Raw genomic sequence first — 183,946 nt, 5'->3', positions numbered from 1 at the left:
TCCCCAGCCTCGCGGCTCGCGCTCTTCGAGCGCTCGCCGCGTCCCTCGCGCGGGCCGGTTCGCGCCCTCTCGGGCGCTCACGGGCACGCGCCACCGCGGCGTCCGAGACGCCGGACTCCATCGCCCCGTCCCGGTTCGAGCGTCGCCGGATACCGTCAAGCCGGCCCGGTACCGGCGGGGTTTTTCCTCGCCGACACGCAGGGTCGTGTATGGAGCTGTTCGCCGTCCCGGACCTCCCGGAGATCCGGGAAGGAGACGACCTCGCGGCGATGATCGACGAGCGCGTCGACCTCCGCGAGGACGACGTCGTCGTCGTCGCCAGCACCGTCGTCTCCAAGGCGGAGGGGCGCACGTTCGACCTCGCGGACTTCCCGGCGGGCCCACGCGCGAACGAGATCGCGGACCGGCTCGCGACGATCGCCGGCGAGGAGAAGGACCCCCGGTTCGCCCAGGCCGTCCTCGAGGAGTCGACGGAGCTGATCACCGAGGCCCCGTTCCTCCTGACGGCGACCCGGTTCGGCCACATCGGCGTCAACGCCGGGATCGACCGGTCGAACGTCCCCGACGGCGACCTGCTGTTGCTCCCGAAACGCCCCTCCGAGAGCGCGGCGCGGATCCGCGAGGGACTCGCGGCCGACCGCGTCGTCGTCAGCGACACCTGCGGCCGGCCGTTCCGACACGGCCAGCGCGGGGTCGCGATCGGCTGGGCGGGAACCCCCGCGAGCCGCGACTGGCGCGGCGAACGCGACCGCGACGGCCGCGAGATGGGCGTCACCGTCCAGAACGTGATCGACGAGCTCGCGTCCGCGGCGAACCTCGTCGCCGGCGAGGGCGACGGCGGCACGCCCGTCGTCGTCGTCCGCGACTGGGCGTTCGGCGACCACGCCGGGTCGGACGAGCACTTCCGCGCGGTCGAGGGAGACTTCGTCCGGCAGGCGTTACGCGACTGGCGCTACGAGGACAACGGACGACATGAGGACCACTGACATGCTCGGAATCGAACTCACCCCCGAACACGACCCGCACCGCGTCGTCGACCTCGGCGTCCGCGCCGAGGCCGCCGGCTACGACGCCGTCTACTCGACGTGTCACTACAACAACCGCGACCCTTGGGCGGTCCTCTCACAGCTCGCGACCGCGACCGAGTCGGTCCGGCTCGGCCCCGGCGTCGCCAACCCCTACGAGACCCACCCGGTCACGCTCGCCTCGCGGGCCGCCACCCTCGACGAGCTGTCGGAGGGACGCGCCGTCTTCGGGATCGGCCCGGGCGACCCCTCGACGCTGCGGAACCTCGGGCTCGCGGACGAGCGCGGGCTCCGGCCCGTGCTGGAGGCGTTCAAGACCGCCCGGAAGCTCTGGGCCGGCGAGCGCGTTGACCACGACGGGACCTTCGACGCCAGCGGGGCGGGGCTCAACTACGAGCCCCCGCAGGGGGCGTCGATCCCCGTCCACGTCGGCGGCGAGGGGCCCCACATGTGTCGAATGGCGGCGAAGCACGCCGACGGACTGCTGTTCAACGGCTCGCACCCGAAGGACCTCGCGTGGGCCCGCGAGCAGGTCGACGACGGGATCGACGACCGGCCCGACCGTCGCGGCGACTTCGATCTGGTCGCCTACGCCGCGGTGTCGGTCGCCGAGGACGAGACCGCCGCCCGGGAGGCGGCCCGCCCGCCGGTCGCGTTCATCGCCGGCGGCGCGGCCCCGCCGGTGCTCGACCGACACGGGATCGACGCCGACGCCGCCGCCGCCATCGGCGAGCGCGTCTCCGCCGGTGACTTCTCCGCCGCCTTCGACCTGGTGACGCCCGCGATGATCGACGCGTTCTGTATGGCGGGGACTCCCGAAACCGTCCACGAGCGCGCGGCCGCCGTCGCGGAGCACGCCGACGGGCTCGTCGTCGGATCGCCGCTCGGGCCGGACCTCGAGGCCGGCGTCGACCTCGCGGCCGAGGCCGTCGACGGGCTCTTCTGAACCGACCGCCCCCGTGAAACGCGAGCCATCCGCGTCATCGGACATCGCGATACGTGGTGACGTGACACAAAGTTAACTCGTTTGAACCGTTGTGGGGGCGTATGTGCCGCTTCGTGGCGTATCACGGCCCGCCGATGGAGCTCGACGAACTGCTGTACAGACCGGATCACTCGATCATCGACCAGTCGATGCACGCCGAGGAGCGCGCCGCGAGCCGCTCAACGGCGACGGCTGGGGCGTCGGGTGGTACGACCGCGAGCGCTCCCCGGAGCCGGCGCTCCACAAGCGGGTGCGTCCCGCCTGGAACGACGACAACATGCGACACGTGAGCCCGCTGATCGAGACCTCGCTGTACTTCGCGCACGTCCGGGCGGCCAGCCCCGGCCTCTCGGTCCAACAGCTGAACTGCCACCCCTTCACCGGCGGCAGCGGGCTCCACGAGCGTGACGCCGACCTCGACCCGGTCGAGCGTGGTCGACGACGGCTGCTGTTCATGCACAACGGGACGCTCGGTGCCCACCGCGAGGTAATCCGTCGCGTCCGCGAGTCGCTCGACGACGAGTTCTACTTCGGGATCCACGGCTCGACCGACAGCGAACACGCGTTCGCGGTGATACAGGACGAACTCGGCCGTGACGTGGTGGAGCCGTCCCTCGACGACCTCGCGGACGCGGTTCACGGCGCACTCGAACGGCTGGAGACGCTTCGAGCCGAGATCGACGAGGAGGCGGGGACGCAGGCGACCTTCTGTCTCACCGACGGGGAGTCGATCGTCGCGACCCGCTACGCCACTCCGGGAACCGCAGCGCAGAGCCTCTACGTCGGCGAGGCGGGCTCGTTCGAGTCCGGTGGCGAGTTCTGCTCGACGCCGGATCCCGAGGGAACCGCCGCGACCATCGTCGCGAGCGAAGCGCTGTTCGAGGACGATCGCGTCTGGCGGGAGGTCCCACGGAACCACCGAGTGACGGTCGCGCCGGGCGGGACGGTCTCGATCGATCCTATCGAGTTGGAGGTCGTCGCCTGACCTTCCCGGCCGAACCGACCCGGAATCGGGAGCGCTACTCGCTTCGACCGCGACCGCCGAGCGAGGGGAGCTTCACGCCGATCTCGCCGAGGAGCGCGCCGACCGCCACGTAGCCGAGCACGGCGACGGAGGCGACGATCAACAGCTGTCCGACGACGACGAGGACCGCCGAGAGCGGGTCGCCCGCGCCGAGGATCAGGTCGTTCGCGAAGATGTCCACGAACCGGCCGACGTCGCCGACCAGCCGAGAGACGAAGCCGATGAGCGCGATCATGGCCGGACGTTGAACGGGGGGGTACTTGGGGTTTTAGTTCGCGGTTCGAATCGGAACGGGTCGGCACGACTCGACGGGGATCGGTCCCGGTTCCCCGAACCGAACGCCTTACACCCGGGCGACCCTGACGGCTTCGACATGAACACGGTGCTGTGGGTCCTGACGGGGATCCTCGCGTACACGGCGGCCATGACGTGGCTCCGGAACCAGGGGATCCTCCCGGACTCCGTGCGGATCTCCGGCCCGCTCACGACCCTCCACACCCGTCGCGGGCGGGCGTTCCTCGAACGGCTCGCCGGACCGCGGCGGTTCTGGCGCGCGGTCGCGAACCTCGGGCTCGGCGGCGCGCTCGTCGCGATGGTCGGCTCGTTCGTCCTCATCGTCTCCTCGGGACTCTCCGCGCTCTCGGCCACGCAACCCTCCGCGATCCAGCAGCCGCAGAACTTCCTCATCATCCCCGGCGTCAACGAGTTCCTCCCGCTCTCCGTCGCGCCCGAGATCGTCGGCGGGCTCGCGATCGCGATGGTGGTCCACGAGGGTGCACACGGCCTGCTCTGCCGGGTCGAGGACATCGACATCGACTCGATGGGACTGGTCTTCCTCGCGGTCCTGCCGGTCGGCGCGTTCGTCGAGCCGGACGAGGAGGCGACCCGGGAGGCCTCCCGCGGCGCTCGAGCGCGCATGTTCGCCGCCGGCGTCACCGCGAACGTGGTCCTCACGGCCGTCGTCTTCGCGCTGCTCTTCGGCCCCGTCGTGGGCGCGATGGGCGTCGCGCCCGGATACGCGGTCGGCGAGGTGAATCCGGGGTCGCCCGCGGCCGACGCGGGCCTCGCGCAGGGCGACCGGATCGTCGAGGTCGCCGGCGAGCCGGTCGCGGACGCCGCGGCGTTCGACGCCGCGCTCGCGGACGCCGGCGCGGACGTCCCGATGGTCGTCGACGACGGCGACGAGGAACGCCAGGTCACCGTCGAACGGGAGCTTCAGGCGGTCGGCTCGGCGGGCGGGAATCCCTTCGGCGTCACGGTGAGAGAGGAGCCGTTCGTCGTCACCGCGGTGAACGGCGAGCCGGTGCGGACCGAGGGCGAGTTCCTCGCCGCCGTCGGCGACGACGAGCGGGCGACCGTGGCGCTCGAGGGAGTTGACGGCGCGAACGTCGCCGAACGCGAGGTGCCGGTCGGCGCGTACATCGTCGGCGTTCAGGAGGACGGCCCGATCCACGACGCGGGCGCGGCGGTCGGCGAGCCGCTCACGATCGTGGAGATCGACGGCGACCGGATCCGTGACGACGAGGCGTTGGCGGCCACGCTCCAGGAGCGCGAGCCCGGAACGACCGTCGAGGTGGTCGCGTACACCGCCGCCGACGAGCGCGTCAGCTACGACGTGGAGCTCGATCCGCACCCGAACCGCGAGGGCGGGTTCATCGGCGTGAGCGTCTTCCCGGGCACGAGCGGGCTCGCGCTCGACGACGTCGGCGTCTCCGAGTACCCGGCCGGCGCGTACCTCGAGCTGCTCGGGGGCGACGGCGGCGAGGGTGCGCTCGACGGGGTTCCGATCGGCGGGCTCGCGGACTCCGCGCTCGGGCTCGTCTTCGTGACGCTGATCCTCCCGCTCGGCAGCCTGTTCGGGCTGCCGTTCAACTTCGCCGGGTTCGCCGGCGGTATCACCAACTTCTACGTCCTCGAGGGCGGGCTCGCGTTCCTCGGCGGCGGCGCGTTCCTGCTGGCGAACCTGCTCTTCTGGACCGGCTGGATCAACATCCAGCTCGCGCTGTTCAACTGTCTGCCCGCGTTCCCGCTCGACGGCGGTCGGATCCTCCGGATGGTCGCCGAGGCGGTCGTGAGCCGGCTCCCGATCGGTGACCGACACGCGGCCGTCCGGACGATCACGGTCTCCTCCGGGTTGGTCATGCTCTTCGGGCTGGTGTCGATGGTGTTCGGCAACCAGATCCTCTCGGCGCTCGGGCTGATCTGACCGATCGAGGTCGCCGACAGCAACGTCGGCCGCAGGGGAAACGGGTTTCTCCGCGGGGGAACACGGTGGAGTATGAGCCACTCGCGAACCGTCGAGATCGAGGGCCACATCATCGACAGCGGGACGATGCAGCGCTGTTTCGGCGCGGTGATGGACCTGGACGGCTCCTTCGACGTCGAGCAGTTCGACGTGGGGACCCACGAGGAGGCCGAGTCGTACTGCCGAATGCGCGTCTCCGCGGACGACGAGGAGACGCTCCGGGCGATCCTCCACGAACTGCACCAGAACGGCGCGGTGTTGGAGGACCCCTCCGACGTGGCGCTCGTCGCCGCCCCCGACGACAAGGTCGTCCCCCCGGACTTCTACTCGACGACGAACCACCCGACCGAGGTGCGATACGACGGCGAATGGATCGACGTCGAGCGGATCGAGATGGACTGCGCGCTGATCGTCGATCCGAACGGTCCGGACGGTGAGCCGCGGGCGTACACGAAGGTCCTCAACGCCGTCGAGGAGGGCGACCTCGTCGCGACCGACGAGTCGGGGATCCGCGTGAACCCGCCGGAGCGCCCACGCGGATCCGGCGGCGCGTTCGGGTTCATGCAGGGCGGCGTCTCCTCCGAGCGTCCCTCCGAGTCGACGATCCGCGAGGTCGCCGCGGAGCTGCGCGAGGTGAAGGAGGCGGGCGGCAACGTGATGGTCGTCGCCGGCCCCGCGGTCGTCCACTCGGGCGCGGGCGACGCGCTCGCGGAACTCGTCGAGGCCGGCTACGTCGACTCCCTGTCGGCGGGCAACGGCTTCGCCACCCACGACCTGGAACGATCGCTGTACGGCACCTCGCTCGGGATGGACGTCGAGACGCTCGAACACCCGCGGAAGGGGCACAAACACCACATCTGGACCATCTCGGAGATCATCCGCGCCGGCGGGATCGAGGCCGCCGTCGAGGACGGGATCGTCTCCGAGGGCGTGATGTACCAGTGCGTCGAGAACGACGTCGACACCGTGCTCGCGGGGTCGATCCGCGACGACGGCCCGCTCCCCGACACGATCACGGACGCGGTCGAGGCGCAGGACGCGATCCGCGATCAGGCCCACGACGCCGACATCGTGCTCATGCTCGCGACCCTCCTCCACTCGGTCGCGGTCGGGAACTGTCTCCCCTCGACGACGAAGACGGTCTGTGTCGACATCAACCCCGCCACCGTCACGCAGCTGCTCGACCGCGGCTCCGCGCAGGCGGTCGGCATGGTCACCGACATCGGCACGTTCGTGCCCACCCTCGCGGAGTTCGTGCTCGACGAGGACGCCGAGGCGGTCGCGGAGGCGGGTGAGAACGCGTGAGCGTCGAGCTCCGTCCCTACGACGCCTCGACCGATGCCGAGGCACTTTACGATCTGAAGGTCGCCTTCGAGCGCGGGCTCGGCGAGAACACCGGCGGCGAAGCGAAGGCGACGGCATACGCGGGCAAACTCACCGACGACTACCGCGAGAAGTGGCTCGCGTGGGTCGACCGCTGCGTCGCCGACGAGCCGCGCTGTGTGACCGTCGCGGTGGACGAAACCGCGGATAGTACTTCGATCGTCGGCTACGTCTTCTGTCTGCCCGAGCGGCTGGCGTTCGTCTGGGACGCCGCCGTGATCAACGAGCTCTACCTCGCGCCCGACTACCGTGGCACCGGCGTCGCCGACGACCTCATGAACGCCGCGCTCGACCTCGCTGTCGACCAGGACCTCCCGCTCGACCGGATCGTGCTCGACGTCGACCCGAAGAACGAGCGCGCACGGGGCTTCTACGACCGGCACGGCTTCGAGTCCTGGGGCGAGATGGTCGCTCGACCCGTCGGCGACGCCGAAGAGTGAGAGGCCACGTCGGCGACGACTGAGGGGAGGACCGACCGAGGGGACGGCGGCCGACCGCCGTCCTCCGACCGCCGCCGTCAGAAGGCTATTGGCTCGCAGGCGAGAAGGGAGGACGTGACCGATACCGACACCACGCGCGAGTGGATCCTGGCCGAGCGGCCCCGCGGCGAACCGGACCTCGACTGTTTCGACTTCCGGGAGCGAGACCGCCCGAGTCCCGACGCCGGCGAACTGCTCGTCCGCGTCCGCTACCTCTCCGTCGACCCGTACATGCGCGGGCGGATGCGGGACGCCGAGTCGTACGCGGAGCCGTGGGCGGTCGGCGACGCGCTGCAGGGTGGCGTCGTCGGCGAGGTGGTCGAGAGCGCCGACGACCGGTACGAACCCGGCGACCTCGTGGTTGGAAACGGGACGTGGGCCGACCACGCGGTCCTCGACGCCGACGACGTCGCACCCGTCGACCCGGCCGTGGCCGACCCGCCCGCGTACCTCGGCGTCCTGGGGATGCCCGGTCGGACGGCGTACTTCGGCCTGCTCGAGGTCGGCGAGCCGAAGCCGGGCGACACGGTCGTCGTCTCCGGAGCGGCCGGCGCGGTCGGGTCCGTCGTGGGCCAGATCGCGAAGCTGAACGGCTGTCGCGTCGTCGGCTTCGCGGGCACCGACGAGAAGACCGAGTGGCTCACGGCGGGCCTCGGCTTCGACGCCGCGATCAACTACCGGACCGCGGACGACTACGGCGCGGCGCTCGCCGAGGCCGCCCCGGACGGGGTCGACGTCTACTTCGACAACGTCGGCGGCCCGATCACTGACGCGGTGTTCCGAGACCTGAACCTCGACGCACGGGTCGCCGTCTGCGGGCAGATCGCCCACTACAACGACGAGGAGACGCCCACCGGGCCGCGGAAGCTCCCGCTTCTCATCGCCGCGCGTGCGAGGGTTCAGGGACTGCTGGTGAGCGACTACGCGACCCGGTTCGACGAGGCGGCGGACCGGCTCTCGAAGTGGGTCGCCGACGGCGAGATCGAGCATCGAGAGACCGTCGTCGAGGGGCTGGAGAACGCGCCGGACGCGTTCCTCGGGCTCTTCTCGGGGGACAACGTCGGGAAGCAGGTCGTCCGAGTCGACTGAGACCGCTCACCGAACGCTCGATATCGGACCGTCCCGAGAACTCACCAGAGGTCCTGGATCCGCTGCTCGATCGCGGTAACCACCGTCGAGTAGACTTCGAGCGGGTGGATCGAGGAGAGTTCGAGATCCGTGACCGCAGCGCCCGTCGGTGGCTCGTGAAAGTGTACCCGAGCGTTGTGCGTGTTCGGGTGTCGATCCCAGCGACACTCCCAGTGGCCTTCGTCGGCCCGATCCTCGAGATAGTGTATCGAGAAGTCGTCCGTCGTGAACCATCGGACGTCGATCCGGGCCGCAGTCGCCGGATCGGGATATCGTTCATCGTCGATCCTCGTCCGGAGGAGCCGTGGTTCGTACGGGTCCGGCTCGAACAGCGTCTCCGCGACGAGCGGGTCGGACGCCAACCGTCGTTCCAGGAGGCGCAACGTCTGTCGGTCCGGCGGGCCGGTCGAATCGGCCGTCGGATCCTCCGATGGTGGACCCATTAGGCTGGTATCAGATGGCCGTCGTTCTGTGAGAGCCGGCGGGCGAACTCGTAGAGCCGGATATCGCGGATCACCCCCCGCCACTCGCTGACCGCGTTCATTCGGTCGTGGATCGTCCCGTGGTCGGCAGTCTCGAACACGGAGACTGTGGCCGGATCCGTGGTTCCGAACCGTGCCTCGTATTCGGATCGACGCTCCTCGAGGTCCGCGACACGGTCGACGATCTCCTCGACGGAGAGGTCGGCGGCGATCCGGCTCGCCTCTTGCCATTCGAGATATCCCGCGTTCCGTTCGTACCTCGCGGGACGACCGTCGTGATCCGCACGGACGACGCCCATCTCCGCCAAACGGTCGAGATGCTTCTTCGCCGCGTTCGGCGAGCACCCCGCGAGGTCAGCGATGTCGGTATACGCGGTCGGCGACGAGACGCCGAGAACGACGTCGTATATCCGATCGAACGTGTCAGTTCCCTCCTGCCACCGCGGCCGTTCACCATCGGATTCGGGAGCCGGGTCGAAATCGATCACGACGGTCCGTATGGGACGTTTCGCAATATATCTTCGTTTTATTCATATATCTGTAAGCCCGGCGAGATCGTCGTTCCGGAGACTCGCCGGGAGCGGAGGTGGAAGTCCATGACTCATCGTCACGCCCCGATCGCGATCCCCCACAGCCCCGCGACCACGAACACGACCGCGACGAGGAGGGGAAACGCGGCTCGACGGAGTCTCGAGAGCACGAACCCACGGATCGATCGCTCCGTGATCACGAGGTCGCCGGAGAGCGCGATCCCGGTCGTCCCGTTCTCCCCGCGCCCGTCGCGTTCGATCCGGCCGGCGACGAGATACTCCTCGCCCGGGTCGATCCGGCGCTCGACGTAGCGGCGAGCGCCGAGGAAGGGGATCGCCGCGATCCGTCCGGCGACCGGATCGAGTCCCTCGCGGACGTCGACGAACCGGCGCACCCGGTCGGGGGGCGTCTCTCCCGCGCCGACGCGGACGACCGTCGGGACCGTGTCGAGCGAGAACCGCCGCGACGACGGGCGGACGGCGAGGCCGCCGGCCGCGTCGTCGAGGACGCCCGGGTCATCGGGGACGCTCGGATCATCGGGGACGCTCGGGTGGTTCGGATCGTCCAGCGAGAACGGAGCGGTGGCGATCCCGTCGTCGAGGTGCGCGTGGAACCACGGGACCCCGATCCCGAACGGCTGGCGTTCGGTGACCTCGAACTCGAACCCGAGACACTCGGTTCCGGTGAACGGGCTCCTGAGCGTTTCCGCCGACGCACGCGCGGTCCCGCGGACCGCGACGAACTCGCCGTCTCCGCCGTCGGTCACCGCGTCGGGTCGGCGGACCTCCGTCCGGAGCAGCCGCGGAAGGACGACGAGCGGACGGGCTCCGTACCACGCCATCGCGAGACCGAGTCCGACGAAGAGACCCCCGAACAGGGTCAGATACATCGACGAGTGGAGAACGACCGCGAAGGGCTGGCGGGCGACCGTGACGGGACCGCGGGCGAACTCGAAGGAGTCGTCGTGGAGGGGATCACGTCGCCCGGTTCGGGCGGGTAGGGCATAAAGGTCCACGACGCTGACGGGCTCCGCCCCCCGGAACTATCACCGCCGGTTCCGTTGGCGACCCATGGGACGCGTCAACGAGGCCGAGTTGGAGTGGACCGAGACCGACCGCGGCGAGGCACGGTTCAGGCGGAAGCAGCTGGGCGAGGCCGCCGGCGGCGACGCGATCGGGTGTAGCCTCTACGAGCTGCCGCCGGGGGGCAAGTCGTGGCCGTTCCACTACCACACGGCGAACGAGGAGGCGATATACGTCCTCGAGGGGACCGGTACGATCCGGCTGGCGACGGTGGCGGACGAACCCGGAGCGGACGACACCGGGACGGACGAAGCCCACGAACTCGTGTCGGGCACGTACGTCGCGCTCCCGGCCGACGAATCCGGGGGGCATCGGGTGATCAACGACTCGGAGGGTGCCCTCCGGTACCTCGCGATCTCGACGATGGTGGAACCTGACGTCACGGTGTATCCCGACTCGGGGACGTTCGGCGTGTACGTCGGATCCCCGCCCGGCGGCCGGGAGGAGCGCTCGCTGGAGGGCTACTACGACGCCGAGGACGCCGTCGGCTACTGGGACGGGGAGTAGCGGAGGATAGGGCCGACCCGCGGAGAGCCACGACTCGGGAACGGCCGACAGGAGTTATGTAGGTCGCGGCGGAACCATCAGGTATGCGTTACCTCGTAGCCACCGACGGGTCCACGCTGGGTGACGAAGCGGTCCGATACGCCGCGCGCCAGGCGGCCGCGTTCGACGCCACGCTCGTGGTCGCTCACGTGTTGACGCCGGACTCGGAACTGATCGACGGCACGCTCGTCCTTCCCGGGGAGGAGGCGGCCGTCGAGGAGGGCGAACGCGTCCTCGAGAACGCACGGTCGGTCGCGAACGACGTCGCCGACGAGGCGGCCACCGAGATCGACGTCGAAACGCAGCTGCTCACCGGACGACCCGCGGACGCGATCACCGAGTTCGCGGGCGAGAGCAACGCCGACGCGATCTTCGTCGGACACCGCGGGCTCTCCGAGGAGCGCGAACAGGTCGTCGGCAGCGTCGCGAAGAGCGTCGTCGACAAGGCGGTGGTTCCGGTGACGGTGATTCGGTGACGGTCATCCGGTGACGGTGGTTCGGGGACGGCGACTCGATGACGACCGTTCCGTGACGGTCGTCCGCGGTCGACGTTCGTCAGCGTCTGCCGCGGCGCGATCGTCGTCCACGTCACCTCATCGACGCCACTTCATCGACGTCACCTCATCGGACCGACCGTCGACAGGCTTTAGTCCGTGCCAGTAATAATGTGTAGTATCGACAAGAACGTTGGAGTCACGGACAAGCGCGTCAGGACCGTGATCGGCGCGGTCTTGGGAACGGTCTCGCTCGCGACGCTCGCCGGTGCCGCTCCGCTCCCCGCGATCGCGTCGCCGATCCTCGGCGTCGTCGCGCTCGTCATGCTCGGTACCGCGGCGACCGAGACTTGCGGACTGTACTCACTCCTCGGCGTCGACACCTGCTCGGTCTCGCCGGACGAGACGCGATAGTCGATCGGACGATTCGGCGGGTCCCGGCCGGCACTTACTCCCAGGCGTCGGGGCCGAAGTCCGGGTGGACCTCCCGGGCGTACCGTTCGATCCCGTCGATCCGGCCGATCTCCTCGTCGGTCAGCTCGAGCTCCCGGCTCGACCAGTTGTCGGCGATGTGACTCTCGCTCGTGGCCTTCGGGATCGCCGTCACGCCCTTCTCGCGGAGCCACGCCAGACTGACCCGTGCCGCGCTGGCGTCGTGGTCCGCGGCGATCTCGCCGATCACGTCGTTCTCGAACACCGTCCCGCGCGCGAGCGGCGAGTACCCGACGATCTCGTAGCCGTGTTCCTCGGCGTGAGCGCGCAGCTCCGTCTGCTTACAGAACGGGTGCGTCTCGACCTGGTTCGCGAAGATCGGGGCGTCGAGGACGTCCATGGCCCGCTCGACGTGGTCGGGCTCGAAGTTCGAGACGCCCACGCGCTCTATCAGTCCGCGGTCGCGGAGTTCGTCAAACGCCGGAAGCGTCTCCTCGGGGTCGTACGCGCCCGCCGGCCAGTGGACGTACAGCAGGTCGACCGCGTCGACGCCGAGCTTCTCGAGGCTCTCCTCGGTCGTCTCGATGACGTCCTCGTACGCGAGGTTCGATGTCCACACCTTGGTGGCGAGAAAGACGTCCTCGCGGTCGACGTCGGCGGCGGCGATCCCCCGACCGACCGCCGACTCGTTGCCGTACGCCTGTGCGGTGTCGACGTGACGGTACCCCGTCTCGAGGGCGATTCTGACGCTCTCGGCACACTGTTCCGGGTTCTCGTTCTCCCAGGTACCGAGCCCGAGGACCGGCATCCCGTTCGCTCGAGCCACGCTATCGGCCGACTGCTCCGGAGAAGACATGTCCCGGGATGGGCGCTCGAGCGACTAATGGGTTCGGAAACGGGCTCGAGATCGGCCGCGGCATCGCCGACCGCAACGTCGCTGATCGCGGCGAAGCGACGACGATCGAAGCCCGTCCCGTCCACGACGGCGGTTTTCGCCACCGTCTCGGTTCCTTTTAGGTATCCGGACCGAACGCGGAGACGACGATGGCACTCGCGAGCGCCGGCGCACGGCTTCACTTCGGCTTCTGTAACCTCAGCCTCTCACACGAGCGGCTGTACGGCGCGGTCGGGCTGGCGCTCGCGGAGCCGCGCGTGGAGATCGAGGCGACGCCGGCCGAGTCGGTCGCGGTGAGGGTCCGGGACGAAGCGGCGGAGGCCGTCGGGAGTCGCTCCGCGTCCGCCGTCGCGAGCGCGCTCCACAATGACGTCCGCGAGTACGCCGCGACCGCCGCCGGCCTCCTCGGCGTTCCGGGCGCGACCGTCACGGTTCACGCCTCGCTCCCCCGACACGCGGGGTTGGGGAGCGGGACCCAGCTGGCCGCGACGACGCTGGCAGCGATCGCCCGGGCGTACGGGATGGACCCTGCGGTCCGGGAGCGGGCTCCCGCGCTGGGACGGGGGGGTCGCTCCGGGGTCGGCGTCGCGGCCTTCGAGGCGGGCGGGTTCGTCCTCGACGCCGGCCACCCGACCGCGCGGTTCACCACCGACCGCCCGGACGACGGGGAGTGGCGGGTGCCGCCGGTCGCCGCACGCCACCGAGTCCCCGACGACTGGCGGTTCCTGCTCGTCCGACCGGACGCGGGGCCGGGACGAAACGGGGAGAGCGAGGACGCCTCGATGCGGGCGGCCGTCGAGCGGGCGGAGCCGGGGCTTGCCGACCGTATCGCCGGGATCGTTACACGCCAGGTGCTGCCCGCCATCGCCGCGGGCCGGGCGGAGACGTTCGGATCGGCTGTCGCGTCGGTGGGACGGCTCAACGGCGCGTGGTACGCCGACGAGCAGGGCGGCGTCTACCGCTCGCCCGTCGGCGACGTGGTAGCGGCGCTGTCGGCGTCGCCGGCGATCTTCGGGGCCGGACAGTCCTCCTGGGGTCCCGTCGTCTACGGGGTCACCGACGCGGACCACGCCGGCGCGGCGAGGGAGGCTGGCGACAACGCGCTCGAGACCGCGGGCGTCGCCGGAAACGTCGCCGTCGTCCGGGCCACGAACGAGGGTGCACGGGTCGACGGCTGAACGGGGACCACGACGGGATCGCGGCCGCGCCGACTGGACGACGAGGGACAACACTAAGCGGGCCCGCGACCCGTACCGAGGTATGTCGAGTGTCCCGTTCGGCGTCGCCCGACTGGATTCGATCCTGGACGGCGGCGCGCCCCCCGGAAGCGTGGTCCTGCTCGCCGGCGAGTCGGGGGCCGGCGCGCGGGAGTTCCTCTACACGAGCGCGGCGATGAACGCCCTCGGTCGGACCGACGAGGAGCTGTTCGACCTCTACTACGGCGATCTCCCCGGCGACGGGGAGGTCCCGCCGGCGGTCCACTATCTCTCGTTCACCGCCGGCGAGGAGGCGCTGACGAGGGAGATGGAGTACACGCTGGCGGAGGAGGTCGTCGACGCCGCGGTCGAGGGGATCGAGTTCCGCGACCTCTCGCCCGAGTTCTTCCAGCTCAGTCCGGTCCCGCGGGAGTGGTACGAGGGGGAGACGACGACGATCGCGGACCTCGGCGAACACGGTCGCTACGACGACGTGCTCACCGCCTTCGGCGACTATCTGACCGACCACGCCGCCGGCAACGTCGTCTGTATCGACTCCGTGACCGACCTCGTCTCCGCCGCCTCCGACGACATGGAGTGGAGCGACATCGCGATGGTGATGAAGGGATTGAAGAAGGCCGCCACCCGGTGGCAGGGACTGATCCTGGTGTTGGTCAACGCGGACGCGCTCTCGGACCGGGAGTTCGGCACGCTGATGGACGCCGCCGGCGGCACGCTCCAGTTCACGTGGGAGAGCGGCGGGTCGAAGCGCGCTCGGACCATGTTCGTCCGGGAGTTCCGCGGCGTCCTCTCGCGGCTCGAGGCGGAGAACATCGTCCGGTTCGAGACCGAAGTCCACGACGGCGGCTTCGACATCAGCGACGTTCGAAAGATCCGGTGAGGAGTTCAACGGATCCGGCGAACCGCGCGACAGGTTACTTAAGCCTCGCCGCCGAAGGTGGCGTAGATGCGGAGGACATCTCGATGAGCGATCCCGACGGCGAGGGGACCGTCGAGGGATCGGTCGAGGGCGCCACCGACGGGGGAGACGGGGTGGAGGCCGCGGCTCCCGGGAGCGACGGTCACGGCGCGTCGCCCCCCGAGGAGATCGCCGAGATCCGTGCCGCGCTCGTGGACCTGCGCGAGACGACCGATCGCCTGGAGGGATCGATCGACTCGGTGCGTTCGGAGCTCGAATCGCTCGGCTCGTCGGTCGACGAGGACGTCGAGGACCTCCGCGAGCGGTTCGTCCGGCTCTATCGCGATCTGGAGGGGAAAGCCGAGGCGGACCACGAACATCCCGAGACGGCCGAGCGACTGGAGACCGTCGCGGCCGACCTGGAGACCGCCGCGGAGCGACTCGACGGCGCGGAGACGCGGATCGAGTCGGTCGAGGAGGCGCTCGATCGGCTCGACGCGACGGTGACGGCCGTCGAGACCGACGTCGGCGCGGTCGACGATCGCGTCGCGAACGCGGAGGAACGCCTCTCGACCGCCGAGGACCGTCTCGAGGAGTTGACGGCGGCGGATGAGGACCGTTCGGAGAAGCTCTCGCGGGTCGCGAGCGCGGTCGTCCGGACGCAGCGCGAGCTCCGAGCGGTTCGACGGGACCGCGCCGACCAGGAGCGGCTCGATACGCTCCTCCGGACGGCGAACCGGCACGGGGTTCGGAAGGCCGACTGCGGCGGGTGTGAGAACACGGTCCGGCTCTCGCTGCTCTCGACTCCCGAGTGTCCCTTCTGTGAGGCCCGGTTCGACGATCTCGACCCCGCGGACCGGTTCTACCGGCGCTCGACGCTGACCGTCGACGACAGGCCCGCACTCGAGGGTGACGTGGCCCCGGACGAACCGGCCCGTTCCTCGTCGGGTCCCGGGGACGGGACGCCACCGGAGTCGAGCACGGGTGACGGTGAAGCGAGCGGCGGGGAAGCAAGCGGCGGGGAAGCGAGCGGTGAGGGGATCCGTCGCGACGACGAACCGAACGGCGGGACCGATCGGGGCGGACGATGAGTGACGACCCGACCGATCGATCCGGGGACCCGACCGATCGATCTGACGACGAGGTCGACGTACTGGACGACGACTCGATCGAGGAGACCGACGTACTGGACGACGAGCCGTTCGACGGGATCGACGCCGACCGCGGCGAGGGCCTCTTCACCGGACCGGACGGGACGGGCGAGACGGAGCGGACCGCCGCCGATCCGTTCGCGGAACTCGAGGACGATCCGGAGCCCGTGGGAGCCGGCGACGACCCGTTCGAGCGGATGGAGGTCGACGAGGTCGACGTCGACGGCGTCTGGGACGCGTTGGAGGCGGGTCCCGACGACCTCGATGAGGGCGTAGAGGTCCCGGAGGCGGATCCGCGCGAGGCGACCGACCACGTCGTCGACAAACGGACGTACTGTCACCGGTGTCCGTACTTCGCTGAGCCGCCGGAGACCGCCTGTACTCACGAGGACGCGTCGATACTCGAGGCTATCGGCTTCGAGGAGTTCCGCCTCCGCGACTGTCCGATGGTGACGGACGAGGGTCCTCGATTCGATCGGCACGGCCGGATCGACGAGTGACTCGGAGACGAGCGTGATCAACAGGGAAGATAAACGTGTCCGAGCCGTAGCGTCGGGAGATGCAGTTCTGTGACGACTGCGGTTCGATGATGGTCTCGCGGGACGGCGTGATGGTGTGTCAAAACGACGACTGCGGGGCGACCACCGAGCGCGACGAGGAGCTCGCCGAGCGGTTCGAGTCGACCACCGAACAGACCGGCGAGGAGGTGATCGAGACGGAGGAGGGCGCGAACTTCGAGGGGAAGCCGACCGCCACCGACGTCGTCTGTGAGGCGTGCGGCCACGACGAGGCGTGGTACACGATCAAACAGACCGGCGCGGCCGACGAGCCCCCCACCCGATTCTTTAAATGCAAGGAGTGCGGCCGCCGCTGGCGCGGGTACAACTGAGCGATGCGCCCGGTCCTGACGCGCCGGCGACGCCGACTGCTTCTCACGATCCTCCCGATCGGGTTCCTCCTCGGGCGTCTCATCGGGTTCTGGCGGGTCCGGATCGCGGTCGGGAGACTGCTCGCGCAGTTGCCCGACGAGGGCGTACCCGATCACGTACAGGTGCTGCCGCCGCCCACGGACGAGTACGCCGGTACCCTGCCGATCACCCCGGCGGAGACCCGCGAGCGACTCTCCGAGTGCGGCTTCTCGGAGCTGGTCCGCGCGTACTTCCACGCGTACGACCGCGACGGAGAAACGGTCCACGAGGTCGGCAGCTTCGTCCACCGCCCGGAGGGACTCACCGGCGACTGGCAGGTCCACGTCCGGCTGTTCCCGACCGCCGACGGCTCGACGGAAGTGTGGGCCCACTGGGAGCGGAACCCGTACGTGGCCCCGCTCGCACACCTCCGGATGGAGGGGTACGACCCCGCCCGCGGCGAGCGGATGGCCGCGGAGTTGATCGACGGGCTGCGGTGACCGTGGCCGGCCCGCGACGGGTTCTCGCTCCGGGGCTCGCGGCGTCGACGGTCACTCCGCGCGGAGCCGCGGCGCGAGGAAGTCGGCGACCGCGCCGGCGACGTCGTCGGTACGGCCGACGAAGAAGTGGTCCGACTCGAACTCAACCGTCTCGACGCCCAGTTCTTCCGCCCGCTCGACGACGGGCTCCCAGTCGGCGGTCGAGTCGCGAGTCGCGTACACGACGCGGACGGGCGCCCCGCGCGTCGCGAGGTCGTCGAGGGCGGCGACCGCGTCGACATCGGGGTTCAGCCGCGCGGTGGGCGCGAGCGCGCAGACGCCGGCGAGCTCCGGCCGCGAACCGGCCGTGACGAGCGCGACGGTGCCGCCGAACGAGTAGCCGAACAGTCCGACCCGCTCGTACCGATCGAGCGCCCAGCCGACGGCGTTGTCGGCGTCAGTACACTCACCGTACCCCTCGTCGTACTCGCCGTAGTCGAACCGGAGGCAGTCGATCCCGCGGGCGGTCAGGGCGTCGGAGACCGCGGTCAGCCGCCCGTCGCCGCGGTGGCCGCCGTGGCGTGGGTGTGGCGGACACGCGACCACGACGGCGTCGACGGTCGCGTCGGCCGTGCCGGCCGCGGCGGAGCCGTCGCTGCCGGCGGTATCGAGCGTCGCGCGCACGTCGCGGCCGCCGGGAATCAGGACCGTGTCGCTCACGGCGATCGCGTCCTCACGGGACCTGCGTCACGCGGTCGACGCCGTCGAGGTCGGCGAGATCGGCCGCGAGCGCCGCCTGGTCGACGTCGGCCTCGTAGTAGAACACCACGTCGAAGGTCCCGTCGCGCAGGAGCTGTTGACACTCCCAGACGAACGCCTCGTCCTCGAGAGTGCGTCCCTGGAACTGGTTCGACGAGAAGTCGGTGTCGTCGTTGCCCGCCTCGATGTACGTCTCGCCCTTCCCGGCGTGGTCGGCGATGACCTCGTTGGCGTCGACGGTGAGCTCGTGCATCTCGAGGTCCTCCTGGCCGGCCAGATCCGTGTGAACGATACAGCCGGCGAGTTCGATGTCGCCGGGCTCTAAGAGCGCCTTCGTCCGCTGGTAGAGGTCCGACTCCAGGGTCTCCTTCATGTCCGATCGTTCGATTCCAGCGATAAACGCGTGGCGATTGCGCGGGAGAGCGTCGGAACCGAACCGCCCGGCCTACCGCCCGCCGTCGGTCAGCGCGACGCGGTCGTCGACGTCGGCGTCCGCCTCGGACTCCCGGCCGCTCACGACGGCGTCCGATTCGGTCGCACGCTGCTCGACGGACGCCTCCTCCGTCGCGAAGTGGGTCCAGACGGTGACGCCGGCGACCGCGTAGGCGACGAGGTCGTAGTGGACCGCGCCGCCGAAGCCGGTGAACGCCGCGAGAGTGCTGTACCCGAAGACGGCACAGACGCCGCCGACGAACGCGAGTTCTCGGGTGATCCGACCCTCGGTCGCCGCGGCGACCGCCCGGCGGATCGTCGGTCCGCAGGCGACGAGGAACGCGACGCCCGACAGCGTGGCGAGGTTGACGAAGAAGTGCGTCGCCACCCGCGAGTCGAGGATCGACCGGAGGTACTCGACGGTGACGGGGTCGTAGAACAGCCACTCGAGGCGGGTGGGGTACAACACCGCGACGTACGGCGTCGCGACCATGAGCCCGAACAGCACCGCGACGGCGACGCGGGCGGAGGCGAACTGCGAGGCCCGCCGGCTCGCGAACGCCTCGTCCCCGGGAGCGACCGCGAGGCCGTGCGACTCCAGTTCGCCCCGAAGGTCGTCCCGCGAGACGGACGGGTCGTGATGGACGCCGACGGTCCCGTTTCGCTGGGTCGCCGAGGCGGCGCTGACTCCGTCCCGGTCCGCGAGGATCGCCTCCAGGAGCGACTCGTCGCGTTTCGTCTCGAGTCCCCCCACCTCGAAGGTGTCGTGGACGTGTGAGTTCGGGACTCGCGCGACCCGTGGTCCCCCGTTCGGGTTCGGGTCGTCGATACCCCGCCTTTCGGCCGCAGCCTCGAGCGCCGATCGAGGACCGCGATACGGGTCGTCCGACATGGGAGACGGATCGGGTTCCATCAGCATGAAACTTCCCCCCACGCGGATCGCGGCGTCGCCCACACGAAGCGGGGCGTGCGGTGACGTGAGGAGGAACGATCGTCGAGGCCGGAGTTCAGCGGACCGTCGGCGCGTGCCGCTCGAACGTCTCCGTCGGAACGCCGTCGACGGCGACGGAGTCGACCTCGTGTGTGGGCCACTGGCCGGTCTTCGTGAGCAGCTCGTGGCGGTCGCCGTCGACGAGGTACGTGTCCTCGCTCTTCGCGCCGGCCACGGTCGGGTTCCAGGCGTACCCCATCGGCTCGACCACGGGCTCGTCGCCGTCGGGGCGCGCGATCCACTCCCGCCCCGCGTAGCCCGCCGCCCCGCCCTGGTGGTGGTGCTTCCACTCGTCCTCGAACCCCACCGCGTCGTACGCCTCGCTGATCGCCTCGAAGACGTCGCCGGCGGTCCCCGGACCCTCGCCTTCCCCGAGGTCGCCGGCGGCGGCCGCTCGGGTCGCGGCGAGCGCCGTGGCCTCGACGCGGGCGGCCGCACGGTGGCGTCGCTCGAGCCAGTCCGGCGGGTCGAACGCGACCGTCCGCGTGAGCGAGGCGTACAGTCCCCCGCGTTCGGCGGTGATCGAGACGAGCGCGTACTCGCCGAGGGTCGCGTCGGTGGGGACGAAGTGGCGGTAGGACTTCGCGCGCTCCGCGCCGCCGACGAGGACCACCGGCGTGTTCACGTCCCGCGAGGCGAGCGAGATGTCGATCCCGGCGGCCACCTCGTACTCGGGGTCCTCCGGCTCGAGGTTTCGACAGACCGTCTCGAGGGCGGCCGCCGCCTCACGGCCCAACTCGCGGTAGCGCTCGACGTCCTCGTCGGTGAGCGGCTGTCGGAGTCGGCTCGCCTCGACCGGATCGAACTCCGGCGCGTCGAAGTCGGCGGCGGCGGGCAGCGGGGAGCGGTCGGCGACCGCCTCCGCGAGCGACGTCGCGTACCACGGGAACGACTCGACCGTGAACGCCTCCGGCAGTTGCTCGTCGGCGAGCCGGCGGGCCTCGATGCTGTCCGTGACGGCGCGAAACTCGCCGTCGTAGCCGGCGGCGGCGATCCCCAGTGAAGCGTCCGCGTCGACGACGTTGTCGCCGCCGGTGAGCCACGCGAAGCCGTTGGGCTCGGCGAACCACACGGCCTCGAGCCCGCGGGCGTCGAGGTACTCGTCCAACCGGTCCACACGAGCGGAGAGATCGACCATACGAAACGGCTCGCGCCGACGCAGTAAAACCGGTCGAAAGCCGTCGACGGTACGCCACCACGACGTCGCCGATCCGAACCCGTGATCGTCTCGCGGGCCCCCGAAACGAAAGGTTCAATTACGTCCCCCGGATACGACGAGATGCGTCAGTAAGCCCCGGCGGGTTGGTAGTCTAGTCCGGTTATGACACCTCCTTGACATGGAGGAGGCCGGCAGTTCAAATCTGCCCCAACCCACTTTCTCACGAGGCTCGGACGACGAGCGACGGTGACGCGGAGGTCGTCGAAACCGACCCGGTCACCCGCCGACGACCGTCCCGGCGAGCACCGCGACGCCGGCGACCGTCCCGCCCGACGCGAGCAGGACGTAGTTCGCGATCGGGTTCGCCGCCCGCACGACGTCGAGAGTGTAGTGGTCGCCCCTGACTGGCGCGTACGGCCGGATCCCCATCGGCGTGATAACGTCCGCGAGGAGGTGTGAGACGACCGTTCCTGCCCCGAGCACGAATCCGAGCGCGCCGAACGCGATCGCCCGGAGGACCCCCGCCCCGAATCCGACCGCACCGCCGACGAGCGCGAAGAGGGCCCCGAGAGCGAGCGCGAACCAGACGGTGTGGGTGATCCCGCGGTGTGTCACGAACGGGACGCGGGTGTCGAGGTCGGGGAGCATCGCCGTCGAGACGACGACTGCGCCTGCGACCGCCGCGAGTTCGATCCCGGGGAGCGCGGCGAGCGTGAACCCGACCGGCGAGTACGCGGCGAGCGCGGCCCCGACGTGGCCGTTCCGGTACATGGCGGCGTTCCCTCCCGTCTCCTCACCGGTCCCGCAGGACCGTCTCGCCCGGCGCGACGGTCGCGCCCGAGGAGAGGACGATCCCGACGTTGATCGTACAGTTGATCCCGGTCCTGACGCCGTCGCCGCAGACGATCCCGAACTTCCGACGGCCCGTGCTCACCCGCTCGCCCTTCACCGTGAGCTCGACCGGCTCCCCGTCGTGTCTGAGGTTCGCGACGGTCGTGCCCGCGCCGAGGTTGACGTCCTCGCCGAGCACGCTGTCGCCGAGGTACGTGAGGTGTGGCACCGCCGAGTCGGCCATCACGACGCTGTTCTTGATCTCGACGCCGTGGCCGACTCGCACGTCCGGTCCGAGGTACGTCGCGCCGCGGACGTACGCGTTCGGGCCGACGTGGCTGCCGGCCCCGACGAGCGCCGGCCCCTCGATCACGACGCCGGGCTCGACGGTCGCGCCCGCCTCGACGACGACGTCCCCCCGGAGCTCCGCGTCGTCGCTGACGTCGCCTGCGACCTCGCGATCGAGCTCCGCGAGCTTCCACTCGTTGGCCGCGAGCAACTCCCACGGCCGGCCCACATCGAGCCAGCGATCGAAGGGAACCGACCGCACGTCGGTCGTCTCACAGGCCCGCTGGAGCACGTCCGTGAGCTCCAGTTCGCCGCGCTCGCTCTCGTCGACGTCGAGCCACGCGAGCGCCTCGGCGGGGAAGACGTACCCGCCCGTGTTCACGAGGTTCGAGGGCGGGTCCGCGGGCTTCTCGACGACGCCCTCGACCCGACCGTCGGCGACGCGCAACACCCCGTACGACGAGGGGTTCTCGACCCGATAGGAGCCGACCGCGGCGTCCGCCTCGTACAGCGCCGCCAACGACTCGCGGTCGTAGAGCGCGTCCCCGTTCAACACGACGAAGGGGTCCTCGCTGAGCTCGCTTCGGGCGGTGCGGACGGCGTCCGCGGTCCCGAGTTGTTCGGCCTGCGTGACGGTCACGACGGGTACCGGCCAGTCGCGCTCGTCGAGGGCGGTTCGGACCACGTCCGCCTCGTACCCCACGACGACGACGATGCGGCTCGCGCCGGCGGCGATCGCGTCCTCCAGACACCGGACGACGAGCGGTTTTCCGGCGACCGGTAGCATCGGCTTCGGCGTGTTCGCGGTCAGCGGACGCATCCGCGTTCCCTCGCCGGCCGCGAGTACGACGGTCTGCATATACCCGCACGTCAGCCGACGGCGGGAAAGGTATTGCGGCGTCGTCCGGCGGCCGTCGGCCGACCGGTGGACGGACCGGCGGCTGCCGATCCGCTCACCGACCGGCCGCGTCCGCGAGCGCGCGGTCGACGATCCCGCTCGCGCGGTCGAGCAGACGGTCCGCGGCGTCGGCCTCCCGCGCCTCCGCCGTGATCCGAACCAGGGGCTCCGTCCCGGATGCCCGGAGGAGGAACCAGCCGTCGTCCGCGTCGACGCGCACCCCGTCGAGCGTGGAGACCTCGTCGAACTCGTCCGTCACGCGCTCCTCGATCAGTTCCATCGCCGCCGTCTTGTGTTCCGTCTCGACCGACCGACGCCGGATCGGGTACCGGTCCATCGCGGCGACTCGCTCCGAGAGCGGCGTCGACGCCGCGAGCGTGGCGAGCCGGACCGCCGCCAGCGGCCCGTCGGGACACAGCGTCTCCTCGGGGAATATCCACGCGCCGGAGGGCTCCCCGCCGAAGGCGACCCCCGCGTCCGCGGCGCGCTCGGCCACGTACACGTCACCGACGCGCGTGTAGACGAGTTCGGCACCGACCGCCGCGAGCGCGTCCGCGGCCGCGAGGCTCGTGTCGACCGGCGCGGCGACGCGATCGCCCTCCTCGGCCGCCGCCCGGCCGAAGACGGCGAGGAGCAGATCGCCGGGAACGAACGCTCCCTCGTCGGTGACGGCCATCATGCGGTCGGCGTCGCCGTCGTGGGCGACCCCGAGGTCGGCGTCGATCGCCTCGACCGTGGCGACGAGCGTTTCGCAGTTCCCCGCGGTCGGCTCGCTCGGGCGGGCGGGAAAGCGACCGTCGGGGGTCGCGTTGAGCGTCTCGACGTCCGCGCCCAGCTCGTGGAGCGCGTCGGCGGTCACTCCGCCCATTCCGTTACCCACGTCGACGACGACCGAGAGGTCGGCGAGGGGGTCGTCGGCCGGAAGCCCTCCCGAGTCGTCGAGTTCCGTCGTCCCCGTTTCGGCCGCGCGCTCGCCGGCCGCGACCAGCGCGTCGCGGTGGCGGTCCGTCGCGTCGTTCCGTCGCTCGTATCCGCCCTGCTCCTCCCAGTCGCCGAGGTCGAACGCCTCCTCCCGGATCCGCCGCTCGATGACGTCCTGACGGGCCGGCGGATACGCCTGTCCCGACGGGGTCCACAGCTTGAGCCCGTTGTCCGGGGCCGGGTTGTGCGAGGCGGTCACGACGACCCCGGCGTCGGCGGAGCGGTCACCGATCGCCCGCGCGACCGTCGGGGTCGCCGCGCGTCCCACGTCGACCACGTCCGCGCCGGTCTCGCGGAGCCCCGCGACCAACGCGTCGCGGAGCGTCTCGCCCGACCGCCTGGCGTCACGGCCCACGATCACCCGATCCGCCTCGGTGCCCACCGCGCGACCCACGTCGAGCGCGACGGCGGCCGTGACCTCCTTCCCGACACGTCCGCGGATCCCGCTGGTTCCGAACATACGCGTCACTTCCGGCCGGGAGCCTTGTAACCTCGGGGAACCGGGACCCGTGGCGGTTGACGAAACGAGGGACCGTCCGGGGACGTGGCCGTCAGATCCGGTTCTCGCGGCCGGGGTCCACGTCGATCGCGTCGACGGGACAGACGTCGACGCACAGCATGCAGTCGATACACTGGTCCTCGTCGGTCGGGTTCGCCTTCCGTTCGGATTCCGGGTGATCGGGGGTGTCGACCCAGTCGAAGACGTCGACGGGACAGTCCTCCAGACACGCGCCGTCGGCGAGGCAGATGTCGAAGTCGACGGCGACGTGGGTCCCGCGGATCCCGAGCTTCTCGGGCGGCTCGACCGGTCCCCACACGTCGACGTCGTGCTCCTCGCCGGTCCGCTCGAGGTTCCGCTCGAAGTTCGGGTCGATGCCCATCTCGTAGGGGGTTTCGCGCGTCGGTAGTTAAACTCCGCGACGGCGGACCGCGCGGGAACGCCGTGCCGACGGCGGGCCGTGAGGAACGTCAACACCGTGCCCACTCCCGGCACCGCGGGCGTCAGGGATGTGCGAAGTACGCGACCAGGTCCTCCTCGCCGGTCGGTCCGTCGGGTTCGTCGGTGCCCGCCGGGTCGAACGAGTCGAGTCGGGCGAAGCCGACGCGCTCGAACTGGACGACTGCGTCGGTCCCGGCGTCGGCTATCCCGGGCTCGGCGTAGCCGCGTACGTCGCCCTCGACGGTCCGCAGGAGCGTCTCGAGCGACTCCGCCGCGGGGACCCAGTGGACCACGTCGACGTCGCCGTCGCGGACCACGTCGATGTCGTCGTCGACGTAGACGAGCTCGTCGTCCGCGTGGCGCACGCAGCCGTACCCCTTCAGCCAGACGCGCTCGCCGGTCGGCGGGAGGTCCGAGGTCTCGAGGCGGACCCGTCCCGCGGGGATCGTTCGGTCGCCGCGGTCGGGATGCTCCGGGTGTCGCGCGGGGCGGCCGGCGGCCGGCGCGGGCGCGTCGCCGTCGACGACCGGCAGCTCGACGGCCGGGTCGTCCTCGCGGTCGCGCACGAGGAAGAACCGGTCCGCCCCGTCGTCGACGAGGTCGCGGTTGTTCGCGTACACCGACGACATCGCGAGGTCGACGTCGGAGGTCGACATCCCGAGGTCGGTCATCGACTCGACGAGCGCCTCGCCCCGAATGCCGCGCCGCCGGACCGACTTGATCGTCGGCGCGCGCGGGTCGTCCCACCCCGTCAGCTCCCCCGCCTCGATGAGCTCCTTGATCGTCGACGTCGAGAGGCTCACGTCGTACTCGTCGAGCTGGACGTGACCCCAGTGGAGCACCTCCGGGTACTTCCAGCCGAAGTAGTCGTAGACGAAGCGCTGGCGCTTCGCGGAGTCCTGGAGGTCGATGCCGCGGATGATGTGGGTGACGCCGGTGAGGTGGTCGTCGACGCCCGACTGGAAGTCGAGCATGGGCCAACAGCGGTAGTCGGCGGCCGCCTCGCGGGGGTGTGGCGTGTCGATCATCCGGAACGCGACCCAGTCGCGCAGCGCCGGGTTCTTGTGTCCGATATCGGTCCGTACACGGAGGACCATCTCGCCGGCGTCGTACTCGCCGTCGACCATCGACTCGAACTCCTCTCGGACGGTTTCCTCGTCCTTCTCGCGGTGCGGGCAGGCTTCGCCGTCGTTCTTCAACGCCGAGAACGCCTCGCCGGAACACGAGCAGGTGTAGGCCCCGCCGCGCTCGATCAGCTCGCGGGCGTGCTCGTAGTAGGTCTCGAGCCGGTCCGAGGCTCGAAGGACGCGGTCCGCCTCGAAGCCGAGGTACTCGATGTCCGAGAGAATGGCGTCGTAGGCGTCGAGGTCGGGCCGTTTCGTCTCGGGGTCGGTGTCGTCGAACCGGCAGATGAACTCGCCGTCGTACCGCTCCTTGTACGTCCCGATGACCGCGGGCATGCGAGCGTGGCCGATGTGCCAGGGGCCGTTGGGGTTCGGCGCGGCGCGCATCACGACCTCGCCCGCCTCCGCGTTCGGCAGGTCGGGGAGGACGTGTTCGTCCTCCTCGTCGTCGGCCTCCAGCTCCGCGAGCCGGTCCGGCGCGAGCTCCTCGAGTCGCTCCCGACGCTCGGCCTCGTCCATCCGGCCGACCTCGCTCACGATCGGGGCGAGCACGCCGGGGATCTCGTCGCCGTGGGGGCGGAACTCGGGATTCTCGCCCATCAGCGGGCCCATGATCGCGCCCACGTCGGGGTCGCTGTCGTGTTTGAGCGCATTGAAGAGGGCGGCCGTCTCGCCGGCCGCCTCGACCCGCTCGCGGAGTTCGTCGTCCATACCTCCGGGTTGTCGGGGTCGACTCAAAAACGCCGCGAAACCGTCGGCGTCACGGCGGGAGACGCGGATCGAGTCGGCGAGACGTCGTCGATCTGTCCGCTCAGACGTCGTCGATCCGTCCGCTCCCGTCCCGCCGTCGGGGCCGCGGGTAGGGGCGTCCGAACATCGGAGGCGTACAGGGATAAACCGTCGAGACCGTTCACACCGATAACCGCCGCATACCGCGTGAACGGTCGAGACGTTTATAAGCCAACGGCGTCGTTTGGCGTAGATCAGTTCGCGATCGAGGCGATTCGACCGAGACGGGCCGAGCGAGAGGATTCGGTCGAGCCGGACCGCGCGAGACGACTCGGTCCACGGGGTTGATAGCCGCCCGGGCCGTGGACCGGACATGGAGACGCGATGGTCCGGATCGGGGTCCCTGCGGCCCGGAGGTGCGGGATGGTAGAGCCGATGTCGCGGGAGGAGCGCGACGCGGGAAACCGAAAGGTGAAACTCGGGTTCCTGTTGCTGGTGACCGTCTCGCCGCCGCTCATCACCCTCCTCGGCGACCCGACCGCCGTCCAACTGGCCGTCGCGACCGGCGGCGGGTTCCTCCTCGGACTGCTCCTCGTCTGGTACCTGAGCAGGCTCGCCTCGGAGTTCACCGACGGCTCCCGTCGGCCCCGGTAGTCGAGGCCTACTGAGGCCTACTCGCCGGCGAGGTCGACCGTCTCGCCGGTGACGTCGATCGTTTCACCCGTTACGTCGAACGTCTCGCCGACCCGGTCGCCGGCGATCGATCGCGACGACGACAGCGGCGAGACGCTCACCTCGCCCTCGACCGTCGCGCGCCGGTCCGACCCGGGGTCGTCGGCCACGTCGCCCCGGAGAAACTCCCGCCAGAAGCGGTCGCGCAGCTCCATTCCCATCTCGCCGCGACGCTCGCCGAACCCCGAGGCGTCGCCGTCCGCCGCCCCGCTCCCGGCTTCTCCCCCGTCGCCCGCTGCGTCGGTTCCGGGGTGGAACTCGATCACGTCGAAGCCGCGAGCGGGTTCGGTCACCCGGTAGGTCGGGTCGGCGGCGGCCTCGTCGTCCGCGGCGGGGACGTTGACGTTGAGCACGTCCGCGCCGAAGGGGAGCCGTCCGTCGTCGTCGATGCGAGCGACGAGGTCGGTCGCCACCCGTCCCGCGAGCGCGAAGTCGTCGTGGCTCACCGTCGGCGGGATCGGGAGATTCCCGCGGTCGTACAGCGAGACCGCGATCGCGGGCGTTCCGAGGAACGCCGCCTCCATGGCCGCGCCGACCGTCCCCGACTGGCCGAGGACGTGCGCGCCGATGTTCGGCCCGTGGTTACAGCCGGAGACGACGACGTCCGGCTCCAACTCGAGTGCGACTTCCGCGACGGCGACGCAGTCGGCGGGGGTCCCCTCGACGGCGTATCCGAGGTCGCGCTCGGTGTACTCGACGGTGGTCTCCCACCACGAACGGTTCCCGCCGACGCCCGACTGGTTCGTCGCCGGCGCGACGACGGTCACGTCGTACTCCGCGGAGAGCGCCTCCGAGAGCGCCCGGATCCCGGCCGCGTCGATCCCGTCGTCGTTGGTGAGGAGGACCTCGCGTGTCATGGACGTCCCTGGGAGGCCACGGGTGAAAACGCCGCCGGAAGCGGGCGGGCGAAACGGGACGGAACTCGGGGAGGAAAGGGGAGCGTCGGTGGAGGACTGGTACTCCAAAGGGTCAGGGCCGGTCGCGGGAACCGCGCGGTAGAACGGGGGAGCTCGGTGGTCGAGAACCGCCCCGGAATCGAGGACGGTTCCGGCGGGCCGCTCAGTCGGCGGCGACCGGCTGGCGCGACTCCGCCAGCTCGAGCACCTCGTCGAAGAAGCCGAGCGAGTCGTGCGGACCGGGGTTCGCCTCCGGGTGATACTGACGGGTGATAACGTCGAGTTCCGCGCTGTCGAGCCCCTCGACGGTGTCGTCGTTGACGTTCACCTGCGTCACCTCGAGCGGGCCGGTGTCGTCGACGGTGTAGCCGTGGTTCTGGGTGGTCATCACGACCCGGTCGGTCCGGAGGTCCTTCACCGGCTGGTTGACGCCGCGGTGGCCGAACGACATCTTCGCGGTCGAACCGCCGAGCGCGCTGGTGATCACCTGCTGGCCGAGACAGATCCCGGCCATCGGCAGGTCGCCGGCGAAGGCGTCGACGACCTCGTGGGCCGCGACGAAGTTCTCCGGGTCGCCCGGGCCGTTCGAGACGAACAGCACGTCGGGTTCGACCGCCGCCACGTCCTCGGGAGTCGCGTCGTACGGGAGGACGTGGACGTCCGCGCCGCGCTCGGTGAGCGAGGAGATGATGGATCCCTTCGCGCCGCAGTCGAGCAGCGCGACCGTCGCCTCGTCGCCGCCCTCGTGGACGGTCGGCTCCGCGACGGACACCTGCGCGCCGATGTCGACGTGCGCGCTCATCGGCTCGCAGGCCTCCATCTCGGCCATCGCGTCCTCGGGAGTCGCGTCCTCGCCGGCGGCGATACCGCAGGCCATCGCGCCCTCCTCGCGGACGGTGGTGACGATCTCGCGGGTGTCGAGGTGGTCGATCGCCGGGACGCCCTCGCCTTCGAGCCACTCGGCGACGTCGTCGGTCATCTCGCGGGCGATCGCCGCGCGCGGCTGGACGGAGTCGGACTCGAACCGCTCGGATCGGACGCCGTAGTTCCCGATCAGGGGATACGAGAAGGTCAGCACTTGCTCGGCGTAGGAGGGATCGGTCAGCGATTCCTCGTAGCCGGTGTACGCGGTCGTGAACACGAGTTCACCACGTGTCCGCCCCGGCGCACGGGTGCGCGCTTCGAGCACGCGTCCGTCGGCCAGCGCGATGTAGGCGTCCGACATTACGAGATACGTACGGATGAACCATATTAAATGCGTCGTTCGAAGGTGAGTTGCGAAATTCGTAACAAGCGGGCGGCCCGAACGGTCGTCGTCCGGACGGGCCGGTCCAACGCCGGGAATCACCGTGCGATCCGTCCGTCCACGTCGGGGGCAACGACTGCGTGGATGGCTACGAAGGTTGCTACGAACATCGCACTCTCACCGGTAGTTCTCTATGGAGTTCGAAGGGGTGTTACGATGTTCGTAAGCCGTAAGTCGTCGCCGCTCCTTCGCGCCGTATGGACGACCTCGACCGCCGGATCCTCTCGATCCTGCGACGGGACGCGCGAACCCCCTACACCGAGATCGCGGACCGGGTCGGTACCTCCGAGGGGACGGTCCGAAACCGTGTCGACCGAATGACCGAGGAGGGGGTCATCGAGCGGTTCACGGTGACCACCCGAACCGGCAACGTGAAGGCGATGATCGAGATCTCCGTGGAGATGAACGTCGACACCGCGGCGGTCGGCGAGCGCATGATGGAGTGGGAGGAGGTCGACTTCGTCTGGCAGGTCTCCGGCGAGGACGACATCGTTCTCGTCGTCGACGCGGTGGACACCCGCGCCGTCAACGAACTCATCACGCAGGCGCGCGAGCTCGACGACGTCAAGTCCACGAAGACGCGACTGATCCTGGACGAGCGGCTCGGGTGACCGTGGACGAGCGGCTCGGTGGACGAGCCGTCCGGGTGAAGACGGACGCCGACCCGCCGTCTCTCATTCCTCGGCGTCGAGGTCCGGCGAGCGCTTCTCGGCGAGCTCGCGCTCCAGGCTCCCGCGTTCCCAGTTGCGCACGGCGTTCCCCTCGATCTCGGCGTGAAGCTTCTCCTCGATGAGGTTGACCGCCACGCTGTTCGCTCCCTCCGGGATGATCAGGTCGGCGTGGCCCTTCGTCGGCTCGATGAACCGCTCGTGCATCGGTTTCACCGTCGAGAGGTACTGGTCGATCACTCCCTCCAGGTCGCGGCCCCGATCGAGCACGTCGCGGCGGATCCGCCGGAGGATCCGCACGTCGGCGTCGGTCTCGACGTACAACCGGAGGTCCATCATCCCGTTTATGTCCTCGTCGTGAAGCGCGAGGATTCCCTCGAGCACGATGACGTCGGTCGGCTCGACGGTCACGCGTTCGTCCTTCCGGTTGTGTACCTCGAAGTCGTACTGGGGCATCTCGACGGGTCGGCCCTCCAACAGCGTCTCGAGGTGCGCGCGGAGGAGCTCCCACTCGAAGGCGGAGGGATGGTCGTAGTTGACTTCCCGACGCTCCTCGAAGGAGAGTTCCGAACGGTCCTCGTAGTAGTTGTCGAGCGGGATCCGCGTGACGTCGTCGCCGAGGTTCTGTGTGACGAGCCGGGAGACCGTCGTCTTCCCCGCGCCGGTCCCCCCCGCGATCCCGATCACGAACGAGGGTATGGTCATATCCGCGTTCCGACGCCGGGGCGTTTCAAGGCTCCCTTTCGGCTCCGCGTTTCGTATCGAACGACGGTCCGTATCGCGCGTTTCGCGGATCGTCCACCGAACCGGGTTCTACGCCCGGAGGCGTGATAACGGTACCGGGGGCAGTTTTTAGCCGTTCGCCGCCGATCCGCGAGTATGCGCATAGACACCACGGTTCGCGACGTGATGCACCGGGAGTTCCTCGGGGTCAGCGAGTCGGACCCGCTCGCGGACGCGGCCGCGCTGCTGGTCGAGGAGGAAACCGACTGTCTGGTCGTCCTCCGTGGCGGGGAGGCCGTCGGCCGGCTCGCCGCACGGGACGCGCTCGCGGCCGTCCTCGAGGGCGACGTCGACGACGCGACCGTGGGATCGGTGATGCGGCCGCCGCTCCCCACCGTCGCGCCCGACGACGGGCTTCGGGCCGTCGAGGAGCGGCTGGTCGCCGAGGGAGTCGACCGCGTCGTCGTCGCCGCCGACGGTGAGGCGGTCGGGGTCGTCACCGCGCGCGACTCGCTCGCCGCGGGCGCGACGCGGGAGGAGGACACCGCCGACGAGCCGGCGATCGACGCCGACGCGCGGAACGGAACCCGCCTCGAGACGACCCGGTCGGGGACCGCCGACGCGGCGCGGGGATCCGACCGAGCACGGACCGCGTCCTCGACGGACGCCGCCGGGTCCCCGACGCAGGGCGTCTGTGAGGTGTGTGGCACGCTCGCCCCGGAGCTCGCGGACGCGAACGGACAGGCGATCTGTCCGAACTGTCGGGAGGTCTGAGTCGGCCGGCAGGCTCAACACCGACCGCCACGAACTGGAACGCGTGTCCGAACCCGAGGGTCCACGAGTCACCGCGGCCACCGTCGACGACGTCGACGCCGTCACGAACCTGTGGCTGGAACTCGCCCGCGACCAGCGGCGACACGGATCGACGCTGCTCGCGTCGGCGAACCGCAACGCGGTCAGAGAGTGGGTCGCCCGGAGCGTCGTCACCGGCGAGCTGCTCGTGGCACGGGACGGTGACGTGAGCGACGAAACGGGCGACGTGAGCGACGAAACGGGCGGCGAGGGGGACGGGGCGGAACCGATCGTCGGCTTCGTGGCGTTCTCGATCGAGCGCGAGGGATACGAGCGCGACCGAACGCGCGGCCTCGTGAGCAACCTCTTCGTGTCGCCGGAGCGGCGCGGCGAGGGGATCGGGTCGGCGCTGCTCGCGGCGGCCGAGCGGGAACTCGCCGAGGCTGGCGCGGACGCGGTCACGTTGGAGGCGCTCGCGGACAACGAGCGGGCGCGGTCGTTTTACGCCGACCGCGGATACGGTCTTCACCGGGTCGAACTCCGCAAGGAGATCGACGACGGAGAGTGAGTCGGACCGGGACTCGCTCGCCCCGATAGGTTCGCCGAAAGCGACACGCACTCATACGAGGGTCGAGAACTCACGCCTGCGCCAGGGGAGCATGGGCGGTTCATGCACTCGACTTGTAATCGAGACTTCCGGGGTTCAAATCCCTGCCCTGGCTTCCGCTTCTTCCGCAACCCTGACTACCGCTCGATCCCGCCCTGCTCTTTGATCCGCATGATGTGGCGGACGTTGAGGTAGATCTCCTCGGGCGAGGTCGACTCCGCGGGGTCGTACAGGTCCGACACGCGGTAGAGCACCGCCGAGAGCTGTTTGCTCTCGGAGCTGTCGCCGCGCACGTCGGCGGCGACCTCCCGAAGGAACTCGCGGACCTCCGCGTCGTCGGGGAACTCCGCGGCCGCCGCGTCCGATGCCGAGTCCGGCACCACCGGGTCGACGCCGGCGGCCGCCAGCGGGTCGGCGGCCTCCGACGGATCGGCGGACCCGTCGGTTCCGCCGTCCTCCGACCTGTTTTCCCCGGTCATCGTCCCCCGCTCATCTCGCGGCGACGCACGACGCCGGCGTTGTTCGCGACGTTCTCGACGAGGACCCGGAACGCGTCGGCGGTGTCGCCATCCCCGAGCACGACCGGCGCGCCGTCGTCGCCGCCGGTCCGGACGGCCGGGTCGAGCGGGATCCCGCCGAGGAACGGGAGGTCGTGGTCGGCCGCGAGCGCCTTCCCGCCGCCGGAGCCGAATATCTCGTGGAACCCGCCACAGTCCGGACACCGGAACCCGGCCATGTTCTCGGCGATCCCGAGCACGTTCGTGTCGTGTTTGCCGAACATTCGAAGGCCCTTGGTCGCGTCGTCGAGCGCCACGTCCTGTGGCGTGGTGACGATCACCGCGCCCGTCAGCGGCAGCGTCTGGAGGATCGTGAGCTGGGTGTCGCCGGTTCCAGGGGGGAGGTCCATCACGAGGTAGTCCAGCTCGCCCCACTCGACGTCCTCGACCAGCTGGGTGATGATCTTGTGGACCATCGGTCCGCGCCAGATAACGGGGTCGTCCTCGCCGGTGAGGAAGTCCATGCTCATGAGTTTCACCCCGTACCGCTCCGGCGGGACGATCGTCTCGCCGTCGGTCTGTGGTCGTTCCTCGGCGGCGACCATCCGCGGGACGTTCGGGCCGTACACGTCGGCGTCGAAGAGGCCGACCCGCGCGCCGAGCTCGGAGAGTCCCGCCGCGAGGTTCACCGCCACCGTCGACTTCCCGACGCCGCCCTTCCCGGAGGCGACCGCGATCACGTTCTCGACGCCCGGAAGGACCTGCTCGTCCGCCGAGAGGTCGTTCGGGATCGACGCCGACAGCTCCACGTCGAGGCCGGCGTCCGACAGCGCCGCCCGCACGTCGTCGGCGATCGTCGACTCGTGTGGCGAGAACGGCGCTCCGAGCGCCAGCGAGACGTGAACGGTCCCCGCCCCCTCGTCGAGGTCGATCCCGTTCACCAGGCCGAGCGAGACCACGTCGTCGCCGAGGTCGGGATCGGTGACAGCCCGCAGCCGCTCTCTGACGTCCGCTTCGTTCATGCCCGAAGGGAGGGTAGTCGGTCGAATAAGGGTTCTGTCCGGCTCCGATCGTCCGCCGACGTGCGGACGTCACACGACGGTTCGTCTCCGACGACGGTTCGCGTCCTCGTGCTCGATCGGTGCCGCTCCCGGCACGGCGGAGCTACGTTTCGACGAACTCGACGTCCGTGATCTCGAACCGTGCTCCGCCTTCGGAGCCGTCGGTTACGCGGATCGTCCACCCGTGTGCCTCGGCGACCTGTCTCACGATCGAGAGCCCGAATCCGGTCCCTTCGGTCGAGGTCGAGTATCCGGCCTCGAACACGTCCTCCCGGACGTCTTCGGGTATCCCGGTCCCGTCGTCCTCGACGAAGAACCCGTCATCCAGTTCGCCCACGGTGACGGTCACGCCCGTCCCGCCGTGCTCGACGCTGTCGTCGGCCGCAGGCCGACTGCCAGTGGAACTGTGTTCCACGCTGTCGCTGGGCTCCGCCCGGCTGCCAGTGGAACCGTGTTCCACACTGTTCCGAAACAGGTTCTCGAAGAGCTGACTCACCCGACTTCGATCGGCCCGGATCGTCCGTCCGATCCCGATCACGAGCGTTGCGTCGGCGGTCTCGACGTTCCGCCAGCAGTTCCGCACGGCGGCTTCGAGATCGATCGGCACCGCCTCGTCGACGTGGTCTCCGCTCCGTGCGAGACGCAGGAGGTCGTCGATCAGCTCTTCCATCCGATCCAGTGCGTCCTCCGCGTCCTCGAGATGCTCGCTGTCACACTCGTCACGGGCCAGATCGACTCGTCCTGCTGCGACGTTCAGGGGGTTCCGCAGGTCGTGAGAGACGATGCTGGTGAACTCCTCCAGCCGCTTTTTCTCCTGTTCGAGATCCTTTCGCTCGCTGACGTCGACGTAGAACGCGAGCGTTCCGACGGCGTTCGTGCGAGCGTCGTGCCGGGGAACGGCCCGCAGGAGGGCTTCGACGGTCTCGCCGTCGGCGGTGCTCAGTTCCCTGTCCTCCCGGAGGAACTCCCCGTTCAGGGCTCGCTCGTAGCCCCCCTCACGCAGGAGCTCTCGACGTGACTCGGCCGTATAGAACTCCGCCAGCCCCCGGCCGAGAACGTCGTCCTTGCTGTATCCCAGCGTTTCGGCGAACAACTGGTTGCAGTCCTCGACGACCGGTTTCCCGTCTTCGGTCCGGGTCACGGCCGCCATGACCGGTGCCTGTTCGAAGAAATACCGATACTGCTCTTCGAGTTCGGTGGTCAACTCCTCCAAGCTCTCGGTGCGTCGGTCGAGTTCCCGCTCGCGCTCCTTCTGATCGGTGACGTCGAGGTGGATCCCCACCGCGCGGACCGGCTCGCCCGCGTCGTCTCGCTCGACGACCGTGCCGATGTCACGTATCCACTTCCAGTCGCCCTCGGCGGTTCGCATCCGATGTTCGGTGTCGTAGTACGGCGTCTCTCCGTCGATGTGGGCCTGTAACGCCGCCTCGACGTCGTCGAGGTCGTCCGGGTGGACGCGGGTCTCCCACGCGTCGAGATGCGGTTCGAGCTCCTCCAGCGTGTGGCCGATCATCTCGGCCCACTTCTCGTTGAACTCGACCTCGTCGGTACGCATGTCCCAGTCCCAGACCCCGAGGTTCGCGCCCTCGACCGCGAGTTCGAGACGGGCCGTGGTTCGTTCGAGCCGCTTCTCCCGTTCCTCGCGCTCGGTGACGTCCCGAACGGTACAGACGAGTTCACCCCCTTCGGTCCTCGCGAGGGTGTGATCCTCGACGAACGTACTGCCGTCAGCCCGGAGGCCGGTCGTCTCTCCGTGCCAGGTGCCCGTCTCGGCTACGGTCGGGAGGATCTCGTCGCGGACCGCAGCCACCTCCTCGTCGGGATAGATCAGCTCCCAGCGCTCGTCGATCATCTCCGCGGGTTCGTATCCGTACAGGTCGGCGTACGCCCGGTTCACGTAGATGAACCGTCCATCGTCGAGGATGCTGATCCCCTCCTGGGCGGTTTCGATGGCGTCGAGGTGTCGTCGGCGTTCACGCTTGGCGGTGAAGCCCTCGACGGCGTTGCGGATCCGGTTGGCCAGGACGGCATATTGGCTGGTGGCGGATCCCTTCTGAAGGTAGTCGGTGACGCCCGCCGAGATGGCGTCGCTGGCGACCTCCTCGGACCCCTTTCCGGTGAACAGGATGAAGGGGAGGTCGGGGTTCTCCTCGCGGACGGCCTCGAGGAACTCGATCCCGTTCAGCCCGGGCATGTCGTAGTCGGAGACGATACAGTCGACGTGGTTCGTCGCGACGTGATCGAGACCCTCGCTCGCGCTGGCGGCCGTCTCGACGGTAAGACGCTCGTTCTCGCGCTCGAGAAGCGTCGTAGTCATCTCCGCGAATTCCGGCTCGTCGTCCACGTGGAGAACGCGGATCGTATCCGAGAGTGTACTCATGATGGTGCCGGCTCTATGGGGATCGTTGAGCGGACTACATAAGTATCCGGACGGCTCGAGGCATCGGTGCCGGTCGGGTTCGGCGTCGTCACTCGATCCGCGTTCCCGGCGTCTCCCCGCGAAGGAACGCCTCCAGCCCGTCCGGGCCGAAGACGGACGCCGGCGCGTCGAGCGCGAGCAGCTCCCTGACCTTCGCCGCCATGCCACCCGAGACGTCGGTCGCGTCGCTCGCGCCGAGCGCGTCGGCGACCGCGTCGAAGTCGTCGATGGACGGGATCACCGACCCGTCGTCGTCGAGGACTCCGGGGACCGTCGAACAGACGCCCACACGGTCGGCTCCGAGCCCCGTAGCGAGCTCGACGACGAGTTCGTCGCCGGAGACGACCGTCACTCCCTCGCCCGCGGTCGCGACCCCGTCGCCGTGGAGAACCGGGACGAACCCCTCGTCGAGCAGCGTCGCCGTCGAGGAGAGCGGCAGGTCGAGCCCGCCGTCGACGCCCGCGGCCCGCGCCGCGAGCGAGAGCGGATGGACGGGGACGGCGGGCACGTCGCGGTCGTGGAGCGCAGTGAGGACGGCCCGGTTGAGCCGCTTCATCGCGCCGTGGACGTCCATCACCGCGCCGGCGTCCCGGGTCCCCTCGCTCGTCGAGATCCCGTGTTCGCTGGCGTGGTGATGCCCGAAGCTCCCGCCGCCGTGAACCACGACGAGCCGCTCGATCGCGCCCCGATCGAGCGCGTCGGCGATCGCGTCGCCGGCGGCCGCGAGCGCCGACTCGTCGACCGTCTCGGGGCGGTCCTTCTCGGTGATCACGCTCCCGCCGAGCTTGAGCACGACGGGAGCGTCGAGGGTGGGCTCGCCGCTTCCTCCCTTGCCGGGCGTCACGGCTCCACCGCTCGGACCCCTTCGGTCGCCAGCTCCGCGCGGAACGCCTCCTCACACCCCTGCGTGAACGAGAGCGCGGTCGGCGTCTCCTCGCCGGGGTCGAGCGCGACGATACAGCCGCCGCCGCCCGCGCCGGTGAGCTTCGCGCCGTGTGCGCCCGCGTCGCGGGCCGCCCAGACCATCGCGTCGAGCGAGCGCGCGGAGACGCCGAGCGCGGACAGGAGGCCGTGGTTGAAGTCCATCAGGTCGCCCAGTTCCTCGAGCAGCTCCCGGGACGGGTCGGCCTCGGGGACGGCGTCCGCCAACAGCTCCTCGCCGGCGCGCACGACGTCGCCGATCGACCGGACGGTGTCGGCCGCGAACCGGTGTTGCTCGCGGAGCTCGCGGACCCCGGCGACGAGCTCGCCGGTGTCGCCCGCGCCGCCGTCGAACCCGATCACGAACGGGAGGTTCGGCGCGTCGATCGGCTCGCAGTCGTCGCCCTCGACGCGGACGGCTCCCCCCATCGTCGAGCAGAACGTGTCCGCCCGGGAGGCCTGCCCGTCCTGGACCTCGAACTCGGCACGGTAGGCCCGGTCGGCCAACTCCCGTCGGTCGAGCGGCTCGCCGAGCGCGCGCGTCGCCGCGTCGATCCCCGCGACGACGACGGCGGCCGAGGATCCGAGCCCGGCGCCGAGCGGGATCTCGCTTTCGACGGTGATGTCGAAGCCGGCGTCGGGCGCGTCGGCCGCCGAGCGGGCCTGCCGCACCGCGGCGTCGACGTACCCCATCGCGGCCTCGACGAGCGGCGCGGGCGCGTCGATGTCGGGACGTTCCCCCGTGCCGCCGGCGTACTCGACGGTGAACCCGTCGAGCGAGAGGTCCTCGGCGGTGACCCGGACGTGGTCGTCCTCGCGGGGTTCGGCGGTCACCCGCGCCCGGCGCTCTATCGCCGCCGGTACCGCGGGTTCGCCGTAGACGACGGCGTGTTCGCCGAAGAGGTAGACCTTCCCCGGCGCTTCACAGACGGTCATGTCCTCCCACTCACCCCGAGGGCTTACAGGCGTTGCGCTTGGCGGGTCGCCTCGTCGTCCAACGTCGGGGCCGGTCCGGCCCGTACCTTTTCACGCCCGGCCGCCGTCGTGCCGCCATGACGCCGATCGGATCGCTGATCGCCGGATCGCTCGCCGACTTCGTCGACGGTATGGTCGCCGCGATCCCCCGGATCCTCTCGGGGATCGTCTTCCTCGCGCTGGCGTACGTGACGATCAGGGTCGCCCTCGCGGTCGTCCGGTCGTCGGTTGAACGGGTGTACGTCGGCGACCGCGAACTGGTCGGCGATCTCCTCGTCACGATCCTGGCCGTCTTCCTCTGGTTCGGCGTCGCGCTCACCTTTCTGAAGGTCGTCGGCATGGGCGAGATCGCGGCCAGCCTCGGCACCGCGATCGGCTTCATCGCGCTCGGCATCTCCTACGCGCTCTCGGAGATGATCGAGGACACCGTCGCGGGCGTCTACCTCCTCCGCGACCCCGACTTCAACGTCGGCTACCGCGTCGAGGCGAAGGGCGTGACCGGAACGGTCGCGGCGATCGAACTCCGGAAGACCCGGATCGACACCGACGACGGCGACCGGATCGTGATGGCCAACCGGGAGATCGAGTCGCGATGGACCCACGACGTGCCGGACGCCGCGGCCGGTCCCGCCGGAGCAGATCCCGCCGGAACCGATCCCGTCGAGGAGTGAACGACAGAGCCGTCGCTCGGCGAGGATCGAGTGGCGGTGAAAAAGGCGAGTCGAACTCGAACGTCGGCCGGCTACAGTTCGTCCTCGAAGTCCTCGAGGGCGAAGACGGTGTCCGCGCCGCGGCGGTCGAGCGTCTCGTTGGCGAGTAGCCAGTAGACGACCGACAGCGCGCGTCGACCCTTGTTGTTCGTCGGGATGACGAGGTCGACGTTCGACAGCTGGTTGTTCGAGTCACACATCGCGATCACGGGGATGCCGACCGTGATCGCCTCCTTGACGGCCTGGGCGTCGCCGATCGGGTCCGTCACCACGACCACGTCCGGCTCGATGTAGCCGGCGTAGTCGGGGTTCGTGAGCGTTCCGGGGATGAACCGGCCGGTCCGCGCGCGCGCGCCGACCGCGTCGGCGAACTTCTTGGCCGGGAACCGGCCGTACTGGCGCGAGGACGTGACGAGGATCTGCTCGGGGTCGTAGTTCGCGAGGAAGTCGGCCGCCGTGCGGATCCGACCGTCCGTCTCGCTCACGTCGAGCACGTAGAGCCCGTCGTCGCGGACGCGGTGGATGAACCGCTCCATGTCCGCGGTCTTCTGTTGGGTCCCGATGTGGACGCCGGCGGAGAGGTAGTCCTCGACGGGGATGAGCAGGTCGACGTCGTCGTCGGGCATCACGTCGTCGTCGAACGGCGAGGCGTCCTCCTCCTCCTCGGCCTCGTCGGCGTCGGGATCCGGGTCGGCCGCGGCGTCCGTCTCGACCGCGTCGTCCGCGGTTTCGGTCTCTGTATCGGCGTCGGCGGAGGCCTCCTCGGCACCCGCGTCGGCGGTCGATTCCTCGGTCGTGTCGGCCTCCTCCTCGACGTCCGCGTCGACCGCCTCGGTCTCGGCGTCCTCGTCGAGTTCGACCGCGTCGTTGTCTTCACTCATGCGTCGTATGGGTCCGTCATACCGCGTCGTCCGCGATGCGGACCAGTTCGTTCAGCTTGGCGGTTCGCTCGCCGCCGACCGTGCCCGTCTTGATGTAGGCGGCATCGGTCGCCACGGCGAGGTGTGCGATGGTCGTGTCCTCGGTCTCGCCCGAGCGGTGGGAGATGACGCTCTCCATGCCGTTTCGGGTCGCGAGCTCGACCGCGTCGAACGCGTCCGAGAGCGTCCCGATCTGGTTCGGCTTGATCAGGATGCTGTTGGCCGCGCCCGCGTCGATCCCGTCCCGGAGCCGCTCGACGTTGGTGACGAACAGGTCGTCGCCGCAGATCAGCGTCCGGTCGCCGACCCGGTCCGTCAGCTCCGCGAACGCCTCGTAGTCGTTCTCGTCGAGCGGGTCCTCGACGTACGCGAGGTCGTACTCCTCGACGAGTCCGGCGACGTACTCGATCTGCTCGTCGGTCGAGCGCGTCTCGTCGCCGTAGACGTATGCGTCCGCGTCGTCATCGTACAGCTCCGCGGCCGCCACGTCGAGCCCGAAGCGGATCTCGAAGCCCACGTCCTCCTCGACGCGGTCGACCGCCTCCTCGACGACCTCGAACGCCTCCGCGTCCGATATCGGCGGGGCCCATGCGCCCTCGTCGCCCTTCGCCGCCGGGACGCCGCGCTCGTCGAGCACGTCCGCGACCGCCGCGTGGACCGCGGCGTTCGCGAAGACGGCCTCCGAGACGCTCGGCGCGCCGACCGGGGCGGCGAGGAACTCCTGGATGTGCGTCGCCTCCTTGGCGTGTTCCCCGCCGCCGACGACGTTGCCGAGCGGGACGGGGAAGTTCCCGCCGCGGAACGCGCCGCCGAGGTGCTGGTACAGCGGCGCGCCGAGCACGTCCGCGCCGGCCTTGGCCGCCGCCATCGAGATGGCGACCGCGCTGTTCGCGCCGATGGCCGAGAAGTCGTCGGTGCCGTCCGCCGCCCGCAACGCGGCGTCGACGGATCGCTGGTCCCCGGCGAACAGCCCCTCGAGACGGGGAACCGCGCGCTCCCTCGCCTTCGCGATCGACTCCTCGGCGGGGAGTTCGATCGCCTCGAACTCCCCGGTCGACGCGCCGCTCGGTGCCGCCGCGCGACCGAAGCCGCCGGACTCGGTGAGCACGTCCGCCTCGACCGTCGGATTGCCCCGGGAGTCGAGGATCCGTCGCAACGAGACGTTGGTGATCCGGGTCACGCGTCGGCTTCCCTCCGGACGGTAAAGGGGAGCGCGCCCGCGTCGTACTCCTCCGCGGCGACGAGGATCGGCTCCGTCTGGTCCGTCTCGATCAGCACGGGAGCCCCGTAGGACACCTGCAGGGCGCGCGCCCCGAGGATCCGCGCCTTCTCGTACCGATTGTATCTCTGTGTTGACATTGTTACTGGTACGGCGAGACGACGTCGACGAGATCCCGGTGGCTCACCAGCATCCGCCGACAGCAGTGTCGGTTCACGCCGAGGTCGTCGAGCACCTCGCCGGGGTCCTCGTCTCCCTCACGAGCGCGCTCCTTGAACTCCTCCCAGTGTTCGCCCACGACGTTGCCGCACGTGAAACACCGGACGGGGATCATCATGACTGGATCACCTCAGCGGTAGGACTTCTGGTAGCGGGCACGCGCGCCGGGTCCGCCCCACTTCTTGGGTTCGGACTGGCGCACGTCGTTGACCAGCAGCGTGCGGTCGAAGCTCATGTACGCGTCGCGCAGCTCGGCGTCGCCGAGGTGCTGAACGAGCCCGCGGGCGATGGCGGTCCGCGTCGCGTCCGCCTGACCGCTGAACCCGCCGCCGGTCACGTCGATGTCGATGTCGACGTCGTCGCGGATCTCCTCGTCGGCGATGCGGAACGGCTCCAGCATCTTGAGGCGCGCCTGCTGTGGTTCGACCAGCTCGATCGGCTGGGAGTTGATGCGAACGCGACCCTCGCCGTCGCGCACCGTTGCGCGGGCGACGGCCGTCTTCTTCTTGCCCGAGGTGTTAGTTACCATGTGACGTTAGCTCCCAGGGACTCGGAGACGTCCCCGAGCGTGGTGAACTTGATGTTCGAGAGTCGGTCCAGCGACGTGTCCTCGAGGACGACCGCCTCGGCGTCCTCGTCGCGCTCGTAGGGGTTGCCCACGTAGACGCGGACGTTCGAGAGCGCCTCGCGGCCGTCCTCGCTCTTGTACGGCAACATCCCGCGGATGGCCCGCTTGAAGATGCGGTCCGGCCGCTTGGGGTAGTACGGCCCGCTGTCCGAGCCGAGGTTCGCGCGAGTGTGGTAGGTGTCCATCGTCGCCTCCTCGTTGCCGGTGATCACCGCGTGCTCCGCGTTGACCACGGCGACGGTCTCCCCGTCGAGGACGCGCTGTGCGACCTTCGAGGAGACCCGGCCCAGGATGCAGTCCTGAGCGTCGACGACGACGTCCGCGTCGACCTTCGCGAGGCTCATCGGATCACCCGGACGTTGCCGCCCTCGGGGTTCCGTTCGACGAACCGGTCGAGCGACACCGCCTCGCCCGCCTGGTCGATCTTCGTGCGGGCGGTGCCCGAGAAGTCGACGGCGGCGACGGTGACGTTCTTCTCTAGGACGCCGCTGCCCAGCACCTTGCCGGGAACGACGACCGTCTCGTCTTCGTTTGCGTACCGTTCGATGCGACCCAGATTGACCTCGGCGTGGGTACGCCGTGGCTTCTCCAGTCGGTCGGCGACGTCCTGCCACACGTTGGCACCGGAGTCACGCGAGACCGACTTCAGATCGGCGATGAGGTTCTGTAAGTTCGGATTCGTCTTGCTACTCATAGCTGTCCCTCCCTGTGGGGGGTTCCTGAAAAGCGGAGTGCAGGGAGCAGGATTTGAACCTGCGGACCTCTACAGGACAGCGCCCTGAACGCTGCGCCGTTGGCCTGACTTGGCTATCCCTGCGTGCACTCCTGGGTAATCCGGCTCCCTTCAAACCACTTTCGGTCCCGCCGTTCGGGGGCGTCCCGCCGTGCGGGATCGTCCCGTCGTCCGTGACGGCGGCGCCGTTCGGGGCGACGCCGACGCTCGCGAACGGGGCGAGCGCCGTGTGTGTGGTTCCGGGAGTCGACATTCCTTATACCGCGACCTTCGTTCGAAGTTCGTCCGCGCGCTCCTCGATGGAGTCGATCGCGCGGAGCAGCAGTTCCTCGACCGTGAACGAGCCGTCCGTCTCGATGTGGAAGACGAACGCGCCGGGGACGTCCTCGACGCGCACTTCCTTTCCGGGATACCGCTCCGAGAGGTCGTTGCCGAACTCGTCGGTGGCGACGACCTCTCCCTCGGGCGTCTCGATGACGCCACGGAGGATGCGCGGCTCCTCGTCGTCGAACTCGCCACGGTCGCCCTCGACCGAGACGCGCTGGAGGTGTCTGTAGCCGACGGAGACGCCGCCCTGGTGTTTGGCGTGCTCCTTGCCGGCCTCGAGGACCGCGTCGGCCTCGAACTCCAGCCGCTGTCCCTCCTTCAGTTCGACGATGGGCACGTTCTCGTCGGCGGGCTCGACCATCGGCTCCGCGGACTCGATGTCCCCGGAGTAGGCGGTCGCCGGCCCCTCGACGTCGAGCGCGAGCGTGACGGTGTCGCCGATCTCGAACTCGTCGAGCGGCGTCGTTAGCGGAACGAGCCCTAATCGCAGCCCGATCATCTCGTCGAACATCACGGAGGAGTTCTCGACGAACCGCACCGTGTCGATCGAGAACGTCGGGACGTCGGCGATCATCGCGCGGCGAATGCCGTTGGCGAACGCCGGCGTGAGCCCGCGGATCAGCACCCGCGCGCTGCGATCGTCCCGTTCGACGTACTCCACGTCGAAGTCGGCTTCCGTCATGTCAGACTCGTTTGTTCTTCGGCGCCTTCGTCCCGTCGTGCGGGATGGGCGTGACGTCCTCGATGCGCCCGATCTCGACGCCCGCACGCGACAGCGCACGGATCGTCGCCTGCGCGCCGGGGCCGGTCGACTTGTTGAGGTTGCCGCCGGGACCGCGAACGCGGACGTGGACGCCCTCCAAGCCGGCCTCCTTGACCCGCTCCGCGACGACCTCGGCCATCTGCATGGCGGCGTACGGCGACGCCTCGTCTCGGTTCTGCTTCACCACGGTGCCGCCGGACGACTTGGCGATCGTCTCGGCGCCCGTCTCGTCGGTGACCGTGATGAGGGTGTTGTTGAACGACGCGTACACGTGGGCGATTCCCCACTTTCCGTCCTCGGATCCACTCATGATTGGTTACTCCTGTGACTCCGCGCGCTCGGGGTGGAGATCGTCCGCGAGCGGGCTGTTCTCGTCGAAGGCGATGGCGCCCTCGTCGCTCACGTCGACCTTCACCGAGGGGCGCGTCACGCGCGCGCCGTCGACGGTGACGTGTCCGTGAACGATGAACTGGCGGGCCTGCTGCGTCGAGGAGGCGAACCCCTGTCGGTACGCCACCGTCTGGAGGCGGCGCTCGAGGAGGTCCGTCACGTCGAGCGACAGGACCGTCGAGATGTCGTCGTTGTCGCCGAGCACGCCGATGCGGCGCAGTCGTGCGACGAACTCCGAGCCGGCCTCTCCGGCGACCTCGACGTCACCCTGGGCCTCGCCGAGGAGACGTCGTGCCTCCCGGCGCATGCGGCGCAGTTCCGACTGCGCTCGCCAGAGCTCCTCCTTGTTCTTCAGGCCGTACCGCGAGAGGAGGTCGGACTCCTCGGCGATCCGCTCGCCCTGGTACGGGTGGTTCGGCGTCTCGTAGCCCTTGGTGTTCTTTCCGGTGCTCATTCGTCGTCACCCGCTTCCTCTTCGGCCATCTCCTCGCGGATCTCCTCGACGTTGACGCCGATGGTCCCCTCGGTCCGGCCCGTGGACTTCGTCCGCTGGCCGCGGACCTTCTGGCCGCGCTTGTGACGGACGCCCTTGTACGATTCGATCTGCTTCATCAGGTTGATGTCGTGACGACGTTTCTCGTTGACGTCGGTGCCGACGAGGTGGGTCGTCTCCCCGGTGAAGAAGTCGTTCTGTCGGTTGGTCATCCATGACGGGACGTGGTCCTCGAGGTTCTCGGCGACGTCGACCACCGCCTCGATATCCTCCTCGTCGAGAAGCCCGAACGTGGACGTTCGGTCCACGCCGGCCTTCTCGGCGACCAGCCGCGCCATGCGCGTGCCGATGCCGTTGAGTTCAGATAGGCTTCGCTCGACCGTCTTCGTCCCGTCGAGGTCCGCTCCCCCGATCCGAACGAAGTACTGGAGGTCTTCCTCCTCCTCCGGCGAGTCGTCCTGTGATTCTTCCGTGCTCATGTGTTGATCGCAGTGAGCCCTACCGGCGCGATCCCGGCGGTGCTCGGTCGTTTCGAGCGTTGCGGCGGGGATTCGAACCCCGGAGGCAGTGACGCCACAGAGTTAGCAACCCTGCGCCTTGGGCCAGGCTTGGCTACCGCAACTCGCGTCGTATCGTCGCCCTCTCGGACTCGGGGACCGACACCCCTGCAGTTCGTGCATCCGGATCAACTCCGCTTCGGTACTTAAACATCACGAAAGGACCGGCCGAGTGGTCCCCGTTCCCACGGGGATACCGTCGTCGAGAACCGCCGCCGAGGACTGCCGCCGAGGACCGCCGGCGACGACGCCGTGTGGCGTACTGTTTAGTGCACTCCCGCGATGGATGACTCCATGAAGGCCGTCCAGTTCGACGCCCACGGCGACCGTGACGTGATCGAGTACGACGAGTTTCCCGACCCCGAACCGGCACGCGGGGAGGTGCTCGTCGACGTCAGGGCCGGCGCGTTGAATCACCTCGATATCTGGACCCGCCGTGGGCTTCCAGGGGTCGATCTGGAGATGCCGCATATCCCCGGCAGCGACGCCGCGGGCGTCGTCGAGGCGGTCGGCGAGGGCGTGACGCGGTTCGAGCCCGGCGACCACGTCGCGGTGAGCGCGGGGGTCGCCTGCGGGGAGTGCGAGTTCTGCCGAAGCGGCGAGGAGTCGCTCTGCGTCTCCTTCCACATCATCGGCGAGCACGTCCGCGGCGTCCACGCCGAACGGGCCGCGGTGCCCGCCGAGAATCTCGTTCCCGTTCCGGACGACGTCGACTGGGAGGTGGCCGGGTCCGCCTCGCTCGTCTTCCAGACCGCGTGGCGCATGCTCCACACGCGCGCGGACGTCGAGGCCGGCGAGAGCGTGCTCGTGCTCGGCGCGTCGGGCGGGGTCGGCCACGCCGCGGTCCAGATCGCCGACCACGCGGGCTGTGAGGTGTTCGCGACCGCCTCCACGGAGGAGAAGCTCTCGCACGCCGAGGCGTGCGGCGCGGATCACGTCATCGACTACGAGGCGACCGACTTCGCGAACGAGATCGCCGAACTGACCGGGAAACGCGGGGTCGACGTCGTCGTCGACCACGTCGGCGAGGCGACGTACCCGGATTCGCTGAAGTCGATGGCGAAGGGCGGACGGCTCGTCACCTGCGGGGCGACGACCGGTCCGAACCCGGACGCGGGGCTCAACCGGATCTTCTGGAACCAGCTCTCCGTTCTCGGGTCGACGATGGCGACGCCGGGAGAGGTCGACGACGTCCTCGAACTCGTCTGGGACGGCACCTTCGAGCCGCGGATCCGCGAGACGCTCCCGATGAGCGAGGCCGCGCGCGCACACGAGATGATCGGGAACCGTGAGGGCTTTGGCAAAGTGGTCCTGAAACCGGACAGTGAGTTCTGAGACCGACGCGGCGGACCGTTCCTCGACCGGCGACGAGGGGGGGTACGTCCACAGCCCGGACGACGGCGATGCCGGACCCGCGGAACTCGGCTCGAAAGGAGGAGCCTCCACCGTCGAAACCACGGAGCCGACCGCCGACGGCTTCGGCCGAAAGGGATGGGCGCTGACGGCCGTGTTGTTCACCTGCGTCCTCGTCATCCCCGGTATCATCTACGCGTACCCGTACGCCGCCGGGGCGTTCGGGTTCACGTTCTTCGCGACGTACCTCGTGCTCCCGCTCGTCCCGGCGGTCCTCCTCGGTCTCGTCGCGGTCTGGTCGATGACGGCCGCGACGGAGTGAGACGCGACGAACCCTCCCGGAACGAGGAGTCACACCGGACGCGAACGACAACCGTTTTGAACGGTCCTGCCGGAGGGTGGATATGTTGATCACCGTCTCCGGTCCGCCCGGGAGCGGGAAGAGCACGAACGCCGCGGGGCTCGCCGGGGCGCTCGGGCTCGACCACGTCTCCGGCGGCGACATCTTTCGGGAGATGGCCGCCGACCGCGGCATGACGCCCGTCGAGTTCAACGAACACGCCGAGGACGACGGCGACATCGACCGCGACCTCGACCGTCGGCTCTGCGAGATCGCGACGACCCGCGAGTCGGTCGTGCTCGAGTCGCGGCTGGCCGGCTGGCTCGCCGGCGAGCACGCCGACCTCCGGTTCTGGTTCGACGCCCCCGTCGACGTCCGCGCCGAACGGATCGCGGACCGGGAGGACAAACCCGTCTCGCAGGCGCGCGAGGAGACGCTCCGTCGCGAGGCCTCCGAGCGAAAGCGGTACCTGGAGTACTACGACGTCGACATCGACGACCTCTCCATCTACGACGCCGCCTACAACACCGCCCGCTGGGGTCCCGACCGCTTCCTCGACGCGCTCGTCGCCACGGTCGAGGCCTACGATCCCGACGACGACGAGGGGAAGGTCCCGATCGAGGGCGTCTCCTACGACTTCTGAACGCCACCGAACCGGAACTCGCAACTCCCAGCACACACGGACATCCAGATGACCGACGACACCGACGACACCGACGACGCCGATGACCCGCTCCGCGCCCCGCCCGGGGAGCGGTCGGTCCCGGGGCTGCTCCGGTTCGGCGTCGTCAACGTCGACAAGCCCGCGGGCCCCTCCTCACACCAGCTCTCCGCGTGGGTCCGCGACGCGATCAACGACACGCTCGCGGCGCTCGATCCCGACGGTCCGCGGATCGACGGCGTCGCCCACGCGGGGACGCTCGACCCCAAGGTGACCGGCTGTCTCCCCACGCTCACCGGCACCGCGACCCGGATGGCCCAGGTGTTCCTCGAGGGGTCGAAGGAGTACGTCTCCGTGCTGGAGCTTCACGGTCCCGCACCGTCGGATCTCCGGGAAGTCGTCGCGGAGTTCGAGACCGAGCTATACCAGAAACCTCCCCGGAAGAGCGCGGTCACCCGCCGGCTGCGAACTCGGACGATCCACGAGCTCGACGTGCTCGAACTCGAGGAACGGCGGGCCCTGATCCGGATCGGCTGTGAGTCGGGGACGTACGTCCGAAAGCTGTGTCACGACCTCGGGCTCGCCGCCGGCGTCGGCGCGCACATGGGACACCTCCGTCGGACCGCCACGGACCCGTTCGACGACCGCGACCTCCACACGCTCCAGGACCTCACGGACGCGCTCGCGTGGGCCGAGGAGGGCGACGACGGGTTCCTCCGGGAGGTCGTCCGCCCCGCCGAGGACGCGTTGGTCCACCTCCCGTCGGTGACGATCGCGCCCTCCGCCGCGCGCAACGTCGCCACCGGAGCCCCCGTCTACGCGCCCGGCGTGATCGAGAGCGACCTCGACGCGGCGGACGCGGTCACGGGATCGACGCGGGACGACGACACGGACGCGCCGCTCGTCGCCTGTTTCACCCCCGACGGGACGGCGGTCTGTCTCGGGCGGTTCGTCGGCGATCCGGACGCCGAGTCGGGGACGGTCGTCGCGCTCGAACGCGTTCTTTTATAGGTTCCCCGGGAGCCGTTCGCCCATGGAAGCCGACCGACGCGACCTCGAACTCGGAAGCGCGAGCGCCGCCCCCGGAACCGTCGACCGCGGATGGCTCGAGATCGCCGACCTCCCGACCGGGACGCCGGAACGGCTCCCCGTGATCGTCGCCAACGGGGGCGCCCCGGGCCCGACGCTCTGGCTGACCGGCGGCGTCCACGGCGACGAGGCGACCGGGATCGCGGTCGTGTTGGAGACGATGGACGCGCTCGTCGCGGACTCGGAGACGCTGACCTCGCTCGCGGGGGCGGTCGTCGCGATCCCGGTCGTCTCGCCCGCCGGGCTCCGCCGAAACGCCAGACACACCTACTACGACGACGAGGACCCGAACCGACACTTCCCCGACGCCGACGCGGAGTCGGCGCGCCCACCGAAGCTTCAGGAGCGGATCGACGCGCGGCTCTACGAGGCGGTCGTCGGCGAGGGCGAGGCGGGGTCGGATCCCGCCGACGCCGTCGCCGCGGACGCCCTGATCGACTGTCACACTGCGGGCGTCGACAGCGAGCCGTTCGCGATCCGCGACCGGGTCCTGTACGGTGACCGGCGAAGCGAGTCGGAAGCGGGGTCGCTCGCGGCCGACCTCGAGTCCGTCGTCGATGCCTTCGGCTTCCCGACGCTCACCGAGTACCCCGCCGCGGAGTACGTCGAGGAGGACCTCCAGCGCTCGCTCGCGGGAGCCGTCCTCAACGAGGCCGGGATCCCGGCGTTCACCGCCGAGCTCGGCTCCCACGGCGTCGTCGACGACCGCCTCGTCGCCGGCGGCGTCGCGGGCGCGTTCGCGGTCGCGGTCGAACTCGACCTGCTCGCCTCCGAGGAAGTGCCGGAAGGCGTCGGCGAGCCCGCGGAATACGTCGACGAGCGCCCCGTCGACTATCCGGTTCGGCGCTATCGCGGCCCGACGACGGACGTCTCCGGGCTCGTCCGTCATCGCGTCGACGCGGGCGAGGAGTTCGTCGAGGGCGACGCTCTCGCGACGGTCGTCTCGGCGACGGGCGAGCCGCTTGGAAGCGTCCGGGCCGACCACGACGGGTACGTCGTCTCGCGGTGTGAGGGGTTGGCCGTCTACGAGGGCGACCCGATCGCGAGCCTGGCGGTGCGCGACGACGGCGACCTCGTCGTCCCTCGCGACGACGATTGAAACGAAGTCCTTAATTACGGGACGGTCGTTCCTCCGAGTGCGACCCGGGACCGTGGGGTAGTGGTATCCTCTGCGGATGGGGTCCGTAGGACCTGAGTTCGACTCTCAGCGGTCCCATCACACGTTTTACAGGTTCCCATTAACAAGAGCCTTAGCACCGCCTACCGCCCGTAAACGGCGTTCGGGGGGTGCGCCATGAACCGCCAGATCGGCGATCTCAAAAACGTCGGCTACGCCGATACGGCCGGATCTGATCCTTCGCCGCGCGGCAGGCCGAACTCGACCTCGATCCGGACCGTGTCGTAGGGGACGTACGGTTTCTTCGCGCGGCCCTCCTCCTCGAAGTGGACGACGTCGTACTCGGCCAGCAGGTACAGGTCGTCGTGGACGTCGTGGACGTCACGATCGAGCCGGTCAGCCAGTGCGCGAATGCTCTCCGGTGGGTCATCCATCACCGTCTCGAGCAGCTCCATTCGCCGGTCGGTGAGTAGCTGGCGGAGCCGTGCTCGGTCCTCGAAGTTGACGACGTGTGGCACCTCCTCACCTTCCTCCCACCGTTCGGCTCGCTCGACGGCCGCCGCTTGGGCCTGCTCCGCCGGGAGCGACGTGATGCGGAGGGTCGAAGGATATTCGACGTCGTCCGAGTCGGGCGTGAACTCGTCGTGCGTGGGTTCGGTGTCAGTCGGTTCGTTGCTCATAGATCTCGTTCACCTCGTTCTGGAAGTCGTCGATCAGGTCGGAGAGACCTGTGAACTCCAGTTTCGTGATCTCATCTTCGGGTGGGTGGCGATGATGCCGGCCGACGTCCAGGTGGTACGGCGAGTTGTCGTACCGCAGGAGGGTGTCGCCGTCAGCGTCCATGTACTGGAAGCTATACTTCAACCCCTGCGGGAAGTCCTCGCTCACCGGGACCTGCCACGCGACCATCTCGTACCGACTCCCGTCGAGTTTCTCGTCTTCCTCCCGGTACACGACTGTCGCCGGCATCGGTCTCCTATGTTGGGTAACAGACCCAACGGGAATAAGGTTTATCGTTGGTGTCGAATCCCATCAATAAAAATTAGAAGTAGAAACTAACGGTATCCACCCGTTCAGTTGAACGAGATATCGGTGTCGCTGTTCATTCCGTCAGTTCCATCTACTTGGATCGTTTCGTCTACCAGTATCGAATCGCTGGGAAGGTGGATGACGCGAATGCGGAAATCATGCTGCGCATCAGTATTATTAACCGTGAAGCTTCCTACATTCGTGTCTCCGACTGTGAACGGATCTGTGAACTGGTCTGTGGCGTCCGCCTGGTTTCCATCCTCATCAGTAACGACTACACGGAGTGCCTCGGCATCAATTCGGTCGCCACCACCGTGCTCGATCGTAACGTTTCGCTCATCAGCGTTGGTACTGTTTTCGAGACTTACATCCAACTGTGCCGTCGGCTGATTGTCCCCGAGCGAGTCCCCCAGACCGAGCACGAACGTCCCGATGACGGCCGCGAGGATCACCGTAATCGCGACCATTAGGATAACACCGATAACGGGACTGACTGCGCGGTCGTCCGTGTTGAACAGGTTGTGTGGTTTCATTGTCTGAATCCAGCGGTTCGGAACGGTCAGTTCCCCCGACCCCTGACCGATTGCTGGTTACGTGACCGTACTCGGGGCGTCCATAAGTACTTGCTGCCATGAATATCAACGTTGAAAATTAGTTGTTGGCGAGATATAGTTGGACTAGTGGGGTGTTTTCGCTGGCGTTTCGACCGATCCGTGGGATCGGGATGGCACGTCCAGCCGTGCCGACACACCGCACGGATTTATACGGGCTCCCGTCCGTCACGGACACATCGGATGCCCGAACGAACCCGCCGACTCCCCGGACCGAGATGAGCGACGGACCAGCGCGGCGGTTGCCGACGCTCTCCGGGCTCACGGTTCTGGCGGCCGCCAGCGTGCTGCTCGCGACCGCCTTCATCGTCACGTATCTCCAGTACGTGCTCCTCGCGGTGGTCCTCGCGTACGTGCTCGCGCCCGTCCAACACCGTGCGGAGGAGTACATGCGGCCGGACGTGGCCGCGGCTTCGGTGATCGCGGGATCGATCCTCGTGTTGTTCGTCCCCCTCGCGTACGTCCTCACGGTCGCGATCCGACAGGGGATCGCGCTCCTCGCCGCGATCCGCCGCGGCGAGCTGCGGCAGTTCGTGGTCGACGAGATCGAGATCTTCGGGTACGTCATCGATATCGACGTGCTCTACGTGACCTATCAGGAGCCGATCAACGCCGCCATCCAGCGCCTCGCGAGCTGGGGGCTCGGACTGCTCCGCGGGCTCCCCGACCTGACCGTGGGACTGTCGGTGACGTTCTTCGTTCTCTTCGCGCTGTTGCGTGACGGCGACCGACTGGCCGAGTGGGCGCTCGCCGTCGCGCCGATCTCGGACCGCGTCCAGCGCGACCTGATGGCGGAGCTCGACGACCTGATGTGGGCGTCGGTCGTCGGCAACGTCATCGTCGCGGGGATCCAGGCGCTGCTTCTCGGCGTCGGACTGTTCCTGCTCGGCGTTCCGGGCGTCACGTTCCTCACCGTGGCGGCGTTCGTCCTCACGCTGCTCCCGCTCGTCGGCTCGTTCGGCGTCTGGGTCCCGATATCGGTGTTCCTCCTCGCCCGCGGCCGGTCCACCGCGGCGATCGTCCTCTTCGTCTTCGGCGTTCTCGTCAGTCTCTCGGACGTGTACCTCCGCCCCGCCGTGATCAACCGGGCCGGCGCGATCAACGTGGCGATCATCGTCCTGGGGATATTCGGCGGGATCGTCCTCTTCGGCGGGGTCGGTCTCTTCGTCGGGCCGGTCGCGCTCGGCGGAGCGAAGGTGGTCCTCGACCTGTACGCGCGCGAACGGGAGGCAGCGGCGACGGCGGCCGATCGCCGGGTCGAGTGACGAGACGTAGGGACCGTTCAGTAGACGTACTCGTCCTCGTCTATCGTCACGTAGTCTCGTTTCGTCTTCCGCTTGTTCCACTTGTAGCCGAGAACGAGTTTCAGCGACTCCCATCCGGAGCGGTACGGCTGTGCGAGCAGGCCGTCGCCCGCCCCCGCGGCGAGCATCGCGTCCGCCGCGCCGATGACCCGATTCCAGTCTTCGGGACCGTAGTCGGCGACCATGTCCGCCATCGTCACGTTTCGGACGACCTCGTCGCCGATCGCCTCCTTCCAGCGGCGGTTGTACGGGGCCAGGTCGCCGGCGGCGGCGAGCTCGCCCGCGATCGCGCCGGTGCGGACGGCGACGTGGTCGCCGCCCTCGTGGAACGCCGAGGTGGTCCCCATGGCACCGCCGGCGACCGCGATCCCCGCGCCGGTCGGCGAGTCGATGGGCCGCGTCGAGGAGATCGGATACGTCTCCGTCCCGCCGCGTTTGCCGGCGTCCTCGACGAGCGGGAAGTCCTCCTCGACGTCGTACTCGTCGCCGTACTGCCACTCCAGCAGCCGGCGGACGTACTCCGCGCCGCCCGGGATCGACTCGTCGTCCGCCGAGAGCAGCTCGTAGGCGTCGACGTCGAAGTCGTTGAGGTCCATCCCGATGGGCATCGTGAGCCCGATCCGACAGACGCGGTCCCGGTTCGGGAAGATCCACGGGTACGCGGTCTCGCCGGGCATCACGCCCCACCAGAAGACGATGGCGTCCTTCACCTCCTCGTAGATCGCCTCGGGGATGCGGCGGTACTCCTGGTACGCGATGTGGTTGGCCTCCGGCGGTGCGAGCCGGTCGGACCCGCCCCCCCCCGCCGGGAGGTACTCGTCGAGCACCCGGTTGGTCACCGTTCGCTGGGGTCCGTCCGCGAGCACGACGAAGTCGGCACCGATCTCGTCCCCGTCGGCGAGCCCAAGGGTGTGTCGAGGCGTTCCGTCGGTATCGTCGACGTCGGGGCCCGCGTCCGGGTCGGTGTCGACCTCGCGGACCGAGACGCCGACCCGATACTCCGCGCCGGCGTCCTCGGCGCGCTCGCGGAGCCAGTCGTCGAAACGGGCGCGGTGGAAGGTGTATCCGAACCCGTCGTAAGAGGACTCGATACCCGTGTCGTACAGCGTTGCGGCCTCCGAGGGGCCGCGGAACTCCGCCCGGTTCAGCTCCCGTTGGACGACCCCGTCGGCGAACTCGTCGGGGTGGATCCCCATGATGTCGACCCAGTAGTTCAAGATCCCGGCGGCGTCGGTGGAGTCGGGACCGAGCCCCTCGCGGTCCGCCCGCGGTACCCCCTTCTCCAACACGAGGGCGTCCGCGCCGCCGCTCGCGGCCGCGTGCGCCGCGGCCGAACCGGCAGGCCCCCCGCCAACGATCGCGACGTCTACGCGTTCCATATCCTGTGAGGTCGACCTCACGGCATTAAATTCACGGTCGCCGCCGGGGTTCGGTCGACCGTCCCGGTTCTTCCCGTTTCGAGTCCGCTCCGGAGCCACGCTCGACCGACCGCGGATCGATCGAAAACGATCGTTCATCCAATTCTACCGCCGATCCTCGGCGGCGGAAAGACACTCTTTTAGTTACCAACCGGGTCGGTCCGATAACGATGGCACGCGAGACGTGGGCGACACGAATGGGGTTCATCCTGGCGGCGGTCGGGAGCGCGGTGGGACTCGGGAACATCTGGCGGTTCCCGTTCATCACCAGCCAGGAGGGCGGCGGGGCGTTCCTGCTCCTCTACCTACTTTTCGTCGTGTTGATCGGGTTCCCGGCGATCCTCGTCGAGTTCGTCATCGGCCGGTACACCGAGTTGAACCCGGTCGGTGCGATACGCGAACTCGGCAGCGGGGCGTGGAACTACCTCGGCTGGCTGTTCGTCATCACCGGCTTCGTCACCCTCTCGTACTACAGCGTCGTCGCCGGCTGGTTCCTCCGGTACACCTTGATCGGGGTCACCGACGGGTACGCGCTCGCCGGTCCCGAGGAGGCGAACGCGCTGTACGGCTCGGTCACCACCGGACTCGATTCCCTCCTGTTTCACGCCGTGTTCATGGCACTCGTCATCGGGATCATCGCGGCCGGCGTGCGCCGGGGTATCGAGGTCGGTGTGAAGGTGATGGTGCCAGCGATCGTCGTGCTGCTCGTCGGGCTCGCTGGGTACGCGTTCACGCTGGACGCCGCGGGAGCGGCGTACGCGTACTACCTCACGCCGGACTTCGGCTACCTCGCCGCGAACTGGACGAGCATCCTGCCGGCCGCCGCCGGACAGGCCTTCTTCACGCTCTCGCTCGGGATGGGCGTGATGATCACCTACGCCTCCTACCTCGGCGAGGACCGGAATCTCGCGGCGGACGCGGGCATTATCGCCGCGCTCGACACCCTCATCGCCGTGATCGTTGGCTTCGTCGTCTTCCCGTTCCTCTTTGCGGCCGGGATCGATCCCGGCGGTCCCGGTCCCAGCGCGATCTTCGTGAGCCTCACGTCGGCGTTCGCCGGGATCCCCGGCGGTCGAGTCATCGGGATCGTGTTCTTCGCGATGGTCGGGATCGCGGCGCTCTCCTCGGCGATCAGCATCCTTGAGGTGCTCGTCTCGTATCTGATCGACGAGGTCGACGTCGCGCGCATCCCCGCCGCGACGGCCATCGGCGTCGCCGTCTTCCTGCTCGGCGTCCCGGTGACTATCGACCTGATCTTCCTCGGTTTGTACGACAACCTGGCCGGCGGGGTCCTGCTCGTGCTCGGCTCCCTGCTGCTCGCGCTGTTCGTCGGCTGGGTGATCCCCGACGTCGCCCGCAACGAACTCGAAAAGGGGATCGGCGACCTCGGCTCGCTCGGAACCGCCTGGATCTGGATCGTTCGGATCCCGATCGTCGTCGTCGTTCTCGTCTCGCTGTATCTGGGAATCGTCAACTACGCCGACTTCCTGACCGGCGGTTTCGCCGAGTGGCTGGCGGCGCGGTAGGGCGTTATCTGGACGGTTGGCGACGCGATAGGGCGGGGTCGACGGTCCGACCGTCGATCCGCTCCGCCGTACCGACCCCTTAAAGACGAACGGGACTGAACGTCCCCCAGTGAGCGATCCGATCCCGACCGGCTGTGAGTCGGTCGACGACCTGCTCGGCGGGGGGTTCGAACGCGGGGTCGTCACGCAGGTGTACGGCCCGCCCGCCGCGGGCAAGACCAACCTCGCGCTCGCCGCGGCGATCGAGGTCGCGGCGGCCGGCGACCGATCGCTTTTCATCGACACCGAGGGGCTCTCGATCGACCGGTTCGAGCAGATGGCGAGTGCCCGAATCGACCGTCCGGACGTCGACGAGAGCGTCGAGGAGCTGGCCTCCCGGCTGGTGATAACCGAGGCGTACGACTTCGAGGACCAGCGCGAGGCCGTCCGCGACGCCGAGGAGCTCGCGGCGGAGGTGGAGCTCATCGTGTTGGACTCCGCGACCGGCTTCTATCGGCTCGAGCGCGCCGAGGACACGGAGGGCGGCCAGTCGCTCCGGAAGGTCGCGAAACAGGTGACACACCTCCTCTCTCTGGCGCGACGACACGACGTCGCGGTGGTGATAACGAACCAGGTGTTCACGGACCCCGAGAGCGACCGCGACCGCGCGCTCGGCGGCAACACGCTCAACCACTGGACCGGGGCGATCGTACGCGTCGACCGCTTCCGCGGCGGCAACCGGCGGGCGACGCTGGAGAAACACCGTTCGAGACCCGCCGGCGACTCCGCGACGTTCAGGATCGTGGAGGAGGGGCTGATGGCCGGCGCGAGCGGCGACTAGGTACCGGGGAGCGGACGGTCGAACGGGAGAGCGGACGAACGAGAAGAGAAACGGGGGTCGAGCGGGCCGGAGCCGGATCGACGTCGCGTCGGGAACGCCTAGAGCTCGCCGAGCTTCCGGAGCAGCTGGCCGCGGTACTCCTCGTCGGCGTTGACGCCCTTGAGCTCGAGGACGTTTCGCTCCAGCTTGTCGAGTGCCACGTGGAAGGCGTGTTCGGCGCCGTATCCCTCGCCGGAACCGCCGAGCTGGCCCTGGTCCGTCCGGAGGCGGATCTGACACTGGATGAGCGGCGTCCCACGGAGCTTCTCCTTGTGCTGGTGGAGCCGGACGTGCGCGTGCATCACCTGCATCTGGGCGTACTTGTCCGCGACGCTCTCGATCGATTCGACGATGTGTTCCCGCGAGGTGCGGTCGAGGAGGTCGACGTTCGTGATCTGGACGTCGAGCGAGTCCTCCTCGGTGAACGTGAGCGCGCGCAACACGTCGGTCTTGGTGACCATCCCCGCGACCGCGTCGACGTCCTCGGGAGTGACGACGAGCCCGGAGACGTCGTTGTCGAACATGCGGGAGACCGCCTCCTTTGCGGTCTCGTCGGCGGTCGCCGTCACGACCGGACTCGACATGATGTCGTAGACGGGGAGGTCGAGCATCCGGTCGATGTCGCCGGCGCGGTCGCCGCTCCCCTGCCGCTCCTGGTCGCGGACGACGAACTCCACGATGTCGTTCGTGGTGACGACGCCGGTGAGCATCCCGTCGTCGTCGAGCACCGGGAGCCGGGAGATCCCGTTCTCGCGGAGCCGGTTTATCGCTCGGCCCACGCTGTCCTTCTCGTTGATGCCGATCACGTCGGTCGTGACGATCTGATCGACCGTGATGGCGTCGAGGCTCTCGAGGACGGCCTCGAGGATCTGGTCGACGGTCACGATCCCGTAGAGCTTCTCGCCCTCGTAGACCGGCGCGATCTTCACGTCGCCCTCGACGAGGAGCCGAGCGGTCTCGCGAACGTCCTCCGTCCGCTTCACCGAGGGGGCGGGCTTGACGACGGCGGAGACCTTCGTGTCGTCCTCCATCCGTGACCGCAGCAGCTGTTTCTCCCCGACGACTCCCGCGTACTCGCCGTCCTCCGTGACGACGATTCCCTTCGGGTTCTCACGCTCGAAGATGGATCGGACCTTGGCGAGTCGCTCGTCGGCGTCGACCTCGACGTACTCCGGCACTGCGATATCAGCGATGTTCATGGTCCAATCGGAACGTTGGACGCGCCGGGTATTGAAAGTACAGGGGTACTCGTGGATTCCGAAAGCGCGACCACGGACCTCCCACTGAAACCTTTTTCCCGGTTAACGACCGAGGAAGCGACGTGTACGACGCCGTCGTTCTCGATCACGACGGGGTGATCGTCGGTCGAACGCCGTTCGACACCCTCCGCGAGGCCGCCTGGGAGGCGTTCGAGCGGCTGGGCGTGACCGACCCGGACCTCGCACACGTCGACGACGTCGCGGTCGGCGTCGACCCGGCGACGCTTTCCGACATCTGTGACCGCTACGGGATCGATCCGGTCGAGTTCTGGCGCGTCCGCGATCGGACCGCGTCCGACGCGCAGGTCGCCGCCTCGCGGGCCGGCCGCAAGACTCCCTACGAGGACGTCGACGCGCTGGCGCATCTCGACGCCGCGCTCGGGATCGTCTCCTCGAACCAACAGGCCACCGTTGACGACCTCCTCGCGCACTTCGGACTCGCCGATCGCTTCGACGTCGTCTACGGCCGCGAGCCCTCGATCGCCAGCCTCTCGCGGAAGAAACCCTCGCCGTACTACCTCGAACGGGCGCTCGCGGACCTCGATGCGTCCACCGCGCTGTTCGTCGGCGACAACGAGTCGGACGTCCTCGCGGCCGACAACGCCGGGATCGACTCCGCGTTCATCCGACGCCCACACCGCCGGTCCTTCGAGCTCTCCACGCAACCGACCTACGAGATCGACGACCTCCACGACCTCGTGAGCCTCTGTGGCCGCTCGCCGATCGGCTCGCCGTGACACCCCGGTTTCGCGTCGCCGTGACACTCCGGTTCCACGTCGCCGTGACGCCGGCGTTTATGGATCGTCGACCGCGAGTCGGAGTATGGACCTGAACCTCCCGCGAGTGGGGCTCGGAACGATGGGAATCGACGAGCCCGCCCCGATCGCGACCGCCCTCGACCTCGGCTACCGCCACGTCGACACCGCTCGGATCTACGGCAACGAGGCCGTCGTCGGGGAGGGACTCGCCGAAAGCGACGTCGACCGCGAGGCGGTCACGGTCGCGACGAAGCTCTGGATAGACGCGCTCGCCGCGGATGACGTCGGGCCGACCGCTCGCGAGAGCGCCGAGCTGCTCGGCGTCGACCGGATCGACCTGCTGTACGTTCACCGCCCGCGCGGCGCGTACGACCCGGAGACGACCCTGCCCGCGATGGACCGCCTCGTCGAGGAGGGAGTCGTCGGCGCGGTCGGCGTCTCGAACTTCGAGATCGACGACCTCGAGCGCGCCCGCGAGGTACTCGACGCCCCGATCGCGGCCCACCAGACCGAGCTTCACCCGCTCTTCTACCGTTCCGAGCTGATCGAACACGCGCGCGAGCACGGGTATCCCGTCCTGGCGTACTCGCCGCTCGCGGGCGGGAAAGTGGGCGAGATCGACACAGTGAGTGAGATCGCGGAACGACACGACGCGACGCCCGAGGCGGTCGCGATCGCGTGGGCGACCGCGAAGGACCCGGTCGTGGCGATCCCGAAGGCGTCGAGCGAGCGGCACCTCCGAGCGAACCTCGCGGCCGCCGACCTCGAACTCGCCGCCGACGAGGTCGCCGCGATCGACGCGATCGACCGGGAGGAGGAGCTGTACCCCGAGTGATCGGCGGGCGGATCCGATAACTGCTGGTGAGCCAGATATCAGTGTGTAAAATCCCCGATAACGGTTAAATGGCACCTGAAGTAAGGAAGGAAATGGCAAAAACGGCGAATCCCCCGATTGCAAGCAGGATTATCAAGGCGAGAAGGATGGTGTTCAAAGTCAGTGACGACCCTTCTTGTTCTGTTCTACTTGGTCGTGGATCATCGCTCTCAAACCAAGGAATCTCTGTTCCATCTTCCCTAAGCGCGGCGCGGTTAGATCTCTCAACTTGGAGTCCGATACAGTTGTGTGACTCAGGGAGACGATGAGAGACGCAGAACTTCTGGTCACACCGACTACAGGTGTACGGCATCGAATCGGTCTCTCCACACTCTTTACAATTCATAAGCGATCATAACAGGATACTATGATAACATTATGGCGAGAAACACATCCTTCTCACCCAACTGGCGAGTAGCCTCCTACTTCTAGAAAGAAGTGGGCTTGGACACTCCCGACTTGAGCACGCTCGCTCTGTGGATATCCTTAGTAGATGAAACATGTACCGTGCTGAATACAGGGCGCGAAGGTGCCACTGATTGCGAGAAAACCAACGGAGTGGATCGAATACAGATGTTAGATTACACCCCCCAACAGCAGCCAACCACAGCAGAATCATCCCGTGATTATTTTATGCGGTAGCAGAATTTTAACATATCAGATATGGGTTCTTGTGACTTTGACACTTGCGGGAACTCTGTAGAACATGCATTCTCATGCGACTTTTGCGGGCAGTCGTTCTGTGGAATCCATCGACTACCGGAAAATCACAAGTGTCCGTCTCAAAAAATAGGTGGTAATTCAACCAGTTTTGCTGGGGATGGGCCACAAATTCGGGATCGGCGGGGAACGGGTCGGAAACGGCGAGAAAGGGTTCGGGATAAAGAAACAAGCCGAATGAACCCACCCGAGAATGTCACTCTCCAAAACGAAGAGAATCAGAACAAAGGCAACTCGGAGACAGATGTTTTGACTTGTCCAACCTGTGGCAGTAGTACTGATCGAATCCTTGAATGTGAGAGTTGTAGTCAATCAATCTGTCCAAGTTGTGAAGGAGTTGATGAAGATAAATGTCCTGAAAACGGTGCGGTAGACGATAGTACCTCCTCGGATGCGGTTTCTATTTTCGATAAAATATATAACCTATTCAGATGAGACGGTCTGTCAGTAGTAGGACTAAGATGATGTTTGTTTTCTCGTAAACGGTTCGTGCGGCCGCTTTACAGACCATACTAATGCGGAAACGAATGAGATATTTGTGCCGAATATACTTACTATATTCAACATGGTGGTTCAAACACATCATCTGTTGAAATTTTCAATAGAGCAGTGATCTTACATCCGAGAAGTGGTGGAGAACTGGACGCGGGTTCATGGCCGAGAATCTGGTTCATTTCGTCAGATCGGCGAGTTACCTCGTACGTTTATATCGTTATCCGACCGGAAAGTCGGGGTCAGGCGGCTCCGAAGATCAAGCGGCGGAATAGATCCATTTTCGTGTATACTTCACCACTGGTACTCACTTCGATCGACACGATCCCGGGTAGCTTTTACCGCTCCCGCCGCCCCGTTCGAGTATGACAGAGGTCATCGACGGCGAGGCGGTGGCGGCGGACGTCCGGTCGGGCGTCGCCGACTGCGTGGAGACGCTCGCGGACGCGGGCGTGAAGCCCGGACTGGCGACCGTGCTGATGAGCGACGACCCCGCGAGCGAGACGTACGTCTCGATGAAACAGCGCGACTGCGAGGAGGTCGGCATCGAGGGGATCCACGTCGACGTCGACGCCGACGCCCCCGCCGAGGAGCTGTTCTCGACCATCGACGACCTCAACGCGCGGGAGGACGTCCACGGGATCCTCGTCCAGCTGCCCGTCCCCGACCACGTCGAGGGTCGCGAGGTGCTCCGGCGGATCGACCCCGAGAAGGACGTGGACGGCTTCCACCCCGAGAACGTCGGGCGGCTCGTCGCCGGTGACGCCCGCTACAAGCCCTGTACGCCCCACGGCGTCCAGAAGCTGCTCGCCGCCTACGACGTCGAGACCGAGGGAGCCGACGCGGTCGTCGTCGGCCGCTCCGACATCGTCGGCAAGCCGATGGCGAACCTCCTGATCCAGAAGGCTCCGCAGGGGAACGCCACCGTGACCGTCTGCCACTCCCGGACCGAGGACCTCGAGGGGAAGCTCGCCGACGCCGACCTCGTGATCGCCGCCGCGGGGATCCCGGAGTTCGTCGACGGCTCGAGCCTGAAGCCGGGCGCGACCGTGATCGACGTGGGGATCAACCGCGTCGACGCCGACACGGAGAAGGGCTACGAGCTCGTCGGCGACGTGGACTACGACTCCGCGAAGGAGGTCGCCGGCGCGATCACGCCGGTCCCCGGCGGCGTCGGGCCGATGACCCGCGCGATGCTCCTGTACAACACGGTGAAGGCGGCGGGCCGGCAACACGACGTCGACGTGGAACTGCCGTAGCGTATTCGACCGTTTCGTCGTTTCACTCTCTCCGGTTCCGGATCTCGATCCGCCCCTCGATCCGGGGATCGATACCGCGCTCGCGGGCGAAGTCGGCGAGCACCTCGTACTGGATGTCGGCCTCGCCGATCCGGTGACGCTCCGAAAGCGTCGGGAACTCGTGGTCGGAATGGAGCAGGTACTCGGAGGTGGCGACCGTATACCGCCCGTCCGGGTCGATGGGCTCGCCCGCGACGGTCGCCTCGAGGAGCTCCTCGCTCGCGGCGTCCCAGACGACCCGCGCGTTCGAGACGTGGCCGTGCCACCAGTCGTCCTCGCCGAAGTCGATGTCCGGTGCGGCCATCTCCCGGAGGACGGCGCGCAGCTCCGCGCCGGTGACGTCGGTGAGCACCACCGGCTCCTCGAACGGAATGAGGCTGATGAGGTCCGCCTTCGTCACGTCGCCGTGCCAGGGATCGCCCTGCCGGAGTCCCCCGGCGTTCGAGAGTCCCACGTCGGCGTCGTGCGCCCAGCGGAACGCGTCGGCGACGAAGTTGCCGGCGCGGCACTCCCCGCCGTGGACGACCTCGCCGGTTCGCTCGATCGGCTCCGCGACCCGGTCGACGACCTCGTCGAGGTCGGCCGCCCCCATCCGTTGGGTGAGCGAGTCGCGGAGGTCGGCGTGCGGGGCGACCCCGTCCGGCTCGTGAAGCGTCGCGGTGGCGTGGCCGCCGGAGTTGGCGGGGTCGTCCGGGTCGCCGTTCACGCCGAGGTCGATCTCGGCGACGGCCTCGCCGTTCACGCCGGGGCGGACGAGGAGCGTCCCGTCGACGCGCTCGTTCCGACGGCTGTGGACGTGCCCGCCGAGGACTGCGTCCACGTCGAGCTCGCGGGCGAGGTCGTCGTCGCCGCCGCCGAGGTGCGAGAGGACGACACGGTGGTCGACCGGCGGCCCCTCGAGTTCAAGCTCGGCGAGCGCCTCCCGGACGGCCGCGACCGGCTCGTCGAAGGTGAGCGGCGCGGCCATCGGGTTCAGCGAGTCGGTCGCGGGGTCGGTGACGCCGACGAAGCCGACGGTCGCGCCGTCGACCGCACGGGTCGTCCACGGGACGACGCCCTCCCGCCGTCCGAAGGGGTCGCCGTCCTCGTCGCGGACGTTCGCGGAGACGAACTCGACCGGCGCGTCGTCGACGAGCCCGCGGAGCGCGTCGGGGCCGTAGTCGAACTCGTGGTTGCCGAAGGTGTCGAGCAGCGTGTCGGTCGCCGCGTAGAAGTCGATCGTCTGGCGTCCCTTCGCGACCAGCGAGAGGACGCCCGGCGCGGTGGTGTCGCCGGTGGCGACGACCGCGGCGTCGGGACCGTCAAGCTCGCGGATCCGCCCGGCGAGCCGGGCCGCCCGCTCGGGGACGTCGAAGACGTTCTCGATGTCGGAGTAGTGGAGGAGACGCGCCATGTGAGTGGGTGGGTGTGAGCCGCGGGCGGACAAAAACGCTCGCAACCCGTCGCCGGCTGATCCCCCCAGGTATCGGTGCCTCCGTGAACGAACGAACACACATACTGATTCCCATATAAACATTTATCACGAATAAATCGTGACTCCCGTGCGTAGCTATGACACGAAAACACGGCGATCGGCGAACGTTCCTGAAGGGTGTCGGCGGCGCGGCGACCGCGGTCGGGCTGGCCGGCTGTGCCGGGCTCGGCGGCGGCTCCGAGCGCGATTTCTTCAAGCTCGGCGCGGTGACCTCGCTGTCCGGTGACCTCCGATTCGGCGGCGGCGTCACCCAGCGAGGATACGACCTGTGGGCCGACACGATCAACCGCGAGCAGGGCGGGATCGAGATCGACGGAGAGACCTACGAGGTCGAGATCGAGTATGCCGACGCACAGTCGAACCCGTCGGCCGGGGCGGACGCGGCCTCACAGATGATCAACGACGGGGCGGACGCCGTCCTCGGCCCGTACTCCAGTAACGTCACCCTCGCGGTCTGTCCGATCATGGAGCAGAACTCCATGCCCCACATCACCGGGAGCGCCGAGTCGCCGCAGATCTGGCAGGAGGGGTACGAGTACAGCTTCGGGACGATCCCCACGGTGAGCATCATCGGCAACGAGGCGACCTCCGCGTTGCTGAATCTCGATCCGCAGCCTGACTCGGTGTACGTCACGGCGGTGAACGAACCCTTCTCGGTGGCGACCGGCGAATCGATGCGTGCGGCCGCCGAGGAGGCCGGGATCACCGTCGAGAACTACGAGGAGTTCCCGCGCGACACCGACTACACGAACGTCGTGAGCGCGGCCCAGGACGCGGACCCGGATCTCCACCTTCACGGCGGGCACATCGGGAGTCACGTCAACCTCGTCAACGCCGCCGAACAGCTCGGATACAACCCGGACGGCTTCCTGATGCACTACGGCGTCAACACCGGGTCGTACAAGGACGGCGCGGGCGCACAGGGTCCCTACACCTTCGGCGCGACCGTCTGGATCCCGAGCGTCGACCGCTCCGGCGGCGCCCTCTTCGACTCTCCGCAGGCGTACGCGGACGCCTCCGAGGCCGCGTACGGCTCCGCACCCGACTACACGCAGGCCGGCTCGACGGCCGCCGGGGTCGTCTTCCAGGAGGCGTTCAAGGAGCTCGGATCGGCGCCGCCGTTGACCCAGGACGACAAGGACGAACTGATCGGTATCCTCGAGGAGATCGAGGTGAACACCTTCTACGGGGACGTCGCATTCGAGACGGAAGGCGAGTACTTCCACAACAACATCAACACCCAGACGCTCCTCATCCAGCTCGGGGAGGACGGGTCACCGTCGATCGTCGGACCGGAGGAGGCCGCCACCGACGAGGCGAACTATCCCGTCCCCGCGTGGGACGAGCGGTAACCCACCGAGTAAATGGTCGATCTCGGATTATTCACGCAGATCGTCATCAACGGTCTCCTGCTCGGGGGGATCTACGTCACGATCGGCGTCGGGTTCTCGCTCGCGTTCGGCGTGCTCGAGGTCGTCGACTTCGCCGTCGGCGAGTACGTCATGGTCGGCGCGTTCATGGGCGCGGTGCTCGCACCGCTGTTCGGTGCCGAGGGCGTCTTCGCCATTCCGATAGTCCTCGTCGTGTTCTTCGGCGTCGGGGCACTCATCCAGCCGCTGATCCACCACGTGACGACGGGCGATAGACCCCACCCACTGTTGATGGGACTCGTGTTCACGTTCGGGCTCGCCACGTTCCTTCGGGGATCGGTGCTCACGATCTTCGGCCCGAACAACCAGGACGTCCCGTCCTCGCTTCTGACGGGCGGGGTGACGGTCCCGGGGGTCGGGACGTTCCCGGTCGTCAGAACCGTGACTGCGGTCTTCGGCGTCACCGCGCTGCTCGTGTTCATGTACTACCTGTACCGCACTCGTGGCGGGATGGCGATCCGCGCGATCGCGGAGGACCGGACGAACGCCCGGCTAATGGGGATCAACATCAACCGCTACCAGTCGATCGCGTACGGCGCGTACGCTGCGTTGACCGGCAGCGCCGGCGTCTTCATCGGCATGATCTTCACGGCCAACCCCGGGATGGGGCTCCAGTACACCGCGTTCGCGTTCTTCATGGTCGTGCTCGCCGGGATGGGATACCTTCCCGGCGTCATCCTCGCCGGGATCGTCCTCGGACTCACCCAGTCGTTCACGGCCGTATACATCAGCGGAAACCTGGTGTTGCTCGTGTTGTTCGCGATCATCTACGTCGTCCTGCTGGTGTCGCCGGCGGGGATCCTCGGGAAGGGTGAGTGGGCCACATGAGCGGACCCGTTCCCTCCCTGGATCGGCTTCCGGGGGAACCACGCTACTGGTACGCCGGATTGGCCGTCCTGCTGGTCGCCTGGCCGCTCCTGTTCGGCGCCTTCTGGGCGCGGATCGGGCTGGGCGCGCTGATGTGGATCGGTCTCGCCCAGTCGTGGAACATGATCGGCGGCTACGCGGGCTACCTCGACTTCGGACACGGCGCGTACTTCGGGATCGGTGCCTTCGCGGCGGCGGTCGCGATGGCGCAGTTCGGCTACCCGTTCCTCGTCGGGTTCGGGCTCGCGATCCTCGTCTCGACGGTCGTCGCCTACCTCGTCGCCGTGCCGACGCTCCGGCTCACCGGAGCGTACTTCGCGATCGCGACGTGGGCGTTCGCCGAGTCGATCAAACAGGCCGCGCTCGTGACCGGGATCACCGGCGGGACCTTCGGGTTGAGCCTGCCTCGCTCGCCCGAGACGTTCATCGGCGTCCCGGTCCCGTTCGAGATCGCCGAGACGTTCTTCTACTACGCGATGCTCGTGTTGTGTCTGGCGACGATGGCACTCACGTACTACCTGTTCGAACGCCACGAGTTCGGATATCGAGTGAAGGCGCTCCGCGACGACCAGGACGCCGCCGAGTCGCTCGGGATCGACACGACGCGGGTGAAACGGCAGGTGTACGTGCTCTCGTGTGTCGTCGCGGCCGTCTTCGGATCGGTTCACGCGTGGTACATCGTCTACGTTCATCCGAACGACGTACTCGCACCGATCATCACCGACCGGATGGTTATCATGGCGCTTCTGGGCGGGCTCGGAACGCTCACCGGCCCGATCGCCGGAGGACTGCTCGTGTTCCTGTTGGAGCGGCTCTCGTCGGTGTTCCTCGGATCGACCACGTTCTATCTACCGCTGATCGGTATCCTGATCATGGTCACCGTCCTGTTCGCGCCGAGCGGCATCATCGGGATCCTCCGCGGGGAGGTCGACCGTGACGACGTGCGGAAGAACGTGAAGGAACTCGGGGAGAAGTTCGACCTACTATGACCGACGACATACTCCGAACGACCGACCTGACGAAGCGATTCGGCGCGCTGACCGCCAACGACGAGATCTCGATCTCGGTCGAGCGCGGGGAGATCCGCGGGATCATCGGACCGAACGGCTCCGGGAAGACCACGTTCTTCAACACTGTTACCGGGTTTTATCAGCCCGACGGCGGGAGCGTCCACTTCGACGGCGAGGAGGTCACCGGCTGGGAGCCGTACCGGCTTGCGCGCCGCGGACTCGGACGCACCTTCCAGATCGTCTCGCCGTTCAAGAACATGACCGTGCGACAGAACATGCTCGCGGTCCAGACCGACGACGGCCGCTCGCGCGAGGAGAAACGCGACCGCGCCGAGGAGATCCTGGAGTTCCTCGAGATCGACCACATCGCCGACAACGAGGCGCGCGGCATGTCCGGCGGCCAACAGAAGCTGCTGGAGCTCGGTCGCGTGTTGATGCTCGATCCAGAACTCGTGATGCTCGACGAACCCGCAGCCGGCGTGAATCCCGCGCTCGAATTGCGGATCATGGACCACATCCACGAGCTGAACGACGAGGGAACGACCTTCGTCGTCATCGAACACGACATGCACGTGATGAAGACGCTCGCGGACTCGGTCTCCGTCTTCGACTCCGGGAGTCACATCGCACAGGGCGACTTCGAGGAGGTCTCCCAGGACGACGCCGTCCGGGAGGCGTACCTCGGCGGAACGACCGCGGAGGACGACGAGGTGCCGATATGAGCGACGGAAACGGCTCGAGCTCGAGCGACGTGCCGACGCTCTCGGCTACCGGGGTGGAGGCCGGCTACGACCGCCACCAGGTCCTTCACGGCATCTCCTTCGAGAGCCGTGACGGCGTAACGTGTATCTTCGGCCCGAACGGCTCCGGCAAGTCGACGTTCCTGAAGACGCTGAACGGGATCGTCCCCGTCTGGGACGGAACGATCACCTACGGCGACGTCGACCTCACCGAGACGAAACCCGAGGACATTGTCACCCAAGGTATCGCGACGCTCCCGCAGGGCGGCGGAATCTTCGGGAGCCTCTCGGTCGAGGAGAACCTGAAGGTCGGGGCGTTCACCGTCGACGACGCCGCCGTGATCGACGAACGGAAGTCGGAGGTACTCGAGGTGTTCCCGGCGTTAGAGGACAAACTCGGCCAGAAGGCGAGAGATCTCTCGGGAGGCCAACAGATGATGGTGAGCCTCGGCCGGGCGATGATGACCGGGGCCGACACGTTCCTGCTCGACGAGCCGTCGGCCGGGCTCGCGCCCCGGCTCGTCGACGACGCGTTCGGCCTGATCGAGCGGCTCGTCGACCGCGGCGCACAGGTCGTGTTGATCGAACAGAACGTCCGGGCGGCGCTCCGGCTGGCCGACTACGTGTACATCCTCGCGGAAGGGGAGGTACAGTTCCACGGGCCGCCGGAGGACCTCTCCGAGGAGGACGAGCTGATGGAGCTGTACCTGGGGTTGTAGGCCGGTTCTCTCGGCTCGAACCCGCCACGGTACCTCTCAGGATCGTACGTCGACACCCCCGTCACGCCCTCGCACACGCCCCGAGCGCTTTGAAAGCGCTTTTATGCTGTCCAAGAGTACTCCGGAGTACACCCTCTGTGGGGTCGATGATGTGCCGTTCCGACAGGGATCGACTACGGGACGGACACGCGAGCCCACACGGAGGACATAGGTGAACAACACATGCCAGTTTACGTAGACTACGACACCCCGGCCGACCTCGCCGAGCGATCGCTCGAGGCGTTCGAGGTCGCCCGAGACACCGGTACCGTAAAGAAAGGAACGAACGAGACCACCAAGTCCGTCGAGCGCGGCAACGCGAAGCTCGTCCTCGTCGCCGAGGACGTCTCGCCCGAGGAGATCGTGATGCACCTCCCCGAGCTCGCCGAGGAGAAGGGGATCCCGGTCGTCTTCGTCGACACCCAGGACGAGGTCGGCCACGCCGCGGGCCTCGAGGTCGGCTCCGCCGCCGCCGCGGTCGTCGAGGCCGGCGACGCCGCCGACGACATCGAGGACATCGGCGAGAAGGTCGCGGAGCTCCGATAACCACCCATGAGCGCAGAAGAGGGACCCGGCGATTCGACCACCGCCGAGGTGATCGAGGTCGTCGGCAAGACCGGGATGCACGGCGAGGCCATGCAGGTCAAATGCCGCATCCAGGAGGGATCGAACCAGGGACGGATCATCACGCGAAACGTCCTGGGTCCCGTCCGGCTGGGCGACGTGCTCCAGTTACGCGAGACCCAGCGTGACGCCGACGCCATCGGAGGCCGATAACCCATGGTCGAGACACGCACCTGTGATTACACCGGCGAGGAGATCGAGCCCGGCACGGGCACGATGTTCGTGAAGACGAACGGACAGATCCTCCACTTCGTCGACTCGAAGGCGGAGAAGAACTACTTCCTCGGCCGCGAGGCGCGCGACCTCGAGTGGACCGAGGAAGGGCGCAACGAGGGAGGCGAGTAGATGAGCCACCACGACGAGCGCACCTTCGTGATGGTCAAGCCCGACGGCGTCCAGCGCGGACTCATCGGTGAGATCGTCTCCCGGTTCGAGGAGCGCGGCCTGAAGCTCGTCGGCGGCAAGTTCATGCGGATCGACGAGGACCTCGCCCACGACCACTACGGTGAACACGAGGACAAACCGTTCTTCGACGGGCTCGTCGAGTTCATCACCTCCGGACCCGTCTTCGCGATGGTCTGGGAGGGCGCGGACGCGACCCGCCAGGTCCGCGCGATGGTCGGCGAGACCGACCCCGCCGAGTCCGCCCCGGGCACGATCCGCGGCGACTTCGGGCTGGACCTCGGCCACAACGTGATCCACGCGTCGGACCACGAGGACGAGGGCGCGAACGAACGCGAGATCGACCTGTTCTTCGACGAGGACGAACTCGTCGACTACGACCTCGACGCCGCCGCGTGGGTGTACGAGGACGAGGACCACTGAGGCCGGACCTCCCCGTCCATCGACGCCCTCTCGACGGCCGATCTCGGCCGATCTTCCGTCGAAGCGACCCGACGACGACCGCCGAGCGGCAGCCTCGTTGACACACCTCGTTTCCGATGAAAACGCGCCGTGATATCGCTGCAGTCACTCGATCTTCCGTTTTTCGGCGTATATGAATGGGCCCGCAAGCCCACACGCCGTCCACGCCGGGTACGCTACTACGGTCCGCCGAGCTAGTTCGGCGCGCGGATGACGACGGCTGCGTTCGAACGGAACGCTGCTACGCCGAGAGCGCACGCACGACGCCGTCCCGGTCGACGACGAGGACCTCGTCGGTTCCGTCGTCGTTCGCATCGGCGAACCGGGGGCTCGCGTACACGACCGTCTCCGGGACGCTTCCGCGGACGACGACCTCGCCGTTTCGGGTCAATCCGAGCACCTCGCCCTCGCGGTTCACCGCGGCCGACTCCGGCGTGTCGTCGCCGGCGAACTCTCCGACGGTCGGCGCGTTCACGCGCGTCTGCCCGCCGAACTGCTGTTTCCAGACGACCTCGCCGTCGAGCAGGTTGACCGCCCAGACGCTGCCGACGCCGCCGACGAGGATCTGGCCGCCGTCGACGTCGCCCACGGCGACGGGACGGTCCTGGAGACCGACCTCGTACCGCGAGGCGCCGTCCGCGACCTCCAGCGCCTCGAGGTTCCCGTTGGACCCGCCGAGCGCCAGAACCGGGCCGCGGCGCGTCTCAGCGACGGTCCAGTCGACCGCCGTCACCGTCGGCGTCGTCGTCCACCGCGTCTCGCCCGACTCGTCGAAGAAGTGGACGGTTCCGGCGTCCGTCCTTGCAGTCGAGACCGCGACGCCGCCGGCCACCGACTCGTCGCGTCCGTCGGGATCCGGATCGGGCCCGACGACGAGCGGCCGTCGTTCGACCCGCCCGTCCACCGACGCCTCGAAGACCGGGTCGCCGTCGCCGTCGACCGCGAGCACGGTCCCGTCGGTCGCGACCCCGACGACGACGTTCTCACCGTCCCCGGTCGGATCACCGATAGTCGGAGCGACGCCTCCGGATCCGCCGAGATCGACGACGAACCGCTCCTCGCCGTCGTCGGCGTTCAACACGACGAGTCTCCCCGGTCCGGTCGTCAGCGCGACCACCCGATCGCCGTCGAGCGTGCCGGTCGTGAGCCGACTCACGTCGACCGGATCGGTTCCGTCTCCCTCCCCCTCCTCGTCGTCATCGCCTTCGCCCGGCGTTCCCGATATCCGAGTCGTCCACGCCCGGCCGTCGCCCGGGACCACCGCGCGGACGGCGCGGTCTCCGTCCTCGACGGTCGGCTGGACGACCAGCGTCTCCCCGTCGACGTCGACGGTCGCGGTTCCGCTGCCGTCGTCGCCCGCGGCGGGTTCCGATTCCCAAACGATCGTGGCCTCGGCGTTCGTGTCGTCGAGGCCGACGAACGCGAACGTGGCGACGCCGACGCCGGTGGCGCCGCCGGCGAACAGGATCAGGATCGCGAACAGGACTCGACGGTCCATTACGTCCGGTTCGGCCGGTGGCGACATACGGCTGTCGGATGTGAGTCGGGAGGACGGATCCGAGACCCCTCGAGCCCCGTCGACCCCCGTCAGTCGTCCGCGACCGCGGGCGCGTTCGGTACCGCGTGGCGAACGTCGGGACGCTCGGACGACGAGGTCCACTCGAGGTCCTCCTCGTAGTGGAACGCGCGGTGCTCTCGGGTGGGATCGACGACCGTCAGGGAGAGCCAGTCGTTGTCGAGCAGTCCGGTCAACTCCTCATGGTTGGCCAGGGTCTCGGTGACGCGGTCGACCGGCGCGTGGACGACCGTCGAGAGCCGGAGCGGCTGGTGGTACGGCTCGTCGTCCGCGGCCATCAGCGACTGGAGGGGGAGTCCGGTCATCAGGTCGCCGCCGTTGCCCTGGTAGACGCCGACGTTTCCGACCGCGTTCTGTGTCACCTTCGACCCGCTGCCGTACACGGCGTTGTCCACCGTCGAGAAGTAGTACTGGGCGTTGATCCACTGCGTGACGACCATCGGGCCCGCGAGGATCGCTTCGAGCGCGTCGCCGTCGGGATCGGTCGACCAGTCGTACGAGTGGAGGAACGCGCGTCCGTCGAGATCGAGGTCGTTCGTCAACTCGCGGGGCCCGACGACGAAGCCGGCGTTGCCGGCCAGTCCCCACTCGGGACGGGTCTCGGCCCAGTCGGCGGCGCGACGCTCCGCCTCCCTGACGCTCGCCGCGCCGTCCGCTTCGGTTCCCGCCGATCCGACGCGCTCGGCGGCCGCGTGCTCGCGAGCCGTGCCGAGGTCCGCGCGCAACCGCTCGACGTCCTCGGCGTGGCTCTCGGGGACGTGCCCGTCGTACAGCTCGATCTCGTCGGTCGTGGTGTTGTGCTCTCCGGCGAGGAAGACGGTGTCCTCGGGCACGTCGAACCCGCGGTCGCGGAGGTCGGCCTTGACGGTCTCGTCGTTACAGACGGTCGCGAGCAGACGGGCGTTCGGACCGCCGGGATTGCCGGCACACGCCCCGCAGTCCAGACTCGAGTCGTAGGGGTTGTTGGCCGTCTCGCCCGCGTGCCCGGTGAAGACGACGAGCCGCCCGAACCGCTCCCATCCCATCAGATCGAAGGCGGTCGCGGCGTACTCGACCTTCTCCTCGTGCGTCAGCCCGACCGGCAGGTCGCCGGCGTGATCGCCCCGGTGGTCGACGGTCTGGTCGCAGAACTCGTGGTCGTCGGGCACGGCGTCGCCGACGCCGGAGAGCAGGTCGCGGACGCGACCGGGAACGAGCGTGCGGGCCGCGAGCGCCAGCCCGTACCCGCTGCCGGCGTTCTCGACGAAGCCGAACGCGGTGGCGGGGTTGGTCTTCAGCGTCTCGATCGCCCCGCCCGCGGCCTCGCGGAGGCTCGACCAGCGGTCGTGTCTCGCCAGTGCGCCCTCATCCGCGGGGGTCTCCGTGACGTGGTGTTTCGAGTCGAGGATCGGCGGACGGGCGTCGATCGACACCTCGGAACCGTGGCCGCGGTACTCCATCGGGATCCCGAAGAAGCCGGCGTAGCCGTGGGTCTCGTAGTCGCCGGCCGCCTCGACGTGCCGGCGGATCACCTCCGAGCGCGTGTCGATACAGAAGACCAGCTGCGCGTCCGGGCGGTCGGAGGCGTCGCCGTCGGCGAGGACCTCGGAATCGCCGGCGTCGAGCGCCTCGCTCTCGGCGGCGACGCTGGAGACCACCTCGCGGCGGTAGCTCGCCTCCCACGCGCTCAAGAACGCGTCGGCGATCTCGTCTCCCGAACCGACCGTCCCCCCGTCGCGACCGGTCGACGGCTCGAGATCGACGCCGAAGCCGTCCGAAAGCGCGAGCCGTACCGCGAGGTATCCCTCGAGCGTGATGGGGTGGGCCGACTGCCACGCGCCGTCCGCGGCGGTGCGCTGATTGATGAACCCCGTCCATCCCGAGAGCGCGGCGAACTGCTCCTCGAAAATGGGAACCCACTGGCTCTCCGGATACGGCTCCAGTACGGCCTCGATGGCGTCGATCGGGGATCGGGGCAGGTTCGCGACGACCCCCTCGTCGGGGATCCGTCCGTCGTGGGCAGCCACGGACCGGACGGCACCGTAGAACCCCGCTTCGCGGTTCGGCATCGACCACCGCGCCTGGCCCTCGTCGAGGAACGCCGATAGCCACTTCGTCAGCACGCGATCGACGCGCCGTACGTCCGGATCCGTCCCCTCCGCGTTCCGGAGCTCCGGCCCACCGGCCGCACTCGTGGACTCCGCCTCGGCCTCCATGCGCTCCAGCAGGGTCTCCGGGTCGGCCTCGTAGCCGCGCTCGGCCAGCTCCGAGTCGAGTATCCCGGGATCGATCTGCCCGCGGTCGAGGGCGGCCCGGAACGTCTCCGGACTCGGATAGCCCCGGCCGCCCAGGAGGTCCGAGGCCTGCCCGACCGCCTCCTCGAACGGCAGCCCCTCGAAGCCGGCGAGCGGGTTGGCCGTCACGAACGAGTGGATCGGCCAGAGCGAGCCGACCGTGGTCGCCGCCCCGTCGATACGTTCCTCGATGGTGCGTTCCTCGATGGTGCGCTCCTCGGTGACGTGTTCAGTACTCATCGTATTCCTCCGTGGCGGTCAACACGGTGCTCGGCGCGGGTTGGCTCGCGTTCAACAGTGCGACGTAGAGACGCGGACTGCGCTCGTGGAGGTCGGCCTCCATCGCGACGTAGACGGCGACGAAGACGACGGCGACGAGCGCGTGGACGGCGCCGAGTTCGGTCGGGGCCGAAACGACCGGAAGCCCGGAGAGCACGCCCGATATCGCCTCGTAGACGAGCGCGTAGACGGTGATCGCCGGCAGGAACACGAGCGGAACCGCGCCGTAGCGGGCCGGTCCCGGAAGCGAGGCGCGTTCGACGACGCTGCGGGCCGCGTGGAGCGTCGTGAGAACCACGAACAACGCGAGCAACAGCCCGCTATCGACGCTCGTTCCCTTCCCGGTGAGGGCCGCGAACAGCGCGCCGCCCGCCAGCCCGGTCAGCAGGACGGTGACGAGGCCGGCGACGCCCGCTTCGCTGGACGCCTCGTGAATCGGACTCGCGTGCTCGATCCGCTCGCCCGCGCTGAGGAAGTGGTACGCCTTGTAGAACCCGTGAAGGACGAGGTGGGTGATGGCGGCCCCGAAGAAGCCGAGGCCGGCCTGCATGATCATGAACCCCATCTGTCCGACCGTCGAGCAACCCAGTTCGCCCTTGACGTCGGTCTGGACGGCCTTGAGGAGCTTACCCAGCAGGGCGCTGGTCGCGCCGACGGCCACGATCCCGAGCATGAGGGTCGCGTCGACGGTCACGACCGGCGCGAAACGAGTCAAGAGGATGCCGCCCGCGTTGACGAATCCGGCGTGCATCAGCGCCGAGGCCGGCGTCGGGGTGGTCATCGAGGAGAGCAGCCAGCCGTGGAACGGGACGAGCGCGGACTGGATCATCGCCGCGATGACGAGCGCGACCGCGGCGACGAGCCAGACGGGTCCGTCGAGGCCGCTGACGGCCGCGACCGCGGCGATCCCGGAGATCGTCGCTTCGCCGGTCGCCCACCACAGCGTCGTCAGCGCGACGGCGAGGAGCGCGCTGCTGGCGAGGAAGTACGTGCGGGCGACGCTCGCGGCGGCCCGCGCCTGCTTCCAGCCGTCGACGGTGCCGATCAGCTCCGCCATCACCAGTCCCATCGCCAGCCACAGGACGGCGAACAGGGCGAGGTGGTCGGCGGCGGCGAGCCCCATCACGATGACCGTGAAGCCGAACACGGACAGGAAGAAGGCGGTCTCGTGGCGGCTCCCGGCCATGTACCGGCGCGAGTAGCTGTGAACGATACCGCTGAAGAAGGCCACGACGACCCACAGCAGAACGGTCAGACCGTCGACGCCGATCACGCCCGTGACCTCCAACGAGGTTCCGAGTCGGATTCGAGCGACGAGGACGACGACGCTCGCGACGAAGATCGACCACACGAGCCACGTCAGTACAACCGGCACGTACGACGATCCCGTCGTCGCGTCCGGGAGCGATCCGACCGTCGGCTTCGAGGTGCGTCCTGCCATCGTTCGATCCATCGTACGACCGACCCGACGATCGGGACGGACTCGGTCATCCCGGCGATCGGGATGGGGTCGAGATCCCTTTCCGGTCGTGTCTACTCGCTATTGAGAACAGAACGTTTGATAAATCTATCCATATTCACAAATCGTTCGAATATTCTCAATTATAGAACGTTATGGTTACTCTCCCTCCGCCGCGTGGTTCGCCGGGTCGAACTCGCCGAACGGCGTCGTCTCGTGGGTTCGGACGAGGACTTCGTCGGCGACCGTGAGACCCATGTCCAGAAGCTCCTGTGCCACGGACGTGATGTCGCCGTCGGTCTCGCCGACTGCGGTCACGAGGAGGTTCTGTTCGCCGGTGACCAGTTCCTGGACCGAGACGACCCCGTCGAGGTCCAGGATATCGGGAATGAGATCCCCACGTTCGGGGATCGAGGCGGTACAGTAGAGCAGCATGCGGAGGGGATATCCCGACTTCTGGTAGTCGACGTTGGCGCTGTATCCCTTGATCACGCGGTCGGATTCGAGACGCTGGATCCGCTTGCGGACCGTGCTGTCCGAGGTACCGGTCCGCTCCGCGATGTCGCCGGAGGACACGTTTCGGGCGTCCTCCTGGAGCGCGTACAGGATCGCTTTGTCTACGTCGTCGACCTCCCTGTTGGTCATACCGGTGTGTCCACGGGAGAGGTACTTTACTGTTCGACGTTTCCCGGCCGTACCGCCGAGTCCCTCACACACGTCCATCCGACGATCGGATCGCGAGATCCATCGGACCGGCGATCCCGAATCGCGGTGATCACTATCAGATCACGAGGCCGATCGCCCGGTAGAGCAGTCCGACGACGAAGACGGAGACCAACGCGATCGTCGCGACGACGACGATCGGCGAGAGGTGTTCGGGTTCCTGCTCGAAGGTGAGTGCGTCCATGAAGGAGCGGTCGCTCGGACGCGGTTTGAAGGCTTCGCTCGCTCGTCCGTGAACGGGACGCGGCGACCGAGAGTAAGGTTCATGTGCGTCTCGATCGACACTTTTCTCGAATGAGTCTGGCCGCAGCTGACTCCGCGGCGCTCGTCGTCGTCTGCGGACTGCCGGGGGTCGGCAAGACGACCGTCGCCGAGCGGGTGGCCGAACACGTCGACGCGCGGATCCTCCGCACGGACGTGATCCGCAAGGACCTGTTTCCCGAGCCGACCTACGCCGAAGAGGAGACGGAGGCGGTGTACGCGGAGCTTCTCGAGCGCGCCCGCGAGCGCGTGGTCGAGGGTGAATCGGTCGTTCTCGACGCAACGTTCGCGGACGAGCGGTTCCGGGCCGCCGCGAGGGAGACGGCCGACCACGTGGCCGACCGATTCGCGCTGGTGAAAGTCGAGTGCGACGAGTCGGTGGTGAAGGAGCGAATTCGTCGTCGTGACGGGATAAGCGACGCCGACTTCGACGTCCACCTCCACTTCAAGGAGCTGTTCGATCGGGTCGACGCGACCGACGCCGTCCGCGGCACCGGCGGCGACGTGGTGGTCGTCGACAACTCCGGCGACGAGGCGGAGACGCGCGCGCAAGTCGACGTCGTCTTCGGGTGATCTCCGCCGGTGGACGTTTCCGTATCATCGGATCCGTGTCACCGGCTCTCGTGAGGTGCGCGGACTCGCGTCTCCCATCACTTATACGGACGTGCCTCCTATCGGACGACGTGAGCGAAGAATCCGGGCGTCGGAACCTCCGAATGCCCTCAGACGACGAAGTGTTCGCCGTCGTGACGGAACACCTCGGCGGCAACCACGTCCGCCTCCGGTGTGTGGACGGAAAGGAGCGGCTGGGACGGATCCCCGGCCGAATGAAGTATCGCACGTGGATCAACGAGGGCGACGTCGTCCTCGCGGAGCCGTGGAGCTGGCAGGACGAGAAGGCCAACGTCGAGTGGCGCTACACCGACGACCAGGCCGACCAGCTCCGCCGTGAAGGCCACATCGAGTAGTACGACGCGCCCGCTTCTCCGAGTCACACCACGACGGCCGAGCGACGGCTCCGCTCCGGCGACGACTCCGCTCCGGCGGACCGAAGCCATATACGGTCGCTCCGAGTGCGGTAGGACATGGTCATCGCCGGCGTTCCGACGGCCGCGCTCGTCGTCTTCGCGTTGATCGGCGTCGCGCTGGTGCTCTTCGTCTCCGAGGTCATCCCCACCGACGTCACCGCGATCGGGATCGTCGTCGCGCTGGCGGCCCTGGAGCCGTGGACCGGCGTCGGTGCGCGCGGCGCCATCTCGGGATTCGCGAACACCGCGACGGTCACCATCGTCGCGATGTACATGCTGAGCGCCGGGATACAGCGGACGGGACTGGTCCAGCGGCTCGGGGTCCACCTCGCCCGGCTCACGCGCGGCAGCGAGACGCGCGCGCTGGCGGCGACGATCGGCACCACCGGCCCGATCGCCGGCGTGGTCAACAACACCCCGGTCGTCGCGGTGTTCATCCCGATGATCACCGACCTGGCGAGGGAGACCGGCGTCTCCCCCTCGAAGCTCCTCCTGCCGCTGTCGTACGCCGCGATCCTCGGCGGCACGCTGACGCTCATCGGCACCTCGACGAACCTGCTCGCCAGCGAGTTCGCCGCGACGCTGCTCGATCGGGGCCCGATCGGGATGTTCGAGTTCACCGGGCTCGGCGCGATCGTTCTCCTCGTCGGGCTCGCGTACCTGATGACCGTCGGGCGGTGGCTCACTCCGGCTCGCGTCCCGGTCGACGCCGACCTCGTCGAGGAGTTCGAACTCGAGGACTTCCTCGCGGAGCTCCGCGTCGGTCCCGATTCGGACGCGATCGGGCTCCCGGTCGCGGCGATCGACGAGCGGACGGACGGGACGGTGACGCCGCTTCAGATCCGGCGCAACGGCGAGACGTTCCTCGCCGCCGGAAGCGACCAGCGGCTCCAGGCGGGTGATGTGGTGGTCGTCAACGGTTCACGAACGACGGTGAACCGCTTTCGGCAGCGACTGGGGCTCGACCGCGTCGACCGCGGCGGCGTCACCGAGGAGACGTTCACCGACGCGGACTCCGCCGATCGGCTCGGGAAGGCGGTCGTTCCCGAGACGTCCCGGTTCCTCGGCGAGACCCTCTCCGAGTCCCGCCTCAAGGCGTTTCACGGCATGACGGTGCTCGCGATCCGCCGGGGAAACGAGCTGATCCGCACCGACCTCTCGGACGTGCCGCTGGAGGCGGGCGACCTACTCCTGGTTCAGACCACGCCCGAGTCGGTCGAGTACTTCGCCGACGGCGACGACCTCCTCGTGATCCACGAGGACGCGCTCGATCGGTTCGAGGAGGCGGACGCGGAGGAGATCGCCCCGCTCTCGCCGGAGACGCCCGTCGCCGTCGCGATCATGGCCGCCGTGGTCGGTCTGGCCGCCCTCGACGTCCTCCCGATCGTGATCGCCGCCCTCGGCGGGGTGTTCGCGATGATCGTCACCGGCTGTCTCTCCTCGGCGGACGCCTACGACGCCGTCTCCTGGAACGTCGTCTTCCTTCTGGCCGGCGTGGTCCCGCTCGGGCTCGCGATGGAGGCGACCGGCGGGGCCGCGCTCATCGCCGAGGGGCTCGTCGCGACCGGGTCCGTCCTCCCGCTCGTGGCCGTGTTGCTGTTGTTCTACGTCGTCACGGGACTGCTCGCGAACGTGATCACGCCGGTGGCCACGGTCGTGTTGATGATCCCGATCGCGGTCGACGCCGCGGCGAGGCTCGACGCCAACGGGTTCACGTTCCTGCTCGCCGTGACCTTCGCGTCCGCGACCTCCTTCATGACGCCGGTCGGCTATCAGACCAACCTGATGGTGTACGGTCCCGGCGGCTACGAGTTCACCGACTTCCTGCGCGTCGGCGGGCCGCTCCAGCTCCTCCTCTCGATCGTGACCACTCTCGGGATCGTCGCGATCTGGGGGCTTTGAGCGGCGACGCCTCGGAGGTTCAACGTCGTCGCGCTCGTTCGAACGCCGACTCACGCGAACAGGACGACGACCAGCGCGATGAAGAGCAGCTCCCCGCCGACCAGCAGGACTGCGATCACCCAGTCGCGGTACTCGCGGAACCACCCCACGATCGCCGTCCAGGTCGATCCGACGGATCGCCGAGCGGACGGGTCGCCGCCGGCATCCGCGGCGGCGTCGACGTTACTGCCGGCGGCATCGTCCGCACCGCTCCGGCCGGACCCCCGCGCCACCCGCCACCCCGTCTCAGGGTCGAACGTCGCGGGCACGCGCGTCCCCACGAGTTCGTCGAGGTCGAGCGGGGAGACGCCCGCGGACTCGAGGAACGCGAGGAACGCCGTACACTCCTCGAGCGACCCGTGTCGCGGCGCGTCGAACCGCTCGACGTGCGTCGTCTCGCCGTGTGGCGGCCGGGTCTCGACGACGACCTCGTCGTCCTCCATCCGGACCGCGGTCACGACGAGCGCGTCCTCCTCGTCGTTGAGGTACGCCTCCCGGAGCCGGCGTTTGAGCTCCTCGTCGACGGGGTCGTCGGTGGCGTCGCCGGTGGTGTCGACAGCGGTGGCGTCGGTGGCGGCGGTATCGTGGCCACCAGTGGGGTCCGCGTGGTCGTCGGTGGGTTCCCCGGGATCCGCCGTCTCGACCGTCCGGTCATCCCTGGAGGGCTGCTCGGCCATTCGCCCGAGAGTTGGCGTCGCGGCCGCTTAAGCGCACGGCCGGGGCGGACACGCGGCGTCCACGGGGACGAACGCTGTCCTCTCCGGGTACCACGCACCTTTTGAGCCCGGACGGCCTACGGCCGGCAAGCCGTGGCGTTCACCGACAAGATCTACGTGAAGAACCACCGCCAGCTCGCCTCCCAGCTGGAGACGAACGTCCCCAAGGGCGCGTTCGCGGGCGCGACGCTCGACATGCTCTTCACCGGCGACGGGCTCTCGAAGCTGGACTCGACGACCCGAGACCGGATCCTCGATTTCGCCGAGGACTTCCTCGATTGCGACTGCCAGTCGAACCCCTACTGCGGCTGTCCCGAGCGGAAGTTCATCCGATACGTCCTGGAGCTCCGCGCGCAGGGGCTCGGCCCCGGCGCGATCGTCGACGTGATGACCGACGACTACATGGTGTACGCGTACGCCGGCGACGTGCGGTCGTTCCTGGACGACGCCGTCCGGAAGCTGGAGGCCGTCGAGACGCTCGCGGACGTCGAGGGCAACGAGGAGATGTCCGCGAAGGCGCGGCGCGCCCGCGACCAGCTCTCCGGATGACGCCGAACGATTCCGGATGATTCCGGGCGTCTCAGGGTGACTCCGGGCGTTCGCGGGCGCGAGTCGGCGTTCCCGATCCGTCGGACCGGTCGAACGGTCTAAGTACGCGCGAGCCCGATCCCGGACAATGAGTCTTCGGCCCGCGTGGCTGACGTTCCGGCGGTACGCGGCGGCGACGACGGGGATGACGCTGACGCTGTTCGCGCTCGGCGTCTACACCGCGGCGACGGGCTCCGGACTGGCGTGTCAGGCCCAGTGGCCGCTCTGTTCGGACCAGCTCATCCCCGCGATGACGATCAACCCCGACTTCATCGAGTGGTTCCACCGCGTGTGGGCCATGGTGACCGGCTTCCTGATACTCGGCGTGGCCGGCTGGAGCTGGGTCGGAGCGCTCGACCGACGGACCCGGATCGCGGCGACGCTCGCGGTCGCGATCCTCCCGGTCCAGATCGCGGTCGGCGCGATCACGGTCACGATCGGTGGGCTCGTCCCCGGCGGCTACACCGTGTCGACGCACGCCGCCCACCTGATCGTCGCGTTGGGTATCTTCACGCTGCTCGGGCTGACGACGATGTGGGGCGGTGCGGGCGTCGACCGTGGCGACGGGAGCGTCGACCGCGGCGGATCGCCCCGACTCCTCCGGATGGCGCTCGGCGTCGCGGTCCTCGGGGTCCTCGCAAGCGCCGTCTTCTCCCGGGCGGTCCCGCTTCTCACCTACTCGCCGGGCGCGCAGGGAGCCTTCTACGTCGCCGGGCTGGGCGCGCATCTCGGGCTCGTCGCGACGCTCGTCGTCGCGACCGATGCGATCGACGGCGAGATCTCCGGGATCGACGCCTCGACGGCGCGGACGGTCCGGCGGCTCGCGGCCGGGTCGATGACGGCGCTCGTCGTGACCCTGCTTCTCGGGCGCGACCTGGTGTTGTACACCGCGACCTGGCAGCGGGTGAACCTCGTCGCGCTCGCCCTCGCGTTCGCGCTCGCCGCGGGCGCGGCGTGGATGCTTCGGGGAGGCGACGGTGCGACCGGTCGGTCGACGCCGGTCGGCGGCGACTAGAACGCCGGCGGCGACCCGTTCCTAGAACTCCGTGACGACCTCGACCCCGCGAACGCCGTAGTCGTCCATCGCAGCGAGCCGGTCGGAGACCTCGTCGAGTTCGAGCTCCCGCGTCACGAGCACGCCGGGATCGATCCCCGTCGATTCCACGAGCGCGAAGAGGTCCTCGTAGTTCGTCGGCGGCATGCCCCGGGCACCGAGGAACGACACCTCCCAGCGGGTCATCCAGTCGGTCGGTAGCGACACCTCGCCGCGTTCGGCCTCCGTGGTCAGCCCGACCTGGACGTGCGTCCCGCGCGGGCGGACCGACCGGACGGAGTTGCGGCACGTCTCGGCGATCCCCAACGCGTCGACGGAGACGTCGACGCCGCCGTCGGTCAGCGATCGGACGCGTTCGGGAACCGAATCGGACTCCTCGGGTAACACCGCCTCCGCTGCCCCGAGTTCTACGGCCCGCGAGAGCGCGTCGTCGTCGAGGTCGACCGCGATCACGCGTGCGCCGACGGCGGCCGCGATCTGGACCGCCGAGAGCCCGACGCCCCCGCAGCCGTGGACGGCAACCCGGTCGCCGCCGCCGACGCCGGCCCGCTCGACCAGCGCGTGATAGGCGGTCATGTATCGGCAGCCGAGCGCCGCGGCGTCGCGGGCGGGCAGCCACGGGGGCCGCTCGACGAGGTTGTAGTCGGCGCGGGGAACGGCGACCCGCTCGGCGAACGCGCCGGGCGCGTCGGGCTCGAATCCGAGGGCGTTCCCGTCCGCACAGACGTTTCCGTGGCCGCGCCGACAGTGCGGGCACGTTCCGTCCCCCAAGGAGAAGGGGACCACGACGCGGTCGCCGGGAGAGAACCGGTCGACCGCGTCGCCGACGGCGACGACCTCGCCCGCGGGTTCGTGCCCGAGTACCTGGCCGCGGGGAACCCGGTCGTCGGCCCACTCCCCGTGACCCTTCCAGGCGTGCCAGTCGCTGCGACAGACGCCACAGGCGTCGACGCGGACGACGGCATCGTCCGGTCCCGGCTCCGGCTCCGGGACGTCTCGGATCGCCAACTCCTCGCCGTATTCACGAAGGACGGCCGCGCGCATGGTGGTCGGTGGTCGTCCGCCACCATACGTGTTGTCCCGTCGGCAGATTCATCATCCGTATTATGATACCTCGATAGCCGTTTATTCCACGTCTGTAACGCGTTAATTCGGGTACTCTACTTGCTTGATACGACCGTCTGACAAATGTTATTCAGGTAATACTTATATCGGATCACACACGAACGATACGGTATGGACTCCCGCCCCGACTCTCGACCCGGCGTCGCGTACCGGCGGCCGGACGGGGATCCGGAGCGGGTCGTGTTCGAGACGGACGCGGAGCCGGAGCTTTCGGTCGGCGATCTCTCCGGGGAGACGTGGCTCGATTCCGTTCATCCCGAGGATCGCGATCGGCTGTGTGAGGAGCTCACGACGGACGAGGTCGATCTCGCGTATCGTCTCGTCCGTGACTGGAGCGCGTATCACGGCGATGCCGTGGATGACGGTGCCACGGACGGGCGTGCTACCGCCGACTCCACTGCCGACTCCACCGCCAACGACGCCGTCACGTGGGTCCACGAACGAGGACGGCGCGACGAGAACGGTGACACGGTCGGCTACCTCTTTCCCGCGTACGATCGGTTCGAGCGCGAGCGGCGGCTCGAACGACAGCGCGAGCGGCTCGAGGAGTTCGCGAGCGTCGTCAGCCACGACCTCCGAAACCCGCTTTCGGTCGCGGTCGGCAACCTCGAGTTGGCTCGCGAGTTCGACGGCGACGACGCGGTCGAACGGATCGACCGCGCCCACGACGCGTTGGACCGCATGGACGAACTCATCTCGGATCTCCTCTCTCTCGCCCGTGAGGGCCGCTCGGTCGAGGCGACCGCCGAGACCGACCTCCAGGTCGTCGTCGACCGGGCGTGGGCCACGGTCGGACGGGCGGCGAACGCCGAGCTGGTCGTCGAGGAGCCCCTCCCGCGGATCGAGTGTGACCGAAACCGGCTTCGACAGGCCCTCGAGAACCTCTTTCGGAACGCGATCGAACACGGATCGGACGAGGAGATCGGCGAGGACGCAGTAGCCGTCGACGACGACGCTATCCGCCGGCAGGTCGATTCCGACGGCGTTCGCGTCTTCGTCGGTCGAACCGACGACGGCTTTTACGTCGCCGACGACGGACCGGGGATCCCCGAGGAACGCCGCGAGGAGATCTTCGAGCCCGGCCACACCACCGCCGAGGAGGGAACGGGCTTCGGGCTCGCCATCGTCGAGCGGATCGTCGAGGCCCACGGCTGGTCGGTCGGCGTGACGGAAAGCAACGCCGCCGGCGCTCGCTTCGAGTTCTCCGACGTGAATCAACGGGAAGACTCGGGAGCGGACGCGGACGACGACGCGGTGAACGGTACGACCGCCGGCGGGCTCGGCTCTCCGTCCGCCGAGTGACCTCCTCGTCTTCGGGCTGTCGGAGCGCGGACCGATCGACGGTCCGCTAGACGAAGTCGCTCAGTCCCGACTGGCCGTCGTCGTCCTCGGCATCGTCCTCGGCGTCGGCCGGGCTCGAGTTGCCCAGCCCCGCGTCGTTTGTCAGTCCGTCGGAGCCGGCGCCGTCCCCTCCGGGGTCGGCACCGTCGCTCACCCCGCCACTCGTCTCCGCGGAGGCGCTCCCGCGTGCGGCTCCGCCGGCGAACGCGCCGTCGGCGTTGTCCGCCATGCGTTCCTCGCGACGCTCCCGTGCGTCCTCGACGATCGACTCGACCTTGTTCGTCGACTCCCCCGAGCCGGTGACGAACGCCACGCCGGCCTCGTCGAGGTCGTAGGCGGCCGCCATCGCCACGGTGAGATCCCGGGGCTTACAGTGGTGAGTGACCGCGGAGAGGAACGGGAGTACCTCCCTGCGGGCGGTCGCGACGCTACAGCCGCTCGTCTCGGCGACCCGCCCGACCACCTCGTCCGCGGTCGAATCGGAGGAGGGCCAGAACTGCGGGCGGCCGTACCGGGTCCACCCGCCCTTGGTCCCGTCGCGGGCGGCGGCGACCCCGGCGGCGGCGTTGTCGGTCGCGTACCGCCAGTAGGTGTAGTTCTGGCTGGCGCGCACGCGACCCAGCCACACGTCGGCGTTCGCGAGGAAGTCGTACGCGCGGGTCGCCTCCGCCGGGTCGTACACGGAGAGCATGTTGTCCTCGATCCACTTCGTGAGGTCGTCGGGCGTCTCGTCGACCGCGTACGCCGCCCGGAGCGACTCCTCCGCGGACTCCTCCTTGAGCACCGCGTCGAGGAACGGGAAGATCCCCATCGCCTTGTCGCGGTCGGCGGTGACGACGTCCTCGACCGCGATCGACGATCGGCCCTCACAGGCCGCCTGGAGGTCGTTTATCGCGCCGCGGAGGTCGCCCCGGTTGCGCTCGGCGATCCGCTGTAGCGCGTCCGACTCGAACTCGATCCCCTCCTTGCGGCAGATATCACGGAGGACGGGGACGATGGAGCGCGCGGAGACGTCGCGGAACTCGACGTCCCGACACGCGTTCCGGAGCCCGCGGGAGATGTCGTAGAACTCGTTGGCGATGAGCACGATGGGCTGGCCCGACTCCTTGACCAGCTTCGTGATCGCGGAGGCCCCGCCGCGGTCGTAGTTCCCGTGGATGTTGTCCGCCTCGTCGAGGATCACGAGCTGTCTGGAGGCGGTGTCGCCTCCCGACGCGCCGCCGCCGGCCGCGCTCCCGCCGAGGGTGGCGTTGCGCGCCGCACGGCCGGCGAACCGCTCTATCACGTCCGCGGTCCGCTGGTCCGAGGCGTTCAGCTCGACCGTCTCCCAGCCCATGTCGCTCGCCAACGCGTGTGCCGCGCTCGTCTTCCCGACGCCGGGGCTCCCGTGGAGGATCACGGCCTCGCGGTGGTCGTCCCACGAGCGCGCCCAGTCCGCGAACGCGTCGCGGGCCTTGTCGTTGCCGCGGACCTCCGAGAGCGTGCTCGGGCGGTACCGCTCCGTCCAGTCGGCCATTACCGGAGGGAGGCACGAGCGCCGTTTAGTGGTTGCGGAGCCTCACTCCCCGGCGTCAGATTTCAAATCGAGTCGCGGAGCGAACCCCTCGTACGCCTCGTCGCTGGAGACGATCGTGTCGCCGTTCGACTCGACGAGGTGGAGCGCATCGAACGGAGTGAAACCGTGGTCTTCAACGTACGTGGCCGCCGCGACGACCGTGTCGACGTCGCCGCGAACCTCGACGAGTTGTGCGGCGTTCGCGGTGACTCGTTCCGTATCTCGGTTCTCGCGATACCCAACCAGGAGAAGCTCGATGAGGGTGAACTGTGACGTCCACAGATCGTCCCGGTTCTCACGATACACCTCCTCGGCGGCCTCACCGAGCCAGTCTTCGTCCTTGATGAGCGCGAGCAGGAAGTCGGTTTCCGCGTACATTCAACGTCCCGCCTCCTCCAGCGCGGCATCACGCGCCTCCGCCCGGAGTTCGCCGGCCGTCTTCTCGACGTCCACGAACTCGTCCCGGAGCGCGTCGAGAGGATCCTCAGCGACCGGGATCAGCTTGATCCCGTCGCCGACCTCGACGACGTAGTATCGGTCGCCGTATCGCTCTCGAAGCTCCTTCGGAAGCGTGAGGCGACCGCGAGCGTCGAGCGCTGTCTCCGTCATACGTCATCGTACGGTGGGTATGTATAAAAACATCCCCCGCATAAATGCGGATTCCCATTCGATTGCTCCCTTCGGCTCCCCCGATCTTTCGGATCCGTTGATACGTCGGCTACTATCCCTTCTCCTCCGCGACCGCGTCGGCGACGAGCGTCTCCGCGAGGACCGGGGCGACGCTGACGACGCTACAGCCGCGCTCTACCGTGTCGGTGCCGACGATCCGGTCGACGCCCGCGGCCCGCAGCTTCGTCACCGCGTTCTCGGCCAGCATGGGATGGACGCAGGCGGCGACGACGCGCTCCGCCCCGCGCTCGACCAGCACGTCGACCGACTCGCTCATCGTCGACCCGGTGGCGACGATGTCGTCGACGACGACCACCTCACGGCCGGCCACGGAGGCGTCCGAGGGAGACACCTCGATCTCGCCCGTCTCTCGGTCGCGGCGCTTCTCGAAGTGGTCCGTTCCGCCGCGGCCGTACGCGTCCCGGACGGTCTCGGCGATCCCGATCGCCCCCTCATCGGGCGCGAGAAAGAGCGGATCCGTGAGTTCGGCCCCGAGCGGGTCCGCGAGGACGCTCGCGGCGTCGACCGTCTCGACCGGCACGTCGTAGAAGTCGGCCACGGTCGGCTCGTGGGGGTTGACGAGCACGACGCGGTCGGTGCCGGTCGAGACCGCTCGCGCCATCGCCCGCGCGGAGACGGGCTGGCCGTCGCGGAACGACTCGTCCTGTCTGGCGTATCCCATGTACGGGATCACGGTCGTCACGCGCTCCGCGCCCGCCTCGCGGACGGCGTCCTGGAGCTGGAGCAGTTCGACCCACGCCTCGTCGGAGTCGGTCGTCGCGACCACCATCGCCTCTCCGCCGTCGAAGTCCGGGACTGCGGCGAGACGCTCGCCGTCCGGGAAGCGGTCGTACGTCGCGGTCGCGAGCGGCCGGCCCGTCCCCTCGGCGAGCGCGGCCGCGAGCAGTTGCGAACTCGACCCGGGTACGATCATGGGCGTCCGTTCCGCCGACACCGGTAAACCAGTTTCTGTACCCGGCCCCGCCACCGAGACAGCGACACGCACGGCGAGCGGGGGGAGACACCGACACGCACACGACCGCCAGGGGAGCGGATATTTACGCCCGCGGCGGGAAGGACGCCGTAATGACCGAAACCGGAGACCGAGTCGGTCTCGCCTGCCCGTCGTGTTCGCCGGGCGAGGAGACCGTCCACGAGGTGTTGCGACCCGGCGGCCAGGCCACCGTCCGGTGTACCGACTGCGACCACACGCACAAAGCCGAGATCCCGGAGGAGGAGACCGTCGACCTCACGATCGTCGTCTCACAGGAGGAGGAGTCGTTCTCCACCGAGATGGAGGTCCCGGCCGAGGGCGGCGTCGAGACCGGCGAGGAGTTCGTCGTCGACACCGAGGACGCGCTGATGCAGGTCCGGGTCACCGGGATCGAGCTCGGACCCGAACACCGCGTCGAGGACGCCGCGATCACGAGCGTCGACACGCTGTGGACCCGCGCGGTCGACAACGTCGCCATCGACGTCACGCTCCACCCGAAGGACGGCGACGCCGACCGGACCCGATCGATCGAGGTGAACGTCCCCGGAGATATGGAGTTCGTCGTCGGCGAGACCGTCGAGTTCGGCGACGAGGAGTTCACGATCGAGGGGGTTCACATCCGCGAGGACGCCCCCGAGTACCGCCACGAGAAGCTCGACCACGCCGGCGACATGGCGTACGCGAAGGACCTCAAGCGGGTGTACGGCCGCGACGAGAGCATGACCGCCTGGTCGGCGTGGTGAACGTCTCGTCCGGCATGGAGAACGTTTCGTCGGCGGACGGGAACTCCTCGTACCGCTGTGATCGAACGGGCGGCTTCGACGTCGACCGATCCCTCCGAAGGTACCAGTTTAAGTAGTTATCCGGCGAACCCGTCCCCCGAGGTCCTCCGATGGAATACGAGTTCACCCACAAGCCGTCGTACACGCATCTGATCGTCACCCTCGAGCCGGGCGAATCGGTGGTCGCCGAGCCGGGCGCGATGGTCGGTCACTCCGAGACCGTCTCCATGGAGACGGGAACGAGCCGCGGCGGGCTCCTCAGCTCGGCGAAGTCGTTGCTGGGCGGAGAGTCCGCGTTCGCCAACGAGTTCACCGCCGAGGGCGGGCGGGGAACGGTGACGTTCGCCCCGCCGTCGCCGGGCGACGTCATGGACCACGAACTCCGGGACGGAACGCTCTACTCCACCGATGGTGCCTTCCTCGCGGCGACCGCGGGGATCGACATCGACTCGGAGTTCGGCGGGCTCAAGTCGATGCTGGCAGAGGCCAGTCTGACGCCGCTGGCGTTGAAAGGCACCGGAACGGTCTTCATCGACGCCTACGGCGGCTTGGAGAAACTCGAACTGGAAGCCGGCGAGTCGTACGTCCTGGACAACGAACACCTGGTCGCCTGGGACGACGAGATCGACTACTCCATCGAGCGAGTCGGGAACCTCAAGTCGACGCTTTTGGGCGGTGAGGGGCTCGTCTTCGAGTTCACCGGCCCGGGGACGGCCTGGTACCAGACGCGCGACATGGACGCGTTGGTGGCGGCGCTCGCACCGCGGCTGCCGAGCCGGAGCGAGTGACGCTCGGACGTGACGAGCCGGACTCGATCGGATCGCCCGATCGCGCCGGAACCCGCACGCCCTCGATCCCCGCAATCGCTGCCCGGAAACAGTAGTTATTAATCGTGTACATCCAAACGCGTGGTATGGCCGAGATAGCCATCGAGTACGCCTCCGGGAACCGCCTCCGTTCGGAGGCCGAGACGGCCCGACGCCTGATCGACGCCTACCTCGGAGATCGTCCCGACGTCGACGACGTGACCCTCTCGCCCTCGGCGGAGTCGGTGTTCTGCGTCAGCGTCGAGGGCGACCGGATCTGGTGTACCGACCCCCGCGAGTGGATCGACGCGATGGAGGCGGTATCGGCCGCCCGCAGTCGACTCGCCGAACTTCACTGAGTCGATCGGAGAGCCGCGGAGAGTACACGCGAGCGCTCGCGAACCACGCCGACGAGCCGTCACGCCGACGAGCCGGCGGCGTGTGCGTGAACGAACTCCCGAAGCAGCTTGCCGCCCAGCGCCGCGGCCTGGCCGTCGTCGCGGTCGTTCACCTCGACGACGTCGAAGCCGTCGGCGTGCGGGCCGACCGCGCGGACGAGGTCACGGACCTCGCGCGGGTGGAGCCCGAACGGCTCCGTGGTTCCCGTCCCGGGCGCGAACCCCGGGTCGACGCCGTCGACGTCGATCGAGAGGTACGTCGATCCGTCGGCGAACTGACCGGGATCGAGGTCGTCGAGCCACGCGCGGGCGTCCTCGGGCGCGACGACCTCCACGTCGCTCTCGGCGGCGCGGTCCCACTCCTCGGCGGAGCCGGTGCGCGCGCCGAGGATCACCGCGCGGTCGACGACGTCGAGCGCGTGGCGGGTGACGCAGGCGTGGTTCCAGGGGTTGCCGGCGTACTCCGCCCGGAGGTCCAGGTGCGCGTCGACGACGACGAGGGTGTCCGGCGAGACCGCCTCGACGCCGGCGTAGGTGACGGTGTGTTCCCCGCCGACCGCGAGCGGAACCGCGTCGTCGAGGACGACGCTCCGGAGCTCGGCGGCGAGGTGATCGAGGTACTCACGCGTGTCGTCCCAGGGTTCCACGTCGCCCGCGTCGTGGACGCCGAGCGCGGAGAAGTGGCTGCCCGTTCGGTCGTCGTAGTCGTCGTAGGATGCCGAGAAACGCCGGATCCGGTCCGGTCCGAACCGGGTTCCGGGCTGAAACGTGGTCGTGGCGTCGAGAGGAGCGCCGACGACCACGTACGAGGCCGCGTCGCGGTCGGCGGTCGCTCCGGGGAACATGAGCCGACTACCCGACGACCTTGCGTTGGCCCTCGTACTCGAGGTACTCGATGGTGTCGTCCGAGGAGAAGTCCTCGCCCTCGGGGATCCGCATCGTGAACGTCTCGTAGGTGTCGAGGTCCATGACCTGGGCGTCGTCGCCGGAGACGGAGACGACCTGGCCCTGTTTCCGCTGGATGATCGGCACCCACACCTTCGCGTCGACCGGCTGTGAGAGCGAACGCTTCTTCTCGTCGAAGACGCCCTTCCCCTCGACGCGTGCCTTGGCGCTCCCGTGTTTCCCGGGCTTGGCGGTGCTGTAGTGATTGATCTTGCAGGGCGAGCTGTCCATCATGACGTAGCTCCCCTCCTGGAGTTCTCGAACCTGCTTCTGCTCTCGCGGCATACACCGGCTTACCCCCGGCGCGGGTATAAACGGTTTGGAACGCCGTCGTTCCCCGCCGATCGGGGCGGACTTCCGCGGGTGGCTGCGGGCGATCACGGGAGGAAAGCGATCACTGGCAGAGAGCGATCCCGGAAGAAGAGCGCTCACGGTCGAACGGCGCTCACGGATGGAACTCGTCCTCGTACTCCTCGTCGTCGTCCTCGTCCGGCGGAACGAGATGGCCGGTGAGCAGGTAGCTGACGACGAACAGCGCGATGAACCCCACGCCGACGGCGGCGGTCGTCCGCACCACGAACGGGAACTCGATCCAGAGGAAGTAGCGGTCGGCGATCGCGATGGCGACGATCGCGACCAGTATCGCCTTCTGCTCGTCCGTCGGGTTCCGGACGAGCCCGACCACGTCCTCCTTGAGGTCTCCGGCGAGACCCATCTCAGCGGCTCCCTCCGTCGAGGGCCGCGTCGTGCGTGGCCGCCGCGTCCCCGCCGCCGGCCGCCTCCTCTCCGGACCCGTCCGGGTCGTCCGCGTGCGCCTCGATGACCGCGCTCACGCGATCGAGTCCCTCCTCGAGCACCTCCCGCCGATGCCCGAAGCCGACCCGGAAGCGGTCCGGGAACCCGAAGAGGTCGCCGGGCGCGAGCACGACGCCGGCCTCCTCGACGACGGTCCGACAGAACTCCCGGGCGTCCGAGAACCCCTCGGGAACCGTCGGAAAGGCGTTGACGGACGCGGGATCGTACCACTCCAGTCCGTGCCGGTCAACCCACGCCGCGATCCGCTCGCGGTTCCCGTCGGCCAGCTCGCGGTTCTCCTCGAGGATCCGGTCCTCGCGCCGACCCAACGCCTGTTTCGCGACGTGTTGACCGAAGATGCTCGGCGAGATGGTGGTGTAGTCCTTCCACCGCCAGGCGCGCTCGACGACCGGCTCGGGGCCGGCGATCCAGCCGAACCGCAGGCCGGAGAGCCCGTACGCCTTCGTGAGGCTCGTCGTCGAGACGCCGTGTGCCCCGAAGCTCGCCACCGGCTCCTGAGGGTCCGACGCCAACAGGCGGTACACCTCGTCACACAGCAGGTAGGCGTCGTGCTCGACGGCGACGTCGTATACCTCCCGGACCCGCGCCTCGTCGTGGTAGCGGCCGGTCGGGTTGTTGGGATTGTTCACGACGACGACGGCGGTGTCCTCGCGAACCGCGTCCGCGACCGCGTCGGGGTCCAGCCGCCACTCGGGCGGGGAGAGCTTGACGCGGGTCACCTCCCCGAACGCCTCGGGGACCGCGTGGAGCGCCTGGTAGGTCGGGGTGACGACGACGGCGTGCGATCCGGAGCCGATCCCCTCCTCGCCGACCGGTTCGGCCGAGGCGACGAGCGAGAGGAACGCCAGGAAGTTCGCCTCCTGGGTACCGCAGGTGAAAAGCACCTCGTCGGCGCTCCGGCCGTACCGGTCGCCGACGTCCGCTCGGAACTCCGGGTCGCCGTTGGTCGGGATCACGTACCCGACCTCCCCGGGATCGAGGTCGAACCGGTCCGCCTCGAGCGACCGGATCCCGCTCTCGGCGAGCATGACGTCCGCCTCGTGCTCGTACTTCGCGAACCAGCGCTCGAGTCCGAACGGATCGACGTTCATGCGGAACGGTCCGTGCGGCGTGAGGTTAGGTGCTGCGGTCGGACGAACGCGCCCGGCGGATGGCGGCTCCCGGGAGGGACCGCGGAACGGCCGACGAGATGGGATCGATTTATGTCGTGTGGCACGTTGACCCGATAGACCGATCGCCTCGACGTCGCCGCACGTCGGGGCGGCACTACCCACGACACATCACGATGCAACGGTACCTCGATCTCGTCGACGACGCGCTCTCGACGGGCACGTACAAGCCGAACCGGACCGGCGTGGACACGGTCGCGACGTTCAGCGCCGGATACACCGTCGACCTCGCGGAGGGGTTCCCGCTCCTCACCACCAAACGGATGGACGGCTACCGCTGGAACTCGCTCATCCACGAGGTCATCTGGTACCTCTCCGGGGAGGAGCACGTCCGGAACCTCCGCGAGGAGACGAAGATCTGGGATGCATGGGCCGACGAGAAGGGCCGTCTCGACACCGCTTACGGTCGGTTCTGGCGGCGCTATCCGGTCCCGGACGACGCTGACGCGCTCCCCGGCGAGACGTGGCCCGACGACGCCCACCGATGGGTGACCGTCGAGGAGACCGCGGACGGCGGAACGCGCCGGACCTTCGACCAGATCGCCTACGTGCTCGACACGCTCGAGGAGAACCCCAACTCCCGTCGGATGGTCGTGAACGCGTGGCACCCGGCCAACGCCGCGACCTCGACGCTGCCGCCGTGTCACTACACCTTCGTCGTCAACGTCCAGGGCGGGAAGCTCAACCTCCACCTCACCCAGCGGTCCGGCGACATCGCGCTCGGCGTCCCGTTCAACGTCGCGGCGTACGCGCTGCTCGCGAACGCGCTCGCGGGGCGGACGGGGTTCGAGGTGGGCGAGTTCGGCCACACGATCGTCGATGCACACGTCTACTGCGGGCAGGGCGACCGAGGGGAGTGGTACGGCGAGAACCTCCCCGCGCTCCAGGCACGGCTCTCGGACGTGGAGGACAGGGCGGACTACCGCGACGTCAGGGCCTGGCTGGAGGAAACCGCTCCCGCGGAGGCCGACGGCGAGGAGGGGTACGACCACGTGCCCGGCCTCCTCGAGCAACTCTCGCGGGAGCCGCGCGAGCGCCCGCGGATCGAGATCGCGGACGTGCCCCTCGACGAACTGACCTACGGCGACGTCGAGGTCGTCGACTACGACTGCGCCGAAGGGATCTCGTTCGCGGTCGCCGAGTGATGACGGGGACCCGATCCTCCGCCGAAGATGCCGCCGATACCGCCGATGCCGCCGGTGCCGACGCTGCCGACGCGAGCGAGCGCGACGTCGACCCCGAGGACGTGGCGTTCGTCCTCGTCGCGGCCGTCGCCGAGAACGGCGTCATCGGATCGGACGACGGGATGCCGTGGCACTATCCGGCGGACCTCGCACATTTCAAGCGGCTGACGACGGGCCATCCCGTGGTCCTCGGTCGAGTCACCTACCAGAGCATCGTCGACCGGCTCGAGGGTCCCCTTCCGGACCGCCCCAACGTCGTGTTGACGACCCGCGAACCGTCGGACCTTCCGGCGGCCGGCCGCGGAGACGGCAACGTCGTCGTCGCGAACGGCGTCGAGGAGGCGGCGGCGCGGGCGCGGACGGTCGCGGTCGACCTCGGCGTCGAGGAGGTCTACGTGATCGGCGGCGCGACCGTCTACGAGGCGTTCCTCCCGCTCGCCGACCGGATGGTCCTGACGGAGATCCCGGGATCCCCCGACGGCGACACGTACTTCCCGGAGTGGAACCGCGACGAGTTCGAGGAAGTCGACCGGGAGACGGAGGGCGACCTCGCGTTCGTCACCTACGAGCGGATCGAGGGGTGACGAACCGACCTCCGGGAGCGGCGAGACGAGCGGCGTCCGCGTGTCGAAACGGGCAACGCCTATGTTCTCGCCGGCCCGAACGCGGACGATGGAAGTCGCGTTGATCACGGTCGGCGACGAGTTGCTCTCCGGCGACACGGTGAACACGAACGCGAACTGGCTCGCGGGACGGCTGGCGGAGCGCGGCGTCGCGGTCGAGCGGATCCTCTCCGTGCCCGACGACCGCGAGACGATCGCCGAGCGCGTGGCGTCCTACGGCGACGCCTTCGACCGAGTGATCGTCACCGGCGGGATCGGCGGCACGCCCGACGACGTGACGATGGAGGCGGTCGCCGACGCGTTCGGGCGCGACCTCGCCGTCTCGGAGCTGACCCGCGCCGACGTCGAGGAGCGGCTGGCGGAGATCGCGACGCGGATCCCGGACCACGACCTGGACGTCGACGTCGACGCGGAGGCCGCGATCCCGGAGGAGAGCCGCCCGCTGTTGAACGACGCGGGGCTCGCGCCCGGCTGCGTGCTCGAGAACGTCTACGTCCTCCCGGGGATCCCCGAGGAGTTGAAGGCGATGTTCGAGTCCGTGGCCGACGAGTTCGCCGGCGAGCGCCGGTCGCGGTTCCTCTACACGGTCGAGCCCGAGGCGAACATCGTCCCCGCGCTCGAGGAGGCGATGGATCGGTTCGACGTCACGGTCGGCTGTTACCCCGACCGCGAGGCGGGCCACAACCGGTTGAAGCTCGTCGGGACGGACGAGTCGGCGCTTTCCGCGGCCGGCGACTGGCTGCTCGCCAACGTCGACGCGAGCGAGACGCCCGTCGCGCGCGATTGGGGTGACGGGGATGCGGACGCGGACGCCTCGAGCGACTCGGACGACTGACGAGGACGCGCACGAACCGGACGACTCGTGCGGCATCGGGGGCGGTTCGGGCGGATCGCGCGGCAACGCGGCCGACGCGGATCGGAACCGATCGCGTACCGGTTAAGGAGGGTTTTTCAACCGTCCGGCGTAATAAAGGGTAATGAGCGAGCACGTCACCGCGCGAGCGGGTGAGAAGCGATGATGGGCGGCAACGACCAGCAGGCGTACGACCGCGGGACGTCGCTGTTCTCGCCCGACGGGCGCATCTACCAGGTCGAATACGCCCGCGAGGCGGTCTCGCGCGGCGCGCCGAGCGTCGGCGTCCGGACGGCCGACGGCGTCGTCTTCGTCGCGATGTCGCGGGCGAGCTCGACGCTGATGGAGGCCGAGAGCATCGAGAAGCTCCACAAGCTCGACGAGCACCTCGGCACCGCGAGCGCCGGACACGTCGCGGACGCGCGACAGCTCATCGACCTCGCACGCCGGCAGGCACAGGGCAACCACCTCCGGTACGGCGAGCCCGTCGGCGTCGAAACGCTGACGAAGTTCCTCACCGACCACATCCAGGAGAACACCCAGCGCGGCGGCACGCGGCCGTACGGCGCGGCGCTGCTCATCGGCGGCATCGACGACGGCGAGCCCCGCCTGTTCGCGGCCGACCCCTCGGGAACCCCCAACGAGTGGAAGGCGACCGTCATCGGCGGCGGGAGACAGGAGATCCAGGGCGTCCTCGAGGAGGAGTGGAAGGAGGGACTCTCGCTCGTCGAGGGGATCGAACTCGGCGTTCGCGCGCTCGCGGCCCACGAGGAGGAGTTCGTCCCGGGCGACCTCGCGGTCGCGACGGTGACGGCGGCGGACGGGTACCGAACCGTCCCCGAAGGCGAGGTGCGCGAGGCGTTCGAGGCCGTGGGACTGTCCGCGGACGACGAGGAGACGGCCGACGACGACGACGCGGCGGACGACGATGCCGCTGACGGCGACGCGGACGAGGAGTAACCCCCGACCGCGACTTCGACCCGTCTCACTACGTTTTTGCCCGCGTCCCGCGAACGACGTATATGACACGTCTCGACGAACTCGTCGCGTATCCGGTGAAGTCGCTCGACGGCGTCCGCGTCGATCGGGCCGAGCTCGGACCGCGCGGCGCGCTCCGTGGAGATCGCTCGTACGCGCTCGTGGAGGCCGGCGTCGACCCCGAGACCGCGTCGGTCGGAGGGGGCGGCGGCTACGTCAACGGGAAGAGCGAGCCGGCGATCCATCAGCTGCGGGCGACCTACGAGCTCGCCGGCCCGGCGGACGCGACGCCGACGGCGGTGACGCTGGAGCGGCCGGCTCGCGGCGACGTCGCGGCCGACGAGCGGACGTTCGCGCTCCCCGACGACGGCGACGCGCTGGCGACGTGGGTCGGCGAGTACCTCGGGTACGAGGTCGATCTCGTCCGCGAGCCGGCCGGAGGCTTTCCGGACGACCGGGCCGCTCCCGGTCCGACCGTGATCTCGGCGGGGACGCTCGAGGCGGTCGCCTCGTGGTTCGACGGGATCGCGGACGCGGCGGAGGTGCGACGACGGTTCAGACCGAACGTCGTGCTCGCGGACTGCCCGGCCTTCCTCGAGGATCGGTTGTTCGACGACCACGGTACCGGCGTGCGGTTCGCCGTCGGCGAGGCCGACCTCGTCGGGATCAACCCCTGCCAGCGGTGCGTCGTCCCCTCGCGACACCCCGACACTGCAACCGAGATCGACGGCTTCAGGGAACGTTTCCTCCGGAAACGTCGGGAGACGCTGCCCGAGTGGACCGAGAGCGATCGGTTCGACCACGACTTCCGGCTCATGGTGAACACGGTCGTCCCGGAGGAGTCGTGGGGGGCGGTCGTCGCGGTCGGCGACGCGGTCGAGGTCGGGAACCTCGTCGACGTCGCGGAGACGGACGCCGGGGTCGTCGTCGCGTAGGGCCGCCCGCGACTTCACTCCTCCAGCACGTCACTCCTCCAACTCCCGGATCGCCCGGACGAGTTCCGCGAGCGCGCGGTCGACGCTCGCTCGCTTCACCGCGTCGCGGTCGCCGGAGAACTCCGCCCGGACGCTCCGCGTGAACGATTCCTCCGTCCCCCACGGTGCGGCGTAGGCCACCCCGAAACACACCGATCCGACGGGTTTCTCCTCCGTTCCGCCGCCCGGCCCGGCGATCCCCGTGGTCGAGACGGCCCACGTCGTGTCGGCGTGATCGCGGGCACCGGCGGCCATCTCGCGGGCGACCGGTCCGCTGACCGCGCCGTGTTCGTCGAGCGTCTCGCGGGCGACGCCGAGCTCCTCGCGTTTGGCGTCGTACGCGTAGGTCACGTAGCCGCGGTCGAAGTACGCGCTCGACCCCGGGAAGTCCGTCACCGTCGACCCGACGAGCCCGCCCGTCAGCGACTCCGCGGTCGCGAGCGTCTCGTCGCGGTTCGTCAACAGCTCGCCGAGCACCGCCTCGGGTCGGCCCTCGAGTGGACGATCGTCGTCGCTGGAGAGATCACCGTGGCTGGGGTGGTTACCCTCGCTGGAGCGGTCGCGATCGGCGTTCACGTCGGGGTCGTGAGTCATACGCTTCGGTCCGTCCGCGCCGGGCTTGAAACGTCCGGCGGACGCCCGCCTCGGTTCGGGACGGGGAACCGTCGAGGAGGTTATCCACCGGGGCCCGCTACCCGTTCCATGGACGACCACGACGAGCCGACCGACTGGGACGAGCGCTTCGCTTCGGGCGAGTATCCGCGGGACCCCGAACCGTCGCCGGTGCTGCGTTCGTACGAGCCGTCGATCCCGGACGGTCGGGCGCTCGATCTCGCGACCGGAACCGGACGGAACGCGCTGTTTCTCGCGGCGGCCGGCTACGAGGTCGACGCGCTCGACGCCTCGGCGGAGGGGCTTCGGATCGTTCGAGAGCGGGCGGCGGAGCGCGGGGTCGAAGACCGGATCGAGACGGTTCACGCCGACGCCACGGAGTACGACCTCCCGACGGAACGCTATGATCTGGTCACGGTGAGCTTCTATCACACGCTCGACCGATTCACGGACCTCGGCGAATCGCTGACCCACGGAGGACATCTCTTCGTCGAGGGACATCTCCGGTCCGCGGAGCCGACGCCCTCCGGGCCGAGCACCGATCGCTACCGGTTCGGGGCGAACGAACTGCTGCGGGCGGGCCTCGGGCTGACCGTCCTCCACTACGACGAGGCGACCGAGGAACGCCCCGACGACCGCCGGCGTGCGACCGCACGACTCCTCGCACGCCGGTCCCACGGGTCGCGTCAGTCGTATCCGGCGCGCCCGGACGACCGATGAGAAGCCCCTCCGTCCGCGACCCTACGCGGGTCTCCTCGTGGATCGTCTCCCGTCAATAACCGATCATTATCGTTGGATCGGAATTCGAGAGAAACGAAGGGGGTGGTACACGATAAACACACGCAGTTGACAATACCTCTGAGGATATTGACAGGGATATACTTATCAAAGAGGACCCTATATGGGGGGATATGTCATACCACAAGAGACGGCGTGACGTACTGAAGGGGATCGGTGTGGCCGGGGCGGTCGGCGTCGCCGGCTGTTCGGGGAGCGGCGGGGGCGGCGGTGCTCCGGACCTCCTCACGGTCATCGGGTATCCGGAGAGCGGCATCCAGCTCTTCCGAGACTACTACAGCGCGTCCGACGGGGAGGAGGAGATCCTCATCCCGGACGGGCTTCAGGATCCCGCGCTTCCGGGCCAGGTCGGCAACGACATGGCCAACGTCACGGGAACCGCACCGGCCGCGGGCGGTCCGAACCAGGAGGCGTTCGAAGGGCTGTATCAGGACGCCTACGACGAGTCGCCCGGCGTGTTCACCTCGCAGTCGTACGACTCGGCGGCGGCGCTCATCCTCGCGAACGTCGCCGCGGGTGAGAACGACGGGACCGCCATCCGTGACCAGCTTCGACGCATCGCGAACCCCGACGGGACCGAGTACGGTCCGGAAGGGTTCCTCGACGCGGTCGAGGCGGCCGCGAACGGCGAGAACATCAACTACCAGGGCGCCTCGAGCGCCGTCAACTTCGACCAGAACGGCGACCCCGCGTCCGCGGCCTACTCCATCTGGGAGTTCCAGGGCCAGGACGCCGACTCGGTCGCGGTGGACGAGACGCAGAACTTCGAGGGCGAGAACCCCGACGGTGCCGGCAACTCCGCCGACGAGTCGCCCGGCGGGTTCGGCCGCGAGGTGAGCGTCGGGATCCTGCTCCCCGAGACCGGTGACCTGGCGTCGACGGGTCAGCCGATGATCCGCGCCGCCGAGCTGCCGGCCCAGCAGGTGAACGACTCCGACCTCGACTTGACCGTCAACGCCCAGTTCGAGGACACGAACACCTCGCCCGACCAGGGTGTCAGCGGGGCCGAATCGCTGGTCAGTTCGGGCGTCCCGGCGGTGTGCGGGACCGCCTCCTCGGGCGTCAACGTTCCGGTCTGTCAGGAGACGCTGATCCCGAACGAGGTCGTCGGTTGTTCACCGTCCAGTACCGCGCTGTCGGTGACGAACCTCGAGGACGACGACTACATCTTCCGGACCGCCCCGAGCGACCAGCTCCAGGGCCGGGTGATGGCACAGGTCGCCTCCGAGCGGCTCGAAGCCGAGACCGCCGCGACGCTGTACGTGAACAACGACTACGGACAGCAGCTCTCCGAGCGGTTCGCCGGCGTCTTCGAGGACGAGTTCGACGGCGAGGTGTACGACCAGATCAGCTTCAACATCGGCGAGTCGTCGTACTCCAACGTCATCGAGCAGGCGCTCTCGAGCGGGAACTGACCGGCTTCGTCGCCGCCGACGGCTCCCGGACCGAATTCCGTTTTTTGACGGCTCCGACGAACCGCGTGAGTGACCGGTCGACGTGGACTCACGACAGGCTCGTTGAGGGGGTGTTGTGTTCAGTATCGTGGCGATGAAACAGCCGTGAGAGTGTATGTGTATATCGGCCGGGAGGTGACAGAGACGGTCCGGGTCACACAACCTATTTGCTCGCATATTGTCAATTGACTGTATGTCCTACATCGTTCACGTGCTCTCACGGACGGACTGGCAGACGTTCAAACAACAGGGCGAGTACCGGCCCGATTCGCTTGCTGAAGACGGGTTCATTCACTGTTCGAAAATCGGCCAGATCACTCTCGTCGCCGACTACAACTATACTGACGCCGATGACGTAGTCCTGCTTTTGTTGGACGATTCTCAAATCGACCCACCAGTTCGATATGAGACTGATGGGGAAGACGGAGAAAGTGCGTTTCCCCACATATATGGCACGTTAACGCTGGAACCTGTCGTCGAGACGTATCCCTTCAAGCAGGATGAAACCGGATTCTGGCTTCCCGAAACACTACTGAATAGCACTCTCTCGACCACCTGACTGGATTCGACATCGGTTGGTGATTCTATCGTCTGTAGTGAGCATCCGCGAGCGCGAGCGAGCGGTTCACCGACGGAGCCGTCGAAGACGGCGGAGTCGGCTTTTTCCCCTCCAGGTTTTTCGAGGAGCGGTTCCCGAAGGGAACCCGACGTTCACGAGAGCAGAGCTCTCGTGCAGCCCATCAGAAATCAGAGATTTCTGAGAACGAGGAAAAGGTGGAGGCTTAGCCGCCGAGGAACTCCCGGCGAACCTCCTCGTCGTTCAACAGCACGGTTCCCTCGTCCTCGTACCGGTTCTGACCGTTCGAGAGCACGTAGCCGCGGTCACAGCGTCTGAGCGCCTCCTTGGCGTTCTGTTCGACCATCAGGATCGCCGTGCCCGTCCCGTTGATCTCGTCTATCTTGTCGAACATCTCGTCGACGAGGTCGGGCGCGAGTCCCGCGCTGGGCTCGTCGAGCAACAGGAGGTCGGGATCGAGCATCAGCGCGCGCCCCATCGCGAGCATCTGCCGCTGGCCGCCGCTCATGGTCCCCGCGCGTTGCTCCCTCCGCTCTTCGAGGATCGGGAACCGGTCGTACACCATTCCGAGCGCGTCCTGTGGGACTTCATCGAGGATGTACGCGCCCATCTCGAGGTTCTCCTCGACGCTGAGCTCCGCGAAGACGTTCTCGTTCTGCGGGACGTATCCGAGTCCCTTGTGGATGACGTCCTCGGGTTTCGTCCCGCTGATGTCCTCGCCGTCGAACGTCACCGTCCCGGCCATGTGGGTCGTCAGTCCGAAGACCGACTTCATCACGGTCGACTTGCCGGCCCCGTTCGGGCCGACGATCGTGACGTACTCCTCGTCGTCGACGTCGAGGTCGACGTCGGTGAGGATCTGGAGGTCGCCGTAGCCGGCGTCCAGATCGCGGACCTCGAGCAGGCTCATACCTCACCTCCGAGGTACGCCTCGATGACCTCCTCGCTGTCTTTGATCTCCGCCGGCGTCCCGTCCTTCAGGACGCGGCCCTGGTGCATGACGATGACCCGCTCGCAGTTGTTCATGATGAGGTCCATGTCGTGTTCCACGATGAGGAAGGTGTACCCCTCCTCGCGAAGCTCGTGGATGTGTTCGAGGAGGCGCTTCTCGAGGGAGGGATTGACCCCGGCGAACGGCTCGTCGAGAAGCAGCATGTCGGGGTCCGTCAACAGCGCGCGGGCCATCTCGAGCAGCTTCCGCTGGCCGCCGGAGAGGTTGCCCGCGTACTCGTCGGCGAGGTGGTCGATCTCGAAGAACTCGAGCACCTCCCAGACGCGATCGAGCTGTTCGGTCTCCTGTTCGCGCACCGCCTCGCGAGTGATCGGCATCACCGACCGCCACAGCGACTCGCCGATCTGCCCCTTCGGCGCGAGCATCATGTTCTCGAGGACCGTCATCTCCTCTAACTCCCGGGCGATCTGGAACGTCCGTGCGAGCCCCTGGTTCGCGATCTCGTGTGGTTCGAGCCCGGTGATCTCCTCGCCGTTGAATCGGACCGTCCCCGCGTCGGGCTCGAGCATGCCGGTGATGAGGTTGAACGTGGTCGACTTGCCGGCCCCGTTCGGGCCGATGAGCCCGGTCAGCGTTCCCGCCTCGACGTCGAAGCTGACGTCGTCGACGGCGACGATGCCGCCGAACGTCTTCCGAAGTCCCTCGACCTCGAGGGGCGTCGAGCCGCTCGATACCTCGGCGTCTCCCGCCATGTCGAATGCGTCGTCCGGTTCCCCGGTGTCGGTCGAGGCGTCCTCGGTAGACTCCGGAGCCTCCTCGGTTGGACCGCCTTCGGCCGGTAGTGGCCCGTCGGCGGTGGTGTCGTCGCTCTCGCTCATCGGTTCTCACCTCCGTCGGCGGCCGCGGCGTTGCTCGCGTCCCTACCGCCCGGTCGCGAGAGGTCGACGCTCGAGGCCGTCTCCTTGCGGTGGCCGAGCAGTCCCTCCGGGCGGTTGTGCATCAGCCAGATCAACACCACGCCCATGATGACGAGCCGGAGCTGGCTCACGCTGTCGAGCGTGTACAACACGAACGGAACGGGATCGAGCGAGGCCATCGGCGCGACCGCGGTGCCGAAGTTCCCCGGCGCGTCGCCGAGATCGAACGCGGTCTCGATGAGGTTCTTCGCGTACCGTGGGCCCTCGTACAACAGCCCGGCGAAGATCGCGCCGCCGAGGAAGCTGCCGGTGTTCGAGCCCGCGCCGCCGATGATGAGCGCGATCCAGATGAAGAACGTGATGTTCGGCCGGAACGAGGGCGGCGTGATGCTCCCGCGGCTTGAGTACCACAGGATCCCGCCGAGACCCATCAGCGCGGAGCCGAGCACGAACGCCGTGAGCTTGAAGCGATCCGTGTCCTTCCCGAGCGCGTTCGCGACGTCCTCGTCCTCGCGGATCGCCTTCAGGACGCGCCCGAACGGCGACTTTCCGACCCGCGAGAGCAGCACGTAGAACAGTCCGACGCCGACGAGCAACAGGAGCCCGTAGACGAACCCGTCGATCACGGGCTTCGGGTTGTTCGGGATGAGCGTTCGCTGAACGAACCCGACGAACCCGAGGTACGGCTCCCAGAGGAACAGCGTCCGGAGCAGCGCCTCGAGCGGGTCGGGGTAGTTCAGGATGAGCCCGCCGCCGCCGCCGAGACCGATCGTGTCGGCGGCGGGGTCGAAGCTGAACAGCTGGACGCCAGCGACCGTGAGGTCGATCGTGTCCGGGACGGTGTACGACTGGAACGTCCGGGACATCATCGTGAACCGGACGATCTCCGAGAACGCCACCGTGACGATGGCGAGGTAGTCGGCCCGCAGTCGGAGCGCGGGCAACGCCACCAGGAGCCCGAACAGGGCCGTAACCACGACGCCGACGATGACGCCGACGCCGAGCGGCAGCCCGAGCCCCCCGACCTGTGCCGCGCCGCCCTGTGCGACCGGCGGCTTCGAGACGAGCGCGGTGACGTAGACGCCGATTCCCATGAAGCCGACGATGCCGATGTTGAACAGCCCGGTGTACCCCCAGTGGAGGTTCAACGCCAGCGCGAGCATGCCGAACACGCCGATGTAGAACGTGAGGTTCGCGATCGAGTTCAGCTGCCCGCGGAGCCCGTAGCCGAACGCGACCCCCGCGAGGACGTACGCCAGGTAGATCGCTCCGAGGACCGCGATCACGAGCGTCGCGTCGCCGTCGAGGAGGCGGTCGAACAGGCTTCGAACGCCGTCGGAGTCGTCGATCTCGTCGGCGCTCATGCAGTGGTCCTCCCGCTGAAGATGCCCGACGGTTTGAACAGTAGGATCACGATCATCACCATGAACGCGGCGGCGCGACCGAACTCGGAGGGGATCCAGATCACGGACACCGAGGCGGTCAGTCCGATGACGATGCCGCCGCCGATCGCCCCGTAGATCGATCCGATGCCGCCGAGGATGACCGCGGCGAACACCAAGAGCAACAGGAGCCACCCGTCGTTGAACCCGAGCGTCCCCTTCCAGAGGACGAACATGTATCCCGCGACGCCGGTGAGCCCCGCGCCGACGATCCACGTCGTGCGGATGACCTGCTCGGTCGGGATCCCCGTGATCCGTGCGAGGTCCTCGTTGTCGGACATCGCACGCATCGCCTTCCCGAGTTTGGTCCGTTGTAAGAGCAGGTGAACGCCGAGCATGAGCCCGCCCGCGACGACGATCAGCGAGACGTCGTGGGCGGTGATCCGGAAGGTCCCGTCGAGCGCCGGAACGTTCACCCGCGGGACGGACCCCGCCGCGGTGGTTCCCCGAACGCCGGCACCGAAGACGAACTGGATGAGGTACCGGAGCGCGAACGCGACGCCGATGCTCGTGATCAGGAGCGCGATCCCGCTCTCGTCGCGGATCGGCTTGTAGACGAACCGGTCGATCGCGAGAGCGAGCGCGATCGTCGAGACCCCCGCGACGATCGCGCCGAGGGCGACCGCGATCGGCGACGTGGTGACGCCGACCCCGATCGCGCCGCCGAACACCGATCCGCCCGCCCCGACGAGCAACAGCGCGCCGACGCTGTTCTCGCCGATCCCCGCGATGAGGTAGCTGGTGGCCATTCCGGCGAACGCTCCGCTGGTGAGGTAATCGCCGTGTGCGAAGTTCGCGAAGTTGAGAATGCTGTACGTCATCGAGAGTCCGATGCCCGCCAGACCGATTATCAGTCCCCGAAGCAAGCCGTCCCAGACGAGGGACGCGAGGCTGCTGACCCGGATCCCACCCGTCACGAGCCCGCTCACGAGGGCCCAGGCCATCCACAGGGCCACGAGAACGACCCCGATGGCGAGGGGCTCCTCGCTGAGGGACCGGCGGTATCGGACGTACGTTTCAGAGATATTCACGTGATAACACTCCTCAGGATACCGTGTGAAATCAACGTATAAGACGCTTTCTACCTCTCGTCCGGATCGGCGGGGCGAGGCCACACGGTCGGCCGCGGAGGGCGTGATTCGACGGACGCCACGGAACCGCCGGCGTAGCTATTAGTCGCCAGGGGCCGATCGCCCGGTATGGTCGACGGTACCGGAAACGACGTGACGGAGGCGACGCCGCCCGTCGAGGTCCCGTCCGACGAGATCCCCGAGGGAGTTCCGGGAACGTCGCGGGCGATCGAGACGAACGGCGTTCGTCTCCACATCGTCGAGGCGGGTCCCGAGAACGGGAAGCTGCTCGTCCTGCTCCACGGGTTCCCGGAGTTCTGGTACGGCTGGAACGAGACGATCGCGCCGCTCGCGAACGCCGGCTACCGCGTCGTCGTCCCCGACCAACGCGGGTACAACCTCTCGGAGAAGCCGCCCGACGTCGCCGACTACCGGATCGACGAGCTCGCCCGCGACGTGGTGGGACTGATCGACGCGTACGGCCGGGAGGAAGCGGCGGTCGCCGGTCACGACTGGGGAGCCGCGGTCGGCTGGTGGCTCGCGCTCCACCACGCCGACCGCGTCTCGGAGCTCGTCGCCGTCAACGTTCCACACCCCACCGTCTTCGAGCGGGCGCTCCGGAACTCCTGGCGACAGCGTCGAAAGAGCTGGTACGTGCTCGCCTTCCAGATCCCTCGGCTGCCGGAGGCGGTCGCACGCGCCGGAAACTGGCGGATCGGCGTGCGGACCCTGCGTGAGACGAGCGATCCGGGGACGTTCGGCGAGGACGACTTCCGGCGCTACCGCCGGGCATGGAACCGCGAGGGCGCGTTCGAGGCGATGGTGAACTGGTATCGGGCGATCGTCCGCGAACGTCCGGAGCCCGCCACGTCCCGCGTCGAGGTCCCGACGCTCGTGATCTGGGGCGCGGACGACCCGTTCCTCGAGAAACGGCTGGCCGGCGAGAGCGTCGACCACTGCGCCGACGGACGGCTCCTGACGATCGACGACGCGACCCACTGGGTGATCCACGAGGACCCCCATCGCGTCGCGAAGGCGGTCGCGGACCACGCCGACCCGCTGCCGCCCGGCGCGCGCGAGTGAAGGGACGGGGGACGGACTCGCCTCCGACGACGCGTTTTAACCCCCGCAGCACGACCGCTCGGGTATGACGCTCGACAGATACGCCGACGCCGTCGGCGACCTCGACCCCGCCGAGGGAGAGGTCGCCACCGCGGAGCTCGTCGTGGCCGACGACGTCCTCGTGAAGGCGTTCGTCCTCGCACCCGGGAGCGAGGTCGACCCCCACGAACACGCGGACGCGACGAACGTCTTCCACGTCCTCGAGGGCGAACCGACCGTGGTCCGGGAGGGCGAATCCGAACGCCTCGCCGCGCCGGCGGTCGTCCACAACGCCCGAGGAGACGTCCACGGCGCCCGAAACGACACCGACGAGCGCGCCGTGCTCACGGCGAGCCTCTGCCCGCTCCCGTGATGGATGGAGAGATCGACCCGGCGGGGCTGGCCGCGCTGCTGGAGGAGGGCGGGGACGTTCGGATCGTCGACATCCGCGACGAGCGGGCGTTCGGCCGGGGACACGTCCCGGACAGCGAGTCGATCCCGTTCCCCGAGTTGACCACCCGGGTCGCCGAGCTGGAGGGCGCGGACCGGATCGTGACGGTCTGTCCGCACGGCATCGCGAGCCGGCAGGCCGCCCAGCTGATCGGCAGCTACGAGGGGACGGCGAACGCCCGGGTCGAGAGCCTCCGCGGCGGGATCGAGGCGTGGCAGGAGGAGGGACACGAGCTGGAGGCGGCAGCGGAGGACGGCGACGGCTCCGGCGAGGACGACGAAGGCCCCGACGCGCCGTTCTGAGTGGTCGAGGTCGTCGGGAGGCGACCCCGGGACCCGGGGATCGATCGGAACTCGAGGATCGATCGAACCCCCGGGAACGAACGAGATCCGGAGATCGACCGAAAACGGAGGAGCAACCCCGATCGTTCGCGTCGATCGCTCACTTCCGTCCCCGTCGTACCGATGACCCGACCAGCGAGAGCAACGCGACGAGCGCGACGATCGGGCCGAACCCGGGGATCCCGTCGTCGGTGAGGTCGTCGTCGGCCGCGCTCCCGCCGTCGTCCGCTGCTCCGTCGGATCCCCCGTCGGCATCGGCCGAACTCCCCGAGTCGCCGTCGTCGCGGTCGATGGCCACGGTCGTCGAGGCCTCGTCGGCGGGACCGACGACGCTCACGGTCGCGGTGTCCGCGTCTCCCGACCCGGGGACGGGTACCGCGCGCTCGACCGTCGTCTCCGCGTCGGCGTCCAGCCGGACGGGATCGGTGCCGACCGTCTCGCCGTCGACGCGGAACTTGAGGTCCGCCCCGGCGGGGATCGACGCGTCGTTGGCGACGGTCGCGGTCACGGTCACCGATCCCCCGGCAGTCACCCGGTCGACGTCGGTGGAGACCTCGCGAACCAGCGGGTCGGCGGGCTCGGAGACGACGACGGTGAGCGTCTCGCCGCCGACACGGACCGTGTACTCGCCGGGCTCCGCGAAGGCGTGTTCGAAGCGCTCCGTCGTCGCCTCGCCCGCGTCGACGGTCCCGTCCCGCGTTTCGACCGTCTCCCCGCCGACCGAGAGCGAGAGGTCGTAGGCCCCCTCGACGCCGCCGGTGTTCGAGACGTCGACGCCGAGCGCGAGCGTTTCGCCGGCGACGAGCCGGACCGGGTCGTCGTCGACGGAGCGGTTCCGGTACTCGCCGGTCGCGCGGACGCCGTCGTCGGCGAGGGCGTACCCGATCTGTGCGGGCGTCTCGCCGAACGCTTCCGCGTGGGCGTCCTGATCCCACATCTCCGGGGGATCGTCCGTCGCCGTCAGCCGCTCGGCCTCCGCGCGGACCTCGTCGGCGGCCTCGTCGTCGCCGCCCGCTCCCGTGGCCGCCTCGACCGCGTCGAGGAAGTCGCGGTTCGTGACGGGCTCGGCGTCGTCGTTGAGTTCGCGGAGGACGGTCGCCAGCGACGCGCGCCCGTCGCTGGCGAGCCGGATACGGCGGTCGATCTCGCCGGCGACGAGCGCCCCCTTGGTATAGGGGGCGTTGGCACGCCAGGTCCCCGGCTCGGCGAGCGTCGAGGAGGCGGCCGGGTCGCGCTCGCCGCGCGCGAGCGTCCGCTCGAAGCTCTCGAAGTCGGTCGCGCCGCGGTCGAGCGCGAACAGCGCGGCGTAGTAGGTCGCGCTCGCCTCGGTGAACCACCGGGCGCTCGGGTCCGCCGGATCGGTCGTGTACGCCTGACGGGTGTGAACGTACTCGTGGGTCCACACGTCGTCGGCGGTCCCGGCTGGCTCCCCGTCGCGAACCCACAGGTCCGCGTCGCCGGTCTGGAGCCCGCGGACCCCCCACGTCACGTCGCCGGTGGGCGCGGCGACCGCGAACACCTCGTCGTCGACCGCCCCGACCCGGAGGTTCCGCTCGGCTCCCGCGAAGACGTCGAACACCTCCTCGGGGGTCGCCTCCATGTCGGCCGCCTCGGGTTCGATCAGGCGGTACCGCGCCTCGTCGCCCTCCCGCACGTGCTCCTCGTGGGGGCCGAGGAACGCCATCGCCCGGGAGGCGACGCCCTCGCCGTCGACGACGTTCTCGCGGTCGACCCGGATACGTGAACTACCGGTGTAGGACGCTCCGATCCTGACCCGCGGCGTCCTGACGAGCGCCCACTCGCCCGTGTCGACGAAGCGGTAGGTCCCGCCGGTGGCGAGCGGTCCCGACTCCTCGACCGAGACGTTCGCGTCCATCCGATAGGTGATCGACGGGGCCTCGGTCTCGCCGTCCCAGACCCAGACCTCCTCGTCACCCGCCGCGTCGTCGTCGCGCTCGAAGCCGTCGGCCTCGATGGGGTCGTCGTTCACCGTCAGAAGGGTGAGATCGAGCCCTCCGACGCGATCGGGCATCCGCGCCGTCGTCGTGACCCCAATGGTCCCGGCCTCGTCGGTCGCGGACAGCGCGTGTTCGACGTGGATCGTGTCGTCGTCGACGTCCGCGGGCCCATCCGTCCCGGCCAGCGATCCGGTCCCGGTCGTTCCGGCCGGCCCGGTCGTGACGGTCCACTCGTCCCCGGTCCCGCTCACGGCGGAGGGATCAGCGGACGGGACGGGCGCCGAGTCGTCCTGGGACGAGAGATCGCCGGGGTCGACGCTCGCGGCCCCGCCGACGGCGACGACGCCGAGGAGAAGCGAGACGGTCAGCAACGCGACGACGACCGCACGAACGCCGGACGACCCCAACCGATGCATGGACGATAACCGTCCGTCCCCGGTTTAGTACTGTCCCTCGAAAGGGCCGGGATCGGAACGGCTCGAGATCGAAACGGCGCGAAGCGTCACGGCGCGTCCTCGGATCGGGAAAGGGGGGAGGGAGCGTGTGACAGGTCCCTCCACGGAGGAGTATGCGGGCAAGTGGCATAGTTATTGGCACGTTTCTCCGGTTTTACACACGTTCGTGAGGGATCGGCGAACGGAAGGGGGGTTCGGCCTGGACGCCAGTTCGAGGCGGATCAGAGCGCGTGAATCCGCACGGTCCAGAAGTCACGAAACGCGTCCTCGAGGGCAGCCTCCGGTCGGCCGGTCGCGTCGGTCACGTCCGTGTGGTCGGCGAGGTCTCGGAGTTCCCCGAGCACGCTCCGCTCGCCGACGACGATCGTTCGGTCGACGGCCCCGGTGCTCGCGACGTCCCCGAGGTCGGCGAGGACGTCGCGGGCGCGCTCGAGATGCTCGTCGATCTGTCCGTCGCGCCGGCGCTCGAAGCGTCCCTGCGAGAACCCACCCTTGGAGTGGGCGGCCTTCACGTCGGAGGTGAACCCCTCGAAGTCGACCCGCTCGTCGCCCTCGTAGACTCCCAGCGCGAACGTGTCCGACCGGACCAGCGCGAACGCGAAGCGGCCGGCGGGGCGGAACCACTCCACCGGGAGCCGGGGGCCGTCGCTCCACCGGTCGAACGGCTCCGGCTCGATCGGCGTCGAGAGCGCGGCGCTCACCGCGCCCGTGTCGTCGGCGACGACGACCGCGGGTGCGGCCCGCCGGACGAGCGGTGTGCGGTCGCCGAAGTGCTCTCCGACGCTCTCCGGGACCGTGCCGTCGGGGACGAACGCGGTAAGCACGCCCTCGGGATCGTCGCTCTCGACTCCCCGGAGCCGGCCGAGAACGTCGGCGAGGCGGGATCCGTAGGCGTCGCTCACGCGGCGGAACTCGACGGTCTCCTCGTCGCCTTCGGCCCGCTCGACGCGGTCCTCGAGCGACTCGATCCGTGACTCGAGCCGGTTGACGCGCTCCTCCGCGCGCTGGCGGTCCGCGACCGCGTCCGACCGCCGCTCCTCCTCGGCTTCCGCGCGCCGCTCGAGGTGGCGCTTCTCCTCTTCGAGTTCCTCGATCCGCTCCTTCAATTCGGCGCGGCCGAGCAGCCGGTCGATCATGGAGGGAAGTCCCGTGCCGCCCTCAAAGGTGCGTCGGCCTCGAGTTCGGGCGGGAAAGTCGGTTCGGATGGGGACTCGGTTCGGCTGAGGGTTCGTCTCAGACGTCGACGTACGGTTCCCACCCCTCCCAGCGGAGGAGGTTCTCCGCACGGTCGGCGTCCGCCAGCAGGACGTTCCGTCTGGACGGAAGGTCGTCGTCCGCGATCGAGCGCGGGACGGCGAGCGTTCCGCTCGGGATCCCCTCGTCGCCGGCGACCGGGATGTGACCCGAATCGAGCTTCATCACGAGGGGCGCGTCGAGTCGCTCCACTCCCTCGCCGTCCGCGTACAGCTGCTCGTTTACCCGCTCGTGGTCGGCCCGCTGGATGGCGGCCCGGTCGTCGTCGTGGGGTTCCACGTACAGTTCGCCCAGGTAGTACCCGCTGGAGAAGCGTTCGAACATTCTGTGCGTGTTATCCTCTGCCACGATCGTATTTAAGCGTTACTCGCAGTGATCGATCGTGACGTTTGGATCCGTGACGACCGAGAACGAGGACCGAGAACGAGTTCCGTTCGGAACCCGAATCCCGAACCTCACTCCCCGAGGACGCCGCCGATCGCGCCCGCGAGCGCCGAGTCGATCGCGAAGAGGAGGGTGAGGAGGAGTCCGACGACGAGGACGCCCGCGCCGCCGAGCAACCCGCCGAGCGGGCCGCCCGCGAGGCCGACGAGCCCGCCGAACGCCGCGAGCAGCAGGGTGACGACGATCCCGCTCACGGAGCCGGCGAGCAGGCCGTGCCAGGTCCCGGAGAGCAGCCCGCCGCCCGCGACGTACCCCGCGACGAACCCGCCGATCAGCCCCGCGCCCACGTGCCCGATCACCGGTGCGAACGTCGCCAGCACCCCGGCGATCACCATGACGACGAACCCGTAGCCGACGGCGCGCCAGTCGGTCATGTCCGCCCGTAGCCGATCCGCGGATAAATACTCGCCGCTGCCCGCCACCGTTCCCGGATAGTTATTAAAATATACCATGAATCTATGAACTACTTATAACTTAACGATGGATTCTGGCAGACGGATTAATAACCGTGGATCGGTTAGACACGGTCAATGAGCGAACGAGAGGGAGCGAACGACTCCGTGAGTGGTGAGGTCGGGGATGACGGCCCCGAGACCCACGGCTCCGAACTCCGGTTGACCGTCCCGGACATGGACTGTGCGTCCTGTGCGGGGAAGGTCGAGGGGGCCCTCGACCGCGAGGGCGTTCTCGCCGTCGACACGCGGCCGACCACCGGAGTCGTCGTCGTCACCTACGATCCCGCGGTCCTCGACGTCGACGCGATCGTCTCGGTGGTCGAGGGCGCGGGCTACGGCGTCGCCGACGCGGACGCCGACACGGTCGCGGACGACCTCTGGCGAACCCCCCGAGCGATCGCGACCGCGGTCGGCGGCGTGTTCCTCGTCGTCGGACTCGTCCTCGAGTGGCTCCTGCCGGGGATGAACCCCCTCTTCGCCACCGTCGGCGAGGGGGTCGGCGTCGCCGGCCCGTGGGAGCTGTCCGGCGCGTCGCTCGCGTACCTGCTCGCGATCGCGGTCGCGGCCCCGCCGATCCTCCGGAACGGCTACTACTCGCTGCGGGGATTGAGCCTCGACATCGACCTCCTGATGTCGATCGGGGTGGTCGCGGCCCTGCTCATCGACCTCCCGTTCGAGGCCGCGACGCTCGCGGTGCTCTTCTCGACCGCGGAGCTTTTAGAGCGCTTCTCGATCGACCGCGCGCGCACCTCGCTGCGCGAGCTGATGGAGCTGTCGCCCGACGAGGCGGTCGTGATCCGTAACGGCGAGGAGGAGACCGTGCCGGCCGCGGCGGTCGCCGTCGGCGAGCGGCTCGCCGTCCGGCCGGGCGAGCGCGTCCCCCTCGACGGGGTCGTCCGCGAGGGTTCGGGTGCGGTCGACGAGTCGCCGATCACGGGCGAGTCGGTCCCGGCGGAGAAGGAGCCGGGCGACGAGGTGTACGCCGGCTCGATCAACGAAGCGGGCTACCTGGAGGTCGAGGCGACCGCGCCCGCAGAGGAGTCCACCATCGCACAGGTGGTCGAACTCGTCGAGGCGGCCAACGGCGAGGAGACCCGTGCCGAGCGGTTCGTCGACCGGTTCGCGGGAGTCTACACGCCGATCGTCGTTGCCGGCGCGGTCGCGACGGTCGTTCTCGGCACCCTCGTCGTCGGCGGCCCGGCCGAGACGTGGTTCGTCCGCGGGCTCACCCTGCTCGTGATCGCGTGTCCGTGCGCGTTCGTCATCTCGACCCCCGTCAGCGTCGTCTCCGGCGTGACCGCCGCCGCGCGAAACGGCGTCCTGATCAAGGGCGGCGAGCACCTGGAGGCGGCCGGAGACGTCGACGCCGTCGCGGTCGACAAGACGGGAACGCTCACGACCGGCGAGCTCGCGGTCACCGACGTGATCCCGCTCGGCGGGACAGACGCCCGCGACCTGCTCGCGTGTGCGACCGCGCTGGAACGCCGGAGCGAACACCCCGTCGCCGAGGCGATCGTGGCGTACGGGGAGGGTTCCCTCGAGAGCGACGCCATCGACCGCGACGTCGACGACCACGCTGTCGCCGACCACGCTAACGACCGCGACGTGGTCGGGTTCGAGGCGCTCGCCGGGAAGGGAGTCCGGGCGGAGCTCGACGGCGAGACCCACTACGCCGGCAAGCCGTCGCTGTTCGAGGGCCTCGGCTTCGACCTCGGGCACGCCCACGTCCGGACCGACGGCGGAACCCTCGAGGGGCCGGCGGAGACGAACGAGAACGGCGAGCCCGACCGGCTCGACGAACCCGCACCCTGTGAACACGGGGAGTACCTCGACCTGGCCGGCGAGACGATCCCGCGGCTCCAGGCCGCGGGCAAGACGGTCGTGCTCGTCGGCACCGAGGAGCGGCTGGAGGGCGTGATCGCGGTCGCGGACGCGGTCCGGCCGGAGGCGGCGTGGGCCGTCGACCGGCTTCACGACCTCGGGATCGAGCGCGTCGTGATGCTCACCGGCGACAACGAGCGGACGGCGCGGGCGATCGGCGAGACCGTGGGCGTCGACGAGGTCCGCGCGGAGCTCCTGCCGGACGAGAAGGTCGCCGCCGTTCGCGAGATCGGTACGGAGAGCGACGGCGGGGTCGCGATGGTCGGCGACGGGATCAACGACGCCCCCGCGCTGGCGGCCGCGGACGTGGGGATCGCGATGGGGGCGGCCGGCACCGACACCGCCCTCGAGACCGCGGACGTGGCGCTCATGGCCGACGACCTGACCCGGCTCCCGTACGTGATCGACCTCTCGGCGCGCGCCGGGCGGACGATCCGGACGAACATCGGCGCGTCGCTCGCCGTGAAGGCGCTGCTCGCGGCGGGCGCGCCCTTCGGGTATGTCACCGTCGCGATGGCCGTGATCGTCGGCGACATGGGGATGAGCCTCGGCGTCACCGGCAACGCGCTTCGGCTCGGGAACGTCGAGCCCGCTGAGCCGCCACAGGCGAGCGAACCGGCCGAGACCGCGGCGTAGCCGAGCACGATCCCCGACGGCGGTCAGTTTTAACCCCGCGTCGCGCGTACCGGGATCCGAGATGCCCTCCGAGAGCGGCTCCGCCGCCGAACCGACCGAGCCGGCAGCGGCGGCCGAGCCGACGGAGCCGGCGGAGTCGACCGAGTCGACCGAAGGAACCGATCCGGCCGAGTCGGCGGAGACGACCGAAACGGCCGCACCGGCGACCGACTCGGACTCGCAAGCGGATCCCGGACCGGATCCGATCCACGACCCGATCGAGTGGGGACCCGTCCGCCACGACCGGCTCCGGTCGCTCGCGCTCGGCGTGGGGCTCGTCGTCGCGATCGGTCTCCTCGCCGTCGTCGCGGTCGTCGCCGTCGCCGTGGCGGGTGCGGCGTGGAGCGCGGCGACCGGCGGTGGAACGCTCGGCGGAGGCGGCGACCTCTGGGTGCTCGCCGTGCTGCTTCTCGTCGGCGGCCCGTTCTCGCTCTTCTACCTCCTGATCGCCTACGACCGATCGACTGCGGGGGCCCGTGAGACGCTCCGGTCGGCGTTCGGCGACTACTCGCTCTCGCGGGAATCGATACACCCGCGCTGGGTGCTCGCGGGTGCCGCCCCGTTCGGCGCGCTCTGGGTGTGGGGTCCCTCGCCGGCCGAGATCGGGCTGTTCTACCTGTTCCCGCTGATCTGGTTCCTGCCGATCCTCGCCGGCTCGAGGGGGACGTCGGTTCGGCTCGACCCCGCGGAGCGCGTCGTCGAACGGACGTATCACACCCACGACCGGAGCCGGAGCGACGACCTCGACTCCGTGATCCGGACCCGTCGGATCGACCTGCCGTGGACGACGCTGTTCCTGTTGGCGTACCGCGGGAACGCCTGGTACCGCTCGACGCCCTGGTTGTTCGTCCCGACCGGGCGGGCCGACGAGGTCGAGACCGCGCTCGAGAGCGTTCTCGCCCGCTCTCCGGGGCCCGACCGTGCGAGCGTGCCCGAACGGGTGGTCCTGGCGGTCCTCGGGAGCAGCTCGCTCGTCGTCGGCCTGGCGATGTCCGCGGCGGGCGCGGACGGCGGCGGGATCGCGTTGGGGCTGCTCTCCGCGCCGTTCACCCTCCTGTTCTTAGCGCTCGCGGCACGGTTATGACTCGCCGAGGATCGTCGTGGTTTTTCCCCGTCAGATCGTTCGCACCGGACGACTCAAATAGCCGTACGCCCTACTCGAACGCATGGACCGCAAGCGGCTGGAGCGGACGTTGGCCGAGGAGTTCGGGGGGACCGCCGCGGAGCGGCGCGTGGTCGCCCGGGCCGCCAGCGACCTCGCGGATTCCGGGAAGCCCTCGACCGACCGCGGTCACGCACTGAGCGTCCCCGGCGTGGTCCGACACCTCTCGGACGCGCCCGACGGGTCCTCGCTCGTCGAACGCTGGAACTGGTGGATGGGTGCGTTGGAGACGGCCTACGGCGGCTACGACTATTTCACGGTCCGGTTCGTCGAGGACGACGAGGAGGCCGGGCTGCGGCGGTGACGGGATAGGAAAGTCGATCCCTTCTCGACGACGATCCCCGCCGAACCGTCGTCGGACGCGACACGTGGATCCGGAAACGCTCCCCGAACGCCTACGACATCGGGTCCTCCCTCGCGCGCCGCTCGCTGGACTCGCCTAACCAGTGGCAGGCGATGACGTGCTCCGGAGAGGAGTCCCCGTCCGTGGAGATCGCTTCGACGCGTTCGGGTGGTGCCACGGTTCCGGACGCGCCGGCAACGGGCTCGAGTTCGGGGTCGATCTCGGCGCACTCGTCCCCGAGATACTCCGGACAACGGGTTCGGAACCGGCAGCCCGAAGGGGGATCGATCGGACTCGGCGGGTTCCCCTCGAGCAGCGACTCGTTTCGCTTCCGCTCGCCGTCGACTCGCGGGATGGAGTGGAGCAACGCCCGAGTGTACGGGTGTTGAGGATTGCCGAAGATGTCCCGCTTCTTGCCCCGTTCGACGATCCGACCGAGATACATCACCGCCACTCGATCGCTGATGTGTTTGACGACGCTCAGGTCGTGAGCGATGAACACGTACGCGAGCCCGTACTTGTCCTGAAGCCGCTTCATCAGGTTGATGATCTGAGCCTGAACGCTCACGTCGAGCGCGCTCACCGGCTCGTCGGCGACGATCAGGTCCGGTTCGACGGCGAGCGCACGCGCGATCCCGATCCGCTGACGCTGTCCGCCGGAGAACTCGTGCGGGTACCGGTCGAGGTGTGACTCTTGGAGCCCCACCTCGTCGAACAGCTCGACGAGTCGGTCCCGCTTGGCCTGGCCGGTCGCGATGTCGTGGACCTCCAGCGGCTTCCCGACGATCTCGCCGGCGGTCTTTCGAGGGTTAAGCGACGACATGGGGTCCTGGAAGATGACCTGAACCCGCTTTCTGAGCCGTTTGAGCGCGTCACCGCTCAGATCCGTGATGTCGTCCCCGTCGAACTCGAGCGTTCCGGCCGACGGGTCGTACAGGCGGGAGAGCACGCGGCCGAGCGTCGTCTTTCCACATCCCGATTCGCCGACGAGTCCGAGCGTCTCCCGTTCGCCGACGGAGAGGTCGACGCCGTCGACCGCCCTGACGTGCGTGGGCTCTCCGAAGAACCGATCGAAGAGCCCCGTTTCCGTCTGGAAGTACTTCTCGATCCCCGTCGCACGAAGCAACGGTTCCTGGTCGGTCGGTTCGGCAGTCGTTCCGGTCGTCCCGGGAGAGTCAGTACTCACCGTGATCACCTCCGTTCTCGGCGTCGGCAGCGGGAGACGGTCGACTTCCCCCGTCCGCACGCGCGCTCGCGTCGGCCGTCGGAGAGACGCTTCCGTCCGCGTCATGGGCCGATTCCGCCTCGATCCGTCGTTCGAGCGCCGCGACGGCCTCGTCGGGTACCGATTCGATGTGACCCGAGTCGTCGACCTTGACGTGTTCGTTCTCCCGGTGACACCGAACCGTGTGGGTCTCCAGGGCCGATCCCTCGATCTCGTACTCGACGAGCGGCCGATCACAGAGCTCGAAGGCGTAGTCACACCGGTCCCGGAACGGGCAGCCGGACGGCTTGTCGATCAGGTCCGGGACCGTCCCCTCGATGACGCTGAGCCACTCGCGCTCGTCGGCGATCCGTGGGATGCTCGCCAGCAGCCCCTCGGTGTACGGGTGATGCGGGTCATCGAAGATGTCGTCGACGTGGCCCGTTTCCATGAACTCCGAGGCGTACATCACGGCGACCCGGTCACACGTCTCTCTGACGACGCCGAGGTCGTGGGTGATGAGCAGCACCGAAATGCCGAACTCGTCGCTCAACTCGAGGATCTCGTTGAGTATCTGTGCCTCGATGCTCACGTCCAGCGCCGTGGTCGGTTCGTCGGCGATGATGAGGGAGGGATCCCCCGCGAGCGCCTGCGCGATGACGACGCGCTGACGCATTCCGCCGGAGAGCTGGTGTGGGAACTCCGTCGCCCGCTTTTCGGGTTCGGGGATTCCGACCGTCTCCAACAGCTCCACGGCCCGCTGCCAGGATCGGCTCCCCTCAGAGGTTCCCGTGACGTACTTCCGTCGCATCTCGCTCCAGAACCCGGTGCGCTCGCCGACGTCACCGTGGTGACGGACGACCTCGGCGATCTGCTCGCCGATCGTCATCACCGGATTCAGACTGGTCATCGGGTCCTGGAAGATCATGCTGATCTCCCCACCGCGAATCGATCGCATCTCGGATTCACTCACCGAGAGCAGGTCGGTGCCGTTGAACCGCACTTCGTCCGCTTCGACGGTCCCCGCGTCATCGAGGAGTCGCATCACCGACAGGGCCGTGACGCTCTTTCCCGACCCGGACTCGCCGACGACGCCGAACACTTCGCCCTCCTCGATCTGGAAGGAGATGTCGTCCACCGCGGTGAGTCTTCCCTGTCCGGTTTCGAAGGACGTCGTGAGTCCACGGACGTCCAACAGCGGTTCTGTCATTCGCTATCCACCTCCCGAACGTCGAAGGCGTCGCGTAACGCGTCGCCGAAGAGATTGATTCCGAGCACGGTGATCATGATCAGCACTCCGGGGAGGATCGATATCCACCACGCCTGCGTGATGAAGTCTCGGCCCTGACCCAGCAGTGACCCCCACGTCGGCGTCGACGGCTTCACGCCGAGCCCGAGGAACGAGAGCGTCGCCTCCGCGAGCATGGCGCGGGCCACGAGCACCGTGAACTGGACGATGATCGGGGCGACGGTGTTCGGAAACACCTCCTCGAAGATGATCTCGAGGTCGCCGAGTCCGACGCTTTCCGCGGCGAGCATGTACTCCTCCTCACGAATGGAGAGGACTTCTCCACGGGTTATCCGTGCGAAGTCGTCGATGTACGCGAAGCCGACCGCGATGACGACGTTCCACACCCCCTGCCCGAATATCGAGACGAGCATGATGGCGATGAGGAGCCACGGGAACGCCCACATCACGTCGACGCTCCGCATCAGGAGGTCGTCGACCCAGCCGCCGTAGAAGCCGGCGAGCAGCCCCAGGAGGACGCCCGTGACAGCACCGAACAGGACGGCCCCCAACCCGACTCCGAGGCTGATGCGTGCACCGTACATCAGTCGCGAGAGCAGGTCGCGACCGAACGAGTCGGTCCCGAGCGGCGTTTCACTCGACAGTGCCGGCGCTTGGAGCGGCGCGAAGTCCTGTGCCATGGGATCGTACGGGGCCAACTCCGGGGCGAAGATCGCCGCGAGAAGGAACAACGTGACGATGACTACCCCGATCTTGGCCTTCAGATCGCGTCGAACCGTGTTGACGAACTGTTCGACGAGGTCCGTACGGACGCCGAATATCCTGCCGCCCTCGGTGTCGAAACGGCTCGACACGGTCAGTCACCACCGCCGTATTTGATCCGTGGGTTTATCATGGTATACAGGAGGTCGACGACGATGTTCGCGAGCACGAACACGAACGCGATGAGCAGCACCGTCCCCTGGATCAGCGGGAAGTCCCGCCGGTTTATCGACCCGATGAGGAGTCGACCGAGGCCGCGGATCCCGAAGACGATCTCGACGGCGACCACGCCGCCGAGCACGACGGCGAGGAAGATCCCCGCGAGCGTGACGACCGGGATCAGCGCGTTCTGAAGCCCGTGTTTGAACAGCACCAGGTTGGAGCTCAATCCCTTCGCGCGTGCGGTCCGCATGTAGTCCTCGTTGAGAACCTCCAGCATCGAAGACCGCATCATCCGCATCAGGATCCCGCCGTACGGGAAGCCGACCGCGAACGACGGGAGCAGTATGGATCGGAACCAGGGACCGATCCCCTCGTCTATTGGCGTGTACCCGAACGTCGGGATGGATTCGACGTTGACCCCGATCACGAGAACGAGAACGATGCCGATCCAGAACGCCGGCATGCTGATCCCGAAGAACGCGATCGTCGTCGACAGGTAGTCTTCGATCTCGTATCGTTTGACCGCGCTAATGATCCCCGTCGGGATGGCGATCACGAGGGCGATCACCATGCCGAGTGCCGCGATGCTCAGCGTGGGGCCCGCGACCTGAACGATCGACCCGAGGACGGGTTCACCGGTACGGATCGATTCGCCGAGGTCCCCGGTCAGGAGACGGCGGAGCCAGCGGAAGTACTGGATATACAGGGGTTGATTCAGCCCCAACTCCGCGCGGAGCGCCTCGAGCGTGGCCGTGTCCACGTCCCCGCCGAGCATCAACCGCGCCGGATCTCCGGGGATCGAGCGGACGGCGGCGAACACCACCGTCACGACGAACAGCATCACGAACACCGAGTGAACCAGCCGCTTGAGTAGGTACTCCCTTAACCCCATACGTGATCGTCCTCCGGATCGGATCCGATGGCCTCCCCAGTCACGACGCTGACGTGAACTGTCGGCGGGTGTCGCACGCTACTCACTCCATCGAGGCTGTGTGGAAGTTGCTCAGTCCCGCCTGGGTCCCGACTCCCGAGAGACCGCTGCCGAGCGCCTTCGGGTTGAGCGGGAACACCGTGGGGATGAACGGTACGTCCTCCACGAACTTCGCGTTGACGTCCTGGTATACCTCGGCGCGCTCCTCGAGGTCCGGGGTCGCGTTCGCCTCGTTGAGCAGTTCGCTGTACTCCTCGTTGAAGTAGAGCGACCGCTGCCACGCCCCTTCGGTCGTTTCCTCGTTCGGATAGCCGAGCTGTTTGAAGTCCGACATCCACGGGTCGACGTCCGCGGCACCGCCGTACGCGGTCAGGAGCTGCTCGTACCGGTAGGTGTTGTCCCAGTACGAGGACTGCTGTTGAATGTCGAGTTCGACCTCGATCCCAATGTCGCTGAGCTGGTCCTGGACGACGGTGAGTTCACGTTCGTCCTCCGGGAGCGCGAGGATCGTGGCTTCGATCCGCGGGTCACCCGTATACCCTGCTTCGTCGAGCAGTTCCTCGGCGCGTTCGGGGTCGCTGTAGAGTCCCGGGTCGGGCTCGTCTCCGCCGAGCGCGTCGTACAGCCAGCCGATCGCCGGATTGTACAGCGTGTGGGCCGGCGCGGCGTAGCCGAACCACGCCCGCTCGACGATCTCCTCCCGATCGATGGCCAACGCGATCGCTTCGCGAACGCGTGGGTCCGACGTCGGGATGTCCTCGCCGTTCCACATGTCGGTCGGGTCCTCGCCGAGACCGCTGATCCACCGAACCATTTCCTCGTGGTCGGCGGGGTTCGTACAGAGCGGCGCGATACCGGTCCACTCGCCCGAACTCGCGGTCTGGATCGTGATCGAATCGGTCGCTTCCGCCTGCTGGGCGAACTCGCCGGTGAGGATGTTCGCGTAGTCGACCTCGCCGCCCTGGAGGGCGGACCACATCGTGCTCGGCTCCGGGATCAGCTCGATATCGATCCCGTCGAGGTAGGGCAGTTGGTTGCCGTCCTCGTCCGTCTCCCAGTAGTCGTCGTAGGCGTCGAGCGTGAGCGACTCGCCGGCGGTCCGGTCGGTGAGCTCGAACGGGCCGCTGCCGATCGGCATCCGTGCGTACTCGTCGGGGTCGTCCGCGGCGCTCTCGTGGACGATCGTCCCCGCGCGGCCGGGACCGCGGAGCATGAAGGAGACGAACGGCGCGTACGGTTCCGTGAGGTTGATCGTCAGCTCCAGGCCGTCCGCCTCGATGGAGTCGACGTTCGAGACCTTCCCGGTGTGCGGGGAGGTGTCCATGTCGGCCAGCCGTTCGAGGGACCACTTGACCGCCTCCGCGTCGAGCGTGTCCCCGTTGTGGAACGTCATGCCCTCCTCGAGTTCGAACACGTACGTCGACTCGTCGGGAAGCGACCAGTCCGCCGCCGCGTCGCCGACGATCTGGACGTCCTCGTCGAGTTTTAACAGGCCGTTGAAGAGGTTCGAGTGGATCTCGATCTGGATCCCAAGATCGACCATGTGCGGGTCGAGGAACTCGATCTCGTCCGTGAGCCACCCGGCGCTTACCCGTCCGCCGGTGGAGCCGCTACTCCCTCCGTCATCGTCGCTCGAACCGCTTCCGTCATCACCGCTGCCGTCGTCACCGCTTCCGTCCCCGCCGCCGTCTCCCCCGAGACAGCCGGCGGTCGCCGCGATCCCCGACGCGCCGAGCAGCTTGACGGTCGTTCGCCGATCTATCTTCGGTCCTTCCAGATCCGCTCTATCAATGTCTTCGACCATTGTCGACAACTCGCATGATCAGACTACCAGTTCAAAAATCTATGGACAGGTGAATGGTAGGTCATAGTGTACCTCGGGTATGGCATAATACACCAATACTAAACTCGGACACATTAGAATTACAACAGTAACGTCACGTATGTTCGTTCGTTCTGGAGGAGATCCTAGAACCTCGATCGCGTAGCGACTGCCGAGGGTCATCCGCCGGATCGGCGAAAACACTATTTGCACTCCGTCAGTCGCCTTCAGGGGATGGACGATCGAACGGACGACGGCGGCGATTTCGACCTTCTCGAGGCGACGGTCGGCGAGATACACGCGGGATTCGAATCGGGGACGCTGACCGCGGAGGAACTCACGGAAGCGTACCTCGATCGGATCGCGGAACACGCGGACGCGCTCAACGCGGTCCTGACGGTGAACGAGGACGCGACCGAACGCGCCGGGGAGCTGGACGAACGATTCGACGAAAACGGTCCCGTCGGACCGCTCCACGGGATCCCGACCGTCATCAAGGACAACCACGACACGGCGGACATGCCGACGACGGCGGGCTCCGAACTCTTCGCGGAGTTCGTCCCCGACCGGGACGCGTTCGTCGTCGAGCAGCTCCGCGACGCGGGCGCGGTGATCCTCGCGAAGGCGAACCTCCAGGAGCTCTCCTTCGGGGTCGACTCCGTGAGTTCGCTCGGCGGCGAGACGCGGAACCCCTACGCGCTCGATCGCCGACCGTCCGGATCGAGCGGCGGGACAGCCGCGGCGGTCGCGAGCAACCTCGCGGCGGTCGGGACGGGGACGGACACCTGCTCGTCGGTCCGGTCGCCCCCGGCGTTCACGAACCTCGTCGGGGTACGTCCCACGCGGGGGCTGGTGAGCCGCACTGGGATCGTCCCGCTCTCGGCGACACAGGACACCGCGGGACCGATCACCCGGACCGTCGCCGACGCGGCGCGGACGCTCGAGGCGATGGTCGGATACGACCCCGAGGACCCCGTCACGGCGCTCGGCGTCGGCGAGGTGCCGGAGGAGGGCTACACGTCACACCTCGATCCCGACGGCCTCGAGGGCGCACGGATCGGGGTCCTCCGCGACCTCTTCGAGGTGTCGGATCCGGGGAACCCGGCGGCGGACACGGGGGAGGCGGTCGTCTCCACGATCGAATCGGCGATGGCGGAACTGGAGGGAGCGGGAGCCACCCTCGTCGACCCCGTCGAGGTCGCGGACGAGGAGTTCCTCGACTCCGCGCGGGTCGTCGGCAAGGAGTTCGAGCGGGACTACGACGCGTACCTGGCGGCGCACGAGGGGACCCCGGTCGACTCGTTGCGGGAGTTGGCCGAGAGCGGGACGATGGCACCGAGCGTCGAGGAGCGCGTGCTCGAGGGCGGGATCCTCGGTGTGGCCGAGGGGCTGGACGACGATCCCGAGTACCAGCGGGCGCTCGCGAGGCGCGAGACGATCCGGGTGGAGACGGTGAACCGGCTGATTGCGGACGACCTCGACGCGCTGTTGTACCCACCCTCCATGGCGCTTCCCGTCGAGATGCCCGAACACCAGCCCTTCTCGGAGATGCGGTGTGAGCTGTCGGCACACACGGGGCTCCCGTCGATCGTGTTGCGCGCCGGGTTCACAGCGGCGGGGGGCAACGAGAACGGCGACGAGGAGCTCCCGGTCGGCTTCGAGCTCCTCGGTCGGCCGTTCGACGAGCCCCGGCTCCTCGAACTCGCGTACGCGTACGAACAGGCGACGGGACACCGTCGACCGCCCGAGCGGTTCGCGTAGCGGGGTCGTCCGTCGTACGCCTTTTCCGCCCCTCACCGGGGCTCCGTCCTTCACTTTCAGTTTCACTCCGCGGTTGGCTCGGTTATAGGGGCGTTCCGTTCGCATACGTAGATATGAGCGTGTCACTTGAGGACCGACCGCGGTACGCGTCGCCGACGCGCGTGGACGTCACGGAGTGTCGAACCGACCGCATCGCCGACCGGATCCGATCGAACCGGGTCGCCGGCGGAGAGGTTCACCTGGAACGGCGAGGCGGCCGGACGTACCTCGTGGCGACGCCGACCGACGGGGAGTCGTCGCGGTAACGAAGCGTCTCGCGGTAACGGATCGAAGAGTCGTCGTGGGGACGGGACCCGAGAAATCGCCGGCGACGCCGATCGTCGCCAGCGGTGGTGAGATCAGTCGTCAGCGGTGATCGGATCGCGTGCGTCGTCGCCGGTCGAGAGCAGGCTCTCCAACCCGACGCCGAGCGCCTCGTCGGTGCGTTCCACCGACTCCGCCGCGGAGAGGTCAGTAGTGAGCGCGCGGATCGCGTCGACGTTCTCGGGGACCACGTCCGCCTCCTGGTGGACGTTCTCGAAGAGGTACAGGTCGCGACCGGAGACGTTTATCGACTCCTCCCAGACGCAGTTCTCCCAGAGGTCGCCGCGGGGTCGACCGCGGTCCATCGCGTACTCCTTCAGCTTCCCCGCCCCGTCGATGCCGGCCGCCTCGGGGATCTGGAAGATCCGGGACTCCCCGGCGAGGAGCTCGCGAACCGCCTCCGTCGTCGGCGTCTCGCGGAGCGTGACGTTGACGCTGTGGGTGTGCATCGTGGTCACCGGGGCCTTCAGCGCGGCCGTATCGACGGCGACGCCCGGCAGGACGGTGTTCACGTCCGGGCCGTGGTGCGAGGGGACCGTCGTCGGGTCCGGAACGACGTCGTTTATCGGGCCGCGCTCGGTCTCGCTCGGGTCGCCGCCGCGGCGGACCAGGGTGACCCGGGCCTTCTCGATCCCGTACGTCTCCTCCAGCGGCGCGAGCAGGCGGGCGAGCCCCGTGGTGTTACACGAGACCACGCGAAGCGAGTCGGCCTCGCGACCCGCCTCGAAGCTCGTCCGAGCGTTGAACGAGGCGTCGGCCACGTCGGCGTCCTCGCCGCCCTGGAAGACCGCGGGCGTGTCGTGGGCCGCGTAGATCGAGCGGTTCCGCGCGCCGATACCGGACGGGGTACAGTCGACGATCACGTCGACGGCGTCGAGCAGATCCGGGAGGGTTCCGGCGATCCCGACGCCGGCGTCGTCGAACTCGGCCGCGCGGTCCGCGATCGCCGCGTAGAGGTCGTATCCCCGGCGGATAGCCGCCTCGGCCTCGTAGTTCGGCTTCGTCTTCGTGACGCCGACGAGTTCCATGTCGGGCTGGGTCGCGACCGCGTCCGCGACGCGTTTCCCGATCGTCCCGTAGCCGTTCACGCCCACGCGTATCATATCTTTACGTCCGCCATGACCCACCATAATTGTTTCGAGGCATTTTTATAGAAATTAACTACGCCGTGAGTAACGACTCCGTTAATTCGGACCGAGGCGGGCTTACAACCTTGTTCCGTAATTGAGTAATAATAGAATAATCCGCCGCGTTCGGTGCCGGACCGGGATGACAATTCGGTTCCGGGCCGGGATGACAAGGACTAACGCCCGCGACGACCCACGGCGTGACATGAGCGATCCCCTCGCGGAGGCGGCCCGTACCGCCATCGATCAGTGCCTGGACGTCGGCGCGGACGAGTCGGTCGTCGTCGTCACCGACGACGAACGCGAGCCGATCGGCGAGGCGCTGTACGCGGCCGCGACCGCCGCCACCGACGACGCGACGCTCCTCCGGTACCCGCCGAGCGAGCAGCACGGGACCGAACCGCCCGCCCCCGTCGCGGCCGCGATGGCCGAAAGCGACGTCTTCTGTGCGCCGACGACGAAGAGCCTGAGCCACACCCGCGCCCGCGGGGCCGCCTGCGAGGCCGGCTCGCGCGGCGCGACGCTCCCGGGGATCACGGAGGACGTGTTCACCACCGGACTCGACGCGGACTACGCCGCCATCGACGCCGCCTGCGGTCGGGTGCTCGACGCGGTCGGCGACGCCGACGAGGTCCGCGTCACGTCGCCGGCGGGAACCGACGTCACCTTCGGGATCGGCGACCGCGAGTGGCTCGCGGACACGGGCATGGTCCACGAACCCGGCGACTTCTCGAACCTGCCGGCCGGCGAGGTGTTCGTCGCGCCCGAGACCGCGACCGGAACCTACGTCGTCGACGGGACGATGATGCCCCACGGGCTGCTCGAGGACGGACGCGAGCTCGTCTTCGAGGTCGAGGACGGCCTCGTCACCTCGATAGCGGACGACGCGATCCGAGCCGACGTCGAGGCCGCCGCCGAGGCGGTCGGCGACGCCGCGTACAACCTCGCGGAGCTCGGGATCGGTACCAACGTCGGCGTCGAGGAACTGGTCGGCTCCGTCCTCCTCGACGAGAAGGCCGCGGGAACGGTTCACGTCGCGATCGGCGATAACGCCGGGATCGGCGGCGAGACCGACGCGCCGCTCCACCTCGACGGGATCATCCGCGACCCGACCGTCTACGCCGACGGCCAGGAGATCGAGCTTCCCAGCCCCTGACCGCTCGGGGTTCGGGACTACGCCGTCGACGCCAGCGCGACGCCTCCGATCCCGCGGACGCCGATCACGTGGTGCCGCCAGCCGTCGCCGGCGTCGACACACAGCGTTCCGGCGTCGGTGACGGCGACGGAGAGCCCCGGACCGTATCCGAGCGCGACCGATCGCTCGTCGACCGGCAGGTCGACCGCGAGCCAGGCGTCGGCGTCCCAGCCGGTCCCGGCCGCGGCGTCCGTGGCGTCGCGGACGAACAGTTCGTCCTCGACGGCCGCGAGCGCGTGGCCGTCGCCGTCGGCCGCGACCGCCGTCGCGTCCCCATCGATCGCCGACATCCAGCCGTTCCCGAGCCAGTAGAGCCCGTCCGGCGTCGCCGCCAGAGGGATCCCCGCGCCGGCGACGTCGCGGGCGTCGTCGAGCCCGACGGGTTCGAGGGACGGTCGGTCGTTCCCGGCGGTCCCTCCGGCAACGACCCGGTGAATCCCGTCCGCGGCCGCCACCAGCGGCCCGTCGATCGCACGCGGTTCGTCGACCTCGCCGATCCGGGCCGGATCCGGCGGGGAACCGTCGCTCTCGACCCGGTGGACTCCGCCGTCCGCGTCGGCCGCGAGGAACGCCCCGTCGTGAACGCCGACCGCGACCGCGGGACCGATCCCGGCGGGCGTGAACGCGAGGTCGCCGTCGTCGGTCCCGTCCGCGGGAATCGACGCGACGAGGAGGTCGTCGTCGGTCGCGACCGCGAGGCGATCCGGGTCGTCCGTCCGCGCGAGGACGGCCACGTCGCGGGCGGGTTCGCGGGCGGCCAGCGCGAACTCGCCGACCTTGTCGCCGGAGATCGCGACCCGCACCACGCCGGTCTCCGTCGCGACGTAGGCGTCCGTGCGGCCCGCGGAACCCGCGTACACGCGCTTCTCCTCGATCGAGATGTCGTCCTCGGCGGGTGCCATCGCCGAAGGGTTCTCGACGGGGAACCATAAGCCGCGCGGAGGGCGCGTTTCCGCGAGTACGCCGACCGGGCGACGCCGGTTCCGACGGCCATTTGCCGGATCGGGACGTATCCCCTCGAGTGAATCCGGTCGTCGCCGACCTCCTCGCGCTGTTCGCCGAGGTCCTCCCGCGGCTCGCGCGGATCTCCGCGTTCATCGCCGCCGGCGTGTTCGTCGCCAACGTCGCCGTCGCGTTCGGGCTGATACGGTACGTGGCCGGGCTCTCCGGGTATCTCACGCGACCCGCGAACCTCCCCGACGAGGTCGGTACCGCGATCCTCACGACCGCGGCGTCGACCACCGCGGGGTACGCGACCCTCGCGGAGTACCGTGAATCGGGACTGCTCGACGACCGCGCGACGCTCGTCGCCGTGGTCATCAACACGTTCTTCGGGTTCGTCCAGCACGTGTTCACCTACTACGTCCCGGTCCTGATCCCGATCCTCGGCGTCACGACGGGCGTCCTGTACGTCTCCGCGCGAGCCGGGATCGCGCTCGCGATCACGGTCACGGGAGTGTTCCTCGGCGGACTCCTCGTCTCGGAGCGAAACGTCGACCACACGGCGCTCGCCGAGGTCGACGCCGCCGGCCCCGACGAGGACGACCGGACTCACGGGGAGCGCGTCCGGGAGGCCGCGGCGAAGTCGTGGTCGACGCTCCGCCGGATCGTTCCCCGGCTGGCGGTCGTGTACACGCTCGTGGTCGCGTTCGTGGCCTCCTACGACGTGGCGTCGCTGACGGCGGTCGCGGAGCCGGTCACGGGTGCGCTCGGCCTGCCGAGCGCGGCCGTCCCCGTGATCGCGGTGTACACCCTCGACACGACCGCGGGCGCGGTCGCCATCCAGCCGCTCCTGGGGACGACGTTCACCCCTCGGACCGCGGTCGCGACCCTGCTCATCGGCGGAATCCTCTCCTTTGCCGTCTCGACGTTCCGGCGTTCGATCCCGTTCCAGTACGGGATCTGGGGCGCCTCCTTCGGCACGAAGGTGATCGCGGTCAACACGGCGCTGAAGCTCCTCTTCATCTCGCTGACCGTCGCACTGCTTCTCGTCCCGACGTGGTAAGGTGGGAGAGCGCGAGCCGACCGACCGCGGCGGACCGCTGCCGGACTACTCCGCGGTCGCCGCCGCCTCCGTCCCGTCCCGGATCCCGTCGCGGTAGCGGGCGACGATGGCGACCGTCGCGACCGCGGCGAGCACCGCGAAGGCCCCGACGAGCGTGAACGTCGCGCGGTAGCCGCTCGACTCGATGAGCGCGCCGAAGAGCGGCGGCGCGACCGTGTTCCCGATCATGATCCCGATCGTCACGACCGCGAAGTTCCGCCCGATGTCGCTTCGCGCCGACAGCAGGTCGGCGAGCTTGTCGCGGGCGGGTAGACCGAGGCTCCCGAGGCTCCCGGCGAGTACGCCGATCCCGATCGCGACGAGCGGCGGAGCGAGCTCCGACGCCAGCGCGAAGACGGCGACGCCGACGAGCAGGTAGGCGGTCGCGAGGATCGGTCCGGGTCGGAACCGGTCCGCCAGCACCCCGCCCGCGAGTATCAGGGCCGCGCCCGCGATGAACATCGCCGTCAGCGAGAGGCTCGCGACCCCGGAGGCGACGCCGTAGCCGTTCTCCAGGAACACGACGAGATACGAGGAGACGCCCCAGAACGCCGTCGAGGCGAGCAGCGCGACCACGCCGAGGCCGAGGATCGGCCGCGATCCGCCGAGCGCGCGGATCTCCTCGCGAACGCGGGCGAGACGGGAGGTCGCCTCCGTGCGTGCGTCGTCGGCGTCCGGATTCGGTCGCGTCACCTCGTCGCTCACGTGTCTGGCGAGCACGTAGCAGGCGAACACGCCGTACACCGCGCCGACGACGGCGATGAGGCCGAACGCGTGCCGCCAGGTCGCGCCCGGCAACGACGTGACGCCGAGGATGACCACGGGTGGCGCGGCGAAGCCGAGGTTCCCGGCGAAGCCGTGGGCGCTGTAGGCCTTCCCGCGGAGGTCGGCGCTGCTGGCGTCCGAGAGCAGCGGGAAGTGCGCCGGGTGGTGACCGGCGATCCCCGCACCCAGGACCGCCTGCCCGACGAGGAGCACCTCGAAGGTGGGCGCGACGGCGAGGATCCCCGCGCCGAGCGCGCCGAGCCCGAGACAGAGCCCGAGGGTGATCACGCGGTCGTAGTTGTCCGAGAGGTAGCCGTACGGCAGCTGTAAGGCGGTGTTGACGAACGCCTGGACGCCCATCGCGACCCCCAACGCGGCAAGCCCCACGTCGAAATCGGCCGCCAGCGTCGCCAGGATCGGCGGGAACAACACGAGGTACAGGTGGTTCACGACGTGCGACCCGCTCACGAGTCCGACCACGAGGGCGGTCTCACGCGGCACGGAATCGAACCCGAGGCGTTCGAACATCTACCGGTCCATCGCGAGATCCGGGGAAAACGGTACGTCAATCGGCCGGCGTTGCCGAGGAGTGAGTTTCGAGGCTACGGATTCCGCCGGGGGTCGGTCCTCACTCGAGGTCGAATCGGTCGAGTTTCATGACCTTGCTCCACGCGTCGGCGAACTCCCGGACGAACTTCTCCTCACCGTCTTCGGCACCGTAGACCTCGGCGACGGCGCGGAGGCGGGAGTTCGACCCGAAGATCAGGTCGAACCGCGTCGCCGTCCAGTCGACCTCGCCGGTCTCGCGGTCGCGGAGCTCGAAGACCTCCTCGTCCTCGTCGACGGGCTCCCAGTCGCGGTCGAAGTCGAGCAGGTTGACGAAGAAGTCGTTCGTCAGCGTCCCCGGGTCGTCGGTGAACACGCCGTGGTCGGAGCCGTCGTAGTTCGCGTCGAGGACGCGCATGCCGCCGACGAGCACCGTCATCTCGGGGACGGTCAGCTTCAGCAGCTCGGCCTTGTCGACCAGTTCCTCCTCGGGCTCGTGGGGCAGATCCTCGCCGAGGTAGTTGCGGAAGCCCTCCGCGTCGGGTTCGAGCACCTCGAAGGACTCCTCGTCCGTCTGCTCCTGCGTGGCGTCGACGCGTCCCGGCTCGAACGGGACGTCGACGTCGTACCCGGCGTCCGCGGCCGCCTCCTCGACGGCGAGGTTGCCGCCGAGGACGATCAGGTCGGCGAGCGACACTCGCACGTCGTCGTCGCGCGAGTCGTTGAACTCGGCCTGGATCTCCTCGTAGGTCTCCAGAACGGACGCGAGCTGCTCGGGGTCGTTGACCTCCCAGCTACGCTGGGGTTCGAGGCGGATCCGCGCGCCGTTCGCGCCGCCGCGCTTGTCGCTGTGGCGGAACGTCGACGCGGACGCCCACGCGGTCCTCACCCGCTCGGAGACCGAGAGGTCGGACGCCGCGATCAGCTCCTCGAGGTCGGCGACCGCAGCCGCGTCGACGACGTCGTAGTCGGCGTCGGGAAGCGGGTCCTGCCAGATCATCGTCTCCTCGGGAACCTCGGGGCCGAGGAACCGCTCCGGCGGGCCCATGTCGCGGTGGATGAGCTTGTACCACGCCCGCGCGAACGACTGCTGGAACTCGTCGGGGTCGTCGCGGAACTCCTCTAAGACCGCCCGGAAGTCGTCGTCGTGTTTCAGCGCCACGTCCGTCGTGAGCATCATCACGTCCTCCTTGTCGGAGGGGTCCTGGACCCCGGGGGCGGCGCCGTCGAGCTCGTCGTTCTTCGTGGTCCACTGCCACGCGCCGCCGGGGCCCTTCTCCGCCTCCCACTCGTAGCTGAGCAGGTTGTTGACGTAGCTCAGGTCCCACGAGGTCGGCGTGGCGTTCCACGGCCCCTCGATGCCGCTGGTGATCGTGTCGGGGCCCTTCCCCTCGCCGAACTCGTTGTCCCAGCCGAGGCCCTGCAGGTCGATCGGCGCGTCCTCGGGCTCCGGGCCGAGGTTGTCGCCGGAGTCGGCGCCGTGGACCTTGCCGAAGGTGTGACCGCCGGCGATGAGCGCGACCGTCTCCTTGTCGTCCATCGCCATGTGGCTGAACGTGTCGCGGATGTTCGCCGCGGACCCCTCCAGGTCGGGCTCGCCGTTCGGCCCCTCCGGGTTCACGTAGATGAGGCCCATGACGGTGTTCCCGAGGGCGTCGTCGAGACCGCCCTCCTCGTCGAACCGCTCCGCCGAGGTCGACTCCCACTCGTCCTCGGGGCCCCAGTCGACGGCGTCGTCGGGCTTGAACTCGTCCTCGCGCCCGCCGGCGAATCCGAACGTCTCGAAGCCCATCGACTCGAGGGCGACGTTCCCGGTGAGAACGATCAGGTCGGCCCACGACAGCTTCCGCCCGTACTTCTGCTTGACCGGCCAGAGCAGTCGCCGCGCCTTGTCGAGGTTGACGTTGTCCGGCCAGCTGTTGAGCGGCGGGAGCCGCTGTCGACCGCCGGCCGCGCCGCCGCGCCCGTCGTGCGTCCGGTACGTGCCGGCGCTGTGCCACGCCATCCGGATGAAGAGCGGCCCGTAGTGGCCGTAGTCGGCCGGCCACCAGTCCTGTGACGTCGTCATTACCTCCTCGATGTCGGCCTTCACCGCGTCGAGGTCGAGCTCCTCGAACGCTTCGGCGTAATCGAACTCCTCGTCGAGCGGTCCGGCGTTGCCGGCGTGCTCGTCGAGGACGTCGAGGTTCAGTTGGTTCGGCCACCACTCTCGAGTTGTCTTCTGAGACATCAGGTTCGCTCCGATGTTCCGTTACCTCGAATAAAAAGGTATCCACTTCGGTGGCAAAAAGCCGGTTAAAACAACCTATATTCGCGTATTATAAATATATGTTCCCTAATCGCGAAAACGGCGAGCGTTTTTTACGTATTCATCGTGCCATCGGTCGACGGAGCGAGCACGGTCAGCGGACGCTTCCGCGCCGGACGGACGTCGCGAGAGTCCCCGTACCGGACGGTCGTCGTGAGTCGGCCGATCCGCCCCTCGGATCCGGAATCGTCGAGTCTCCGTGAGGCCGGGCACACACTCAAGGTCCCGAGGCTGGATACGGGGACATGGACACCGAGCGTTTCCTGTTCGTCTCCGCGGACGCCGCGTTGATCACCGACCTCGCGTGGCAGGTCCACCGCGAGGGCCACGACGTGAAGTACTACATCGAGGCCGAAAGCGACCAGGAGATCGGGGACGGCTTCGTCCCGAAGACGGACGACTGGCGCGCGGAAGTCGAGTGGGCCGACGTCATCGTTTTCGACGACATCTGGGTGGGATCGGATATCGGGACGGGCGAACTCGCGCAGGAGCTCCGCGAGCAGGGGAAGGCCGTCGTCGGCGGTACGCCGAACACCGATCACCTCGAGGAGGACCGCGGCTACGCGATGGAAGTCCTCGAGGAGCACGACGTCAACACCGTCGAACATCACATCTTCAACGACTTCGATGCGGGCATCCAGCACGTCCAGGAGAACCCGGCTCCGTACGTCATCAAGCCGCTCGGCGAGGTCCAGAACGTCAAACGACTGCTCTACGTCGGGAACGAGGACGACGGTAGCGACGTCGTAGACGTCCTCCGTGCCTACAAGAAGGCGTGGGGACACCGGATGAAGGGGTTCCAGCTCCAACGGAAGGTCCAAGGCGTCGAGGTCGCCATCTGCGGGTTCTTCAACGGCGAGGAGTTCATTGACCAGGTCAATTTCTTCGAGCACAAGAAGTTGTTCCCCGGGAACATCGGTCCACAGACCGGTGAGATGGGAACGTCGATGTTCTGGGCAGCCCAGAACAAACTGTTTCAGGAGACGTTCGGCAAGCTGGAGGGCTGGCTCGCCGACGAGGGGTACGTGGGAAGCATCGACATCAACTGCATCGTCAACGAGAACGGGATCTATCCGTTGGAGTTCACGCCGCGGTTCGGGTACCCGACGATCACGCTACAGGAGGAGTCCATCGAGTCGTCTACCGGCGAGTTCTTCTCCGACCTCGCACACGGCAACGAGCCCGACGTCAAGGTCCACAACGGGTACCAGATCGGCATTCGGGTCGTCCTCCCACCGTTCCCGTTCGATGACGACAAGACGTACGATGAGAACTCTCGAAACGCAGCAGTGGTCTTCGAGACGGAGAGTCGTGAGGGGATCCATCTCGAAGACGCGAAGAAGGTCGACGGGCAGTGGCGCGTCGCCGGCGGTAACGGCATGCCCATCGTCGTGACCGGGAAGGGAGACACGATGCAGGCGGCGCGGGAGCAGGCGTACGACCGGATCGACGACATCGTCATGCCGAACATGTACTACCGTGACGACATCGGCGAGCGGTGGATCAACGGAGACGGCGACCGACTCCAGGCGTGGGGGTACCTCGGCCCGGGCAACGAATAGAGTCACCCCAGACGGCGGGGGGAGTCACCCCAGACGGCGGGGGGAGTCACCCCCGACGACGAGGCGAGTCACCCGTCCGAGCGCTTCGCGAGGACGACGAGCACGGTCGCCGACTCGGTCGCACGCGGCGAGATCTCGCGTGCGCCGTCGAACCGGGCGACGTCGCCGGCGGACAGCTCGTGCGTCCCGTCGCCGACGTCCAACTCGACGGTTCCGTCGGTCACGTGGAACACGATCTCCCGATCGGGATGGGTATGTGGCGCGACCGACTCGCCCGCGTCGAGCGCGAGACGGATCGTCCGTGGTTCGGCGTCCGGAAAGACGACGGCGTGCGGCGTTCCCTCGAGGTCCGAGAGCGACCTGACGGTCGTCACGCTTCGCCTCCGCGCGGGTCGAACTCGCCGCGGCGTATCCCCTCGCGGACCGGACCGTGTTCCGCGTCGGTCGGCGGCGGCGCGGTGACGAGGAGCGCCTCGAGACGCTCGCCGTCGTCCGCTCTGACGCCGCGTTCGGTCCCCGCCTCCACGACGACCACGTCTCCGGGTTCCACTCGGTGATCGGTCCCGCCCTCCCGCACGGTTCCCGATCCGGTTCGGACCGTGATCGCCACGTCGCTGTCGGGGGCGTGAACCGGGATGAACTGCCCCGGCTCGAAGTAGCCGCAGACGACCTTCATCCGGTCGCTTCGGAACACCCCGCTCGTCGCGAACCGCTCGTCGTCGTAGCGTCGCTCGGCGTCGATGTCGGTCGCGGGCACGTCACTCACCCCTCTCGGCGGGCGAGTTGCGGTACCCCGTGGTCGTACGAGACGGGAGCGTTGCCGTGACTGTACGAGGCATGCGGAGCGGCGTGCGTTCGATCACGTTCGAACGGTGGGAACTCGGAGACGAGTGGCTGTTCCCGAACGGGTTCGGGTCAAGGCCGATGGCGGCGGCTCCCGTCCCGTCGATCGCATGCCGACACTCGACGTCCGCGAGATCCCACCGGTGGACCGACACACGAAGATCCACGAGGAGTTCGAGTCGATGGAGCCGGGCGAGACGCTCACCATCGTCAACGACCACGAGCCCAAGCCGCTGTTCTACGAGATGGCCGCGGAGGTGCCGGCGTTCGACGAGGACGCCTACGAGGTGAGCCAGGAGTCACCCGGCGAGTTCGTCGCCGAGTTCCCGAAGCACGAGGAGTAGCCTCCGACCGCGACCGCGGGACCGATCCCGGCGTTTCACGCCCGAGCGATCTCGACGTACCAGACCGTCGAGCCGTCGCCCTCCGCCGATTCCTCGGACGTCGTCTCGTATCGGAACCCGCGGCGTTCGAGAACGTCGTACAGCGGCTCCGGTTCGAAGGAGTTCACCAGGAGCAGCGACTCGTCGTCGGGGAGGTCCTCGAGGGCGGCCATGATCTCGCCGAACGGTTCGCCGTCGATCTCGCGGGCGTCGAGCCGTCGTCCCGCGTCGGACTGATCGGCCCGGTCGAACTGGTCTACGGACATACCGGATACCGGAACGGGGTCGGAGTAGGGGTTCTCCCGAACTCGTTCGGGAGGAGGCGTACGTGGACGGACCTCCTCCCTCGAGACATGCCCGAAACGACGGTGTTCCTCGACCGAGCCGGGGTCCCGGAGGGGCGGGAACACGAGACGCTCGACGCCCGGGACCTCCCGCCGCCGCGACCGCTCAAGGACACCCTCGAGCGGCTGGCGGAACTGGACGACGACGTGGCGTTGGTCCAACGCAACGACCGCCGACCGCAACACCTCTATCCGCGACTGGACGAGCGTGGATACCGCCACGAGACCCTCGAGGACGACGGCACGGTCGTGACCGTGATCTGGACCCCGGGGGGCGAGCGGGACGGTCGGCGTTCGGAAAAGTCGGCGTCTCCGGGACGCTCATCGGCGGGAGACGGCGGGAGGTAACCGCGGCCATGGGAGCCGTTCCCGGGGGGATCGACACGGGTCGACAGCCCCCCATGACCGTCCCGTTGCGGCACTTCCTCGTCGCGCTCGTGCTGCTCGTGGCGGGGGTCACGCTCGGGGTCGGCATGCGCGTCGGTGTAGCCCCCGGGCTCGCTCGATTGGCCCATCTCCACCTCCTCCTTGCGGGATGGATCTGCGTCACGATCATGGGTGCGATGACGCAGTTCGTCCCGGTCTGGTCGGGGGTGACGCTCCACTCGCGCCGGCTCGCCGACGCGCAGTTGGCGCTCGTCGTCGCCGGGCTGATCGGGTTCGCCGGCGCGTTCCTCCTCGGCCGGCCGACGTGGACCGCCCCGTTCGGACTCCTGGTGCTCGCCGGGTTCTGGACGTTCGCGTACAACGTGGTTCGGACGCTCCGGCCGGTCGAGCGCTACGACGTCACGGAGCGGCACTTCCTCGTCGCGCTGGCGTTCCTCCTCGTCACGACGGTCCTCGGCGTTCTCCTCGCGATCGGATTCTCCGGCTCGGTGTATCCGAGGATGGGCGTGAGTCGAACGGGAGCCGTCGGCGCACACGCGACCGTCGCGGTCTTCGGCGTCGTCCTGACGACCGTGTACGGAGCCCTGTATCAGCTCGGAACGATGTTCACACAGACGGAGCTCCGCGGGATCGACCACCGGCTCCGGCGGATCGAGGAGCGCGGCCACCCGCTCGGCGTCGTCGCCCTCGCGACCGGCCGCCTCGTCGGGAACGACCCCCTCGCCCGGATCGGCGGGATCCTGGTCGTGGCGGCCGCGCTCGCGGTCTGTGTCGTCCTCGCGCGGAAGCTGTACGAGATGCGCGTCGAACCGACGCCGATGCACACGCGGTACGCGGCGTTCGTCGTCGCCCTCGCGCTGTGGTCGGCCGTTTCGCTTCCCGCGTGGGCGACCGACCCGCTGTCGCGGGAGCACCTCCTCGGGGCCGCGGGCGCCGGGCACCTCCTCGTCCTCGGTGCGATCGGGTTCGTCGTGTTCGGGACGCTCTATCACGTCGTCCCGTTCGTCGTCTGGGTCCACCGGTACAGCGACCTCCTCGGGCTCGAGGACGTGCCGATGATCGACGACCTCTACGACGACCGCCTCGCCGCGATCGACGGCTCCCTGCTGTTCGCCGGGACGGCGCTGATCGTCGCCACGGACCTCCTCGGGAGCTCCGGCGTCGCCTCGGCCCTCGGCGGAGTGCTCGTGGCTGCCGGCGTCGGCGCGTTCGCTCTCAACGTGCTGTCGGTGCTCGTCCGGCACGGTTCACGGCCGATCGACCGGATCCTCCTCGGCGGGCTCTCGCCCCGACGTGCGGGCGGCGACTCCGCCGATCCGGTGGACGAGCAGGTCACCGATCCCGTCGACGACCCGACCCACGACTGAGCCGTCCGCTCCTCAGACCACCCGGTTCACGAACGGTTCGCCGGCGACGGCTCGGCGGCGGTTCTCGCGGACGATGTCGGCGATCCGCCGGTAGTAGTCGCGCGTCGCCGCCGCCGCGTGCGGCGTGACGATGACGTCGTCGAGCTCCCAGAACGGGGAGTCCTCCGGCAGCGGCTCCGTCTCGAAGACGTCGAGGGCCGCGCCCGCGAGCCGGTCGCGTTCGAGCTCCGCGAGGAGCGCCGCCTCGTCGACGACGCCGCCGCGGGAGACGTTCAGCAGATACGCGTCGTCGGGCATCGCCGCCAGTTCGTCGGCGCCGATCAGTCCCCGCGTCTCCTCGGTCAGGGGCGTCGCAACCGCGACGAACCGCGCGTCCGCGACGGCCCTCTCGATCTCCTCGGGCGTGTACACCTCCCCGACGTGGTCGACGGGCGTCGGCGTTCGTCTCACGCCGACGACGTCCATCCCACAGGCGTCCGCGCGCGAGGCGATCCCCCGTCCGAGCGTCCCGAGACCGACGACGCAGAGCGACTCGCCCGAGAGGGTGAACGGCTCGTCCCACTCCGGGTGTCTCCACTCGCCGTCCCGCCCGCGGTCGCGGTAGCGGTGGAGCCGGCGGGCGAACGACGTCATGTAGCCGAGGACGGTCTCGCCCACCGCGTCGCCGTGGATCCCGGTGCTGTTGGTGAGCCGGATCCCTCGCTCCTCGAGCTCGTCGAACGGGAACCGGTCGACGCCGGCCTGGACCGAGTGGATCCACGAGAGTCCCGCCGACAGGAACGACTCTTCGTACGCGAACGTCACCAGCGCGTCACAGTCCTCGAGTTCGGCCGACGACCGGACGACGCGGACCTCGAAGGAGCCCTCGTCGCCCGCGGAGTCGCCGTGAGCGGGGTCGAGGGTATCACGCAGGACGGTCGGGGGAAACAGTAACTCGACGGACTCGTGGATGCCGAGGGTGAACGCCATACCGGCGGCTACCGGCAGGCGGCACAAATAGGTTGCTCCGGATCCGGTGAAGGGCGGATCACTTCGGCTCCGGTGACGGGGTTTGATGTCGATCCGGACGGATCCGACGGCCATCGAACCACGACCCATGGGAGTCTTCCGATCGGCCGCGGACCGTCGACGATCCGTCGCCGTCGCCGTCGGCCTCGTCGTCGTCCTCGGCGGCGCCTACGTGCTCGTTCGCGAGTACTTCCCGTTCCTGGCGAACGGCCCCGAGCTCCGGGCTTTCGTCGCCGGATACGGTCCCTTCGCACCGCTCGTGTTCATCGGGATCCAGGCCGCACAGGTGGTTCTGGCACCGATCCCGGGACAGGTGATCGCGTTCGCGGGCGGCTACCTGTTCGGGGCGTTCCTCGGGACCGTCTACAGCCTGATCGGGGTCGTGATCGGCAGCACCGTCGCGTTCGGACTCTCCCGCCGATACGGCCGCCCCTTCGTCGAGCGAGTGGTCCGTCCGGACGTGTTGGAGCGGTTCGACGCGTTCGTCGCGGAGGCCGGACTTCCGGGCATGTTCCTCGTGTTCCTGATTCCCGGACTGCCGGACGACGTCCTCTGTCTCATGGGTGGGCTGACCGACGTCAGATTCCGGAACCTCGTCGCCGTCATGGTCGTCGGACGGACGCCGGCGTACGTCGTCGTCGCCGTCTCCGGGTCGAGCCTCGCGAACGGGGACCTCGCGCTGGCGGTCGGACTCCTGGCGGCACTGTTCGGCTTCTCGGTGGTGGGATACCTCCGGCGTGACCGGATCCTGGCCGCGTTGGAGCGGTGGCGGTGACGCGGTCGGAGGACGCCGCTCCGCCGCTTCACCGTTCCACCGTTCGACGGTTCCCGGCCCGTCACCTTTTACCGCGCCGGGGGTGCTACGTGGGGTATGCCAAAGTACTCGACGGGCGGCGGTGGCGGCGACGACGACGGCGGCGCCTGCGAGCTCTGCGGGCGGGAGACGACGAACCTCCAGCGGGCGAACGTCGCGGGCGCACGCCTGCTCGTCTGCTCGAACTGTCGCCCGCACGACGATTCTCGGCGGGGATCGGGCGGCGGTGGGGGCGGCGGCTCGGGCAGTGCCGGCGGCGCCGGCGGCGGAAGCGGTACCGGCGGCTCGGGAAGCGCCGGCGGCGCGGACGGGACCGACGGCCCGCGCAGCCGTACACAGGAGATCGCCAACAAGCAGGCGAAGATGTACGACGCGGCGACCGGCGACTCCTCCCACTGGGAGGAGGAGGGGACGAACTACGAGACGGACCGGCTCCCGTACCTCGTCTCGGGCTACGGCGACCTGGCGACCGAGGCGCGCCGGGAGGCGGGACTCACCGTCGAGGAGCTGGCCGCGGAGCTCGACGTCGACGAGGACGACCTGCTGGCGATAGAGGACGGGCGGGCGGCGACCGCGGGCGTCGGCGGCTCGGTCGTCCGCGCGGTCGCGGAGCGGCTCGACGTGGAACTCGTCGAGGAATGAGCGCGAGATGAACGCGATCAAGGACAGCGTTCACGGCCACGTCCGGCTGGACCCGGCGGCGACCGAGCTGATCGACACGCCGGCGTTCCAGCGACTGCGACACGTCAAACAGCTGTCCACGGTCCGTCTCGTGTATCCCTCCGCGAACCACACCCGCTTCGAACACAGCCTCGGCGTCTACCACCTCGCCCGGGGAGCGCTCGACGGGCTCGATCTGGACCCCGACACCGCAGCGCACGTTCGGGCGGCCGCGCTGCTTCACGACGCCGGACACGGCCCTTACGGCCATCAGACCGAGGGGATCATCCGACGACGGACGGGTCGGGACCACGACGACGTCGGGTGGCTCCTGACCGACGCCGACCGCGAGGTCTGTCAGGTCCTCGAGCGAAACGACCTCGATCCGGTACGCGTGACCGACCTGATCGCGGGCGAGGGCGGCGTCGGCGCGCTCGTCTCGGGCGAGCTCGACGTCGACCGCATGGACTACCTCGTGCGCGACGCGCACCACACGGGCGTCCCCTACGGCACCGTCGACACCGGGCGGCTGGTGAACGAGCTCCGGCTCCTCGGCGACGGGAGCGACGACCCGGCGGACGCGGAGCTGGTCCTCGCCGAGGGGAACGTCGCCACCGCCGAGAGCCTGCTCCTCGCCCGGTCGCTGATGAACGCCGTCGTCTATCGGCACCACGTCTCCCGGGTCGCCGGCGCGATGCTCGAGCGCGCCTGCGAGCGCTACCTCGACCGGACGGGGACGGACGTCGAGGCCTTCCGACGGATGGCCGACCACGACCTCCTCGTCGCGCTCCGCGAACACGTCCCGGACCTCGGCCGGCGGATCGAGCACCGCGACCTGTACAAACGCGCCGTCTGGGTCGGCCTGAGCGAGGTACCGGCGGGCACCGTCGACGCCGACCACGACGCGGAGCTCGCGGCCGAACGCGAGATCGCGGAACGGGCCGGCGTCGACCCCGGGGCCGTCGTCGTCGACGTCCCGTCTCGACCCGGGCTCAAGGAGTCCGGCTCCGCCGTCGTCGTCGACGGGATCACGCAGCGACTGTCGGACGCCTCCGAGCTCGTCGCCGGCATCCGGGCGGCCGAGCGGAGCCGCTGGCGGCTCGGCGTCTACTGCCCGGACGACCACGTCGACGCGGTCCGCGGGGCCGCCCGCGACGTGTTGGGGCTCCGGATCGCCGAGTGAGCGGGAGGACGGCGGCTCCGTGAACGCGACGTGAGCGCCGACGGGATCGACTACTCCGTGGTCGGCTTCGGGACCGCGAACACGGGGACGTCGCTGGAGAGGATCACGTCCTGTGTGACGCTTCCGAAGACGGCCTTGCCGCTCGGCCGGCGCTTCCGTCCCGAGACGCAGATCGCGTCGGCGTCGACGTCGTCGGCGGCGTCGACGATCTCCGGGCCGGGCTCCCCGCTCGCCTCGTGGTGGACGACCGCCACGCCGGCGTCCTCCAGGGCCTCCCGGGCGCGCCGAACCGCCGCGAGTTGGTTGACCGACGCCCCTTCCGGGTTGTCCGTGAACACGTGACAGAGATGGGCGGTCAGCCCGTCGTCCGCGCCGGGCCAGTCCGCGACCGCGCGCGCCTGGGCGGTCGCCCGCGCCTCGTCGTCGTCGATGGCGATGAGCACGTCGTACATACCTCGCGGTCGATCGGGCGGGATAATAAAACGGTGGCACCCTCGGGAGGTCCGCCCTCGGAACGCCCGCGTTTTTAACCGATCCCGACGAAGAGCGCGCATGACCACGGTCAAGGACACCGTCCACGACCACATCGAGATCGACGGCGTCGGCGCGGCCCTCCTCGACACGCCCGCGGTCCAGCGGCTGCGACACGTCAAACAGCTCGGCACCGTCCAGCTCGTCTATCCCTCCGCGAACCACACCCGCTTCGAGCACAGCCTCGGCGTCTATCACCTCGCCCGTCAGGCGCTCGATCACCTCGGAATCGAAGGGCAGCGGGCCGACCGGATCGAGGCGGCCGCGATGCTCCACGACGTCGGACACGGCCCGTTCAGCCACAACCTCGAGTCGCTCACCCACCGGCGAACCGGGAAGTACCACGACGACGTCGCGGAGCTGCTCGACGGCGGCGAGGTCGGAACGGTCCTCCGCGATCACGGCCTCGACCCCGGCCGGGTCGCCGACGTCGTCGCCGGCGAGGGCACGTACGCCGGCCTCGTCTCGGGCGAGCTCGACGTCGACCGCATGGACTACCTCGTGCGCGACGCCTACCACACGGGCGTCCCCTACGGAACCATCGACACCGGGCGGTTCGTTCGGGAACTCACCTTCGTCGATGGGGATGAGATCGGTGGAAACGGGACGGACGGTGACTCCTCGCCCACGCTCGTGCTGGACGAAGGGAACGTCCAGACGGCGGAGAGCCTCCTCCTCGCCCGGGCGCTGATGAACCCGGTCGTGTACACCCACCACGTCGCGCGGATCTCGAAGGCGATGTTGCGCCGGGCGGCAGCCGACCTGCTCGACGCCACGGCAACGACCGCGGCCGAGCTCCGGCGGATGGACGACCACGACTTCCTCGCGGCGATCCGCGACCGTCCGGCGACGGCGGAGCTCTCGCGGCGGTACGACGAACGCGACCTCTACAAGCGGGCGGTGTGGGCGGAGTACGACGACGTCCCCGACCGCGTCCACGACGCGGACCACGAGGCCGAGCTATCGCTCGAACGCGAGATCTCCGAGACGGCCGGCGTCGCCCGCGAGGACGTGATACTCGACGTTCCTCCGGAACCCTCGATGCGCGAGTCGACGGCGCGGGTGACGGTCAACGGCGAGGTCCGGCGACTGGAGCGGCAGTCGCCGCTCGTCTCGGCGCTGCGGGTCGCCCAGCGAAACCAGTGGCGGCTCGGCGTGTACGCACCCGACTCGGCGACCGATCGGGTCGGCCGGGCCGCCGCGGACGTGCTCGGGCTCGATCCCGACGCGCTCGTGATCGAGGTGCAGAAGGCGATGCCGACGACGCTCGACGAGTTCTGACCGACGTCCGGGGACGGTCGGGGAATCCCACGCCACCCCCTCCGCCGATCCGTCCCGGTACGTTTTATGGTCGGGCCGGAGACGCCCGCGTATGGACATCGAAGGGACCGTCCTCCGCGGCCCCGACTTCGAGCCCGTCGAGGGCCGCGTCGTCGTCGAGGGGGACGAGATCGCCGACATCGAGGAGCGAGAGACGGAGAGCGACGCCGTGATCCTCCCCGCGTTCGTGAACGCGCACACCCACATCGGCGACTCGATCGCCAAGGAGGCCGGCGCGGGGCTCTCGCTCGACGAGCTGGTCGCCCCGCCGGACGGACTGAAACACCGCCTGCTGCGGGCGGCGAGCCACGAGGAGAAGGTGGCGGCGATGGCACGGACCCTCCGGTACATGGAGTCGACGGGAACCGGGACCTTCCTCGAGTTCCGCGAGGGGGGCGTCGACGGGGTCCGCGCGATCCGCGACGCGCTCGCGGGCGAGGGGGTCGAGTTCGGGGAGCGGGACCTCCGGGCGGTGGTGCTCGGTCGGGACGACCCCGACGTGCTCCCGGTCGCGGACGGCTACGGGGCGTCGGGCGCGCGAGACGGCGACTTCGACGCGGTGCGGACCGCGACTCGGGAGGCCGACAAGCTGTTCGGGATCCACGCCGGCGAACGCGACGCCGACGACGTCAACCCCGCGATGGACCTGGATCCGGACTTCCTCGTTCACATGGTCCACTCGGAGCCGCTACACCTCGACCGCCTCGCGGACCGGGGGACGCCCGTCGTCGTCTGCCCGCGGTCGAACCTCGTGACGAACGTCGGCGTGCCGCCGATCCGCGAGCTCGTCGAGCGGACGACGGTCGCGCTCGGCACCGACAACGTCATGCTCGACTCGCCGTCGATGTTCCGCGAGATGGAGTTCGCGGCGAAGCTCTCGGACCTGCCCGCCCGCGAGGTGCTCCGGATGGCGACGCTGAACGGGGCGAGGATCGCGGGGCTCGACCGTGGCATCATCGAGCCGGGGCGGCCGGCGGACCTGCTGGTGCTCGACGGCGACTCCGACAACCTCGCGGGCGCGCAGGACGTCGTCCGCGCGATCGTGCGCCGCGCCGGGAGCGCCGACGTCTCGAGGGTCGTCATCGGCGGCGAGACGGTCCATCGGGCGTGACGTCGGGACGCGTCCCGCGAGACGTCGGGCCGCGATACTCCGCCCGGAGAGAAACGGTTTAGTCGCTGGATCCACCCGGTGAGCGCATGCACGCGATCACCCAGTCAGGGTGGGTCGAGGTGATCTCCGGCTCGATGTTCTCGGGGAAGACCGAGGAACTGCTCCGACGACTCCGGCGCGCGGAGATAGCCGGCCAGTCGGTCGCGGTCTACAAGCCCGCGGTCGACGACCGCTACGGCGAGACCACGATCGGGACGCACAACGGCCGGCAGTGGGACGCGACCGTCGTCGACAACGAGGGCGACGGACCCCTGGAGATCCTCGACGCCGACTCCGCCGCCGAGGTCGTCGCGATCGACGAGGCCAACTTCTTCTCGGAGGCGCTGGTCGAGGTCTGTAACGCCCTCGCCGACCGGGGCTCCCGGGTGATCGTCTCGGGCACGGACCAGACGTTCCGGGGCGAGCCGTTCGAGCCGCTGCCGCAGTTGATGGCGACCGCCGAGTACGTCGACAAGCTTCGAGCGATCTGTACCGTCTGCGGTGAGCCCGCGACCAGGAACCAGCGGCTCATCGAGGGCGAGCCCGCCCACGTCGACGACCCGACGATCCTCGTCGGCGCCGAGGAGTCCTACGAGGCGCGGTGTCGCGACTGTCACGTACTCCGAACCGGCGAGCGCGAGGAACGGCTGGACCGGCGAGCCTGAGGAAACGGCTTACCCCTTGATGTTACACACCGGGAACGTCCGGGCGACCCTGTCGCCGATGCCGAGCTCGTCGCTGACGCGGACCACCTCGTCGACGTCCTTGTACACGCCGGGAGCCTCCTCCGCGACGGTCGCGCCCGACTGGGCCTTCACGTAGATCGCCTGCTCGCTCTCGAGGTCGTCGGCGACGTCGCCGCCCCAGAACTCCTGTTTCGCCTGCGTCCGGCTCATCAGCCGGCCGGCCCCGTGGGCGGTCGAGCCGAAGGAGAGCGACATCGACTCCGCCCCGCCGCGGAGCACGTACGAGCCCGCGCCCATGCTCCCTGGGATGATCACGGGTTGGCCGACCGAGCGGTACGCCTCGGGAACCTCCTCGCGGCCGGCCGGGAACGCCCGCGTCGCTCCCTTGCGGTGGACGTACAGCTCGCGTTCGGCGCGGGAGACGGCCTCGTCGCCGACCGCGGGTCGGCCGTCGGCGTCGACGGCGACCTCGTGGGTCTCCTTCTTCCCGATGTTGTGAGCCACGTCGTACAGGAGCTCCATCCCGAGGTCGTCGATCGGGTCGGCGTCGAAGACGTCGCCGAACACCTCGCGGGTCCGGTGGGTGATCAGCTGGCGGTTCACCCACGCGAAGTTGATGCACGCGCCCATCGCGCCGTAGTACTCCTCCGCGAGTTCCGAGCCCGCCGGCGCGGCCGCGAGCTCCTTGTCCGGCAGCGACTCGAGGAGGTCGGCGTGTTCGGTCTCGATCCGCCGGAGGTAGTCGTTACACGTCTGGTGGCCGAGCCCGCGGCTCCCGCAGTGGATCAGCACGACGATCTGCCCCTCCGAGAGCCCGTACGCCTCCGCGACCTCCTCGCGGAAGACGTCCGTGACGCGCTGGACCTCGAGGAAGTGATTGCCGGAACCGAGCGAGCCCAGCTGGTTGCGTCCCCGGTCCTTGGCCTTCTGGGAGACGTACTCGGGCCGGGCGTCCGGCCGCCGCCCCTCGTCCTCACAGCGCGCGAGGTCGCTTTCGATCCCGTATCCCTCCTCGACCGCCCACTCGACGCCGCGGGAGAGCGCGCCCTCGATCGCGTCGGCGTCGCCGTCGATCACGCCGCCGCCCCCGAGCCCCGACGGGATCGCCTCGAAGAGCGCGTCGACGAGCTCCGCCTCGCGGCCGCGGACGTCGTCGTAGGTGAGGTTCGTGTTCACCATTCTGACGCCACAGTTGATGTCGTACCCGATCGCTCCGGGCGAGATACAGCCGGTTCTGGCGTCGATCGCGCCGACGCCGCCGACCGGGAAGCCGTACCCCTGGTGGCCGTCCGGCATACACAGCGCGGGCTCGACCATGCCGGGGAGGTGCGTCGCGTTCCGCAGCTGCTGGAGCGTGTCGTCCTCGCCGATCTCCTCGAGCAGCGCCTCGCTGGCGAGCACCCGTGCCGGGACGTTCATCTCCCCCTCGCGCGGGATCTCCCAGACGTGCTCTCGCACCTTCTCAAGCCGGATCCCGTCGAACTCGCGTGAAGTCATACGCGAGGCTTCGACGCCGGCGGGGAAGGGCGTTACGAGAGGCGCGTTTCAGACGTCGAAGACGACGTACGCGTACCACTCGCCGCCGTCATCGCCACCCTCGCGCCGTTCGAGCGTCATCTCCGAGTACGTGACCGCCTTGATCTCCCGGGCGCTCACCGCATCGAGCGGGACGCCCCGAGCGTCGCCCTCGACGCGCCATGCGGAATCGGCGACGTTTCCGGGCGGTACGACCCGACACTCGTGGTCCGCGGGGAGGACGAGCCGCACGTCGCGCTCGTAGATCAGGCGGTCGAGGTAGTCGAAGAGCAGCGCCTCGCGGCTCTCGGCCACCTCCTCGATCGCGAACCGGTCGCCGCCCTCGGCGGGGACCGATTCACAGCTCGCGGCCGTCAGCCCGTCGGCGACCGCCGCGAACAGCGCCGAGAGGGTCGGCGCGGTCGCCTCGACGGCGACGTCGGCCGTGTGGTCGCGGAGTTCGTACGTCACGGTCCGTCGTTTCGGGTCGGGCCGGTTTCCGCGTTGCCATCGTCGCCGGCGACGGTCGCTCGATCCGGAGCGGTCGGAGCGTCTCCAGCCGTGGCGAGGAGACGACGGAGTCCGTCGAAACGCATCAGTCACCCGACCGAGATCGACCGCGGCGCGCCGCGCGGCCGGTGGAGTTATATTCCACAGGCGTGTTACGTTTTCCCAGTGAGCGTCAACGTGGAGCGACGGACGGACCCGCCCGGCGATTCCGAACACGTCCGTGAGGCGTGGGAACTCAAAGAGCGGATCCACCGCGTCGACGGCGTTCTCCGGCAGCGACGCGGGTTCTTCACCGACGCCTATCGACGGTCCACGACACACCTGATACTCGAGGACGACGAGGTGATCGCGTTCGCCTCGGTCCGACGGGACGGCTACGTGCTCTTTCTCGCCGTGGACCCGGACCATCGAGGACGCGGGCTCGCCGAGCGACTGATAGCCGAGGTGGCGGAGGAGTACCAGTCCGTCTCGTGTCACGCGCGGACCACGAACGAGCGGGCGCTCGGCTTCTACGAACACGTCGGCTTCGAGGTGAAACGCCGGATCGACGGCTACTACGAGGACGGCGGCGACGCCTACTACCTCACCCTGGGGCCGAACAGCCTCCGCGAGCGGCTCTCCGAGTTCGTCCGCGGGTAGGTCGCCGGCCGATCGGACCGTGTCATCCGCTCCGCAAGCCCCGGAACCGACACGCATTAGCGCCCCCCGCGAGGAGACGCGGGCATGACCGATCCCACAGTCGAGGACCTCCTCGAGCGCGTCCGTGAGGGTGACGTGCGGCTCCACGAACTGGACGACCACGTCGACGCCGAGACGGCCGCGACGGTGCGCCGTCGGATGGTCGCGGACCGATCCGGAGCCGACCTCGACGTCGTCGGCGAATACGCCTTCGACGCCGCGGACGCGGACCCCAACATCGACAACATGATCGGCGGGGTCCAGGTCCCGCTCGGCGTCGCGGGACCGGTCGCCGTCGACGGCGGCGCGTTCGAGGGCGACCGCTTCCTTCCGATGGCGACGACGGAGGGCGCGCTCGTCGCCTCGGTCAACCGCGGCTGCTCCGTCGTCGACGCGGCGGGCGGCGCGACCGCCCGAGTCACGAAGCGCGGGATGACCCGCGCGCCCGTCTTCCGTGTGGCCGACGTGGCCGAGGCGGAGGCGCTCGTCGAGTGGGTGCGCGACAACGAGCCGGCGCTGCGGGAGGCCGCCGAGTCGACGACGAGCCACGGCGAGCTGCTCGACGTCACCCCCTACGTCGTCGGCAACAACGTCTACCTCCGGTTCCGCTTCGACACGAAGGACGCGATGGGGATGAACATGGTCACCATCGCGACGGGCGAGGCCTGCGACGTGCTCGAGGCGGAGACCGACGCCGAGCTCGTCGCGCTCTCGGGGAACCTCTGTTCGGACAAGAAGCCCGCCGCCGTCAACGCGGTCGAGGGTCGCGGCCGGTCGGTGACCGCCGACGTCGAGATCCCCCGCGAGGTCGTCGAGGCGCGGCTCCACACGACGCCGGAGGCGATAGCCGAGATCAACACGCGCAAGAACCACGTCGGCTCGGCGAAGGCCGGTTCGCTCGGATTCAACGCCCACGTCGCCAACGCGGTGGCGGCGATGTTCCTCGCGACCGGCCAGGACGCGGCCCAGGTCGTCGAGGGGTCGAACGCGATCACCACGGCCGAGGCGACCGCCGACGGCGACCTCTACGTCTCGGTGTCGATCGCGAGCCTCGAGGTCGGCACGGTCGGCGGCGGGACGAAGCTCCCGACGCAGGCGGCCGGCCTCGACGTGCTCGGCGTCCGCGGCGGCGGCGACCCCGCCGGCAGCAACGCGGACGCGCTCGCCGAGGCGATCGCGGTCGGCGCGCTCGCGGGCGAGCTCTCGCTTCTCGCCGCGCTCGGATCGAGGCACCTGGCGTCGGCGCACGCCGACTTGGGGCGGTAGCCGGACGAACGACTCAGTTTCCGTCGCCGCCGTCGCCGCCATCGACATCGTCTCCGTCGACATCGTTCCCGTCGATGCCGTCCTCGTCCCCGTCCACGCCCCTCTCGTCGATCGCCCGCGCCGCGGCCAGCACCTCGTCGTGAAGGCGGCCGTTGGAGGCGACGAGCCCGACCGAGTCGTGTCGCCAGCGGTTCCCCTCGAGGTCCGTCACCCGGCCGCCGGCCTGCCGGATCATGAAGACGCCGGCGACGGAGTCCCAGGGGTTCGCCCGGAGGTTCGAGATCGTCCCCTCCAGCCCGCCCGCCGCGACCGTGGGGAGGACGACCTGGGCCGCGCCGAGCCGGCGCATGTCGCCGAACCGGGTCACGATCGCCTCGCAGGCGTTGGCGTACTCCTCGCGGGCGTCGTGGTCCCACCACAGCGTCGGGTCGACCGTGCCCCGTCGGGGGTCGTCGACGTCGCTGACGCGGAGCGGCTGGCCGTTTCGGTACGCCCCGTCGGCGTCGGCGGTGTAGACGTCGTCGAGCGCCGGGCAGACCGTCGCCGCGGCGACGGGCTCGCCGTCGACGACGGCCGCCACCGCGGTCCCCCACACGCGGATCCCGCGGACGAAGTTGTGGGTGCCGTCGATCGGATCGATCACCCACGCGGGCCCCTCGTCGGGCACGCGCTTGCGGGCGTCCGCCTCCTCGCCGACGACCGCGTCGTCCGGGAACGACTCGCGGATAGCCTCGATGGTGGTCCGCTGGGCGGCCCGGTCGGCCTCCGTCACCACGTCGTCCTCGCCTTTGGTCTCCACGGCGATGTCGGTCCGGAAGGCGTCGCTCGCGACGCGGGCACCCGCCCGCGCGGCCCGCTCGGCGACGGCGGCCCGCTCGTCTGCGTCGGTCATGGACCCGATCGGCGCTCCCGACGCGTATAAACGTCGATCCGGCGATCGACCGACTCGAACCTCACGAACGACCGACTCGACGCTCGGTGTGGTCCCGGGGACCGCGTTCGACTCGACAGTATTAACTCAGTTCCGAATCCGAGTATGTTTAAGTACGTTGGACGGGGATACGCGTGTATGAGACCCGAGGAAGCGGTCCGTCAGCTCGAATACGCCATCGACGCCTCGCTCGACGAGATCGGCCAGCGCGCCGCCGCGGGCTACCGTCCGACGTTCGAGCGCGTCGCCGACCGCGCCGACGGGGCCGCCGTCTACGCGCTCGCGGGCGAGCTCGCCGACGAGGTCGTCTGCGGCGACTGTCCGACTCCCGCCGAGGCGAACGAGACGGCCGATCGCGTGCTCGCCGACCGGGCGTACACCGACGGCGGGGAGTAGTCGCAGCACGGATCCCGAACTCCGCCCGTTTTCCCCTTCCTCTCCTCTTTCCCCTGCCCAACCCTTCTTTCCCCGACGAACTCCCTCTATCCGATGGCCGTCCGCCGAGACGAGGATCCGTCCGCCTCGGTCCGCGGGACCCGATCACTTCGGGGCGCGCCGAACCAGGAACAGCGTGGCGAGCACGATCGTCACGAGCACCGCGAGGCCGGCGAAGTCCTCGGGTTCGAACCCGTTCGGTTCCACCGACTCGACCGGGGTCTCCGCGTCGTCGCCCGCGCCGTCGCCGGACACCGACTCCTCGGTATCGCCGTCTCCGGGTTCGTCCCCCGTGTCGGGACCGGTGCCGGGGGTCGGCGCCGACCCGGAGTCCGTTCCCGATCCGGGCTCCGCGTCCATCCCGGCTCCCGCTCCTTCCCCGTCATCGGAGTCCGGATCGGTCGGCTCCGGCTCGGGTTCCCGAACCGCGAGCGACGCGACGGCCCCGGGGTCGGTCACCCGGTCGCCGTCGACGACGAGGTCGTACTCGCCGGGATCGTCGAGTTCGACGGTCAGCGTCCGCGTGACGGTCCCGTTCGGCTCGGCGTCCACGGAGAGGCGCTCGGCGGCCGCGGGGTCGGGATCGTCGGCGTCGGCCGCGTCGTCGTCGGTCGCGTCGACCGCCCGGACCGAGACCCGCGCGTCCTCGGCGGGGGCCGGGCCGACGTTCGAGAGGGTCACGTCGAGACGCACGGATTCGCCGGGGGCGATCGACTCGGACGCGATCTCCGCGTCGACCGGGTCGAGCGCCGGACGGCGGACGCCGAGCGCGAACGCGGAGAAGCCGTCCGACTCGATCGCGAGCCGCACCGTCTCCTCGGTTTCGGCGGTCACGCGAAGATCCGTCGCGTTCCAGTCGTCGCCGTCCCCGGTCTCGTGGTAGGCGGCGAGGTTCGCGGGGTCGACGCCGGCCTCGTCGAGCCGGTCGCGCTCGACGACCACCTCCGCGGTCGCCGACTCGATCGGCTGGTCGGGCTCCGCGAAGGCGACCGCGTAGTAGCCGAGCGGGTCGACGCCCGACCGGTCGACGGGGTCGACCCCCGCCGGCGCGTCCGTGCTTCCCTCGACCGAGAACTCGACGTCGCCCGGCTCCTCCCGGACGAACGACAGCCCGTCGAGCCGGATCGACGGGTCGCCGACCCGGAGGTCCGCGAGGTCGACCTCGGTGTCGTCGTTCACGGCGACCGAGTAGACCTCGACCTGGCGGGCGGTCGGCTCGGGCGAGGCGACGGTGACGGTCGGTCCGGAAGAATCGTCATCGTCGTCGTCGCCGTCTTCCCCTCCGTCGTCCTCATCGGTCCCCGCACCACCGCCGCTCCGGGTTATCGCCTCCGGCTCGGCGGGTCGCGCGTGGACCGTGATCCCGTCGAGGACGCGGTCGCCGGGGACGACGTCGACGATCCGGGTGTCGACCTCGACGCCGACCGGGACGGCCTCGTCCTCGGGGGTCAACAGGAGGGGATTCTCCCCGCTCTCGATCGGCTCGCCCCTCGCGACGAACGTCACCGCCTTCGAGTCGTGTTCGATCCACACCTCGGCGGTCGCGTTGGCGTCGTAGACGACGTAGAACAGGGCGTCCTCGGCGGCGAACGCGTCCGGGTTGACGCCGCCGGCGTCGAGGTTCGGGTTGTCCTCGCTGACGTCGACCACCAGTTCGCCCTCCTCGTCGAGGTAGGTGTACGGGTTGTCGCCGGGCTGGAGGGCGACCTCGTCGGTGATGGGGTCCGTGGGGCCGTCGAGGACGACCGCGCCGGTAGAGAGGATGAGGGTGATCGTTCCGAGAATAACGAGGACCAGTAGCGTCGTCGAGCCACGGAGCGACATTGCGAGAAAAGGAACGAGCTATGGGTACCAAAGTAATGGGTCCTCGATGGCACAATGAGGAATCCTCTCGATGGTTCGTAACTAATGAACTCTCGTGATCCATAGAATATCAATCAACTTTCATTTCCTAAATTATAATTAGTGGTAAAAACGGTCGACGGTACCGTGACCGTATTTATTGAGGTTATCGACCCGTCTTGAGGTCGGGATTCTGGTGACTACTGACGCCTCTAAGAACAAGTGAAATCCTAAAGGTGGTTTTCCTCTGGCCTAAAATAAAACGCGTTTGTTAGACGGCGGTCGCGGAGATACTCAGGCTCCCCGAGATCTCGTCTGCCGTCGTGCCTTCTAGCGCGTTAATGATGAACGAAAGTCCGATCGATTCACCAGTAGCCAGTTCTGCGGAGAGCTGACCGGTTATCGGACTTTTTGCGAGACCCTCTCGGCTACCGCTTCCATCCTGAGAAGACTGTAGCTCGAAAGCGTACTCGGTTTTGCCATCGATGTCATCGTTCAGTTCGAAGTCGATCGTGACTGAGAGATCTTCCACTGACTGGTTCACTACGGCGACCGCGGATTCGAGAGAATTCTGACCATCACTCATATCTGAAGGATCGCCATCCGTGACCACGGAAAACGTATCTCCCGTGATACCCTCTACACCGTCGTCACTGACGAACGCTCCGAATTGATAGACAGAATTAACGTTCACGCCGGGATCGTCGTCACCAACCGAAACCGTCAGTTTGCCACCTGATGCCATCCGAACACCCGCGATCGCTTCGTTTGCGACTAACCCGATCAACCCGTCACTGTCGTCAACGACATCGATCGTCACCTGCCGGGAGACCTCCGCAGCGCTGAACGCACCGGTTCCGGAAGCGAACGCTCCCGTACCGACCAGCGCTCCCAGCCCGACTACGACATCACGTCTGTTCATGGTTGAATCCCTGTGCTGAAGTTACGTCTGAGCGTCGGCGTTGGTGAACTCGTCGTGACTCCCAGCACGGACGGTAAGGGAGCCACCGAGATCAGTCCCTGACTCGACTTCATCTACATCAACGATAATTGTGACGTAGAATTCGTCCCCCGATCCGACAGGGTCAGAGTACTGCTGGTCTGCGAATATGATGCTAGCTGCTTTCGGATTGTCACCGTCTGTTACGTCCCCGACCACGAGTCCTTCTTCTTGCGAGGAATTACCGTCGTCGTCTCCTTCTTCGTAGTATGCAACCAGATAGAGTCGAGCACCAGACGGGAAGTTTTCATTCGGGGTGTAGGTGACTTCGATCTGTTTCGTACTGTTTGTCTGATTCATCACCTTGAACGCGTGATTGGATTCGATGCTGGTGTCCGTATCGATGGCGATCTCACCAGCGGACGGATCCGCAGTCGGGACGCCGGGGACATCAAAAATGTTACCCGAATCGAATTCACCGAGTCCACCGACTTGGTACGTCGAGTCTGGGTTGACGCCGTTTCCGCCACCACTCGGATTGAAGTCGATCATCAGCTCGTTCCCGCCACTCCCACCGGAATCGGTAACGAGTTCAGTACTGCCAGACTCGAGGCCGATCAGGCCGGCGCTATCATTGACAACTTCGATATTTGCTGTCCGATCGTCAAGTTCTGCCGCCGTGAACGCACCAGTCCCCATCGCAGCTGCGCTTCCTGAAGCCAATGCACCTAGTCCGACGACGAATTTGCGACGTTCCATGTCGTATCTCACCTGTGTTCACGCACCCTCACAGCCCGGACGTCCGGGCCGGGAGTGCTCGGATAGGCCATGGGGAGGGTGGTACTTCGTTATGAGATCCTCGACATGTTCACGGGGTCGGCTCGTTGGATCTCCGGGGTCGCCTCGTTGCGTCGTGAGCACGCCTCGTCGTCGCCATCGATCCGAGCCTGAAGCGTTAGGCATCGGGTAGAGCGCTTCTCAGGCGACGATCAGCGATCCGGTCAGAGGGATCCTGAAGATCGGTATGTGTATCCTATACGTGGACGAATCTCGCGATACCGCCAACGAGGAACGCCATATGTTCTAAGCTTTCATACATTAACAGTTTAATTATCCAACCACTTTATACGCCATCCCGTCACACACAACAAGCGAAACGTGCCGGCATCACACGGGGGAGAACCGATCGCCGGCTGGGAGGGTCCCTAACGAATGCTATCTGCCATCGCCACAGCGGACGAATCGAACTCGAACGGGGGAGGGCTGACGGAGGACGAGATCTTCGACGTGCTCTCGAACCGCCGCAGGCGCTTCGTCATCCACGCGCTCAAGCGCACGGAGGAGCCGCTCGACGTCTCGGAGCTCTCCACACACGTCACCGCGTGGGAGCTCGACGTCGAACCCGGAGAGGTGGAGTACGAGGACCGTCGGAACGTCTACAGCACGCTCCAGCGCACCCACCTCCCGAAACTCGAGGAGAAGGACATCGTCGAGGTCGACGAGGAGAACCGCGTCAGGCCCACGCCGGCACTCGAGAACCTCGACATCTACATCGAGGCCTTAGGGAGCAGGGAGATCCCGTGGAGCCTCTACTACGTCGGGCTCGCGGGCGTCGCCGTCTCGCTGCTGCTCGCGGTCGCGACGAACACCCCGGGATTCGGCGTGTTCACCCCGCTCGACGTCGGGGTGTTCATCGCGACGACCTTCGGCGTCTCGGCGGTGGTCCACCACGTCGTCGGCCGACGCGCCCGCCTGGGCAACACGGAGAAGCCGCCCGAAGTCCGCAAGATCGAGTGAACACGAATGAGCACCAGCACCCGAACGCCGCCGGCCCGCGTGAGCGCCCTCCGTACCCTGAGCATCGTGCTCGCGTTCACGGCGGCGGTCGGGCTGGTGTTCGGGACCGCGGGCTTCTCGGCGATGGAAGCCGACCGCGGGCTCGCGGTCAACGTGACGAACGACGGGGACGCGTATCTCGGATACGAATCGACCGCCAACGAGACCGACAGCGGGGAATCCACGGCGGTCGTCGAGTATCGAAACCAGTTCGGCAACGACCTCGACGAGTTCGACGTCGACGTGTCGATCGTGAACTCCGGGAACACCGACGCGTCGATCGAGTCGGCGAACACACCTGATGAACTCGAGAAGGGGAACGCGAGCTCGGTGTTCGTCACTCTGACCTGTTCCACCGGGGCGGACGTCGAACTCCTGTTCGAGGCGGACGGAAGCGGTGGGGGGACGAGCGTCTCGCTGGATCGAACCCACACCGTGACGTGTCTCTCGCCGGCCGAGCAACTCGAGATCGAATTCGTCGGTAACGGGAGCGGAAACGCCAAGATTCACGGTCCGGCACGGTACTTCCCGCTCAGCGTCGAAGTGAAAACGAATCAGGGGACCTACAATACCACCGTTCAGGCCTCAGGCAAACAGGTACGGAAAGGAGGTAACGTCTCGGGGAAGACCCGGATCGTTCGGATTCCGGAGTACGGGATCGAGAAACGCGCCCCCAACTTCTCCACGAACTAACGACGAGATCGGAGCGTACGTACTCACTCCCATCGAGCCAGTTTCATCTATACGTCCACCCGCTGCCCCAACTCCGGCGCGCTCGCGTCCACCCCGTCCTCTCGCAGGTCATCTGCGAACGCCACACACCGGTCTCCGTGGGTCACCAGCACCCGCGCGTCGCGGTAGTCGTCGAGGAACGACTCCAGCCCGCCGCGGTCCGCATGCGCGGAGAAGTCGTGTGAGGTCACCCGTGCGCTGACGGGTCGGACCCGGCCGTTCATCTCCATTCGACCGTACTCCTGAAGCTCCCGGCCGGGCGTCCCTTCGACCTGGTAGCCCGTCAGCGTTACCGCGTTCGTCGGGTTCGTCCGGATCTCCGGGAGGTACGAGTGGACCGGCCCGCCGGCGAGCATCCCCGAGGTGGTGACGATCAGGGCGTTGTCGGCGGCGATCCGCTCGCGTTGGCCGTCCCGCCCCGTCACGAACCGCGCGGCCCCCGTCGCGCGCCGGAGCGCCTCGGGATCGCGGAGGAACGCGGGATGCCGTTGGAGCAGGCGGGTGACCTCCTTGCCCATCCCGTCGACGTAGGGGGTGAGTTCGTTGGCATGGGCGACGAGCAGCAGCTCCTGCGTCCGCCCGATCGCGAACGCGGGCGCGACGACGGTGCCGCCCTCCCAGATCGTCGTCCGCACGCGCTCGGCCCACTCCTCCTCGACCGCGGCGCGGTCCTCGTGGGTCACGTCCGCGTAGGTCGATTCACAGATCACGACGTCGGCGTCCGGCCGCGCCGTGGTGCCCGCCACCAGCCGCTGGTCGTCCGTGTGGAAGTCGCCGGTGTAGAGCAGTCGAGTGTCGCCGTCGTCGACGAGCACGTGTGCGGAGCCGGGGATGTGCCCGGCCGAAAGAAGCGTCACCTCGTACCCCCCGCCGTCGATCCCGCCGGCGACGGGGAAAAGGTCACCGTAGCCGTGCCGCTCCTCCACCTCGCCGATCCGGGCGACGTGTTCCTCGCCGAAGGGGCAGAGCGGGCCGTTCCCGTGGAGCTTCAGCGTGTCGCGTGCGAGGATTCGCGCGAGGTCCGCGGTCGGCGGCGTCCAGTGGATCGCCGGTCGACGAGACCCCTTCAACAGTGCCGGGACCGCGCCGACGTGGTCGAGGTGCCCGTGTGAGACCACGACCGCGTCGGGTTCGGGATCGCGGATCGGGTACTGCGGCGGGTCGGCGGTCAGGATGCCGTAGTCGAGAAGCAGCGAGCCGTCGACGAGGACCGCGCTCCGGCCGACTTCGCGGGCCCCGCCGAGGAACTCGATCTCCATGGCACCCGTAGCCCGCGACCGGGTTAGTGTTCGTCGGTCGCGGACTCGGAGTCGACCGACCCTGCCCGGATCACCGGCAGCGGGCCGACGAGCCACACCCACGCGGCGAGCATGAGCGCGCCCGGGAGCTCCGGCAGCGCGAGCCCCGTCACCGGCAAGAATCCCGCGAGGAACGAGGCCCAGACGGCCACGTGAACGGGGACGAACGCGAGCGCGATCCGGCCGGTCGTGACGTTCCGACGAACGGTCCCGTCGATCCCGAAGACGACCGTGACCAGGAGGTAGAAGCCGACCGCCGCCGGGCCGTGGAGCGGCCGCGTGAGGTCGAAGACGCCGATGCCGGCCATCGAGACCATCGCGAGCGCGAAGACGATCGCTCGGAGCCGAACGGGCATGTCCGCGTGTCCGCGTCCCCACAGCCCGGCGGCGTAGCCGAGCCCCGCGAGCCCGCCGAGGACCAGTCCGCCGTTGAACGCCGGGGCGCTCCGGCCGCGAACGCCCAGATCGGAGAGCGCGTCGGTCGTCCACGAGAACGTCGGATCGAGGCGTATCGCGAGGAGGATCCCGCCGAGCGCGGCGAGCGTCGCGACCGCGCCGAGGACGCGGGCGGCGGTCGGGGATCCGTCCCCGATCGGTTCGTCCGTCGCTCGATCGTCGTCCATGGTCGAACGCTATCCGATGGCAGCGTAAAAGTCGACGTGGTGTCCGGGGGATCGGTGTGGTGTCGACACGGCGACGCCCCGAGCTCAGTCGATACGCTCCGCGGCGTCCCGTTGGACGAGCGGGTCCGCGTTCGCGGCGGGGAGCGTGACGACGTCCTCGCTCGCGAGGTCGTACTCGCGCTCGTCGACGCCGAATATCTCGCCGACGTCGCGGGTGATACGGACGGTCTCGCGGTCGATCGTCGGCGTGTCGGTTTGTGCCGTCGCCGGCGATCCATCGGATCCGGACGGGTCCGACCCGGTCGCGACCGACTTCGAGCGGTCGTCGTTCGAACCGTCCACCCCCGGCGCGCCGGGAGGTGCGGGATCCGGGTCCACCGGCGTCGGGCCGCCGTCGGTGCTCGCGGTACCGGGTTCGGCGTCGCTCGTGGACGCGTTCGCGTCGGTCGGCTCGATCCGATCGGAGGACGATCCGTCGTCGGACGGCTCCGTGGAGCCACCCCCCATCGCTCCCGCGAGCACGTCCGGATCGGGGGCGGATTCCGGCGGTACGTCTTCTTCGGCGTCCCGCGAGGGGGCGGCGTCGACCTCGGCCGCCCGTGAGACGTGGACATCCGTCTCCGATTCGCCGGAGGCGGGCGGGACGTCGGAGGCGGACGGGGTCTCCGATTCGGGGCGCGAGTCCGCTTCCTCCGCCGGTGATCCGCCGGCGTCGCTTGCGGTCGAGTGACCCGTCGGTCCGTCCTCGTTCGGGGGGTTCGGAGGGATCTCGCCGTCTCCCGCGGGCGGCACCTCGCCGGCCAGCGTCGCGAGGACCTCGGACTTGTTGGCGCGGATCCGCGCGACGAGGTCGTCGAAGAGCGCGCGCTCCTGGGTGGTCATCCCCTCCGTCTCGACGGACATGTCCGCCGCCGCGAACGACGCGAGCTTGACGACCTTGCCGACGCGGCGCTCGTAGAGCGCCTCCGCGACCTCCTCGGCCGTCTCGAGCTCGTCGGACATCCGCCGAACGTCGTCGTCCGAGAAGGGGTTGTCGACCTGGTTGGCGCGTCTGTCGCGCGCGGCGCGCAGGTCGGACACGTATCCCGCCACGTCGTCGTAGAAGGCGTCCCGCAGGTGCTGGAGGCTGTCCTTGCGGCGTTCCTTCGCCTGTACCGAGCGCAGTTCGTCCAGGTTCATCGTTCGGGGGCCTTCCGTGCCTCGCCGCGGGTCATCAGGAAGACGCCCGCGAACTCGGGTACGGTGTTCTCGCCGGCTTGGATTGTAAGCCTCTTACCGTTTAATTCTACCGTCGCGTCGGCGTCGGCCTCGATCCGGATGTCCCGGCCGACGAACCGTTCGGGGACCGCGTCCCGAAGCGGGTCGAACTCGTCGATCGCGTCGCGGTCGATCGGCGTGACGACGAGCCCCGACCCGCCGTGAAGGGTTCCGGGAAGCCGAATGAGCCGGCGCGTGTCGGTCGTCACCGGTTCGTCGATCGGGGCGGCGTCGGTCGCGGCAACCCGGGCGGCGAGCGCGGAGACGAGCCGGCGCACCCCCGGGCCGCCGGCCTCGACGTTACCCTCACGGATCGCGTCGGGATTCCGATCGAACGCCCCCTGGATCGTCTTCGCGCGGCCCTCGCCGATCCCGTCGAGCTCCATGAGCCGCTCGCGGGCGTCCGCGTCGTCCATCTCCCGGAGGTCGTCGGCGTACTCGACGAGCGCGTCGTGGACGCGCGCGCCCCACCCGCCCTCGGTGCGGAGCACCCGTTTCGTCGTTCCGCGGTCGGAGACGGTTCGGATCAGCCCGTCGACGTCGAGGTCGATCGCGCGGACGTAGTCGACGACCTCCCGGCGAGCCTCGCCGTCCAACTCGCGGATCGACTCGTCGCGGACGTGGACGTGGTAGCCGCGACCTCCGGAGAAGACGACCGTGAGGTCCTCGAACGCGAAGTCGTTCTCGAGGAAATCGAGCAGTCGAAGGAGGGCGTCCTTACAGCTCTCGAGCATCTCCCGGTAGCTCGCGGACTCGGGGTCGACGCCGGGGAGGTGATCGGCGTCGAGGTCGAAGACGAGGTCCGCGGAGCGCCACCCCTTCTTCGACATGGTCGACGCGCCCGGATCGTCGTATCGCGCGGCGGAGAAGTACGCGTGCCGCGGGGCGTTGTCCGCGAAGAACGTGTCGAGGTCGCCCAAGTCGTACATCGATCGGTGTCGGACCATGGTCGTGCCCGCGCCGGGCGTCCACGGGATGTGTCCCCACTCGCGGAGGTGGGCGTCCGGCGGTGGCGACAGGGAGACCCCTCGATAGTAGTCGCCGAATCGACCCCGGAGGTACTCGCGCGTCCGATCGTCCATCGTTCCACCGTGTATCCGTGGTCACCGTATAGGCGTGTCGCTCGCGGTCGAGTCGGCCCGAACTCGACCGGCGCTCGGGAGCGACGACCACAACCATTTGGGTCGAGCACCCGTACCGCTCCGCATGCGCTCGGAAGAGGAGATCCGCGAGCAGTACGAGTTCCTGTGTGAGGAGTTGGCCGACGACGAGATGTCCCACCGCGGGGTCGAGGAACTCTTCACCCACTACAAGCGCGCGCTCGGATGGGTGTTGGAAGAGGAACACATGTAGGCCACGCTCGACAGGTTTATTACCATCAACCCGGTATCGTCACGTGACGCTTCGTCTGGAGGGCCGAAGCGTCAGCGGGGACCAATTCGAACGCGCCTCACGCGGCTTTTTTCCGCGTGGGGCCTGCGTTCGTTCTCGACGATCGAACACTTAGCCGCCGGTTCGTCAATTCTGGGTCGCTCGATTCACTGCGTTAATGTCCGATTCCGTATGTGATTGAGACGCCGAAAACCGCGGTCGATCCGGGAGATGTTATTGTGTATATGATACTTCAGAACGACTCACGTCGAGGCGATACGTGTCGGATTACCTCGTATTCCGGTTCTATGTAACGGTATATTTATTTATTTTCCGCATATATGTTCGAGTAGCTGCATGTACGACCTCACAGGTTTCCAGCGTGACTTGCTCTACGTGATCGCCGGCCTCGAGGAGCCGCACGGATTGGCGATCAAGGACGAACTGGAGGACTACTACGAAAAGGAGATCCACCACGGCCGGCTCTATCCGAACCTCGACACGCTCGTCGAGAAGGGGCTCGTCGAGAAGGGACAGCGCGACCGGCGGACGAACTACTACACCCTCACTCGCCGCGGTCGACGGGAGATAGACGCGCGCACCGAGTGGGAGACCACGTACATCGAACACTGACCGACCCGACTCGTTCCGTCTCGATCTCCGATGCGTTCGTCTCCGACCGTCCTCCCATGGTAGCCCCCCGTTTTTTCGCCGTCGGGATACATCCCAGCGTATGGACCGTGACACCGTAACACCCGAAGTGGCCGATTTCCCGGGCGAGCGAGCCCAGGAGTGGGTCGATCACCACCACCGATCGGCGGCGCCGAGCACGTACGTCTACGAGTTCGTCTGGGACCGTACCGCGCCCGCGACGGGGCCCTTCTGTACCGACGTCGACGGTAACGTCCTCCTGGATTTCACGAGCCACGTCGCCGCCGCGCCCCTCGGATACAACAACCCGCTCATCACCGAGCCGCTCGAGGAGTTCGATATCGTGGATCCGACGAAGATCGCGGGGCAGGACTTCTACGTCTCCGACGGCAACCCGCCGGGCGAGGCGGCTCCCGGTCCCGCGGACCTCATGGACCGGCTCACCGACATCACCGCCCACTACGACATGGACACGGTGTTCCTCTCGAACTCGGGGGCGGAGGCGGTCGAGAACGCGATCAAGATCTCCTACGACGCCGCCGACGGCGCGAAGTACGCGATCACCTTCGAGGGCGCGTTCCACGGGCGGACGCTCGGCGCGCTCTCGCTCAACCGATCGAAGTCGGTCTACCGCCGGGACTTCCCGGAGATGAGCGGCGTCCACGACGCGCCGTTCTGTGACGACCGGACGTGTACGGCCGAGACCTGCTCGTGTGGCTTCTTCGCCGACGGCGAGTCCCGGCTGCGCGAGAAGCTCGACCCGAAGAGCGGCCACATCGACCCCGACGAGGTCGCGTACCTCATCATGGAGCCGATCCAGGGCGAGGGCGGCTATCGGTTCCCCTCGGAGGCGTTCACCGACGAGATCGCCGACCTCGTCGAGGAACACGACATCACCCTCATCGCCGACGAGATCCAGTCCGGACTCGGCCGGACCGGCGAGATGTGGGGTGCGGACAACTACGCGTTCGAGCCCGACGTGATCACGAGCGCGAAGGGCCTGCGCGTCGGAGCGACCGTCTCTCGCTCGGACGTGTTCCCCGAGGAGACCGGCCGGATCTCCTCGACGTGGGGGGCGGGCGACGTCATCGGCTCCCTTCAGGGCTCGCTGACGATCGACGCGATCCGCGAGGAGGGGCTCATGGAGAACGCGACGGAGCGCGGCCGACAGTTCCTCGAGACGATGCGCGACGCCGACCCCGATGGCGTCGTCGACGTGCGCGGCAAGGGACTCATGCTCGCCGTGGAGTTCGACACGACGGACCGCCGCGACGAGGTGGTCGAACGGGCGGTCCGACACGGCCTGCTCACCCTGGCATGCGGCCAGAAGGTGATCCGGATCCTCCCGCCGCTCGACGTCACCGACCGCGAGATCGACCTCGGCTGTGATCTGTTGACGACCGCGATCACCGAGGTCGCGTAACGGCTCGCCGCCACGGTTCGGGTCCTCCCCGATCGACTCTCGATCCCGCCGTCCGTCTCCTCACCCGCGTCGATTCGGACCATCACCGATAAACCGCCCGCCTCCCGACGGGACGTATGACCGACCACGACGGCGTCTCCTCCCGCGGACTCGCCGCCGCCGCCGACGCTCCGTCGCTTCCGGCGGACCGCGACGCGGTTCGCACCGCGCTCGTCGAGTGGTACGAGGCGGACCATCGCGAGTTCCCCTGGCGGCGGACGACCGATCCCTACGAGATCCTCGTCAGCGAAGTGATGAGCCAGCAGACCCAACTCGATCGGGTCGTTCCCGCGTGGGAGGACTTCCTCGAGCGCTGGCCGACCGCGGCCGCTCTCGCGGACGCCGACCGAAGCGACGTGGTCGCCTTCTGGTCGGACCACTCGCTCGGGTACAACAATCGCGCGAAGTACCTCCACGAGGCGGCGACGCAGGTCGGGACGGAGTACGGGGGGGAGTTCCCGGAATCTCCGGGAGAGCTCCAGGAGCTGATGGGCGTCGGCCCGTACACCGCCAACGCGGTGGCCTCGTTCGCGTTCAACGCGGGCGATGCGGTCGTCGACACCAACGTGAAACGCGTGCTCTACCGCGCATTTGAAGAAATCCATAATGCGGACGATCCGAACTACGAAACCGTCGCTAACGCCCTCATGCCGCCCGGAGAGTCCAGAATCTGGAATAACGCGATCATGGAGCTCGGCGGCGTCGCCTGCGGAAAAAACCCCCGCTGTGACGAGGCCGGTTGTCCGTGGCGCGAGTGGTGTCACGCCTACCAGACCGGCGACTTCACCGCACCCGACGTACCGACCCAGCCGAGTTTCGAGGGCAGTCGGAGACAGTTCCGTGGACGGATCGTTCGCGTTCTCAGCAACCACGAGGAGATGGACCTCGATACCCTTGGACACAAGATCCGTGTCGATTACACGCCGGAAGGTGAACACGGACGAGAGTGGCTTCGAGGTCTCCTTTCGGATTTGGCTGACGATGAGCTACTCGAAGTTGAGGAATCAGACGATGAGACGATAACTCGTCTGGGATAGTGTGATAGCCCAGTACAGCGTTTGAGCAGAGTTCCGGAGCCTCTTCGCTTCCACGCTTTCGGTTCCCTAGTGTGATAGGACCTCAAATTCGGATCGGTTTCGAGAGGATCCGGTCGAGGTCACTCAGATCGAACAGCGACCACGTGTCATCTAGCTCCTGATCGAGTCCGTCCACGAACCCGCTCTTCGAGAACAACGCGAACCGTTCAGTCCGAGAGTTTGGTCCCCACCGTACGTGCTCGGTTTTATCTCGGAGATCGTCGACGAGTCCCCATCCGACTGGCTCTGACGTCCACTTGCACTCGGCAAAGAGGATCCTGTCGTCGGTCGGCGAGAGCCCGACAATATCGATCTCGTTCTCGCCGTACCACCAGCGACCGATCTCGGAGTACCCTTCGATCTCGTTTTGTCGAATACCTTCCCAGATCGCTTCCTGACAGATGTCCTCGAACGTCTCCCCGACGTGGTTCGGGAGGTCGGGCTCGATCGTGTTTTCGTATACGATGTTCGGTGCCTCCTCGATACTGGACCGGTTGGGCTCAACGTAGCGGAACCAGAATCGGAGGAATTCGTCCGCGACGTAGTACTTGGACCGCTTCGACTTCTTGGCCGATGCGGTCACGGGGACCTCTCGATCAATGAGCCGCAACTGCTGGAGTTTTCGGAGGTATTTTGAGAGCGGACCTGAGTCGATTCCGGTCGCTCCCGAGATCTCGTTCGGTGTTGTGTTTCCGAGGGCGATCGATTCCAGGATGCTCATGTAGCGTGCCGGGCTTCGGAGTTCCGTCCGCAGGAGAAACTCCGGCTCGTTATAGAGCACTGCCGTCGGCGAGAGAATCTGTGACTGGATGTTCTCCGCGGGAGGCGAGTCGAAATAGTCGAACAGCGTGAGATACATCGGAGTCCCGCCTGTGACTGCATAGGACCGGATAGCATCCTCGATGTCATACAGAATAGCCTCGCGCGCCTGTTGGAACGAGAACGGTTGGACATCGAGTTGTCCAGTTCTTCGGCCATAGAGAGGACTCTCGTGACCAAGTACTTCCGACTCCATCGTACTGATGCTCGACCCACAGAGAACGAGCATCGAGTCCGTCTCTTTCAGATGCTCGTCTACGAACGACTGGAAATAGGATGGAAGTGAATTATTCTCCTCAACAAGGTACGGGAACTCATCGATGGCGATGATGAGGTCTTCATCGGCGATTTTTTCACCCAAGTATTCCAGCGTCTCATCCCACCCATCGACCCTCGGAACGCGGTCGTCGAAATAATCCGCTACTTGCTCGGTGAATTTCTTTCGTTGTCGTTCTTCGGCTTCCTGAGCAGCGAGGAAATAGATGTGGGGCCGATGCCGACAAAACTTTTTCACCAACTCTGTCTTTCCAATTCTCCGTCTTCCATAGACAACGTAGACGTCGTGGCCCGGGGACTCATATGCCGTATTGAGGGCCTCCAATTCGTTGTCCCTATTGTAGAACTTCATTCTCTAAATAATGATTATGTGGGTAATGACTTATTTGTTTGGCAGGAGGGCCATCGTAGAGACGAACCAAGAGAGTTACTGAGCATCTAGTACCATACTCTGGATAATGATTACTTAGATAATTACCTTCTGGGCGAAATAGTCGTATTGATAGTCCAGTATCGTACTCACAGCACGACCAAACTGGACGATTTGTTCCGACTGTCGGGAAATGATCGGTTCTCAGCAGAAACAGAGCGTAACAATTGAGGTCTCACGGGCAGCTAGCGAGGCAGATTAGGCCAACAATCGCCTGTCGAATACCTTCGATTCCGTCTAGAATGAGACCATGAGATACCATCGATATAGTCTCCTAACGATAGCACTGACCGTTATTTACCAGAATTATTATCAATTGATGGAATCTCAGATGCCGACAAATAGAGATTAATAGCACTTGAAAATAGTAATTTAGGGGATTTTTCTTTTGGATCCATCGTACCAAATTTCAATTGGTTATCGGCGTCGTCCGGTTAGCAAGAATTCGGTGTAATAATCAATTGGTAGCGTGCCCTCCTGTCGCAGTGGAATTTTGGTAATATCGTTGCAGATTACAATTGCCCATGAATTGGAGAACACAACACACATATTACAATATTGGATTGATATTTTGGACGAATTAATTCCATAGATATATGTTGTGTAACCCAAGTGGAACCAGTCTTCGATATTCAGTATTTCATCGAAGATTTCAATTAGGCATTTTCGATAGCGCACCGCGCTTATCGAGATTCCATCACAGAAATCTATTGACGGTGATCGGCCGGTTTAGAGTGCAGGATCTACTCACCGGGATCACAGGCCATTCTCGATGATTTCACACCTGCGCCTTCATGACCTTATACACGGTACGTTTCGAGAACCAATTGAAATACGCGGATTTGGAGAGACCGTCCGATTAATAACGATTTTCGATCCCAAGCTGCTGAGAAACTTATAGCTCCTCTAATAGAATCTAGTAAGCTAAATCGGATCTCCCCGAGCTCTATTGCCGCTTCAAATTTCCTTAGATGTACCCTGCTATAACGATATCTGAAGGGGATTTACCCCATAGTTGGGTGCTCCGGTCGCTGACCATTTCCGGATATTCACACGCCATCACCCCTCGGCTCCCCGGTTACTGTTTGTTTCTAGACAATCACTGATTGCGACCTTCCGGGTTTCTATCAGTGGTCTCAGGACCGTCTCAGAGGATCTGTTCGAGGACACAGTCGATCCGATTGAGCACGTCACTACAGTCTCGCCCTTGCCGAGCAGCCATCCGAAGTTCGTCGAACGCTTCGGCGAGAGTAAGGGTATCGTTCGAGAGGTCAGTCGGATCAATAACGGGGACCTGTTCGAGGTCGTTCGGTTCGATCTTGTGGAACCCGTCGTCGAGGGTGTGTCGGTATTGACGTGTGATGTCGGCGAAGAGGTCGCTGTTGAGGTACGCAAGGAGCGCTTTCAGTTCTCGGTTCGTGAGTTCGATATCGTAGAATCCGTAGCAGGCGTTCGTGTTGCGGACGGCCGCCTCGTTCAGGACGAATTTGAATCCGTCTCGGCCGGAGCTCTGCACCAGGACTTCCGCGGGGTCCTTGCGGCGCGGACGGTACCAGTACTGCCGTGCTTCGAGTGTTCGCGTGCCGGTGAGGTCGTGTTCGGTGACGCCTGTCTGGAGGTACGCGATCAGGTCGGAGTCAGCGTCGTCGATCTCGAAGTCAGGGTCCGTGTCGTGATTCGTGACTCGTTGGCTGAACTCCGCGATCGAGTCCGATACGCTCGGGATCTCGTCGGGGTCAAAGAGCCAGACGTCTTTCCCCTCGGCTCGTGCGGTCTGCCAGTCGGCCTCTCGGTAGTCGTACCCGTCGATGTGACTCGGTCGGCGGACGATCTTCGAGAGGTGCTCCCTATCGAGTCTGGCGTCGGCCACGTCCGTCTCGTTGAGGCAGAAGAATCCGACATTTCCCGTTGTCGGTCCTCGGGTAACAGAGACGAAGTCCCCGAGTGATGGGAGGTCGCGGGTGTCGATGTCGACGGGGTCGAATCGGGCCTGCCAGTTGCGTTCCGGTGAGAGGTCGCCTTGCCTGACGGCGTTGGCGATGCCCCAGTCGCCGGCGTCGGTCGCGTCGCCGTGGACGAGGTCGCGGACGGGCTGCCAGTCGCGGTTGCCGTCTGCCGTTTCGAGCTCGCTGAGGTCGTCGATTCGGATGAACCGAACGGTATTGTCTGGATTCGGGTCGCTGTCGGCTTCAAGCAACGCGATCAGTCCGGTGGCCATCGGTCCGTCGAAGGCGGATATTGTCTCGGGGTTGAGCAGCACGAGCGCTTGGACGCGGAATTCGTCGAGGACGAAGCGTTTGAGTGTGCGGCCGTAGTCGGTGGCGAGCCAGGCCTGTGGCGTGATCGTCGCCATCCGATCGTGGTCCGCGAGGAACTCGCGTGAGTGGTAGATGAAGTACCCGTGGAGCGGTGTCTTCGCGTCGATGTCTCGGCCGGTCGCTCGCTGTGCCGCGGCGCAGTACGAACGTTTGTCCTCCGTGCTGAGTGTCTGGCTGTCGGTGTACGGCGGGTTCGCTACGATGGCGTCGACGTCGTCCGACAGCTCTGCTGGTGAGAGGTCGAGGAAGTCGGTCGCGCGTGCGTCGTGTGGCTGTCCTGCGATCGAGAGTGCGGTCGTCCCCATGAGGCGGGAGAGTTGGCTGCGGTCGATCCCGATGGCGTGGTCGGGGTCGGTGCTGAGGTGCCAGTCGGGGTGGTACGGGGTGGATAGCGCGCCGGCTCCGAGTCCGGGGTCGAGGATGGTGCTCGTACCGCGGGCGGCCCAGGACCGCATCAGGTCGCTGATATCGGGTAACGTCCGGTACTGGCCGAGGGCTCGACGGTGGTCGCTCCCGATCAGCGTCTCGTAGAGTCGCGCGATCGTTTCCGCCGGTTGCGTGGACGCGAGTAGTCGGTACCGATGAGCCGCTATGTCGGCGACGACGTTCTCGTCGGCTCGCTGGGCAATCTCGTCGAGGACTGTGTCGTCGAACGCTTCATCTCCGGTCTGTCTACGTGCGCGTCTGAGTGCTTCCGCGATGTCGTCGGTGAGCGCTGGGAGATCGCCGCGTCGGTGGTAGTGTTCGTACAGTGCGGCCTCCAACAGGAGCTGGAAGGCTGCCTGTTTACTGAGCAGTTCGCCGGCATCGGCGACGGAACGATCAAGTCCGTGGAGGCTGAGCCACTCGGTGACGGGTTCAGGGAGCGGCTCCGTGAACAGGTCATGCGCCGTCCGTACGATCTCTTCGGCGGCGGTTTCGAGGGCTTCAGCGATTCGGTTCACGTTGACGGTGCGGCTGCGGGTCGTGGCAGGTTCGCTGATGGAGTCCGGTCGTGAGTCGGGACGAGGAGGTGTTACCGGGGTATTCCCGGTAGTGAGTCGGGGTGTTGGCTTGACTGTGGCGGGTCGTGTGTCCGGGTAGGCGGACTCGTTCGGTTCGGCGCATGTGAGCTTCGTTTCGGCTGGTGTTGTCATCGGAGTGTCCCGGCATCATGGCTCAGGTAGGTATGAAGCCTCGGCCTCTGAGACTGCGGAACGCGTCTGTCGCCGCTGATGACACGACGCACGGACGGACAGGCGGGGACGCAGACTCACAGCGCGACCATATCGCGGATCACCCACGGGGGATCGCGCGCGCTGTGAGCGGTTGGGTTCGCGTTGTTGCAACGAACTGTGCGGAAGTCACGGATGGGAGTAGTAGTGAATCGTGCTGACTGGTCCTGATCGGTTCCCTCGCTACTGTCGTCTCCGAGTTCTCCAGAGTCGTTGACAGTCGGCACGACGATCACCGCGGTTCGCCCGCCGACCTATCATCTCTTTGATGACCGTCAGTCCTACCCGGTGAGATTGAACACCGCGAACGGCGGGACGAGTCGAAACGCCGTCAGAGCACGCCGACACTAATGAAAAGCCCGAGTAGTACGAGTACACCGAGTACGAGTATGCCGACGGCGAGCGGCGTGTTCTCCATGGCTTTCTCGTAGAATGGCATCGCGTCGTACTCGTCTCGGAACGCGTCTCGATTCTGTTCGTCGTAGAAGTACTTCGTTTTGAACGCGAAGCGCTCGGTCACTGCGCACCCGGTACAGACCGGGGTCCCTTCCAACCGCTCGGTTTTGATGTGCGAGTTACAGTTGATGCTCCCGCAGTTCGCACAGAACGTGTACGTGTTGTCGGTACCGGTCGTGTCGCAGTGGACGCACTGATGGATGCCGTCTTCGGTGGTCACGCGTGACGGCCCGGCCGCGAAATACTTGTACGGATACGAGTATTCCTGTATTTCGGTCGTGTGCCGGACCAGCGGCAGGTACACTGGTTCGACCGATTGGACGGAAACGTCGGAGCGTTTCGGTTCGCAGGTTTTGGTGTACGTGACGTTGTTATCGCCCGTGTAGGAGATGGTCGTCGTGTGGTGATCGCGGAGCCGTTCGACCGCCCACTCCTTGTATTCGGTCTGTGTCTGCCCGAACCGTCGCGTCTCGACCGTATCGAACGCGTCCTCGAATCGGTCTACGTCGAGGTCAACTGTCGCGTGCAGGTTCTCCACCACGAGACTCGACACGTCACTCGACGCACTGCGGGGTTGGCCGCGTTCCGCGTGGACGACGAATCGGGATCTATCGTTGATCCGGTGAATGACGCCGACCGATGTCTCGAAGACGGCGTTCGTGTCCGCCGTCACGGCGACGACCGGACGAAACGTGACTTCCGAGTACGGGTGGGGAAGATCTGCCGAATCGATATTGTCGATGTCGCGGAACGCCGCCGTGACGGGTGCTGTCACCGCCGTTTCCGGGTCGTACGGCCGCAGCGTCTTGTCGCACAGAATTTCGATCCGGCCGTTGTACAGGTCTAACCCGATGTCGTCAGCAATCTCACGAATATCCTCACCGTCGAGCAACTCGATCGGGTACGGGTCGCCGTTTCCTCGGAGGCGCTCGGCGTATTCGATCGCCGGGCCGGTGAACCGGCCGGTCGTCGCCACCATCCCGCGTTTCGGCCCGTCGAACTCGAACGTCGCAATCGCCGAGTGCAGTTTCTGGACGACCGGCCGACCGACCGTGTCCGTGTGCTTACACTCGACGACCACCCCGCGACGCGTCCCGTCCACGACCTCTTCCATCAGGATGTCCCGCCCCTCGTCGGCCATCCGCTCGGCCTGCCGAACATTCTCGTACCCGAGATTCCGGAATACGTCCTCCATCACGTCCTCGAACTCGAACCCGGACAGGTCATCGAGAACCGGCATTGAGACGTGAAATGTGTTGACGCTTTATCGTATATACCTTGCTTAAGAACCGGTGGGGAGGGAATCTCCGTTGGGTTTGGGCCTTTTCCCGTAGGTTGCGAGAAGAGGACGAGGAACCATACCCGAAGGGTTTGAGGCGAACGCAAGTGTGGTAATGTCGTCAATCTCGTTCCCACGGGTCTAACTCGCAAGTGTCCATAGTGTGAGCCTACGAAAACTCCGGCCGCTCAGCGTACGCAATCGGGTCGCGTGACCCAGCATCTCGGAACGCTTCAAGACGGAACGCACACGCATCACACGTCCCACATGCCGGCTCCTCGTCCCGGTAGCACGACCACGTCATCTCATACGGCACACCGAGCTCTAACCCACGCTCGGCGATATCCGTTTTCGACCACTCGACGAATGGCGCTTTTAACTCAATCTCTGTCTCCGGTTTCGTCCCGACGTCGATCACCTGTTGGAAGGCGTCGAAAAAGGCGGGCCGGCAGTCCGGATATCCGGAGAAGTCCTCAGAGTGCGCCCCAATGAACAACGCCTCCGATTCAGTCGCCTCTGCGTACGATGTCGCCATCGACAGCAGATTCGCGTTCCGGAAGGGGACGTACGACGTCGGGATCTCGTCGCTCTCCAAATCCGCGTCAGCGACGTCCATCTCCTCGTCGGTTAGGCTCGACGCCCCAATCTGTGCGAGGTGCCCCGTTTCGATGTGAAGGAAGTCCGCCGCATCGACTTCATCAGCAAGCGCCTGTGCGCACTCGTACTCTTTATCTTCGGTGCGTTGCCCGTATGAGGTGTGGAGGAAGTACGGTTCGTACCCCTGCTCCATCGCCTCGTATACGGCTGTCGCACTATCCATCCCGCCAGACACCAGAATGACTGCGCTTTTGTTGCTCATGTGTTCTCCGTTGTATCGAGTTGGTTGCCGTCCTGTTCATCACGTTCACACCACACTCTACTGACCGAACCAGGTAGAGCGACGTTCATGTTCCTGGGGCGTCGTTCCACAGATCAACGTGGAGTCGGGGTGTGTACCGGTAGCCGTATTCCATCGCTAACTCTGCCACTTGACTTCGCGTTCCGTCGAGTTGCTCACGCGTCATGCCTTCCGGCATCAACAACACGTCGTCGTCTGCCACGATCGTTGTCGTCGCCGTCCGCACACGATCGATGAGGTCGGTTATCTCCGGAAGATCTGTCTCATCCGTCACGACGAACTTGAGTTGCGTGTCGTACGTATCGACCATGCGGGAGAGCGCATCCATATCGATCCGGTTCTGTTCGTGTTTCTCTTCCCACTCACCCTCGCCTTTCGGGTCTCGGTCCGTGGTCGGCGTACTACTCGCCAGCTTTGGGCTGATGCTCGCCAGGTCGATCGGTGCGTCTCGGTAGATGGTCCCGTTCGTCTCCACCGTCGTGTGGTAGCCTTCCGCGTCGAGTCGCTCCAAGAGCTCGACCGACTCTTCGTGGATGAGTGGCTCGCCGCCAGTGAGCACGACGTGGTTGGCCTGATCGTGTGATTGGACCTCCTCCACGATCGTGTCGACGTCGCGCCACGCTCCAGTCGGCTCCCACGACGTGTGGTACGAATCGCAGAACCAACACCGCAGGTTACACCCAGAGGTCCGCACGAAGACAGAGGGGACGCCTGCAAGCGTTCCCTCACCCTGCAACGAGTAGAACACCTCGTTGATCGGGAGGCCCTCACCAGCCGCATCAGCGTCCGTTGTGGGCTCCTCCACATCGCTTGCAACCGGCATCAGTAGCTTGCACAGAGTTCGCCGGTTTCACTCACTGACACCGAGACGTCCGAGACGGTGTCCGGGAACGCGTCGAGCATTCGTTGTTCGAGTAGCACGCTCATCACCTCCGCTGTTGGTGGGTGATCGAGGACGACCAGGGCGTCGCCGTCGCCCGACGCTTCGAACGCGTCGACGAGCGGGTCACCTTCTTCGACGAGGAATCGGTGATCCCACGCGTCGATGACGTCTGTGACATCGCCTTTGTCGACGACCCAGCCCTCTTCGGTGAGCTCACCGGTCACTTTGACGGTGATCTCGTAATTGTGGCCGTGTGGCCGCGAACACTTCCCTTCGTGATGGAGAATGCGATGGCCGGAACTAATCCGTATAGGATTATCTACTCCAATTTTAAGTGTTCGTTGGCCCACCTCAGACGGATTTGCTGATAGTGAGTCTTCCTTTGATATGCTTCTAGGCATATCTGAAGAATATTTCTTAGCCATATAAAAGTTAGTTTCTAGTGGACGTCTTTCCGGACAATCGATAGAATATAGGTGACGATTCAGTTTTACAAGACCGCACGGAGAGCACTCACGGACACGAGGGACAACGTCGCTGCCCATAGGTGGGGGCCACCAGCTCGAACAATACGAAGGATGTACTCACGGACGTGCTCGCGCTTCAGTTGTGACTCTCGATCACACCAAGGTGCGAGTTCTGACTGAGCACTTCTGGGAAACGAATTTTAATAACTGTGATCGGTAACCCGTCCGTATACGAAGATATTATCGGGACCGATCCGATCCGCGCTAAGTCGGGAAAACCTGGAATTCCGAGCGCGACGATAGCTCTGTGGTTCGGTATGAAACGATCTCTGCCGAACCCGATGCCTGCAGGAGCCTGATAGTAAGAGTCGAAGGATTCGAAGCGGTCTTGGGCAGCATATAGCGTCCTCAGGGAGTTATTCAGTTCTCACTGTCGCGCGGATCAGAAACGAACTCATAGCTTCCGGAGTCGTACTTATTCTCTAAATGACCGGCGAGTGCGAGTCGTTGAATTCTATTCTGAACCGTCTGACGAACCGGATCGCCCAGATCTGTGAGAATTCCGCGGTCATCGAGGGCTCGATAGACTTCGGTCGGGGTCGCCTTGCCCCAGGGTTCTGTGGGTCGGCCTTCGAGGAAGTAGTCCAAAATGGCGGAATCGAGCTCATCGACAGCATCAGGGCTAAGCGGCACAATTTTGGCTATGCCTACCGCTTTGCTAATAACTGTCGGATTATTTTTGCTAAAACAATTATATATAGATTTGTAAATAGCTTTGCGAATAGCAAAGGTATAAGTGACTAAAACTGGTACTACAGATTGCCTCCGAAACGGCAGGCAAGCATAGAATGGATTCGTCTCAAAACCACTCCCTGGTAGTTGACCCAGGATATCGTGGTGTTCCCTTGTGGTAGAGAGGGCATCGTGGTGGGTGCTCTGTAAGGAACACCCTGTCTTCCCTTTGAGAACGAATTCCGGGTTCAATTCCCGGCTTGCCCTTAGACAGCAACCACTGCTGATCAGATACAGATGCCAATAGAATTCAGTTACAAATGCCCCGACTGTGGTTGGACAATCAAGTGGCTCTACGACGAGGAGACAGAGGAGATCCAGCCAGACGGATTACTTGGTTGTCCGGGAGAAAAGTGTACAAGACTCCATGAGATTTCTGCTCGCAATATTCCTGAAAACAAAGCAGATGAGATCATGAACGACAGATTCGAACGATAGGTAGCAGGGACGATTCGGACAGCTTTGCATAAATCGAATCAGTCAAATGATTATTTAGGAAGAAGATCAGCCTCACAAGAAAATGGCTCTGTTGGAACCTTAGCAACTGGTACAAACGCCGTGACCGTTAGGGACTTAGCAGGAACAGATATTTCATCTTAATCGTTGTTATATCGGATATGGATTTTGAGGATGCAGAATTAGAGATCGGATCTGCGCAAGTGAATCACAAGCGGTACTTCATCTGTACATATGAACTGCCCGAAGATAGCGAGAGAATTTATCACGAAGACCCGACCTGTTCGTTGATTCACAGCGGGAGTAACGTTCCCTTCGGAGCGCTGGCAACCGTATTCGTGCCTGAGGCAGCTAACGGGGAGGGCCTAACTTTCTGTAGTCAGTGCGCTAAGGTGACCCAAGACGAAGCTGACGAGTAGTAGATACTCTTAGCACCGACACGTATTGGCCGAGAATACAGAGAATTAGAGACTCACATCCGAGAACCTGCCCGAAAATCGGTCAGTATAGATGATTCTTGTATCGTCGCTTTCAGGTGGGGTTTACTCAAATTCTTATCCCAACAATGGCTCGAACTGATGCTGTTGATTTGGTTTTTTGGGGAGTGATATTCTTTGTTGTAACGGCTCTTATCGGACTGTATAATTGTAAAAACTGGCAGACCTTCCTACAATGGATTATGTTTCTTGGGTTATTGCTAGACGCAATTGGGGCTCTTGCACTCGTTTTATCTGAGTTCGGGCCAATCCAAGCGTTCCTTTGGCCGGGCTTGATTGCCTCGAAGAATAAAATAGAAGCAGCAAAAACTGATGATAATTTCAATAGCCACAGACCGTTTATAGAGCAAGGAGACGACGGTTTCAAAGAACTCACAGCAATCACCCGTGATCGTAGGACGATATCGAATCCAGAAATGGAGCACGATCGCGTAGAAATCGAAGAATTCCGCTTTTGGCCTCGTGGCGAGATATATGCAGACGGGATTAATGTCCACCAAGTGACTGTTGCGTACCCTGACGAAGTTCAATCTTGGATTTCGGATCGAATTACGACGTTAACACGTGATAAAGTGTACCCGTATGCTGCGTTAATCCTCTTTACTGGGTTCAGTCTACAAATCCTATCCTATTGGTTGCGGAATTTCTAACCACGATTTATTACTCAGCTCCTTTCATTCCGGGGTTTTGATTAAGATTGCCCCGAAGCACGAAGTCGCCGTTTTGAGTGGTTGTCTGGGTTTGATTCCCCTGATAACTGTGCATATCTCATCTACTGGCTGTTTCACGTGAGAATCTATCTGAGGAATAGGATTTCAAAAGAGCCAAGAAAATCCAATTTATTGATGCTAGTTCTCGCTTGCTCACTCAGATATGGACGACATCGCTTATCCTATTCCGATCATGCTTTCAGTCGCATCTCTGGTGAATTACGGGTGATTACTCGATTTCAACCATCATGCTAAGGCTGCCTCAATTTTAGATAGATTCCTGAATAAACTCGCTCGTAATCTCTATTCGATCTGTATCTGCTGCGCGGTCTAGAACCCGACTACAAATCGAAAGTGCCTGTCGGACATTCCCCTGAGAACGCTGAAGAATTACGTTTAATGATTCGCGTGTAAACGGGTCTGTGACACCTCTATCTCGCGTTTCGGTACGTGCGCGGTCAAGATAATTCGAAACCAAGTCGATCATGTGTTCCTCTGTCAGAGGCCGTAATGCGACTTCTTCGCCCACGCGTTCACTAAAGGCATGGTATTCGCTCATTACATCCTGCCAGACCTCTGGGGCACAACCGAACAGCATGGATAGCCCTGAACTGTTTTGATCCATCAGATGCCGAATGCTGTTGAGCGTGGCCTGTTCGTTTTTTGGCGAAAGTCGAGCTATACTCTCAAACTCATCCACGAACACAAACACTCCTGTATAACCGAGGTCAAGAAGCATGTTCTTGAACGCTGTAAAGGCCCTCACGCCCATTGTGTCGTCATCGAGTGCACTATGAATCTCCATCTCTTTCCGCTGTTCATACCTGATACCTTCAGCGGTCAGCCACTGCCAGGCGTAGAGGTTCGTATCTTCGTAAACCATGTGTACGATCGCGCGAGCGAAGTCAGCGAACTTCGTGACATCGCTCAAACGTCGGATCGCCTCAGGTACGATGTCGGAGAGAAGGACCTCACCCTCGTCGATGAGCGAACGCATCGTTGAAGGACCCATGGGATTCGATTCAGTTGTATCACGAGTGACTGCCGCCAGGAACTCGTAGGCTAACTCCTGAATTCGGTTGAAGCCGAGATCATACACGAACTCGTGATAGATATCGAGGAATCCTTCCCCAGGTTGCGCAACGTAGCCGACTACGACATCATCCCGATCACGCAGCAACGAACGCGTGTATTTCAAGGTGTGAGACTTCCCGTTTCCGTACTTCCCTGTGACTACCAGGTGCTTCGATTTTCCCGTCGATAGAACGCTTGAGACGGTCGAACTGATCTTATCTGATACGTGCTGTTGACCGCAGTATACCTCCGGGTCGTCTGACGGGACCGGACTGTATGGGAAGGGGTTCTCCGTAAGTTCGTACTGTGAGTAGTCCTGTTCCTCATCGCTGATCTGGAATCCTTGTGTCATGTGTATGCCTCCGTATCGAACGTGATGTCGCGGTCGTGGACTGCGAAGTAGTAGTACTGTTTGTCGTACAGTTCGACTCCAGCCATCACCTGCTGTGTTGACTGGGAAGTGGTTACGAGCCCCTCGTCATCGGCCAACTCCATTCTCTTGATGCCAAGGGCGGAATCTTTCGCAGCGGTATCTAACGGTGCTCCCGAAAGTTCCACCTTTCCGACGTTTTGTTGCGAAACAGCTAGTAAAGCATCGTCAAAATCTGCTCTCCGACATTTGAGGCGTTCACACACCGTTTCTCTGAGTCGCGGTATGGATAAGTATCGCTGGCGGAGGTCAACTCCAGTGGTCTGTTCGAGATCGTCGTATGCGCTAAGGAGAACAAAATGGAAGTTATCCGGTATATCTGACTGGTCTACAGAGTAATAGCTCCCCGTGAATGCATTTCGTTGTACGCGACCGAGCCTCTCAGCCCAGTCCCCAACGACTTCGATCCCAGTCTGATTGAATGAATAAGGAGTGAATTCCTCCTTTTCTTCGAGTAATTTTAAGAGATCCCCGAGATCGGCTTGGTCAACGTCGTCAAGAACATCGAGAAATTCTCCGTAGTGAGGGCTTCGAGTCGCCAGAATTGAGCTCACTCGATCCCACTCCTTCCTCTGGATCGCATCGAGAAATTCCTTACCGATCTCGGTTGTTGCGTAGCCCGAGTTATCGTCACCGAGCCCCCTCAGGAGGTCGATCCGATTTGCTTCCAGAATCGTTTCCCGAGCACGTCTTTCGGTTACATCCAACTCATCCTTCAACTCTTCAGTAGTCTTCCCAGAGTTCTCACAAGCGTGTGTCAGTTCGACCAGCCGGCTGAGGGTTACCGGACGAATTGTCGGCCTTTCATCGGTCATGTGAGTCTCCTCATTTGTTGCTTCGCGGTCTGATACGCCCGCTGGGTTACCTCGTTTCCTTGGAAGCGGAGGTCGAGATACTCTTCAACCTCTCGACCAGACTCGGCGACGTATCTGAACCGGCGTAATTCGGTTGCAAGGGCCCACAGGTTGTGCTTGACGAGAGCTTCCCTGTTCTCACGAACTTCGTCGAGAGTTTGATTACCGCATACCGGGCAGGGGCAGGGGAGTCGTTCCATGTCCTCAATATTATGGAGTTCTTCTCCTCCGAAGCCTGGTATCAGGTAATTTCGGTTTCCTGCACTGCGGATAAAGGCTGATGAATCGAAACTATCGACACCGAGGTAAAGAAGGAGAGGTTGGTAAACAAGTCCGCCGAGTCCATATACGTGGAGATGCTTGTCTGTAGTTTTCCTAGCTGATAGTATCAACTTTGTTACTTTTGTATAATCAGTTCGGATAGGGACTAGACTTCCGAGGGCATACCCATCGAAATCACCGTTCTTCTCCAGGTACTGAATACTATTTCGCAGAGTTTCAGGATCGTAACCGTGGACACTGGCGAACAGAAGGGCGTCGCTGTCATGATGATCGCTCGCCTCGATCGCGTACCTGAGACTTCGATCGATGCGATCCTGGTTTTCTACTTTTCGGTTATCCCGAGAAATAGGGACATCCACTGTTCCATAAATGTCTGCCTCCAGTTCCTTTTGGGTCTGAAGAGTTTTCCGAGGGGTAGTATCGACTTCTTCGTTGGTGAAATCGAATCCCCCACTGTCCGCGAACACGATCGTGTCGTCCGGGACCCCCATCTCTTCTCGGAGAGTCACGTTATCCGTCAAACGGTTCCACATTGGATCTCGGTTTCGAATCGAACGAGCATTGACCATCGCTGCCGAAAATTCTGGAATATTACCGGCGTACGATGGTGTGTTGTCGCTCGACCGCTTACCGATATTCCGAACGGGGAAGAGGACGGGGGTCTCTAAAGCCCCGTGCGGCAAGTCGAGTTGGCGTTGTCTGTACAACATCCCTCCCGCTCGGTTTGAGCGGCATCATACTTAGATAATTACCTAATAGAGGTGATACTATTTTGGAAGAAATGAAGTAGGATATCCCTTTTACGCGTGTTATGGTCGCTCAAACTTCTCGAATTCGGCTTGGTCCGGATTCTCACAGACACGACGGCACAATGCTTCGACTGTTTCAGGTTCTAGTACATCGACTTCGTGGAGTCGCTTAGCGAAATTCTGCAGATAGTACCCCTTGAGTCCCACAACGATCTTCCCATGTTTCTTCGCATCCTCCGTGCGTGCCGGGACCGAAACGATGTTCTCGAATTGCTCATCAACCAGCTCCCTGTTGAAAACAACACCAATACGGTCAGCGGGAACCTCCTGAACCATCTCATCGATGTTGATACTAGTGTAGTAGTCACTTCCGAGGGTGAAGAACACGATGTCGTACTCCGCCTGATTCAGAACCTGAGTTAAATCCTCTTGGATACGCAACTGATCCGACCGCTCTCGTATCGTGCTGACATTCATTGATCCAAAAGTCGCTTCGTAGGGCGGCAGGAGCTCATCTTCGTTGACAAGCCCGAATCCAGCACTAATGAAGTATCTGTTGACATCGTGCCCCTGATATCTCATCCGACGTACCGCCTCTTTCACGAATCTCTGCTGGCGGCCCGTGTACAGATCCTTCGCTGCAATTGCGGGAACGTTATCGCGGTTTAGCAACTCATCACGGCCGTACGCGAGGGTTTCACTTTCGCCAAATATTGGGGATCCTTCGGGGTACTCCTTTGATCCGGAGCATTGGTCAATTACTAGGATATCCAAGTCATCGTTGAGATCTATTTCAGGTGAGTGCGGGACGAAGTCGTCGCCGACGACGTAATCCCGACCACAAGCCGTGAGCACGGCTTCGCGTAACTCTTCCGGATCGTCATATAAGTGGAGTTCACAGTCGTTCTCGGCAACCGACTTAGCGATGTCCGAGTCAACTTCACCGTTTGGTGTCATGAGAAACAGATGCTGGTACCGCTCCATCTGCCGTCCGAGATTTTCAGCAATCCGATCTGGCGCGAACGAGACTCGGGTAGGCGTGTCATTCCACCACTCCTGAACCCCGCCAGCGTGTAACACCCCGATCTCGGCGACGGGGAGATCATGGCTAAGACTCCAGAAATCGCGGTGATGGCTACGGAGGTAGTCTTCGACCCTCTCGCTCCCACCGAAGCTTGCCGTTCCGCGCGTTGCGACCATGATTTTCGGCAGTTCTTGTGTGAACTGATCGTAGAACCGCCGCGTATTATGGAAGCCACGACGCCGATTCCGGTCGTTACCACGGAAAATAGAAATCTCGATACCGTATTCCTCACAGATGGCACAATCGCACTTCTCCCATGGCCTGTTTTTGAGCGTCTCCTGATATTCCTCTAGCAAACTCTCGTCGCCGACCCACATTGCGTAGTCACGAACAACGACCCAAACTCGGTCGTATGCTGTGTCATGCTTTGCGTCGGTGAGTATCCCAGGTACTCGGGGGAAGTCAGAAAACTGGGTTTCGGCGGCCCTGAGTAACTCATCGTAATTATCGAATGGAATTGGATCTTCGGGATCATCCTCGCGGAGTAATTTAACAAGCTTTCCACGAAGCCGGTCGCTGAAACTAGCTTGTAGTTCGCGGGCGTCCCGGAAATCAGAACGGAAAGCCTCCTCCACCTCACTGAGCAGATCCTGATCGTACCGATCATCATGACGGTTGTTCCGAAGATACGCCCTCGTGTTCGATAGAACGTCTTCGGCTTTATTGTGCCAATTTCGGATCCGTTCCGCTATGGGCTCATTAGCCGCGTAAGCACGGAGTGCGACCAGTGTTTCGCGTCCGCGAAGCGATTTCTCGACTGCCTCTTCAATACTGTCGCCATTAGAAGGATAGCGTACTCGAATTGCGTCGTAGCGCTCGTGGCTGTCCAGCTGATAGTTATCTCCTCCCGTCCATGCCGAACGGAGCATGCTGGCACTATCGAAGGTCGTTATCCCGGACCGACCGATCGCGTCGAACCCGTCAGTTTTTGCAAACCCGAATACGTGTGAGTCGATACGGGTGTTATTCGCTCGTTCGAACTGCTTGATAGTCTTGCCGACGCTTTTAACGATCTTTCTGACTTCGTGGATAGGGCTGCCCGCGACTCCTCCGATACCGAGATAGTCGTACCCGAAATCCAGAACCTCTTCGGTTGCTTCTCGGTAAGACTGGGGATTCCACCCTTGAATGGCTACCATCAGTCTGAACGAGTAGTCCCCGTCCTGATATTGGACGTACATCTCACGGGCGTTTCGGAGAGTGAGGTCAAATCGGAATTCCGCATCGTGCTCTCGGTAGACCGCTCTCGGGTCATCATTCAGTTTTTCGAGAACGGTATCAACGTCTCCGCGAAACATCTCCGGATCGAACGGGGTTACTTCGCTGATATCTTCAGTTCGGATCGATGGTTCGTATTCGTCGACGTAAATGGGCCAGTCATCGGGCCACTCGTCGATCATGACATCGACGACGTCGGTAATCGCCTCGGGGAGATCGTCTCGTTCAAACTCGTCGCTGAAAGCACGCTCGTCGAGATACAGACGCCCCTTGTCTTTTCCCGACCCAAGGACGAGGTGGTCGATCGTGACTCCCACTGATACGTCCAGGGCTTCGTAAAAGTCCAACATGTCCTCGTTCCCGTACGGAGGGAAGGGGAGCGATTTGTATCCCCAGGCACCACAGTCGCTGATTGTCGGCAACCACTCTGGTACGGAGAGTACCGGGTCATCGTAAACCCCGTAGCGGGTGAGTCTATCAGCCTTCCGGCTGGTTGACTCTACCTGCTCACGCGAGATGAGTACACCGTCGATCGGCGTGGTAGACCTATCAAATATGTCCCAAATGTAGTCGATTTCTCGCTCCTGTCGGTTTAGAGTAGAGAATTCATCGTGCTCGAAATCATAGTGAGCGTCGACGGCGTCGTCCCACTCAGGCACATAGAACTTCACGAGTTAGAGTCACCGTCTTATCCTACTCTCGTCCCACCTTATGAATATCTCTTTCTCCGTCGATGAGGATGGTCAGCCGAGTCTGAAGTCGATTCAGTGCGCGAAGTCAGTCAAGGTGATTTCGACTTCACCTCCTGTGTCGTCCCACTCGTCTGGACATTCTCCTCTTACCCTCTCAAAGACACCTTCACCGGCCGGTGATAGGACGTACTTCCCGGCCTGAATCCTTGCCAAACCGAGATTTTTCAGCCATAAGTAATGGACCTTCGCCCGTGGTATCCACGATTGGTCGCTATTTACTGTCGGATAGAGGTGACCGATTCTGTCTCTCAATCCTTTGGCAGTCGCAAGATCTTGTGCTGTGGTAACCCTCTCAGTAGATACTTGGTGGAGAGTTGCTTTCATCGGCAAGGTGTGTTCCTGATAAATAACCATCCAGAGGAGAAGCTGTTCAGTATCTGAGAGCGATGACTTCAATCCGATAGTAAACTTTGTACCGGGTTGTAGAGTCCGTATTGACCTCCCATAAGAGTCGGCCAATACTCGACCTCGGTCCGTTAATTCGCCATTATTGAGGAAAGAAAGTTTGTCTAGTAAATTGAGAACATGCTGAATTTTAACACCATTAACAGATCCCCGTGATAATGCTACTTCGCGGAGTCTGTCTGTGGATTCTCGACGCTGCAACTCCAAGAGCTCACAGGCTAATGGGAGATCATCCCAATCCGGCTGAATGGTCTCCAAATATCTATCCGTTGACGGTTCCGACACCCGTGATTGTTGCTACGGAATCATAATATATGTTCCCCATAGAACTAGAAAACCCGACCGACGTAGTGCGTGCACGATGCCACTAGAGCGTAACTGTGTTGAAGTCCAGTAGATCGACCTCGGCCATTTTACGTGCAATTAAGTAGGTAGTTCCAGTAACCATGGTCGACGCGTGGTGGCTCCGAAATGGGCCCGGTGCTGGAGACACCGAACCCGCGCTGTCTGGAGTCGACAGCATGTACACTACTAAGAACAAGTCGCAAAAGTTCGACGGTTGGGACGTAGATCAGAATCCACATCCGGCTTCGGGGGTGGTCCAAAATGGAGACTAGCGGAACCGATCACTCGACAGTCGCGGATACACTCGGATTTCTCGGGAATCAACGCCGGATGTTACTGATCGGATACCTGTCCCTGTTGGACCGGGAATCTGCGATTGAAGTCCGTCATCTCGCCCGTGTCATCAGAGCGATCGAGCTCGGGACATCACCTCGATTCATCGATACAGACGATTACGAGTCGGCATACAACGCGCTGATCCAAACTCATCTTCCGAGGCTTGAGAGCAAGGGCCTGATTGAGTATAATGAAAACCGGAAAACAGTGGTAGTCAGAGCAAAGCTAGACCAGTACGCGCTCTTGGTCGAACTATCTCGGTATCTGTTGACACAGTAATAGAGGCGTATATTCTAATCTACTCCACGACCTCAACCGAGTCCCCGACCGAGCGAAGACCGAAAGCAGCGGGACTTTCTCGGTTGAGATATTGTCCGAAGTCCATGTCTTCGAGTCGACGAAGGTAGTCATCCAACTGATCTGCGCGCCTCCGGAGCTGATTCTTCCGTTCGCGCAACTCTAACTTTTCGTCTCGGTCTCGGGTCCGTCGCTCCTCACGACGGACGTCGGAGAGCTCATCATCGATGTCTTCCAAATCACCGTCGATGTCGCTCCACTGATCGTTGTACAGATCGATGATCGCCTCCTCGAACCCTAGACGATCGTCAGCTCCCGATAGCACTCCCTCAGCGAGGTTCGAATGTTTGTCGAGGATAGACTCGACTGTACCGTCACAGCCGTCTCGCTGACATTCTCCGTTGTATCCGTCTGTGTGCTTCCGTCCACAGTCGGTACAGACGCCGAAGGCGATCAGGTCCCGTAGCCACTTCTGGACCTCATCGGTATTCTCATCAATCACGGTTCGGAGTGCTTCGAGTGGTGCGTCTTCGCCCTGGCTTTGGAGCTGGAAGTTAGACGACGAAAGGATTTCCGTAAATCGGAGTATGTCGTTCGGTCGTGGTTCGGACCGATCCGACGATTCATCTCGATATACCACCAACTCGTCTAGCCCACTCTGGTCCATACGCCACGGGATCCATCGTGTCGTGGCAATCCAGTCCAAGATGGCCCACGTAAGCGACTGGTGAAGGACTTCGAGGTTCACCTCGTTCAGGGGAACCTGTTGAGGGTCGGAAGCGATCAGTTCCTCTGGATGTTCGTGGTAGTAGTAGTCGATCGGATTTCGCTGACTCACTGAATGAACGAGTGAGTTGCCCGATTCTCGCCCTGCGCGCCCGATCCGTTGTAAGTAGGAGTTCGCATTCGGCGGAGTTCCGTACAGGAGCAACGTGTTGAGATCCCCGATGTCGACGCCGAGTTCCATGGCTGGTCCGGAAGAAAGGAAGTGAGGGTACCTTCCCTGCCGGAATTGATACTCCAACTCGCGGCGTTCTTCTCGGTCGGTTTCTCCGTAATATGCTCTTGCGAGAAGCATCATCGGATCCGACGTCGTGATCTGCTGGGCAGTCAGGTTGAAGTGAGGGTGCGAGAACGACGCACGGTCCTCGGGTGTTGCAGTAAACTCCACGAGTCCGCCTCCTCCGTCCTTCAGCTCTGTCTTGAGCGTCGTGATGAAGTTCTCCTCATTCGGAGCATAGAAAATAGGCGTCTCTTCGCCGACGACTGCGCATTCGATCACGTCCTCTTCCAGCATCACATAACGACTTCCGTCGTCCTCGACTCGTCGCAGGTATCCCTGAGCGATTAGTGAGTCCAAGTGCTCGTGACCGTTTTCTACTTCATCGATCAGACTGGGTTCATACCGGTGATTCTGCTCAACACTCGTTGCTAGAAGCTCTCGTTCTCCCTGAGATAATTCGTCCACATCCCGGGTGAACCTGACATCAACGATCCCTTCATCAGGCAGTTGAGACGTTCGATATCGTTCGCTGTACTTACCCGGAAGAATCCGTGACCGGATTTCCTCTTTCAGATACTCTTGAACTGACTGCCCGTAACTGGTGAGATCCTCGAACGCTTGCGGAGGATTATCCGTCTCACCGGTAAGTTCGTCCTCGTACTGTTGTGCTTCAGTCACACCGAGGTCCACGATTTCGGAAAGCGTCGCCCATCCCGACGCATCTGCCTCAGTTTCGACGCACTCGACGAACAGTTGGTCGAAGAAGAACGACTCTTCCGGTTCTCGGAAGTTTCGCTCCAGCTCTTTCATGTCAGACTGACTGTCAGCGAACGAGAGCATCTTCGACTCGGAAAACGTGGTTGGGTCGCCCCTATCCGCTAGCTCTCGGAGCAGATACCGACCGGATGTCACCGCCGCATTTGCTGGGCCTCTGAGCATCGAATCGTACCGGTCACTCTTAGAGTACGTCTCACGCTGATCTGCGTGATAACAGGGCGATCCCCCCGGATACTGGCTCGCTTCACGGATCCGACCGTCTTCGTCAACAATCCGGAAACTCCCGTATCCCCTCGCACGTTGCCGGAATTCGGGATCATCGCAGTCACATTCCTTCCGGCCGTGAGGCAGGAATTCGCGTTCGCAAGACAGGCATTCCTCCACCATCCGAATATCGAACAATCCAGTCCGCACGAACCGACGATTATTGCATGAGCCGCCACACGTCCTCGGGGGGCGGTTGAAGTACACCTCGTCGCATCCTGGATCCTTACACGTCCAACCGAGGAGGCGCTTCGGTGTGAGTTCACCGTGGCATTCCTCCCTAGGACACCCTTGACCGTCACCGCCTTCATCGACCGCACCGCATTCAGTACAGTACTGGACACTATCGTCCACGAGGGGTTCCAGAGCAGAGGAGTTACAGGAGTGGCATGTCGGATCCTTCGCGGTTTCTGCTGTCACTTCTCGGTCACAGGTTGGATCGGTACAGACGTGTACCTCCATAGAATCATCGAGAACCATCGGCGAGCCACAGTCCGGACAATCCTGGAGGTGATCGATCTTCTGTCTCTCTCCGCAGTCAGAGCATTCGTAGAACGGCCTCCAGTGAACACGAACCATTTCCGGGGTCTCCCCTTCGACCGTCTCACATTGACATTCCCGGCGCTGGAAGTACTCGAATCTCCCTTCTTCCGATGTGACGGTATGTGGTTCGAGTCGCTCG

General features: G+C 66.8%; 190 protein-coding genes, 5 tRNA genes and 2 pseudogenes. 95 read left to right on the top strand and 102 right to left on the bottom strand.

Annotation, left to right across the window (positions count from 1 at the left end; all coding sequences use genetic code 11):
* The first annotated feature begins 209 nt into the window (after positions 1-209).
* From OKW78_RS06140 to OKW78_RS06130, 3 genes are all read left to right on the top strand, one after another.
* A complete protein-coding gene (locus OKW78_RS06140) occupies positions 210-986 on the top strand; it encodes a coenzyme F420-0:L-glutamate ligase (RefSeq protein ID WP_281194329.1) in 777 nt (258 codons plus the stop codon).
* 1 nt (position 987) lies between these two features.
* The gene (locus tag OKW78_RS06135; protein ID WP_281194730.1) at positions 988-1,971 is read left to right on the top strand and encodes a 5,10-methylenetetrahydromethanopterin reductase; all 984 of its coding nucleotides are present in this window, start codon (positions 988-990) and stop codon (positions 1,969-1,971) included.
* A 91-nt stretch (positions 1,972-2,062) separates the two neighbouring features.
* Positions 2,063-2,995, top strand: a complete 933-nt coding sequence (locus tag OKW78_RS06130) for a class II glutamine amidotransferase (RefSeq protein WP_321169321.1) — start codon at positions 2,063-2,065, stop codon at positions 2,993-2,995.
* A gap of 34 nt (positions 2,996-3,029) precedes the next feature.
* On the opposite strand, the gene OKW78_RS06125 is transcribed toward OKW78_RS06130, so the two are convergent.
* Positions 3,030-3,269 (bottom strand): hypothetical protein, encoded by a 240-nt coding sequence (locus tag OKW78_RS06125; RefSeq protein WP_281194327.1) that lies wholly within the window; start codon positions 3,267-3,269, stop codon positions 3,030-3,032.
* A gap of 138 nt (positions 3,270-3,407) precedes the next feature.
* Here OKW78_RS06125 and OKW78_RS06120 point away from each other — a divergent pair, with 138 nt between their 5' ends.
* The 4 genes from OKW78_RS06120 (at position 3,408) to OKW78_RS06105 (ending at position 8,230) form a co-directional block, all read left to right on the top strand.
* Positions 3,408-5,240: a site-2 protease family protein gene (locus tag OKW78_RS06120; RefSeq protein ID WP_281194326.1), complete on the top strand. Its 1,833-nt coding sequence runs from the start codon at positions 3,408-3,410 to the stop codon at positions 5,238-5,240.
* 72 nt (positions 5,241-5,312) lie between these two features.
* A complete protein-coding gene (locus OKW78_RS06115; RefSeq protein ID WP_281194325.1) occupies positions 5,313-6,584 on the top strand; it encodes a TIGR00300 family protein in 1,272 nt (423 codons plus the stop codon).
* On the top strand, positions 6,581-7,102 hold the full coding sequence (locus OKW78_RS06110) for a GNAT family N-acetyltransferase (protein WP_281194323.1): 522 nt from the start codon (positions 6,581-6,583) through the stop codon (positions 7,100-7,102). Before OKW78_RS06115 ends, OKW78_RS06110 begins: the two co-directional genes overlap by 4 nt.
* 114 nt (positions 7,103-7,216) lie before the next feature.
* Positions 7,217-8,230 carry an NADP-dependent oxidoreductase gene (locus OKW78_RS06105; protein ID WP_281194322.1) on the top strand — a complete coding sequence of 338 codons (1,014 nt, stop codon included), beginning with the start codon at positions 7,217-7,219 and terminating at the stop codon, positions 8,228-8,230.
* A gap of 41 nt (positions 8,231-8,271) precedes the next feature.
* Here the strand turns inward: OKW78_RS06105 and OKW78_RS06100 are convergent, their stop codons facing one another.
* The 3 genes from OKW78_RS06100 to OKW78_RS06090 all read right to left on the bottom strand — a co-directional run bounded on the left by OKW78_RS06100 (position 8,272) and on the right by OKW78_RS06090 (position 10,297).
* The gene (locus OKW78_RS06100) at positions 8,272-8,712 is read right to left on the bottom strand and encodes a hypothetical protein (protein WP_281194321.1); all 441 of its coding nucleotides are present in this window, start codon (positions 8,710-8,712) and stop codon (positions 8,272-8,274) included.
* Positions 8,712-9,239, bottom strand: a complete 528-nt coding sequence (locus tag OKW78_RS06095) for a sugar-specific transcriptional regulator TrmB (RefSeq protein WP_281194319.1) — start codon at positions 9,237-9,239, stop codon at positions 8,712-8,714. The genes OKW78_RS06100 and OKW78_RS06095 overlap by 1 nt, the downstream gene beginning before the upstream one ends.
* A 119-nt stretch (positions 9,240-9,358) precedes the next feature.
* Positions 9,359-10,297 (bottom strand): hypothetical protein, encoded by a 939-nt coding sequence (locus OKW78_RS06090; RefSeq protein WP_281194318.1) that lies wholly within the window; start codon positions 10,295-10,297, stop codon positions 9,359-9,361.
* 55 nt (positions 10,298-10,352) lie between these two features.
* Between OKW78_RS06090 and OKW78_RS06085 the strand changes: the two genes are divergently transcribed.
* From OKW78_RS06085 to OKW78_RS06075, 3 genes are all read left to right on the top strand, one after another.
* Positions 10,353-10,871, top strand: coding sequence for a cupin domain-containing protein (locus OKW78_RS06085; RefSeq protein ID WP_281194317.1), 519 nt, complete (start codon positions 10,353-10,355; stop codon positions 10,869-10,871).
* Positions 10,872-10,954: 83 nt separating this feature from the next.
* Positions 10,955-11,386, top strand: coding sequence for a universal stress protein (locus tag OKW78_RS06080; RefSeq protein ID WP_281194316.1), 432 nt, complete (start codon positions 10,955-10,957; stop codon positions 11,384-11,386).
* 198 nt (positions 11,387-11,584) lie between these two features.
* On the top strand, positions 11,585-11,818 hold the full coding sequence (locus OKW78_RS06075) for a DUF2892 domain-containing protein (protein WP_281194729.1): 234 nt from the start codon (positions 11,585-11,587) through the stop codon (positions 11,816-11,818).
* 34 nt (positions 11,819-11,852) lie between these two features.
* Here the strand turns inward: OKW78_RS06075 and OKW78_RS06070 are convergent, their stop codons facing one another.
* Complete coding sequence (locus tag OKW78_RS06070; RefSeq protein ID WP_369335032.1) at positions 11,853-12,644, bottom strand: aldo/keto reductase; 792 nt, start codon at positions 12,642-12,644, stop codon at positions 11,853-11,855.
* A gap of 236 nt (positions 12,645-12,880) precedes the next feature.
* On the opposite strand from OKW78_RS06070, the gene OKW78_RS06065 reads away from it, so the two are divergent.
* The 6 genes from OKW78_RS06065 (at position 12,881) to OKW78_RS06040 (ending at position 17,405) form a co-directional block, all read left to right on the top strand.
* The gene (locus tag OKW78_RS06065) at positions 12,881-13,909 is read left to right on the top strand and encodes a beta-ribofuranosylaminobenzene 5'-phosphate synthase family protein (protein ID WP_281194314.1); all 1,029 of its coding nucleotides are present in this window, start codon (positions 12,881-12,883) and stop codon (positions 13,907-13,909) included.
* An 82-nt stretch (positions 13,910-13,991) separates the two neighbouring features.
* Positions 13,992-14,828, top strand: coding sequence for an HTR-like protein (locus tag OKW78_RS06060; protein ID WP_281194313.1), 837 nt, complete (start codon positions 13,992-13,994; stop codon positions 14,826-14,828).
* Between the two features lie 83 nt (positions 14,829-14,911).
* Complete coding sequence (locus OKW78_RS06055; protein WP_281194312.1) at positions 14,912-15,937, top strand: hypothetical protein; 1,026 nt, start codon at positions 14,912-14,914, stop codon at positions 15,935-15,937.
* A complete protein-coding gene (locus OKW78_RS06050) occupies positions 15,934-16,497 on the top strand; it encodes a hypothetical protein (RefSeq protein ID WP_281194311.1) in 564 nt (187 codons plus the stop codon). Before OKW78_RS06055 ends, OKW78_RS06050 begins: the two co-directional genes overlap by 4 nt.
* A 59-nt stretch (positions 16,498-16,556) precedes the next feature.
* Positions 16,557-16,886 (top strand): transcription factor S, encoded by a 330-nt coding sequence (locus OKW78_RS06045; RefSeq protein ID WP_281194310.1) that lies wholly within the window; start codon positions 16,557-16,559, stop codon positions 16,884-16,886.
* A gap of 3 nt (positions 16,887-16,889) precedes the next feature.
* Positions 16,890-17,405 (top strand): hypothetical protein, encoded by a 516-nt coding sequence (locus tag OKW78_RS06040; protein WP_281194309.1) that lies wholly within the window; start codon positions 16,890-16,892, stop codon positions 17,403-17,405.
* A 51-nt stretch (positions 17,406-17,456) separates the two neighbouring features.
* Here OKW78_RS06040 and OKW78_RS06035 read toward each other — a convergent pair whose 3' ends face one another.
* The 4 genes from OKW78_RS06035 to OKW78_RS06020 all read right to left on the bottom strand — a co-directional run bounded on the left by OKW78_RS06035 (position 17,457) and on the right by OKW78_RS06020 (position 20,704).
* Positions 17,457-18,104: an alpha/beta hydrolase gene (locus OKW78_RS06035; RefSeq protein ID WP_281194308.1), complete on the bottom strand. Its 648-nt coding sequence runs from the start codon at positions 18,102-18,104 to the stop codon at positions 17,457-17,459.
* A gap of 13 nt (positions 18,105-18,117) precedes the next feature.
* Positions 18,118-18,516, bottom strand: a complete 399-nt coding sequence (locus OKW78_RS06030; protein WP_281194307.1) for a DUF5778 family protein — start codon at positions 18,514-18,516, stop codon at positions 18,118-18,120.
* A 72-nt stretch (positions 18,517-18,588) separates the two neighbouring features.
* Complete coding sequence (locus OKW78_RS06025; RefSeq protein WP_281194306.1) at positions 18,589-19,467, bottom strand: hypothetical protein; 879 nt, start codon at positions 19,465-19,467, stop codon at positions 18,589-18,591.
* 115 nt (positions 19,468-19,582) lie between these two features.
* The gene (locus tag OKW78_RS06020) at positions 19,583-20,704 is read right to left on the bottom strand and encodes a Xaa-Pro peptidase family protein (RefSeq protein WP_281194305.1); all 1,122 of its coding nucleotides are present in this window, start codon (positions 20,702-20,704) and stop codon (positions 19,583-19,585) included.
* A gap of 161 nt (positions 20,705-20,865) precedes the next feature.
* Here OKW78_RS06020 and OKW78_RS06015 point away from each other — a divergent pair.
* Positions 20,866-20,940: transfer RNA gene (locus OKW78_RS06015), tRNA-Val, on the top strand.
* Between the two features lie 61 nt (positions 20,941-21,001).
* On the opposite strand, the gene OKW78_RS06010 is transcribed toward OKW78_RS06015, so the two are convergent.
* The 5 genes from OKW78_RS06010 to OKW78_RS05990 form a co-directional block, all read right to left on the bottom strand.
* Positions 21,002-21,496: a metal-dependent hydrolase gene (locus OKW78_RS06010; protein WP_281194304.1), complete on the bottom strand. Its 495-nt coding sequence runs from the start codon at positions 21,494-21,496 to the stop codon at positions 21,002-21,004.
* Between the two features lie 22 nt (positions 21,497-21,518).
* Positions 21,519-22,703, bottom strand: coding sequence for a bifunctional sugar-1-phosphate nucleotidylyltransferase/acetyltransferase (gene glmU, locus OKW78_RS06005; RefSeq protein ID WP_281194303.1), 1,185 nt, complete (start codon positions 22,701-22,703; stop codon positions 21,519-21,521).
* 94 nt (positions 22,704-22,797) lie between these two features.
* Complete coding sequence (gene glmM, locus OKW78_RS06000; RefSeq protein ID WP_281194302.1) at positions 22,798-24,183, bottom strand: phosphoglucosamine mutase; 1,386 nt, start codon at positions 24,181-24,183, stop codon at positions 22,798-22,800.
* A 91-nt stretch (positions 24,184-24,274) separates the two neighbouring features.
* Positions 24,275-24,604 (bottom strand): ferredoxin family protein, encoded by a 330-nt coding sequence (locus OKW78_RS05995; RefSeq protein WP_122104429.1) that lies wholly within the window; start codon positions 24,602-24,604, stop codon positions 24,275-24,277.
* Between the two features lie 121 nt (positions 24,605-24,725).
* Positions 24,726-26,498, bottom strand: a complete 1,773-nt coding sequence (locus OKW78_RS05990) for a glutamate--tRNA ligase (protein WP_281194301.1) — start codon at positions 26,496-26,498, stop codon at positions 24,726-24,728.
* A 441-nt stretch (positions 26,499-26,939) separates the two neighbouring features.
* Here OKW78_RS05990 and OKW78_RS05985 point away from each other — a divergent pair, with 441 nt between their 5' ends.
* Entirely contained in the window at positions 26,940-27,170 is a 231-nt protein-coding gene (locus OKW78_RS05985) for a hypothetical protein (protein WP_281194300.1), read from the top strand.
* 17 nt (positions 27,171-27,187) lie between these two features.
* Here the strand turns inward: OKW78_RS05985 and surE are convergent, their stop codons facing one another.
* Together surE and carA are read right to left on the bottom strand one after the other, a co-directional pair.
* Positions 27,188-28,105: a 5'/3'-nucleotidase SurE gene (gene surE, locus OKW78_RS05980; protein ID WP_281194299.1), complete on the bottom strand. Its 918-nt coding sequence runs from the start codon at positions 28,103-28,105 to the stop codon at positions 27,188-27,190.
* 202 nt (positions 28,106-28,307) lie between these two features.
* Entirely contained in the window at positions 28,308-29,369 is a 1,062-nt protein-coding gene (gene carA, locus OKW78_RS05975) for a glutamine-hydrolyzing carbamoyl-phosphate synthase small subunit (RefSeq protein WP_281194298.1), read from the bottom strand.
* Between the two features lie 278 nt (positions 29,370-29,647).
* On the opposite strand from carA, the gene OKW78_RS05970 reads away from it, so the two are divergent.
* Positions 29,648-30,061: an Lrp/AsnC family transcriptional regulator gene (locus tag OKW78_RS05970; protein WP_122104424.1), complete on the top strand. Its 414-nt coding sequence runs from the start codon at positions 29,648-29,650 to the stop codon at positions 30,059-30,061.
* Between the two features lie 63 nt (positions 30,062-30,124).
* Here the strand turns inward: OKW78_RS05970 and udk are convergent, their stop codons facing one another.
* Complete coding sequence (udk, locus tag OKW78_RS05965) at positions 30,125-30,823, bottom strand: uridine kinase (RefSeq protein ID WP_281194297.1); 699 nt, start codon at positions 30,821-30,823, stop codon at positions 30,125-30,127.
* Positions 30,824-30,997: 174 nt separating this feature from the next.
* On the opposite strand from udk, the gene OKW78_RS05960 reads away from it, so the two are divergent.
* The 3 genes from OKW78_RS05960 (at position 30,998) to OKW78_RS05950 (ending at position 32,355) form a co-directional block, all read left to right on the top strand.
* Positions 30,998-31,615: a CBS domain-containing protein gene (locus OKW78_RS05960; protein ID WP_281194296.1), complete on the top strand. Its 618-nt coding sequence runs from the start codon at positions 30,998-31,000 to the stop codon at positions 31,613-31,615.
* 43 nt (positions 31,616-31,658) lie between these two features.
* Complete coding sequence (locus OKW78_RS05955) at positions 31,659-32,201, top strand: GNAT family N-acetyltransferase (RefSeq protein WP_281194295.1); 543 nt, start codon at positions 31,659-31,661, stop codon at positions 32,199-32,201.
* Between the two features lie 80 nt (positions 32,202-32,281).
* A tRNA-Thr gene (locus OKW78_RS05950) sits at positions 32,282-32,355 on the top strand.
* A 22-nt stretch (positions 32,356-32,377) separates the two neighbouring features.
* Here the strand turns inward: OKW78_RS05950 and OKW78_RS05945 are convergent.
* The 5 genes from OKW78_RS05945 to mvk form a co-directional block, all read right to left on the bottom strand.
* A complete protein-coding gene (locus tag OKW78_RS05945) occupies positions 32,378-32,719 on the bottom strand; it encodes a hypothetical protein (protein ID WP_281194294.1) in 342 nt (113 codons plus the stop codon).
* Positions 32,716-33,759, bottom strand: coding sequence for an Mrp/NBP35 family ATP-binding protein (locus OKW78_RS05940; RefSeq protein ID WP_281194293.1), 1,044 nt, complete (start codon positions 33,757-33,759; stop codon positions 32,716-32,718). The genes OKW78_RS05945 and OKW78_RS05940 overlap by 4 nt, the downstream gene beginning before the upstream one ends.
* A 142-nt stretch (positions 33,760-33,901) precedes the next feature.
* On the bottom strand, positions 33,902-36,178 hold the full coding sequence (locus OKW78_RS05935) for a PAS domain S-box protein (protein WP_281194292.1): 2,277 nt from the start codon (positions 36,176-36,178) through the stop codon (positions 33,902-33,904).
* Positions 36,179-36,266: 88 nt separating this feature from the next.
* The gene (locus OKW78_RS05930) at positions 36,267-37,061 is read right to left on the bottom strand and encodes an isopentenyl phosphate kinase (RefSeq protein ID WP_281194290.1); all 795 of its coding nucleotides are present in this window, start codon (positions 37,059-37,061) and stop codon (positions 36,267-36,269) included.
* A complete protein-coding gene (gene mvk / locus OKW78_RS05925) occupies positions 37,058-38,074 on the bottom strand; it encodes a mevalonate kinase (RefSeq protein ID WP_281194289.1) in 1,017 nt (338 codons plus the stop codon). Before mvk ends, OKW78_RS05930 begins: the two co-directional genes overlap by 4 nt.
* A 116-nt stretch (positions 38,075-38,190) precedes the next feature.
* Here mvk and OKW78_RS05920 point away from each other — a divergent pair, with 116 nt between their 5' ends.
* Positions 38,191-38,784, top strand: a complete 594-nt coding sequence (locus tag OKW78_RS05920; protein WP_281194288.1) for a mechanosensitive ion channel domain-containing protein — start codon at positions 38,191-38,193, stop codon at positions 38,782-38,784.
* Positions 38,785-38,855: 71 nt separating this feature from the next.
* Here OKW78_RS05920 and rpsB read toward each other — a convergent pair whose 3' ends face one another.
* From rpsB to OKW78_RS05855, 13 genes are all read right to left on the bottom strand, one after another.
* A complete protein-coding gene (gene rpsB / locus OKW78_RS05915) occupies positions 38,856-39,704 on the bottom strand; it encodes a 30S ribosomal protein S2 (RefSeq protein WP_281194287.1) in 849 nt (282 codons plus the stop codon).
* A gap of 16 nt (positions 39,705-39,720) precedes the next feature.
* Positions 39,721-40,923: a phosphopyruvate hydratase gene (gene eno / locus OKW78_RS05910; protein ID WP_281194286.1), complete on the bottom strand. Its 1,203-nt coding sequence runs from the start codon at positions 40,921-40,923 to the stop codon at positions 39,721-39,723.
* On the bottom strand, positions 40,920-41,102 hold the full coding sequence (locus OKW78_RS05905) for a DNA-directed RNA polymerase subunit K (RefSeq protein WP_066417411.1): 183 nt from the start codon (positions 41,100-41,102) through the stop codon (positions 40,920-40,922). The genes eno and OKW78_RS05905 overlap by 4 nt, the downstream gene beginning before the upstream one ends.
* 2 nt (positions 41,103-41,104) lie before the next feature.
* Positions 41,105-41,299: a DNA-directed RNA polymerase subunit N gene (locus tag OKW78_RS05900; protein ID WP_066417409.1), complete on the bottom strand. Its 195-nt coding sequence runs from the start codon at positions 41,297-41,299 to the stop codon at positions 41,105-41,107.
* 12 nt (positions 41,300-41,311) lie between these two features.
* Entirely contained in the window at positions 41,312-41,710 is a 399-nt protein-coding gene (locus tag OKW78_RS05895) for a 30S ribosomal protein S9 (RefSeq protein ID WP_281194285.1), read from the bottom strand.
* Complete coding sequence (locus OKW78_RS05890; protein ID WP_281194284.1) at positions 41,704-42,153, bottom strand: 50S ribosomal protein L13; 450 nt, start codon at positions 42,151-42,153, stop codon at positions 41,704-41,706. The genes OKW78_RS05895 and OKW78_RS05890 overlap by 7 nt, the downstream gene beginning before the upstream one ends.
* Positions 42,150-42,503 carry a 50S ribosomal protein L18e gene (locus OKW78_RS05885; RefSeq protein ID WP_122104411.1) on the bottom strand — a complete coding sequence of 118 codons (354 nt, stop codon included), beginning with the start codon at positions 42,501-42,503 and terminating at the stop codon, positions 42,150-42,152. The genes OKW78_RS05890 and OKW78_RS05885 overlap by 4 nt, the downstream gene beginning before the upstream one ends.
* Before the next feature lie 38 nt (positions 42,504-42,541).
* Positions 42,542-42,626 (bottom strand) — tRNA-Leu (locus OKW78_RS05880).
* A gap of 172 nt (positions 42,627-42,798) precedes the next feature.
* Entirely contained in the window at positions 42,799-43,551 is a 753-nt protein-coding gene (locus OKW78_RS05875) for a DNA-directed RNA polymerase subunit D (RefSeq protein ID WP_281194283.1), read from the bottom strand.
* A 1-nt stretch (position 43,552) separates the two neighbouring features.
* Positions 43,553-43,942: a 30S ribosomal protein S11 gene (locus OKW78_RS05870; RefSeq protein ID WP_066417396.1), complete on the bottom strand. Its 390-nt coding sequence runs from the start codon at positions 43,940-43,942 to the stop codon at positions 43,553-43,555.
* Between the two features lie 6 nt (positions 43,943-43,948).
* Positions 43,949-44,476 carry a 30S ribosomal protein S4 gene (locus OKW78_RS05865; RefSeq protein WP_281194282.1) on the bottom strand — a complete coding sequence of 176 codons (528 nt, stop codon included), beginning with the start codon at positions 44,474-44,476 and terminating at the stop codon, positions 43,949-43,951.
* Entirely contained in the window at positions 44,473-44,994 is a 522-nt protein-coding gene (locus OKW78_RS05860; protein WP_281194281.1) for a 30S ribosomal protein S13, read from the bottom strand. Before OKW78_RS05860 ends, OKW78_RS05865 begins: the two co-directional genes overlap by 4 nt.
* 57 nt (positions 44,995-45,051) lie before the next feature.
* Positions 45,052-45,137, bottom strand: a tRNA-Ser gene (locus tag OKW78_RS05855).
* Between the two features lie 229 nt (positions 45,138-45,366).
* Here OKW78_RS05855 and OKW78_RS05850 point away from each other — a divergent pair.
* The 6 genes from OKW78_RS05850 (at position 45,367) to OKW78_RS05825 (ending at position 49,731) form a co-directional block, all read left to right on the top strand.
* Positions 45,367-46,407, top strand: coding sequence for a zinc-binding dehydrogenase (locus OKW78_RS05850; protein WP_281194280.1), 1,041 nt, complete (start codon positions 45,367-45,369; stop codon positions 46,405-46,407).
* Positions 46,397-46,747 carry a hypothetical protein gene (locus OKW78_RS05845; RefSeq protein WP_281194279.1) on the top strand — a complete coding sequence of 117 codons (351 nt, stop codon included), beginning with the start codon at positions 46,397-46,399 and terminating at the stop codon, positions 46,745-46,747. The genes OKW78_RS05850 and OKW78_RS05845 overlap by 11 nt, the downstream gene beginning before the upstream one ends.
* Positions 46,748-46,829: 82 nt before the next feature.
* Positions 46,830-47,408 (top strand): (d)CMP kinase, encoded by a 579-nt coding sequence (gene cmk, locus OKW78_RS05840; protein ID WP_281194278.1) that lies wholly within the window; start codon positions 46,830-46,832, stop codon positions 47,406-47,408.
* Positions 47,409-47,456: 48 nt separating this feature from the next.
* A complete protein-coding gene (locus tag OKW78_RS05835) occupies positions 47,457-48,437 on the top strand; it encodes an RNA-guided pseudouridylation complex pseudouridine synthase subunit Cbf5 (protein WP_281194277.1) in 981 nt (326 codons plus the stop codon).
* Positions 48,438-48,459: 22 nt separating this feature from the next.
* On the top strand, positions 48,460-49,614 hold the full coding sequence (locus OKW78_RS05830) for a succinylglutamate desuccinylase/aspartoacylase family protein (RefSeq protein WP_281194276.1): 1,155 nt from the start codon (positions 48,460-48,462) through the stop codon (positions 49,612-49,614).
* A gap of 46 nt (positions 49,615-49,660) precedes the next feature.
* Positions 49,661-49,731: transfer RNA gene (locus OKW78_RS05825), tRNA-Pro, on the top strand.
* Positions 49,732-49,844: 113 nt separating this feature from the next.
* Here OKW78_RS05825 and OKW78_RS05820 read toward each other — a convergent pair.
* From OKW78_RS05820 to OKW78_RS05810, 3 genes are all read right to left on the bottom strand, one after another.
* Complete coding sequence (locus tag OKW78_RS05820; protein ID WP_281194275.1) at positions 49,845-50,312, bottom strand: transcriptional regulator; 468 nt, start codon at positions 50,310-50,312, stop codon at positions 49,845-49,847.
* Positions 50,293-50,601, bottom strand: coding sequence for a DUF6516 family protein (locus OKW78_RS05815; protein WP_281194274.1), 309 nt, complete (start codon positions 50,599-50,601; stop codon positions 50,293-50,295). Before OKW78_RS05815 ends, OKW78_RS05820 begins: the two co-directional genes overlap by 20 nt.
* 104 nt (positions 50,602-50,705) lie before the next feature.
* On the bottom strand, positions 50,706-51,194 hold the full coding sequence (locus tag OKW78_RS05810; protein WP_281194273.1) for a type IV pilin N-terminal domain-containing protein: 489 nt from the start codon (positions 51,192-51,194) through the stop codon (positions 50,706-50,708).
* A gap of 296 nt (positions 51,195-51,490) precedes the next feature.
* On the opposite strand from OKW78_RS05810, the gene OKW78_RS05805 reads away from it, so the two are divergent.
* The gene (locus tag OKW78_RS05805; protein ID WP_281194272.1) at positions 51,491-52,537 is read left to right on the top strand and encodes an AI-2E family transporter; all 1,047 of its coding nucleotides are present in this window, start codon (positions 51,491-51,493) and stop codon (positions 52,535-52,537) included.
* A 17-nt stretch (positions 52,538-52,554) separates the two neighbouring features.
* On the opposite strand, the gene OKW78_RS05800 is transcribed toward OKW78_RS05805, so the two are convergent.
* A complete protein-coding gene (locus OKW78_RS05800; RefSeq protein ID WP_281194271.1) occupies positions 52,555-53,955 on the bottom strand; it encodes an NAD(P)/FAD-dependent oxidoreductase in 1,401 nt (466 codons plus the stop codon).
* Positions 53,956-54,164: 209 nt separating this feature from the next.
* On the opposite strand from OKW78_RS05800, the gene OKW78_RS05795 reads away from it, so the two are divergent.
* Together OKW78_RS05795 and radB are read left to right on the top strand one after the other, a co-directional pair.
* A complete protein-coding gene (locus OKW78_RS05795) occupies positions 54,165-55,520 on the top strand; it encodes a sodium-dependent transporter (RefSeq protein ID WP_281194270.1) in 1,356 nt (451 codons plus the stop codon).
* Positions 55,521-55,629: 109 nt separating this feature from the next.
* Entirely contained in the window at positions 55,630-56,340 is a 711-nt protein-coding gene (radB, locus tag OKW78_RS05790; RefSeq protein WP_281194269.1) for a DNA repair and recombination protein RadB, read from the top strand.
* Positions 56,341-56,438: 98 nt separating this feature from the next.
* Here radB and OKW78_RS05785 read toward each other — a convergent pair whose 3' ends face one another.
* Entirely contained in the window at positions 56,439-57,578 is a 1,140-nt protein-coding gene (locus OKW78_RS05785; protein WP_281194268.1) for a CBS domain-containing protein, read from the bottom strand.
* Between the two features lie 122 nt (positions 57,579-57,700).
* On the opposite strand from OKW78_RS05785, the gene OKW78_RS05780 reads away from it, so the two are divergent.
* Positions 57,701-58,375: an HAD family hydrolase gene (locus tag OKW78_RS05780; protein ID WP_281194267.1), complete on the top strand. Its 675-nt coding sequence runs from the start codon at positions 57,701-57,703 to the stop codon at positions 58,373-58,375.
* A gap of 91 nt (positions 58,376-58,466) precedes the next feature.
* The gene (locus OKW78_RS05775; RefSeq protein ID WP_281194728.1) at positions 58,467-59,231 is read left to right on the top strand and encodes an aldo/keto reductase; all 765 of its coding nucleotides are present in this window, start codon (positions 58,467-58,469) and stop codon (positions 59,229-59,231) included.
* 271 nt (positions 59,232-59,502) lie between these two features.
* Here the strand turns inward: OKW78_RS05775 and OKW78_RS05770 are convergent.
* Positions 59,503-59,616 (bottom strand): annotated as a pseudogene (locus tag OKW78_RS05770) (AN1-type zinc finger domain-containing protein); the annotation flags it as partial.
* A gap of 317 nt (positions 59,617-59,933) precedes the next feature.
* On the opposite strand from OKW78_RS05770, the gene OKW78_RS16975 reads away from it, so the two are divergent.
* Both OKW78_RS16975 and OKW78_RS05765 read left to right on the top strand, forming a co-directional pair.
* Entirely contained in the window at positions 59,934-60,425 is a 492-nt protein-coding gene (locus OKW78_RS16975; protein ID WP_369335029.1) for an AN1-type zinc finger domain-containing protein, read from the top strand.
* 422 nt (positions 60,426-60,847) lie between these two features.
* A complete protein-coding gene (locus tag OKW78_RS05765) occupies positions 60,848-61,741 on the top strand; it encodes a bifunctional methylenetetrahydrofolate dehydrogenase/methenyltetrahydrofolate cyclohydrolase (protein ID WP_281194266.1) in 894 nt (297 codons plus the stop codon).
* A 22-nt stretch (positions 61,742-61,763) separates the two neighbouring features.
* On the opposite strand, the gene OKW78_RS05760 is transcribed toward OKW78_RS05765, so the two are convergent.
* On the bottom strand, positions 61,764-63,173 hold the full coding sequence (locus OKW78_RS05760; RefSeq protein ID WP_281194265.1) for a bifunctional UDP-sugar hydrolase/5'-nucleotidase: 1,410 nt from the start codon (positions 63,171-63,173) through the stop codon (positions 61,764-61,766).
* Between the two features lie 158 nt (positions 63,174-63,331).
* On the opposite strand from OKW78_RS05760, the gene OKW78_RS05755 reads away from it, so the two are divergent.
* The 9 genes from OKW78_RS05755 (at position 63,332) to ndk (ending at position 69,508) form a co-directional block, all read left to right on the top strand.
* The gene (locus tag OKW78_RS05755; protein WP_281194264.1) at positions 63,332-64,606 is read left to right on the top strand and encodes an amino acid ABC transporter substrate-binding protein; all 1,275 of its coding nucleotides are present in this window, start codon (positions 63,332-63,334) and stop codon (positions 64,604-64,606) included.
* Positions 64,607-64,618: 12 nt separating this feature from the next.
* Positions 64,619-65,512, top strand: a complete 894-nt coding sequence (locus tag OKW78_RS05750; RefSeq protein WP_281194263.1) for a branched-chain amino acid ABC transporter permease — start codon at positions 64,619-64,621, stop codon at positions 65,510-65,512.
* Positions 65,509-66,540 carry a branched-chain amino acid ABC transporter permease gene (locus OKW78_RS05745; protein ID WP_281194262.1) on the top strand — a complete coding sequence of 344 codons (1,032 nt, stop codon included), beginning with the start codon at positions 65,509-65,511 and terminating at the stop codon, positions 66,538-66,540. The genes OKW78_RS05750 and OKW78_RS05745 overlap by 4 nt, the downstream gene beginning before the upstream one ends.
* Complete coding sequence (locus tag OKW78_RS05740; RefSeq protein WP_281194261.1) at positions 66,537-67,283, top strand: ABC transporter ATP-binding protein; 747 nt, start codon at positions 66,537-66,539, stop codon at positions 67,281-67,283. Before OKW78_RS05745 ends, OKW78_RS05740 begins: the two co-directional genes overlap by 4 nt.
* Positions 67,280-68,020, top strand: coding sequence for an ABC transporter ATP-binding protein (locus OKW78_RS05735; protein WP_281194260.1), 741 nt, complete (start codon positions 67,280-67,282; stop codon positions 68,018-68,020). The genes OKW78_RS05740 and OKW78_RS05735 overlap by 4 nt, the downstream gene beginning before the upstream one ends.
* Positions 68,021-68,242: 222 nt before the next feature.
* Entirely contained in the window at positions 68,243-68,605 is a 363-nt protein-coding gene (rpl7ae, locus tag OKW78_RS05730) for a 50S ribosomal protein L7Ae (RefSeq protein WP_094529274.1), read from the top strand.
* Between the two features lie 6 nt (positions 68,606-68,611).
* Positions 68,612-68,836, top strand: coding sequence for a 30S ribosomal protein S28e (locus OKW78_RS05725; RefSeq protein WP_112077388.1), 225 nt, complete (start codon positions 68,612-68,614; stop codon positions 68,834-68,836).
* 3 nt (positions 68,837-68,839) lie between these two features.
* Positions 68,840-69,028: a 50S ribosomal protein L24e gene (locus tag OKW78_RS05720; RefSeq protein WP_066417355.1), complete on the top strand. Its 189-nt coding sequence runs from the start codon at positions 68,840-68,842 to the stop codon at positions 69,026-69,028.
* Positions 69,029-69,508, top strand: a complete 480-nt coding sequence (ndk, locus tag OKW78_RS05715; protein ID WP_281194259.1) for a nucleoside-diphosphate kinase — start codon at positions 69,029-69,031, stop codon at positions 69,506-69,508.
* Between the two features lie 280 nt (positions 69,509-69,788).
* Here ndk and OKW78_RS05710 read toward each other — a convergent pair whose 3' ends face one another.
* From OKW78_RS05710 to OKW78_RS05690, 5 genes are all read right to left on the bottom strand, one after another.
* Positions 69,789-71,045, bottom strand: coding sequence for a PQQ-binding-like beta-propeller repeat protein (locus OKW78_RS05710; RefSeq protein WP_281194258.1), 1,257 nt, complete (start codon positions 71,043-71,045; stop codon positions 69,789-69,791).
* 89 nt (positions 71,046-71,134) lie between these two features.
* Complete coding sequence (locus tag OKW78_RS05705) at positions 71,135-73,636, bottom strand: DUF2309 domain-containing protein (protein WP_281194257.1); 2,502 nt, start codon at positions 73,634-73,636, stop codon at positions 71,135-71,137.
* A complete protein-coding gene (locus OKW78_RS05700; RefSeq protein WP_281194256.1) occupies positions 73,626-75,116 on the bottom strand; it encodes a proton-conducting transporter membrane subunit in 1,491 nt (496 codons plus the stop codon). Before OKW78_RS05700 ends, OKW78_RS05705 begins: the two co-directional genes overlap by 11 nt.
* A gap of 177 nt (positions 75,117-75,293) precedes the next feature.
* Positions 75,294-75,779 (bottom strand): Lrp/AsnC family transcriptional regulator, encoded by a 486-nt coding sequence (locus OKW78_RS05695; protein ID WP_281194255.1) that lies wholly within the window; start codon positions 75,777-75,779, stop codon positions 75,294-75,296.
* 136 nt (positions 75,780-75,915) lie between these two features.
* Positions 75,916-76,041, bottom strand: coding sequence for a hypothetical protein (locus OKW78_RS05690; protein ID WP_281194254.1), 126 nt, complete (start codon positions 76,039-76,041; stop codon positions 75,916-75,918).
* Between the two features lie 140 nt (positions 76,042-76,181).
* On the opposite strand from OKW78_RS05690, the pseudogene OKW78_RS05685 reads away from it, so the two are divergent.
* The 3 genes and pseudogenes from OKW78_RS05685 to OKW78_RS05675 form a co-directional block, all read left to right on the top strand.
* A pseudogene (locus OKW78_RS05685) lies at positions 76,182-76,691 on the top strand (AAA family ATPase); the annotation flags it as partial.
* 110 nt (positions 76,692-76,801) lie between these two features.
* Positions 76,802-77,086, top strand: a complete 285-nt coding sequence (eif1A, locus tag OKW78_RS05680; protein ID WP_066417331.1) for a translation initiation factor eIF-1A — start codon at positions 76,802-76,804, stop codon at positions 77,084-77,086.
* Between the two features lie 117 nt (positions 77,087-77,203).
* Positions 77,204-79,048, top strand: a complete 1,845-nt coding sequence (locus OKW78_RS05675) for an SLC13 family permease (protein WP_281194253.1) — start codon at positions 77,204-77,206, stop codon at positions 79,046-79,048.
* Positions 79,049-79,098: 50 nt separating this feature from the next.
* On the opposite strand, the gene OKW78_RS05670 is transcribed toward OKW78_RS05675, so the two are convergent.
* On the bottom strand, positions 79,099-79,764 hold the full coding sequence (locus tag OKW78_RS05670; RefSeq protein ID WP_281194252.1) for a hypothetical protein: 666 nt from the start codon (positions 79,762-79,764) through the stop codon (positions 79,099-79,101).
* A gap of 132 nt (positions 79,765-79,896) precedes the next feature.
* On the opposite strand from OKW78_RS05670, the gene OKW78_RS05665 reads away from it, so the two are divergent.
* Both OKW78_RS05665 and OKW78_RS05660 read left to right on the top strand, forming a co-directional pair.
* Entirely contained in the window at positions 79,897-80,352 is a 456-nt protein-coding gene (locus OKW78_RS05665; RefSeq protein WP_281194251.1) for a DUF5814 domain-containing protein, read from the top strand.
* 184 nt (positions 80,353-80,536) lie between these two features.
* Entirely contained in the window at positions 80,537-81,406 is an 870-nt protein-coding gene (locus OKW78_RS05660) for a COX15/CtaA family protein (protein WP_321169325.1), read from the top strand.
* A 21-nt stretch (positions 81,407-81,427) separates the two neighbouring features.
* Here OKW78_RS05660 and OKW78_RS05655 read toward each other — a convergent pair whose 3' ends face one another.
* Positions 81,428-82,489, bottom strand: coding sequence for a zinc-dependent alcohol dehydrogenase family protein (locus tag OKW78_RS05655; protein ID WP_281194249.1), 1,062 nt, complete (start codon positions 82,487-82,489; stop codon positions 81,428-81,430).
* A 192-nt stretch (positions 82,490-82,681) separates the two neighbouring features.
* Between OKW78_RS05655 and OKW78_RS05650 the strand changes: the two genes are divergently transcribed.
* Positions 82,682-83,872: a HAMP domain-containing sensor histidine kinase gene (locus OKW78_RS05650; RefSeq protein WP_281194248.1), complete on the top strand. Its 1,191-nt coding sequence runs from the start codon at positions 82,682-82,684 to the stop codon at positions 83,870-83,872.
* A 46-nt stretch (positions 83,873-83,918) separates the two neighbouring features.
* On the opposite strand, the gene OKW78_RS05645 is transcribed toward OKW78_RS05650, so the two are convergent.
* The 4 genes from OKW78_RS05645 to prs all read right to left on the bottom strand — a co-directional run bounded on the left by OKW78_RS05645 (position 83,919) and on the right by prs (position 87,069).
* On the bottom strand, positions 83,919-85,427 hold the full coding sequence (locus OKW78_RS05645; protein ID WP_281194247.1) for a replication factor C large subunit: 1,509 nt from the start codon (positions 85,425-85,427) through the stop codon (positions 83,919-83,921).
* A gap of 42 nt (positions 85,428-85,469) precedes the next feature.
* Positions 85,470-85,844: a PIN domain-containing protein gene (locus OKW78_RS05640; protein ID WP_281194246.1), complete on the bottom strand. Its 375-nt coding sequence runs from the start codon at positions 85,842-85,844 to the stop codon at positions 85,470-85,472.
* A complete protein-coding gene (locus tag OKW78_RS05635) occupies positions 85,845-86,075 on the bottom strand; it encodes an AbrB/MazE/SpoVT family DNA-binding domain-containing protein (protein ID WP_281194245.1) in 231 nt (76 codons plus the stop codon).
* Positions 86,076-86,187: 112 nt separating this feature from the next.
* Positions 86,188-87,069 carry a ribose-phosphate diphosphokinase gene (gene prs / locus OKW78_RS05630; RefSeq protein WP_281194244.1) on the bottom strand — a complete coding sequence of 294 codons (882 nt, stop codon included), beginning with the start codon at positions 87,067-87,069 and terminating at the stop codon, positions 86,188-86,190.
* Between the two features lie 152 nt (positions 87,070-87,221).
* On the opposite strand from prs, the gene OKW78_RS05625 reads away from it, so the two are divergent.
* The 3 genes from OKW78_RS05625 (at position 87,222) to OKW78_RS05615 (ending at position 89,076) form a co-directional block, all read left to right on the top strand.
* Positions 87,222-87,872, top strand: a complete 651-nt coding sequence (locus tag OKW78_RS05625) for an HVO_0476 family zinc finger protein (RefSeq protein ID WP_281194243.1) — start codon at positions 87,222-87,224, stop codon at positions 87,870-87,872.
* 149 nt (positions 87,873-88,021) lie between these two features.
* The gene (locus OKW78_RS05620) at positions 88,022-88,699 is read left to right on the top strand and encodes a TIGR00266 family protein (protein ID WP_281194242.1); all 678 of its coding nucleotides are present in this window, start codon (positions 88,022-88,024) and stop codon (positions 88,697-88,699) included.
* A gap of 125 nt (positions 88,700-88,824) precedes the next feature.
* Positions 88,825-89,076 carry a hypothetical protein gene (locus tag OKW78_RS05615; RefSeq protein ID WP_122104373.1) on the top strand — a complete coding sequence of 84 codons (252 nt, stop codon included), beginning with the start codon at positions 88,825-88,827 and terminating at the stop codon, positions 89,074-89,076.
* A gap of 59 nt (positions 89,077-89,135) precedes the next feature.
* Here OKW78_RS05615 and speB read toward each other — a convergent pair whose 3' ends face one another.
* From speB to OKW78_RS05595, 4 genes are all read right to left on the bottom strand, one after another.
* Positions 89,136-89,960, bottom strand: coding sequence for an agmatinase (gene speB, locus OKW78_RS05610; RefSeq protein WP_281194241.1), 825 nt, complete (start codon positions 89,958-89,960; stop codon positions 89,136-89,138).
* A 7-nt stretch (positions 89,961-89,967) separates the two neighbouring features.
* Positions 89,968-90,345, bottom strand: a complete 378-nt coding sequence (locus tag OKW78_RS05605; RefSeq protein WP_281194239.1) for a translation initiation factor IF-5A — start codon at positions 90,343-90,345, stop codon at positions 89,968-89,970.
* A gap of 160 nt (positions 90,346-90,505) precedes the next feature.
* On the bottom strand, positions 90,506-90,775 hold the full coding sequence (locus OKW78_RS05600) for a hypothetical protein (RefSeq protein WP_281194238.1): 270 nt from the start codon (positions 90,773-90,775) through the stop codon (positions 90,506-90,508).
* A gap of 1 nt (position 90,776) precedes the next feature.
* The gene (locus OKW78_RS05595) at positions 90,777-91,967 is read right to left on the bottom strand and encodes an aminotransferase class I/II-fold pyridoxal phosphate-dependent enzyme (protein WP_281194237.1); all 1,191 of its coding nucleotides are present in this window, start codon (positions 91,965-91,967) and stop codon (positions 90,777-90,779) included.
* Between the two features lie 194 nt (positions 91,968-92,161).
* Here OKW78_RS05595 and thyA point away from each other — a divergent pair, with 194 nt between their 5' ends.
* The 5 genes from thyA (at position 92,162) to OKW78_RS05570 (ending at position 96,618) form a co-directional block, all read left to right on the top strand.
* Positions 92,162-93,190: a thymidylate synthase gene (gene thyA / locus OKW78_RS05590; protein WP_281194236.1), complete on the top strand. Its 1,029-nt coding sequence runs from the start codon at positions 92,162-92,164 to the stop codon at positions 93,188-93,190.
* Positions 93,190-93,813: a dihydrofolate reductase gene (locus OKW78_RS05585; protein WP_281194235.1), complete on the top strand. Its 624-nt coding sequence runs from the start codon at positions 93,190-93,192 to the stop codon at positions 93,811-93,813. Before thyA ends, OKW78_RS05585 begins: the two co-directional genes overlap by 1 nt.
* Before the next feature lie 88 nt (positions 93,814-93,901).
* Complete coding sequence (locus tag OKW78_RS05580; protein ID WP_281194234.1) at positions 93,902-94,687, top strand: competence/damage-inducible protein A; 786 nt, start codon at positions 93,902-93,904, stop codon at positions 94,685-94,687.
* A gap of 183 nt (positions 94,688-94,870) precedes the next feature.
* Positions 94,871-95,665: an archaeal proteasome endopeptidase complex subunit alpha gene (locus tag OKW78_RS05575; protein ID WP_281194233.1), complete on the top strand. Its 795-nt coding sequence runs from the start codon at positions 94,871-94,873 to the stop codon at positions 95,663-95,665.
* Between the two features lie 62 nt (positions 95,666-95,727).
* Entirely contained in the window at positions 95,728-96,618 is an 891-nt protein-coding gene (locus OKW78_RS05570) for an MOSC domain-containing protein (RefSeq protein WP_281194232.1), read from the top strand.
* A gap of 30 nt (positions 96,619-96,648) precedes the next feature.
* Here OKW78_RS05570 and OKW78_RS05565 read toward each other — a convergent pair whose 3' ends face one another.
* Positions 96,649-97,251, bottom strand: coding sequence for a CinA family protein (locus OKW78_RS05565; protein WP_281194231.1), 603 nt, complete (start codon positions 97,249-97,251; stop codon positions 96,649-96,651).
* 108 nt (positions 97,252-97,359) lie between these two features.
* Between OKW78_RS05565 and OKW78_RS05560 the strand changes: the two genes are divergently transcribed.
* From OKW78_RS05560 to OKW78_RS05550, 3 genes are all read left to right on the top strand, one after another.
* Positions 97,360-97,989 (top strand): bifunctional 2-polyprenyl-6-hydroxyphenol methylase/3-demethylubiquinol 3-O-methyltransferase UbiG, encoded by a 630-nt coding sequence (locus OKW78_RS05560; RefSeq protein ID WP_281194230.1) that lies wholly within the window; start codon positions 97,360-97,362, stop codon positions 97,987-97,989.
* Between the two features lie 191 nt (positions 97,990-98,180).
* Positions 98,181-99,482, top strand: a complete 1,302-nt coding sequence (locus OKW78_RS05555; RefSeq protein WP_281194228.1) for an ABC transporter substrate-binding protein — start codon at positions 98,181-98,183, stop codon at positions 99,480-99,482.
* 232 nt (positions 99,483-99,714) lie between these two features.
* Positions 99,715-100,080, top strand: a complete 366-nt coding sequence (locus OKW78_RS05550) for a DUF952 domain-containing protein (RefSeq protein WP_281194227.1) — start codon at positions 99,715-99,717, stop codon at positions 100,078-100,080.
* A 223-nt stretch (positions 100,081-100,303) separates the two neighbouring features.
* Here the strand turns inward: OKW78_RS05550 and OKW78_RS05545 are convergent, their stop codons facing one another.
* The 4 genes from OKW78_RS05545 to OKW78_RS05530 form a co-directional block, all read right to left on the bottom strand.
* On the bottom strand, positions 100,304-101,008 hold the full coding sequence (locus OKW78_RS05545; RefSeq protein ID WP_281194226.1) for an ABC transporter ATP-binding protein: 705 nt from the start codon (positions 101,006-101,008) through the stop codon (positions 100,304-100,306).
* Positions 101,005-101,802, bottom strand: a complete 798-nt coding sequence (locus OKW78_RS05540; protein WP_281194727.1) for an ABC transporter ATP-binding protein — start codon at positions 101,800-101,802, stop codon at positions 101,005-101,007. Before OKW78_RS05540 ends, OKW78_RS05545 begins: the two co-directional genes overlap by 4 nt.
* A gap of 122 nt (positions 101,803-101,924) precedes the next feature.
* Entirely contained in the window at positions 101,925-103,331 is a 1,407-nt protein-coding gene (locus OKW78_RS05535) for a branched-chain amino acid ABC transporter permease (RefSeq protein WP_281194225.1), read from the bottom strand.
* On the bottom strand, positions 103,328-104,440 hold the full coding sequence (locus OKW78_RS05530; RefSeq protein ID WP_281194224.1) for a branched-chain amino acid ABC transporter permease: 1,113 nt from the start codon (positions 104,438-104,440) through the stop codon (positions 103,328-103,330). The genes OKW78_RS05535 and OKW78_RS05530 overlap by 4 nt, the downstream gene beginning before the upstream one ends.
* Before the next feature lie 168 nt (positions 104,441-104,608).
* On the opposite strand from OKW78_RS05530, the gene OKW78_RS05525 reads away from it, so the two are divergent.
* The 3 genes from OKW78_RS05525 (at position 104,609) to OKW78_RS05515 (ending at position 106,333) form a co-directional block, all read left to right on the top strand.
* Positions 104,609-105,562, top strand: a complete 954-nt coding sequence (locus tag OKW78_RS05525; protein ID WP_281194223.1) for an alpha/beta fold hydrolase — start codon at positions 104,609-104,611, stop codon at positions 105,560-105,562.
* A 64-nt stretch (positions 105,563-105,626) separates the two neighbouring features.
* Positions 105,627-105,953 (top strand): cupin domain-containing protein, encoded by a 327-nt coding sequence (locus OKW78_RS05520; protein WP_281194222.1) that lies wholly within the window; start codon positions 105,627-105,629, stop codon positions 105,951-105,953.
* Positions 105,953-106,333, top strand: a complete 381-nt coding sequence (locus OKW78_RS05515) for a rhodanese-like domain-containing protein (RefSeq protein ID WP_281194221.1) — start codon at positions 105,953-105,955, stop codon at positions 106,331-106,333. Before OKW78_RS05520 ends, OKW78_RS05515 begins: the two co-directional genes overlap by 1 nt.
* 139 nt (positions 106,334-106,472) lie before the next feature.
* Here the strand turns inward: OKW78_RS05515 and OKW78_RS05510 are convergent, their stop codons facing one another.
* The 4 genes from OKW78_RS05510 to OKW78_RS05495 form a co-directional block, all read right to left on the bottom strand.
* On the bottom strand, positions 106,473-108,746 hold the full coding sequence (locus OKW78_RS05510) for a PGF-CTERM sorting domain-containing protein (protein ID WP_281194220.1): 2,274 nt from the start codon (positions 108,744-108,746) through the stop codon (positions 106,473-106,475).
* Positions 108,747-109,006: 260 nt separating this feature from the next.
* Positions 109,007-109,921, bottom strand: coding sequence for a Vms1/Ankzf1 family peptidyl-tRNA hydrolase (locus tag OKW78_RS05505; protein WP_281194219.1), 915 nt, complete (start codon positions 109,919-109,921; stop codon positions 109,007-109,009).
* Positions 109,922-110,018: 97 nt separating this feature from the next.
* The gene (locus tag OKW78_RS05500) at positions 110,019-110,363 is read right to left on the bottom strand and encodes a DUF5802 family protein (RefSeq protein WP_281194726.1); all 345 of its coding nucleotides are present in this window, start codon (positions 110,361-110,363) and stop codon (positions 110,019-110,021) included.
* Between the two features lie 131 nt (positions 110,364-110,494).
* A complete protein-coding gene (locus OKW78_RS05495) occupies positions 110,495-110,857 on the bottom strand; it encodes a DUF5518 domain-containing protein (protein ID WP_281194218.1) in 363 nt (120 codons plus the stop codon).
* Positions 110,858-111,013: 156 nt separating this feature from the next.
* Between OKW78_RS05495 and OKW78_RS05490 the strand changes: the two genes are divergently transcribed.
* The 3 genes from OKW78_RS05490 (at position 111,014) to OKW78_RS05480 (ending at position 114,960) form a co-directional block, all read left to right on the top strand.
* On the top strand, positions 111,014-113,455 hold the full coding sequence (locus OKW78_RS05490) for a cation-translocating P-type ATPase (RefSeq protein WP_281194217.1): 2,442 nt from the start codon (positions 111,014-111,016) through the stop codon (positions 113,453-113,455).
* Between the two features lie 61 nt (positions 113,456-113,516).
* Positions 113,517-114,578 carry a hypothetical protein gene (locus OKW78_RS05485; protein ID WP_281194216.1) on the top strand — a complete coding sequence of 354 codons (1,062 nt, stop codon included), beginning with the start codon at positions 113,517-113,519 and terminating at the stop codon, positions 114,576-114,578.
* An 82-nt stretch (positions 114,579-114,660) separates the two neighbouring features.
* Positions 114,661-114,960, top strand: coding sequence for a hypothetical protein (locus tag OKW78_RS05480; RefSeq protein ID WP_122104348.1), 300 nt, complete (start codon positions 114,661-114,663; stop codon positions 114,958-114,960).
* A gap of 91 nt (positions 114,961-115,051) precedes the next feature.
* Here OKW78_RS05480 and OKW78_RS05475 read toward each other — a convergent pair whose 3' ends face one another.
* From OKW78_RS05475 to OKW78_RS05455, 5 genes are all read right to left on the bottom strand, one after another.
* The gene (locus OKW78_RS05475) at positions 115,052-116,185 is read right to left on the bottom strand and encodes an oligopeptide/dipeptide ABC transporter ATP-binding protein (protein ID WP_281194215.1); all 1,134 of its coding nucleotides are present in this window, start codon (positions 116,183-116,185) and stop codon (positions 115,052-115,054) included.
* The gene (locus OKW78_RS05470) at positions 116,175-117,413 is read right to left on the bottom strand and encodes an ABC transporter ATP-binding protein (protein WP_281194214.1); all 1,239 of its coding nucleotides are present in this window, start codon (positions 117,411-117,413) and stop codon (positions 116,175-116,177) included. The genes OKW78_RS05475 and OKW78_RS05470 overlap by 11 nt, the downstream gene beginning before the upstream one ends.
* Positions 117,410-118,306, bottom strand: a complete 897-nt coding sequence (locus tag OKW78_RS05465; protein ID WP_281194213.1) for an ABC transporter permease — start codon at positions 118,304-118,306, stop codon at positions 117,410-117,412. Before OKW78_RS05465 ends, OKW78_RS05470 begins: the two co-directional genes overlap by 4 nt.
* A 2-nt stretch (positions 118,307-118,308) precedes the next feature.
* Positions 118,309-119,268, bottom strand: coding sequence for an ABC transporter permease (locus tag OKW78_RS05460; protein ID WP_281194212.1), 960 nt, complete (start codon positions 119,266-119,268; stop codon positions 118,309-118,311).
* A gap of 82 nt (positions 119,269-119,350) precedes the next feature.
* The gene (locus OKW78_RS05455) at positions 119,351-121,111 is read right to left on the bottom strand and encodes an ABC transporter substrate-binding protein (RefSeq protein ID WP_281194211.1); all 1,761 of its coding nucleotides are present in this window, start codon (positions 121,109-121,111) and stop codon (positions 119,351-119,353) included.
* Positions 121,112-121,363: 252 nt separating this feature from the next.
* On the opposite strand from OKW78_RS05455, the gene OKW78_RS05450 reads away from it, so the two are divergent.
* Positions 121,364-122,890: an amidase family protein gene (locus OKW78_RS05450; RefSeq protein ID WP_281194210.1), complete on the top strand. Its 1,527-nt coding sequence runs from the start codon at positions 121,364-121,366 to the stop codon at positions 122,888-122,890.
* A 113-nt stretch (positions 122,891-123,003) separates the two neighbouring features.
* Positions 123,004-123,195: a hypothetical protein gene (locus OKW78_RS05445; protein ID WP_281194208.1), complete on the top strand. Its 192-nt coding sequence runs from the start codon at positions 123,004-123,006 to the stop codon at positions 123,193-123,195.
* A gap of 93 nt (positions 123,196-123,288) precedes the next feature.
* On the opposite strand, the gene OKW78_RS05440 is transcribed toward OKW78_RS05445, so the two are convergent.
* Positions 123,289-124,356: a type II glyceraldehyde-3-phosphate dehydrogenase gene (locus tag OKW78_RS05440; protein WP_281194207.1), complete on the bottom strand. Its 1,068-nt coding sequence runs from the start codon at positions 124,354-124,356 to the stop codon at positions 123,289-123,291.
* 229 nt (positions 124,357-124,585) lie between these two features.
* Here OKW78_RS05440 and OKW78_RS05435 point away from each other — a divergent pair, with 229 nt between their 5' ends.
* Positions 124,586-125,536 carry an aminopeptidase gene (locus tag OKW78_RS05435; protein ID WP_281194206.1) on the top strand — a complete coding sequence of 317 codons (951 nt, stop codon included), beginning with the start codon at positions 124,586-124,588 and terminating at the stop codon, positions 125,534-125,536.
* Between the two features lie 17 nt (positions 125,537-125,553).
* Here the strand turns inward: OKW78_RS05435 and OKW78_RS05430 are convergent, their stop codons facing one another.
* A complete protein-coding gene (locus OKW78_RS05430) occupies positions 125,554-126,477 on the bottom strand; it encodes a hypothetical protein (RefSeq protein WP_281194205.1) in 924 nt (307 codons plus the stop codon).
* Between the two features lie 119 nt (positions 126,478-126,596).
* Between OKW78_RS05430 and OKW78_RS05425 the strand changes: the two genes are divergently transcribed.
* Positions 126,597-127,580: a nucleoside recognition protein gene (locus OKW78_RS05425; protein WP_281194204.1), complete on the top strand. Its 984-nt coding sequence runs from the start codon at positions 126,597-126,599 to the stop codon at positions 127,578-127,580.
* Positions 127,581-127,625: 45 nt separating this feature from the next.
* On the opposite strand, the gene OKW78_RS05420 is transcribed toward OKW78_RS05425, so the two are convergent.
* Together OKW78_RS05420 and katG are read right to left on the bottom strand one after the other, a co-directional pair.
* Positions 127,626-128,912: an MFS transporter gene (locus OKW78_RS05420; RefSeq protein WP_281194203.1), complete on the bottom strand. Its 1,287-nt coding sequence runs from the start codon at positions 128,910-128,912 to the stop codon at positions 127,626-127,628.
* 100 nt (positions 128,913-129,012) lie between these two features.
* The gene (gene katG / locus OKW78_RS05415; protein WP_281194202.1) at positions 129,013-131,160 is read right to left on the bottom strand and encodes a catalase/peroxidase HPI; all 2,148 of its coding nucleotides are present in this window, start codon (positions 131,158-131,160) and stop codon (positions 129,013-129,015) included.
* A 323-nt stretch (positions 131,161-131,483) separates the two neighbouring features.
* On the opposite strand from katG, the gene OKW78_RS05410 reads away from it, so the two are divergent.
* Positions 131,484-132,800, top strand: a complete 1,317-nt coding sequence (locus tag OKW78_RS05410) for a phosphoribosylglycinamide synthetase C domain-containing protein (protein WP_281194201.1) — start codon at positions 131,484-131,486, stop codon at positions 132,798-132,800.
* A gap of 68 nt (positions 132,801-132,868) precedes the next feature.
* Here OKW78_RS05410 and OKW78_RS05405 read toward each other — a convergent pair whose 3' ends face one another.
* Together OKW78_RS05405 and OKW78_RS05400 are read right to left on the bottom strand one after the other, a co-directional pair.
* Positions 132,869-133,174, bottom strand: a complete 306-nt coding sequence (locus OKW78_RS05405; protein WP_281194200.1) for a cupin domain-containing protein — start codon at positions 133,172-133,174, stop codon at positions 132,869-132,871.
* Positions 133,171-133,557, bottom strand: a complete 387-nt coding sequence (locus OKW78_RS05400) for a cupin domain-containing protein (protein WP_281194199.1) — start codon at positions 133,555-133,557, stop codon at positions 133,171-133,173. Before OKW78_RS05400 ends, OKW78_RS05405 begins: the two co-directional genes overlap by 4 nt.
* Positions 133,558-133,753: 196 nt before the next feature.
* Here OKW78_RS05400 and OKW78_RS05395 point away from each other — a divergent pair, with 196 nt between their 5' ends.
* On the top strand, positions 133,754-133,987 hold the full coding sequence (locus OKW78_RS05395; RefSeq protein ID WP_281194198.1) for a DUF2249 domain-containing protein: 234 nt from the start codon (positions 133,754-133,756) through the stop codon (positions 133,985-133,987).
* Positions 133,988-134,022: 35 nt separating this feature from the next.
* Here the strand turns inward: OKW78_RS05395 and OKW78_RS05390 are convergent, their stop codons facing one another.
* A complete protein-coding gene (locus OKW78_RS05390; protein ID WP_281194197.1) occupies positions 134,023-134,292 on the bottom strand; it encodes a DUF2249 domain-containing protein in 270 nt (89 codons plus the stop codon).
* Positions 134,293-134,379: 87 nt separating this feature from the next.
* Between OKW78_RS05390 and OKW78_RS05385 the strand changes: the two genes are divergently transcribed.
* Both OKW78_RS05385 and OKW78_RS05380 read left to right on the top strand, forming a co-directional pair.
* Positions 134,380-134,718 (top strand): DUF2249 domain-containing protein, encoded by a 339-nt coding sequence (locus OKW78_RS05385; protein WP_281194196.1) that lies wholly within the window; start codon positions 134,380-134,382, stop codon positions 134,716-134,718.
* An 8-nt stretch (positions 134,719-134,726) separates the two neighbouring features.
* Positions 134,727-136,124, top strand: a complete 1,398-nt coding sequence (locus tag OKW78_RS05380) for a hypothetical protein (protein WP_281194195.1) — start codon at positions 134,727-134,729, stop codon at positions 136,122-136,124.
* 12 nt (positions 136,125-136,136) lie between these two features.
* Here OKW78_RS05380 and ddh read toward each other — a convergent pair whose 3' ends face one another.
* Positions 136,137-137,093 carry a D-2-hydroxyacid dehydrogenase gene (gene ddh, locus OKW78_RS05375; protein WP_281194194.1) on the bottom strand — a complete coding sequence of 319 codons (957 nt, stop codon included), beginning with the start codon at positions 137,091-137,093 and terminating at the stop codon, positions 136,137-136,139.
* An 85-nt stretch (positions 137,094-137,178) separates the two neighbouring features.
* On the opposite strand from ddh, the gene OKW78_RS05370 reads away from it, so the two are divergent.
* The 3 genes from OKW78_RS05370 to OKW78_RS05360 all read left to right on the top strand — a co-directional run bounded on the left by OKW78_RS05370 (position 137,179) and on the right by OKW78_RS05360 (position 139,789).
* Complete coding sequence (locus tag OKW78_RS05370; RefSeq protein WP_321169320.1) at positions 137,179-137,907, top strand: TVP38/TMEM64 family protein; 729 nt, start codon at positions 137,179-137,181, stop codon at positions 137,905-137,907.
* A 96-nt stretch (positions 137,908-138,003) separates the two neighbouring features.
* Entirely contained in the window at positions 138,004-138,588 is a 585-nt protein-coding gene (locus tag OKW78_RS05365; protein WP_281194193.1) for a transcriptional regulator, read from the top strand.
* Between the two features lie 7 nt (positions 138,589-138,595).
* On the top strand, positions 138,596-139,789 hold the full coding sequence (locus tag OKW78_RS05360; RefSeq protein ID WP_281194192.1) for an HD domain-containing protein: 1,194 nt from the start codon (positions 138,596-138,598) through the stop codon (positions 139,787-139,789).
* 50 nt (positions 139,790-139,839) lie between these two features.
* Here the strand turns inward: OKW78_RS05360 and OKW78_RS05355 are convergent, their stop codons facing one another.
* The gene (locus OKW78_RS05355) at positions 139,840-140,241 is read right to left on the bottom strand and encodes a universal stress protein (protein ID WP_281194191.1); all 402 of its coding nucleotides are present in this window, start codon (positions 140,239-140,241) and stop codon (positions 139,840-139,842) included.
* A gap of 100 nt (positions 140,242-140,341) precedes the next feature.
* On the opposite strand from OKW78_RS05355, the gene OKW78_RS05350 reads away from it, so the two are divergent.
* The 3 genes from OKW78_RS05350 (at position 140,342) to OKW78_RS05340 (ending at position 143,455) form a co-directional block, all read left to right on the top strand.
* On the top strand, positions 140,342-141,601 hold the full coding sequence (locus tag OKW78_RS05350) for an HD domain-containing protein (RefSeq protein ID WP_281194190.1): 1,260 nt from the start codon (positions 140,342-140,344) through the stop codon (positions 141,599-141,601).
* Positions 141,602-141,692: 91 nt separating this feature from the next.
* Entirely contained in the window at positions 141,693-142,751 is a 1,059-nt protein-coding gene (locus tag OKW78_RS05345; protein WP_281194189.1) for an amidohydrolase family protein, read from the top strand.
* Between the two features lie 86 nt (positions 142,752-142,837).
* The gene (locus OKW78_RS05340; RefSeq protein WP_281194188.1) at positions 142,838-143,455 is read left to right on the top strand and encodes a thymidine kinase; all 618 of its coding nucleotides are present in this window, start codon (positions 142,838-142,840) and stop codon (positions 143,453-143,455) included.
* Positions 143,456-143,464: 9 nt separating this feature from the next.
* On the opposite strand, the gene OKW78_RS05335 is transcribed toward OKW78_RS05340, so the two are convergent.
* Together OKW78_RS05335 and OKW78_RS05330 are read right to left on the bottom strand one after the other, a co-directional pair.
* Positions 143,465-144,973 (bottom strand): RtcB family protein, encoded by a 1,509-nt coding sequence (locus tag OKW78_RS05335; RefSeq protein ID WP_281194187.1) that lies wholly within the window; start codon positions 144,971-144,973, stop codon positions 143,465-143,467.
* A gap of 48 nt (positions 144,974-145,021) precedes the next feature.
* Positions 145,022-145,462 (bottom strand): archease, encoded by a 441-nt coding sequence (locus OKW78_RS05330; RefSeq protein ID WP_281194186.1) that lies wholly within the window; start codon positions 145,460-145,462, stop codon positions 145,022-145,024.
* A gap of 204 nt (positions 145,463-145,666) precedes the next feature.
* On the opposite strand from OKW78_RS05330, the gene OKW78_RS05325 reads away from it, so the two are divergent.
* Both OKW78_RS05325 and hmgA read left to right on the top strand, forming a co-directional pair.
* Positions 145,667-146,140 (top strand): N-acetyltransferase, encoded by a 474-nt coding sequence (locus OKW78_RS05325; RefSeq protein ID WP_281194185.1) that lies wholly within the window; start codon positions 145,667-145,669, stop codon positions 146,138-146,140.
* 84 nt (positions 146,141-146,224) lie between these two features.
* Positions 146,225-147,445: a hydroxymethylglutaryl-CoA reductase (NADPH) gene (gene hmgA, locus OKW78_RS05320; RefSeq protein ID WP_281194184.1), complete on the top strand. Its 1,221-nt coding sequence runs from the start codon at positions 146,225-146,227 to the stop codon at positions 147,443-147,445.
* A gap of 13 nt (positions 147,446-147,458) precedes the next feature.
* On the opposite strand, the gene OKW78_RS05315 is transcribed toward hmgA, so the two are convergent.
* On the bottom strand, positions 147,459-148,337 hold the full coding sequence (locus OKW78_RS05315) for an inositol monophosphatase (protein WP_281194183.1): 879 nt from the start codon (positions 148,335-148,337) through the stop codon (positions 147,459-147,461).
* A gap of 177 nt (positions 148,338-148,514) precedes the next feature.
* Here OKW78_RS05315 and OKW78_RS05310 point away from each other — a divergent pair, with 177 nt between their 5' ends.
* Entirely contained in the window at positions 148,515-148,772 is a 258-nt protein-coding gene (locus OKW78_RS05310) for a hypothetical protein (protein ID WP_122104319.1), read from the top strand.
* 144 nt (positions 148,773-148,916) lie between these two features.
* Here OKW78_RS05310 and OKW78_RS05305 read toward each other — a convergent pair whose 3' ends face one another.
* The 3 genes from OKW78_RS05305 to OKW78_RS05295 all read right to left on the bottom strand — a co-directional run bounded on the left by OKW78_RS05305 (position 148,917) and on the right by OKW78_RS05295 (position 152,352).
* Entirely contained in the window at positions 148,917-150,635 is a 1,719-nt protein-coding gene (locus OKW78_RS05305) for a DUF1102 domain-containing protein (RefSeq protein ID WP_281194182.1), read from the bottom strand.
* Positions 150,636-150,924: 289 nt separating this feature from the next.
* Positions 150,925-151,575 carry a hypothetical protein gene (locus OKW78_RS05300; protein WP_281194181.1) on the bottom strand — a complete coding sequence of 217 codons (651 nt, stop codon included), beginning with the start codon at positions 151,573-151,575 and terminating at the stop codon, positions 150,925-150,927.
* Positions 151,576-151,596: 21 nt separating this feature from the next.
* Positions 151,597-152,352, bottom strand: coding sequence for a hypothetical protein (locus OKW78_RS05295; RefSeq protein ID WP_281194180.1), 756 nt, complete (start codon positions 152,350-152,352; stop codon positions 151,597-151,599).
* A gap of 453 nt (positions 152,353-152,805) precedes the next feature.
* Between OKW78_RS05295 and OKW78_RS05290 the strand changes: the two genes are divergently transcribed.
* Together OKW78_RS05290 and OKW78_RS05285 are read left to right on the top strand one after the other, a co-directional pair.
* Complete coding sequence (locus OKW78_RS05290) at positions 152,806-153,390, top strand: transcriptional regulator (protein ID WP_281194179.1); 585 nt, start codon at positions 152,806-152,808, stop codon at positions 153,388-153,390.
* Between the two features lie 6 nt (positions 153,391-153,396).
* Complete coding sequence (locus OKW78_RS05285; protein WP_281194178.1) at positions 153,397-154,122, top strand: hypothetical protein; 726 nt, start codon at positions 153,397-153,399, stop codon at positions 154,120-154,122.
* A 47-nt stretch (positions 154,123-154,169) separates the two neighbouring features.
* Here OKW78_RS05285 and OKW78_RS05280 read toward each other — a convergent pair whose 3' ends face one another.
* From OKW78_RS05280 to priS, 4 genes are all read right to left on the bottom strand, one after another.
* A complete protein-coding gene (locus OKW78_RS05280; RefSeq protein WP_281194177.1) occupies positions 154,170-155,420 on the bottom strand; it encodes an MBL fold metallo-hydrolase in 1,251 nt (416 codons plus the stop codon).
* Positions 155,421-155,443: 23 nt separating this feature from the next.
* The gene (locus tag OKW78_RS05275) at positions 155,444-156,082 is read right to left on the bottom strand and encodes a DUF998 domain-containing protein (protein WP_281194176.1); all 639 of its coding nucleotides are present in this window, start codon (positions 156,080-156,082) and stop codon (positions 155,444-155,446) included.
* A gap of 84 nt (positions 156,083-156,166) precedes the next feature.
* Positions 156,167-157,261 carry a hypothetical protein gene (locus OKW78_RS05270; protein WP_281194175.1) on the bottom strand — a complete coding sequence of 365 codons (1,095 nt, stop codon included), beginning with the start codon at positions 157,259-157,261 and terminating at the stop codon, positions 156,167-156,169.
* Positions 157,258-158,421, bottom strand: a complete 1,164-nt coding sequence (priS, locus tag OKW78_RS05265) for a DNA primase small subunit PriS (protein ID WP_281194174.1) — start codon at positions 158,419-158,421, stop codon at positions 157,258-157,260. The genes OKW78_RS05270 and priS overlap by 4 nt, the downstream gene beginning before the upstream one ends.
* A gap of 124 nt (positions 158,422-158,545) precedes the next feature.
* On the opposite strand from priS, the gene OKW78_RS05260 reads away from it, so the two are divergent.
* The 4 genes from OKW78_RS05260 (at position 158,546) to OKW78_RS05245 (ending at position 161,860) form a co-directional block, all read left to right on the top strand.
* A complete protein-coding gene (locus OKW78_RS05260; RefSeq protein ID WP_281194173.1) occupies positions 158,546-158,692 on the top strand; it encodes a hypothetical protein in 147 nt (48 codons plus the stop codon).
* A 375-nt stretch (positions 158,693-159,067) separates the two neighbouring features.
* Positions 159,068-159,343, top strand: coding sequence for a PadR family transcriptional regulator (locus OKW78_RS05255; RefSeq protein ID WP_066411259.1), 276 nt, complete (start codon positions 159,068-159,070; stop codon positions 159,341-159,343).
* 100 nt (positions 159,344-159,443) lie between these two features.
* A complete protein-coding gene (locus OKW78_RS05250; protein WP_281194172.1) occupies positions 159,444-160,784 on the top strand; it encodes an aspartate aminotransferase family protein in 1,341 nt (446 codons plus the stop codon).
* 116 nt (positions 160,785-160,900) lie between these two features.
* Positions 160,901-161,860, top strand: coding sequence for an A/G-specific adenine glycosylase (locus OKW78_RS05245; RefSeq protein ID WP_281194171.1), 960 nt, complete (start codon positions 160,901-160,903; stop codon positions 161,858-161,860).
* Positions 161,861-161,942: 82 nt separating this feature from the next.
* Here OKW78_RS05245 and OKW78_RS05240 read toward each other — a convergent pair whose 3' ends face one another.
* Positions 161,943-163,346 (bottom strand): ATP-binding protein, encoded by a 1,404-nt coding sequence (locus tag OKW78_RS05240; RefSeq protein WP_281194170.1) that lies wholly within the window; start codon positions 163,344-163,346, stop codon positions 161,943-161,945.
* A 1,225-nt stretch (positions 163,347-164,571) separates the two neighbouring features.
* Positions 164,572-166,284 (bottom strand): TaqI-like C-terminal specificity domain-containing protein, encoded by a 1,713-nt coding sequence (locus OKW78_RS16900; protein WP_281194724.1) that lies wholly within the window; start codon positions 166,282-166,284, stop codon positions 164,572-164,574.
* 39 nt (positions 166,285-166,323) lie between these two features.
* On the opposite strand from OKW78_RS16900, the gene OKW78_RS05230 reads away from it, so the two are divergent.
* Positions 166,324-166,740, top strand: coding sequence for a hypothetical protein (locus tag OKW78_RS05230; RefSeq protein WP_281194741.1), 417 nt, complete (start codon positions 166,324-166,326; stop codon positions 166,738-166,740).
* 547 nt (positions 166,741-167,287) lie between these two features.
* Here the strand turns inward: OKW78_RS05230 and OKW78_RS05225 are convergent.
* The 4 genes from OKW78_RS05225 to OKW78_RS05210 all read right to left on the bottom strand — a co-directional run bounded on the left by OKW78_RS05225 (position 167,288) and on the right by OKW78_RS05210 (position 170,873).
* Positions 167,288-168,652: a restriction endonuclease gene (locus OKW78_RS05225; RefSeq protein WP_281194169.1), complete on the bottom strand. Its 1,365-nt coding sequence runs from the start codon at positions 168,650-168,652 to the stop codon at positions 167,288-167,290.
* A gap of 208 nt (positions 168,653-168,860) precedes the next feature.
* Entirely contained in the window at positions 168,861-169,550 is a 690-nt protein-coding gene (gene queC / locus OKW78_RS05220; RefSeq protein WP_281194168.1) for a 7-cyano-7-deazaguanine synthase QueC, read from the bottom strand.
* An 85-nt stretch (positions 169,551-169,635) separates the two neighbouring features.
* On the bottom strand, positions 169,636-170,412 hold the full coding sequence (locus tag OKW78_RS05215) for a 7-carboxy-7-deazaguanine synthase QueE (protein WP_281194167.1): 777 nt from the start codon (positions 170,410-170,412) through the stop codon (positions 169,636-169,638).
* The gene (locus OKW78_RS05210; protein ID WP_281194166.1) at positions 170,412-170,873 is read right to left on the bottom strand and encodes a 6-pyruvoyl tetrahydropterin synthase family protein; all 462 of its coding nucleotides are present in this window, start codon (positions 170,871-170,873) and stop codon (positions 170,412-170,414) included. Before OKW78_RS05210 ends, OKW78_RS05215 begins: the two co-directional genes overlap by 1 nt.
* 1,879 nt (positions 170,874-172,752) lie before the next feature.
* On the opposite strand from OKW78_RS05210, the gene OKW78_RS05205 reads away from it, so the two are divergent.
* On the top strand, positions 172,753-173,334 hold the full coding sequence (locus tag OKW78_RS05205; RefSeq protein WP_281194165.1) for a hypothetical protein: 582 nt from the start codon (positions 172,753-172,755) through the stop codon (positions 173,332-173,334).
* Between the two features lie 328 nt (positions 173,335-173,662).
* On the opposite strand, the gene OKW78_RS05200 is transcribed toward OKW78_RS05205, so the two are convergent.
* The 5 genes from OKW78_RS05200 to OKW78_RS05180 all read right to left on the bottom strand — a co-directional run bounded on the left by OKW78_RS05200 (position 173,663) and on the right by OKW78_RS05180 (position 180,527).
* Positions 173,663-174,820, bottom strand: a complete 1,158-nt coding sequence (locus OKW78_RS05200; protein WP_281194164.1) for a BREX system ATP-binding domain-containing protein — start codon at positions 174,818-174,820, stop codon at positions 173,663-173,665.
* The gene (locus OKW78_RS05195; RefSeq protein ID WP_281194163.1) at positions 174,817-175,713 is read right to left on the bottom strand and encodes a hypothetical protein; all 897 of its coding nucleotides are present in this window, start codon (positions 175,711-175,713) and stop codon (positions 174,817-174,819) included. The genes OKW78_RS05200 and OKW78_RS05195 overlap by 4 nt, the downstream gene beginning before the upstream one ends.
* Complete coding sequence (locus OKW78_RS05190) at positions 175,710-176,744, bottom strand: tRNA-guanine transglycosylase (RefSeq protein ID WP_281194162.1); 1,035 nt, start codon at positions 176,742-176,744, stop codon at positions 175,710-175,712. Before OKW78_RS05190 ends, OKW78_RS05195 begins: the two co-directional genes overlap by 4 nt.
* A 99-nt stretch (positions 176,745-176,843) precedes the next feature.
* Positions 176,844-179,756: a DUF6884 domain-containing protein gene (locus tag OKW78_RS05185; protein ID WP_281194161.1), complete on the bottom strand. Its 2,913-nt coding sequence runs from the start codon at positions 179,754-179,756 to the stop codon at positions 176,844-176,846.
* Positions 179,757-179,849: 93 nt separating this feature from the next.
* Positions 179,850-180,527 carry a hypothetical protein gene (locus tag OKW78_RS05180; RefSeq protein WP_281194160.1) on the bottom strand — a complete coding sequence of 226 codons (678 nt, stop codon included), beginning with the start codon at positions 180,525-180,527 and terminating at the stop codon, positions 179,850-179,852.
* Positions 180,528-180,848: 321 nt separating this feature from the next.
* Here OKW78_RS05180 and OKW78_RS05175 point away from each other — a divergent pair, with 321 nt between their 5' ends.
* A complete protein-coding gene (locus OKW78_RS05175) occupies positions 180,849-181,202 on the top strand; it encodes a hypothetical protein (RefSeq protein ID WP_281194159.1) in 354 nt (117 codons plus the stop codon).
* 19 nt (positions 181,203-181,221) lie between these two features.
* On the opposite strand, the gene OKW78_RS05170 is transcribed toward OKW78_RS05175, so the two are convergent.
* Positions 181,222-183,033: a helicase-related protein gene (locus OKW78_RS05170; RefSeq protein WP_281194158.1), complete on the bottom strand. Its 1,812-nt coding sequence runs from the start codon at positions 183,031-183,033 to the stop codon at positions 181,222-181,224.
* Positions 183,034-183,531: 498 nt separating this feature from the next.
* Here OKW78_RS05170 and OKW78_RS05165 point away from each other — a divergent pair.
* Positions 183,532-183,946: hypothetical protein (locus tag OKW78_RS05165; RefSeq protein WP_281194157.1), on the top strand; the 415-nt coding region annotated here is incomplete at its 3' end.

Source organism: Halorubrum sp. F4 (assembly GCF_027257195.1).
GTDB lineage: Archaea > Halobacteriota > Halobacteria > Halobacteriales > Haloferacaceae > Halorubrum.
Note: the sequence above shows the minus strand (reverse complement) of the source record. Positions and strands in the feature narration are given on the sequence as shown.

Excerpts from the sequence above, each read along its gene's own strand:
- OKW78_RS05645 (WP_281194247.1), bottom strand. The coding sequence starts at position 85,427 with ATGGCCGACTGGACGGAGCGGTACCGCCCGAGCACGCTCTCGGAGGTC.
- OKW78_RS05285 (WP_281194178.1), top strand. The coding sequence starts at position 153,397 with ATGAGCACCAGCACCCGAACGCCGCCGGCCCGCGTGAGCGCCCTCCGT.
- OKW78_RS06045 (WP_281194310.1), top strand. The coding sequence starts at position 16,557 with ATGCAGTTCTGTGACGACTGCGGTTCGATGATGGTCTCGCGGGACGGC.
- OKW78_RS05175 (WP_281194159.1), top strand. The coding sequence starts at position 180,849 with ATGGAGACTAGCGGAACCGATCACTCGACAGTCGCGGATACACTCGGA.
- OKW78_RS05520 (WP_281194222.1), top strand. The coding sequence starts at position 105,627 with ATGACGCTCGACAGATACGCCGACGCCGTCGGCGACCTCGACCCCGCC.
- OKW78_RS05535 (WP_281194225.1), bottom strand. The coding sequence starts at position 103,331 with ATGAGCGCCGACGAGATCGACGACTCCGACGGCGTTCGAAGCCTGTTC.
- OKW78_RS06085 (WP_281194317.1), top strand. The coding sequence starts at position 10,353 with ATGGGACGCGTCAACGAGGCCGAGTTGGAGTGGACCGAGACCGACCGC.
- OKW78_RS05430 (WP_281194205.1), bottom strand. The coding sequence starts at position 126,477 with ATGGCACCCGCCGAGGACGACATCTCGATCGAGGAGAAGCGCGTGTAC.
- OKW78_RS05255 (WP_066411259.1), top strand. The coding sequence starts at position 159,068 with ATGTACGACCTCACAGGTTTCCAGCGTGACTTGCTCTACGTGATCGCC.
- OKW78_RS05885 (WP_122104411.1), bottom strand. The coding sequence starts at position 42,503 with ATGAGTAGCAAGACGAATCCGAACTTACAGAACCTCATCGCCGATCTG.
- OKW78_RS05605 (WP_281194239.1), bottom strand. The coding sequence starts at position 90,345 with ATGCCGCGAGAGCAGAAGCAGGTTCGAGAACTCCAGGAGGGGAGCTAC.
- OKW78_RS05445 (WP_281194208.1), top strand. The coding sequence starts at position 123,004 with ATGAGCGTGTCACTTGAGGACCGACCGCGGTACGCGTCGCCGACGCGC.
- OKW78_RS05335 (WP_281194187.1), bottom strand. The coding sequence starts at position 144,973 with ATGACTTCACGCGAGTTCGACGGGATCCGGCTTGAGAAGGTGCGAGAG.
- OKW78_RS05270 (WP_281194175.1), bottom strand. The coding sequence starts at position 157,261 with ATGAACCTGGACGAACTGCGCTCGGTACAGGCGAAGGAACGCCGCAAG.
- OKW78_RS05735 (WP_281194260.1), top strand. The coding sequence starts at position 67,280 with ATGAGCGACGGAAACGGCTCGAGCTCGAGCGACGTGCCGACGCTCTCG.
- OKW78_RS05260 (WP_281194173.1), top strand. The coding sequence starts at position 158,546 with ATGCGCTCGGAAGAGGAGATCCGCGAGCAGTACGAGTTCCTGTGTGAG.
- OKW78_RS05920 (WP_281194288.1), top strand. The coding sequence starts at position 38,191 with ATGACGCCGATCGGATCGCTGATCGCCGGATCGCTCGCCGACTTCGTC.
- OKW78_RS06140 (WP_281194329.1), top strand. The coding sequence starts at position 210 with ATGGAGCTGTTCGCCGTCCCGGACCTCCCGGAGATCCGGGAAGGAGAC.
- OKW78_RS05280 (WP_281194177.1), bottom strand. The coding sequence starts at position 155,420 with ATGGAGATCGAGTTCCTCGGCGGGGCCCGCGAAGTCGGCCGGAGCGCG.
- OKW78_RS05940 (WP_281194293.1), bottom strand. The coding sequence starts at position 33,759 with ATGAACGAAGCGGACGTCAGAGAGCGGCTGCGGGCTGTCACCGATCCC.
- OKW78_RS05860 (WP_281194281.1), bottom strand. The coding sequence starts at position 44,994 with ATGAGCACGGAAGAATCACAGGACGACTCGCCGGAGGAGGAGGAAGAC.
- hmgA (WP_281194184.1), top strand. The coding sequence starts at position 146,225 with ATGACCGATCCCACAGTCGAGGACCTCCTCGAGCGCGTCCGTGAGGGT.
- OKW78_RS05460 (WP_281194212.1), bottom strand. The coding sequence starts at position 119,268 with ATGGGGTTAAGGGAGTACCTACTCAAGCGGCTGGTTCACTCGGTGTTC.
- OKW78_RS05195 (WP_281194163.1), bottom strand. The coding sequence starts at position 175,713 with ATGACCGATGAAAGGCCGACAATTCGTCCGGTAACCCTCAGCCGGCTG.
- OKW78_RS05250 (WP_281194172.1), top strand. The coding sequence starts at position 159,444 with ATGGACCGTGACACCGTAACACCCGAAGTGGCCGATTTCCCGGGCGAG.
- OKW78_RS05755 (WP_281194264.1), top strand. The coding sequence starts at position 63,332 with ATGACACGAAAACACGGCGATCGGCGAACGTTCCTGAAGGGTGTCGGC.
- OKW78_RS05990 (WP_281194301.1), bottom strand. The coding sequence starts at position 26,498 with ATGGACGACGAACTCCGCGAGCGGGTCGAGGCGGCCGGCGAGACGGCC.
- OKW78_RS06100 (WP_281194321.1), bottom strand. The coding sequence starts at position 8,712 with ATGGGTCCACCATCGGAGGATCCGACGGCCGATTCGACCGGCCCGCCG.
- OKW78_RS05595 (WP_281194237.1), bottom strand. The coding sequence starts at position 91,967 with ATGAACGTCGATCCGTTCGGACTCGAGCGCTGGTTCGCGAAGTACGAG.
- OKW78_RS05900 (WP_066417409.1), bottom strand. The coding sequence starts at position 41,299 with ATGATGATCCCCGTCCGGTGTTTCACGTGCGGCAACGTCGTGGGCGAA.
- OKW78_RS05485 (WP_281194216.1), top strand. The coding sequence starts at position 113,517 with ATGCCCTCCGAGAGCGGCTCCGCCGCCGAACCGACCGAGCCGGCAGCG.
- OKW78_RS05305 (WP_281194182.1), bottom strand. The coding sequence starts at position 150,635 with ATGTCGCTCCGTGGCTCGACGACGCTACTGGTCCTCGTTATTCTCGGA.
- OKW78_RS05455 (WP_281194211.1), bottom strand. The coding sequence starts at position 121,111 with ATGGTCGAAGACATTGATAGAGCGGATCTGGAAGGACCGAAGATAGAT.
- OKW78_RS05895 (WP_281194285.1), bottom strand. The coding sequence starts at position 41,710 with ATGGTAACTAACACCTCGGGCAAGAAGAAGACGGCCGTCGCCCGCGCA.
- ndk (WP_281194259.1), top strand. The coding sequence starts at position 69,029 with ATGAGCCACCACGACGAGCGCACCTTCGTGATGGTCAAGCCCGACGGC.
- OKW78_RS05490 (WP_281194217.1), top strand. The coding sequence starts at position 111,014 with ATGAGCGAACGAGAGGGAGCGAACGACTCCGTGAGTGGTGAGGTCGGG.
- OKW78_RS05505 (WP_281194219.1), bottom strand. The coding sequence starts at position 109,921 with ATGATCGACCGGCTGCTCGGCCGCGCCGAATTGAAGGAGCGGATCGAG.
- OKW78_RS05710 (WP_281194258.1), bottom strand. The coding sequence starts at position 71,045 with ATGGACCGTCGAGTCCTGTTCGCGATCCTGATCCTGTTCGCCGGCGGC.
- OKW78_RS05865 (WP_281194282.1), bottom strand. The coding sequence starts at position 44,476 with ATGAGCACCGGAAAGAACACCAAGGGCTACGAGACGCCGAACCACCCG.
- OKW78_RS05420 (WP_281194203.1), bottom strand. The coding sequence starts at position 128,912 with ATGTTCGAACGCCTCGGGTTCGATTCCGTGCCGCGTGAGACCGCCCTC.
- OKW78_RS05350 (WP_281194190.1), top strand. The coding sequence starts at position 140,342 with ATGACCACGGTCAAGGACACCGTCCACGACCACATCGAGATCGACGGC.
- surE (WP_281194299.1), bottom strand. The coding sequence starts at position 28,105 with ATGACACGCGAGGTCCTCCTCACCAACGACGACGGGATCGACGCGGCC.
- OKW78_RS05230 (WP_281194741.1), top strand. The coding sequence starts at position 166,324 with ATGAGCCGCTATGTCGGCGACGACGTTCTCGTCGGCTCGCTGGGCAAT.
- priS (WP_281194174.1), bottom strand. The coding sequence starts at position 158,421 with ATGGACGATCGGACGCGCGAGTACCTCCGGGGTCGATTCGGCGACTAC.
- OKW78_RS05890 (WP_281194284.1), bottom strand. The coding sequence starts at position 42,153 with ATGAGCCTCGCGAAGGTCGACGCGGACGTCGTCGTCGACGCTCAGGAC.
- OKW78_RS05290 (WP_281194179.1), top strand. The coding sequence starts at position 152,806 with ATGCTATCTGCCATCGCCACAGCGGACGAATCGAACTCGAACGGGGGA.
- OKW78_RS05600 (WP_281194238.1), bottom strand. The coding sequence starts at position 90,775 with ATGGGTCTCGCCGGAGACCTCAAGGAGGACGTGGTCGGGCTCGTCCGG.
- OKW78_RS05615 (WP_122104373.1), top strand. The coding sequence starts at position 88,825 with ATGGCCGAGATAGCCATCGAGTACGCCTCCGGGAACCGCCTCCGTTCG.
- OKW78_RS05800 (WP_281194271.1), bottom strand. The coding sequence starts at position 53,955 with ATGGAACGCGTAGACGTCGCGATCGTTGGCGGGGGGCCTGCCGGTTCG.
- OKW78_RS05385 (WP_281194196.1), top strand. The coding sequence starts at position 134,380 with ATGCCCGAAACGACGGTGTTCCTCGACCGAGCCGGGGTCCCGGAGGGG.
- OKW78_RS06135 (WP_281194730.1), top strand. The coding sequence starts at position 988 with ATGCTCGGAATCGAACTCACCCCCGAACACGACCCGCACCGCGTCGTC.
- OKW78_RS05170 (WP_281194158.1), bottom strand. The coding sequence starts at position 183,033 with ATGAAAGAGCTGGAGCGAAACTTCCGAGAACCGGAAGAGTCGTTCTTC.
- OKW78_RS05655 (WP_281194249.1), bottom strand. The coding sequence starts at position 82,489 with ATGCGCGCGGCCGTCCTTCGTGAATACGGCGAGGAGTTGGCGATCCGA.
- OKW78_RS05500 (WP_281194726.1), bottom strand. The coding sequence starts at position 110,363 with ATGTTCGAACGCTTCTCCAGCGGGTACTACCTGGGCGAACTGTACGTG.
- OKW78_RS05585 (WP_281194235.1), top strand. The coding sequence starts at position 93,190 with ATGACGGGGACCCGATCCTCCGCCGAAGATGCCGCCGATACCGCCGAT.
- OKW78_RS05810 (WP_281194273.1), bottom strand. The coding sequence starts at position 51,194 with ATGAAACCACACAACCTGTTCAACACGGACGACCGCGCAGTCAGTCCC.
- OKW78_RS06065 (WP_281194314.1), top strand. The coding sequence starts at position 12,881 with ATGGCACTCGCGAGCGCCGGCGCACGGCTTCACTTCGGCTTCTGTAAC.
- OKW78_RS05795 (WP_281194270.1), top strand. The coding sequence starts at position 54,165 with ATGGCACGCGAGACGTGGGCGACACGAATGGGGTTCATCCTGGCGGCG.
- OKW78_RS05725 (WP_112077388.1), top strand. The coding sequence starts at position 68,612 with ATGAGCGCAGAAGAGGGACCCGGCGATTCGACCACCGCCGAGGTGATC.
- OKW78_RS05550 (WP_281194227.1), top strand. The coding sequence starts at position 99,715 with ATGTCCTACATCGTTCACGTGCTCTCACGGACGGACTGGCAGACGTTC.
- OKW78_RS05695 (WP_281194255.1), bottom strand. The coding sequence starts at position 75,779 with ATGACCAACAGGGAGGTCGACGACGTAGACAAAGCGATCCTGTACGCG.
- OKW78_RS05705 (WP_281194257.1), bottom strand. The coding sequence starts at position 73,636 with ATGAGTACTGAACACGTCACCGAGGAGCGCACCATCGAGGAACGCACC.
- OKW78_RS05205 (WP_281194165.1), top strand. The coding sequence starts at position 172,753 with ATGGCTCGAACTGATGCTGTTGATTTGGTTTTTTGGGGAGTGATATTC.
- OKW78_RS06020 (WP_281194305.1), bottom strand. The coding sequence starts at position 20,704 with ATGGTCGATCTCTCCGCTCGTGTGGACCGGTTGGACGAGTACCTCGAC.
- speB (WP_281194241.1), bottom strand. The coding sequence starts at position 89,960 with ATGTTCCCCGGAGCGACCGCCGACCGCGACGCGGCCTCGTACGTGGTC.
- OKW78_RS05245 (WP_281194171.1), top strand. The coding sequence starts at position 160,901 with ATGACCGACCACGACGGCGTCTCCTCCCGCGGACTCGCCGCCGCCGCC.
- OKW78_RS05510 (WP_281194220.1), bottom strand. The coding sequence starts at position 108,746 with ATGCATCGGTTGGGGTCGTCCGGCGTTCGTGCGGTCGTCGTCGCGTTG.
- OKW78_RS05555 (WP_281194228.1), top strand. The coding sequence starts at position 98,181 with ATGTCATACCACAAGAGACGGCGTGACGTACTGAAGGGGATCGGTGTG.
- glmU (WP_281194303.1), bottom strand. The coding sequence starts at position 22,703 with ATGCAGACCGTCGTACTCGCGGCCGGCGAGGGAACGCGGATGCGTCCG.
- OKW78_RS16975 (WP_369335029.1), top strand. The coding sequence starts at position 59,934 with ATGGGTTCTTGTGACTTTGACACTTGCGGGAACTCTGTAGAACATGCA.
- OKW78_RS05675 (WP_281194253.1), top strand. The coding sequence starts at position 77,204 with ATGGTCATCGCCGGCGTTCCGACGGCCGCGCTCGTCGTCTTCGCGTTG.
- OKW78_RS05620 (WP_281194242.1), top strand. The coding sequence starts at position 88,022 with ATGGAATACGAGTTCACCCACAAGCCGTCGTACACGCATCTGATCGTC.
- cmk (WP_281194278.1), top strand. The coding sequence starts at position 46,830 with ATGTTGATCACCGTCTCCGGTCCGCCCGGGAGCGGGAAGAGCACGAAC.
- OKW78_RS05575 (WP_281194233.1), top strand. The coding sequence starts at position 94,871 with ATGGGCGGCAACGACCAGCAGGCGTACGACCGCGGGACGTCGCTGTTC.
- OKW78_RS05315 (WP_281194183.1), bottom strand. The coding sequence starts at position 148,337 with ATGACCGACGCAGACGAGCGGGCCGCCGTCGCCGAGCGGGCCGCGCGG.
- OKW78_RS05815 (WP_281194274.1), bottom strand. The coding sequence starts at position 50,601 with ATGCCGGCGACAGTCGTGTACCGGGAGGAAGACGAGAAACTCGACGGG.
- OKW78_RS05515 (WP_281194221.1), top strand. The coding sequence starts at position 105,953 with ATGGATGGAGAGATCGACCCGGCGGGGCTGGCCGCGCTGCTGGAGGAG.
- OKW78_RS05650 (WP_281194248.1), top strand. The coding sequence starts at position 82,682 with ATGGACTCCCGCCCCGACTCTCGACCCGGCGTCGCGTACCGGCGGCCG.
- OKW78_RS06080 (WP_281194316.1), top strand. The coding sequence starts at position 10,955 with ATGCGTTACCTCGTAGCCACCGACGGGTCCACGCTGGGTGACGAAGCG.
- OKW78_RS05660 (WP_321169325.1), top strand. The coding sequence starts at position 80,537 with ATGACGCTGACGCTGTTCGCGCTCGGCGTCTACACCGCGGCGACGGGC.
- OKW78_RS05640 (WP_281194246.1), bottom strand. The coding sequence starts at position 85,844 with ATGTACGCGGAAACCGACTTCCTGCTCGCGCTCATCAAGGACGAAGAC.
- OKW78_RS05985 (WP_281194300.1), top strand. The coding sequence starts at position 26,940 with ATGGTAGAGCCGATGTCGCGGGAGGAGCGCGACGCGGGAAACCGAAAG.
- glmM (WP_281194302.1), bottom strand. The coding sequence starts at position 24,183 with ATGTTCGGAACCAGCGGGATCCGCGGACGTGTCGGGAAGGAGGTCACG.
- OKW78_RS05570 (WP_281194232.1), top strand. The coding sequence starts at position 95,728 with ATGACACGTCTCGACGAACTCGTCGCGTATCCGGTGAAGTCGCTCGAC.
- OKW78_RS05970 (WP_122104424.1), top strand. The coding sequence starts at position 29,648 with ATGGACGACCTCGACCGCCGGATCCTCTCGATCCTGCGACGGGACGCG.
- OKW78_RS05760 (WP_281194265.1), bottom strand. The coding sequence starts at position 63,173 with ATGGCGCGTCTCCTCCACTACTCCGACATCGAGAACGTCTTCGACGTC.
- OKW78_RS06055 (WP_281194312.1), top strand. The coding sequence starts at position 14,912 with ATGAGCGATCCCGACGGCGAGGGGACCGTCGAGGGATCGGTCGAGGGC.
- carA (WP_281194298.1), bottom strand. The coding sequence starts at position 29,369 with ATGTCGGACGCCTACATCGCGCTGGCCGACGGACGCGTGCTCGAAGCG.
- rpsB (WP_281194287.1), bottom strand. The coding sequence starts at position 39,704 with ATGAGTGAAGACAACGACGCGGTCGAACTCGACGAGGACGCCGAGACC.
- OKW78_RS05440 (WP_281194207.1), bottom strand. The coding sequence starts at position 124,356 with ATGATACGCGTGGGCGTGAACGGCTACGGGACGATCGGGAAACGCGTC.
- OKW78_RS05210 (WP_281194166.1), bottom strand. The coding sequence starts at position 170,873 with ATGCCTAGAAGCATATCAAAGGAAGACTCACTATCAGCAAATCCGTCT.
- OKW78_RS05360 (WP_281194192.1), top strand. The coding sequence starts at position 138,596 with ATGAACGCGATCAAGGACAGCGTTCACGGCCACGTCCGGCTGGACCCG.
- katG (WP_281194202.1), bottom strand. The coding sequence starts at position 131,160 with ATGTCTCAGAAGACAACTCGAGAGTGGTGGCCGAACCAACTGAACCTC.
- OKW78_RS05805 (WP_281194272.1), top strand. The coding sequence starts at position 51,491 with ATGAGCGACGGACCAGCGCGGCGGTTGCCGACGCTCTCCGGGCTCACG.
- OKW78_RS05355 (WP_281194191.1), bottom strand. The coding sequence starts at position 140,241 with ATGTACGACGTGCTCATCGCCATCGACGACGACGAGGCGCGGGCGACC.
- OKW78_RS05275 (WP_281194176.1), bottom strand. The coding sequence starts at position 156,082 with ATGGACGACGATCGAGCGACGGACGAACCGATCGGGGACGGATCCCCG.
- thyA (WP_281194236.1), top strand. The coding sequence starts at position 92,162 with ATGCAACGGTACCTCGATCTCGTCGACGACGCGCTCTCGACGGGCACG.
- OKW78_RS05300 (WP_281194181.1), bottom strand. The coding sequence starts at position 151,575 with ATGAACAGACGTGATGTCGTAGTCGGGCTGGGAGCGCTGGTCGGTACG.
- OKW78_RS05365 (WP_281194193.1), top strand. The coding sequence starts at position 138,004 with ATGCCAAAGTACTCGACGGGCGGCGGTGGCGGCGACGACGACGGCGGC.
- mvk (WP_281194289.1), bottom strand. The coding sequence starts at position 38,074 with ATGACCGTCTGTGAAGCGCCGGGGAAGGTCTACCTCTTCGGCGAACAC.
- OKW78_RS05720 (WP_066417355.1), top strand. The coding sequence starts at position 68,840 with ATGGTCGAGACACGCACCTGTGATTACACCGGCGAGGAGATCGAGCCC.
- OKW78_RS05225 (WP_281194169.1), bottom strand. The coding sequence starts at position 168,652 with ATGCCGGTTCTCGATGACCTGTCCGGGTTCGAGTTCGAGGACGTGATG.
- OKW78_RS05215 (WP_281194167.1), bottom strand. The coding sequence starts at position 170,412 with ATGCCGGTTGCAAGCGATGTGGAGGAGCCCACAACGGACGCTGATGCG.
- OKW78_RS05995 (WP_122104429.1), bottom strand. The coding sequence starts at position 24,604 with ATGGGCATCGACCCGAACTTCGAGCGGAACCTCGAGCGGACCGGCGAG.
- udk (WP_281194297.1), bottom strand. The coding sequence starts at position 30,823 with ATGACCATACCCTCGTTCGTGATCGGGATCGCGGGGGGGACCGGCGCG.
- OKW78_RS06030 (WP_281194307.1), bottom strand. The coding sequence starts at position 18,516 with ATGAAGGAGACCCTGGAGTCGGACCTCTACCAGCGGACGAAGGCGCTC.
- OKW78_RS06040 (WP_281194309.1), top strand. The coding sequence starts at position 16,890 with ATGCGCCCGGTCCTGACGCGCCGGCGACGCCGACTGCTTCTCACGATC.
- OKW78_RS05495 (WP_281194218.1), bottom strand. The coding sequence starts at position 110,857 with ATGACCGACTGGCGCGCCGTCGGCTACGGGTTCGTCGTCATGGTGATC.
- OKW78_RS05580 (WP_281194234.1), top strand. The coding sequence starts at position 93,902 with ATGGAAGTCGCGTTGATCACGGTCGGCGACGAGTTGCTCTCCGGCGAC.
- OKW78_RS05635 (WP_281194245.1), bottom strand. The coding sequence starts at position 86,075 with ATGACGGAGACAGCGCTCGACGCTCGCGGTCGCCTCACGCTTCCGAAG.
- OKW78_RS05960 (WP_281194296.1), top strand. The coding sequence starts at position 30,998 with ATGCGCATAGACACCACGGTTCGCGACGTGATGCACCGGGAGTTCCTC.
- OKW78_RS05875 (WP_281194283.1), bottom strand. The coding sequence starts at position 43,551 with ATGACGGAAGCCGACTTCGACGTGGAGTACGTCGAACGGGACGATCGC.
- OKW78_RS05835 (WP_281194277.1), top strand. The coding sequence starts at position 47,457 with ATGACCGACGACACCGACGACACCGACGACGCCGATGACCCGCTCCGC.
- OKW78_RS05820 (WP_281194275.1), bottom strand. The coding sequence starts at position 50,312 with ATGAGCAACGAACCGACTGACACCGAACCCACGCACGACGAGTTCACG.
- OKW78_RS06025 (WP_281194306.1), bottom strand. The coding sequence starts at position 19,467 with ATGTCGGACGACCCGTATCGCGGTCCTCGATCGGCGCTCGAGGCTGCG.
- OKW78_RS05785 (WP_281194268.1), bottom strand. The coding sequence starts at position 57,578 with ATGAACATCGCTGATATCGCAGTGCCGGAGTACGTCGAGGTCGACGCC.
- OKW78_RS06070 (WP_369335032.1), bottom strand. The coding sequence starts at position 12,644 with ATGCCGGTCCTCGGGCTCGGTACCTGGGAGAACGAGAACCCGGAACAG.
- OKW78_RS05850 (WP_281194280.1), top strand. The coding sequence starts at position 45,367 with ATGAAGGCCGTCCAGTTCGACGCCCACGGCGACCGTGACGTGATCGAG.
- OKW78_RS06050 (WP_281194311.1), top strand. The coding sequence starts at position 15,934 with ATGAGTGACGACCCGACCGATCGATCCGGGGACCCGACCGATCGATCT.
- OKW78_RS06120 (WP_281194326.1), top strand. The coding sequence starts at position 3,408 with ATGAACACGGTGCTGTGGGTCCTGACGGGGATCCTCGCGTACACGGCG.
- OKW78_RS05700 (WP_281194256.1), bottom strand. The coding sequence starts at position 75,116 with ATGGCAGGACGCACCTCGAAGCCGACGGTCGGATCGCTCCCGGACGCG.
- queC (WP_281194168.1), bottom strand. The coding sequence starts at position 169,550 with ATGAGCAACAAAAGCGCAGTCATTCTGGTGTCTGGCGGGATGGATAGT.
- ddh (WP_281194194.1), bottom strand. The coding sequence starts at position 137,093 with ATGGCGTTCACCCTCGGCATCCACGAGTCCGTCGAGTTACTGTTTCCC.
- OKW78_RS05565 (WP_281194231.1), bottom strand. The coding sequence starts at position 97,251 with ATGACTCACGACCCCGACGTGAACGCCGATCGCGACCGCTCCAGCGAG.
- OKW78_RS05200 (WP_281194164.1), bottom strand. The coding sequence starts at position 174,820 with ATGACACAAGGATTCCAGATCAGCGATGAGGAACAGGACTACTCACAG.
- OKW78_RS05750 (WP_281194263.1), top strand. The coding sequence starts at position 64,619 with ATGGTCGATCTCGGATTATTCACGCAGATCGTCATCAACGGTCTCCTG.
- OKW78_RS05345 (WP_281194189.1), top strand. The coding sequence starts at position 141,693 with ATGGACATCGAAGGGACCGTCCTCCGCGGCCCCGACTTCGAGCCCGTC.
- OKW78_RS05745 (WP_281194262.1), top strand. The coding sequence starts at position 65,509 with ATGAGCGGACCCGTTCCCTCCCTGGATCGGCTTCCGGGGGAACCACGC.
- OKW78_RS05525 (WP_281194223.1), top strand. The coding sequence starts at position 104,609 with ATGGTCGACGGTACCGGAAACGACGTGACGGAGGCGACGCCGCCCGTC.
- OKW78_RS05310 (WP_122104319.1), top strand. The coding sequence starts at position 148,515 with ATGAGACCCGAGGAAGCGGTCCGTCAGCTCGAATACGCCATCGACGCC.
- OKW78_RS05545 (WP_281194226.1), bottom strand. The coding sequence starts at position 101,008 with ATGAGCCTGCTCGAGGTCCGCGATCTGGACGCCGGCTACGGCGACCTC.
- OKW78_RS06125 (WP_281194327.1), bottom strand. The coding sequence starts at position 3,269 with ATGATCGCGCTCATCGGCTTCGTCTCTCGGCTGGTCGGCGACGTCGGC.
- OKW78_RS06010 (WP_281194304.1), bottom strand. The coding sequence starts at position 21,496 with ATGTACCGGAACGGCCACGTCGGGGCCGCGCTCGCCGCGTACTCGCCG.
- OKW78_RS05435 (WP_281194206.1), top strand. The coding sequence starts at position 124,586 with ATGAGCGATCCCCTCGCGGAGGCGGCCCGTACCGCCATCGATCAGTGC.
- OKW78_RS05450 (WP_281194210.1), top strand. The coding sequence starts at position 121,364 with ATGGACGATCGAACGGACGACGGCGGCGATTTCGACCTTCTCGAGGCG.
- OKW78_RS05560 (WP_281194230.1), top strand. The coding sequence starts at position 97,360 with ATGGACGACCACGACGAGCCGACCGACTGGGACGAGCGCTTCGCTTCG.
- OKW78_RS05410 (WP_281194201.1), top strand. The coding sequence starts at position 131,484 with ATGGACACCGAGCGTTTCCTGTTCGTCTCCGCGGACGCCGCGTTGATC.
- OKW78_RS06060 (WP_281194313.1), top strand. The coding sequence starts at position 13,992 with ATGTCGAGTGTCCCGTTCGGCGTCGCCCGACTGGATTCGATCCTGGAC.
- OKW78_RS05190 (WP_281194162.1), bottom strand. The coding sequence starts at position 176,744 with ATGTTGTACAGACAACGCCAACTCGACTTGCCGCACGGGGCTTTAGAG.
- rpl7ae (WP_094529274.1), top strand. The coding sequence starts at position 68,243 with ATGCCAGTTTACGTAGACTACGACACCCCGGCCGACCTCGCCGAGCGA.
- OKW78_RS05470 (WP_281194214.1), bottom strand. The coding sequence starts at position 117,413 with ATGACAGAACCGCTGTTGGACGTCCGTGGACTCACGACGTCCTTCGAA.
- OKW78_RS05830 (WP_281194276.1), top strand. The coding sequence starts at position 48,460 with ATGGAAGCCGACCGACGCGACCTCGAACTCGGAAGCGCGAGCGCCGCC.
- OKW78_RS05540 (WP_281194727.1), bottom strand. The coding sequence starts at position 101,802 with ATGGCGGGAGACGCCGAGGTATCGAGCGGCTCGACGCCCCTCGAGGTC.
- OKW78_RS05480 (WP_122104348.1), top strand. The coding sequence starts at position 114,661 with ATGGACCGCAAGCGGCTGGAGCGGACGTTGGCCGAGGAGTTCGGGGGG.
- OKW78_RS06115 (WP_281194325.1), top strand. The coding sequence starts at position 5,313 with ATGAGCCACTCGCGAACCGTCGAGATCGAGGGCCACATCATCGACAGC.
- OKW78_RS05670 (WP_281194252.1), bottom strand. The coding sequence starts at position 79,764 with ATGGCCGAGCAGCCCTCCAGGGATGACCGGACGGTCGAGACGGCGGAT.
- OKW78_RS05870 (WP_066417396.1), bottom strand. The coding sequence starts at position 43,942 with ATGAGTGGATCCGAGGACGGAAAGTGGGGAATCGCCCACGTGTACGCG.
- OKW78_RS05390 (WP_281194197.1), bottom strand. The coding sequence starts at position 134,292 with ATGTCCGTAGACCAGTTCGACCGGGCCGATCAGTCCGACGCGGGACGA.
- OKW78_RS05935 (WP_281194292.1), bottom strand. The coding sequence starts at position 36,178 with ATGAGTACACTCTCGGATACGATCCGCGTTCTCCACGTGGACGACGAG.
- OKW78_RS05690 (WP_281194254.1), bottom strand. The coding sequence starts at position 76,041 with ATGGACGCACTCACCTTCGAGCAGGAACCCGAACACCTCTCGCCGATC.
- OKW78_RS05295 (WP_281194180.1), bottom strand. The coding sequence starts at position 152,352 with ATGGAACGTCGCAAATTCGTCGTCGGACTAGGTGCATTGGCTTCAGGA.
- OKW78_RS05370 (WP_321169320.1), top strand. The coding sequence starts at position 137,179 with ATGTCGATCCGGACGGATCCGACGGCCATCGAACCACGACCCATGGGA.
- OKW78_RS05765 (WP_281194266.1), top strand. The coding sequence starts at position 60,848 with ATGACAGAGGTCATCGACGGCGAGGCGGTGGCGGCGGACGTCCGGTCG.
- OKW78_RS05340 (WP_281194188.1), top strand. The coding sequence starts at position 142,838 with ATGCACGCGATCACCCAGTCAGGGTGGGTCGAGGTGATCTCCGGCTCG.
- OKW78_RS05380 (WP_281194195.1), top strand. The coding sequence starts at position 134,727 with ATGGGAGCCGTTCCCGGGGGGATCGACACGGGTCGACAGCCCCCCATG.
- OKW78_RS05945 (WP_281194294.1), bottom strand. The coding sequence starts at position 32,719 with ATGACCGGGGAAAACAGGTCGGAGGACGGCGGAACCGACGGGTCCGCC.
- OKW78_RS05395 (WP_281194198.1), top strand. The coding sequence starts at position 133,754 with ATGCCGACACTCGACGTCCGCGAGATCCCACCGGTGGACCGACACACG.
- prs (WP_281194244.1), bottom strand. The coding sequence starts at position 87,069 with ATGATCGTACCCGGGTCGAGTTCGCAACTGCTCGCGGCCGCGCTCGCC.
- OKW78_RS05625 (WP_281194243.1), top strand. The coding sequence starts at position 87,222 with ATGACCGAAACCGGAGACCGAGTCGGTCTCGCCTGCCCGTCGTGTTCG.
- OKW78_RS05905 (WP_066417411.1), bottom strand. The coding sequence starts at position 41,102 with ATGTCAACACAGAGATACAATCGGTACGAGAAGGCGCGGATCCTCGGG.
- OKW78_RS05740 (WP_281194261.1), top strand. The coding sequence starts at position 66,537 with ATGACCGACGACATACTCCGAACGACCGACCTGACGAAGCGATTCGGC.
- OKW78_RS05240 (WP_281194170.1), bottom strand. The coding sequence starts at position 163,346 with ATGAAGTTCTACAATAGGGACAACGAATTGGAGGCCCTCAATACGGCA.